Raw genomic sequence first — 230686 nt, forward strand, 5'->3', positions numbered from 1 at the left:
CGGTGAATAGCGCAGTTTGGTAGCGCATCTGGTTTGGGACCAGAGGGTCGGGGGTTCGAATCCCTCTTCACCGACCACTATTAGAAAGCCTGCTTTTTAGCAGGCTTTCGTCGTTTTAGAGTTTATGATCTCGCTTGGACGACTATTAGTCGACAGTATTTCAAAGGATTTGAACCCAGATGGGGTTCGCCTGAAGTTAGAATACGGCTCTTCACCGACCGCTATTTAGAGCCTCAGTCGAAAGACTGGGGCTTTTTTACATTTGAAATTTAGAATGTATGGAACTGAGGGGCGTGGGCTTGAACGCCAGTCCGCAGGGAGCTCTGCCGCGTCGAATCCTCTTTACCGACCACTATTAGAAAGCCTGCTTTTTTGCATCTATCCTCTTAAAAGCATCTGCATGCGATTTCAATTTCACCAAAAGTGTACAGCTCTAGGGGCTTTTGACCACCTATGATCCAAATGCTTTTCGAGCTGACAAAATAAACCCCAGAACGACGTCTGGGGTTTTGTGTTTTTCTAATCCGCTACTTTTATTGGGCGAGTGTTTTAAGGATTTCTCTCAGTTCTACCGTTTCTTGGATTTCAAAATTGGGCGTTATATCTGTTGAGTTACTCGCACCTGTCGCATTCACCCACACACTCAAAATACCCATATTGTTAGCGCCTGCTATATCTGCTGGTAAAGAGTCGCCAATGTGTAGGGCTTCTTCTGGTTTTACTTCGACCAAGTCGAGCGCTTTTTGGAAAATGCTCGCAGCGGGCTTCTCTTCAGGCTCTTCCCCCCCCACAATAATATGGTCCACCCAGTCGCTCATCTGTGTCGCGCTGAGTTTAGGGTGTTGAGAAAAAATCGGGCCGTTAGTGATCACGACGAGTTTATAATGCTGACGAAGGTCGCTGAGCATTTCTTTTACACCAGGGAAGAAAGTGAACGCGCCCATACGTGCAGAGTCAAAGTAGTCTTGAGCTTGTTGAGCCTCTTCGGCATTAATGCTGACTCCGTGCTCCGCCAATATGTTTTGGATCAGGCCACAACGGAACGCGTTTTCATCAGGTAGCAAAGCCACAAGGTGAGGGAATTCCGCATTCAGCTTCTTGTACACACCCTGTAAGTAGCGCTGTAAAAAAGCTTGTGGTTCGGTAACTTGCGGGTAGGTCTTATGAATCCAAGTCGTAAACTTTTGTCCTGCAACTTTATCGGCTTGTGACGTCGCACATAAAGTCTCGTCCATATCAAAAAAAATCGCTTTAAGCACAGGGGCTCCTTTCATTTACAGCTTGGCTCTAACATTGATTATCTATTATCCCACTCTCAATTGTGTCGTAAAGGGTTAAAATCGACGTGCTTCACCTACACTGGGAGAGTGATGGTAACCGCATTTTCTTTTGTTTAGTCAACAAACCGCTTAAGCGGCGCATAATCGTCGTCGACAAAGGATTTGTGTGGTTTTGCTGTTGTGTTCACGTTTTAGCCTATCCTTTCTCTTTCTAAGTTTGGCTTTTTATATTTGCCGACTATTTTATTAATAGTTTTTTATGTTGAAAAATTGCTTTTTGCATACGATATTGTTTGTTAAATGTTAATAATCACATATGAATAATGTGGGTAATGGTTCTGGTTGGCCCATGCTTATTTTTAGAGCATTTGTCTAGTTTTATTGGTGCATGGCGCACAAAAATAGTGTTATATGAAAATGGTTAAATACTTGTTAATGCATTTTTATTCGCTCATTGTGCGTTTATTTAATGTTTTCTCGGCGGAATATACTTTAATTGTTGCTTTTTTGTGTGATTTTTGCCAAATTGTTTCCGCATTAAGATTTCAGAGTATTATTCTGAATTTGAACGGATTCATTCAGGTGATGAATGGTGCCTTTGGCGCGATTCGATACCACAGACAAGGCAGTAGAGGTCTGAAATGTCACTATTAGAAGTGAAAAACCTTCGTATTGAATACCCATCCCGACACGGCGTTCACGCTGCCGTGAGGTCACTTTCTTTTCATATTGAACGTGGTGAAATCGTGGGTGTTGTTGGCGAATCAGGTGCGGGTAAATCCACCGTTGGTAACGCCGTTATTGATTTGCTTAGCCCTCCAGGTCGCGTTGCTAGCGGCGATGTTTTCCTGGATGGAGAAAAAATTTCTGGTTTATCACCAGAAGCGATGCGTAAGGTTCGCGGATCGAAGATTGGTTTTATTTTCCAAGATCCAATGACCTCACTTAACCCACTTTTTACGGTTGAGCAGCAGCTGAAAGAGACGATCCACGCCAACATGAAAGTCTCTGATGAAGAGGCGTATCAGCGTGCGCTTTCTCTGATGCAGCAAGTTGGCATCCCGCAGCCAGAAAACCGCTTAAAACAATACCCACACCAATTCTCTGGTGGCATGCGTCAGCGTGTCGTCATTGCGATTGCTTTGGCTGGTGAGCCAGATCTGATCATCGCCGATGAGCCAACTACGGCACTGGACGTATCAATCCAAGACCAAATCCTCAACTTGATCCGAGAATTGTGTATCAAGAATAATGTCGGCTGTATGCTGGTTACTCACGATATGGGTGTGGTCTCCAACGTCACTGACCGCGTCGCGGTAATGTATCGTGGTGACTTGGTGGAGTTTGGACCAACAGCCAAAGTGTTGGGCGATCCTGATCACTCCTATACTCGCAGCCTAATTTCAGCCGTTCCACGTTCAGACAGAAAGCTCGATCGCTTCCCTTTGGTCAGCTACATCGAAGAAGCGGCAGAAATGGAGCCTCTCGACATTAAGAATCACTGGCTAGGACAAAGCCAGGATGAGCGCGAGTACACAGGCCCGCTTTTAGACGTGAAGAACGTTAATCTACGTTTTGTCACCAAAGACTCTTTATTTGAAAGCCGTCGCGAATACGTGCAGGCATCCAATAATGTGAGCTTTGAAGTGCATGAAGGCGAAACCTTTGGTTTGGTGGGTGAGTCTGGCTCTGGAAAATCAACCATTGCGCGAGTCATTGCTGGTTTATACCAACCTAACTCTGGTCAGGTGAAGTTTGAGGGTATTGACCTGACAGCTTTAACCTCTGAGAAAGAACGCCGCCCAATGCGTCGTCAAATGCAGATGGTGTTCCAAAACCCGTATACCTCAATGAACCCTCGTATGAAGGTATTCGATATTATTGCTGAGCCAATCCGTTTTCATAAACTGACGAAAAACGAGTCGGAAACTCGCCAAATCGTGAATGACCTATTGGATCATGTTGGTTTGGGTCGTATGGCTGGGCTTAAGTACCCTCATGAATTCTCCGGTGGTCAGCGTCAGCGTATTTCTATTGCGCGTGCGTTGGCGACTCGTCCTCGACTTTTGATTTGTGATGAACCGACATCGGCACTGGACGTATCGGTACAGGCACAAATTCTAAACTTGCTGAAAGATCTGCAAAGTGAGCTGAACTTGACTATGTTGTTTATCAGCCACGATTTACCTGTTATTCGCCAGATGTGTGACCGAGTAGGTGTGATGCAAATGGGTACACTGTTAGAAGTGGCACCAACAGAACAGTTATTCACGGCACCTCAACACGAATACAGCAAAAAATTGATTTCTCTGATGCCTGAATTTACAGGCTTGCGAGAAGAGATCGAGACGGCATAAACCAAGCACCTCGCTTGGCTAACCTTTAGTCATAACAAAGACGCAAACACAACAACAAGGGATCCGTATCCCCGCATGAAGGAGTTATGCAAATGAAAACCATGAAAAGCAAATTAGCAGTGGCGCTAATGGCGGCGGGCCTAAGCTTTAATGCACTGGCAGCAGATATCAAAGTTGGCTACGCAGCTGACCCAGTATCGCTTGACCCACATGAGCAGCTATCAGGTGGCACACTGCAAATGTCACACATGGTATTTGATCCGTTGGTTCGCTTTACTCAAAAAATGGATTTCGAACCTCGTCTAGCAGAGAGCTGGGAGCGCATTAACGACACTACCGTTCGTTTTAAATTGCGTGAAGGTGTGAAATTCCACTCTGGTAATACCCTAACGGCTGACGACGTTGTATGGACGTTTGAGCGTCTACAAAGTTCTCCTGATTTTAAAAACATTTTCGACCCGTACGAGAAAATCGTCAAAGTGGACGACAATACGTTCGATCTTGTAACCAAAGGTCCTTACCCACTAGTGCTGCAAACTGCAACGTACATTTTCCCTATGGACAGCAAGTTCTACACGGGTAAAACCGCAGACGGCAAAGACAAGTCTGAACTAGTGAAGCACGGTAACTCATTCGCATCGACTAACGTTTCTGGCACGGGTCCGTTCATCGTGACATCACGTGAGCAGGGCGTAAAAGTGGAATTTGAACGCTTTAAAGATTACTGGGACAAAGAGTCGAAAGGTAACGTTGATAAACTAACGCTTGTTCCAATCAAAGAAGATGCGACTCGTGTAGCTGCGCTACTTTCTGGCGGCGTTGACATGATTCACCCGGTAGCACCAAACGATCACAAACGTGTGAAAGACGCAGACGGCATCGATCTAGTAACGCTACCAGGTACTCGTATCATCACGTTCCAACTAAACCAAAACAGCAACGAAGCACTGAAAGACGTTCGCGTTCGCCAAGCGATTGTTCACGCAATCAACAACGAAGGCATCGTGAAGAAAATCATGAAAGGCTTCGCGACAGCTGCTGGTCAGCAGAGTCCAACTGGCTACGTTGGTCACGATGACAAGCTAGTACCTCGCTACGATCTGAAGAAAGCAAAACAACTGATGAAAGAAGCGGGTTACGAGAACGGCCTGACGCTAACTATGATTGCGCCAAACAACCGCTACGTAAACGATGCGAAAGTAGCGCAAGCGGCGGCGGCAATGTTGTCTAAGATTGGCATCAAGGTTGATCTGAAAACTATGCCAAAAGCGCAATACTGGCCTGAGTTTGATAAGTGTGCGGCAGACATGCTGATGATTGGTTGGCACTCGGATACAGAGGACTCGGCAAACTTCAACGAGTTCCTAACCATGACTCGTAACGAAGAAACCGGTCGTGGTCAGTACAACTGTGGTCACTACTCAAACCCAGAAATGGACAAAGTGGTTGAAGCTGCAAACGTAGAGACGGACCCTGCGAAACGTGCAGCAATGCTGAAAGGTGTCGAAGCGACGCTATACAACGATGCTGCATTCGTACCGCTACACTGGCAAAGTGAAGCGTGGGGCGCGAAGTCTAACGTGAAAGCCGCAGACATCGTGAACCCAATGGTAATGCCTTACTTTGGCGACCTAGTTGTCGAGTAATCATACTTTGTCATGACAGAGAGGGGCGCCAGTCCTTCTCTGTTTTCGACACTTGGCTCGGTTTTATTTCAGTCGGATTGAGCCAGTTTTACAGACTGAATTTTCTCTCTAAGTTTAGAGATCTATGGATAGTTAAGGGGCAAGGAATGTTTTCGTTTCTGGTCAAGCGCCTGTTTCAGGCACTGATAGTGATGTTTGTGATCAGTTTGGTGGCGTTTGCCATTCAGGACAACCTGGGTGATCCGCTGCGTGAGCTTGTAGGTCAGTCGGTTTCGGAATCGGAGCGCCAAGCGCTACGCGACGAATTGGGCCTGAACGATCCCTTTATCACAAAGTACACGCGCTTTGTGGGTAATGCACTGCAAGGTGATTTGGGTACATCATACTTTTTCAAGCGACCTGCGGTTGAGGTGATCCTCGATAAGCTGGTGGCAACATTAGAGCTCGTGTTTGGCGCGACGCTCATTATTATCGTTTTCTCTATACCACTCGGGGTGTATTCCGCGATTCACCCGAAGAGTGTCTTTACCAAATTTGTTATGGCGATGAGTAGTGTCGGCATCTCGATTCCGGTGTTCCTAACCGCAATCATGCTGATGTACGTCTTCTCCATCGAACTCGGCTGGCTGCCTTCCTACGGGCGAGGTGAAACCGCTAACGTGCTCGGTTGGGAATCTGGCTTCTTTACCATCGATGGTATTAAGCACCTTATCCTGCCGTGTATTGCGCTAGCGTCTATCATGCTGCCGTTGTTCATCCGTCTGGTACGTTCAGAAATGCTGGAAGTACTGAGCTCGGAATACATTAAGTTCGCCAAAGCAAAAGGTTTGAACTTACAAAAGATTTACTACCAACATGCACTTAAGAACACCATGCTGCCAGTACTGACGGTAGGTGGCGTGCAGATTGGTACCATGGTGGCTTACACCATCCTAACCGAAACCGTATTCCAGTGGCCGGGTACAGGCTTTCTTTTCCTAGAGGCAATCAACCGTGTAGATACACCGTTGATCACAGCTTACGTTATCTTTGTTGGTCTGATTTTCGTGGTAACCAATACCATCGTTGATTTGCTGTACGGAATTATCAACCCAACTGTGAACTTAACTGGAAAAGGAGCTTAATCATGAGCCAATCAAATGTAACACCAGCTCCTGAAGCCGCTCCATCTGCATGGCAGCGTTTTAAAGAGTCGGACTTTTTGTATTACTTCAAGCGCGACAAAGTGGCGATGGCAAGTTTTACGGTCTTTATGATGTTCTTAGTGTTGGCATTAGCTGCGCCAATTCTAGCTCCGACTGACCCGTATGATCTGACGTCTATCGACATCATGGATTCAGAGCTACCACCGTCTTGGATGGAAGAGGGCGATGAGCGTTTTGTTCTTGGTACGGATGAGCAAGGCCGTGATATTTTATCGACCATTCTTTACGGTTCTCGTTTGTCTTTGACGATCGGCTTTTTAGCCGTCGGTCTTCAGTTGATTCTGGGTATCATCATTGGTTTGTCGGCGGGTTACTTCGGTGGTCGTATCGATAGCTTCTTGATGCGCTTTGCGGATGTTCAACTATCGTTCTCAACCATGATGGTGGCGATCATCGTATCGGCCATTTTCAAAGCCAGCTTTGGCAGCGATTTTTACAGCCAATACGCGGTGGTGATGCTGGTGGTGATCATCGGTGTGGCTGAATGGCCGCAATACGCACGTACCATTCGTGCTTCAGTACTGGCTGAGAAGAAGAAAGAATACGTAGAAGCGGCACGCGTGATGGGCTTTAAAGCGCCACGCATCATGTTCCGTCACATCCTGCCAAACTGTCTATCACCAATCTTGGTTATCTCGACGGTACAGGTAGCGAATGCGATCATGTCGGAAGCGGCACTGTCATTCCTAGGTTTGGGTCTTCCTGTTGATCAACCGTCACTAGGTGCGCTGATCAGCATCGGCTTTAACTACATCTTCTCAGGTGCGTGGTGGATTACTGCCTTCCCAGGCATCGTGTTGGTTACACTGGTTTTGGTTATCAACTTATTGGGTGACTGGTTACGAGATGTATTCAACCCGAAACTGTACAAAGGTTAAGAATTTTCCCGCCAAGCGTTGTAAATTCGCTTAATTCCTTCCTAAACTGAGAGCCGGATGCAAATTCCGGCTCTTTTTTTGCTAGTTATTCTTTGTTCACATTTTTTTGGCGCTTTGCCGCCATAATGACCTTACCCACTAATTTAGAGTGAAGTGTATGGAAATGAAGAAGGCACAACACCCATCTCGTATCTTCCAAGCAAGCCTAGCTTTCGGCTTGTTGCTGGTATGCGCCCAGTTTTCTAGCCCAGTATCGGCGGAGGAGTTCCTTTGTCAAGCTACTCAAGCGAGCGAGAAAGAACTGCCGATGCTTGAGAAAACGTGCCCAATTGGTAACGGAGTATGGGGAAAGAAAGTGCCGCAAGGAGGCAACTACCTCTACTGGATTCAATGCGGATTACTACCAAAGCCAATGTCACTCGCGAAAGCAAAGCCGCTTTACAGCAAGATTACGACTGACGTGTGGATGAAGCCGGAGTCCAAAGGTTATCGCTGTTTGATTGGGCCTTACAAAGATCTGTCTGATGCGAGGGGGGATTTGCGAGGAGTCAAAACCTTGTCGAATTACAAAGAGGCTTTCATCCGCGTGGTTGGAAAAGAGAATAAACAGTCTACGACACCATCTAAACCCGCTGTGCCGTCGAAATCAGCCGCATCTTCGGTTAAGCCAACACCGACGGTGACCCCGAAAGCCGCGCCAGTTCCTGCCGTGCGAGCTGATACCGACGCCTTTACAGCGCCGGCAGAGAAGTCAAAGACCAAGGCAAAAAATACACGTGATAATTCTTCTTCCAAGCCTGTTGCTAAGACCAAAGCGAAGCCAGTTGTGACCGGGAATGATGACATTGAAGTTCGGTTGAGAACCTCCTTACAAGGCAAAACGTACGTGGTGCCATATTTACTCGATCACCACAATCAGTTTTACATGGAATACGGCAAGCCGTGGAATCGTCTCAACTACGAAAACTCGCAAAAAGTATGTCAGCAACTGGGTATGAGCTTAGCCAGCCCTGCAGAATTCAAAGTGTTGAGGGCGTCTGGGGTGATGGAAAAAAATCAATGGCCACTGCAACTGCCGTATTGGGGCAAAGGTAAGAAAGGTTTGTTCGCAGATCGTGAGCCAAACCAGCTCACCGGAACCTCATTATTGAACGTGGTGTGCGTGAAATAACGACTCAAATATTGCGGTCAAAAGATAGAAGAAAGCCCCGAGTTCGGGGCTTTTTTGCGGTCTCAAATATTATCGCTATTTGAGTGGCGTTTCTTTGTGACAGTTAGAGCAGATATACACTTCTTTGATGCCGACCAAGCGTTCCCAAAGCGTTCTGCGTCTTCTACGCAAATGCACGCTATCACAGCAAGGGTTAACGATGGTTGCTTTAGTCATCATCGCCAGGCTCCAAAATCGGGAGTGAACTCGCGATGCTTGTCATGGCTTCTTTGTTGTGAGAGTACAGACCATATTCCGGCGCGGATTCATGACCGTTTTGCTCTTTACTCCAACGAATACCGATGTAGAAGTCACCAAAATCACGGTTGATGTAACGATGACGAGTTTTGTAATCTGACTCTGAGCCTGTTTCTTTTAGAATCAGCAGCTCACGGCCTTCATCATCCTGGATTTCCCAATTACCTGGAGTTTGGAATCCTGTTGGCATGAACGACGTGTAGTTGTAAGTATCAGCGTCGTACTCGTACGTACCTGACGAGTATTTCAGGACTTTGTCGTCGCCCGAGCCTTTACTTTCTACCATCAAGTCATGCTCTACCGTGCCGTGTTTGATGTGTTCTGCAACCGAAAGTGATTCTGCGAATGGTGTATTGCTTGAATCCATCCAGAACAGCTCATCATCTGAGATTTTAACGATCATCTGAGTGCCGTTATGCTCGGTTGTGTGCTGGTACAGCATTTCATACTCTTCGCCATAGCTGTTGTATAGCTTGCCGTCTTTCAGCTCGACGTCTTCACAGTCTTTATTGTGGTATTCCGCGTAACCAGTTTGTTGGTCCAGATCGGCAAGAATAGCGTAGGCATCGTGTTCCCATGTGTTTTCTAGGAAGTCGCTGATGCTCGCTTTGTACTCTTGATTCATCTCATCATGGTTTGAGCCCCAGCAGAATAGTAGGCCTTCAGAGTCTTGCATCAACATGGCATAGCCAATTTCACCGTCTTTTTGTGCAAAGCTACCCATTTTCCACTCTTGACCGTTGAAGTGCTCGTGAGTGAAGCCCAAAGTCGGTACTACTGGTGGTGGCGTGACGCCTTCGATAACCGTTGGCATGCTAAGCGCAATCTGTACCGCGGTATGGCCATCTGTTGCGCTAATCGCAAGTGCTGCACCAGCTTTGCTCGCTTTTGTCGGTGTGCCTTTAATGGTGACAATCGCATTACCATCCTCAGATACTGTTAGACCTTCAATGTCCACATAGTCCGCTGAGTAGTCGGTGATATGACCGTCTTTATCTTGGAACAAGCTAGAAATATTGAGCGTTTGTTCAAACACTTCACCTTGTTGTAGGTACCAACCATCAACGATGGACTGTAGACGCGCTTGTTCTGTTTCCACAACCGTTGGTGGTAAGTTTGCCGATTCGATTTCGAACTTAAATACGGTGCTTACCGTACCCAAAACCTTACCTGAAGAATCAATGTCTTGCGCCGTTAGGACGATCTCAAAATCACCAGCTTTTTCTACGATAGCAGTCGGATATAGAACAATCAGGTTGCCAGTTTGCGCAACTTCAATGCCTGTGCCTGCTAAGTTGTGCGTCAGTTTGGTTGTCACAAGGTTTTGGTCTTTGTCTGTGAAAAGACCTTCGATGTTTAATTCAACGCCATCAAAGCCTGCGCCTTGTACGATTTTTGGTAACTGACCAAGCTTATCTTCAGCCGCCTCTTCGACGGTTTCGTTTACGGTCAGCTTGTTATTGATTGCCGTTTCAGGTGCTAAGCTGTCGCTATTTGGGGTCGCGTCAGTGATGATTGGGCGTAGGCTTGCATCATTGATGTTTTCGCCGGATGCGATAAGACGATCGACTTCTTGGTTTGCCGCTTGAGCAAATTCAGTGGCCTTTTTCTCGTAGTTAGCTGGGTTTTGCGCTTTTGAGTCGGTCAGAATCTGAGCGGTTTTATGTAGTTCGGCGTTTTTTGTCGCACCTTCAACAAAATCACTGTACAGATCAATTGGTGCTTCTTCTGAGCCTCCTAGCGCTTGGTTTACCTTGGCTTTTGCGTCTTCTTCACTAATGGATGGATCTTTTGCCATTTCAATCGCAACAAGGTCTGTGATAGGTGAAATCACGTTTGACGATGTTGGTGCACGGAACACGATTTCGTGGGCCATGGCTTGGCCTGGATGATCCATATCAACCGTGTATTTGCCAGCGTACTCTTTAGAATCCAAAGCGATAAGCTGTTTCTGCTTTGCACCGTTTGGTGTAATGGTCTGCAGTGCTAGAGTTTTTTCTGGTTTTGCATCCAATTTAAGCTGACCTTTCTCATCGGTCAGACCAAGGAATGTTTCTTGAGTGTCCCATTGGCCGTTGTTGTTCGTATCTTCAAAAACAACTGCATGTTTGAAGTAGCCGTCAAAGCCTGTGATCACAACACCGTTGCTAGCACTGCTTGAACCACCATCTGAACCGCCACAGCCAGTAAGAGCGATAGCCACTGACGCTGCTAATAAACTCACCTTATTCATTATTCATTTGTCCTTGTTTCGTTTCCGAATGAGAAAGTCGCTTTTTTATTGTTTTTATCTTTCAATCTCACTAGTGAGATTGAAGAGAGTGGTGTCTTTTTAATGACTATTGAGCCTAGGTTCAAGACACGAAAAACCGCACAAAACCCGTAAAATTTATTTCTATTTTTTGTCTATGATGGAAAATTGATAATTTGATCACGGTTCCAGTTTTATTTTGGGGATGATTGTTTTGTCAAAATAACCACCTGTAAAGAAAGGTTTATTGGGTCTCGCTAAGGACAGGGGCGTGATAAATCATGTTGATCTTAAATTCCTCAACGCGATCAGCAAATTGAGGATGAGGTTTAAGCACATAACTGTAGACTTCGCCTGGAATGAATATGTCGTAATCTGTGTATTCAAGGTTGTAAAACATAAATGTTCGTTGCCAGTAATCATCTGGCCATTCAGCACAATGTATTGGAGTTATGCCGTCAAAATCCATTGAGCTAGAGATAATATCGGCAAACTCTCCTCGCCCCGCTACGATAGAGCTGTACCAGTAAAATAAATAATCATGACAAAATAGGTCATGTTGGTTTGATTTCATATTGAGATCAGAGTCCAGTTTGTGCACAGGTTCGTTACCCTGAACACTTCTATCAAATATGTAGTTGCTAGCAGTCCCGTTTATATAACCTCCTCCTGAAATGGGAAAGAGGTAGTCAAACAACGTTCCTTGATATTCGTACTCACCAGTGTGGACATTGATGCGTTTTTCCATCGATTGCTTGTTTTTTTGCATGGTGTAGCTTTCGAATTGTTTGCCATCAAATACGGTGGTGAAATAGTTCTGAGTCTCTTTATGAACCTGAGATGCGTATACTTTTTTGGTGGTCCAAATTTGGCGTACGCCATGGACATAAACAATCAACGAGTCATCACTGATTTTGTACTCACCCACCTTTTTTAAGTCTCCCTTTTCAGGACACTGGTGTTTGTTGTTTGAGGCGGCATAACGTACCTCGTCATCCTCAAACTGAAACGCTTCGCAATAAACCACTTCATACGCGTACGCGGTACCGCCAAGGTTTTGCGTCGTCTCCAAGCGATAGACAATGCCGCCAATTAACGGGTGTTCCGTGTCATTGTGACCTGGAGTGACAACAGGCAACTCAAAACGTGTTGTGACCCACGCATGGTCGCTGTCGCCGTGGTAATCATCACGCGCCGCTACCGCCAGGTATGTGGTGGTTTTAATGTTCTCTGGTGCACCTAGCACCATCATTTGTCCTTGGTTTAGCACCCTTAATCCATTGGCGTTTTCGAGCCAAATCCGAGTGGTGAGGAGATCACCATCCGGGTCTTCAAACAGTTGGTTAAGATTGAGCGAATAGCTAATCGGAGAGTTTTGGTTGAGCTCCCAAGCATAAATAATGGTTTGTAGCTGTTGTTCCACCGTGAGGTTGATGATGGGTTTATTGTTCTCTGATGGGGCCTCTTTTGAGCGGCTGTCTTCATAACCCACAGACGAGTCGTAAAAAGAGCCGTCTTCTGTAGTATGAAATGGGTTCGTAACTGGCCCTGGTTGTCCTAAAATGGCAGAATTGAAGGCGTCATCACCGTCTTTTTTGTGGGCGTTATCCAACGCAGAACCTGTCAACGCTTGCTTTACTTCAACTAAAGATGTGCGCTCATATTGACGATGTGTTCGCGTGGTTGATTGGCTCGTGCTGTCTGATGAGTCCGCCGCTGATGCCAAGCTGGATTCGTCTGACATGCAGTATACGCCGAGCAAACCAACGCAGATTGCGCCGATTATCCAAAACTTTTTGCTTCTCATTACGCGTGCGCCATTCGTGATTGCAACCAGCTGCGAGAGAATTTTAGGTCTTTCTCTATTAAGCTTGCGCTGCACTCGAGCAGTTCACTGATTTCTTGGTTTTTCATTCCCATTAAATACTTGAGTTTGAGTGCACTTGATTGGCGTGGGTAACGGCTACTGAAGTTATCCAGCGCTTTATCCATGATGATCAATTGTTCGAAGCGATCTTCTTCATCTCTCATCAATGTGATGTGTTGACGCTTTTGTGCTTGGTGCGAGCGTGCGTTATCGATCAAGATTTGACGCATCACTTTGGCGGCCATCAAAAAGAAATCACGTTTTGTTTCAATTTCACTCATGTCGCAGTTGGACATCTTCAGGTAAGCATCATGAATTAATGCCGTGGTGCTGTTGACGCTATCGGCCAATACTTTGTTGTCGGTGCCGTACTTTTCCGCGTTTCGTTCACGCTCGTGTTGGGCGATCTTACGTAACTGCAAATACGCAAATTGGTAAAGCTCACTCTCAGCTTGTTTATCACCAGATTGCCATTGTTGAATGATTTGTGTCAGTGCTACTGCTGTTGCCATGGTTATACATCCTCGCTCACTTTGACAAATTCAGAAATGGTATGGGTTTCAATGCGATCAGAGCCGTCTCGGTTGCGGAGAACATCTTGTTGATAGCGATATAAAATGCCTTGTTCCCAAGTTGCGCCAGCGGGCAGATATTCCCAAGTGGTGTAATTGATTTCGGCAGGGGTCGTTGACCAACGTACCATGACATTCATTTGCGCAAGCTCGGCTTTGGGTTCGTCATTGTTGACCCACCACATGTCCGCATACTCTTGGGTGACATCTTGGGTGTATAGGCTTGCGTCGGTTGGACAGGTGTCTGCATTGTGCGGCAGTCGCATGACTTGTTGGTGGCGCATCAATAGGCACGATTGTGTCATGGACTGCTGGTGGTATTGGGTCTGCTGCCATACCCCGAGGTAGTCGATGTCGTGTTCGTTCGTGTTGGGGTAGGTAAACCACAGCATTTCTGTACGATTGTGGTGGTGGATGTTTTTTTTACGCCCAAGGCCTTGTACTTTTTCCATCAGTAGCTCAGTACTGGGATCAAAGTTGAGTGCAACGGAGCGGTATTTCCAGTCGCCTTCATCATCAAAGTCTTCAAGAGAGAAGCCATTCAAATCGTTGCGGGTGCATCCAGTGATTGAGCAACCGACGATATTAAACCAATCCGCAAATTTGCTTATCGGCTCGACAATGTCTTCCGTGATAGGGCGCTTCATCGAGAGGAAGCAACCTTGAAAATGATCGCCAATGCTTGGATGCTCAATCAATGAATCTTTGGTGATGGTGAATCGAGTTTCACCAAACGGAGGGCGATATTTAGGATGATGTTGATAACGTAAGTCGTAAGCACAAGCTCGGCCTTGCCAATCTTTCTTTTTGATCACGATGTTTTTGAACGTCATGCCGCGAGGTTCAAAGATGATCTCATCTGAGGCAAAGTTTTTTTCAATGTACTGCTGGCTTTCGTTTAGGTGCTCGATTGCCTCATCGACAGATACCCAGTCGAGATTGAGGTGACGTTTGGCGTCATCCAGATAATTGAGGTCAAGGCCCTTGAGCTGGTTTTGAAAGCGAGCATCAGACAACACGCGGTTGGCTAAGACAATTTCCTTACGATTCTCAGGCGTGCTGTCGAGAGAGAGCAGCAGGCGCGTCATATTGATGCTACGACTGGGTTTGGTTGTTGCCATCGTCGGTGTAAGCACTTCTTGGCTCGATAAGGTTGTCAGCAGATAACCTTTATCATCGTTGCCAAGGAAGAAGCTAATCACATCACCAGGTTGGTAGTGAAATGCCCCTTGTTGGGTAACGCCAGTGATATTGGAACTGGTTTTGTAATACAAGCCAGTCACTGGCGCATCGATAAAGTAGCCTTGCCTCAAGGTTGAAGTGGGCGGGTGTGAAGTAGCAGCAGAAGTGTCTGCTGCTAACGTGGAGGTAGCCGTCAGTGCAGACAGCCAAAATACCACTGAACGTGTATACATCTTGTTTTAAGCCTCATTGGTTGGTGCTGTCCTCAGACGCACAATTTGGCTGACAACTCATTGGAGTAGTTAGGTGCTTCTTTGGCACCGGTGTCATCATCGCCAACAACATTTTTTGTTTTATGTGTTTGGGGATATCTGGATTAGAGAGTATCCGCCTTCGTGTTAACTCCATCATGGAGCTCACTGAGAGGTGTTCGACATTCTGCCCCTTCGCGTGGAAGATAAGGCGAGTCATTTCGTACATCATATCTTCTGCAATCTTCTTCTCTTGTTGCAGTTGGATATTCTTTTGCATCATGGCGCTGCCAAATAGCACACCTGATAGCACGATGATGCCTGACAATGCAGAAGCAAGAGGGCGCCGTTGCACCAAGCGAAAGGCGCTATACAAAGGCCAGTGTTTTTTCTGCTCGATAGGGCGACATTCGATAATTCGCTCGATATCAATGCGTAGCGCTCGCACATCTGGGTATCGCACTTGGGTGGCTGGACGCGTCGCCCGTCTTATCACCCAATACACATCAGACCAAACCGCTGGTGACGGAAACATCAACGCGAGGATTTTGCCCAATGAATAAACATCGCTTTGCTCTGTCAGTACTTGTCCTGCCTGCTGCTCAGGGCTGGCAAAATTTTGGCTAAACGCAATCAGTGCCGAGGGTGCTCCCTCTCGGGTGGAGTGCGCTTTTTGAGTCAAGTTGAAGTCGAGCAGTTTGGGTCGTTTGCTACGATCAATCAGTATATTTTCTGGTTTTAGATCGGCATGCAAAACATGATGCTGGTGGGCGTGCTCCATCGCCTGACAAATCTGCTTAAACAGCAGCAGTTTTTCTGTCTTTTCCAGCTTATTTTCTGACAGGTATTCATCTAAGGTTTGACCAAATACCCGCTCCATCACGATGTAAACTGAATCTTGATGAAGGCCGCCATCAAACACTTTCGCTATGTATGGATGGTTTAGGCGCGCGAGCAGTTGTGCCTCATCGAAGAGTGCACGTTGTCCCAGCACATTACTCAAATTGCTTTGAATAAACTTGATGGCCAGATCTTGTTCGAACGTTTCATCTGCACGTAGGGCGGCGTAAACGACACCCATGCCACCGCGACCCAACTCATGAGTTAGGCGATACTTACTGATGACTTCTCCGCTTAGATCGACGTCTCGGTTCGTAGCCTGGTGAGCACCAAAGTAAAGTAACTGCGTTAGTTGTTCTTCTGGTGTCTCGTGGGCTAAAAGAGGAACGAGTTGTTGATACAGCTCAGGTTGACTTTGTTGCAATGCTTGGAGGTATTGCTGCTTTTGGGAGTCGTCCAGATCAAGCAAGTGATAGTAAATCTGGGTTTCGCTAGAGCCTAACTGCACTGTGCCTAATGTCTTATTCTTTTAGGTACGGCATTTTATAAGAACTTTGATATAAATGTCATTTATTTATTCGGCTTTGACTCACAATGTATGAAACGCAATTTGGTGGCTAATAGAATAATAACGTCATGATTTTGCGAATTATTTTCACTGAGCTTGTCGACAGAGAGTCTATTCGTCATAATGTTACTTGTAACATTACTGATAAATCACATATTTATGGCTCAACAGAATAAGAAAACTCGCACGACATTGCAGGATGTCGCAGACCAAGTTGGCGTCACGAAGATGACGGTTTCACGTTATATGCGTAACCCTGAATCGGTGGCAGAAAAGACTCGGGCCAAGATTGCGACTGCGATTGAAGAGATGGGATACATCGAAAACCGCGCCCCCGCTATGTTGTCAAAGTCGTCCAGTAAAGCCATTGGTATTTTACTGCCCTCATTGTCCAACCAAATTTTTGCTTCCTTTGTTCAGGGCATCGAGATGGTGACCAAAGCCAATGGCTATGAGACGCTTTTAGCGCATTTTAGCTACGATGAGCTTGAAGAAGAACGCAAGATCGCGTCATTACTCTCTTATCAGGTCGATGGACTTATTCTAACTGAAAGCCATCACACGCCGCGTACATTGCAAATGATAAAAAATGCAGGGATCCCTGTAGTGGAAACCATGGAACTACCACCAAAGCCGATTGATATGGCGGTTGGGCTAGATCATGAAGATGCCTCGTACACGGCGGTTAAGCAGATGCTAGATTCAGGTAAGCGTACAATCGTTTATTTTGGGGCGCGTTTGGATACGCGAACCAAGCTGCGTATGCAAGGTTATGATCGCGCGATGACGGAAGCAGGGCTAGAGCCTAAGCACGTATTAACGGGTGATCACTCTAGCTTCTCTTTAGCGCATGATTTGCTTGAACGCGCGCTAGAAACTCACCCAACGCTTGATGGCGTATTCTGTACCAACGATGACATCGCGATAGGGACCATGCTGAGCGCGCAACAACGTGGCATTCAAGTTCCGCAGCAGTTGGCGGTTGTGGGCTATAACGCGCTGGATATCGGTCAAACCATCAGCCCGAAACTGACTAGTGTCGATACGCCGCGTTTCAAAATCGGTGAAAAGAGCGCAGAGCTTTTGATCGGGCGTCTGAAAGGTGAAGCGCAAGAAGAAAAAGTGGTTGATATGGGGTATCAAATTACCTCAGGAGAGAGTGTTTAACTCGCAGTTAACCGCTCTCTGTATTCGCTCATCAATGGTATTGGCAGGTTAGGGTATGGCACATCAGCTGGATGCATTGGATCTCAACTTAATGCGTTTATTAAAGGCAGTGGTGGAAAACCGCAGCATCAAGCTGGCCGCGATGCAGCTGGGCATTTCTCAACCGAGCGCCAGTCGCGGCGTGATGAAGCTCAAACAAGTGTTTGATGACCCGCTGTTTGTGCGTAAAGCGCATGGGGTTGAGCCGTCACCGATGGCGATACGCCTCGCCGCCGAGTTCGACAACATGATTGCACCACTGGAAAAAGTGGTGCAAGAGTTTGAAGTGTTCGACCCACTGCAATACCAAGGGCAGATCGCGATTGTGACTGACCCTTATTTGATGGATGAGCAAGGGCAGCGATTGCTAACTGGCTGCCATCGAGCCTTTCCCAAAGCGCACTTTGCCTTTTCCAGTTGGAACAGTTACTCGCACGATGAAATGTTAGAGGGCGAGCACGATTACTGCATTCTCGACCAAGAGACCGAGCTGTCGAAAGACATTTATATGCGTCCGTTGTTTGTTGAAAAACGGGTGATTTTGGCACGTAAAAACCACCCGACTTTGTCGAAAGTCAGCAATGATTGGGACACGGTCTCCAAACTGCCTCTGGTGTCTCTGCCTGCGCCCGCCTCGTATAAACCACTTTGTACCGTGGAGTCCGAATATCGTCGTATGGGCTATGAGCCTGTGGTGTTACTTAAATCCTATAATTTGCGTGTGGCGTGCCAAATGTTGCAAGAAACCGACGCGATTATGTATGCCAGCCAAAGCTCAGCAGTATTGATGCCGGAGCTGGACTCTTACGCGATGCCTTTGGTCAACCGTGAGTTTAGCCAGTTTGTCGTCTCTGGTGGTTTCTTACAAACCAATCGCAACCATCCTTTGCACCGACACTTACATAAAGTGGTTCGCCAAACCCTGAAGACGCCGCTGATTTTTACGCAATGACGTGACCTTATGGCATCGGCTGAATGAGAGAGTAGATGCTTTAACCTTGCCAATATTGTGTGATTACATCGACAACTTACTTCTTAAGATATTCAAAAATGAATATCTCAATTACCTGTCCCTTTTTCCTACCCAGCGCTAACCTTATCTCAAATAGTCAGGAGAAGTGGCTCATTTTTATCTTTTTAACTTTTTGAATGTCGATACAGATGCGTGACATTCACCATTCTCCGTTATGCAGTTTTTTAATTTCTGATGGAGGATTCATCATGCTAGTTGCACGTCTATTTTTATTGCTCGCCATCGTTGCCGAAGTAGCAGGCACCAGCACCATGTCTTTTATCGGACAAGGTCATGGATGGTTGGGCTACATCGTGATGTACGTATTGATTGCGGTGTCGTACTACTTCCTCTCGATTGCAGCGAAAAAGATTTCTATCGGCGTGGCATACGCTGTTTGGGAAGGGTTGGGTATCTCATTGATCACGGTCGTTTCAATCGTGTTGTTTGATTCTGACTTAAATACCCAAGAGCTGCTTGGTTTGATGTTAGCTGTCATCGGCATCGTTTGTGTGACTTTAGGGGAGTCACACGGTCAATCTAACACCAAGAAAAACGCCGATAAACTGGCAAAAGAACGTTCATTTTCTACAAGTGTAAGGTGTGAATCATGAGTCAATTTTTTACGATGTCATTTGGATTTGTCGTGATGGCTGCCTTGGTCGACATCGTGGCGAACATGGCGCTCACACGTTCTCACGGCTTTAAATACAAAGGCTGGGGCATTACCGCGATTGTGTTGGTACTGGCTGCGTTCACGCTGTTGGCGCAAGCGGTGAAAGAGATCGACTTAGCCATTGCTTATGCCTCTTGGGGCGCGATTGGTATCTTGGGTACCGCAGTGGGTGGTGCCTTGCTGTTTAAGCAGAAACTCAAGCCAATCGGCTGGTTTGGTATCTTTGTGGTGATTGCTGCGGTCGTGGTGATGAAAACCGCTTAATGCAATCCTCTGAACCCCAGATATCTTCATTCTGAACAGCGAGGGACGCGCGTGATTCAGAATCTACCGACAACAAAGTGCAGTGGCAGAGGGGGTTTCTCTGGCTTCACAACACGTTGATAGTAGATCCCTGATCTCGCCTAGGCTCGTCGGAATGATGGACTAATTCGTTTATTTAAAAAGAGAAATGACCAATCCCAAAGCTCGTCATTCTGAACAGCGAGGGACGAGCGTGATTCAGAATCTACCAACAAAAAGTGCTGTGGCAGAGGTGTTTTCTCTGGCTTCACAGCACGTTGATAGTAGATTCCTGATCTCGCCTAGGCTCGTCGGAATGACGGACTAATTCGTTTATTAAAAAAGAAAAATGACCAATCCCACATCTCGTCATTCTGAACAGCGAGGGACGAGCGTGATTCAGAATCTACCAACAAAAAAGTGCTGTGGCAGAGGTGTTTTCTCTGGCTTCACAGCACGTTGATATTAAATTCCTGATCTTGCTTAGGCTTGTCGAAATGACGAGTCTTTCTTCTCGCCTTAAACAATGAAGCTTGCGCCTTCTTCTGCGCTAGAGACGTTTTGGCGGATCACGCTAAACAAGCCTCGTCCCCATGTTTGTTGGGTAGATTCGGTGTCGAAATGAATCAACTCGCGACCAGTGGTATCGCTTAAGTTGTTCAGTTCGCCCGTTTGGCAATCCAGGCGAATCAAATCACCGTTGCGCACCAAACCAATCGCGCCACCACGAATGGCTTCTGGAGAAACATGAATCGCAGACGGAATTTTACCTGACGCGCCAGATAAACGACCGTCAGTAACCAGCGCCACTTTAAAGCCCGCTTTTTGCACGTTACCTAAAATGGGCATCAGCTTGTGCAGTTCAGGCATGCCGTTTGCCGCTGGGCCGTTGTGTGTGACCACAACGATGCAATCTTGGTTTAGCTCACCGCGTTTGTACGCCGCTTCCACTTCGTGTTGGCATTGGAATACGCTCGCAGGCGCTTCGATGATGCGCTGATCTTCTTTCACCGCAGAGACTTTCACCACTGCTTTACCCAAGTTGCCAGTCAGTACGCGAGTGCCGCCAGTGTCTTGGAAAGTGGCCTCCGGTTTGGCGATCACGTCACCGTCTTGGCTGCCTTGGCACGGTGTCCAAGTCAGTTGTCCATCGACAAGACTCGGTAGCGTCATTTGGTCTTCAAATTCACCAAATACGGGTTTCACATCGCGATGCAAAAGCTCGGATTCGTTCAAGCGGTACAATAACGCTGGCACGCCACCCGCATCTTGGAACGCGTTCATATCGGCTGGGCCGTTCGGGTAAACGCGAGCTAACAAAGGAACCACATCCGACAGATCGCTGATGTCTTGCCACGTGAGCAAGATGCCAGCAGCACGCGCCACGGCGATCATATGAATGGTGTGATTGGTACTGCCGCCAGATGCGAGTAGAGCGATGATGCCGTTGACCAAGCTCTTTTCTGTGACCACTTCTGCCAACGGACGGAAGTGTGCAGAACCCGCCGTCATTGAGGCGATTTTCAGAGCCGCGTGATCGGTTAACGCTTTACGCAGTTGGGTATGGGGATGGATGAATGCCGAACCTGGCAGCATCAAGCCCATGGCTTCGAACACCAACTGGTTGGTGTTGGCGGTGCCGTAAAACGTACACGTACCCGCAGAGTGGTAAGCGCGACACTCCATATCCAGCAGAGCGTCTTTGCCGACTTCACCCGCTGCGTATTTTTGGCGCACGTCGACTTTCTCTTCGTTGCTGATGCCTGTTGCCATCAGACCCGCTGGTACAAACGCAGTCGGCAGGTGCGCGTAAGACAGCGCGCCCATCAGTTGCCCCGGGGCGATTTTGTCACAGATGCCAAGCAGCAATGTGGCATCAAAGACATTGTGGCTCAAAGACAACGCCGTTGATTGCGCAATTAAGTCTCGCGAAAACAGCGACATATCCATGCCTGCTTGACCTTGAGTCACCCCATCGCACATCGCTGGCACACAACCTGCGACTTGCGCCGTATGGCCGTAGTCCGCCAGCACTTGTTTGATTTGCGCTGGGTAGTCTTGGTACGGCTGGTGGGCGCTCAACATGTCGTTGTAGGCGCTGATCAGCGCGACATTGGCATGAGTAAAATCGAGAATATTTTTCTTTTCAGAAGAGCAAGAAGCGGCGACTGCATGGGCTAAGTTACCACAAGATAAACCAACACGGCCTTTGCCAGCTTCGGCTTGCACTTCGGTGCGAGCAAGAAACGCAGCGCGCGCTTCACGGCTGCGCTCGGTCAAACGTTGTGTGACCTCAAGAACAACAGAGTGAGTCATTACGCCACCTCGATCGCTTGCATTTTGATTAGCTCAGCGGCAGAGCGTTCCACCACGTCGCTGATGTCTCCGTCGATACTGATGATCAGAGTTTGAGGCTCGTTGTCTGGGCGCTCTAGCGTCTCGAATTGGCTCTTCACCATGTTTTCTTTCATGAAGTGGCCTTTGCGCATACGCATGCGATTAAGGATCAACTCCATATCGCCATCAAGGAACAGGAAGGTCACGTTGTCGTTGCCTTCGCGGATCTGATCGCGGTAAATCTTTTTCAGTGCTGAACAGACAATAATGCCGTGTTCGTTTTTGCTTTCTAGGCTGTACGCCGCATCACGAATGCGTTCTAGCCATGGCTTGCGATCATCATCGTTCAGAGGCTGGCCCGATGCCATTTTCTGAATGTTCGCTCGTGGATGAAGATCATCACCATCAATGAATTTACGCCCTAGCTTTTTCGCTAGATGCTCACCAATTGTGCTTTTACCACTAGCACAAACGCCCATAACGATGACACTACTACCAGCCATAACTTATCCTCATAACCAAATTTGCGCGTGATCTCAATTTTTGAATTCACTTTAAAATATGGGTTTATCTTATTCATGTTATCGGTAACATGTTACCGGTAACTGAAATAAATGTGAACCATAACACAAACAATAATTCTTAAAGGTGAACCTATGGAGCAATTAACCCAAGCCCCAGATCCTACGTTCCTACTGACGATTGCAGGCCTTGCCATTGCAGCGTTACTCGTTCTGATCATTAAACTGAAAGTCCATGCTTTTGCTTCCCTTACTATGGTGAGTTTAGGCACAGCAATCGCCACTGGCGTTCCTTCTGAGAAAGTCGTATCGACCATGATGGGCGGCTTCGGTGGCACACTGGCTTCCGTGGCATTGCTGGTTGGTCTTGGTGCGATGATCGGTAAAATTCTTGAAGTGACTGGCGGTGCGAAAGTGCTGGCAGACACTTTGATTGGTCGCTTTGGTAAAGAGCGCGCACCATTTGCTTTGGGCGTCGCTTCATTACTGTTTGGCTTCCCAATCTTCTTCGATGCTGGCCTTGTAGTGATGATGCCAATCATCCTAAGTGTGGCGGCTCGTTTTGGTGGCTCACCAATTAAATACGCGTTGCCTGCTGCCGGTGCTTTTGCGGTTATGCACGCGTTTGTTCCACCACACCCAGGTCCGGTTGCAGCGGCAGAATTCCTTGGCGCAAACATCGGTCTGCTATTGGTGGTGGGTATTTTGGTTGCTATTCCAACTTGGTACCTTGGCGCTTACCTATTTGGTTTGTACGCGGGCAAAAAATTCGATATCCCACTATCTAAAGCCTTCTTTAATGGCGAAGCAATGGTGGATGAGCGCAACGCACCAAAATTTGGCACGGTTATGACCATCCTTGTGCTGCCAGTCCTGCTAATCTGTTTGGATACGGTATTGAACACACTGGCGGTTGCAGGTTTGATTGATGGCAAAACGGCACTGGTTGAGTTCCTACGTATGCTAGGTAAAACCCCAGTCGCGTTGCTGATTACTTTGATTGTCTGTCTGGCTGTGTTTGCCAAAGACTACGGCATGGCAAAACTAGAAAAATTGTGTGGTGAGTCATTGGCTCCAATCTGTGGCGTTATCCTAGTAACGGGTGCTGGTGGCATGTTTGGCGGCGTACTGCGCTCAAGCGGCATCGGTGATGCACTGGCTGACGTTCTTACAGATACAGGTATGCCTGTGATTGTGGCGGCGTTTGTGATTTCAACCTGTCTACGTGTTGCTCAAGGCTCGGCAACTGTAGCGCTAACCACTACGGCGGCTCTTATCGCGCCAGTTGTGGCTGCATCAACAGGTTTGAGTGAACTAGACCTTTGCTTTATCGTAATCGCGATTGCGGGTGGTGCAACGGTACTGTCTCACTTCAATGACTCTGGTTTCTGGTTGGTATCTCGTCTGCTTGAGATGGATGAGAAAACCACATTAAAAACTTGGACGGTAATGGAAACGTTACTTGGCGGTATCGCGTTTATTATCGTCGCAACATTAAGCTTTATTCTTTAGAGGTTCCCCATGACAACACTTGAACAACGATTAAGAGAAATCAAAATCGTCCCAGTTATCGCAATCAACGACGTAGCACACGCTCTGCCACTGGCAAAAGTGTTGGTAGAAAACGGTTTACCATGTGCGGAAGTGACATTCCGCACCGAAGCGGCGGCGGAATCGATTCGCATCATGCGTGAAGCGTACCCAGAATTGTTGATTGGCGCGGGCACCGTTCTGACCACAGAACAAGTGGATATCGCGATCGAAGCGGGCGTGGACTTTATCGTTAGCCCAGGCTTCAACCCAACCACAGTGAAATACTGTCAGCAACGTGGTGTGACTATCGTACCGGGTGTAAACAACCCAAGCTTGGTTGAGCAAGCGATGGAAATGGGTCTGCGTACGTTGAAGTTCTTCCCTGCTGAGCCATCAGGCGGCGTAAACATGCTGAAAGCACTGACGGCGGTTTACCCTGTGGAATTCATGCCGACAGGTGGTGTAAGCCCATCCAACGTGGAAGATTACCTAGCGCTGAAATTGGTTGTGGCTTGTGGCGGTACTTGGATGGTGCCAACCGCAATGATGGACAACGGCGATTGGGAAGGCATTGCTGAATTGGTGCGCGCAGTTAAGTAAAACGCACAAACGGCTCCGAAATACCCCCGAACGTTAGAAAACGTGATACGAAAAAGGGTCATCAAGTTACTTGATGACCCTTTTGCTTTTTGGAATGAAACGGCTTTAGAAGTGATGCTTCATAAAGCGCTTAATAAAGCGAATAAAATCTGCTTCGGCTAGCTTCGCGCACTTCAATGTTTGGGCGTGAGACAATTCTACATCTCCCAAGCCTTCTGCCATGTTGGTGATCGCACACACTGCCAATACGGGTAAGCCGCAATGCGCCGCAGAAATCACTTCTGGCACGACCGACATGCCCACCACATCACCACCGATGATTTGCATCATGCGGATTTCAGCTGCGGTCTCAAAGTTGGGGCCTGTGTAAGAGACAAACACGCCTTCATTGAGGTGAATACCATTGGCTTTGCCGACTTCAAACGCTTCTGCGCGCAGGCCTTTGTCGTACGCATTGGCGAGGCTGAAGAACCTCGGGCCGTACTCTTCATCATTCGGACCGATCATTGGCGATTCAGGCATGGTGTTGATGTGGTCATGAAATACCACCAGAGAGCCGACATCAATACGCTCAGGGCGAAGTGAGCCTGCCGCGTTGGTGACGAGCAGAAACTCACAGCCCAGCTTTTTAAAGGTTCGTACGGGTGTTGTCATGACCTTCATTGAGCCGTGTTCGTAGTAGTGACCGCGACCTTTCATGCACACTACGTCTACGCCGCCCATGGTGCCAAGTACCAACTCACCAGAGTGGCCTTGCACGGTGCTAACCGGAAAGCCTTCGAGCTCTTCGTATGGAATGACCACTTTGTCTTGTAGCTCGTCTGCCAATACGCCTAAGCCAGAGCCTAAAATAAACGCCGCTTTAGGTTGGAAGTTTGGTTTGCGTTCGCGAATGGTTTGTAGCGCGCCGATTACTGGATCGTGATTCATGTTAGTCACCTTCTGGTTGTGTGTTGATTCCATTGTGTGACTTTCTGCGCTGGTTATCTTTGCTTTATTCGCTACTATCATCCTTAAAAAGAGGATGATGAAATTCGCTAGGACTCAATGCATGAAGTCAGAACCATTTGAGCGCGTGACGCTGAAGATGCTGCGTTACTTTTACGAGGTCGCACAAACCAAGCATTTCACTAAGGCCGCCGAGAACCTCAATATTACCAATTCGCCGTTGAGCAATCGCATCAAAGAGTTGGAAGAGGTGCTTAACGTCAAACTGTTTGAGCGTGATTCAAGAAACGTCATGCTGACGGAGGCAGGGCGATTGTTGGAGTCCAAATGCCAACTGATTTTTCAGACCTTAGATGTCTCGCTCAATCAAGTGCAGCAAGTGGGTTTGAACCAGAGAAATATCCTGCGAGTTGGTGTGGTAAGTAGCGCATTTTGGGGCGGATTTGATCGTCTGTTGCAGGGCTTCCATGCTGAGCATGACACTTATCACGCCGACATTTTTGACCTCAACCCAGAGACGCAAAAGAAGCATCTGAGTGAGAAGAAAATCGACGTGGGCATTGTACGTTTTGCCGATGCACTCAACATTTATCCGTATCAGTCGGTGTCTTTGGGCAAAGATGTGTTTGTGGTGGCGGTGTCGGAGCAACATGAGTTAGCCAGCAAATCTTTGCTGCGGCTCCAAGATTTAAAGACGTGTGAGTTTGCGTTTATGAGTTTGGCGAATTCTGCCTCGGCAAACTTCATCATCAATGCCTGTCTGCAAGAAGGCTTTTCACCCCATATTGGCAAACAAGTGGTGGAGCCAAGCACCTTGATGGCGTATGTGGCAAACAGCAACACCGTGACGTTGGTGCCGTCGACGTTTTCTCAGCATCATTGGCATGGGATTCGTTTTATCAAGCTGAAAGAGTCACTGCGTGCAGACTTGTGTCTGATTCATGACGGTAAGCAGGAGAGTGCTATCAAAGCCGAGTTTATTCGCACGTTATTGGAGAATGCGAGTTAAGCATGGGCAAACAAAAAAGGTCACCCTAAGGTGACCTTTTCGAATGATTCGCTGAAATCAGCAATGCGATTAGCGCGCAATTAACGCATCGTTACGAATTCTTCTGAGCCCGTTGGGTGGATAGCCACAACAGAGTCGAAGTCTGCTTTGGTTGCGCCCATCTTCATTGCTACGCCGAAGCCTTGGATCATTTCATCTACCGTGAAACCGATGCCGTGCAGACCAACAACCGTTTCTTCTTCGCCCGCACATACAAGCTTCATCTTACATGGTTGACGGTGCTTAGTAACGGCGGTGTACATCGCAGTAAAGCCAGATGTGTAGACTTTGATGTTGTCTTTGCCGTACTTCTCTTCCGCTTCTTGCGTTGTAAGACCGATAGTGCCGATTGGTGGGTGGCTAAATACCACAGTTGGAACCAAATCGTAGTCCATCTTCGCGTTTGGTTTATTGTTGAACAAACGCTCAGAAAGTTGACGACCCGCTTTCACTGCTACTGGTGTTAGCTCGATACCGCCTTCCATGATGTCACCCACACAGTAGATGCCTTTCACGTTGGTTTCTTGGTATTCGTCTACCTTGATGTAGCCTTTTTCGTTCGTTGCCACGCCGGTTGACGCTAGGTTGATTGCGTCTGTTGCTGGGTGACGACCGATTGCCCAAATCAGTTGGTCAACGTTTTGGCTCTCACCGTTTTCTAGGTGCAGAGTTAGGCTGCCATCGGTTTCTTTTACCACTTCTTTTGGTACAGAATGGGTGTGCAGTGTTGGGCCTTCTGCTTCCATCACTTCAACCAACGTATCGATGATCATTGGATCGAAGCTACGCAGTGGTGACTCTTTACGTACGAACAGGTGCGTTTCTGTACCTAGTGCGTGCAGCACGCCAGCAATTTCAACTGCGATGTAGCCAGCGCCGACAACCGCAACGCGTTTTGGTTGCTCTGCTAGGTCGAAGAAGCCGTTTGAATCGATGCCGTATTCAGCGCCTGGAATGTTTGGAATAGTAGGACGACCACCCACCGCGATCAGGATGTGATCCGCAGTATAATGTTCACCGTTTACTTCTACGGTTTTCTCGTCAACAAACTTAGCAAAGCCTTTAATCACGTTTACTTTGTTGTTGCCAAGAACGCGATCGTAAGATTGGTGAATACGACCAATGTACGCCTGACGGCTCTCAACCAGTTTGCTCCAGTCGAAACCTTTCACGTCGACATCAAAACCGTAATCTTCTGCGTACAGGTTCATTGCTTCTGCGATTTGTGCGCCGTGCCACATCACTTTCTTCGGTACACAACCTACGTTGACACAGGTACCGCCAAGGTCTTGAGCTTCGATTAGCGCAACTTTCGCGCCGTACATCGCCGCACGGTTTGCAGATGCGATGCCGCCACTGCCGCCACCGATACAGATATAGTCAAAATGAGTCGCCATTACTTTCTCCAAGAGCTTATAAATTTTATCTGGTACATAGATAGATTGGGATGACCTTGCCCGAACTCAATGCCACCGTTATCCCACTATCATAAATCGAATGTAACGAATTCCTAAATGGGAAAAAGCGACATTACTTATGACAAATAGCGATGAGAGGCACAAAAAGAAGAATAAGCGCGATGAGAGGGCAAAGTTGAGAGTATAAAAAAGCGCAACGAAAATGTCGTTGCGCTGAGAGGTTTCGGTGCAGATTAGCTTACTCTGGCACAATCCAGTCCACTTTCCAGTGGCCGGTGGCTGGTGCGATCGCGTCTTGCAGGAATGGCAGAATCTCTTTCATCTGGCTTTCCAGTTTCCACGGCGGGTTAATCACAATCATGCCGGATGCCGTCATGCCGCGCTCGTTGGTATCGGGTGCGACACCTAACTCGATTTGCAGAATTTTACGAATGCCTAGTGCTTCCAGGCCTTCGATCATATCTTCGATGTCGTGACGGTTTACCACTGGGTACCAAATCGCGTAGATACCGGTTGCCCAACGCTTATGGCTCTGATGAATCGCGCGCACTACATCGCGGTACTCTTTCGCGAGCTCGTATGGTGGGTCAATTAGTACCAAACCACGACGCTCTTGTGGCGGCAAGCTGGCTTTTAGACGCTGGAACCCGTCCTCTTTGAAGATGCTCACTTGGCGATCGCGATGGAATTCTTGCTCCAACAATGGATGATCGGCTGGGTGCAGCTCCGTCAGCACCATGCGATCTTGTGGGCGGACTTGCGCGCGCGCTACACGTGGTGAGCCTGGGTAGTAACGCAGCTTCTCGCCGTTGTTGAGTACTTTGATGGCATCGATGTAGCTTTTGATATCTTCAGGAATGTTTGGGTTATCCCAAATACGAGCGATGCCTTGCTTGTATTCGCCCGTTTTTTCAGACCATTCGTGAGTCAGATCGTAACGGCCCACACCCGAGTGGGTATCGTGATAAACGAATGGCTTATCTTTTTGTTTCAGCGCATCAAGAATGAGGCTTTGAACGATGTGTTTGACCACGTCGGCATGGTTGCCGGCGTGGAAGCTGTGGCGGTAACTTAACAAATTAAACTCTCGAAACACTCTTTGGTTGAGTGTGGTCTGTGATTTTCACTCTATGGCGGTATTATACTCAAGTAACTTAAAGATGTAGAACTTCCAATCAAATCCGTTCCTCTAATAGGGGCTCACTATTGAAATTTCTTTAAGTCACCCACACTTACTATTGGTAATCGAATTGAACTAGGTGAGTTTCTCGTGCTCAAAGAGTGTGAAATCTCATTTAGGTATAACAAGACTCAAGGACAGAGTAGCGCTCGTTGACTATATGGTCATCGCAGCATAGAGAAAGGGAACGGAGCTCCCCCAATCCATGTTGCTGGCTCGTCTGTACATTGAGTTGGCCTATCTACACAAAATAGACAGGCAATCACAGAGTCAAAACACAAAAGGAATTATTCATGTCTAATCCTCTTCTGACGTTTACGGACTTACCTCCGTTTTCTCAAATTAAACCAGAACACATCAAGCCTGCTGTTGAACAAGCGATTGCTGACTGCCGAGCGAAAATCGATGAAGTTCTAAAAGATAATGCTCACCCAACTTGGGACAGTGTGATTGCGCCAATTGAAGAAGCGGATGACCGCTTAAGCCGCATTTGGTCGCCAGTGGGTCACATGAACTCCGTGGTGAACAGCGAAGATCTGCGTGAGGCGTACGAAAGTTGTTTGCCAATTTTGTCAGAGTACGGCACTTGGGTTGGTCAGCACAAAGGCCTGTACGAAGCGTACAAAGCAATTAAAGCCAGTGATGCATTCGCAACGCTGACTCGCGCTCAACAAAAAACCATCACCGATGCGCTACGAGACTTTGAGTTATCGGGTATTGGTTTGCCATCCGATGAGCAGCACCGTTACGGCGAAATCAGCAAACGCATGTCTGAGCTCAGCTCTAAATTCTCTAACAATGTACTGGATGCCACCATGGGTTGGACCAAGCACATCACGGATGAGAAAGACCTTGCTGGCATGCCAGAATCGGCGCTGGCAGCAGCAAAAGCCGCGGCAGAAGCAAAAGAGCTAGATGGTTACCTCATTACGCTGGATATCCCATCTTACCTACCTGTCATGACGTACTGCGACAACCAAGAGTTGCGTAAAGAAGTGTACGAAGCGTATGTGACACGCGCCTCTGATCGCGGTCCAAATGCTGGTAAGTGGGACAACTCAGAAATCATTACTGAGCAACTGAGACTGCGTCACGAAATTTCACGCATGTTGGGTTTCAATACTTACAGCGAGAAATCGTTAGCAACGAAAATGGCCGAAACGCCAGATCAAGTGTTGGGCTTCTTGAATGACCTAGCGACACGTGCGAAACCACAAGGTGAACGTGAAGTCGAAGAGTTGCGTCAGTTTGCGAAAAGTGAGTTTGGCGTTGAAGAATTGAATGTGTGGGATATTGCTTACTACAGCGAGAAACAAAAGCAGCACTTGTTCCAAATCTCGGATGAAGAACTGCGCCCGTACTTCCCAGAATCAAAGGTTGTCAGTGGTCTGTTTGAAGTGCTAAACCGCGTGTTTGGCATGACAGTTACTGAGCGCGAAGGCGTGGACACTTGGCACGAATCTGTGCGTTTCTTCGATATCTTTGACGCTGAAGGCGCACTGCGTGGCAGTTTCTACTTAGATCTCTACGCACGTGAGCACAAACGTGGAGGCGCGTGGATGGATGACTGTCGTGGTCGTCGTATTACGCTCTCTGGCGAACTGCAAACGCCGGTGGCTTACCTAACGTGTAACTTCAACCGTCCAGTGGGCGACAAGCCAGCACTGTTTACGCACGATGAAGTTGTGACACTTTTCCATGAATTTGGTCACGGCATCCACCACATGCTGACTCAAGTAGAAACTGGCGCGGTATCAGGCATTAATGGCGTACCTTGGGATGCGGTTGAATTGCCAAGTCAGTTCCTGGAAAACTGGTGTTGGGAAGAAGACGCACTGGCGTTTATTTCTGGTCACTATGAGACAGGCGAGCCGTTGCCAAAAGCGATGCTAGATAAGATGCTCGCGGCGAAGAACTTCCAGTCGGCGATGGGCATTTTGCGTCAGCTAGAATTCGGTTTGTTCGACTTTACTCTGCACACCGAATACGACCCAGAAGTGGGTGCACGCGTTTTAGAAACGCTGGCGAAAGTGAAAGAGAAAGTCGCGGTGGTTCCAGCTGTTGAGTGGGCGCGCTTCTCGCACAGCTTTGGTCACATCTTCGCTGGTGGTTACAGCGCGGGTTACTACAGCTATCTGTGGGCTGAAGTGCTGTCGTCAGACGCGTATTCTCGCTTTGAAGAAGAAGGCATCTTCAACAAAGAAACGGGTCAAAGCTTCCTGAATAACATCCTAGAAATGGGTGGCAGTGAAGAGCCAATGGAGCTGTTTAAGCGCTTCCGTGGTCGTGAACCACAAATTGATGCGCTATTGCGCCATTCTGGTATTGCAGCGTAAGCGCACGCTGTCTTTCCAAAAATACTAAGGCCAACCATTCGGTTGGCCTTTTTTGTCTATTTTTTATAAAAAATTCACGGATTCACACTGCGGTTAATTGGGTTCTGCAGCGATATTAATGTCTCCGTAGACTGAACCTCATCAATGGCTTGCAGCTTATCAATCAGCACAAATTGCAGTTCTTCAATCGATTTGCACATCAATTTGACGAATATGTTATACGCGCCCGTGGTGTAGTAAGCTTCAACGACTTCGTCGAGCGCGTTGAGTTTTTCTAGCGCGGAATGGTAATCACGAGCTGCGTTTAGGTTAATTCCAATGAAGCAGCACACATCGTAGCCGAGCTTTTTGGTGTTTACGATCACCTCCGTTCCTTCGATGATATCAGCCGATTTCATCTTCTCAATACGCACATGGATAGTGGCAGGGCTGACATCGAACTGCTTTGCCATTTCTGCGTAGGGCGTTCTGGCGTCAGCCATCAGTGTTTTTAATATTGCGCGGTCAAGGTCGTCGAGTTTCGGCAGGCTCGCATTCATACTATTATTTCCGTTAGGGATAGAGTTTTACCTCCCTTTTATACTCATAGCGGATAGGATTCACAAGGTTTAGCAGGAGTAACTGCGGGTTAACTCCGAGCTATGGAGATAATGTGCAGCGTTTTCTGGTTATTGTCGCGCTATGTTGGAGCGCGTTTGCCGCGGCCTCAGATCCGAAAGTTTTGGTCGTGCACTCCTATCATCAAGGTTTTTTCTGGACGGATTCCATACAGCGAGGTATCGAGCAGCAATTGGGTGATCGATCGCTGGATATGCGCGTGCTCTATTTAGACTCGAAACGTAACCAGAGTGAGCAGTTTTTCGCTCAGCTTGAATCCTTATATCGTACGAAATTAAGCACAGAACGATTCGATGCCATTTTAGTGAGCGACAACAACGCGCTTGAACTGATGCAGCGTTTGGCACCAATCATCAAAGACACCCCGGTTATATTTAACGGCATCAACAATTATCATCCTTCTTTGCACCAATCTCTGAACGCAACAGGAGTAACAGAAGATGTCGATTTGGAGGCAAATTTAGCCCTCATAGAGCGCCTACACCCTGATTACACCCAAATTCTTATTGTCAGTGACCATTCCGTAACGGGAGAGGTATTACGCTATCAAATCGACGATTTTGTACATGAACATCCGCAATATCGCGACAAAATTGTGCAAGTTATTCCCGACAGTATCATTGACTTAAAGCAACAAGTGGCGAAGCTGAATAAAGATAAAGTCGTCCTGTTTTGGACTTATTACCGAGATAAACAGGGTGTGGTTGGCAGTGAACGTGACTGGATTGGCGTTAACAGAGCCTCAAATGCGCCGCTGTTTATGGTGCACGACATTGGCTTAGGGCATGGTGCGGTTGGTGGCGTGATCCAAAGTGGTTATCGGCATGGCATTGAGAGCGCTGAGATACTTGAGTTTGTATTGGATAACCCTGACCAAGCTCTGCCAGCCGTGAAGAAAAGTGATTCTGAAATCAAGCTCGATTATCAAGCTGTAGTGCGCTGGGGGCTGGGTGCTGAGCAAGAGGTCTCTGCGGTATTTTTTAATAAACCGATGAAGTTTTCTGAGCGTTTTGCCAAAGAAATTCGCTTGTTTGGTAGCCTGTTTGTGGTGATGTCGGTGGTCATTTTGTTGATGGGTTACTATTTACAGCGGATGCGTCGCAGCGAGAGTGCCGCGCGAGAAAGCCAAGCCATCTTAGAATCGATTTTTGATCAGAGCATGCAGTATATGGGCATTTTGGATGCCAACGGTGTACTTAAATCGGGCAACGATCACCTGCAATCTTTGCTGTATCACCAAGGGCTGCGTTTAGACCGACCACTTTGGTTTCATCCCAATTGGAGTGAGAAAGCACAAGCGTTGCTTGAGGCGTATTTCCACGCGCCTCACCATCAAGTGTCGACGTTTGAGGCTGAAATTTGGAGTAAAGAGCACGGTACATTGGTGTTGGAAATTTCACTCAAGCCTTTTTCTCAGCAAGTAGGAAATCAAAAGCAATACTTGTTTGAAGCGCGCGATATCACTAGTCGTAAGTTGATGGAAGATAAGCTCTATCAACGCGAATCAACCCTGCGTAACTATTATGAGCAACAGCCCGTCATGATGGTGACACTCGACTGCAATAACCGCATTCAAGAAGTGAATCGATTTGCTCAACTACTCCTCGGCTACAAACCGATGGACATGCTCGGACACCGCCTAAGGGAGTTTTATTTTGATGACAAGGTACTGTTTCCTCGCCAAGTGCTATTGCAACCCAATCAACAGGTGCATGGGGTCTGGCGACGTGAAGTCGAGTATCGCCATGCAAACGGTCATCGTGTTTGGGTACGCGAGAACATTCGTCCACTGAGTGAATCTGATCAGCTATTGATTGTGGGTGAAGATATTACAGAAACCAAACAGCTTTCCGAGAAATTGGAATATCAAGCGCGCTATGACTTGCTGACAGGGACTTATAACCGAAACCACTTTGAACTAGAGCTCAAGACCGCACTGCGTGAGGTGGACAGCCATCGTCGCGTCCACGCCATGCTATACCTCGACTTAGATCAGCTAAAAGTCCTCAATGATACGGTTGGGCATGATGCGGGTGACGCGGCGATTCAATTTTGCGCCAGCATGTTAGAGGAAGTGTTGCCATACAATTCCATCTTGGCTCGAATGGGAGGCGATGAGTTTGCGGTACTACTCAAAGATTGCGACGAATACGGCGCGATTAATATCGCTAAACTGATCATCTCGACGTTGAGTGAACATCTCTTTATTTGGGAAGATACACGCTTGTTCATCAGTTGTTCTATTGGTATTCGTATCATCGACCATACGGCAGAGACGCCGCAAATGGTGCATGCTCAAGCAGACTCTGCGTGTCATGCCGCCAAGGAGCAAGGCCGTAACCGCTACAATCTGTTCAGCTTAGATAACGAAGAGCTACAACGTCGCCAGATGGAAATGCAGAGCGTCAATCTGGTGCATGAGGCATTGTCGAATCAGCGTTTAGAGTTATTTGCTCAACCGATCAAAAGCTTACAAAAGCACGATGCTCAGATGTATTTTGAGATTTTAGTGCGCATTCGCAATGGATATGGTGATTATGTTTCTCCTGCATTGTTTATTCCTGCCTCCGAGCGCTACAACATTGCGCATTGGATTGATAAACAGGTCATTACTCAAACGCTAGAATGGTTTGAGCAACGCCCGGAGGTGGTTGAAAAACTCGGCCGTTGTTCGATAAACCTTTCAGGTCAATCTATGGGGAATCAAGAATTTATCGATTTCTTATTGGAACGACTGGAACGTTCGTCCATGCCGTGTGAAAAAATCTGTCTAGAAATCACCGAGACAGCAGCGATGAGTAATCTTGAGCAAGCCATTGAGCTCTTCACCAAGCTCAAAGCGTTGGGTTGTATGATTGCATTGGATGATTTCGGTTCGGGCTTGTCTTCATTTGGTTACTTAAAGAAACTTCCTGTTGATATCGTGAAAATTGATGGTCTTTTCGTGCGAGATATCAACGTAAATGAAATGGACCGTGTAATGGTTCGCTCGATCAATGATCTGGCAAAACAGCTAGGCAAAGTGACGGTGGCGGAGTTTGTCGAAAACGAACAAGTCATGCAGCATTTGATCGATCTTGGTGTGGATTATGGCCAAGGCTACGGTATTGGACATCCTCAACCGCTTTCTGAGTTAGTTGAGCGACTGACGGCTGAGTAGTCTTGTCATATCAAGCTCAACCTAGCATTGAGAGGTAACTTAGGTATACACTCAGCGCCAGTTACCGCGATTTTTTATTGGAGCCTCCTTTTGCAACTGCAATTGATCTGTGAAGACCCGTCTCAACAACCTCATCTGGATGAACTGGCTGCACGCTGGCAGCTTTCTCACACTGACGAGAGCGATTTTGCTTTGGTGCTGACCACCGAGCGTTTAGAGCTGCGTAAAGTGGATGAGCCAAAGTTGGGCGCTATTTTTGTCGATTTAATTGGTGGCGCAGTGGGACATCGCCGAAAATTTGGTGGTGGTAAGGGCCAAGCCATCGCAAAAGCCGCAGGTTTGAACAAAGGGGCAACGCCAACCGTTCTAGACGGCACGGCGGGGCTGGGACGTGACGCATTCGTTTTGGCTTCGCTCGGCTGTAAGGTACAGATGGTGGAGCGACACCCGGTAGTCGCAGCGTTGCTGGATGACGGCTTAGCGCGTGCGAAACAAGACCCTGAAATTGGAACTTGGGTATCAGAGCGTATGTCGCTGATCCATGCCTCCAGTCATGATGCATTGGAACAGCTGGCACAAGATGAAGACTTTGTTCAGCCAGATGTGGTGTATCTCGACCCTATGTATCCGCACCCAGAAAACAAGAAGAAATCGGCGCTCGTAAAAAAAGAGATGCGCGTTTTCCAATCGTTGGTTGGCGCCGATTTGGACGCCGATGGTTTGCTAGATCCTGCCATGGCGTTAGCCACAAAACGCGTGGTGGTGAAGCGCCCAGACTATGCAAACTGGCTGAACGAGCAAAAGCCGACTATGGCGATTGAAACCAAAAAAAATCGCTTTGATGTCTACGTTAAAGCCTCAATGGCATAACTTCCTGACCGCTCAACTTTTCTTGTCACAGTACGGTGTATCGTGCTGTGATCAAGCCTCTCTTTCTGAATCGTTACTGATAGTTTTCTCTTGCTAATTCTCCTCCCTGATTGTATATCTAACTAAGAATTATTATTATTTCACTTGTTGTGATGCGGTCGATAATTGGGAAGCTGGAGTAGTAGAATGGCTAAACGCTTATGTAAAATGAGTCGTAAACAGATCGCGGCGGAGCTTGGCGACATCCATCGTTTAGTTGTCGCACCAAAGTTTGTTTGTCGCTCTTGCGCACGTTCTTCAGCGGCCAAAGATACCCTGTGTAAGCCAGCCGCTATTCCGCCGCAAAAATGCCAAGACAAGCCATTGAACGAGCAACAATCATGTGGCTTATTGGCTGAAGCGCTGCCAGTACAACCGATTCCTGTGACAACAAAACAAAGCAACGAAAAAGCAGCGATTGTGAAGCGTGTTGTTGAGCGCGTGAAAGAGAAAAAGCAAGCCGAAAAATCCCTGGAGCCAGTAAGAACCGACGCACCAGTATGGTTTGATTTAGCGGATAAAAAATCGCTTAAGAAAGCGAAAAAAGCACTGAAAAAGCATTATAAGCAGCAGAAAAAGTTGTTAAAAGTAGCGAAAAAACAACAAAAGTTACTTAAGCGTCAGCGCAAGCTTGAAGCGCGCAATGCCAAGCTAGAAGTGTTGTTGCCAACGTCGCCCAAGGCGTTGATGAGCGCAAGTTCGCAAATGAAAGTGCATTAATCTAATCCAAAAAAACGCTCTCCAGTTGGAGAGCGTTTTTTATTGTCGGTATGTGTGTTGGGAGCGGTCGCTTTACTTCTTGGCGTAGCTCATTTCGACGCGCTTTTTCACCCAGGTTTCGTTAATCCATAGCGATAGCATGATGATCGCACCGCCAATGGCGAGTCGCATGACGTCAACATCGCGGTTCCAAATCACAATGTTCACAATCAAACCTGCTGGCACTAACGCGTTGTTCATTACTGCAAGTGCTCCTGCGTTTACCATGGTTGCGCCTTTGTTCCACGCGAAGTAACCAAAACCGGAAGCAATTAAACCAAGGTACGTCAGAATGCCCCATTGCGTTGCGGTGGTGGGTAGTTTGTCGAGGTTGCCCATCAGAGCGAAAGCCACGGTTGCTACACAAAGCGCACCTAAGTAGAAGTAACCAAACACGGTGTGTTGTGGCAAATCAACCGGCTCACTTTCCATGATGTATTTGTAGCCTACCTGACCAATGGCAAAACAGAGGTTTGCTCCTTGTACGACCAAAAAGCCCAGCAGGAAGTCTTCATTAATGCCTGCAAACTTAATCCAGGCTGCGCCAAATACAGCAATCGCCGCGGTAACAAAATACCAAGGTGAAAAGCGACCTTTCAAGAAGTCATAGATCAGCGTGACGTAAATGGGTGTGAATACGGTGAACAGCAATACTTCTGGCACGGAAAGGAGCAAAAAAGATTGGTAGTAGAAGCAGTACATCAGACCAAGCTGAAAGCCACCGACCGTCATCAGTTTCGCGATTAGGGATTTGCTAACGCCGCGGAATTTTAAAAAGGGAATGAAAACCAGACTCGCCAGTGCCACGCGCATGAACACCGAGAACCAAGAATCAACCTGACCAGCGAGGTAAACGCCGATCAGGCTAAATGAGAATGCCCAAAGTAGGGTAACTGCGGATAGATAAGCCATGGATGAGAATCTTTATCAACAACAAATGTGCCCGCAGTCTAACCAAGTTTTAACGTCGCGCCAATCAGTCTTTTAGCGGTACGACCAGCATATCGACTGGAGAGCAGTTAATCAGTTGTCGAGTCGAAGACAGAATCTTGCTCCAGAAATCTTGGTGATGACCACAAACCACCAAGTCGATACTGTAATCTTGAATGGTATCGCACAGCTCATTACTCAAATCGCCACTACCGACCAACGTATGGGCTATTGGGTATTGCGCATATTCTGCGAAATTCGCCAATTGTGTGCGCGACGCTTCCATCGCTTGATGTTGCGCTTCTGCCATATTGATGTCGATAAGCCCGGTGTAGAGCTCTGCGTAGTTCACGTCGATGTGAATAAAAGAGACTTTCGCATCCAGAGGTTTAGCCAGTGATACGGCTTTTTTAATCAACACTTTACTGTCGTCTGACAGGTCGACTGCCACAAGTATGTGTTTGTAACTCATATTGCTATCTCCTTGTAAGGTCATAGTTTTAGATTAGCACTAACCCCCAAAAAAATTTGCTGAAGTGATCTCATATCAGTGTCGTAGGTACAAAGTCTTGTCTCAGTAATCATGTTATAGTGGCGTTATACCCAAGTGACTTTGAGATGCGGAGTTCAGCGCTCCGTTACTGACTATAGTTCAAGTAAAACCTTGCCTCTGATGTAGAGCAAGTCAATCTCGCGGCGTCGTTTATCTCGAGGTTACTTGGGTATATTGCATGCACATTAATAGGAGTTAACATGCTGTCTCAAACTATGGTCGAACAATTGAATGAGCAAATTAACCTAGAATTTTTCTCATCCAATCTATACTTACAAATGAGTGCTTGGTGTGAAGACAAAGGTTTTGAAGGTGCGGCTGAATTTTTACGCGCTCACGCCGTAGAAGAAATGGAGCACATGCAACGCCTATTCACCTACGTAAGTGAAACTGGCTCAATGCCAATTTTGGGCGCTATTGATGCACCAAAGCATGATTTTGCTAGCTTAGGTGATGTTTTCCGCGAGACCTTCGAACATGAGCAAATGATCACGGAAAAAATCAATAAATTGGCACATGTTGCATTTACTAGCCAAGACTACTCAACGTTTAACTTCCTACAGTGGTACGTGTCTGAACAGCACGAAGAAGAGAAGTTGTTTAAAGGGATTTTAGATAAGATCGAATTGGTAGGTGAAGATGGTAAAGCATTGTTCTTCATCGACAAAGATCTAGCACAAATGGCGAAAGAAGGTTCATCTTCAATCATGGATGCTCCAGCTGCGTAAACGCGTTTTTTGACGCTATAAGTAGCGGGTAAAGACGAAGCATTGATCGTCTTTTTCTCTTGAGCATTGTTGAAGATGTAGGGAGGAAAAGATGATCAGTGGAGACACAATCTTATTTGCGCTAATGGTGGTAACTGGAGTCAACATGATCCGGTATCTCACCGCTCTTCGTTCTCTAATTTACATCATGCGTGAAGCGCATCCGTTGTTATATCAGCAAGTTGATGGCAATGGCTTTTTTACCACCCATGGAAATGTCACCAAACAGGTGCGTTTGTTCCACTACATCAAAAGTAAAGAATATCACCATCACCACGATGAAATTTTTACTGGTAAGTGCGAAAGGGTGCGTGAGCTATTTGTTTTATCGACCGCTTTGCTCGGTGTTACCCTACTCGCGGCCTTCATTCTTTAAAGAATCAATAATCTAGTGAGTTAATCTCCTAGGATTGTACGGGCATGCATAGCGCTTACCGTTTAAGCGCTTTTCCCCTTCGAGATTTGTCGGTAGAATGTCGCGCCTAGAAAGCAAGGATGTGCAATGTGCACATCCTTTTTTATTTCGATTCGATACCAATCAGTCTAAGAGCTACCGATGAGTAAGAAATTTGATGTTGTTGTAATTGGCGCAGGTGCAGCGGGTTTGATGTGTGCTGCAGAAGCCGGCAAGCGAGGCCGCCGTGTTTTGGTGCTCGATCATGCTAAAAAGCCAGGACGTAAAATCCTTATCTCAGGCGGTGGCCGTTGTAACTTCACTAATTACGACGTCTCAGCCAGCAACTACCTATGCCAAAACCCGCATTTCGTTAAGTCGGCGCTTTCTCAATACACCAACTGGGATTTTATCTCGATGGTGTGTAAGCATGGTATTGAATTTGAAGAGCGCGATCACGGTCAGCTGTTTTGTGTCGATGCGTTTACGGCGAAAGACATCGTGAAGATGCTGCTGGCTGAATGTGATATGCCGAATATCGAGCAGCGTTACCAATGCGATGTTCACTCAATTGAGAAAATCGATGAAGGCTTTCGTTTGCATGCTGGCACTGAGATTGTTGAGTGTGAGTCTTTAGTTATCGCAACAGGTGGCTTGTCGATGCCAAAACTGGGGGCGACACCATTTGGCTATAAAGTCGCGGAACAATTTGGTCTTCGAGTTATCCCAACTACGGCAGGGCTGGTGCCATTTACGTTGCATAAAGAAGACAAAGAAGACTTTGCTGAGTTATCTGGTATCGCGGTACCTGCGGAAATTACAGCTGAAGATGGCACCATGTTCAAAGAAGCCCTGTTGTTCACACATCGTGGCTTATCTGGCCCAGCCGTTTTACAGATTTCATCATTCTGGCGAGCGGGGCAAAAGGTGTCGATTAATCTGGTGCCAAATGATGATGTTGCCGAGTTATTAGAACGCAGCCGTGAAAAGCACCCGAATCAGTCGCTCAAAAATACGCTCGCTAAAGTGCTACCAAAGCGCTTGGTTGAAGTCTTGATTGAACGTAAAGAACTGGTCGATAAACCGCTAAAGCAGTTCAATCAAAAGGAGCTTGCGGCGATTGTGGCGCGCTTAGAACATTGGGATATCGCCCCTAATGGCACTGAAGGCTACCGAACCGCGGAAGTGACACTAGGCGGTGTGGATACCGATCACTTATCTTCGAAAACCATGGAATGCAAAGACATCAAAGGGCTGTACTTCATTGGTGAAGTCATGGACGTGACTGGCTGGTTAGGGGGCTACAATTTTCAGTGGTGCTGGTCGAGCGGCTTTGTCGCGGGTCAGTGGGTGTAATCAAACGCTACACATCCGCATAAAAGATAAGATAAAAAAAGAGCACTGAATCGTATTCCGTGCTCTTTTTTGTAGTTCCACAGCTAGTTACTCGTCTTGATACTTTTCGAGTTTGTTGTAGAGCGTTTTAACGCTAATGCCTAACTCCTGCGCTGATTCCGTTTTATTGCCTTGATTCTCTTCAAGGGTATTGAGAATAGCGGCTTTTTCTAGCTCTTCTAGCGAAACGCCCGCTGGAACAAGGTCTTCGATGCTGGTGCCTGTTTCCAATGGTGGCGTATCGAATATCAGGTGTTCATCTCGGATGGTGTCATCAGCCAAAATAAATGCACGCTCGATCGTGTGTTTGAGCTCACGGACATTACCTGGCCAATCGTGCACGGCGATTTTTTGGATGGCAGAATCAAGAATGGTTTTGGTTTTAGCCTCATTTGCGTTGCGGTGCGCGATAAAGTGCTTAGCCAGACCGACGATGTCACCGCCTCGCTCTCGCAGCGGCGGTATCGTTAATGGAAAGTGCGATAAGCGGAAAAACAGATCTTCACGCAGGAACTGCTCTTCAATGGCGACTTTAGGATCACGGTTGGTGGCGGCAATGATGCGAGTGTTGGCGATATGCACCGTATTACTGCCCACTGGGCGATACTCTCCGGTTTCCAAAACACGCAATAGCTTCACTTGATGCTCGATAGGCATCTCGGTGATTTCATCTAAAAACAGCGTGCCGCCTTCTGCCTGTTTAAATACACCTTGGTGAGTTTTATTCGCTCCGGTAAAGGCGCCTTTTTCATGGCCAAACAGTTCACTATCGACCAATTCTGGGCTAATCGCACCACAGTTAATCGCGATAAAGGGTTGTTGCTTGCGATCGCTAGCTAAATGAATGGTCTGTGCGACTAACTCTTTACCCGAGCCGCTTTCACCGACAATGAGGACGTTGGCTTCTGTTTTTGCGACGCGTCGGATCATGCGATAGAGCTGATGCATTGGCGATGAGGACCCCACCAAAAGGCCAAATTGGTCGAGATCGCTAGTGGACACTTTACGTCCTTGATCTTGTTTTTGCTGATAGTACTGGCTGACTTCGCTTAGGGTGTCCGTCAAAATGGCAATATCGACGGGTTTTCTGTAGTGAAAAATTGCACCTAAGTTCATTAGCTTATCCAAATTTTCGTTTGGAGCACCAGAGCTAATTATGATCAAGTCCATATCGTAGATGTCTTCGATATTAGAAAGGCGCTGGTAATCTGCGCTAGTAAAGTGGGCGACTTCAACAATCGCAACTTCCGGCTTGAGTTGTAGGAAATCTTCAATCCAACTATCTGCGGCATCGGTATTATGCAGACGAAATTTGTTCAGTTCCTGGCAAGAGGCAATAGCATCTTTAAGTGTCGGGTCTTGTATTCGTAGAAACAGGCTTGGCAACGACATAGAAATGTCCTCTTTACTATGACAGAAACAATGTACGTGGATTATTCTAAGTGCACAAGACAAAATATTGTCAGCATAGATTTAAGGGGCTGTAGGCTATTTTAATGTCGTTGATCCTCTCTTGGTATATATCAGTAATAATTCTGATAAATATTGCTTCTTTATTCGGGTGTCTCACGCTTTAAATAATAATTCTGCGATTAAGTGAAGTCGAAGAAATAATGTCTCATCTTTTGTTGGCGTATTATGTAATTGATTGCGAAATTATTAACGATTAAAAATTACATTTCTTCTGTGTAAATAATTCATGCTTATATTTTTTTGTTCGTCTTATTTTTACCTCTTGTTTTTATTATTCCTTTAAAAATAATAAGTTACAAACTTGGCACATGGTTTGCTCCTATGGAAATACAACGTCAATAAAGGAGAATTACCATGAATAACATCGCAGCTAAAATTGTACTTACGTCAGTTCTTGCTACTTCATCTACAGCAGTCTTAGCGAGTGATAAATGGGAAAAAGAATCCATGGACGCTTGGCTAGATGGTAAAGCCGAAACTACGCTGCTGCTAAACAGTAACCTTAACTCTTTTGATATCAACACCGATGTTGAAAATCAGGTAGTTACCCTTTCTGGTTCGGTAAACAATGACCTTGAAAAATCGCTTGCCGAAGAGCTTGTAACAGGTCTTGATGGTGTGAAAAAAGTAAACAACGAATTGTCAGTGGTGAATGAAGGTAAGAAAGAAACCGATTCAGAGGCATTAGCCACACTGACCGACTCTAAAATCACGACTATAGTTAAAACGCGCCTACTGATGGATACCAATGTAAGTGGTACGGACATTGATGTAACGACGGAACGTAAAACGGTAACGTTGGCAGGTAAGGTTAATTCAGATGCGGAGCATGATCTTGCACTTTCAATTGCAAATAATACCAATGATGTAAATAAGGTGATTGATAAGCTAGAAGTGGTTCAATAATAACGAGCCGAGTGACCTAACCCAATTTTATTAGGAGGTAACACTATGGTTCGTTGGATGTTTATTTTTCTGGCTTTGGCACTGGTTTCTGCACTACTAGGTTTTACTGGTATTGCAGGGGCGGCGGCCTCTATCGCGCAAGTGATATTTTACCTATTCCTATTGTCATTAATTGTATCAATAGTGATTGTTCTGCTAGGAAGAAAAAACGTAAATAGATAGGAGATTTCATGCGACTTACGTCATTAATTTACCGTATCGCCGCAGTATTTGGTTTGGTGTTCGCACTGGCTGCTTGTAGTGAAGAAGGGCCAATGGAACAGGCAGGCAAGAAGATAGATGAAGCCGCCGAAGAAACTCAAAATGCGATTGAAGATGAGTGTGAAAATATTAAAGAGAACTTGAACGCAGAAGACCAAGATTGTTAGTCGAGTCAGGTCAGCTTTTTGTTCACAGCAATGTAAGAGAAGGGCGGTCAATCACCGCCCTTCCTTTTATCCCAAGTGTTTACAATCAGATGAGGAGTCAAAGATGAAAAACATATTTGATGTACTAAAAGAGAGTCATGAAAAGCAACGCCTTTTACTCGATGCTCTGATGGAAACGTCTGGAGATTCCCCTGCACGCGAAGAGTTTTATCACAATCTTAAGGATGAACTCGAACAGCACGCCGCCGCAGAAGAGCGCTTTTTCTACGCGCCTTTAATCGAGAGTGATAAAACCATCGATCTTACTCGTCATGGCATCGCAGAGCACCACGAGATTGATAAAGTGATTGCACAGCTTGATGCAACCGACATGAGCTCGCCAGGATGGCTCAACCTCATGAAAACTTTGCGTCACAAAGTATTGCACCACCTCGAAGAAGAAGAGCATCGTTTTTTCCAATTGGCCGGTAAGGTGATGACCGATCAGCAGAAAATGAAACTAGCGGATAGCTACGTCGAAGAAATGGCTAGTTAGGTGGAGTATTGGTCCTTTTCGTGCCATTTCGGCACGGGAAGGGGCCCAATCAAAGCGTTTACCAAGCTAGTTAGCCTAAACTAGAACCAGCTTATTCTCACTTTCACTAAAAAGCGCACTCGCTGAAGGCAAGGAGAGCGAATGTTTATCATCAAATATTATATTCTTGGCGCTCTGATCAGTTTATTGGCCGCTATTTATATTCCCCAAATCATGGTTAGCCTGTTGTTCTTGTGGGTATCTCTTTCTTTAGCATTAGTCAGCGTAGCCTACGTTTTCGACATTCCCTCCATTTTTAGAAAAAACCAAGACGGTAAGATTGTCAGGTGGATCCGCTGGGCATTCATCCCCTTTTTGCTGGGCGCTAGAGCGTATAATGCCTGGGAAAGACGGCGCGATACTGTGCCTCCAATCCAAAAAGTCAGCGATAATTTATACCTCTCCCGTCGGCTATTTCAGAGTGACTTAGATTTTCTCGAATCCAATGACATCTCTTGTATTGTCGATGTCACCGCAGAGTTTGCTGGGCTTGAAAGTGCGATGACCGACAAGCAGTTTCATTACCTTTCGATTCCGGTACTCGACCACAAAGCCCCAACGCTAGAGCGCCTTCGCCATGCGATTAACTGGATTGATACGCAAATCTCGTGCTCGCGAGCTGTGGTTGTGCATTGTGCGTTAGGGCGTGGTCGATCGGTGTTTGTTGTTGCGGCGTATCTACTGAGCAAAGATCCGTCGCTGACGGTTGAATCTGTGATGAAAAAAATCAATGACGTGCGCAGTACCGCGAGATTGAATAAATTGCAGATCAAAACGTTACGAGCGATAAGTGAAAAAGGCGTACTGTGTCTGGATCAGTCCACTTGGATGGTGGTTAACCCTGTTGCAGGTGGCGGAAAATGGGAGGAAAACGAACAGCACTTGATTCGTGAACTAACCAAAAAATATCGCTTGAGTATTCATCAAACCACCACAAATCTCAGCGCTGAGCAGCTCACGCTGCAGGCAAAAGAAAGTGGTGCTAAGCAAATTATCGTAGCGGGTGGCGATGGCACAGTGACGGAAGTGGCGAGCCAGCTGGTAGGTACCGATATCAAACTCGGTATTGTTCCGCTCGGAACCGCCAATGCGTTATGTCATGTGCTCTATGGAGTTGGCGCAAAATTCTCACCAGTCGAAAAAGCGTGTGAAGCATTGCTAGCAGGTCACTGCCAACGTATTGATACGGCTGAGTGTAATCAGAGGCTTATATTGTTAGTCCTAGGTATTGGCCTAGAGCAGAAAATGATCGAGCATGCGCAGCGAGAAGAGAAAAACACCTTTGGACAATTGGCCTACTTAACGGGCTTTTTTAATGCGGTGGTGGCGGAAGAGACGCAGACGTTGACTGTTGCGATGGATGCGCCATTTGAAGATGGAAACCGCGAAAATGGATCACAAACGCTAGAAGTTCATAGCTTTGTCGTTGCGAACATCGCTCCTTTTAGTACGTTGCTCGCGCAAGGTGGTGGTGCTCCGCAGCCTGACGATGGCAAGCTGCATATCACGTATTTAGATAACACCGAATCTTTAGGCGGACGCCTCATCGCATTGTCTGATCTGACATTAACCAGCGTAGGTGCGCAGGAGGAATCGACTCATTTTCAATACGCGACGGCTCAGAATGTCACTATTTCTGCGAACAAACCGATTGAGTATGTGATTGATGGTGAGCTTTATTCTGATGAGCAATTAGCGATCAAGCTTCGTCCAAAATCGTTGAATGTATTTGTCCCAAGCGGGAGAAGTAAATCGGCTTAGCTTTAAAACAGATAAGCAGTGGATAATGCGCGATTTGCCTAGTGCTTTATAGCGCGCCTTTGTTTACCGGTTTAGTCATAGTTTTGAGGGAACCAATAAGGTCGCTGCGTAGGTGCAGCGGCTTTTTTATATCGGCATTTTTTGTATCTGAGAGAGCGTCTATTTGTCGTTCTCGAAGTGAAAGGAAGAAGGGGGTGAGTATGACTACTCACCCTGGGGTAAGTGCTTTTCAATTTCATCGTTTTCGACTTGTAAAGCAGCTAACCAGTAAGAAACAAGCGCCGTTAAGTTAGAGTCGTCAATGGCTCTGAGTAGCGCTTTTAAATCATCTAACAACAACTTGTTCATGAAATGCATTTCTTTGTAATTACCTAATTCGGCAACGCCGTATTCGGTGGCATTTTCTGCAATGAATTGTTCACCATCTTGGTCGAAGAACAACTTCGCCATCTTTTTGATCATCACTTTTTCTATTTTAACGAATCGATACGCCGCTCTTGCGAGTGTCATATGCGATTGCGGATTAACGAGAGGCAAACACGTTTGGCGATGGTGTGTCATTTTTACGAGTAGCTCCCTTACTCGATTATTATCCAATGTCATACTGACCTCTTTATTTATGACTACCGTGTTGATTACTCGGTTTAGTGTTTTCTAGTTTTGGTTGTATTGAGGTGCCAGTGGTCTTATCAGAAATGGCCAAAACGAGTTGGCCATTTTCTCTGCCAGCGCTTGATTGCAAAGGCGACCACTAAGGATCAGCTGATAAGGCTGATGCTGCTGAGCTTTTCTTTACAGCTTTTGATATCACTGCGAACTTTCAGTAGAACCGAATTATCCGCTTGCTCTGGGTGGCTAGTAATTAGGTTTTCGATCTCTTTGAGCACCTTGCTTTCAACACCTTCGAGCTGTTCCAAATACATGGACTCTTTGTCAGAAGACACCTCCTTCATCACATCGCTGTACACCTCACGCGCTTTAATGGTGTAGGAAACCGGAGTGTCGTCGGCAGAGTCTTCCTGGTTATTTGCCAATGTGTAGGGAGTAAGCTCAAGCACCGCTCGCTCACGTACTCTAAGCAGTTCTACCAACACATTATTCAAAGAAGTGTTGTCAATGTTCTCAATGGCCTTGTTGTAAATGTCATTTCCGCTCTCGATAAGCTCAATGATTGAGGCGATATTTTCATTTTTCATATCTCACTCCTGATTTGGTTGGTGATGGGAGTGTTTGTACGTATGGGGAACAAACACAGGTGTTTCATCTTTAGTTGCAGGTTGTATGCCAAGGAATGTTATTTTTCTATTAATCAATTGGTTATGAGTTTATTGCGCAAGAATTGGAGGGTTGCAGACAAGGCGCTAAGAAAAAATTACAAGAATGCTGGGGAAGTCTGGAAAGAATTACACGTACAGATAAGCATTTGTCGTGAAATAAAACAAAAACCAATTAAAAACATGCACTTATAGTTTTGGCACGAATATGGCTTTGTAGTGAGTAAGTGAGTTCAAAAGTTGTTTCACTTGATTTACTACTCAACTCATCAACGGAGGCTAGTTATGGCTACAACAAAAGAAAGCACAGTAAAACCTCAAGAGCAGTTAGAAGAAGCATATCACTTAGCGGAGCAAGCCACGACGGAAGCCGTCGGCGCAATGAAAGACCAAGCTAAAGAGAAATTTGATGTGGGCGCGGAACACGTTCAGCAGGCGACCAAGTCGGCAGAGAACGTTATCAAGGAGCGTCCATTGCTGAGCATTGGTTGTGCCTTCCTTGCGGGTTGGGCGGTTTCGAAGCTGATCAAATAATCACGGTCCAACGGATTAAGCCACATAACAGAAGGCGAGGGTTCCAATGAATAACTCCGGACAAGTCACCAACCAGCAACCGGGCTCGGCCGCAGCAGACAGCGGTCGAGCCCCAAGTGGGGCAGAAGAGCAGGGTATCCAACAAACCATCAATGGTTTGAGCAGTATTCTTTCACAACTGGACCAATTGACTCAATCGCTGAAAGCGTGGTCGGGTTCAACGTTAGATTTGTTCCTCTTGGAGGTGAAAATTAATGCGTCCGCAGCGCGACAGATTTTGCTGTGCACCATTGTTTTTACCTTATTGTCGGTATTGTTCGTGTTCAGTTTGTGCCTTGCCTCTGGTGTGGTGGCTTATCAGCTGACCGCTAACGTGTATGTTGCCGTGGGCGTATTTATTGCGTCTTTAGGTTTGGCATTATTGTCTTTAGCTTGGTGGCAGAAGCGTTTAGTTGGTTTCCTTGGATTCAAAAATACGACAGAACAGTTGCAGGAGGGGTGGGATGCGCTCGCTACAAAAGCTCAATCGAGCCATGCGAATCAAGCGGATGGAAGGTAAGGCATCTTTAGAGCAATGCTGCTTGTCGATGGAAATGTTCACGTTTACCGCTAAGAAGTTTGTGAAAGAAAATCCTTGGACGACGCTAGGTATTAGTGCTGTCGTTGCTGTTACCGCTGCCAAAGCGGGTCGATTGTCTCGACTGACTTCCTCTATCTCTTCCATGGGGCTATTGGCGAGTAGTGTCTCCGAACTAACGGATTCGCTTGCCAAGCCAGTTATGGCAGCGTCTTCTAACCAGTCGGGCGTAGAACAAGGTCAAAATGCTGAACCACAAGCAAGCAATACTGCTTCGACAGAAGAGACCGCGACAGAAACAGAAGTCGAGCATCCCCAATAACGGCTTTCGCCGATAATGATTCCTACCGACCTTGAGCCTTTTTATGACAGCGAAATTGAACATCCCTGCCAACACCGCGATTGGTGCAACCCTTCTTGTCTTATTGCTCGTTCCTGGGCTGTATTTTGCTAAGCCAATCTTGTTACCTATTGTGCTTAGTACCTTTATTTCGCTGTTATGCAGTCCTTTCATTAACTATCTTGAAGACAAAGGTTTACCGCGCGCGATTACCGTCGTGGTGACTCTGTCATTCTTGGTTGGTGCTTCAATTATTGGCCTTGCTGCCATGTCGGAGCCTGCTAAGCAGTGGTGGTCTGAACTGCCCAGTATCGTGAAAAATGTGTCGCAAGAAGTGAGTGAAGTGACTCAAGCCTCGGCGGATCACCTTAATACGCCGCTGAATATTGCCAGCGATATGGGTATGGATGAAGTCGGGAACAATACCGTATTTTCTTTGGTGAAGACACTCGCGACCACGACGCCGACCATTTTGACACAAGCGATGATCGTGCTGTTTATGGTTTATTTTATGCTCAATCACGGACGCAGCTTATTTCGAAAGTCAGTATCGTACTTGCATGGGTTTGCCAAGCAGCGCCAAGCGATTGAACTGGTCAAAGCACTACAGAAAGACCTATCTCGATACATTGGCACTATCACGTTAGTGAATGCGGGACTTGGGTTGAGTGTTGGGGCGGTGTTTTTTGTTTTAGGCCTTGAGGATCCGTTCTTGTGGGGTGCGTTTGCTGGCGTGATGAATTTTGCGCCGTATCTCGGCCCAGTCATCTCCATGGTGAGTTTCGGTTTTGTGGCTTATCTGCAGTTGGAGTCGGTCAGTTTTATGCTCACTGTGGTGTCTATCTATTTGTTGATCAACTTGATTGAAAGTCAGTTTGTCACGCCAACGTTATTAGGGAAAAGATTCAACTTAAATCCGTTAGTGATCTTCGTTTGGCTCGTGTTCTGGGGTTGGCTTTGGGGCGGTATGGGGCTCTTAATCGGTGTACCGCTATTGGTCTGCATTAATATTTTGGTTGAGCGTCTAGAGTTGTGTCAATCAACTCAAAGTCAACCAAGACAAACCATCCCCGAGGATATGGCTCCACGAGAATGACTTGGGCTACAAGCTGGCTCAACGAAAAAGTTTTTCCGCACTTACAGGTCGGCTAAAAAGATACCCTTGACCGTAAACACAGCCTTTTTCGAACAAGTAATCGGCTTGCTCCTGAGTTTCTATTCCTTCCGCTACCACTTTCAATGACAGTGTTTTGCCCATGGCGATAATCGCATTCACAATCGCATTGCTATCGCTGTTGCTGGGTACATCACTGACAAACGAACGATCAATTTTCAGCTTATTGATGGGTAAACCTTTCAAATAAGACAAAGACGAATAGCCTGTGCCGAAATCATCCAGAGAAATCTCGATGCCTAACCCTCTTAGTTGATTTAACGACGCAATGGCTTGTTGAGGGTCGATCAGTAAAAAGCTCTCGGTTATCTCCAAATCCAGCCGTTGAGCAGGAAAACCGGTTTGATTGAGGATATCGCTCAATCTCTGAATGAAATTCGATTGCTGAAGCTGTAATGCCGACACATTAACCGCAATTCTGCCAAACTCAACGCCTTGTTTCAGCCAAGCATTTCCTTGCTGACAAGCGTGTAGCAAGACCCACTCGCCAATGCTTTGGATAAGCCCCGTTTTTTCTGCAATTGGAATAAAGTCGGCTGGTGGTACAAGGCCAAATTCGGGGTGCTGCCAGCGTAATAAGGTTTCAACGCCAACAATCGCATGTTGCTCCAAGTTATATTGTGGCTGGAACTCTAATCGAAGTTGCTGCTTTTCTATCGCTTGATGCAAAGCAGATTGAATGCGCACATGGGATACCGATTTATCGGTTAAATCTGGTGAGTAAAATGCGTAGCCGTTGCGCCCATTTTTCTTCGCTAAGTACATCGCCGTATCTGCGTTTTTGAGTAAGGTTTCGCTGTCTTGGCCGTCTCTTGGATATAAGGCTATGCCAATACTGGTCGAGACGCGCAATGAGTCGTGATTTGCCAAGTCGAACGGTTGTTGGAAAACGCTGAGAATATCGCCGACAGTTTCCAGCAAAGCCACATCACTGTGGACGTCCGGCAAAATGATCACGAACTCATCGCCGCCAATGCGAGCCACATGCGCATTTAAGTGAAGAATATCTTGCAGACGGATAGCCAACTTAGACAGCAACTGATCACCACAAAAGTGACCCATGCTATCGTTGATGTGTTTGAAATGGTCGATATCTAGAAATAGGGTGGCAAACGTCTGTTGGTTCTTGTGCCCGGTTTCAATGTGTTGCTCAAGCAAGCTAAGTAAATGGGTGCGATTAGGCAGATTCGTTAACGGATCATAAAAGGCCATGCGCTGCAGTTTTTCTTCGTGCGCTTTACGCACGGAAATATCTTCAAATACACAGATGTAGTTAATGAGATGATTTTTATCGTCCATTACGGCACTAATGGTCGCTAACTGCGGGTAAATGCTGCCATCTTTCTTTCGGTTGATGAACTCGCCTTTCCATTGACCTTTGGTTTCGAGCTGATGCCACAACTGTTTATAGAAGCCTTGGTCATGATGACCTGAGCGCAGAATTCTGGGGTTCTTTCCAATCACCTCTTCAGAGCGATAGCCGGTGATTTGGGTAAAGGCTGTGTTTACATCAATGATGTTGGCATTGCGATCAGTAATGACCATGCCTTCTTGTGAATTATTAAAAATTTTGGACGCCAATGAGAGTTGCGTTTCGACCATTTTCCGGCGTGTGATGTTGCGCGTCATGCCCAGAATACCAATTAAGTTTCCGTCATTATCACGAACAGGAGACTTAATGGTTTCTAGCCAAGTTGGGTTATTGTTTTCATCAATTTGGCGGCATTCTTCGACGATGTTCAGCGTGCCTGTCGCCACGACCAAGTTATCGGCCTCAATGAACTTCTCTGCTCGCTCGTGGCTAAATAGTGCGAAATCATCTTTGCCGATGATCTCACTGTTGGTCTTTTGCCACGCATTTTCTACGCTTCGATTGGTCATCGAATAAAGACCATCCATGCCTTTTATCCAAATATGGTCTTCAAGACAGTCGATAAACTCTTGCAGCGTCGGTAATGGTGTGGTCGCTGCAGTTTGATGGCGTGTTCGTTCTTGCTGGTAGTGTGAGCTGACATCAAAGCTCATTCGCCCCACTAATGCACTCAGCCAAGCAGACACTACCGTGATTTGATCGTCAGGGTGAGTTAGCGCTAATACGGCAAACAGATCGCCATTTGGTAGCCAAATTGGACCTATGCTCAAGGTTTGCTGTCCAAAGGATGTGTGGCTTATCGTCAAGTCTGTCGGTTTAAATTGATCGGCAACTTGCACTACCACTTCGACGATAGCGCGATGATTTTGAGCCGAGGTGGACACCTCAGTTGATAGCCACTGCTGGGTATCGCTCAGAGTATAAAGTTGTCCCTGAGCTTGAGTAGCATCACAGCATTGTTGCAGAGCCTGTTGCCAGTCTGCCATCAAAGGCGAAGGAATAGCGAAGCGAAACATAATTAATAACGTGTCCTGAAGCGCCCAAAGATAGTGGTATTAGAATCTAGCTTAAGCTATTGGGCCGTGTTGGTATCGTATCCAACGCTTAGGTAATTCCCAGCAGCGTAAGGCGCTTTCTATCATTAAACTGTTAGCTATATCTCTTTTTTATCCAACTCATTGCATCGTTTATTGAGGTTTTTTGTTCATCATTGAGATGTGCTCATGGCTTTGTTTTTTTTACCCCACGATACTTGTTGGACCACTAATCCACTGATGATCAGTATTAAACCAATCAAGGTTGATGGATGAATTTCTTCACCAATGATGGTTGCCAACAGCATCAGTGAGATGAATGGCGAAGCAAAGATCAGATTACTGATGCGGGCTGTGTTTTGCGTCGATTTGAGGGCGCTTAGCCATAGGACGAAAGTGATCCCCATTTCAAATAGCCCGACATACGTCACCGCTGCCCAACCTTTAATTGAGATTGCCTGCCAGCTCGCACCTTCATAAATACTTAAACCAATGGCAAATGGAATAGCGACCAAAAAACCAAGTAATACACCAACCACAGGGTCGGCCTTATTTTTGGTGTTTAAAATCCAGTAACCAGCCCACAACAGTGTCGATAGCAGCGCCAACCCCACGCCCAGCGGGCTCTCGAATTGCATGCCGAGAACATTGCCCTGTGTGGCAATCACAATCACGCCTACATAGCTAAAACCGCAAGCGAGCCAATCCTTAGCTCGGATCTTCTGCCCTAAGAAAACAGCAGCCATTAGCGTCAAGGTAATGGCCCAGCTGTAGTTAATTGCTTGGGCTTGAGATGCAGGAAGCAAGTCATACGCTTTAAAGAGAATGACGTAATACGCCAAGGGGTTAATCAACCCAAGCAGTAGGTAATACCAAGGGTTTGAGAGGAAGGTGGCACTTAATTGGCCCAACTTGCCTTGCACACCACAGATTATCGTCAGCGCAATCGCAGAGACGATACTGGCAATGCACAGCATTTGGATTGGCGTAAATTCTGCCAACGTGAGTTTAAATGCGGTTGCAACGGTAGACCAAAGTAATACTGCTGAGAGCCCAAATCCTAGGGCGCGACGCTCGTTCATGATGCCTCTGCGTGATGATGTGCCGCTCGGTCTGGTTCATTTGAGCGGAAGAAAGAATATTATAGGAAGGCCTAGTGTATGCGAGGATTTTTCATCCAACAAACTGGACATTTATCCAGTGTCTAAATACCATTGTTATAGATACAAAACACAGGCTAACTCGCTATTATGCAATGGATTCTTGAGTACCAATCTCTCATTCTCTCTTCTCTTTGCGCTGCCACGCTTAGTGGTGTCGCCGTCGGTTGGTGGGTGAAACAGCGTTTTATCACCCAAACTCAGCTTCTCGAACAACAACTTGTTTCAGAAAAGCAGCTTCACCAACAGCAGCTTGAACAGGTTAAACAAAGCCTTGCCGATGCCCAGCAAGAGTTGGATGAATTAGATGATGAGCGCGATAAAGCCGCGTTTGAAGTACGCCAAACACACGGAAAGCTGATGGCCGCAATGGAAAAACTGCGTTACTTCGAGGCCGTAAAGCAAGAGCGCCAGCAATACTTTGATGAGCTTGGTCAGATGCGTGAGCATAAATCACGTCTAGAAACGCAACTGCGTGAGCAGCAAGCACGTCATGAGCAAATCAACCAAGCCAATGCCGAAAAACTGCAAATTCTAGAGCAAGCGGAAGCGCGCCTGAAACAGCAATTTGAGCACTTGGCCAACCAACTGTTTGAAGAAAAAACTGCGAAGGTCGACTTGCAAAACCGTCAGAGTTTGGAAGGTTTGTTGTCACCGCTCCGAGAGCAGCTAGAAGGATTCAAAAAGCACGTTAATGACAGCTTTAGCCAAGAAGCTAAAGAGCGCCATACCTTAGTGCATGAGCTCAAAAACCTGCAACGTTTGAATGAGCAAATGACGCGCGAAGCGGTTAACTTGACCCAAGCGTTGAAAGGGGACAACAAGCAGCAAGGTAACTGGGGAGAAGTGGTGCTCGCTAGGGTGCTTGCCGAGTCTGGCTTACGTGAAGGGCACGAATATCAGACTCAGGTGAATTTGCAAAATGAAGCAGGCAAGCGCTACCAACCTGATGTGATTGTTCATCTCCCACAAAACAAACAAGTGGTTGTGGATTCCAAAATGGCGCTGGTCGCCTATGAGCGCTATTTCAACGCCGAAACTGATGCCGAGCGAGACCAGGCTTTGAGTGCGCACTTAGCCGCACTGCGTGCTCACATTAAGGGTTTAAGCATGAAGGACTACCACAAACTCAAAGGTATTCAGAGTTTGGACTATGTGCTGATGTTTATTCCGGTTGAGCCTGCTTTCCAAGTCGCGATTCAAGCCGATCCAAGTTTGATCAAAGACGCGATGGAGCAAAACATCATTTTGGTGAGCCCAACAACGTTGCTGGTGGCACTGCGCACCATTGATAATCTATGGCGCAATGAACGCCAGAATGAAAACGCCAAAATGATTGCGCAGCGCGCGACAAAACTCTACGACAAATTACGATTGTTTGTGGACGACATGGAAGGGCTCGGCGGTGCGCTGGATAAGGCGAATCAAAGCTATCAAGGCGCAATGAACAAGCTTGCCACAGGGCGCGGGAATGTGATTCGTCAAGCCGAAAGCTTTAAGCACCTTGGGGTTGAAATCAAACGACCAATTTCTTCTGACCTCGCACAGTTAGCGCAGAGTGATTCATTTTCAGAAAATGACCCGTTAGTAGAAAGACATCCGGCTGAGGATAAAGTAAACTAATCGCCCGCAGTGCAGTGGGCGATTTTATTTGTCAGCAAACGCCCCGCAGAGAGAAAGCGCTGCCTAAGAGGAATTAGAATGACGGACACAAGTTTGCAATCCAATACAGCGTTAGAGAATGAAACCACCCACTTTGGTTTCTCTACAGTGGCAAAAGACGAAAAAGTGACTAAGGTTGCCGAAGTATTCCACTCCGTGGCAACAAAATACGACATCATGAATGACCTGATGTCTGGTGGTATTCACCGCCTTTGGAAGCGCTTCACTATCGATTGTAGTGGCGCTCGCCCTGGCCAACGTATTCTTGACCTAGGTGGTGGTACGGGTGATTTAACGGCGAAATTCTCGCGCATTGTTGGCGATGAAGGCCATGTCATCCTTGCTGATATCAATAATTCAATGCTTAACGTTGGTCGCGATAAACTGCGTGACAACGGTATTGTGGGTAACGTGCATTACGTTCAAGCCAACGCAGAAGAACTGCCGTTCCCTGATGATTATTTTGATGCCATCACCATCAGTTTTTGTTTGCGTAATGTGACTGACAAAGACAAAGCGCTTCGTTCAATGTTCCGCGTACTGAAGCCAGGCGGCCGTCTATTGGTGTTGGAATTTTCAAAACCAGTGCTAGAGCCGTTATCGAAAGTATACGACGCATATTCATTCCACTTGTTGCCGAGAATCGGTGAGCTAGTTGCGAATGACTCAGAGAGTTACCGCTACCTAGCGGAGTCAATCCGTATGCATCCAGACCAAGAAACGCTGGAAGGCATGATGCAAGACGCAGGTTTTGAAAACACCAAATACTACAACTTAACTGGTGGTATTGTGGCTTTGCATCGCGGTTATAAATTCTAAGGGTTAACGGCATGCCATTTGAACCACTTATCACCGCTGTGATTGAAACGTCACTGAATACTCTGATCAAAGACGACCCTGAATTGGGCCGCCGTTTAGCGCGTCTAAAAGGTCAAGTTATTCAAGTTCACCTGAAAGAGATCAATAAAACACTGACGTTCGTTTTTAGTCAGCAAATTGATGTGCTCGGTCATTACGAAGGACAGCCAAACTGCTACTTATCGCTCAACTTGAGCGTGTTGCCAGAGCTGCGTGACCAGGCCAACATCACTCGCCTTATTAAACAAGATAAACTTGAGCTTGAAGGCGATATTCAATTGGCGCAGAAATTCTCTCAGTTGATGGTGGATTGCAAGCCAGATGTTGAAGAGTGGTTGTCTCGCGTAACTGGCGATGTCGCTGCACATACCTTTGTGCAAGGTTCAAAAAACATAGGCAACTTCCTCGCATCTCAAGCAGAGAAACACCAGCGTCATCTTGCGCAAGTAGTAACTGAAGAGTGGAAGTTGGCACCTGCTCCTCTAGAAGTGGCGTATTTTTGCGACCAGGTTGATGAGGTTCGCAGCCAAGCTTCTCGCGTTGAAGCACGCTTGACTGCTTTGCTGAATAAGCTGGATGCAGATAAGCCTGCATTGGAGAAACCATGACGCCAGCAGAACTAAAGCGCTTATACCACATCGCCAAAGTACAACTGGAATACGGCTTAGATGAGCTGCTTCCCGATCACCAACTGACCAAAGCTCCGTTATTACTGCGCAAAAGCCTGTTCTGGATTAAGAACAAGCATCCAGAAAAACCACTCGGTGAGCGTCTGCGTTTAGCGTTGCAAGAGCTGGGGCCAGTTTGGATTAAGTTCGGTCAGATGATGTCAACGCGCCGTGACTTATTTCCTCCGCACATTGCTGATCCCCTGGCTTTGCTTCAAGACCAAGTGGCTCCATTTGATGGTGAGCTAGCAAAAAAGCAGATGGAGCAGGCATTAGGTGGCCCGTTAGAAAACTGGTTTACCGAGTTTGATATCAAACCACTGGCGTCTGCGTCGATTGCTCAGGTGCATACTGCGCGTTTAAAAGACTCTAACCAAGAAGTGGTATTAAAGGTTATCCGCCCAGATATTCGCCCGGTCATTGATTCAGATCTAAAACTGATGCACCGAATGGCGCGTATAGTCGCCGGAGCGATGCCTGAAGCACGTCGTTTGAAACCGGTTGAAGTTGTACGTGAGTACGAGAAAACATTGCTTGATGAACTCGACTTACGACGTGAAGCGGCGAATGCCATTCAGTTGCGCCGCAACTTTGAAGGCAGCGAAGAATTGTATGTTCCTGAAGTTTTTCCTGACTTCAGTAATGAAACTGTCATGGTTTCTGAGCGAATATATGGCATTCAAGTCTCTGATATTGATGGCTTGAAAGCAAATGGCACCAATATGAAATTGCTCGCGGAGCGCGGCGTGAGTGTGTTCTTCACTCAGGTGTTCCGAGACAGCTTCTTCCATGCCGATATGCATCCGGGGAACGTGTTCGTCAAACCCGAACATCCAGAGAACCCAATGTGGATCGGGCTAGATTGCGGAATCGTTGGTACACTTAATAGTGAAGATAAGCGTTATCTGGCGGAAAACTTCCTGGCGTTTTTCAATCGAGACTACCGCCGAGTGGCGGAGTTACATGTGGATTCAGGATGGGTGCCTGCCGATACCAATGTCGATGAGTTTGAGTTCGCGATTCGTATTGTGTGTGAGCCTATTTTTGCTAAGCCACTGTGCGAAATCTCCTTTGGTCATGTGCTGTTGAATTTGTTCAACACGGCACGTCGATTCAATATGGAGGTTCAGCCACAGCTTGTATTGCTGCAAAAAACGCTGCTGTACGTGGAAGGTCTTGGTAGGCAGCTGTACCCTCAGCTTGATTTGTGGGAGACCGCAAAACCATTCCTTGAAGAATGGATGATGAATCAAGTTGGGCCGCAAGCTTTGGTGAATGCGATTAAAGATCGCGCACCATTTTGGGCGGAGAAGTTACCGGAACTGCCAGAGCTGCTTTACGATAGCCTGAAACAAGGTAAAGCGATGAACCAACGCATGGATCATCTTTACCAAGGGTATCGTCAGAGCAAGCGCCAGCAGGCGACAGGAAAGTTTTTATTTGGCGTTGGCGCCACTTTAGTCGTATGCTCGGCAATATTGGTGAACAATGCTTTTGAGCAGCTTTCGTTGGCCAGCGGTATCGCAGGTGTCACATTTTGGCTGCTTAGTTGGCGAGCTTATCGTCAATAGACGTTAAACTCTTGAAATATTTTTGTTTATTTAAAGACCCGAGGTAAAGAGAATGGGTGGTATCAGTGTTTGGCAACTTCTAATCATTGCTGTAATTGTTGTATTGCTATTCGGAACTAAGAAACTACGCGGTATCGGTGGCGATCTGGGTGGTGCCGTTAAGGGCTTCAAAAAAGCGATGAGCGAAGATGAACCTGCGAAAAATGACAAAGACGCAGACTTCGAACCAAAAAGTCTAGAAGAGCAGCAGAAAAAAGAAGCTGCTCCTGAAACGAAAAAAGACAAAGAGCAGGCGTAAAACGTGTTTGATATCGGTTTTTGGGAACTGGTATTAATATCTGTTGTTGGTCTGGTCGTTCTTGGGCCGGAGCGTTTGCCTCATGCTATTCGCAGCGTGTCTCGCTTTATCGGTGCCGCTAAGAGTATGGCAAATAGCGTCAAAGACGAATTGTCACACGAGCTGAAAGTCCAAGAGCTGCAAGAAAACTTGCGCAAAGCAGAGCAAATGGGGATGGATGATTTGTCCCCTGAGTTGAAATCTTCAGTCGAAGAATTGAAGAAGGCAGCGCAATCTGTAAATCGTCCTTACGCAAAGAACACTGATTCAGAGGCTGAGCCTGTAAAAACAGAGCCAGCAGCAGAAAAGGTAGAGAAAGCGGAAGAGAGCAAGGTTACAGCGGCAGATAAGAAAGCCGAATAGTCTCATTAGGAGGAGCTACTTGTGATTGGTAGCTCCTTTTTGATCTGGTTTTTAATAAGAGGTTTGCCATGTCTACCGTCGAGCAGACACAACCTTTAATTAGTCATTTGTTGGAGCTTCGCAACCGACTACTGCGCTCAATTTTGGCAGTGTTGGTGGTGTTTGTCGGACTAATTTATTTCTCTAACCACATTTACGAGTTTGTTTCCGCACCTTTAGTAGAGCGTCTACCTGAAGGCGCGACCATGATTGCTACGGATGTGGCTTCACCCTTTTTCACGCCACTGAAGTTGACGTTAATCGCTTCGGTATTTATTGCGGTGCCGTTTATTTTGTATCAAGTTTGGGCCTTTGTTGCTCCTGGCTTATACAAACATGAGCGTCGTTTGATTATGCCGTTGCTGTTTTCCAGCTCACTGCTGTTTTATTGCGGTGTGGCATTTGCGTATTTTGTGGTGTTTCCACTAGTGTTTGGCTTCTTTACTGCTATCTCATTGGGTGGTGTAGAGTTTGCGACCGACATTTCTAGCTATCTCGATTTTGTCCTAGCACTATTTATGGCGTTTGGCATTGCGTTTGAGGTGCCTGTTGCGATCATTTTGTTGTGTTGGACTGGTGCCACCACTCCAGAAGATCTAAGACAGAAACGGCCTTATATCATTGTGGCGGCGTTTGTCGTAGGTATGGTGTTAACGCCACCAGACATGATCTCGCAAACCTTACTCGCTATTCCGATGTGTTTACTGTTTGAAGTCGGTTTATTCTTTGCGCGTTTTTATACGCGTCGAAGCGAAGAGGTAGAAGCGGAAACCGAAGAATAAGGCTAATCTAGATGTGAAAAGCGGCTCAATTGAGCCGCTTTTTTTTTTTGCGGTTGGTTTGTTTCTTGGGCTAACTACTTAACTTTCATGACGTAACCACACTTTGTGCATACGTATACTTCCTTGATGCCCAGCAGCTTTTGAAAAAAACTGCGCGGTACGCGTTGTAAGTAAGCACCATGTGTACACACTTCAACTTCCATATTCATGCTGTTTTACATTTGTGCTAATTAATGGGCATAAAGCAGTATAGAAAAAGAATATGTCTAATTGTCGACAGTTTTGCAAAACAGACGAAGTAAAGTGGCGATATGAGAGGTAAGTAGAGTTGCTAGTTAATTATTATGTTTATCAATAACTTTGTGTGGGTTGTTCTATTATTTCAATAGGTTGAATCATTCATTCAATAGTTTAGGTAATAAAAAAGCGACGTTGATTTCGTCGCTTTTTTCAATTTTCGTGAATTAAATATTAAACAGCTTTTTGGCATTTTCAGTCGTTATTGCATCGATAGTTGCGACATCGACATCACGCAAGTCGGCAACACGTTGTGCAACGAGAGAAGTGTAGGCTGGTTCATTACGCTTACCACGGTGCGGTACAGGCGCTAAGTATGGACAATCGGTTTCTAAAATGACCCACTGCATATCCAAATGTGGAATGACTTTATCCATCCCGCCATTCTTAAAGGTCGATACGCCACCCAAGCCTAAGTGGAAGCCTAGCTCATTGATTGCTTGCGCTTCTTCTAAGCTGCCTCCAAAACAGTGGAATACACCACGCAGACGACCATTTTGCTCTTGTCTTAGCAAAGTGAGTGTTTCTTCAATCGAATCACGAGTGTGGATAACGACTGGTAAATCCATCTCTTTTGCCCAGTTAAGTTGAGCTACGAACGCCATCTCTTGCTCGGCGCGATAGGTTTTGTCCCAATACAGGTCGATACCAATTTCGCCCACCGCAATAAACTTGTGTTTCTCAAACCAGCCGCGGATGACTTCCAACGTTTGCTCAACGTTGTTATCCACATAGCAAGGGTGGAGTCCCATCATTGAGTGGCACACGTCAGGATATGTCGCTTCGGTTTGTAGCATGGGCTCAATAGAGTCCAGATCGATGTTTGGCAACAGGATCTTATTAATGCCTTGCGCTAAGGCGCGTTGTACTACTTCATCGCGGTCGTTATCAAATTCGCTGGCATAGATGTGCGCGTGGGTATCGATCATCGTTACTCTCTGTGCTTCATGGTTGGTTTCGTATTCGAAGTATACTTGAGTGTGAGTGCTGGGTCATTTTCAGTTTTTTTCATTACCTTTTTCCAGATTGTCACTCGCAACATGCATCAAGAGTGATATGATTTTGTTCACCAGATGATTTGATCATCATAACCGTCCAGACAAGGAGAAAATGGTGTCTGTATCAATTCAAGGTCCATTCCCTGCACGCCGTATGCGTCGTTTACGTAAGCACGATTTTAGTCGTCGTTTGATGGCTGAGAACCAACTTTCTGTTAATGATCTGATTTATCCAATGTTCATCCTAATGGGTAAAGATCGTCGTGAGAGCGTTGAGTCCATGCCGGGTGTAGAGCGTTTGTCGATTGATTTAATGCTAGAAGAAGCGCAATACCTTGCAAATCTAGGCGTTCCAGCAATCGCGCTTTTCCCTGTCGTAAACCAAGACGCTAAAAGCTTATGTGCTACTGAAGCCTACAACCCAGAAGGTTTGGTTCAGCGAGCAGTACGTGCGCTTAAAGAACATATTCCTCAAATCGGTGTGATCACAGATGTGGCACTTGACCCATTCACGACGCACGGCCAAGACGGCATCATCGATGAAGATGGTTACGTAATGAATGATGAAACCACGGAAGTACTGGTTAAGCAGGCTTTGTCTCACGCTGAAGCGGGTGCTGACGTCGTCGCGCCTTCAGACATGATGGATGGCCGTATTGGTAAGATCCGCGAAGCATTAGAAAATGCGGGCTACATTCATACACAAATCATGGCTTACTCGGCTAAGTACGCGTCGAACTACTACGGACCATTCCGTGATGCGGTTGGCTCTTCTTCAAATCTAAAAGGCGGCAACAAGAAAAACTACCAAATGGACCCAGCAAACATTGACGAAGCGATCCATGAAGTGGCGCTAGACATCAATGAAGGTGCGGACATGGTGATGGTTAAACCTGGTATGCCATACTTAGATGTAGTTCGCCGAGTTAAAACCGAACTTCAGGTACCGACGTTTGCTTATCAGGTGTCTGGCGAGTACGCGATGCATAAAGCGGCGATCATGAATGGCTGGCTCAAAGAGCGCGAAATTGTGATGGAATCACTACTGTGCTTCAAACGTGCAGGTGCTGACGGCATCTTAACGTACTTTGCGAAAGACGTGGCTGAGTGGTTGGCAGAAGAGAATGCACAAACTGCTCAACACCTAAATCGTACTCCGGAAGCGACTGAAGAGTAATTATCGCTCAGTGAGAAACACCAGACCAACAAGAGTTGTTCGTCTGTATATACCCAAGTAACCTCAGGCGGATTACAACAGTAACAATCCAAGGTGCTTGGGTATTTTTATTTTGGAGAAGAGAACAATGACAATGCTGATTCGTGAAGGCACATTGGAAGAAGCACTTCAAGTTGTGGCACGTGTTACCGAATTTTCGAAAGGAGAAACGGTAGACTCCATGACTCAACGTTTAGAAGAGAAAAACAGTTTAATCCTCGTTGCAGAAAAAAATGGCACGATTGTCGGCTTCAAAATAGGTTACGAATTAGAGGATGGTGTTTTCTATAGCTGGTTGGGTGGTGTCGTTCCTGAGGCTCGAAATGAAGGCGTGGCACAATTGCTTTTAGAAGCACAAGAAGATTGGGCGGCTGAGCAAGGCTATAACACGTTAAAAGTGAAATCTCGAAATCAGTTTCCTGCTATGCTTCGATTGTTATTGAGAAATGGCTATATCATTGAAAAATTTGAAGAAAAAATCAACCTTCGTGAATCTCGAGTTCATTTCATTAAAGCGATGTGAAAATAAATGAGATTTTTTCTCATTTAACTGTTGACTACGAAATGAGAATCATTATTATTAAACCTGTCTTAGGGAATGAGGAAGAGTTCACAAGGACGTTGAATGACTTATTAACAGAAGTTGATTAACTGAAAGTTGAGAAGTGATGAAACATTTTTCCGAGAACTTGCACGAATTCTTTTTGACACGACATTGCTCACATTGCTTCCAGTGTAATTTATAGCTTCTTGGTAAGCTGCTCTATTTACAGAATTTGCTTTACCACTTCTGCTAGGCGACCCCATTCGGGTCGCTTTTTTCTTTTCTACGATTTCTATTTGACGTCACTATTCGTATTTTTTCCACACACGATGATCATTTAAGGATCGTTGATCTTCTCGCCGTTTTATAAAATAAATATTTAAAAACAATAATTTACCGTGTGTGTTTTTTATGTTTTCTATCATTGGATAACCAGTGGATAATTTCTATAAACAGAGTTATCCACAGGGTGAGGTTATCTTCGTGAATAAAATCGAAAAATTTACGCGACCTAGATCGAGCGAACAAGATAGATTCGGATCAGCAGTCATGGCATCCTAGGCAGATCTCTCAAGTACTGAATTGGATACAGACAATTATGGCAAGTATTCCTGAAAATCCGTTGATCCTTATCGACGGCTCTTCTTACCTATATCGCGCTTTTCACGCCTACCCGGGCACCATGAGTAATGGTGAAATTCCAACTAATGCCGTTTACGGTGTCGTGAACATGTTACGCAGCATGATGCGTCAGTTTGCGTCTGAGCGCATCGCGGTGGTTTTCGATGCGAAGGGAAAAACCTTCCGTGATGATATGTATGCAGAATACAAAGCTAATCGTCCGCCAATGCCGGATGATCTGCGTTGCCAAATTGAACCATTGCACAATGTTATTCGCGCGATGGGTTTACCACTAATCTGCGTTCCTGGCGTCGAAGCGGATGACGTCATTGGTACGTTGGCGCATCAAGCATCACAAAAGGGCATGCCTGTATTGATCAGTACTGGTGATAAAGACATGGCGCAGTTGGTGGATGATAATATTACTTTGATCAACACCATGACGAACGTCGTGATGGATCGTGAAGGTGTGGTTGAAAAGTTTGGCATTCCACCTGAGTTAATCATCGACTACCTAGCGCTGATGGGCGATAAAGTAGATAACATCCCTGGTGTACCAGGCGTGGGTGACAAAACAGCGACCGCACTACTGCAAGGTATTGGCGGTCTGACTAAGCTGTATGAAAATCTCGATGACATTGCTGCACTTGGCTTCCGTGGTTCTAAAACCATGGCGAAGAAGCTCATCGATAACAAAGAAAATGCCATGCTGTCGTACGAGCTCGCGACCATTAAATTGGATGTTGAACTTGAAGAAACGCCAGAATCACTGCTGAAAGCGGAACCAAATAAAGACGAACTAGTGAAGCTGTATGGTCAACTGACGTTTAAATCTTGGTTGAACGAACTACTTGAAGGTGGTTCTGGGTCGGTAGAAGCTGTTGAGCTTGCTGGCTCTGCTCAAGCCTCTGCTTCTCATACCGAGATGGAAACTTCCGCAGTGACAATCGACCGCAGCCAATATGAAACGATTCTGGATGAAGAAACCTTCAATGCGTGGCTAGACAAACTTCAAACGGCCGAGTTGTTTGCGTTTGATACGGAAACCGACAACCTAGATTACATGCTAGCGAACCTAGTTGGTTTGTCATTCGCTGTCGATGAAGGCATTGCCGCTTATGTGCCTGTTGCACATGACTACCTAGATGCACCTGAACAGCTTGATCGTGATTGGGTTTTAGGACAGCTTAAGCCAATTCTTGAAGATGCAGCGAAAGCAAAAGTTGGTCAAAACTTAAAGTATGATGCGTCTGTATTGGCTCGTTATGACATTGAACTAAAAGGTATCAAGCACGACACGATGTTGGAATCGTACATTTACAACAGTGTCGGCGGTAAACACGATATGGACAGCTTAGCGCTGCGCTTCCTACAGCATAGTTGCATTTCTTTTGAGCAAATTGCAGGTAAAGGCAAAAATCAGCTTACGTTTAACCAAATCGAGTTGGAACAAGCATCGCCATACGCGGCAGAAGATGCGGATGTGACCCTTCGTCTGCACAATCGCTTGTTTGCGAATATCGAGCAGGATGAAAGCCTAAAGACAGTTTACGAAGAGATTGAAATGCCGTTGGTGCCAGTTCTTTCGCGCATTGAACGCACCGGGGTCTTTATTGACGAAATGAAGCTGAGTGCGCAGTCGGTCGAGATTACCGCTCGCCTTGATGAGCTTGAAAAGAAGGCGTATGAAATCGCTGAGCAAGAGTTCAACATGAACTCGCCAAAGCAATTACAAGCCATCCTATTTGAAAAAATGGGTTTACCGGTGGTGAAGAAAACGCCATCAGGTACACCATCGACGAATGAAGAAGTGCTACAAGAGCTTGCCTTAGATTACCCACTGCCAAAATTGATTTTGGAATATCGCGGTTTGGCGAAGCTTAAATCGACGTACACGGATAAGCTGCCGAAGATGATCAACCCAACAACAGGGCGTGTGCATACTTCTTACCATCAAGCGGTAACCGCAACAGGTCGTCTATCTTCTACCGATCCGAACTTACAGAACATTCCAATTCGTAACGAAGCCGGCCGTCGTATTCGCCAAGCGTTTGTCGCACCAGCTGGCCATAAAATCTTAGCGGTCGACTACTCGCAAATCGAACTGCGCATCATGGCTCACCTTTCTGGCGACCAAGCGTTATTAGATGCCTTCCGTGATGGTAAAGACATTCACGCGGCAACTGCGGCAGAAATTATGGGTCTGGATATTGAACAAGTATCCAGTGAGCAGCGTCGCCGTGCTAAAGCCGTTAACTTCGGGCTTATCTATGGCATGAGTGCATTTGGTTTGGCGAAGCAGCTTGGTATCCCTCGCGGCGAAGCACAAGCCTACATGGATAAATACTTTGAGCGTTACCCTGGCGTTATGCAGTACATGGAAGACACGCGCAGCACGGCTGCAGATAAGGGCTATGTTGAAACGATTTTTGGTCGACGTTTGCATTTACCAGAAATCAAATCGCGCAACGGTATGCGTCGTAAAGCTGCTGAACGTGCGGCAATCAACGCACCGATGCAAGGTACAGCTGCGGACATCATTAAGAAAGCGATGCTGTTGGTTGATCAGTGGATTCAGGAAGAAGGCAATGGTCGTGTGAAGTTGTTAATGCAAGTACACGATGAATTGGTCTTTGAAGTTGAAGAGTCATCATTGTCCGAAATTGAAAGTAAAGTACAGAAATTGATGGAATCTGCAGCAGAGCTAAAAGTACCGTTGGTTGCAGAAGCAGGGCACGGTGACAACTGGGATCAAGCTCATTAGTCACTTTTAGACCAAAATAACCAATTAATTATGAGCCAGCGCACAAACGCTGGCTTTTTTTTGCGATTAAAAAATCTGGCGCAAAGTTAACTTTGATGTTGCTTAATAAAAATTTCATGAAAAAAAACTACAAAAATTCTTTGCAATTCTGACCAATTGTTGTACATTAATACTCGTAGGGTACAGAGGTAAGATGTTCTATCTTTCAGACCTTTTGTTTCACGTTATTGGATTAGGCTGATTCAGCCGCCCCAGTCAGCTTTTGACTGGGGCGTTTTTTATTGGGCGAAAGAAAATTTTTCTTTTTGTTCAATGTGTTGGGTTGGTAACGACTTGTCTTTATATTTCTCCCACCTTTAACCTATTGTCTACACTCCAATTTTCTTCAAAAACTCGCAAACTATTCAGTCTGTAAATTTATGCCAATCACACTATGATTTTTTCTTGAAGGAAACTAAGTTGACGGGAAAATGGGTAGGTTTCTGTCTAACTTGTTGAATTGTATTTTCTTTATTGGTTATGGTTGTGAGTTGATTAAGCGAAAGCTAAAGTTAGGCGGCTTTTTAAGCTATTGAAATCATCCGATAGTTCAGCAATGCTTCGTCACATAACAATAATTACCAATTTTTCTCTCCCGTTATCCCTGCCAGGAAGGTGGGGATTTTTATTGCCTGTTATTTAGCTCAGATAAACAAAAGCCCCACCAAATGGTAGGGCCGTATCGAAAAGATTTAACAAATATTGTTAATTATTCTTCGTCGCTTGCTGGGGTATCCAGTTCGCCTTCTTCTATCAGGTGTGCGAGCGCCGGTGCAAACCAGGTATCCAGTTTTGCGCGCAGCTGATCAACGCCTAATCCTTTAAGGGAAGAGAACACATCAACGGAAACGTCGCCACCGAAAGTTTCCACCTGTTTGCGAACTTTCAGCAGGGTTTGTTTGCGTGCGCCACTTTTTAGTTTATCTGCTTTGGTTAGCAAAACTTGCACAGGAATGTGGCTATCGATGGCCCAGAAAATCATTTGCTGGTCGAGATCTTTCATTGGATGACGAATGTCCATCAGAACCACTAAGCCTTTTAGGCACTCGCGTTTCTGTAGGTATTCACCTAAAGATTTCTGCCATTTGTTTTTCATCTCTACCGGTACTTGAGCAAAACCGTATCCAGGTAGATCGACAATGTGACAACCTTCTTCTACTTTGAAAAGGTTGATTAATTGCGTACGACCAGGTGTCTTTGATGTCTTGGCTAAGCTTTTTTGATTAGTTAGACGGTTAAGTGCACTCGATTTACCAGCGTTTGAGCGTCCTGCAAACGCAATTTCGACACCTTCGTCTTCCGGTAGGTGACGAATATCGGGTGCGCTGGTGATGAAATGCGTATTTTGGTAATGAATTTTTACGCTCACTGTTAACTCCATCTCGACTTTGTGTAGTCGATTGATTACTTTTTTGTGAAAATGTGTAAAATAACCGTGCTCGGCATAAGGTCGCCTATTGTACCATGAGTGTACGCGGTATGTTCACATTCCGTGGTACTGGAAGCTTGATAATTATAATGGAATGTCATGAAGAAATTAGCGCTAATTTTGAGTCTTTTAGCCAGTTGCTCAGTATGGGCCCAAGGTAATATTGAGGCTGGTAAAGCAAAATCACAAACCTGTGTCGCCTGTCACGGAGCAGATGGCAACAGTGCAATAACAACGTACCCGAAACTCGCAGGCCAACACGCTAAGTATCTTGAGAAGCAGTTAAAAGAACTTAAGCTAGGCATGACAAGTGGTGGTAAACAAGGTCGTTACGATCCTGTAATGAGTGGTATGGCAATGCCACTGAGCGATGAAGATATCGCAGACCTATCTGCTTACTACGCTTCGCTACCAGTTTCAGAAAACTCAACACCTGAAGATGTGGTAGCAAAAGGCAAAACGCTTTATACCGCTGGTGATGCCGAGCGTGGCCTAACCGCATGTATTGCATGTCATGGTCCTCGTGGCAATGGTACAGAGCTTTCAGGTTTCCCGAAAATTTCTGGTCAGCATGCTGACTACATCAAAGCTCAGCTAGAAAAATTCCGTGATGGCGACCGTGGTAATGATATGAATGCCATGATGCGCGACATCGCGAAGAAAATGACAGACGAAGATATCGAAGTGCTGTCTAAATACGTTGGCGGTCTGCACTAATATACCTAAATCGCTCAAGATGATCCTGCATCTTGAGTTTATTGGGTAGATGTCCCTACATCGTTCGAGCAACTTATACAAAAGTGCCCTAGTGAATTCGCTAGGGCATTTTTGTTCGTGACAAATATCACAGTCGACTTTGAGTTCGAAAGCGATAGTTAGCTCGGTAGTTTGTGAGACATTTGCCATACTTGATGTTGGCTTTTTCTTGTTAGTGTTTTTAAGTTTTTGATTAAATGATAATTTTGATATTTTTAGAAAATAGGCGGATTATTTTTTCAACCCATTACTTGTGAGCATCGCGGGATGGCGTAAAGTAGAAGTCGTTCACAGGGGGTGAATGTAAGGATTTTAGACCACGGTTTAGGTCTCCAAGGATGTAGCTCGGATGCTTGGTGATTTAGAAAGGGATTTAGATAGGTAGGGAGCCTATCTGATAAGGATGGTCATCTCGTCTGACGGTTAAGACAGTGAAACGGATCAGGCACAGGAAGTTGCTCAGTAGACAGGAAGTAAACGGATAGCCAAAACTCATCAGGAAGATGAAAAACAACTCTTTTTGGCAGGGAAAGCTCGAAAAACAAAGGGATCATTGGTGCACCAAATGTGTGCAACACAGTTTCGCCACTTGATGGCACTTAGAAAGCGACAGTCTGACTGTCGCTTTTTTTATATTCTTTTCCCTTGGTAAGTCGCAATCTGAATTACGATTACTGCACTTATTTACTTCGATGGGTTGTAAACAAAGTTTTTTAACAAAAATTGCTGAAAAAATACTCAGTAACACTCCAATCTGAGTTCACTTTCTGGTATGTTTCGCATCCCTGTTTGAGGAAGTCAGCATGCATACCTGTCCTTTATGCCAAAATCAGCGTACTCACCACTATTTTGAAGATAAGCGACGTGAATATCTTCAATGTGAGCAGTGCTGTTTGGTGTTTGTGAATCCAGACCAACGTTTGGATGCGGAAACCGAAAAAGCTCACTATGATTTGCATGAGAACAACCCTGAAGATTTAGGTTACCGACGCTTTTTGTCGCGTATTGCTGACCCGCTCACAGAGCGAATTTCTCCACAATCAAATGGTATCGACTTTGGTTGTGGTCCTGGCCCAACGCTCTCCTTGATGCTGGAAGAGGCGGGGCACAACATGGCGTTGTACGATCTCTACTACCACCCTGATACGTCGGTTTTAGATAAAACGTATGACTTCATGACAGCAACAGAGGTGATAGAGCACCTCTACCACCCAGATTTGGTGTGGAAGCAATGGTTGAATTTAGTTAAGCCAGGGGGCTGGATAGGCCTGATGACGAAAATGGTCATCGACGTGGAGGCTTTCAAATCATGGCATTATAAGAACGATCTCACTCATGTAGTGTTCTTTAGTCGTGACACGTTCCAGTTCCTAGCAGAGCGGGATAAGCTCGAACTCGAATTTATTGGTAATGATGTAATTTTACTGAGGAAACCCCAGTAATGAGCCGTAGTAAAAAATCTAGAAGGCCAGGTGCCGCTGGCGCACCTGAGTTTGTTGTAACTCGTAACCGTACAGAATCTGATGTGGAAGGCCGCCTACGCAAGCGTGCTAAAAAGCGCAAAGGCTTGAAAACGGGTAACCGTAACTCAGAAGTTAACGAGCAGAAAAAGCAAGCTGCTGCACAAAACCGCGACCCGCGTTTAGGCAGTAAAAAGAAAATTCCTCTGGTTGTTGAGCCTGCGAAGAAAATGACGAAGCAAGAGCGTCGTTTGTCGGCAGAGCAAGAACTAGAGATGCTAGAAAATGACGCGCAATTGAACGTGTTGCTAGACCGTATTGAAGCGGGTGAAAACCTAGGCACAGGTCTACAGAAATACGTCGATGAGAAGCTCGACCGCATTGAGAAGCTAATGGACCAACTAGGTTTGTTGGAACCTGAAGAAGAGGAAGACTTCACTGCTCCTGCTGAGAAAAGCACGCGCAATGATGATGACTTGCTGGCAGATTTCGACGACATTAACTTCGACGACTACAAAGGATAATTAAGCTATGAATGTAACCTTATTAGCTATTGCTGGTGTTGTGATTATCATCGCACTTGCTTCTTATGCAGGTTACCTTCTGCTTAAATTGAAAAAGCAAAAGGAATTGCAGCTAAAGCATCAAAAATTGGCGATAGATAAACGTAACGCCAACATTTTTGAGAATGTGCATACCTTGTGTCAGGCGGGTATTCAAGGCCAATGCGATTTATCTGAAATCAGTATTCGTGTGTATAACATCATGGATTATGTACAAGGTGAAGACCGTGTCGATTTCGATAAAACGTACCCTGCAATTTCTGAGCTTTACCATATCGTGAAAGATATGGCGCGTGGTGAAGAACGCCAACAACTTGCCAAGAAAGAGCGTATGCAACAGAACTTGACGCGTCATAAAGCGGAAAGCCGCCTCACTGATGCGATCATTGAGGAGCTCAAAGTGTTGCAGAAAAACGTCCAGCCACTGAATAATCAAATCAATATTCAGATGATTTAATAGTTACCCCCAATGGTTTCCTTATGACTGTTGGGGGTATCGTGATCACGCTAGCACTTCTTTAGTTTTATAATTAAAAAGCCAGTCGGCGTTGCCACGCTTGTCATCGTCGTATGGCAAAATAGCGGCTCTGAATATCGGGTGACGGCTTTCGTTGCCCTAGCATTTAACGGAAAGTACCACCATGTCGAATCAACACACTGAATCGAAGCAGCAAATCGTCTGGGATCAAGCGGTATTGGATAAGTACAACTATTCCGGTCCTCGCTACACGTCGTACCCAACGGCGCTGGAGTTCCATGAAGCGTTCACCATTTCTGATTATGATATGGCATGCACTCAGTACCCAGACCGCCCATTATCGCTGTACGTGCACATTCCGTTCTGTCACAAGCTTTGTTACTACTGTGGTTGTAATAAAGTCATCACGCGCCACTCGCACAAAGCGGACGAATACCTCGATGTGCTTGAGCATGAGATTCGTCAACGTGCAGCCTTATTGGTGGGCAGAACGGTAACGCAATTGCACTTTGGTGGTGGTACGCCAACGTTCCTTTCTGAAAAGCAAATTACACGCGTAATGAGCCTGTTGCGCCAAGAGTTTACCTTTAGCAGTGATGCTGAAATCAGTATCGAAGTTGACCCGCGTGAAATTCAGATCACCATGCTGGATCACCTGCGTAGCGAAGGCTTTAACCGCTTGAGCATCGGTGTTCAGGACTTCAACAAAGAAGTGCAAAAACTGGTGAACCGTGAGCAAGATGAAGAGTTCATCTTTGCGATGGTTGCGCGCGCAAAAGAGTTGGGTTTCCGTTCGACAAACCTAGATCTGATCTACGGCTTGCCAAAGCAAACCAAAGACTCTTTTGCCAAGACGTTAGAACAAGTACTAGAAATGCAGCCGGGCCGTCTGTCCGTATTTAACTACGCGCACATGCCACAGCTATTTGCAGCGCAGCGTAAGATTAAAGACGAAGATCTGCCTAAAGCAGAAGAGAAGATGGCGATTCTGCAAGATACCATCGCGACACTGACTGGTGCTGGCTACCAGTTCATCGGTATGGACCATTTTGCATTGCCTGATGACGAACTTGCCGTTGCTCAGCGCGAAGGTATTTTGCATCGCAACTTCCAAGGCTACACCACACAAGGTGAATGTGATTTGGTTGGCTTTGGTGTCTCTGCAATCTCGATGATCGGCGATGCATACGCGCAAAACCAGAAAGAGCTGAAGAAATACTACGCTCAAGTCAACGAACTTCGTCACGCACTGTGGAAAGGGGTCTCTCTAGACTCTGATGATTTGCTACGTCGCGAAGTGATCAAGCAGCTGATCTGTAATTTTAAGTTAGACAAGAAAGCGATTGAGTCTGAGTTTAAAGTGAAGTTTGATCAGTACTTTAAAGAAGACTTGCAGCTACTTCAGACCTTCATCAACGATGAGCTGGTGGAAGTGGATGACAATGAAATTCGTGTGACGCTGCGAGGTCGTTTGCTGATCCGTAATATTTGTATGAGCTTCGATAAGTACCTGCGAGCGAAGGCGCGTCAGCAACAATTCTCTCGTGTTATCTAATCATAGACGCCGATTCAAGATATAAAAAATGCCAGCAGATGCTGGCATTTTTTATGTTTTCGCTGGATTTAAGCGCGATCTTTTACTTTTGCTTTCAGTTCGGCTTTTTCTGCTTCTGAAAGGAACGCAATCTCAAGGCCATTGATTTGCGCTTGGCGAATCTGGTCTTGGCTCAGACCAGCTGCTGGTGCCGCTACTTCGTATTCGTATGGCAGTTCGATGCCTTCTACCGCTGGATCATCAGTGTTCAGACACGCAAGAACGCCATGCTCTAGGAACTGTTTGAGAGGGTGGTTTTCTAACGTTTCTACCGTGCTTGTTTGGTAGTTTGATGTTAGGCAAGACTCAATACCAATGCGGTTTTCTGCTAGGTAATCCATCAGTTTTGGATCGTGGATCGCTTTTACGCCGTGACCGATACGAGTTGCGCCCAGCTCATTGATTGCTTGCCACATGCTCTCTGCACCTGCTGCTTCACCAGCATGAACCGTTACCCCAAGGCCAGCGTCGCGTACTTGTTTGAAGTGAGACACAAAGCGATCGCCCGGTTGGCCCAGTTCGTCACCCGCCAAGTCGACGGCAACGATGTGATCTTTTTGGCTCAGAATGCCGTCCAGTTCTTGTTGGCATGCGTCGGTGCCAAATGTGCGACTCATGATGCCGATCAGGTTGGCTTTCACGCCAAAATCGCGCATACCCGCTTGCACACCGTCCACGACTGCTTCAACAACACCCGCTACTGGTAACTTGTGTTTCATTGCCATGTAGTATGGTGAGAAACGCAGTTCAGCGTAATCGATTTGAGCGTTTAGTGCGTCTTCTACGTTTTCGTACGCCACACGACGACATGCATCTAGGTCGCCCAGTACCGCAACACCCCAGTCGAGCTTAGAAAGGAAAGCAACAAGAGAGGGTTCCGCTTCGACAATTTGAACGTGAGGAGTTAGAGACTCAATATCGTACGCTGGCAGAGCAATACCAAATTTTTGGCCAAGCTCAAGAATCGTTTTAGTACGAATGTTACCGTCAAGGTGGCGGTGCAAATCAGTAAGAGGAAGGTTCTTCGTTATCATTATGTCGATCCGGATAGTTATGAACTGGAACAGGGCCCAAACATCATCTGTGACAATACATGGGTAAGATTTGCAGTTAAGTATAAATAACAGTTAGGTAGATTGTCAGTAGAGGATGACTAGGAAATCAACGATTCTCGCTCTTTTCTACTTCATGTTAACCAAATGTGTTGGCCACTCTTCTAGTGGCATTGGACGGCTGTAATAGAAGCCTTGCACTTGGTTGCAGCCTAAAGAGCGTAGTAATTGTGCTTGATTGCTATCCTCTACGCCTTCTGCGACGACATTGGTTTTGAGGCCCGCGGTGATATTGATGACCGCAGCAACGACCGAACTGTCTAAGTTTTCTTGCGTGAGTTGATTGATGAAGGTGCGATCAATCTTCAAACAAGTAAATGGCAGTGAGTGAAGATAACCCAGTGATGAGTAACCGGTACCGAAATCATCGATCGCGATACCAATCCCCATATCACGCAGTTTGGTCATATTTTCCAGTGTGGTTGGTGCGCTATCAATAATGCGCGACTCGGTGATCTCCAGTGTTAGGTTACTGGCGGGTAATTTTGTGATATCCAATACGTTGGTCAACGTATCGACAAAATCAGGGCAGGACAGTTGATTAACGGAGATGTTCACATGCAGTTGGAAGTCTGATGGCCACTGATTACTTTGAATGGCTTGGTATGTATCGCGGCAAGCTTGTAACAGAATTTGTTGGCCAATGGCTTTGATCATGCCGCTTTCTTCTGCGATTGGAATAAAATCTAATGGTGACACCATTCCTGAGTCACTGTGCCAGCGCGCCAGCGCTTCTGCGCCACACACATTACCACTAGCGAGATCCACAATAGGTTGATAATGAGGGACAAACTCTTGGTTTTCGATGCCAGTTTGAATCTTAGTCAGCATTTGGGTGCGGAACTTTGAAGCGCTTGCCAGTTCAGGGCTGTAATGACAGACACCGGTCAGTGAGTCTTGCTTGGCGTAGCTTAATGCGATGCTGGCGTTGCGAAGCCACAGCGGCATGGTTTCATTTGGTTGGGTTTGCACAATGCCAAGTGAAATCTTCATCACTACATTCTCACCTTCCACCATAAATGGGGTGGAAAAGAGTTGCTGTAATCGACGCTCGGTTTGTCTAACTTTGGCTTCCGTATCGGCGTTTGAGAGAAACACTGCGAACTCATCACCGCCAATCCGAGCCAGTAACGCGTTATCACTAAACTCTTGTTTTAGCCTTTCTGCGATGCTGACCAACAGTTGATCACCGTTATGATGACCCACACTGTCGTTGATATCTCTAAATTTGTTGATACCAAGTAAAAATAAACTGCCGTGGCACAGGTGAGATTGGTTCTCACAGATTTCGACCAAGCCCTGACGACTGTATAAGCGTGTCAGAGAGTCATAAACCAACTGCTCACGCAACGCTTTAAATGAGGCTCTGAGGTTACTCGTCATCTCATTAAAGGCATGCACAAGTACCGTTGTCTCATACACATAACCAGGTTTTGGCATACTGCTGTCCCAATCGCCATTCGCAAGGTGTTGGGCGGCGTCGGCCGTCGCGTTAATCGGTCTGGTGACTCGGTTGAAAATGATCCAACTGATGGCGATACCAAATAAGCTGACGATAAACCCGACCAGCCAACTCTTTTGTTGGCTTTTCGGCAATGTACCCAGCAACTCGGATTCAGATATAGAGGTGCCAATAAACCATGTTAAACCGTTTTGATCTCGGTATGGGGTTAGTCGGCTGAAAATACGTTGGCCGTCATGCTCAAATGAAAAGGTGTAAGGTTGCTTAGTATTGTTGAGATCAAACGACCGAACGCGGCTCGCACTGATTTTGATGATCGGATCTGCGTTTTCAGCCGCAAACAAACGCTGCCCTTTATCAGAAAACTTTGTGCCCCATGAGATAACGCTTCCCGGGCCTGAGTGAGCGATTAAACGATGCTCTGGGTCCATGATGTAGACCGAAGCTTTGGTGTTGTATTTTAACTCACGTAGAAATTCGTTAAATGTGTTGATGCGAATGTCTGTCACCAACACGCCAGCAAATTGGTCGTGTTTATACACCGGTGTCATGGCTGACAGCGTAATATCCTGGCGTTCATCGGCATTCGTATAAATCTCAGACCACATCGAGGTTTGAGTCTCTGCGACGGGCGTATACCATGGGCGAGTGCGAGGATCGTATGGAGAGATAACCGTTCGAATGCTATTACTTACATGGTTGGTGCCATAAATAATCAGATCACCATCGGTATATCGATCTTGAACCATTAAGGTGTAATCGTCGGAAAGCTCGCGGCGGAACCCGGCAAAGTCACCGCTTTCTGAACCAAATGCGATGACATCCAACTGCGGTATCGATTGGTAAAGGTTTTTGAATGCACTCAGCAGGTAGCTTTGAATATCTGAGGTGTCGTGAGGGTGATAAAGGTTGTGATAGCTGACGTTATGTGCGAGAGCCATAACTGCAGTAAACGGCTTGCGCAGATAGCTATTAAGGTGGTCGTGGACACTTTCGGTTAACACGGAAAGTTGTTTGTCGCTGATATCTGTGACCACTTCTTCGTAGCTTTGTTTTTGGACGTAGACAATGACACCGATCGCCAGTAAGAAGATCATGACAAATGGAATGAGAACAGCGGTACGCAGTGTAATTTGAGTCGTAGCAGTAGACATTGCCTAATCACATAGATGGTGGTGCGCCACAATTGTACTGATATTTTTGTTAATATCGAGTGACAAACGACTCTCGTTGTTAACGCACCACGTAAGTGATTGTCAGTACAATTCTTTTAATTTTCTGGTAAGCGTGTTTCGCCCCCAGCCTAATACTTTAGCGGCATCTTGCTTGTGACCTTTAGTGTGCTCCAAAGCGGCCTCTAATAAAATGCGCTCAAATTCTGGTAAAGCATAAGAAAGCAGTTCTTTATCTCCTACCGCGAGTGATTGACGTGCCCAATCCGCCAATTGTTCTTGCCAGCTGCCATGCTCAGAGTCCGAAATGGATTTTTTCTCTTCGAGCAGTTCGCTTGGTAAGTCGTTTGGCAATACCTCGCTACCACTGGCCATGACGGTTAACCAACGGCAAATATTCTCTAATTGACGCACGTTGCCCGGCCAATCAAGGCGGTTAAGAATTTCAACGGTCGACGGATGCAGAGTTTTGGTTTCGACCCCCAGCTCATCAGCCGCTCGGATAAGAAAATGCTGCGTAAGTTTTTCGATGTCCTGCTTACGTTCACGCAATGCCGGAATCTGCACTCGAATCACGTTCAAGCGATGGAATAAGTCTTCACGGAAATCGCCTTCATGCACCAGCTTTTCTAAATTCTGGTGTGTTGCCGCGACAATCCTTACGTCGACGCTGATTGGGGAGTGACCGCCCACTCGATAAAACTGTCCGTCGGCCAGAACACGCAGCAAACGGGTTTGAATATCTAACGGCATGTCACCGATTTCGTCTAAAAATAGGGTGCCGCCATTGGCTTGTTCGAATCGACCCTGACGAACATTGTTCGCCCCGGTAAATGCCCCTTTTTCATGACCAAACAACTCTGACTCAATCAGATCTTTGGGAATCGCCGCCATATTGAGTGCAATAAAAGGTTTGTTGGCGCGAGGACTATGGCGGTGCAACGCATGAGCAACGAGCTCTTTACCCGTGCCCGATTCACCGTTAATCAATACTGAAATTGAGGAGCGAGAAAGACGACCAATGGCGCGAAATACTTCTTGCATGGCTGGCGCTTCACCGATGATTTCTGGCGTTTCCGCGGGAATGTCTTCTGGAGAGAGTTGCTCACGTTTATTTTCGTGACTGTGTGCAATCGCTCGTTCAACTAACGTTAAGGTTTCATCGATATCAAAAGGTTTTGGTAAGTATTCAAAGGCGCCTTTTTGGTACGCATTCACTGCCGCATCCAAATCCGAGTGGGCGGTCATGATAATCACGGGAAGGTCTGGGTAATCGCGCTGTACTTGTTTTAGCAGCTCTAATCCATCAATGCCCGGCATGCGAATGTCCGATACCAGCACATCTGGTACTTCGCGTTCGAGCGCCATCAAAACGCTTTCCCCATCGGCATAGGTTTCGCATTTTATGTTGGCAGAGGAGAGCGTTTTCTCCATCACCCAGCGAATGGAACTGTCGTCATCAACGACCCAAACATATCCTTTACTCATGTAGTAATCCTTGCAGCAAACCGAAAAACTGATGCGACTTGAAGTCCATTAGCGCAATCAGATCGGCAAATAAATAGTAAATGTTGTGTGACCAGGCCAGCTTTCTACGTCTATTTTTCCATTGTGCTGGTCGATCAAATTTTGTGAAATAGACAGCCCTAAGCCAGTTCCTCCCTCGCGGCCACTGACCATGGGATAGAACAGCGTGTCTTGTAATTCCGGTGGAATGCCTGGGCCGTTGTCTGTGATTTCGACACGCGCAGCGAGTTTACAGCGTTTGCCGTGAATATTAGCTTGATGCACCGTTCTGGTGCGAATGGTGATTTTACCGTGTTCTTGATGGCTAAGAATTTGCGCCGCATTACTGACGATATTAAGCATCGCCTGTTCGATTTGGTCCGCATCCATCAAAATTTCTGGCAAGCTCGGGTCGTAATCACGTTCAATCACGATTGAACGTTGCGATTCTAGTTCAACCAACTGGCGGACCTTTTCCAGAATTTGATGCAAGTTTTCTAGTGTCTTCTTACCTGGCTTTTGTGGTCCGAGTAATCGATCAACGAGCGCTCTTAAACGGTCGGCTTGCTCAATAATGATGTGCGTATATTCGGTGAGAGAGGGATCTGGCAGCATTTTTTCTAGCAATTGCGCTGCACCACGTAATCCACCTAGCGGGTTTTTGATCTCATGTGCAAGCCCTCGGACTAACAGTTTCGCCGCTTGTTGCTGGGCGTGCTGGTTCAGTTCTTGAGAGAGTCGGCGCTGTTGATCAATTTTGCGCATCTCGACGAGTAACATCAGTTGTTTTTGCCAAGTGATTGGGCTAACTGTCACCTCTAGCATTAAGGGGCGGCCATCAACAACGAAAGTGACGTCACTGTCGGTGATGCTTTGGCCACTTTGCAATGGTTGAGTGAGCAGCGCGAGATCCAGCGACGCATGTTGAATCAATTGAGAAAGCGATTGTTCAACAATACGTTTCGCGCTTTGAGAAAACAGCAACTCGGCAGCCGGATTGGCATAACGGATAGCCAATCCATCATCAAGAATCAGCGTTGCTGTCACCATGTTGTTGAGAATGGCACTAGGAAGACTGGTATCCACATTACGTCCTTGTTTTGCTTTAAGATTGTGCGCTGCACAATAATGGTGCAATTGAACGTTAAGTATGGCGAATAAATCTCAGAAGAAAAAGTGAAAAGCACCGCAGTGATGCTATTTTTTTCACCAGATATTCTATTTTGCCCCTTTTACGGTCGGCTTAACACTTGCTCTATGTAAATGCACCGTTATAGGGCTAGTAGATGCAATAAGCTTGCCGCTTCTTTTCGCGTGCACGGCCAGTGTGTGGGTGCCTCGGTCAATATTGTTTAACTGCCACGTCATATGGCTTTGTGGCGCACCATAAGGTTTTCCGTCGAGCAGCAGTTGCAACTGTTCACCGATACCAAGCTTGCGATTGGTTTCCAGTTGAATATTGATGGTGCCTCGGTTGCTGCGGATGGTTTCGTTATGTAGAGGAGTCAGCATCGAGAGCTTTAATGGGAGAGGTTTATCGGTTTTCTTTTCCGGCTTGTCTTGTGGCTCTTTCGATAGCTTGGTCTGAGGGGCGAGTGATTCCGTGCTTTCTACCTTAGGAGCGGGTGCGCTGGCTTCAAGGTTTGGCAGCGCGATGGCTTTTGCACCTTGGTTTGGCGTATCACTAAAATGAACCACGCCATTTTTATCTACCCATGTATAAGCAACCTGCGCTGATGCGATGGAGGCGATTAACAATCCGCTGAGAGCACATAGCGATGGAATAAGCTGAACTTTCATTGCTCACCTTCTTTTGATCGATGATTTCACGTTTCAATGGCTTAGCTCTTTGACCTACAAGGTAAAAAGTCCAAGCGTATTTTTATTATCCCCTCATGTTAAACGTCGAATCTTGACTGACGAATACAAAAAAGGCCCGCCTGCGAGGCGAGCCTAATATTTTGTTGCTGTGTTTACATTTTACACAGTGTCGACCTTATACAGAGTAGTAAAGTTCGAACTCAACTGGGTGAGTTGTCATGTTCACGCGCTCTACGTCCTGAGATTTCAGCTCGATGTAAGAGTCGATGAAGTCGTCAGAGAATACACCACCCGCTGTTAGGAATTCACGGTCAGCATCTAGCTCTGCTAGTGCGTCTTTCAGTGAGTATGCAACCGTTGGGATTTCTGCTGCTTCTTCTGCTGGTAGATCGTAAAGGTCTTTATCCATTGCTTCGCCTGGGTGGATCTTGTTCTTAATACCGTCAAGACCAGCCATTAGCATTGATGCAAAGCATAGGTATGGGTTAGCCGCTGGGTCACCGAAACGAACTTCGATACGACGTGCTTTCGGGCTTGGTACCACAGGGATACGGATTGAAGCAGAGCGGTTACGTGCAGAGTAAGCAAGCATAACTGGCGCTTCGAAGCCTGGTACAAGACGTTTGTACGAGTTTGTTGATGGGTTAGCAAATGCGTTGATTGCACGAGCGTGTTTGATGATACCGCCAATGTAGTAAAGCGCCATTTCAGATAGACCGCCGTACTTGTCACCAGCAAATAGGTTTACACCATCTTTCGCTAGAGATTGGTGAACGTGCATACCGCTACCGTTGTCACCAACAAGTGGTTTAGGCATGAATGTTGCCGTTTTACCAAACGCGTGAGCAACGTTGTGTACAACGTACTTGTAGATTTGGATTTCGTCAGCTTTGGTTGTTAGCGTGTTGAAACGAGTTGCGATTTCGTTTTGACCCGCTGTTGCCACTTCGTGGTGGTGCGCTTCAACAACAAGACCCATCTCTTCCATTACTAGACACATAGCAGAACGGATATCTTGAGATGAATCCACTGGAGCTACAGGGAAGTAACCACCTTTAACGCCTGGACGGTGACCTTTGTTACCTTCTTCGTAATCAGAACCCGTGTTCCATGCTGCTTCTACGTCATCGATCTTGAAGAAAGAGCCTGACATGTCAGTCGCGAACTTCACGTCGTCAAATAGGAAGAATTCTGGCTCAGGACCGATAAGTACAGTATCTGCAACGCCAGTAGAGCGCATGAAGTCTTCAGCGCGTTTTGCGATAGAACGTGGGTCACGGTCGTAGCCTTGCATTGTTGCCGGCTCTAAGATGTCACAACGGATGTTGAGTGTTGCGTCTTCCGTGAATGGGTCAAGCACAGCAGAAGATGCGTCAGGCATCATTACCATGTCTGATTCGTTGATACCTTTCCAGCCAGCAACTGATGAACCATCGAACATTTTACCTTCTTCGAAGAAGTCTGCGTCGATTTGGTGAGCAGGGATCGAAATGTGCTGCTCTTTACCTTTTGTATCAGTGAAGCGTAGGTCAACAAACTTAACTTCGTTTTCTTGGATCAGCGATAGAACGTTTTCTACTGACATCTTGGATAACCTCCAGTGTTAATAAGCGGTAAAAGCTCGATTTATGAATTATTCATGAAACCTGGCATTGATTAATCAATTTGACTTTTCATTAATCGATGCTGTTTTAACTAAAGCCAAAACCGTGCCAAAAAAAATATTCCATTAATTTCAAGCAATTGTGTTTTTTTGGCGCTAGCTTGGTGCAGATGATTGCACCAAAATGATCTTTACTTGCACTATTGTGGTGCGGAAAATCATTATTGCACCATAATGTGACAGGCGCATTGCTTATTCAGCCCAGTTTTTGAGCAAGAGTCAATTTGAATTATGCATCGATTGGAATAAAGTTGCGTTTAATCAATTCGTTCTGAGGAAGAAAATGGGCATTAAGCGTAAAAATCGCAGAAATGCTCGGGAGTAGATCACATATTTCTAGGCTTTTTGCTAAAATCTGGTACATTATGGCCGTTTTTTTAATCAGCAAATGTCGCCAGAGAGCACCCGTTCTCAGCGTGGGGGCATTTCATCTATCTAAGTGAATCAATATCCATGGCTACTCCACAGATTGATAAATTAAGAAATATCGCGATCATCGCGCACGTTGACCACGGTAAAACCACGTTGGTTGACAAGCTGCTACAACAATCAGGCACGCTTGAGTCTCGCGGTGAAGCTGAAGAGCGAGTCATGGACTCGAACGACATCGAGAAAGAGCGCGGTATTACCATTCTTGCTAAAAACACAGCAATCGACTGGAACGATTACCGTATCAACATCGTAGATACTCCGGGACACGCGGACTTCGGTGGCGAAGTTGAACGTATCATGTCGATGGTAGACTCTGTACTACTTATCGTTGACGCGGTTGATGGTCCAATGCCTCAAACGCGTTTCGTAACACAAAAAGCGTTTGCTCATGGTCTAAAACCAATCGTTGTTATCAACAAGATTGACCGCCCTGGCGCACGTCCTGATTGGGTTATGGACCAAGTGTTCGACCTATTCGACAACCTAGGTGCTTCTGACGAACAGTTAGACTTTAAAGTGGTTTACGCTTCTGCTCTTAACGGTTGGGCTTCTCTAGAAGAAGGCGAAACTGGCGAGAGCATGGAACCGCTATTCGAAACTATCGTTGGCGAAGTAGCTGCACCAGAAGTTGACCTAGATGGTCCACTACAGATGCAAATCTCTCAGTTGGATTACAGCTCTTACGTTGGCGTTATCGGCGTTGGCCGTGTAACTCGTGGTAGCGTTAAGCCAAACCAGCAAGTAACGGTTGTTGGTGCAGACGGCAAAACTCGCAACGGTAAAGTGGGCACAGTAATGGGCTACCTAGGCCTAGAGCGTCACGAAGTTGAGCAAGCTAACGCGGGTGATATCATTGCAATCACTGGTCTTGGCGAGCTTAAAATCTCTGACACTATCTGTGCACAAAACGCAGTAGAAGCACTACCAGCACTGTCTGTTGATGAACCAACAGTAACCATGACGTTCCAAGTAAACACGTCTCCATTCGCTGGTAAAGAAGGTAAGTTCGTCACTTCACGTAACATCCTTGAGCGTCTAGAGAAGGAACTGGTACACAACGTTGCACTGCGCGTTGAGCAAACAGACGATCCAGACAAATTCCGCGTATCAGGCCGTGGTGAGCTTCACCTGTCTATCCTGATCGAAAACATGCGTCGTGAAGGCTTCGAGCTTGCCGTATCTCGTCCAGAAGTAATCATCAAAGAAGAAGATGGTCAGCTAATGGAACCGTTTGAAACGGTAACTATCGACGTAATGGAAGAGCACCAAGGCGGTATCATGGAGAATATCGGCCTACGTAAAGGTGAGCTGAAAGATATGGCTCCAGACGGTAAAGGCCGTGTACGTATGGACTTCATCATGCCATCTCGTGGTCTGATCGGCTTCCAAACGGAATTCATGACACTGACTTCTGGTTCTGGTCTTCTATACCATACGTTTGACCACTACGGCCCACACAAAGGCGGCAACATCGGTCAGCGTATCAACGGTGTTCTGATTGCTAACGCTGCGGGTAAAGCGCTAACTAACGCACTGTTCAACCTTCAAGAACGTGGTCGTCTATTTATCGGTCACGGTGTGGAAGTTTACGAAGGCATGGTTATCGGTATTCACAGCCGCGACAACGACCTAACAGTAAACGCACTGAAAGGTAAGCAGCTAACCAACGTTCGTGCATCTGGTACAGATGACGCACAGGTTCTAACTCCGCCAATCATCATGACACTAGAGCAAGCGCTTGAGTTCATCGATGACGACGAGCTAGTAGAAGTAACACCTGAAAGCATCCGTATCCGTAAGAAATTCCTAACGGAAAGCGATCGTAAACGTGCTTCTCGTGGCGCGAAATAATTTTCGTTAAGCGATTCAATTAAGAAGAAGCCCTGAGTTATGCTCAGGGTTTTTTGTATCTAGAGAATGAACATATCAGCATGAAGCCAATTGTGATTACTGGTGGCCCAGGTGCGGGGAAAACCACCCTACTGAATGCATTAGAGCGGCAAGGGTATGCGACGTTTGCAGAGAGCTCTCGTACGCTAATTGAACAGCAAAACCAGTTAGACGACGGTATCTTGCCGTGGACGAACCTGCCTGAGTTTGCTCAATTGTGTCTCGACTTGATGAGCAAGCAAAAGAGTGATGCGCGTTGTCATGACGTTGCGTTTGTTGATCGCGCCATCCCAGACATCATTGCTTACTTACAAGTGGGCGGTTGTAAGGTTGACCAAGCTTTCTTAACTGAAAGTGCTGGGTACCATAGTCAGGTGTTTACTTGTCGACCTGAAGCATCCATTTACGTGCAAGATGAAGTGCGTCCACACAGCTTTGAAGAAGCATTGGAGATTCATCAATCCTTAGTGGATATCTATGCTGAGTTGGGTTACGAAGTGGTAGAAGTGCCATGGGGCAGTGTGCTAGAACGAGTAGGTTTTGTTCGAAGAGTCATCGGTTTAGTTGATGAGGTCGCAGACTAAAACCTCCTCGCTAGGAGGAGGCTTGAATCATTTACTTTTGATTGAGCTTTTGTAGGAACTTATCAGACTCTGCAATCGCTTCGTTCATCTGTTTGATGGCAAACTGAATGTCTTTCTCTAGACTAGAAAATTCACCTTGTAGAGAGCCAATCGCACTCGCGTTAAGGTTGTGTTTCAAGTACAACGTGTTGTCGCGCAGTGTATTTAGTACAGGCGTCATCTTTTTCTCTGCACGCTTCATTGCGCTAAGCATGGTTTTGTACGAAGCTTTGGTTTCACGTAGCTTTTGTTCGCTTGAACGGCGCAATTTCGCGCTCGAGTACAGCTCTAGTTCGTCTTGCCATTCATCAAACAGTGCGCCGGAAACGTCTTCAATCGCAGCAATGCGGTCACGAACGTCTTGCGCCGCTTTTTCGCTGTCTTCGTACTTGTCATTGATTTTGTTGTAGACACTTTCTAGCTCACCACCATCAAAATTAGTGATCGCAGATAAGGCCTCGAGTGCACTGGTGAATTCTTCTTGTGCATCTTGTTGAGATTCTTTGGCATCTTCAACGCGGTCGACCATAATATCTCGTTTATGGTACCCAACTTGCTCCATCGCTGAGTAATAAGCAGATTGACACCCTGTTAAAGTGAAAATTGATAGTACAATTGCTAATAAATAAGGCATTCTTATGTCCTCGACAATAGGGTCTGTCGACCTTTTGTGGTTGTTTTTTGTTCGATATAAAAGCGTTTTAATCGCGGCGAGAGGGTTGTAGCATAGTCATTCTAAGCAAAACGCCTCTCAACAAAGAGTAAAACGCTTCTAGACGAACCCTTCGGGCAGCGCTTGTGGTTTCTTTCTACTGCGTTATCGGCTTCTCTGGTAGGTTAACTACAATTCAAAGCCTCTGCCTTGTATAAAGAACCCACAAACTGCTGCAAAAATCAGCTCAAAAGGTCAACAGACCCTTATTATGGGATGAACTATGAACCAGTTATCAGAGAGTTACAAGGCAAGATTAATCAATCTACTGCCAAGTTGCGTCGCGTTTTTTAAGTATCTTCTTAAGCGATTAACGCATGATCGCGTCAATGTGAACGCGGGCTATCTTGCCTACATTACCTTGTTATCCATCGTGCCAATGCTGACGGTATTGTTATCAATATTGTCGAAATTTCCCGTTTTTGCGAACGTCGGTGAGGTGTTGCAAGGCTACATTATTGAGAATTTTGTTCCGGCATCTGGGGAAGCTGTACATACGGCATTGCAGGAATTTGTGGCGAATACGGGCAAAATGAGCGCGGTTGGCGGTGGGTTTTTATTCATTGCTGCAGTCATGCTGATTTCGAACATTGATAAGAACTTAAACTACATTTGGCGAGTTAAAGATAAGCGCCGTTTAGTCTTTTCATTCTCTATGTATTGGATGGTACTCACGTTAGGGCCGATCATGGTCGGTGCGAGTATCGCGGCGACATCGTACGTGACCTCACTGCAAATTTTAGAGAACGAGACATTATCTGGTGCGTTCAATCTGTTTTTACGTTGGTTACCGCTGTTGTTGTCTTTTTTCGCTTTCCTTGGCTTATATATTCTGGTGCCGAATAAAAAAGTGCACCTGGCTCATGGCGCGATGGGGGCAGCAGTCGCTGCGATACTGTTCGAATTAAGTAAAAAGGGCTTTGCACTCTACATCACGCAGTTCCCATCTTATCAGCTCATTTACGGCGCGTTAGCCGCGATTCCTATCTTGTTTGTTTGGGTGTATTTATGCTGGATGATCGTGTTATTGGGTGCGGAAGTCACAGCAGCGCTTGGTGAGCGAGAGCACTGGAGTGAAGATTTAGACATGATACACTCGACCGCTGAATCTCAGTTAACAGATGAAGGAAGCGAGAGTAGTGATAGCGCTAATTCAACGAGTCAGTGAAGCTGCCGTCCGTGTGGATGGTGAAGTCGTAGGGGAAATTGATCGTGGTCTGCTGGTCTTATTAGGAGTAGAGAAAGACGACGATGAGGCCAAAGCAAAACGCTTGATGGAGCGTGTTACGACCTACCGCGTGTTCGAAGATGATGAAGGTAAGATGAACCTAAACGTCAAACAGGTAGCAGGCAAAGTGCTGGTGGTTTCTCAATTTACGTTACCTGCGGATACAAAAAAAGGCACTCGTGCTGGCTTTTCTCGCGGTGCGCATCCTGCTGATGCTGAGCGCTTGTATGATTACTTTTCTGATTTGTGTGAACAAGTTTTACCCACACAGCGTGGCCGCTTCGCTGCCGATATGAAAGTGTCCTTGGTGAATGACGGTCCGGTGACGTTTTGGTTGCAGGTCTAGTCTGGTAACACCGGTGCCATAGTCTAAGCTTTAACTCCAAGCTCATGGAATTGGCTTGGAGTGATTTTCCCGACATTTATTAGTGTTGTGCTTTCAAAGGATTGATATGTTCAAACTCATTACTCCCAAAACCGATAATCAGATAAACAAGTATTATCAGTTTCGTTGGCAACTGCTTCGTGAGCCATGGCGTATGCCAATTGGCTCTGAACGCGATGAATACGATGAAATGAGCCATCACCGTATGATTGTTGATGGTCGAGGTCGTCCTATGGCGATCGGTCGTTTATACATTACGCCGGATAATGATGGCCAAATCCGCTATATGGCGGTTAAAAATAATCGCCGCAGTAAGGGGATGGGCTCGCTGGTTCTGGTCGCGCTAGAGTCGTTAGCACGCCAAGAAGGGGCGAAGCGCTTGGTGTGTAATGCCCGTGAAGATGCCATCGCCTTTTACGAGAAAAATGGCTTTGAGCGTCGCGGTGAACTAACCGACGAGCGCGGTCCTGTGCGTCACCAACAAATGGTGAAACCATTGGATCCGATGGCGAATGTGTTACGTCGCCCAGAATGGTGCACTGAACTTCAGCAGCGCTGGGAGCAACAGATCCCAATTAGCGACAAAATGGGGATAAAAATTAACCAGTACACGGGTTATCAGTTTGAATGCTGCGCGCAACTTAATCCGAACCTTAATCCGCATAACACCATGTTTGCGGGGTCGGCTTTTACTTTAGCCACCTTGACGGGGTGGGGTATGACGTGGCTGCTGCTTAAAGAGCGCGGTCTGCATGGTGATATTGTGTTGGCCGACAGTTCGATTCGTTATCGTCAACCAGTCGAGCAAAACCCTGTGGCGAGCACTTCGTTGGATGGGATCAGTGGTGACCTAGATCGATTGGAGTCAGGGCGCAAAGCACGCATCGTCATTCACGTGGTGATTTATAGTGGCGACACGCCAGCCGTAGATTTTGTTGGTACCTATATGCTGATACCGAACTATTCGCAATTACTCAGTTGTTAATTGAGAGGGCGCCTTACTGATCTGTAGGGCGCTTATTCGTTTCGTTTTCTTGCTCTGTCGGTGGGAGGATTTGTTCCTCTGTGGTGGGATCAGTGACAGATGGTTCGTCTTCTTCGACAATTTCTTCGGAAAGTTCTTCCTCTTGAATCTCCACATTGAGGTTATCAATCGCAGTTGGCAGCTCCATGGCTGATTCACTTGTTTGTGGAGTGCTTTCGACATCAGCCGGTTCTTTTGGTGCTGGTGCTTTTAAACACTCATTATGATGGATTTCGCCACTGAGTAGATCGCCTTCAACGCTCCCGCACGATTCTTTCCATTGATAAACAATGCCACTTAGCGGGTTGTTGGCCATATCAAACTCGCCCCAAACCCTACCACTCATTGCTTTCCCTGAAATGGTGACAGGTTCTATGGCGACTTCCCCTCGTTGTGCGGTTAAACGCAGCGGACTTAAGGTAATGGCTTTGAGAGAATGATTCGCTTGGGACTTTAAACGGGTATCTCGTAGGTTGGCTTCCACTTCACCCGATAAGCTGTAGGCCAGCATGTTGCGATCACCTGATAACCCTTGCAGATCGAGGCTGAGATCGGAAAAACCATCAATAGCCAGTGTGTCGGGTAAATAATCGTGGAAGAGTGATAAGGGAATACCATCAGCATTGAGGTTGAGCGCCCAAGGCTGACTCGGAGTACTTAGGTCTATCTGTCCGATGCCCTCTATGTAGCCTTGCTCGAGTGGTGCAAAAAGGCGTGTCAGTTGCCAAAAGCCATTCTCACTTTGCATGGCAAGTGCAGCATGAGACGTGAGCACTTGGTTATAACTGGCGTTGACAACGCTGACTTCCAGATCGCCATACCAAAGGCCCCAACGTTGATTGACCTGCTTAAGATCAAGCTGCTGCCCTTCGATGTTTAAACCGGAGAACTGCCAATAAGGTTTGTGAGATAGCTGAATGATTTGGCTGCGCTCGATGTCGAGTCGTTGGACTGTGACATGATCTAACTTACTGATGGCGGCGTGCCACCAGTTTTGGTTATCTTCAGGTTGTATTGCCCACTTGAGGCCTTGAATGGAGGCTTCTTCGAGTTGCCATTGCGTTGGAGTGAACACCCCAGAGACCTGCACACGACCTTGCTGCCAATCTAAGCTGAGATCGTTGAGTTGGATTTTTCCAGGCTTGATAACAGCACTTAAACGTGGCTCTATTGCGGTTTGCTGTTGGAATCGGACGCTATCCGCCTGCAATGAAACTTGAGCCGTTGTCTCCCAGAGAGACAGTGGCAGTGTGGCGTTTTCTACGGAGAGCTCTAAGTTTTGCCAGTGCCAATCGCCCCATTCAATATCGGCGTTCAGTAAGTCTAAGCTATTAATGTGATTAATCTGGAATGGCATTGCTTGCCAAGGATTAGCAAGCAGTGATTGGATCTGGATATGATTGAGTTGCAACTTATTGATGGTCACATTCACTAAAGACCAGCCTTGTGGATACTGCTCGCCTTGCCCTGAAATTTGACTGTTACGCCACTTAAATGAAGTGCCATAGAGCGTACTGTCTTGCGGTTTGTAGTCCATGTCGACCAAGACCTGATTAAAGGCTTCGCCATTCCAATAGATCTGGTCGGCTGCAAGTTGAACCTCGCCATATGGTATTAACTGGCCATTCCACTGTGGTGATTGAATTTGAAGGTCAATGCCATTACCAGAAAACTGCTCGTCGGCGTAATCAATATTTTTGAGCGCGATTTGATGGAACAAAACGTTATCTAAAGGCTTGAGCTTTGGCGCGCCATACTGCAAATTAAGTCCATCAATCAATAAGCTATCAACGATCCATTTACCATCGCGATAAACATCGGGATTCATCCATAAATCGACTTGCTCGATATAAGAAGCGTCGTCTACGTTTGTGTTCACACCCTGTAAAGTTAGGTGGTAGGGAAAATCGTAACGCACGCTTTCTGCTTGAAAGGGCAAGGAAATGCTGTTTGATAGCAGACGCCAAGTTGCATCGGCGTAAGATGTTGTTAACAGCGCAATCATAGTGGCCGGAATGGCAACTAAGATAACCAGTAACAGAATTAGAACTCGACGCGCTGTTTTCATCCCTGCTAGAACCTACGTTTGCAATTAAATAAAACTAGATAGGCTTTAGCTTGTATCAATATTCTGCGGTATTCAATAAAAAGCCCCTCAAAAGAGGGGCTTGAAGCGGTTTTTTTGTAACTTGGTCTACGTAAAAGTGATAAGTGGCTGCCCACTTACCACTGTGGTTTACGCGACGTCGTTGTTACTCGATTTAATCAATCTGAGGGCCAGCGGCAACCAGAGATTTACCTTCCGCATTGTCCGTGTATTTATCAAAGTTATTGATAAAGCGTTCAGCCAAGTCTTTCGCTTTGCTTTCCCACTGAAGTGGATCAACGTACGTGTCACGAGGGTCTAGAATGCTTGGATCCACACCTGGTAGTGAAGTCGGTACTTCAAGATTGAAGATAGGAATGTGCTTAGTTGGTGCATCTTCAATCGAACCATCAAGAATCGCATCAATAATTCCGCGCGTATCTTGAATCGAGATACGTTTGCCAGTGCCGTTCCAACCTGTGTTCACTAGGTAAGCCTCAGCGCCTGCTGCTTCCATACGTTTAACCAGTACTTCTGCGTATTTAGTTGGGTGAAGCGTTAGGAACGCCGCGCCAAAACATGCAGAGAAGGTTGGCGTTGGCTCAGTAATACCACGCTCTGTTCCTGCCAGTTTTGCAGTAAAGCCAGATAGGAAGTGGTACTTCGTTTGCTCAGGTGTCAATTTAGACACTGGAGGTAGCACACCAAATGCGTCCGCCGATAGGAAGATCACTTTATTCGCGTGACCGCCTTTTGATACTGGCTTAACGATGTTGTCGATATGGTAGATAGGGTAAGAAACACGAGTGTTTTCTGTTTTCGAACCATCATCAAAGTCGATAGAGCCATCGCTACGTACCGTTACGTTTTCTAGCAGTGCATCACGGCGAATCGCGTTGTAGATGTCCGGCTCCGCTTCTTTCGATAGCTTGATGGTTTTCGCGTAACAACCACCTTCGAAGTTGAAAACGCCGTCATCATCCCAACCGTGCTCATCATCACCAATTAGCGCACGTTTAGGATCAGTCGATAGTGTGGTTTTACCGGTACCAGAGAGACCAAAGAATACCGCTACGTCGCCATCTTTGCCCATGTTAGCGCTACAGTGCATTGATGCGATGTCTTTTAGAGGAAGGAAGTAGTTCATCATTGCGAACATGCCTTTCTTCATCTCACCGCCGTACCAAGTACCACCGATAAGTTGCATGCGCTCGGTTAGGTTAAATACGGTGAAGTTTTCTGAGTTCAGACCTTGCTCTTCCCATTTTGGGTTAGTGCATTTTGCGCCATTCATTACCACGAAGTCTGGTTCAAATGTTGTCAATTCTTCTTCTGTTGGGCGGATAAACATGTTTTTAACGAAGTGCGCTTGCCATGCGACTTCCGTGATAACACGAATGCTCAAACGCGTATCTGGGTTTGCACCACAGTAACCGTCAACAACAAACAAGCGCTTGTTAGAAAGCTGGTTTGTGACCAATTCTTTCAGCTCGTCCCACACTTCTGGAGTGATTGGCTTGTTGTCATTTTTTACTTGATCAGACGTCCACCACATATGCTCTTCTGTCGTAGCGTCTTTGACGATGTATTTATCTTTTGGTGAGCGACCAGTAAAGATGCCAGTGTCAACGGCAACCGCACCTAGTTCAGTAACCACGCCACGCTCATAACCTGTTAGGTCTTCACGCGTTTCTTCCTCAAACAACATTTCGTAGCTAGGGTTGCGAATAACCTCTTTAACGTTATGCAGTCCGTGCTTGGTTAGATCAAGTGTTGCAGCCTTAGTATGTTCCATAACGGTCATAGGTGCTCCTTATAAGGATTTTTGTAGGGATTTTGTAAGAATGTTTTAATTTTAATCTGCTCACCATGCTAGCAACGGGGCGGGGAGAAAACAGGGAGATAGCTCAAAATTTATCCATGATTTCAATAAGGTTTTAGGTAACCCGTCACATATTGGTGGGAATAGTTTATCGTGCACGCAATCCTTTGCGCTAGGGCAAAATCATTATTAATTGTTTAAAATTAAGCAGTTGTTTTATTACGCTTGAAGCGAGGCATTACGAGGGGTAGATCACAAAAATGCCAGCATTAAGCTGGCATTTTGTAGGGTAAATTACGTGCTTGATAAGCTATGTAAATTAATGAAGGGTTTTCTTGTCCGCAGAAGCTTGTGCATATAGTTCGGTGACTTCTGCTTCGTCGAACGTATAGGTCGTGCCACAGTAATCACAATGTAAAGAAACGGATCCTACTTCAGCCAAAATGTCATAAATTTCAGCTTTCTCAACGGTGATGATAGCGGCACCACTACGATCACGAGAACAGCCACAATGGAATTCGACAGGTTGCGGTTCGTAAAGGCGCACTTTGTCTTGGTTATATAGGCGGTATAGTAGTTCGTTAGCTTCTAGACCAAATAGCTCTTCATCTTTTACCGTGTCAGTCAGTTGCTCTAGATGCTCGAAATCATCTGGTGAACCAGTGCCATCAGGGATTACTTGAATCAACATACCTGCTGCGTGGGCTTTACCTTCATGCTCGCCCGTGCGGATCCATAGGCGCGTTTTTAGCTGCTCTGAGTTTGCGAAGTAGCCTTCTAGTACGTCGGCTAGAGTATCACCTTCTAATCCAACAACACCTTGGTAACGCTCACCGTTTTTCGGTTCGATAGTGATAACGAGGTAACCTTTACCCATGAGATCGTGGAGGCTTGCATCATCGGCAATATCGCCTTCCCAGCGAGCCACGCCACGAACGCGTTGCTTGTGGTCACCGTTGATAACGGCAAGAGATACAGGGCCGTCGCCTTGCAGCTGAATGGTGATTGAGCCTTCGAACTTAAGAGTGGCAGTTAAAAGAGTGGTTGAAACGAGTAGCTCACCCAGCAGTTTCTCTATTGCTGCCGGATATTCCTTGCTGGAGATAACACGTTGGTACGCTTCATCCAATTGTACCAACTCGCCACGTACTGAAAGATCTTCGAATAGGTAGCGGTTTAAAACATTATTTGCCATGGAGTGCTTTCCTCGTTGGTAATTCCGGCTTTTATTGGTGTTTGAACTTAATGATGTCTCTGCGCTGCTTTTTATCTGGGCGGCGTTCTGGACTTGGGTTGTGGGCATTAAGCTTACGTTGAGTCGCGTGTTCCTCACGTTTCGCTATACTTTCATTAGTTTCGCGATACAAGGTCTGTGCGATGGGAGCGCCTCGGCGTTGATCAGAAATTTTTTCGATGATCACCGTTTTTTCTTCGTTGCCTTGACGAAGTCTTACTTCGGCGCCCACTTCAACGATTTTACTCGGTTTGCTTCGTTGGCCATTATAGTGGACTTTACCACCATCGACCATGTTACGAGCGATAGAGCGGGTTTTATAAAATCTTGCGGCCCATAGCCATTTATCTAGCCTAACGGCTTCATTTAGGGAACTCATAGAACACTACGCTATCTAATCACTGCCCGAATATGGCAATGAGTGATGGATTATTCACCTACAGATGGAGTCAAGGCGTATTTTTTTCAAGGGAGTTGGCAAAAACTGCATAAGAAAAAGGTATGAAAGACAACTTGTGATATAGTTCACTGCTCTTTGTTGAGTAATAATTTTATTGCAAATTTAGCAATTTAAAGTCGATAGCTATTGTTATAGCTTAAATGACGAACGTTAGAATAAAGGAATCCATTCAGTGAAACGTTTAGAGCTAAGTGCAGGATTATCAAGCAGACCGCTACTGGCTCAGATCAAGTCCAATAATTATACAATTCAAGCCAAACTTAGCTTGTTGCTCACCTGTCTGTTTATTGCGATAACCGGATGGATACTTGGCAAAATTGTATGGTTAGCCATACCTCAATCGTCGGAAGTGCCGCAATGGCGTCCATCGACGAGCAGCGTTGTTGCGAGCAATAAAGGCGACGCGATAGATTTTAATGCCCTTCAGAATGCCAACCTATTCGGTAAATTCACTGAACAAAAGCCTGCAGTTGTAGAACAACCTGTTGTTAAAGACGCTCCTAAGACGCGCCTTAACCTTACACTGGTTGGCGCGGTTGCAAGCAGTGATGCGAATACCAGCCTTGCTGTCATTGCCAACCGTGGCAAGCAAGCAACGTATGGTTTAGGTGAAGAAATTGAAGGTACGCGTGCGACACTAAAAGCCGTATTAGTGGATCGCGTCATCATTGATAACCAAGGTCGAGACGAGACCTTAATGATGCAGGGTATAGAATATAAGAAGCTATCTGAATCGCCGCAGATAGCCAGAGCCCAATCTCAACGAGCAGAAGCAGCGTCTGACGTTGGAGAAAAATTAGAGCAAATCCGAGAGGAAATTGCGAAAGATCCACAAAGCGTTTTCAAATACATCACCATTTCACCCGTCAAAAGAGACGGGGGCATTGTTGGTTATCGAGTGTCACCTGGTCGTGATGCCGCGCTGTTTAATGATGTGGGTCTAGAACCTGGTGATATTGCGGTGCAACTTAACGGGATCGATTTAAGCGACCCGTCTTCTTCAGTACAACTGATGCAAGTGATGAGCGATCCGCAAGAATTAAATTTAACTGTTGAGCGCGACGGCCAACAGTACGATATCTATATCCAATTGTAAGACTTAGGCAACCGGCGTAAGTTCAGGGAGACATACGTGAAACATTGGTTCAGCAAAAGTGCTTGGCTACTAGCAGGAAGTTTACTCTGCGTCCCAGGTGCAATAGCAAACGAATTTAGTGCCAGCTTTAAAGGCACTGATATTCAAGAATTCATCAACATAGTGGGTCGTAATCTCGAAAAGACCATCATTGTTGACCCTTCAGTGCGCGGTAAAATCGATGTCCGCAGCTATGACGTGCTTAACGAAGAGCAATACTACAGCTTTTTCCTTAACGTACTCGAAGTATACGGCTACGCCGTCGTAGAAATGGACAACGGTGTACTTAAGGTTATCAAAGCGAAAGACTCAAAAACGTCAGCAATCCCTGTATTAGGTGATGGCAGCGCGCAAGGCGACAGCGTTATCACTCGAGTTGTTGCGGTGCGTAATGTGTCGGTTCGTGAGTTGTCTCCTCTACTTCGTCAACTGATTGATAATGCTGGTGCTGGTAACGTAGTTCACTACGATCCTGCGAACATCATCTTAATCACAGGTCGTGCGGCGGTCGTAAATCGCTTAGCAGAAATCATTAAGCGTGTTGACCAAGCGGGTGATAAAGAAATTGAGCTGGTGGAACTGCGCAATGCTTCTGCTGCCGAAATGGTGCGTATTGTTGAAGCACTGAATAAAAGCACCAATCAGAAGAGCACGCCTGAGTTCCTTGAGCCTAAAATTGTTGCCGATGAACGCACCAACGCGATTTTGATTTCTGGCGATCCTAAAGTACGTGCGCGTCTGAAGCGATTGATTCGTCAACTTGACGTTGAAATGGCGACCAAAGGTAACAACCGCGTGGTTTACCTGAAGAACGCGAAAGCTGAAGATTTGGTGGATGTACTAAAAGGTGTCTCCGATAACCTACAAGCTGAAAAGCAAGTCGGCCAGAAAGCGTCAGGTGCCCAGCGTGGTGAAGTCGTGATTGCTGCGCACGCAGCGACCAACGCCTTAGTATTAACGGCTCCACCAGATATCATGAATGCGCTACAAGATGTTATTGCTCAGCTTGATATTCGTCGTGCTCAAGTCTTGATTGAGGCGCTGATCGTTGAAATGTCAGAAGGTGACGGCATTAACTTAGGTGTTCAGTGGGGCTCACTGGAAACCGGTGCGGTGATTCAGTACGGTAACTCTGGTGCACCGATTGGTCAGGTAATGGTTGGTCTAGAAGAAGCAAAAGATCAAACTCGAACTGAATACTACACAAATGCGAATGGCGAACGAACGCCATATGATGTTACTGAATCTGGTGACTATTCTACTCTTGCATCAGCACTGAGCGGTGTTAACGGCGCTGCGATGAGCATCGTGATGGGTGACTGGACTGCTTTGGTCAGTGCGGTAGCGACTGACTCCAACTCAAACATTCTATCTTCTCCAAGTATCACTGTAATGGATAATGGTGAAGCATCATTTATTGTTGGTGAAGAAGTGCCTGTTATCACAGGCTCTACGGCTGGCTCAAACAACGACAATCCATTCCAAACGGTTGATCGTAAAGAAGTGGGCATCAAGCTTAAGGTTGTGCCACAAATTAACGAAGGTGACTCTGTTCAGTTAAATATCGAGCAAGAAGTGTCCAATGTGTTGGGTGCAAACGGTGCGGTTGACGTTCGATTTGCTAAGCGTCAGCTAAATACCTCAGTCATGATCCAAGATGGTCAGATGCTGGTTCTTGGTGGTTTGGTTGATGAACGTGCACTTGAAAGTGAGTCAAAAGTACCGCTACTGGGGGACATCCCAGTGCTTGGTCATTTGTTCAAATCAACCAGCACGCAAACAGAAAAGCGTAACTTGATGGTGTTCATCAAGCCGACGATTATTCGTGATGGTATGACCGCAGACGGCATTACACAGCGCAAATACAACTTTATTCGCGCAGAGCAGCTCTACAAAGCGGATCAAGGATTGAAGTTGATGGCTGACGAGAAGATCCCTGTCATGCCGGCCTTTGGCCAGGAGCGTCAGCACCCAACCGAGATCCAAGCGTTTATTGATCAAATGGAAAACAACTAATGGTTGATATGTTAGACACAGCGCCAAGTATGCGTCGTCTGCCATTCAGTTTTGCCAATCGCTTTAAACTGGTGCTGGAGACAGAGCATCCTGAGCGTCCGCCCATTCTTTACTATGTCGAGCCGCTCAACCCAGCGGCTCTGGTCGAAGTCCGTCGTGTGCTGAAGAAAAGCTTCGTACCGCAACCTATCGATAAAGAAGCCTTCGATAAAAAGTTAACCGAAGCTTATCAGCGTGACTCGTCTGAAGCGCGTCAATTGATGGAAGACATCGGTGCCGATAGCGACGACTTTTTCTCATTGGCTGAAGAGCTGCCGCATGATGAAGACTTGCTAGAGTCAGAAGACGATGCACCAATCATTAAGTTGATCAATGCGATGTTGGGTGAAGCAATTAAAGAAGGGGCGTCGGATATTCACATCGAAACTTTCGAGAAAACCCTTTCGATTCGTTTCCGTGTCGATGGCGTATTGCGTGAAGTGCTCACCCCAAGTCGTAAGCTTGCACCATTATTGGTTTCGCGAGTGAAGGTCATGGCGAAGCTGGATATTGCAGAAAAACGCGTACCTCAAGATGGTCGTATCTCGCTGCGTATTGGTGGTCGTGCGGTTGATGTGCGTGTTTCTACAATGCCGTCGTCACATGGTGAGCGAGTAGTTATGCGTCTGTTGGATAAAAACGCGACGCGTCTCGATTTGCATAGCTTAGGTATGACGCCTTCCGTGCACGACAATTTCCGTCATCTTATTCAGCGTCCTCACGGTATTATCTTGGTCACCGGCCCGACGGGTTCTGGTAAGTCGACGACTTTGTACGCTGGCTTGCAAGAGATCAACAGTAACGAACGCAATATCTTAACGGTTGAAGACCCGATCGAGTTTGACATTGATGGCATCGGTCAGACTCAGGTGAACCCGAAGGTCGACATGACTTTTGCGCGTGGCTTGCGTGCTATTCTGCGTCAGGACCCTGACGTGGTGATGGTCGGTGAGATCCGTGACTTAGAAACCGCACAAATTGCAGTGCAAGCGTCCTTAACGGGTCACTTAGTAATGTCGACCCTTCACACCAACACCGCTGTTGGTGCGATCACGCGTCTACGCGATATGGGCATTGAACCATTCCTTATTTCTTCATCGTTATTGGGTGTGTTAGCACAGCGCTTGGTTCGTACGCTTTGCCCGAGTTGCAAAGAACCGTATGAAGCCGATGCTGAACAGAAGAAACTGTTTGGTATGGAAGCGCATGAATCACTAGAGCTACACCGTGCTAAAGGCTGCGAAGCGTGTAACCAAAAAGGTTACCGAGGTCGAACAGGTATCCACGAGCTCATTATGGTCGATGAGCAAGTGCAAGAATTAATTCACCGAGAGTCTGGTGAGCAAGAAATTGAGAGAGCCGTTCGCGCCCATACGCCAAGTATTCGCAGTGATGGTCTAAGCAAAGTACGTCGTGGTATTACGTCACTTGAAGAAGTGATGCGAGTGACGAAGGAAACCTAATGGCGGCATTTGAGTACAAAGCGCTAGATGCAAAAGGCAAGCATAAAAAAGGCACGATAGAAGGGGACAACGCCCGACAAGTGCGACAGCGACTCAAAGAGCAAGGGATGATCCCGATTGAAGTGGTTGAGACGAAAGCTAAATCGGCTAAGTCTTCAGGCTCAGTCAGCTTTAAGCGCGGCATCTCAACATCTGAGCTGGCACTAATCACACGTCAATTGTCCACGTTGGTCCAATCAGGTATGCCTCTGGAAGAATGTTTGCGTGCTGTCTCTGAGCAGGCTGAAAAGCCGAGAATTCGTTCTATGCTGGCTGCGGTTCGCTCGAAAGTAACCGAGGGTTATCCGCTAGCCGACAGTTTTGCTGATTACCCACACGTGTTTGATGAACTCTATCGCTCCATGGTTGCGGCGGGTGAAAAGTCAGGCCATCTTGATACGGTATTAGAGCGTTTGGCGGACTACGTCGAAAACCGTCAGAAGATGCGTTCCAAACTGCTTCAAGCCATGATCTACCCGGTGGTTTTAGTGGTGTTTGCGGTTGTTATTGTTTCTTTCTTATTAGCGACAGTTGTACCCAAAATCATTGAGCCAATCATTCAGATGGGACAAGAGTTACCTCAGTCAACGCAGTTCTTACTGGCAGCCAGTGAGTTTGTGCAAGATTGGGGGCTTATCATCTTCGTCGTGCTGGTGGTGTTTTTCTATGGGCTCAAACTGGCGTTGCAAAAACCAGACTTTCGCTTGGCTTGGGATAGAAAAATCTTGAGCCTACCGCTATTAGGCAAAATCTCTCGAGGTTTGAATACCGCGCGATTCGCACGAACACTTTCGATTTGTACTTCCAGTGCGATTCCAATTCTAGAAGGCATGCGCGTTGCGGTGGATGTTATGTCTAATCGCTATGTGAAGCAGCAAGTATTGCTTGCTGCGGATAACGTTCGAGAAGGTGCCAGCCTGCGTAAGGCGTTGGATCAAACTCGTCTGTTTCCACCAATGATGCTACACATGATCGCCAGTGGTGAGCAAAGTGGTGAATTGGAGAGCATGTTGACGCGTGCTGCCGATAACCAAGATCAAAACTTTGAATCTACAGTCAATATTGCGCTAGGTGTATTCACTCCGGCATTAATTGCCTTAATGGCTGGATTAGTGTTGTTTATTGTGATGGCGACCTTGATGCCAATGCTAGAAATGAATAACTTGATGAGCGGATAAATTCGAATTAAGACGTGTCTACTTACGGCATGGCTTGAATCTAACTTTCGGAGAAAAAAATGAAATTTAAGCGTAGTAAACAACACGGTTTCACACTTTTAGAAGTGATGGTTGTTGTCGTTATCCTTGGTATTTTGGCAAGTTTCGTTGTTCCAAACCTATTGGGTAACAAAGAGAAGGCTGACCAACAAAAAGCGATTACGGACATCGTAGCGCTGGAAAATGCCCTAGATATGTACAAGTTGGATAACAGCGTTTACCCAACGACAGACCAAGGCCTGGAAGCATTAGTTAGCAAGCCTTCTAACCCAGAGCCTCGCAACTACCGTGATGGCGGTTACATCAAACGTCTTCCTAATGACCCTTGGGGTAACCAGTACCAGTACCTAAGCCCAGGTGATAACGGTACGATTGACATCTTCACTCTAGGCTCAGATGGCCAAGAGGGTGGAGAAGGTCCAGCTGCAGATATTGGCAACTGGAACATGCAAGATTTCCAATAAATAGAGCCTAAGCCAGCACTAATGAAGCAAATGCGAAAACACAACGGTTTTACATTGATAGAAATTCTATTGGTGCTGGTTTTGCTATCCCTCACGGCAGTGGCCGTGATCACGACATTACCGACCAGCCAAAAAGATCTTTCCAAACAGTATGCTCAAAGCTTTTTTCAGCGTTTACAGCTGCTTAACGAAGAGGCCGTACTAAGCGGTAAAGACTTTGGCGTTCGAGTAGATGACGCTAAATCAACGTACGCTCTACTGAGTTTGACCGCGGAAGGTTGGCAGCCTCTGGAGTTAAAGCAGATTCCGAGCAAAACCAAGTTGGAAGATGACATTACGCTACTGCTCGAGCTAGGTGGCGGTGCTTGGGATAATGATGATCGCCTATTCAAACCGGGCTCTCTTTTTGATGAAGACATGTTCGCTGAAGAAGACGACGAAAAGAAAAGTAAGCCACCGCAAGTGTTTATCTTTTCCAGTGCAGAAGTTACGCCATTTACTCTGTCTTTTTTTCCGCAAAATGGTGACGCCTTTAATGACGGGTGGCGAGTCATCGGCAAAGAAAGTGGACAAATCTTGTTACTAGCGCCGGGCGAAGAAGTGAAAGAGGATGAGAATGCGCAATTCTAAGCAAGCTCGCCCACATTGGAGTCATCGCCGGACGAGAGGCATGACACTACTGGAAGTATTGGTCGCACTGGCTATTTTCGCCACCGCTGCCATCAGCGTCATTCGCTCGGTGAGCCAGCATATTAATACGATCAGTTATTTAGAAGAAAAAATGTTTGCAGCCATGGTTGTGGATAATCAGATGGCCAACGTGATGTTGAGTACCAGTGAACTTAAAGTAAAGAACGGCACAGAAGAGCTGGCTGGGCGCACTTGGTACTGGAAAATCACGCCTGTTGCCACCACGCAGCCATTGCTGAAAGCATTTGATGTGAGTGTCGCGCTCGAGAAAAACGCGAGCCCAGTCGTGACGGTACGAAGTTATGTGGCGCAATAAGAATCCACGCGCAAGTAAGCGCCAACTGGCAAAAGGTTTTACACTTATTGAAGTGCTGGTCTCGATTGCCATTTTTGCCAGTTTAAGTGTCGCCGCGTATCAAGTGGTATCGCAAGTGCAGCGCAGCAATGCACTATCACAAGAGCGAACTCAGCGCTTAAATGAAATTCAGCGCGCCATGGTGATGATGGATAATGACTTTCGTCAAATGGCGATGCGCCAAACGCGGACAAATGGTGAAGAGCCCGCGAGCCAACTGATTTTTTGGTCAGATTACTTGCTCGACTCCGATACTAAAGGGCTAATGTTTGCTCGCTTAGGATGGCACAACCCTCAACAGCAGTTTCCCCGAGGGGAGGTCACTAAGGTTGGCTATCGTTTAAAAGAAGAAACATTACAACGAGTATGGTGGCGCTACCCTGACACGCCAGTGGGTCAACAAGGCATCGTTACCCCATTACTAACGCAGGTCGAATCGTTTGATATGCGTTTTTACGATGGTAAACAATGGAAAAAAGAGTGGGATGATGAAAAGTCGCTACCGAAAGCGGTTTCTGTGATCCTTACTCTCAAAGATTATGGAGAGATTGCCCGCACTTATCTGACTCCTGATGGCACATTGAGTCAGAAAGAAGGAAGTTCAGGAGGCAGCAATAATGGTTAATCGTCAGCGCGGTGTCGCTTTGATTATTGTGCTTATGTTACTGGCGATTATGGCGACAGTTGCCGCCAGTATGTCGGAGCGTTTGTTTTTGCAGTTTCAGCGGGGCGCCAATCAAGTTAACTACCAGCAAGCGTATTGGTATAGCCTTGGGGTAGAGGCGTTGGCAAAAGTCGGTATCGAGCAAAGCTACAAAGACAGCGATACGATCAATATGAGTCAGCCGTGGGCAATAAAAGAACAAGTCTATCCGCTAGATTATGGTCAAGCGGCGGGACGAATTAGAGACAAACAAGCGTGCTTTAACCTAAATGTATTGAGCCGTGTGCAACCGACAGGACAGCAAATCGCAAGACCGTATTTAGTCAATGTGCTGCAGCGTTTATTGGAAGAATCGGATGTTGAATCGTATCAGGCAGAAATCATTGCAGACTCTACCTGGGAATACATTGATGCTGATGACACCGTTCGCTCCACAACCGGGGTCGAAGACAGCACATATGAAGCGATGAAACCCGCGTATTTAGCGTCAAATGGCTGGATGGCAGATGCCACCGAGTTACGAGCGGTTTATCAGGTGAGTGGTGAGATTTTCCAAAAATTGGAACCGCTAATCTGCGCATTGCCTAGTGATGATTGGCGTTTAAACGTAAATACGATTGAAGTCGAGCAAGCTCCGATTTTGGTGGCAATGTTCTCACCAAACTTAAGCAGTAGTGATGCGATTCAGCTAATTGAAAAACGCCCATTTGATGGGTGGGATAGCATTGATGAATTTTTAGCAGAGTCAGAAATGGCTGGCTTGAGCGAAGATGTAAAGAAAAACGCCAAAGGCTATTTGGGTGTGGATAGCGCCTTTTTTGAATTGGATGCACAAGTGTTGGTGGATGAATCACGTGTACGTATCCGAAGCCTTTTGCAAAGTACAAATAGAGAGACGGTGACCGTAGTTCGCCGTCGTTTTGGAGGGATCAGTGAGCGAGTTTCTGACCGTTCGGCTGAGTAGCGAACAACAAAGTACCATTCCTTGGGTGGTGTGGTCGACAGATCAACAGGAAGTGATTGCCAGCGGTGAAATCGCCGGATGGGAACACTTAGATGAGTTGATCTCTTATGCAGGTCAGCGCCAAGTTGTGGCGCTATTGGCGAGTAATGATGTGGTCTTGACGCAAGTGGATATACCGCCAGGCGCAACACGTCAGTTCGACGCGATGTTACCGTACCTCGTGGAAGATGAAGTCGCGCAGGACGTTGATGGCCTTCACTTTACCGTGTTAGGTAAACAAGCGGATAAAGCGCAAGTGTGCGCTGTTGAACGCGCTTGGATTCAGACCGTATTGCAGCGTTTTTCAAGCCAAGGCATCACCATCAAACGCATCTTGCCAGATGTGCTTGCGTTACCTGTTCAGGGAGAGCATAGCAGTGCCGCGATGCTTGGTGATCAATGGTTGATTCGTCACTCAGCGACAGAGGGTGCGGTTGTCGATGCTTCTTGGTTAGACCTTTACCTCTCTTCTTATCTACAAAATCATGAAGGTTGGAAGCTCGATTGCTATAGCTCAGTCCCTGAATCTGCGTTACCTGAAGTATGGGAGCCGCAGCCAGAAGAAATGACCATGGGGTTACTGGCGAAGGGGGTTACAGAAAGCAAAGTCAATTTGCTGACCGGGATCTTCAAGCCTAAATCTTCTTGGGGTAAATACTGGAAGCTCTGGCAAAAAGCCACCATTGCTGCGGGCGTGCTTATCGTTGTTATGGTTGCGCAGCAGTTGCTCGTCGTCCACAAGTACGAAGCACAAGCACAAGCGTATCGTGAGGAGAGTGAGCGTATTTTCCGCCAGGTGTTCCCGAATAAACGACGAATTCCTACCGTTAGTTATCTCAAACGACAAATGGATGATGAAGAGCGCCGCTTATCTGGTGGTGGCGGTCAGCAGGCGATGTTGTCTTGGTTGGCGGCACTGCCCGCGACACTTGGTCAGGTCAGCGATTTGGAAATCACCAGCTTTAAATATGATGGTCAACGTGGCGAAGTGCGAATTCAAGCTCGCAGTTCAGACTTCCAACCTTTTGAGCAGGCTCGTGTGAAATTGGCAGAGAAGTTTAATGTTGAGCAAGGACAGCTGAACCGTAGCGATAACGTTGTGGTTGGCAGCTTTGTTTTGAAGCGTTTGTGAGGTGATGATGAAAAACTTAATTTCTCAAGCTCAGGTTTGGTGGAGCAGCATCTCTCAGCGTGAGCAGCGTTTGGTCATGGGATGTGGCGCTATTGCCGTTATCGGCATTATTTATTGGGGGTTGCTACAGCCAATGAGCCAACGTGCGGAGCTAGCTCAATCACGTATTCAAAGTGAAAAACAGTTGCTGGCTTGGGTACAAGATAAAGCGGATAGCATTACTGCACTGCGCAAAAGCAGCGGTGTGAGCTACTCTAGCCAACCGTTGAATCAACTGGTTTCTTCTTCAGCCCGTCGTTATAAAGTTGAGTTGATTCGAGTACAACCTCGCAATGAGAGTGTTCAGGTGTGGATCAAACCACTCGCGTTTAATCAGCTGGTGGATTGGTTACGTTACTTGAAAGAGCAACAGGGTATTGAAGTCGAATTTTTAGATATCGACCGAACGGATCAAGCGGGCATGATTGATGTGAACCGCCTTCAGTTTAAGCGAGGTTAAGGTGAAGCGAGCAGTACTTTACGTTGTTATCTTTATCGTCTTTTTTTCAGTCAGTCTTTTAATGGGATTACCCGTTTCTTGGGTGTTACAGCAAGCACCAACCGTGAGAGGACTAGACATTCAGGGTGCCAATGGCTCTGTATGGCAAGGTCAAGCTTCTAGTGTTCGTTGGCAGCGCCAGAACCTTGGAGAAGTTAATTGGGATTTCCAATGGTCGAGTCTACTAACTGGTAAAGCTGAGTTTGCCGTACGCTTTGGTCGTGGTAGTGAAATGGACGTTCGTGGTCGCGGTTTTGTTGGTTATAGCTTGAGTGGTGGTCCTTATGCCAAAAACTTAGTTGCCTCGATTCCGGCAGTAAAAGTTGTAGAGCAAGCTCGTCTCCCTGTGCCTGTCGGCGTTGATGGGCAACTTGAGTTAAATATTCGTCATGCGACTTATGCCGCGCCTTGGTGTAAGAATGGTGAAGGCACTTTGGTATGGAATGCCAGTGGTATTCAAAGCCCTGTTGGTAGCCTTGAACTCGGCCCTGTGATTGCCGATCTAAACTGTCAGGACAGTATGTTGACAGCGACTGGTGAGCAAAGCAGTAAACAAGTCTCAGCGGCGTTCTCAGCAGAGCTTATGCCTAATCAGCGATACTCAACCAAAGCCTGGTTTAAACCAGGAGCTGAGTTCCCATCCAGCATGAGTGAGCAACTGAAATGGTTGGGCAAGCCGAATCCCCAAGGTCAATACGAGTTTAATTACCAAGGTCGCTTCTAACCTATCGTGACAAAAACCAAAATTCTCAAAGAGCTGCGATTGTGCAGCTCTTTTTGCTTTTGGATCATAGTAGGCGAAACCCTCTATTCGCTGTACAAAGATCGTGGTGATAATAGGATGTAATTATAAGGTTATGATTCTAAGGGGTTTATTTTCTTGTGTTCAGCACTTTAAGCGATTGGAACATAGTAGGCCAAATGCTCCTAACGCTGTACAAACAGGTCAAAAAGAAAAGACCACGAACATATTCGTGGCCTTTCAATTGCTAGTATTTAGGCGCTAACTTTACGGATAGAGCGCTTAATCTTTGCGTTGTAAAATCTCATTCCAAGGTAAATCCGCGTCACCAAGCACAATAAAGTTTGGGTTCTCTAGCGTTTCCCGCTCGTTATATGACAGCGGCTCCAATTGCGTGCTGAGAATGCGACCGCCCGCTTCTTCAACAATGCACTGTGTCGCGGCGGTGTCCCACTCACCTGTTGGGCCTAGTCTGAGATAGCAATCCACAGCGCCTTCTGCAACAAGACACGCTTTTAATGCCGCAGAGCCGAGCGGAATTAAATCGTAATTCCAAGCACTGCTCATGCGGCTAGTGATGCGATTGATATCTTGACGGCGGCTAATAGCAATCGCGATGCTTTGCCCTGGCTGCTCGTGTTTGTGCGTATGGATTTTTACGCTGTCCGACATGTCGGGAATTTTCCAAGCACCTTTGCCACTATAAGCGTAATAAGTCACGCCAGAGACAGGGCCATAAACGACCCCCATGGTTGGTTTGTTGTTGTCGACCAGTGCAATAATAGTCGCAAAGTCGCCGCTGCGAGCGATGAATTCTTGAGTACCATCGAGAGGGTCGACTAACCAATACCGTTCCCACTGAGCTCGTTGCTCGAGGCTGATGTCTGCGTCTTCTTCTGACAATACGGGAATGTCGGGCGTGAGTTCACTCAAGCGTTCTGTGATGAGCTTGTGAGCCGCGATATCTGCGCTCGTTACCGGAGTCTCGTCACTTTTTGTGTAGGCCTCGTACTGTTTTTTTTCATATATTTCGAGGATCATTTGCCCGGCACTACGGGCAATTTCGATGACTTGAGGAAGCAGGTGAGATAGATCTTTTGTCATTGGCATAAGTGATAGTCCTTACTCACAGTATTATTCGGTTCTCATGACCGTTATTGGTTATGTTTGTGAGTGGTGTTTGGTAAGTGTTTCAGTGCCAACATTAGCGCGGTGATGCTTCGTGCTTCACAGAAATCCATGTGAGTTAATAACTCTTCGGCTTGCGCAAGTGGCCAACGCACAATTTCCAGTGGCTCAGGCTCATCGCCTTCTTGCTTTTCTGGATAAAGCGCCTGTCCTAAAAATAGAGTCATTTTGCTCGAAAAGTAAGACGGCGCGAGGATAACTTGTTTCAACGGAGTCAGCTGATTGCAGCCAAAGCCGATTTCTTCTTTTAATTCTCGATCCGCAGCTTGGTGTGGGGTTTCACCTGGATCAATCAACCCCTTCGGGAAGCCCAACTCGTAGCGTTCAGTCCCAGCGGCGTATTCACGTACCAGTAATAAATCGCCTTGCTCAGTCACAGGAACCACCATCACCGCATCGCGTCCACTTGGCTTCATGCGTTCATAAGTACGGTGTTCACCATTGGAAAAACGAAGGTCGAGCGCTTCCACGGCAAACAGTTTGGATTTTGCGACCGTTTGGCATGAGAGTATCTCTGGTGGGGTCCGTTTCGACATGGCGCTGGCTCCTTGGTGTCGTTGGCGTTTACGAGATGCGTAAGATTCTTAATATATGAGAACTCCGCCTGAGTTTCTAGCGGATTTTACGGGCAGAACTAAGCATCTCAAGGTTACCTCAGTATCGATACAAAAATGGGAGACCGAAGCCTCCCATTTTCTGACCGTATTTACTCTTAGTAGTAAGAGTGATCACCACGGTCATGTTCTGTTGCATCACGAACAGCGGTGAGTTCACCAACGAATTGGTTTAGCAGTTCTTTCTCGATGCCTTCTTTTAGTGTTACGTCAACCATAGAACAGCCATTACAGCCGCCACCAAATGCAACAATAGCAATGCCGTCTTCAGTGATCTCAACCAAGTTTACGTGACCACCGTGACCAGCAAGCTGTGGGTTGACTTGAGTTTGGATAACGTATTCAACGCGCTCAACCAGTGGCGCGTCGTCCGCAACTTTACGCATTTTAGCGTTCGGAGCTTTTAGCGTTAGCTGAGAGCCCATTTTATCGGTAACAAAATCGATTTCAGCGTCTTCAAGGAATGGCAGGCTTAGCTCATCCACGTAAGCTGAAAAACCGCTGTAAGGGATTTCAGTGTCGGTCGCTTCTACTGCTTCTGGTGGGCAGTAAGACACGCCACACTCAGCGTTTTGTGTACCTGGGTTCACAACGAAAATACGAATGTTAGTCCCTTCAGGCTGTTGGCCTAAAAGGTTAGCGAAATGCGTTTGCGCAGTTTCTGTAATAGTAATATTTGACACGACGAATACCCGAGTAAATTTGTAGGTTACTGCTGCTATTCTACTCTTGTTGACGTATGGGTCTAGTCTTTTTGATGCTAAGGCATGGCGAAGCGATCTAGAGAGAACGAGGAGCAGGTGTTCTGCAGATGCAGTAAATATCGATGCTTTCTACGCCAACTTCAAGTAGTAAATGACATAATTGTCGGACGGTACTCCCTGTGGTGACCACATCATCGACGATGGCAACATGGGAAGATGGCGGTCGCTTATTGAGAACAAACGCGCCTTTTAGGTTTTGTTCACGGCTCGCTTTAGTATTGCCGCGCTGTGATTGGGCGAGTCTGACCCGGCGAAAGACCTTCGCGTCGAAATTGGTTTGCAATTGCTGGGCGAGGTGTCGGGCTAAAACATCACTTTGATTAAATCCCCGGCGCAGGTAACGCTGCCAGTGCAGTGGCACACTGGTAATGATTGGAGCTGGTGTTGTAATGTGCTGCGCCAGTTGCTCGGTCAATGCCTTTACATGCCAAGACTCTCCGTGATCTTTAAAGCGTTGTACTTCCCGTGAAAGGGGAAAGTCGTAATCGCCTAACGTGTATAGCCTTTGCCATGGCGGTGGTTCTGAAAGGCATTCACCACAAATACTATCCGTACTCATCTCCTCTTTCTGTAACGTTAAACCGCAACGTTGGCATCGCTTGATTGGAGTTAGGTGCTGTAAACAGTGCTCACACCAACGCAGAGCATGCGTGTGGTTTGGTGTTTGAATAGGGAACCGACACAGACCGCATTGACTGCTCAACACGCGATGCATGATGTTTTGCCAGTGATGAGATAACATAGCGCTTATTCATGGTGATATTTTACTCAGCCTAACGCTTGGCTGATGGCGTAGGGAATAAAATTAGTGGGAGAGATTGAGAGCATGAGCACGAAATTACATTGGCAGTCGTTTGGTGAAGGACCTGATCTGGTGTTGCTACATGGTTGGGGTATGAATGGCGCGGTTTGGCAGCAAACCGTCGAATCACTTCAAACTGATTTCCGTGTTCATGTTGTTGACCTTCCGGGTTATGGACACAGTGCCGAGCATCATGGTGAAGATTTAGACCATATTGCTAACTTGGTGGTGCAAAGTGCGCCAAAGAAAGCGATTTGGCTTGGCTGGTCCCTCGGAGGCTTAGTGGCGACGCATGTCGCATTAAACATGCCCGAGCGTGTGACTAAGTTGATCACGGTTGCCAGCTCACCAAAATTTGCCGCAGAGAAGCCTTGGCGCGGTATTCAACCGAATGTACTGAGCGCATTCACCTCTCAGTTGTTAGAAGATTTTTCACTGACCATTGAGCGCTTTATGGCGTTACAAGCGATGGGCAGTCCATCTGCACGTAAAGATGTGAAGCAGCTCAAGCAAGCGGTACTGTCGCGCCCTCAGCCAAACCCTGAGTCGCTGTTGGTTGGACTAAACATCCTTGCTGATGTGGATCTGCGCGATGCATTGACGTCTCTTTCTGTACCAATGCTGCGTCTTTATGGTCGCTTGGATGGATTGGTGCCGATTAAAGTGGCGAATGATTTAAGTGAACAGTTATCTCATACTCAGCAGTTTGTTTTCAATCAGTCCTCTCATGCGCCCTTTATGACCGAACATGACGAGTTTTGTGCCCAAATTCGAGAGTTTGCTCACGATTAATCAAATACAAGCGGAAAAAGCTCAAGCTGTTTAAAAAGTGGTCGATATAAAGGTTGGTGAGGTTTTATTAGCCAATAAAGCTAAGCCATATTGACGAGTTGGGCGACTCTGAGGAGGGTTCGCAATGATTGTGTCACCGACCAACGTAAGTGTGCCACTGATCGCCCCATCCGTGAATGTGCAGACGGAACAAGCAGCTCGCGACAATAAAGTCCGAGAGCCTGTGACGCCAACGGTCGCATTGGCCAAAACCAATGCAGAGCGAAAAGTAAAAGGCGATGACAAGCGCCGACGTCAGTCTTCTTGGGATCCTTCAGAGCATCCTGATTATGACATGGAAACAGAAGTCGACACGCGTTATCAAGAAGAGCCGGAAGATACACTAGAACGGCTTTTTAGTTTGCTTGCGCTCAAGTCGTACAGTGAAGACCAAGGTAAGGGCTACGCAATTCGTTTTCGCTTACCAAAGCGCATTTTGGATGCTGCGATCAATGAAGGATTAATGGAAAAGCGCAGGAAGGTGATCAAGTTTCATTATGGTCATGCAGTCGCTCCCCATACCCCGTCAGAAGTGATAGCAGTATTATGACGACTCAATATCCTACTCAAACAAAAACGCTCCAAGCAGATTGAACTGATTGGAGCGTTTTCTTTTTAGCAGTGAAACCTAGGTAAGGTTACTTTTTCGCTTTAGCAAACGCCGCCGCAAAAGCACCGCCCATTGCACTGTTCGATGAAGACTCATCGCTGCGAGGCTGACGACGTTGTGCTTGGTCATTACGACGTGGTGCGGCTGAAGAGCGTTGGCTACGGTTATCTTGACCCGGCTCGTCGTTCAAACGCATCGATAGACCAATACGCTTACGCTGTACGTCCACTTCCATCACTTTTACTTTGACGATGTCACCTGCTTTCACGACTTCACGTGGATCAGAAACATAGCGGTCAGTCAGCGCAGAAATGTGGACCAGACCATCTTGGTGAACACCGATATCGACGAAGGCACCAAAGTTGGCTACGTTCGAGACCACGCCTTCTAGTATCATACCCGGTTCTAGATCAGAAACTGAATTTACGCCTTCTGCAAACGTAGCGGTCTTGAATTCAGGACGTGGGTCACGACCCGGTTTATCCAGTTCTTTGATGATATCGGTAACCGTTGGGACACCAAAGTGTTCATCGGTATAATCCACAGCGTGTAAGCCTTTAAGGAATGCTGAGTCACCAATCAGTGCCTTGATGTCTTTGCTGTTTTTCTCAGCAATTGCTTTGACTACTGGGTATGCTTCCGGGTGGACTGCTGAAGCATCAAGTGGGTTCTTGCCGTCCATAATACGTAGGAAGCCCGCACACTGTTCGAACGCTTTAGGACCCAAGCGAGGTACTTTCTTCAACGTCGTACGTGCTTCGAAGCGGCCATTTTCGTCGCGGAAGTCGACAATGTTCTGCGCGATGGTGCTTGATAAGCCCGCTACACGCGTTAATAGTGCGGCAGAAGCCGTGTTCACATCAACCCCAACCGCGTTTACACAGTCTTCCACAATCGCATCTAGGCGTTTTGCCAACATAGATTGGCTTACATCGTGCTGGTATTGACCCACACCGATCGATTTCGGATCGATTTTCACGAGCTCAGCCAATGGATCTTGCAAACGACGCGCAATCGACACTGCACCACGCAGTGATACATCCATATTCGGGAACTCTTTCGCTGCGAGTTCAGAGGCCGAGTACACCGATGCGCCTGCTTCGCTGACGATGATTTTCTGAACTTTTAGGTTGCCGCGTTTGATTACGTCTGCGACAAAGCTATCGGTTTCACGAGAAGCCGTGCCGTTACCAATCGCAATTAAATCCACGTTGTACTTACGCACTAACTGGTCAACGATTTGCGCTGATTTGTCGTATTGTTTTTGCGGAGGGTGAGGGTAGATGGTTTCCGTAGCGAGAACTTTACCCGTTGAATCGACAACCGCGATTTTTGAACCGGTACGCAGACCAGGATCGAGACCAAGTGTTGCACGAGGGCCTGCCGGCGCCGCCATCAACAAATCTTTTAGGTTGGTCGCAAATACTTCAATCGCTTCAATTTCAGCACGCTCTTTCATTGCGCCCATTAGCTCGGTTTCCATGTGCATCGATACTTTGATGCGCCATGCCCAGCTGATCACTTGTTTGCGCCATGCATCTGCTGGTGCGCTACTTAACGTCACACCATAATGGTCGGCAATGATGGTTTCACAGTAAGATTGGCGAGCACCTTCTTCCTGCTCTGGATCAGCGTTCATGGCTAAAGTCAGGAAGCCTTCATTGCGGCCGCGCAACATCGCAAGTGCACGGTGAGAAGGGACTTTGCTCAGCGGTTCGTTGTGATTGAAGTAATCTTTGAACTTCTCACCCTCTTGCTCTTTTCCTTCAACGACTCGTGAGACAAGTTCCGCATTACGATTTAAGTGGTTACGGATTTTTTCCAGTAAGTTTGCGTCTTCAGCAATGCGTTCCATGATGATCGCACGGGCACCGTCTAGGGCGGCTTTGGTATCTGTGATGCCTTTGTCGGCATCAAGATATTTGCTTGCTTCGCTTTCTGGCTCGGTTTGCGGATGATTCCAAAGCATGTCAGCTAGCGGTTCTAGGCCGGCTTCAATGGCGATTTGGCCTTTAGTGCGGCGTTTAGGTTTGTAAGGTAAGTAAAGGTCTTCAAGACGAGTCTTGCTATCGGCTTGAATAATTTCTTGCTCAAGCTCAGGCGTCAGTTTGCCTTGCTCTTGGATCGATTTGAGAATGGTTTGACGGCGGTCATCCATTTCACGAAGGTAAGACAGACGGCTGTCCAGAGTACGCAGTTGGGTATCATCAAGGCCACCCGTCACCTCTTTGCGGTAACGTGCAATAAAAGGGACGGTGTTACCGTCATCAATTAGGGTGACAGCGGCGTTGACTTGCTCAGGGCGAACATTCAGTTCTTGAGCAATCATACGACAGATAGCTTGGCTCATCCGTGTTTTCTCTTTCAATTCGGTTTGGGTTGTATAGAACATTGGGGTCGTTCGAAGAATTTGCAATGTTTTAAATTAACGAGACAAAAATTTACCGGGCGCTGGTGGACATCAGTCAGATTTGTGTCAAAACTGTAATTAAATTGAGAACTTATATCCGCAACTATCGACTAACCTATATCCACGGTTATTGATATAACTAAATGTACCTCGGCTTATACGGATAATCATGATGAAAAAAATGTCTTTGGCGTTAGCGCTTACGAGTGCCTTACTTGTCGCCCCGCTTAGTTGGGCACAATCCATATCAGCAACCACACAAGACCCTGTATATCAGCTTGATGACAAGTTGGTGCTTGGACGAGTGGAGAGCGTTTACTACAGTGATATTCCAGAGCTAAAAGCGGTACCATTTATTGGCAAGATTGATACTGGTGCTGACACCACGTCTATGCATGCAGAGAACATCCATGTCAGTAGCTCTCATCCTGACTACCAGAACTTGAAAGACAACGAGTTGTTGTGGGCGATTGTCGATGATTTAGGTGGGACGAAGGCGAAGTGGGATGCCGATACTTTTAAACCATATCAAGTGAAGGTGAGCTTTACGGTTCCTCATCCTTACACAGGAAAAGAAATACAGATTACCGATGATCTGGAGCGAGTGAGCGCCATTCGTAGTCGAACAAGCAAAAAGCCTATTTTACGCCCGACGATAAAAATGCCGATGACGATTGCAGGCCACACCGTTGATACAGAAGTGAACCTGACCAAGCGCACGCAATTCTCTTCTCCTATCTTGATTGGTAAAACCTATCTCGATAACAATGCGTGGGTATTTGCTGGCTACGACTATCTTCAAGAGCAACCAAGCGCAAAAATGATCGGCAAAAAAGAGACGGTTGAAGTTGAGGGCGTGCCATACAAGATCAGCATATCAACCACCAGCCGCTACACCAACGTTCACGCACTGGATATCAAGGTTGATAAAAAGAACGATGCAGTTTCTTTCACGCTAGAAGGTGAAAACGGCAAGCGCCATCCAATGACGTTACCTTTGGTACGCATGCTGAAAACCACTAAGAGCGAGCGTCCGTTGGTCTACTTACCAGTGAAAATCGACGAAAACGAAACTCAACGTTGGTTAGTCTATTTGCGTGACCGCAGTAAGTTCAGTTCACAAATTCGCTTGGGTCAGGATGTCGCGAGCCAACACTTTGTGATTGATACCGACAGAGAAAACCTATTGGGCGGTGTTGAAAAAACGTTCAAGAGCGCACTCAAGTCAAAGCCCCTCGTGATTTCGCCGGAAGAACAAGTCACCATTGATGGTTATACCGTTCCTGCTTACCCCACGTTTACGGTGAAAACGCCATTACTGCGTGTAAATGGCTTTGAAGTAACAGAAAAAGGTAAGGATGAATCCGTCACGTTTTATTTAATGAACGATGAGGGTAAAGAAGAAAAAATTACCAAGCCTGTGGTGAAAAAGCTCAAAGTGGGTAGCACTGTGCGTCCCGTTGTTGATGGCGATTTCCTTTTCGGTAGCAAAGAGACATCAATGGAATTTGCACTCGACGTGCTAGATGAAGACGAGACGCAACCATTTTTCGTCTTTGGTCATGATATCGCCAAAGGCGGTGTGCTGCTGAATACTCGCGCCGACCATTTACTAGATGCAAGGCCACTTTTCAAAGCCGGTCATATCGAAGTGGCTGAAGTGGAAGGGATGTCTTTCCCTGTCAAATTGGACACTGGTGCTGACGTGAGCTCGATTAATGCCAAGGACATCAAGCGCTTTCAAAAAGACGGTAAAGATATGGTGAGTTTTACTTATGAAAACGATCTAGGCATGACCAAGGCGTTTACCCGTGAGGTGGTGGATGTCATGCGTATAACGGCCAAAAAAGGAGAAAAGGCCAATGAACGGCCTGTAGTAGAAATGCACGTTAAGCTTGGCGAGTTAGAGAAGAAGATCCGAGTCAATTTGCAAGACCGAGGTCGCTTCCATTACAGCATGATTTTAGGTAAAAACTTCCTAAAACATGGCGCGGTTGTTTCGAGTGATACGAATTACATCGTGACGCAAAAACCAGATTACGAAAAGTAGCACTCTGGCCGCCTTATTATCTTGATACCCAAAGCCCGAACGAAGCCAGTGCTTTGGGTATATCATCTCCTTAATGCTGCTCAAGAGCGGCATTTTTTAGTTGAGATAGGAGTTAACTTGAAAACTAAGCTGATTACCCGTGAAGGTTATAACAAACTCAAACAAGAGCATGATTACCTTTGGAATGAAAAGCGTCCTGAAATCACCAAAATTGTCACCTGGGCGGCGAGCCTGGGCGATCGCTCAGAAAATGCGGATTACACCTTCAATAAACGTCTGCTTCGTCAGATCGACCGTCGTGTTCGATTTCTTCGCAAGTTTCTGCCTGAAGTCACGATCGTTGACTATTCTCCGCAGCAAGAAGGCAAAGTCTTTTTCGGTGCTTGGGTTGAAATAGAAAATGAGGCAGGAGAGGTGAAGAAGTTCCGCATAGTTGGGCCTGAAGAGATTTATGGAGATGCGAAAGACTACATCTCTATCGATTCACCTATGGCGCGAGCGATGTTGAAAAAACAAGTGGATGAAGAATTCACGGTGCGAACCCCAGAAGGTGAAAAAGAGTGGTTCATTAACTCGATTGAATACAACAAACCAGCCTTGGAAGACTGAGGCTTTATCACCGATTCAAGTCTCTTGAAGTTCACTGGAAGTGACTTGAGTCTCAACGTCAGCTTATTGAATACAAAGGCATGTTGCCTTTCTCGGAGAAGTAAAATGAACAAAGCAGTCATGTGTAGCGCTGCACTAACAATAGGATTCTCACTCTCAGTTTTTGCTCAAGATGAAGTGAAAGGCTGTGACGCCAAAGAGTTAGCGGTAGAACAGCAGCTTGAGTATGCGAAAGCACAAGGTAATGAACATCGAATTAAAGGCTTAGAACAGGCACTTACCGCTATCCAGAATGAATGTTCGGAAGGTGAACTGCGTCAAGAACTGCAAGCGGAAGTGGACGAAAAGGCGCGAGACGTTGAGGAGCGTGAGCAAGAACTAGCGGAAGCGCAGCGCTCAGGGAAAGCAGACAAAATCGAGAAAAAACGTCACAAATTGGCAGAAGCACAACAAGAGTTACTTGAGGCCAAACGTGAACTGGAATGGAATTATGGCCAATAGTAGGTGCTGAAAATACCTGCTAGAGAGAAAATAAAGCGCTTAAGATAAAAAGAGTAACAATTTGCTTGAGCACGTTAGGAAAAACAGTGATACATTTTCGACAATAGATGCTTCTGAAAGGATGTTTCAATGCAAGAAAATCATAAAATTTTAGTGGTTGATGACGATGCTCGTTTACGTGCTCTATTGGAGCGTTACCTTTCTGAGCAAGGTTTTCAGGTCCGAAGTGTCGCCAATGGCGAACAGATGGATCGCCTACTAACGCGCGAAAACTTTCACTTAATGGTGCTGGACCTAATGTTACCAGGTGAAGACGGTTTGTCGATTTGTCGTCGTCTACGCCACGCGAACAACATGCTGCCAATCTTAATGCTCACCGCGAAAGGTGATGAAGTGGACCGCATTGTGGGTCTGGAAGTGGGGGCGGATGATTATTTGCCAAAACCATTTAACCCACGTGAATTACTCGCTCGCATTAAAGCCGTACTACGCCGTCAAACCGTAGAGTTGCCGGGCGCGCCAAGCACCGAAGAAAAAGTAGTGGAGTTTGGTGAGTTCCGACTCAATCTAGGCACTCGCGAGATGTTCCGCGGTGACGAGGCAATGCCACTGACCTCAGGAGAGTTTGCTGTCCTGAAAGCGCTCGTGACGAATGCGCGAGAGCCGATGTCACGAGACAAATTGATGAACATGGCACGTGGCCGTGAATATTCTGCGATGGAACGTTCTATTGACGTGCAAATCTCACGTTTGCGTCGCATGTTAGAAGACGATCCGAGCAAGCCACGCTACATTCAAACCGTGTGGGGGTTAGGTTACGTTTTCGTCCCAGACGGCAAAGAGGTGTAATCTCCTCACTCCATAGCCAGCACTTGGCTATAGCAACTTCAGCCTTCAAGTCCTTCCCTTAGAAGGCTGAAATTTCGCGATTAGGACCACCAGGAACGTTCCATGCGCATCCGAAGTTCACTGACACAATCTATTCTGCTGTTCATCTCTTTGCTCCTCGCTAGCCAAGTTTTCTCTTACTACGCCGTTTTTAACTACGCGTTGATGCCGAGTTTGCAGCAGTTCAATAAAATTCTCGCCCATGAGCTCAATTTGGTGCTTGATGATGAAGGGCCATTAAAATCTGATGCACCGCTGAGACGTCAATTATTAGAAAGGCTGGGGGTGACGGTTCACAGCTTTGACAGCGATAAAGCGGTTGAATTTCATCACGCGATGTCGATTGATTTGATGTCTGAAGAAATGAGCCAAGAGCTAGGTTCGCCGACCGAAGTGCGCTTATTGCTTGGTGATGAAAGTTACATCTTGTGGATGCACATCGAAAAGTTGCCGAACTCCATCATTCGTATTCCTTTATCTGAGCTGCAAGAAGAAGATTTTGCACCGCTGTTTCGTAACAGCTTGATTATGGCGCTGCTGATCATTGCTGGTGGTTGGTTGTTTATTCGTTTACAAAACCGCCCACTTTTGGCTTTAGAGAGAGCCGCGAAAGACGTCGGTCGAGGTGAAATCCCGCCACCGTTGGCAGAAAAAGGCGCATCGGAAATTCGCTCTGTAACCCGAGCGTTTAATCAAATGTCCAAAGGCATTCAGGAGCTCGAAGAAGATCGCGCCCTATTAATGGCGGGGATTAGCCATGACTTGCGAACACCGCTGACGCGCATTCGCTTAGCGACAGAAATGATGTCTCCCGAGGACAGCTACCTTGCTGAAGGGATCATTAGCGATACGGAAGAGTGCAATGAGATCATTAGTCAGTTTATGGACTACCTCAAACCGGTGAACAAAGAATCGTTTGAACCTGTGGATATCAGTACGATTGCCAGTGATGTCGCCAGTTCGGAAGGTGGTTATGAGGCTGAAATTGAAACGGATCTTAATCCTAACCTGCCACCAGCCAAAGGAAGCGCCATTGCGATTAAACGGGCGATCAGTAATTTAGTTGTCAATGCACTGCGTTACGGCAATGGCTGGGTCAAAATCAGTACCGGTGTGACGGCAGATAAGCAGCTAGTGTGGATATCGGTAGAAGACAACGGACCGGGTATCGAGCATTCTCAAATCGCAAAATTATTTGAACCCTTTACGCGTGGTGATACAGCTCGCGGCAGTGAAGGTACAGGGCTTGGGCTGGCGATAGTGAAGCGTATAATCAGCCAGCACTCAGGCTCTGTGGTGATGCGTAATCGCAGTGAAGGCGGTTTAATCGCTCAAATCAGCTTTCCTACCAAGTAAGTCGGTGACTGTACCATTTAAAACAAAAAGCCCAACCTAAACAGGTTGGGCTTTGCTTTTCTCTACAATCTTATTAAGACTCTTTTACTTCTTGAGGAAGTTCATCTTCGTCTTCCAGTTTCTCTGGCAGAAGTAGGTTTAAAATGATCGCTGTGATACCACCTGCAGCAACGCCAGTGGAGAAAATACTCTTAATAAATTCTGGCATGAATTGCAGAATCTCTGGTTTTTGCGCGATACCAAGCCCCATTGAGAAGGATAAGGCCATGATCAGAATTGCGCGGCGATCGAGCTCAACACGAGAGATAATACGTACACCAGCAGCAGCAATCGTACCAAACATGACAATCGTTGCGCCACCAAGTACTGGCTCAGGAATCAGCTGAACAAAGCTAGCGACACCAGGAAACAAGCCAAGAATCACTAACATGCCAGAAATAAAGTAACCCACGTAACGGCTCGCAACCCCTGTTAGCATAATGATGCCGTTATTCTGGCTAAAGGTGGAGTTCGGGAAAATGTTAAACACGGCTGCGATTGCAGAGTTTAAGCCGTCTGCTAACACACCACCCTTAATGCGTTTCATGTACACTGGGCCTTTGACTGGCTCGCCAGACACTTCGGATGTGGCGGTAATATCGCCGATGGCTTCTAGTGCGGTAATAAAGAAAATCAGCACCAGCGGAATGAACAGAGACCAGTCAAACGATAAGCCATATTGCATTGGTACGGGCAGTGCTACGATCTCGGTTGTGCCTAGCTGAGAAGTATCTACCATCCCCATAAAATACGCCATGATGTAGCCTACTAGCATCGCAATCACAATCGAAGCCACACGGATGTATGGGTTTTTAGAGCGGTTTAATATCACAATTAAGCCAAGTACCGTTCCAGCGAGCGCCAGTTTGTCTAAGCTGCCGAATGTGCCTTCATTTAATGCTGCGTAGCCACCGCCCATTGATACTAAGCCGACCTGAATCAGTGTGAGGCCGATAAGAGTGACGACAATGCCTGAAACGAGCGGAGTGATAATGCGACGGGCATGCTCTAATACGCGAGATAGGAAAATCTCTGCAAATGATGCCACTAAAATCGTACCAAAAATGGCTGCCATCATGGTGCTGATGTCTGCTCCACCTGCTTTCAGCGATAGGCCTGCACCAATAATAGGACCTAAAAAGTTAAAGCTGGTGCCTTGAACAGAGAGTAAACCAGAGCCAATTGGGCCAAAGGTGCGAATTTGAATAAACGAAGACACGCCTGACGCAAATAAAGACATGCTGATGATGGTATTCGTTTGGTCTGCTGGTACACCCAAAGACTGACAGATGATCAGTGACGGAGTGATAACCGCGACGAACATCGCCAATAAGTGCTGAAGTGCGGCAAAAATGGTTTGAGGCAAAGGTGGTCGATCATTGAGTTGATAGACCAGTTCCGAAGATCGGTTTGAAGTTGTCATTGTTTGTCTCGCTAGTCGCAATATATTCCCAGATCTCGCTGAATGGGAGAGCAGGGTGGAGTTGACGTCGTTACCTGTGATTGCTGTTAATCAGAGTCAACTCAGGTTGGTGGAGTGTGATGCAACACACTTAAAAATTTGTGCGCGATTATAGAGAGATCTACCTAAAAAGCAAACGATTGCTTTGGTTTTTAGCGTATTAAAAAACGAGCCATTTGGCTCGCTTTTAATCACTATGCTTTGGAGTAAATATCCCGCTCACCCAACCAGCGATCAATAATTGCTGTTGCGTTAGTCGGGTAATTGTCATGAATATGACGCGCAATGCGCTGAACTTCGGGAATCAGACGTTGATCTCGAACTAAGTCTGCGATTTTGAAATCAGCAAGACCAGTCTGTTTTGTACCCAAGAGTTCGCCTGGGCCACGAATCTCTAAGTCTTTTTGTGCAATGACGAAACCATCGTTACTTTCACGTAGTACTCCGAGACGTTTTTGCGCGGTTTTCGACAGTGGAGAGTGGTACAGCAGCACACAATGGCTAGCAACGGAACCTCGGCCCACGCGACCTCTCAACTGGTGTAATTGTGCCAAACCAAGACGTTCGGGGTTTTCGATGATCATCAAGCTAGAGTTTGGCACATCCACGCCAACTTCAATCACCGTCGTTGCGACCAGCAAATGCAGTTTATTGTCTTTGAAATCTTGCATCACCGCTTGTTTCTCTGCCGGCTTCATTCGGCCGTGTACTAGACCAATTTTTACGTCCGGTAGCTTACGTTGAAGCTCTTCAGCGGTATCTGCCGCGGCTTGCGCTTCTAATACTTCCGACTCATCAATCAGAGTACACACCCAATATGCCTGCTTACCTTCGTTTAAGCAGGCATTTCGGACACGCTCGACGATGTCGTCACGTTTTGTGTCAGGAATGGCGACGGTTTGAATCGGCGTTCGACCCGGAGGCAGTTCGTCAATCACGGAAGTTTCCAGGTCAGCGTATGCGGTCATCGCTAACGTGCGAGGAATAGGCGTTGCCGTCATGATCAACTGATGTGGGTAGGCGCCTTGTTTTGCGCCTTTTTCACGTAACTCTAATCGCTGATGGACACCGAAGCGGTGCTGTTCATCAATGATGACCAAAGCAAGGTGATGAAATTCAACGTGCTCTTGGAATAGCGCGTGAGTACCCACTACCATTTGTGCTTCACCACTGGCAATGCGAGCCAGCTCGGCTTCCTTTGCCTTACCTTTGAGTTTGCCCGCTAACCAACCGACTTGAATGCCCATTGTTTCAAACCAGTTGGCGAAGTTGATCGCGTGTTGCTCAGCCAATAGTTCGGTTGGTGCCATGAGTGCCACCTGATAGCCGTGCTCAATGGCACGAACGGCGGCCAGAGCGGCAACCAACGTCTTCCCCGATCCCACATCACCTTGCACTAGGCGCATCATTGGGTGGGGTTTTTCTAAATCGGCTTCAATCTCTTGTACTACTCGGGTTTGAGCGTTCGTAGGAGAGAAAGGCAGTTGGGCTAAAAGCTGCGTTTTTAGTTTATTGCAAGGACCGAGAGGTAACGCTGAATCCTTCTGGCCTTTGCTACGCACCGCCAGCATCGATAAGTTTTGTGCGAGCAACTCTTCCATGATCAAGCGGATTTGAGCAGGATGTTTGCCTTCGTCAAACTCATCTAAATTAATGGTTGGTGGTGGGCGATGAATGGTGTGCAGCGCTTGCGACATCGTGATTTGATGGTTATACAGCCCGGCTGGAAGTAATTCCTGCACTGCGGTTTTATCAAGCAGCGCTAAAGCTTGTTCGGTAAGGTTGCGCAATGTGATTTGGCGTAAACCATCTGTAGTGGGATAAACAGGGGTTAAGCTCTGTTCTACATCGGGCTTTTGATCGCTGACGTAAAACTTGTAGTCAGGATGAACAATTTCCAAGCCCATGCCACCGCGCTTAATTTCACCGTAAGCATGTACTAACTTACCTTGTGTGAAATTGTTCTTCATGGCCGCGGTAAAGTTGAAAAAGCGCAGCGTGATAGTGCCATTACCGTCGCTGATTTTTACCGTTAACATTTTGCGCTTACCGAAGATGGTGTCGACTGCCATGACCTTGCCTTGCACGGCCGCCCAAAGGCCAGCATGCAGTTTGGCAATAGGGTAAATACGGGTACGATCTTCGTAGCGCAGTGGAAGATGAAACAGCAAATCTTGAACGCTATGTAAGCCAACTTTGGCGAGTTTTTCTGCGACTTTCGCGCCAACCCCAGAAAGGGAGGTTAATGGGACGGCAGATAACATTTGGGCGGACATAGAGGGCTCAAGAAAATGGTTAACATAGCAGTATGTTAACCATGGAGCTGTGTTTTTGTACAGGAAAAAATAGTCATGCTTTAGTTAGTGTCATGATTTGACTGATAACCTATCATTCCGAGGAGCTTTAGCGACATCAGGAATCTATTTCCAACAAGTATGTCGTTGAAGTTAACACTATCAGCATCAGCACACTCGGGAATTAGATCCTGAATCACGCTCCTTCGTCGCTGTTCAGGATGACGAAAGTCTGTTACTTGCTTTGCATCTCTTGCCACCACGCATCATCGGCGATGATTTGGCCTTCGTCATCGAGTGGCGGGTAAGCGAGCCTTTTGCGTTTCGCGACTTTTGCCAGCACTGGGTGACCACGTTCAAAGAGAATACGGTTGATTGTTTCTTTAGGTAGAGCGCTTTCTTCTCGGTCGTACATGCCTGCGGCTTCACGTTGACGTTGCGCTTCATACAAAATTACGGCACTGGCAACCGATACGTTTAGTGACTGCACCATGCCCACCATCGGGATAATAATGTCTTGATCGGCAAGTTGTTTGGCTTGCTCTGAAGCGCCAACTTTTTCACTGCCTAAAATGATTGCCGTTGGTTTGGTGTAGTCGATCTCGCGAAAATCGACGGCGGTGTCCGAAAGGTTGGTCACCAAAACCTGCATACCTTGCGCTTTAAGTTCGGTAATCGCAGTTTCAATCGAATCGTGAGTATCCACTTCCACCCAGTTACGCGCGCCAGCTGAGGTATGGCTCAGCGTACGCATTTTGTCAGGCCAAATTGCATGAACTTTGTGTAAGCCTGTCGCGTCAGCGGTGCGGATCACAGCAGAGACGTTGTTTGGCTTATGCACTTCTTCGAGACAAAGTGTCAGATCAGTTTGGCGAGTTTTTAGGACTTGGTGAATGCGGTTGTAACGTTCTAGGTTCATATTTATTGAGGTATAAAAAATCGCCACCTAACAGAGTAGGTGGCGATAGAGGTTAGTTCTTTCTGCGTCTGACTCGGGTTGCTTGAGGCATTGCCTTAATCTTACGCATGATGCCAGCAAGGTGGACGCGATCTTTCGTCGTCAACAGCACAGTCACAGTGTACAAACGACCATCACGCTCTTCCGTTGAAAGACCATGAATGTTTGACCCTGTTTTCGAGATCACGTTGGTCAGTTCTGCAAGAGCACCTTGGTTGTTAAGCATGTCGACTTTAAGTTCAGCAATAAACTCTTTGTCGTAGTCGTCAGACCAAGCGACAGCCATATAACGGTCTGGCTCTTTCTGATAACCACGAACGTTCGGACATGTTTCTCGGTGAACAACCAAACCACGACCAGGCGATACGTGAGCAATAATGTGATCATCTGGGATAGGATGACAACAATTTGCAAACGTCAGCAATAAGCCTTCTGCGCCACGAATCGGAAGCTTCTTCTTCGAGTCCGTTGGGATTGAGCTTGTTGTCGTGAGCTCTTCGGTATCACCAAGGAGACGACGTGCAATCACAATACTCATCAACTCACCCAAACCAATAGCAGCCAATAAATCATCGATGCTTTCTAGGCGAAGATCATTCAAGACTTCTTGGATATTTTCTGGATAAATTGAATCAATCGAGTGACGACCAAGTGCGTGATTAAGTAGGCGACGACCTAAAGTAATCGACTCTTCACGACGCATTGTTTTCAGTACTTGACGAATCTTAGTGCGGGCACGAGAAGTCACGACATAGTTCAGCCATGCCGCATTCGGACGCGCACCAGGGGCACTGATAATTTCCACCGTCTGACCGTTTTTCAATGCCTTGCTCAATGGGTAAGGGTTACGGTCAACACGAGCACCAACACAAGAGTTGCCTACATCGGTATGTACGGCATAGGCAAAGTCGACGGCCGTTGCGCCTAAAGGCAATTCAACGATACGACCTTTTGGTGTGAAGACGTAAATCTCATCTGGGAAAAGATCGGATTTTACGTTTTCAATGAATTCGAATGAGTTACCTGCGCTTTGTTGTAGCTCTAACAGGCTTTGCATCCAACGCTGAGCTTTCACTTGCGCAGTGGTGCCAGACTTGTCGCCTTTGTCCTTATAAGACCAGTGCGCCGCGACACCTTTGTCTGCCATTTGATCCATATCTTCAGTACGGATCTGAACTTCAACAGGTACGCCGTGTGGGCCAACCATGGAAGTATGTAGCGACTGGTAGCCGTTCGCCTTTGGTACCGCGATGTAATCTTTCATGCGACCAGGACGTGGCTTATACAAGCTGTGTACTTGGCCTAAAACGCGATAACAAGTATCAGCGGTATCAACAACGACTCGGAACGCATAGATATCCATGATGGTGTGAAAGCGCTGTTCTTTGGTTTTCATCTTGTTGTAGATAGAGAACAGGTTTTTCTCACGACCAACGACGCGAGCATTCAAGCCGAAATCTTGCAGACGGCCTTCTATTTCGCTGTGAATACGTTGGATCATCTCTTTACGATTGCCGCGTGCCGCTTTTACCACTTCTTTTAGTACGCGGTAGCGGTTGGGATATAGCGCTTCAAAGCCCAGCTCTTCGAGTTCGGTTTTGATATTGTGAATACCAAGACGATGAGCGAGTGGCGCGTAAATCTCTAACGTTTCACGAGCAATACGACGTTTTTTATCTGGTCGAAGCGCGCCAAGCGTACGCATGTTGTGCGTGCGGTCAGCCAGTTTGATCAGAATGACGCGGATATCTTGCACCATGGCCAGAACCATCTTACGAAAGTTCTCGGCCTGAGCCTCTTTCCTATCGCGGAATTTGAGTTTGTCCAGTTTAGATACACCATCAACCAATTCTGCGACAGTGTTGCCGAATTTCTCTTCGAGATCTTCTTTAGTTACATCACAGTCTTCAATGACGTCATGTAGCAAAGCAGCTTGGAGGGTTTCGATATCAAGGCGCATTTCGGCCAAGATACGAGCCACAGCGACAGGGTGGATGATGTATGGTTCACCGCTAGAGCGGGTTTGCCCTTCATGGGCATCTCTCGCTACCACATAAGATTGACGCAGAGCCTCAATCTGAGGCTCTGTTAGGTATTCTTGGGCAACGTCTTTGAGGCTATCGAATAGATACAAATTATAGGCCCGGGAGGTTGTTGAATTCTAAAGTCAGAATTAACGGTTGTGAGCGATGCTGCTTACTGCCGCTAGCTCTGCCGCTTCTTGCTCTTGCTGTTCTTGACGTTCACGAGCGTCTAGAACTTCTTTAGTAATTAAACCTTCTTCGATTTCGCGTAGAGCGATAACCGTTGGCTTATCGTTCTCTTCTGGCACTAGTGCATCTTTACCGCCAGTTTGCATTTGACGAGCGCGGCGAGCCGCAATCAGTACTAGGTCGAAACGGTTGCCAACTTTTTCAACAGCGTCTTGAACAGTTACGCGTGCCATGAGGACTCCAAATAGTTAACTAAAATTTTAGAATGACGAGAAAGTATACAACCTAACTACTTTATTTACTAGCAATTAGACAAGCCACCGTTTGTGGACTTTCTCAGGTAGTTTATTGTGTTTTTCGCACTGAGCAAAAAACGAGAAATTCTTTATGTTTTACAGCGTGACTTTTTTGAAGTTACTCTGCTAACAACGCGTCAAGCATACCTTTATATTTAGCAGCTTGCTTTTCTTCCTTCAATCTCTCTGCACGCAAGATGGCTTTAAAGTCCATCAAAGCGGTATCAAAATCGTCGTTTACGATCACGTAGTCGTATTCGCTGTAATGAGAGATTTCTGACTTGGCTTCAGCCATACGTTTTGCGATCACTTCATCGCTATCTTGACCACGAGTGTTCAAGCGACGCTCTAGTTCACCGTTTGATGGTGGCAGAATGAAGATGCTTTTGGCTTCTGGCATTTGCTCACGGATTTGGCGTGCGCCTTGCCAGTCGATATCTAGAAAAACGTCGATACCTTTATTTAGCGTTTCTTCAATCCACACACGAGAGGTGCCGTAATAATTACCAAACACTTCAGCGTATTCTAGGAAATCACCTTTAGCGATCAGGGCTTCAAACTCATCTTTCGCTACAAAATGGTAGTGGACACCATTTTCTTCACCAGGTCGCATGTTACGCGTGGTATGAGACACAGACACTTTCATTGCGTAGGTTGGATTGCGTTCCAACATCGCTGAGATCAAGCTAGATTTACCTGCGCCGCTAGGTGCAGATACGATATAGAGAGTACCTTTGCCCATTGTACTGTTCCACTTTTGATTGGATTGATTGAGTGCCGAAGGAAAGTCCGACATTCTTATAACGATAGCACTGGCAATGATAAATCAACCACCAAAGGGATGGATATTGGTGATAATCCCGCCAGAAAAATGGAGGCGAAGAGTATCATGATCTCTATTTTGTTACCAGTTGATCTTTTCGTCTTACTTAAATGTTGAAAAGAGCTCGCGTGCGCACAAACAAACGAAAAAAGGGGAAGCTTTCACTTCCCCAGGCGTGCGACTGACTCACACTTAATCTTCAAATTATCCTTGGGATTCTAGGAAATTTATCCAAGGGCTAACGGTAGACCTAAATTTTGGCGATTGAGCCGCGCCTTTCATTGCCTGTAAGGCCTTTTGTGGCTGCTTAAGCTCGAAATAGGCCATTCCGCGAATGTATTCAAGTTCTGCCTTTTGCTCTTTAGAGGCATTCGATGCTGCGTTTTCTACAAAGCGAGTCGCTTCAGAATACTGCTTGTCTTGTACCATTAAGCGAGCAATCTGAATTTGCGTTTTAGCAGAAGGAGCGATGTTATATGACTTTTTATAAGCGAGAATCGATTTATCTAGCTCTTTAGCTTGCTGCCAGAAGCTGGCCAAGCGGTCATAGTTTTCCTTCGTCTTTTCAATGTTTCCAGATGCCATCTCCTTCTCAAGAGTTTTGGCCGCTTTATATGGAATACCTTGGTAAGCTAAGAAGTTTACAAAACGTAAGTACTCTTTCTCTCCTTCCAGTTTCCCCATTTTGTAAACCATTTCTAAGGTTGCTAAAGAGTTTTGCTCTTGACCCAACTCCATATAAACGCCAGAAAGTTGCATCCAGTAACGCTTTTTCTGAGGGTACTTTGAAGTAAGGGTTTTAAGCACACTGGCAACGCTTTTCAGCTGGCCTAACTCGTAGTGAGAGGCAACGAGAATTAAGTACCAAGACTCACTTGGGCTCTTGCTCATCGCAATTGCTTTTTTGGTTGGTGGGATTGCATTTCTGTAATCTTCCAACTGGACATAAGCGCTTGCTAACGTGATATAAGCATGAGCTTGAGGCTTCTCTTTGGTTGTTTCTGCAACTTTGAACCATTCTTTCATCGTTTTCACAGACAACGTGTACTTCTCTTCAGCTAGGTAAAGCTGAGCCAAGCTGTAGCGAACTTGTTGAGCGACTGGAACGGGAAGCGCATCGAGCTTTAATGCTTCGGCAAAGTATTTCGCGGCTTGCACATAATTGTCTTGTAGCGAATACAAAAAGCCCGTTTGCTGAAGTAAAACTGCTCGGTCGTATTTTTTCGAACTTGTGCTTTCTAAAGCGCTTGCTAATTTTTCTTTCGCTGCTGAATATTTTTCAGTTGCGATCAACTCTTGCACTTTGTTGACGGTTCGAAATGTCCGATCTGATAACTGAGGAGCTTCTTTTGCCATCGTAGGAGCGGCCATTGCCACTCCTGCGAAGAGAATTAAAGAAGCCACTTTGCTTTTCCATAAACTTTTCATCGTGACTCCTTAATTGGTTGAGAACTCTATTTCTTGCGATAGGCGTGAGCTAACAGGTTTCCCGTCAACCAATTTTGGTTTAAATGTCCATTTAGAGACTGTTTTTCTTGCCGCTCGACCGAGGCCTAAGCGTCGTGGTTGCTCTTTAAGAACTTTGATGTCCTCTACGGCACCACGTGCGTTTACAGTAAACTCTAGTAAGACAACCCCTTTTTCAATTCCTGCTTTCGCAGCCTTTCTAGGCATTTGAGGTTGGAATGTTGCAAGAGGGGTCGGACCTCCGCTACCCGCTAATTGTGCACCTCCACCCTGGCTATAATGTCCAAGCACCGAGCCACCTGTAACATTTACGGGTAGGTCAAGTTTTGGCATATCCATTGGGGTCTGCTCCATCACCGGTTTTACTGTCGCTGTCACTTTCATTTCTGGCGGCGGCGGCGGACGCTTAGGTGGTGGTGGTTTTGGAAGTTCGCGTTTTTTCTCCTGTATTTTTTCTTCTGGTTTAATGCGAATAAACTCGACCATACGCAGGTCATCATTCGACACTAACTCGTGGCGCTCTTTGTTTACTAGCTTGTCCATCCCCCAGAACAACCCGAGGGAGACAATGAGCGCCAGTGCAATTGAGGCCAGATACCGCATAAGCTTAATCCTTATTGGTTGCGGCAATGGAGATGCTTTCTACACCTGCCATTTTGATCTGGTCCATAACCTTCACGACTACGCCAGCATTTGCTTCAGTGTCGGCTTGGATAACAACTGCGCCATCAGGACTTTCTGCTCGAAGACGTTCAATGTTCGCGCGAACCGCGTCCACTTCGATGCGGCGTTTATCAACCCAAACATCACCCGCCGCACCAACTGCGACCATGATGTTACCTTTCTTAACGGTTTGCGCTGAGCTTGCCGTCGGACGGTTTACTTCCAGACCTGCTTCTTTTACGAACGATGTTGTTACGATAAAGAAGATCAACATGATAAATACGATGTCGAGCATCGGTGTCATATCGATAGCGGTTTCATCACTGCTATCACTGCTATAGCGTCTTTTCATGACCTATACCTCTAATTCCATTTACTCAGGCAATATGCTTTAGCTTATCTTCCAGCTTTTGCGTTGTGACTTTGGCTAAATGATCAAGACGTGAACTAAAGAACAGTCCTGATAGAGAAGCCACCATCCCGGCTAAAGTTGGGATTGTTGCCTTTGAGATCCCCGAGGCCATTGCTCGAGGGCTTCCTGTTCCTGTTACCGCTAATATGTCGAATACTTGGATCATGCCGACAACGGTGCCGAGTAGACCCAGTAGGGGACAAAGTGCAATCAATACTTTCACGATTGGTAGTCCCTTTTTATTCTCAATATCCTGACGAGAAACGATTTCTTGTCGGATCATCTTAGCGTTCCAACTTTGATGCTCTGAGCGTCCTTGCCATGAGCCAACGGCTTTTTTCATGGCTTTTGGAGCGACGGCAGCAAAATAGAACCAACGTTCTAACAATACTGCCCACAGCATAAAGCTGAGGATGAAGATGGCGACGAGTACATCGCCACCCATTCCCAAGAAGCGCCTAATTGATTCAAGTTCTCCAACTAACCACCACATAACGCCTCCTTAGCTTTCGGCTTTATGCAGTTTTTCCTGATAGCGAGCGATGAAGCCTGCACTCTGTTCTTCAAGAGTTTGAACCAAACGACGACCTTTGCTGTGTACGATGGTGTAAAGGAACAGCAATGGAATTGCGACAACCAGACCTAGCATAGTGGTAACAAGAGCTTCAGAAATACCGCCAGCCATCAGTTTAGGATCGCCGGTACCGAACAGAGTAATGGCTTGGAATGTGCCGATCATACCCATTACCGTACCCAGTAGACCAAGTAGAGGAGCTACAGAAGCAAAAAGCTTGATTGAGCTGATGAAGCGCTCAATGCTTGGAGCATTACGTAGAATGATTTCGTCCAGCTTCGCTTCCAGATCTTCAAGGTTGTCACCTTTGTGCTCTTGGTAAGCTTGGATAACTTCACCCAATGGGTTGCCAGGAATCACGGTTTCTGATTTCGCTTGCTTACGCATTTTGCCGCCAATCACTTGAAGACGTAGGAAGCAAATTAGAGCAATGATAGCGCCAACTGCACCCATACCTAGAATGACGTAGCCTACGATGCCACCTTGATCAATACGTTCTTGAACGGTAGGACTTTGCACAAGTAGAGACAAAATGACACCACGGGATGGGTCAATAAACAGTGGTTCATAGCTGTTTGACGCTGATTCAAAGCCTGCAACATGACGTGTAATATTGGTGCGAGGCTGTCGAGAGAGTTCTTCGAACTTACCTGTTTGAGGTACATAAGTGACGTACTTACCATCGGCAATCGCGTTAAATTCACCGACAAGAGTGACATCGCGAACCGCTTCTTTACCTTCGCCATAAACAACCGTTGCTTGGGTTGTTGCAGTTTCGCCAGAAGCAACCACTTGTTGAAGAATGGTATGCCAGAAAGCTTCTAGCTCTTGTGTTGACGGCAGTTCTTTACTTTCAGCCAGTTTCGTTAGTAGAGCGTCACGCTCTGGGAACTGAACAGCGTTTTGAGAGGCTGCAAATAAGCCCTTAAACTCTCCCGCATACTGGCGGACCACACCAAACATTTCGCCCAAAGTACCAGAGCGAACACGTAGGGTTTCTGTTAGTTCAGTCAGCTGCTTATCGTTTTCATCAAAGGTTGCTTTAAGTTGATCGCCCAGTGCTTGCTGTGCAGCTAGCTCTTCACGAGCCTGTTGCAATAATGCTGCTTGCTTATCTCGGTTGTTCTTGAACTCAGCTTCACGGGCTTTGTTCTCTTTCGACTCAACGATGCTTTCTGATTTTACGTTTTTAAGTAGTTCAGATAAGTTTTTAGGCGCTTCTGCTTGTACGCCAGAAACCATAAAGAAGCTCGCTAGTAGGCCAGCGGCTAGAGTTTTGAATCCTTTCATCTCTTATTCCTCCCCAGCAAATACAGGCAGTTTGATTAGCGCTGGTGGCGCTTGCTTCTTCGCGATACGAAGGCCTTGCTGTACCGCGATGCGGTAGCTTTCTGGTAATGTTTCCCATTGACGTGTTTGTTGGTTCCACATACCTGTCTCACCACCGTCTGGAGATTGGAATAGAAGTGCTGTGCGACCAATACGTAGGAAATCGTAAGTCACGGTTTCACCATTTCGGTCTAGGCTAGCTTTGTAAGATTCGATTGAGCGAGAGAAGCCTTCTTCAATTTGGTACGCTTCCATCACTTTACGGAATTTCTCTGAAGTTGTTACGTCGGCGCGATCCATGAGACGACGCAGTTCTTGGACACGTTTATTACGCTCTTTTTTCTGGAAAGGCAGATCGAGAGTCACAAATTCGTCGAGTGCATCGATCATTTTTAATGTAAGTGGCACCACTTCTGTTGCCGTTTGATCGATTTGAGCAATTTGGTTATTTAATGAGTCCAACTCGCCTTGCTGCGATTGAACCATACGGTTAATTTGCTCGTTGTAGACTTTCATACTGTCGATTTGACGAAGTAAGCCTTTGTATTCTGCCAACATGCCTTCAGTGCTTTCGGCATAGTTGTCGATTTTTTGTTGCGAAGCTTCTGAAGATTGATTTGCTTTTGCTTGTGTGGAAACGACAGCACCAGAGTTGGCCGCTACAGAGCTACTACTGATAGTAAGCAATGCTGCAGCTATGGCACTGAGACCAAATTCCTTGAATTTCATGGTTGCATCCTTGTCAGTGTTTTAGTCAGTCGAAAAGGGCGCGGAAAACCCGCGCCAAATACTTTTTAGAAGTCGTATGATGCCTCGATGTAAAGCTGACGGCCGATTGGATCGTCATATCCAGTTGCATAGAATGGAGAGGTATCATTTAGAGGATCGGCAGGCGGTACCTTGTCAAACATGTTGATAGCACCAAGAGTTACACGACCACTCTCGTTGAATTGGTAAGAAGCCGTTAGGTTCCATGTTGTCATGCTCGCGATTTCTGCTTTGTAACCAGCTTTCTTAGCAGAGTCACAGTCATCAAAGTAGTAACGGTTCGCATAGCTTGAACACATACGGTCACGGTATTTACCAAATAGGTTGATAGCGACATCTTCGTATGCCCAGCCAAGGTTTAACGTTGCGGTGTATTCAGGCATGAAATCTCTTTCATCCGTTACTGGCTCACTGTCGTTTTCTTGATATTCAGCAATCAAGATCTTAGTTACAGCTACGCGCGTATTGAATGAACCGAACTCATTAGTGTCGTAAGCATATTTCACAGCAAGGTCAACACCAGAACGCTCTTCATATGACTGGTTGACTGGGCCGTAAGATACGGACTTGATTGTACCGTCTGTATTACGAACTACTTCTGTGCCTGGGTATTTACCTGGATCGTTAATTACGTCTTGGTAAGTTGGTGCTGTTACGACGTCTTCCATCTTGATGTGGTACCAGTCAACGGTTACGCCAAGGTCATCCACAGGTTCCCAAGCTAGACCCAAGTTAATGTTTGTACTTGTTTCTTCTTTCAGCTCAGAGTTAGGGCCGTTAAGCGTATCGAAGTATTGAGTATCACACTCTGGGTACTTATCTTTATCTTGTGGGCCGCTACCACCAGCGTTGGCACAAAGCACAGGGTCAAAACCAGAGCCAAAGCCTCGAGTTTGATCGCCAAATAGTCGTTTCAAGTCTGGAGCTCGGAAACCTAGACCGTAGCTACCACGAAGCAATAGAGTGTCAGTAGGACGGTATGCTAGTGCTACTTTAGGAGTGAAGGCTCCGCCTGTTGCCGAGTCGTCGAAGTAGTGGTCATAACGACCAGCGACAGTCATTTCCAAATCTTCAATGATAGGAATTAGGGCTTCGACACCAAGACCAATCTGATCACGGTCACCGCCACCTGATGTTCCGCCTAGACCAGAGAAACCACCAGCCGCTGTTGTCGCATCAATCGTTTCGTTGTAGTCAGTACGGTTCCATTCACCATAAACAGCAAAGCCAGACATACCAGCAGGCAGTTCAACCAAATCACCGGCCAGTGAGCCGTTAACAGAGTAAAGCTTTGAGTAGGCTTCTTTGCTTGATGTGCCGCTGTATTTGTTTACAACGTCTTGAGAGATAGGCCCTAGAAGATCGACATCGCCATTTTGTACGGCTTGATCAAGAGTTAGGAAGATTGCTGGGTTGCTTGTTTCAACGCTTTGCTCAGAGTAACCAGCTGATAGGTCCCAATCATACGCATCAGCAAGCAGGCCGTTCAAGCCTAAGGTTAAGCCAAAAGAATCGGCTTCAGTGTTACTTTCGCGTGGGCCAAATTCGACCATACGGCGAGTGTATTCACCTTCGCCGCGGAAGTGAGTGGCATCAACTTCTACGCTGTAAGGGTTAGGTTCGAATTCAGATTCTGTAGACTTGTAGCCAAAACGGGCTTCTGCCATGGCAGTGACATTGTCGTTAATGTCCATTTCACCACGTAAAAGCAGGTCTACTTGTTTATTTTCTGGTTTCAACGTTCGGTATGCAGAGCGGTTAACACCACACTTGCCATCCGCTCGTTCAATAGCGGCATCACCAACGACTTCTTTACATGAAGAACCAGCATCAGCTGGTGTTAGAAGTGTTCCGTTTGCGCCTTCAAAGTTTGCACCGTAGCTAGAGTAACCACTTAGCTGAGAACGGCTAGAACCGTCATCGCCAGCCCAATCATCTCGGTCAGATTGCTTAAGCATTTCGTTGCCCGCAAATTGGCCAACGAAGAGAATACGTTTATCGTCAAAATCTTTACCGGCAACAACGTCTAAACGGCCATTTTGGTAGCCACCATCTGTTGCGTCACCCGCACGTACTTTTACAGAAACGCCATCAAAGTCTTTCTTTAAAATGAAGTTTACGACACCGCCGATCGCGTCGGAGCCGTAGATAGCGGAACCTGAATCAGTCATTACTTCAACACGCTCGATAGCGGCAACAGGGATTTGACCAATGTCTTGGAAGTTAGATGTGCCATCTTGAGCCAGTGGGTATTGAGGAAGGCGACGACCATCGATAAGAATCAATGTGCGTGAAGCGCCAAGACCACGTAAGTTGACTGACTGTGCTGCAGGTGTGAATGAGAAAGAGTTCGTTTGAGCCATTACACCACCGGTGTTTTGAGTCAAACTGTTCAACACGTCTTGCGCGCTGTTAAAACCTTTAGATTCAATATCTTTACTATTAATAACAGTAACTGGTGAAGGACCTTCCATATCCGTCGTGGAGATACGCGAACCAGTAACTTTCATCTTTTGAAGTTTTTCAACTTGTTGCTCTTCTGCCAGTGCTGTTGCTGGGGCTACGACTGCTGCTGTCCCCAACGCAAGGCTTATCGCAACAGATAAAGCGGTTGTGTTTTTATACATCCTTGTTGCTCCGATTATTATTATTTCCTATGTCTGGCCGCATAGCGGCCAATTGTGACGTTAATATTTCGTTAACGTTCGGCCAATGTATAACCGAGATGAAAAAAGGAAGTCAAACCAGTGGTAAACGGGGATGCTTAAATGTAAAAAAGATGTAAGTAACCAGGGTTGGTTTAAAAAGCGGAATAAAAAACTAAATAGCCTTACCAAGGCGACATCAAATTTCAATAAAACACCGTATTTTGTGTTTCTTATAAACTTTAATGACTTATCTTGCCTATGGTTTTTTAGTGGGTAATTGAATCTGAAAAAAGATATTTTTCCAGTGAATTGTTCTGAGATGAGTTTTATATCGAATCCATACTTTGGTGACTCGAACTTATAGGGTGGTATCAAAATATGATACCCATTGCTGTAAAAGGGCTCACTCGTATTTTTAGGTCAAATATACATGTAGTGGATATGTCTATTTATTCCATGTATTTGCATTTTTATGTAGGGTTTTGGCTCTAAACAGCCTAGATTGATATTCTGTGTGAATTATTTTTGTGGTTTTTTATAATTTTTTACAAAAACATTTCTGTTTTTCGACTTCGGAGGAAGTTTGTCATGTTTTGGTTTCAAACACTTGAAGCTGATGTGGATTCAAGATAAATATGACGCTGAAATTATTGCAGTAGTAGAAAAGTCTGGTTCTTGAAACGCAGGGAGTGTGTTTCAACAGTTTTAGTTACTACGAGATAAATATGCACCACTTTGGGCGGGGAACTTCCTCTTTCACTCCGCCTGAACTGGACAGTAGACAAGGAGCAAGTTGTATATGCTGTCGTACTTTTTACGCCGTTTGGCGTTGGTGATACCAACGTTTCTCGGGATAACTATTCTTATCTTTGCTATCACTCGTTTCGTGCCGGGCGGACCTGTTGAACGCATGTTGTCACAAATGCAGTCTCAAGGGGATGGTGCCGCATCAATGACGTCTGCTGGTGGCAATACCGCCCTTTCTGATGATCAAATCGCTGAACTAAATGCGTTTTACGGTCTGGATAAGCCAGTGACAGAAGCGTATGTGGAGTGGCTAAGTCGCTTGGTCGTGCTAGACCTTGGTGAGTCAACACGTTACTACGAGCCTGTCTCTGACATGATTGCAGAGCGTTTACCTGTGTCGTTATTTTATGGCGGCATGACCTTTTTTATCAGTTATTTTATCTCGATCCCTCTTGGTTATTACAAGGCGCTCAAGCACGGCTCTGTGTTTGATTCCGCTTCTTCAATACTCATCTTTGTGGGCTATGCCTTGCCTGGCTATGTGGTGGGTGTATTGCTAATCACGCTATTTAGTTATCACTTGGAATGGTTTCCGATGGGAGGCTTTGTCGGCGATGACTTCGACGATTACGAAACTTTCTTTGAACGCGCCAGGGACATCATGTGGCACGCGGTGTTGCCTTTAATCTGTTACCTCATTGGCGACTTTGCAACACTGACAATGACGATGAAAAACAACCTGATGGAAAACCTTTCTTCAGACTATATCCGTACAGCTATCGCGAAGGGCTTACCTTTCAAAAAGGCGGTTCGTAAGCACGCGTTGCGTAACAGCTTAATCCCAATCGCGAGTCACTTTGGTAACTCTTTGTTGTTCTTCATGACTGGTGCCTTCCTGATTGAAGTTATCTTCAATATTGATGGCATTGGCTTATTGGGTTACGAATCAATCATGGAGCGTGACTACCCTGTTGTTATGGGTATTGTCGCCATTAATGCGCTGTTGCTGCTCATTGGTAACATTATTTCAGATATTTGTGTTGCTTTAGTCGACCCACGTGTGAAGTTTGGAGCGTAACATGATTAAAGTTAGTCCATTAACTCAAAAGAAAATTCGCCACTTTAAAGAGATCAAACGAGGCTATTGGTCGTTTGTCATTCTCTCAATCATGTTGATCTTGTCGCTCTTTGCTGAACTTCTGATTAATAGTAAAGCGCTAGTTGTCAAGTACGATGGTAGCTACTATTTTCCTGTTGTCAGTGATGTCCGTTTAGGCAGTGAATTCGGCCAAGAGTCATCCAGCGAAGCGGATTATCGCGTACTGCAAAAAGCGTTTGAGGCCGAAGGGGGCGACAACTTTGTTATTTTGCCGCTTGTGCCATGGAACCCATATGAACAAGATTTTAGTGGTGATTTCCCGCCAACAGCGCCTAGTGCCGAAAACAAGCATTATTTAGGTACAGATGTGATAGGTCGCGATATTTTGGCGCGACTTGTCTACGGATTCAGAACGGCAATGGGATTTGCGTTGCTCACCATGGCAATTTCCTACGCGATCGGCACTGCAGTTGGTTGTGCTATGGGTTTTTGGGGCGGTAAATTTGACTTGTTTGTACAACGACTTATCGAAATCTGGTCAATGGTGCCGTTTTTGTACGTCATTATGATTCTTGTCTCAATCGTTCAACCGACGTTCGCTCTCTTTGTCGCTATTAACGTGCTTTTCACCTGGATGGGTATGACATGGTACATGCGGACCATGACTTATAAAGAAGCGGCACGAGAATACGTAATGGCGGCACGTGCTTTAGGGGCATCGACGGGACGTATTTTGTTTAATCACATCCTACCGAATACGATGGTGATGATCGTGACATTGGCGCCGTTCACTATTGCAGCAAACATCACTGCGCTGACCGCTTTGGATTATCTAGGTTTAGGTCTGATGCCACCAACGCCAAGTTGGGGGGAACTGCTACAACAAGGTAAGTCAAACTTAGACTCGCCATGGATTGTTGCTTCAGTGGTGACGTCAATTGTACTCGTGTTGGTAATGGTGACCTTTATTGGTGAAGCCATTCGAGCGGCCTTCGACCCGAAAAAATTCACACGCTATGTTTAAGCGAGCATTGTGAGCAAAACATAAAAAAGGGAAGTTTTATGAAGAAATTATTTTTAGCGTCCACGCTGAGCGCCCTGAGTTTTGGTGCAATGTCAGCAACGCTTCCGACTGACTTAAACTGGCAAACAAACTGGGATGAGCCTCAATATGGTTCGCCTGAAGCGAAACGTGGAGGGACCTATCGCACCTTCATGTCAAGTTTTCCACAGACGTTACGTAGTGTTGGTCCAGACGCCAATGCGGGGTTGCGTTCCTTTATCTTGGATGAAACCCCTGGATTGGTGGTTCGCCACCCAGACACTTTAGAGTTCATCCCTGAACTTGCTAATGAGTGGGCGTTAGCTGGCGACAATAAAACCGTCTATTTCAAACTCAATCCAGAAGCCAAATGGTCGGACGGCAAGCCTGTGACTGCCGACGATTTTGTATTCATGCTTAAGTTTTATCGTTCTAAGGATATCCTAGAACCTTGGTACAACGATTATTACAACAAAACCATTGCGGAGGTTATTAAGTACGACGCTCATACGTTTGCTGTTAAGGCCGCGAAAGAGTTCAATCCGGAAGAATTATTGCTAAGAATGGGGGCTTTACGCCCACGTCCCGCACACTTTTATGCCAATCCTTCAAAGGACGAAAATGGTGATGGTATTCACGATAATTTTGTCCGTTACTACAACTTTAAAAGTGAACCAACGACCAGTGCGTACTACCTAGATGATATCAAAAAAGGTAGAAGTGTGACTTTCAAACATGTTGGTGAAGATTGGTGGGGTTACAGCAATAAGTACTACCAAAATCGCTACAATGTCGACAAGATTCGCATCACGGTGATCCGCGATAGCGATATTGCGATGAAGCATTTTGAAAAGGGTAAGTTGGATGCATTTGGTCTGGTTCTGCCAAGTCTATGGCACGATAAATCGAACACAGAACCGTACCAAAAAGGCTACATTCAAAAGTTCTGGGGTTACAACCAATTTCCAGTCGGTGCGGGCGGCGTATGGATGAACACCGCGATGCCTTTACTGGATGATTTAAACGTTCGCAAGGGCATTACTTACGCAATTGATTTTGATGGCATGATTGAGAACATCATGCGTGGTGACTACTCCCGTAAGCCAAACCCGACCGGTTATGGCCATGGTAAATATACCCTACCAGACGCGAAAGCACCGAAATTTGACCCAGCAAAAGCGGCCGAGGCATTCGAAGCCGCAGGCTTTAACAAAATTGGTTCCGATGGTATTCGTGTCAATGACAAAGGTGAGCGTTTAAGCTTCGAGCTGACCTACGGAACACCTGTTCATACTCCTCGTATTGCTTTTTTGCGTGAGCAAGCCAAGCTAGCAGGGTTGGATATTGAGCTCAAGTTGGTTGATGGCTCATCCATGTTCAAATACGTCCGTGAGAAAAAGCACGATTTGGCTTTCTTAGATATGGGTACGTCCGAGATCCCAACGTATTGGGAGTACTTCCATTCAGTCAATGCGAACAAGCCGCAAACTAACTCTTTCACAAACTACAGCACGCCAGAGCTGGATGAAAAGATCATCGAGTATCGTTTTAGCATGGATATGGATAAAAAGATCCAGCTAGGTCATGAGATTCAGCGTGACATCATTGATGCGCACGTTATCGTAACAGGCTACATGATTCCTTATGTCCGCTACGGTCACTGGCGCTGGCTAAAGTTTCCTGATAAGCCAATGAATCGCATGACAGAGGCGTTGTTCAGTGGTGGCATCATAGGGGATGGCACTTACTGGATTGATAGCGATATCAAGAAAGAAACCAAACAAGCGATGAAGTCAGGTAAAGCTTTTGAACCTGTCGTCGTCGTAGATGACACTTATAAGCTGTAAGGATTGGTTATGGAAAACGATGTAATCCTAAGTGTTAAAGATCTCGAAGTTGAATTCACCACCGATGAAGGACCAGTGAAGGTGCTGCATGGTGTGAACTTTGATGTGAGAGCTGGACGTACACTCGGTCTGGTGGGAGAGTCAGGTAGTGGTAAGAGCGTAACCTCAATGTCGATCATGGGGCTTTTACCTAAGCCATATGGCAACATCATCAAAGGTGAAGTGAATTATCGCGGCACCAACCTAGTTGATTTGCCTGCGGAAGAGATGTACGCCATGCGTGGCGATCGCATTTCGATCATCTTCCAAGATCCGATGACGGCGCTCAATCCAGTACACACCATTGGTCGCCAAATATGTGAAGTGCTTGAACTTCATCGACCTGAGCTCGACAAAAAGGAGCGGGAGGCTTTCTCGATTGAGATGCTGGCAAAAGTCAAAATCCCAATGCCAGAGAAACGATTGAATGAGTATCCCCATAACCTATCTGGCGGTATGCGCCAGCGTGTCATGATCGCGATGGCGTTGGCCTGTAAGCCGGACATTCTGATTTGTGATGAACCGACTACGGCGTTGGATGTTACGGTTCAGGCGTCTATCCTTGAACTGATGAATGAGCTTCAGGAAGAAACAGGCATGGCGATGATCTTCATTACTCACGACCTCGGGGTTGTGGCAGAAGTGTGTGATGATGTTGCCGTGATGTATGGTGGGCGTATTGTCGAAAAAGCAGAAATTTTTGAGTTGTTTGATAACCCGCAGCACCCATACACAGAGCGTTTGATGGGGTTGATGCCGAGCTTAGATAATGAGCCGAAGCAGATGATCGATATCAAGCCTATTGATGCCAGTATGTTTGCCAGTTAACTGGGCAAAGTGAACGAGTCATAAAAGAGGATGTTATGGCAAAAGAAGTATTAAGAATTGAAAATCTTAAGCAGCACTTTGTTTCTGGTAAAGGGCTGTTCAAGAAAGGCTACACCATCAAAGCGGTAGACGGGGTTTCACTGTCTGTTTCTGAAGGTGAAACACTGGGACTAGTTGGTGAGTCAGGTTGTGGTAAAAGCACCCTTGGGCGCACGATCTTAAAGTTATACGAGCCAACGGAAGGTAAGATTTTCTTTGAAGGTAAAGACATCACTAAACTGTCTGTCAAAGAGATGCGATCGCTGCGTAAAGACATGCAAATCGTCTTTCAAGATCCAATGGAATCACTCAATCAGCGTCATACCATCGGTATGATTCTAGAAGAACCGTTTGTTATTCATAAAATCGGTACGCCAGCCGAGCGCAAACAGTGGGTAAAAGAGCTTTTAATCAAAGTGGGCTTGCCAGAAACGGCAGTCAACCGCTATCCACATGAGTTTTCAGGCGGCCAACGTCAGCGTATCGGTATTGCTCGTGCGATTGCATTGAAGCCTAAATTACTGATTTGTGACGAATCGGTATCTGCGCTAGATGTATCGGTACAGGCACAAATCTTGAACCTATTACTACAACTGCAACAAGAGATGAACTTGGCGATCATCTTTATCTCTCACGATCTCTCTGTGGTGAAACACGTTTCAGACAAAGTTGCCGTGATGTATTTTGGTAAAGTGGTAGAAGCAGGCAGCGCGAAAGAAATTTATGCAAACCCGCAAAACGAGTACACCAAGAAACTCCTATCTGCGATTCCGATCACCCACCCTAAATATCGGAAGAAAAAGCGCCTGGCTGAAAAAAAGCAGCAAGTGGCGTAAGTGATGCCACAGGTCCTATAACACAAAAACGCTCCGCCAAATAAGCGGAGCGTTTTTATAGGCCTATGTTAGGTCTCTTGGTGTCGATTGGCGCTGAGTATTATGATTGATTGAAGATCGTTGCATGCTAAACTCAAGGCCTATCTTCTTTGTCTGGATAATGGACCATGCCGTCGAATTTACCAAAATCCTTTAGTCGACCGTTCCTGAAAATCTTCCATATTTTGGAGGCGGTATTATTAGTCTCTATTACCTTGGCGACGCTGTACGCCATGATGCAAGAGTTTGTGCACGTATTTGTAGAGAAGCGTGTCTTACTCACGGATATTCTTTTGATGTTTATCTATCTGGAAGTGCTCGCCATGGTGCAGCAGTTCGTGATGAACGGAAAAATTCCGGTACGCTATCCTATCTATATCGCGATGATGGCGATCGCCCGCTATATCACACTAGGAATGAAAGAACTGGATGCGGTTTTGGTTGTGTGGTTATCTCTGGCAGCGTTTATCTTAGCTGCGGCAACCTTGCTCATCAGAGTCGGGCATCATTATTGGCCCTACGTTGATAACAGAACCTTGGAAAAAGATGAATAAAAGAAAGCTCCGCACTAGCGGGGCTTTTTTGTTTCAATACTCGATGACTTTTGGATCATTCAATATTTTGGAACTGTCTTTTTGAGCGTGTGTTTTTATTAAAAAAACAAAACATTAAGCTTTTTATTCATATTTGAAGACTTTTTGAATCAGTTTGGACACTAGAAAACTGCATTGTTAATGCTGGTGGCCTGTTCATGGATAGATATACAGGGGCAATGCCCATGAGGGGTCTAAGACTAAAAATAGAAGTCGACGAGGAGTTTAGCGTCAAAACCCCAGAAGGTTACAAAGAGTGGTTTGTGAACGCCATTCGCTACTCATAAATGACGTTGTTCAGCCTGTAGTTAGGCCTAGTGCATACGTTTAGCGCGACTTTCGGCGTACGTCACTAGGCGAATGCTGAAAGCTGCGTTTGTAGGCACGAGAAAAACTCGACAGCTGCGCAAACCCGACTTCGGCGGCAAGTTCTGTCATAGGCATATGGCTGTTACGCAGCAAAAATTGTGCTTTTTGCATGCGTCTCTGCATCACGTATTTTTGTGGTGTCACTCCAAACTGCCTTTGGCATAAGCAGTAAAAATGGCTTTCGCTGAGGTGCATCGCCTGAGCTAGCTGAGCATTGGTTAACGCCGTCGAAATGTTTTGATCGATATACGTATTCAAATGGCTGGCTTCTAAGCGACGATGCGGGGCTGGTGGTGTGACACTGGATGACATTTGCCCAAGCTGCGTTAAAAATAATGACACGAGCTGGCAGTTTATCTGTGGTGACATTTGCCCCTGACTGACTTTCTGCGCAGCAAAATCCAGCAATATCTGACTTTCTGTACCCAAGTCTAGGAAGTAAGGCTGCTGAAATACCGATTCCTTTAATGACAAGTTACACGCTTGTTCCAGCGCTTGAATGTAAGGGTCAGCCGGCGCTAAGTCGATGACTAATAACTCACTATCTTCACTTAAGCCATTATAAAAATGGGGGGCATTATCGGGCACTATCGCCACTGTGCCATGGCCTATATTTCCACTTTCGCGTTCAAACTCGCACGCCATTGTGCCTCGCCAGCCTAACAATACCTGAGCGTAGCTGTGCAGGTGTTGGCCCTGGCGTCTGGCAATAACATTTCTTCTTATCTGAGTTTGATTCACAGTGAGTTTCCTACTTGTATCCGCGCGCTTAGTTTGCCCAATGTAGCTTTTCCTTTCCCAAAGTTTTTCAGTTCCGGAGTCTGGGTTAAATACCGCAGAGTCTCGGGCAAATGAATAGCGCTATTAATAGATAAAATAACAATATATTAACAAGGAAGGAAGAATGACATGCAACTTAACCAGCAACAGGTTCGCGATGCACTAGCTTGGCTACCATTGGTCGACGCTTTAAAAGATATTTTTACCCGTGATGTAACGGCGCCTATTCGTCACCATCACACGATGAATGTGCCGCAAGACCCTAGCGCGACCTTGTTATTAATGCCGGCATGGATTGAAGGTGAGTACTTGGGCGTAAAACAGGTGAATGTCTTTCCGGGGAATTCTGCGCGTAATCAACCTGGACTCAGCAGTCACTATTTACTGAGTTGTGGTCAGACAGGGCAAATGCTGGCTCAGATCGATGGCAATGAGCTCACCGCGCGCAGAACTGCGGCGGCCTCGGCACTGGCTTCTCGTTACCTCTCGCGTGAAACGGCCAGCAAAATGTTGATGGTTGGGGCAGGACGCGTTGCACGACGCCTAGTACCAGCTCATATCAGTGTACGTCCAATTGAAACTGTTCATGTGTGGGATATTAATCCGGCTGCGGCAGAGCAATTGGCTACAGAATTGCGTGATGAGGGCGTTGATGCCATTGCATGCTCCGATGAGCAACTGGAAACGGTCGCGCGTGAAGCCGATCTCATTAGCTGTGCAACGCTTTCAACCGAGCCCCTCATTAAAGGTGAGTGGCTGAAGCCGGGCGCGCACTTAGATTTGGTGGGGAGCTTTACGCCGACAATGCGCGAGACCAACAACGAAGCGTTACAGAGAGCGAATGTATTCGTGGATGTGAAGGCGGCGGCACTGGTTGAAACGGGCGAGTTGATCATGCCTATCCGTGACGGAGCGATTACCGAAGAGAAGATTTTAGCGGACTTTTCGGTGTTGTGTCGTGGCCAACATGCAGGACGTGCAGAGCTCGACGAGCCAGAAACAGCGATCACGTTGTTTAAATCGGTTGGCGACTCTCGTGAAGATCTGGCGGGCGCGATTCTGGCTTATCAGTCAGTGCAGGGTGCGTAAATCGTAATCAGGCCGACGCATATCTTGGCTTTTCTTTTGCCCTGCTTGCGGCTTTGTTATCCGCTATCAGGCTTTCCATGCGCGCCGCACCTTTTCAGGTGCGGTCCCTCGCGACGTGATTTGGAAAAAGACCTATGACTAAAAAGAACTCAGATTATATGGCGCCGCCACCACTAGGCTTGGCGGTCGTACCGATTATCCTCACTATTGGCTTGTTAGCGACACAGATTTTTTATTATGACGACTTTACTCCACATATCGCGTTAGCTATTGGTTTTGCTATTACCGCGTTAGTTGGCTGGTACCAAGGCCTGCGTTGGCAGGACATCGAATCCGGTGCATTCCGTGTCTTACACGTGGCGATGCCCTCCATTGCAACCCTTATTGTGGTAGGGATGCTGGTAAGTACGTGGATAGCCAGTGGCACAGTACCGACTCTTATCTATTACGGTTTAGTCTTGATTGAACCAGAGTGGTTTTTGGCAGCCACCATGCTGTTGTGCTCTTTGGTATCTCTTTCGATTGGTTCGAGTTGGACAACCGTGGGCACGGTCGGGCTGGCGTTGGTTGGAATCGGTTTTGCGTTTGGTATTCCAGCATATTGGACGGCGGGTGCCGTTGTCTCAGGCGCTTTTTTCGGCGACAAGATCTCACCGTTATCGGATACCACTAACCTTGCTGCCGCCGTAACCGAAACCAATGTATTCGCTCATATTCGTAATATGATGCCGACAACCATTCCAGCTATGCTGATCGCTTTGACGCTGTACTCGATTCTTGGTGGTGTGGTGATGGGGGATGCGACCTCTGACGCTCAACAACAGCTACAACAAATCACCGCGATTCAATCGGGCATGGAGAGTCATTTCTTACTCGGTTTGTTGCCTTTACTGCCGCTCTTGGTGGTGATGCTATTGGCGTTTTACAAAATAGCACCGATCCCAGCCCTGTTTATTGGCTTTTTTCTCGGCGCTGGTGTCGCGGTTCATAATTACGATTACAATCTGAATGACATTCTCACGTTTGCCCACAGTGGGTACAAGATAGAGACCGGATCGGCCGCGTTGGATAACTTACTAAATCGCGGTGGCGTTACCTCAATGACTTGGGTGATCACTTTGATGATGTTTGCGTTGGCATTTGGTGGTGCACTGGAGCGGACTGGGTGTTTAGAGTCGGTCGTGAATGCCGTGATGAAGTCGACACGAGGCTTCAAAGGGTTACAAACGAATGCCATTCTTACTTCCGTTGCGACCAACGCCGTATCGGGTGATGTGTACCTCTCGATTGCTTTACCTGGGCGTATGTTTGGGCCGCAATATGACAAGTTGGGCTATAGCCGACTCAATCTTTCCAGGGCGATTGAAGAAGGGGGCACCTTAGTCTCGCCATTGATCCCTTGGAATGCAGGTGGTGCATTTGTGATGGGAACTTTGGGGCTGATTGTCGCACCAGGCGATTACAGTGCTTTGTTGTATGCACCGTTGGCGTTTGCTTGTTGGTTATCACCTGCGATTGGCATTTTATACGCCCAGACAGGGTGGTTCTCAAAGCGTGTGGAGCAAGAGGCGCCGGCAAGCACAGAGCCTGTCTCACCAGCGAGTAGCAGTACCCATTAAACCGTAGCCAATACATTCTTTAGCTAAGCCAGTAGGTAGAACATGACACAATCCGCGAAACATACCCCTTTTAACGACAAGCCCACCGTTGCGGTAGTGGGGGCTGGAGTGGTGGGGCTTTGTACCGCCCTAGAAGCACAGCGTCCTGGCTTTCAAGTCACTTTGTTTGACAAGGGTTTGCCGGGTGAAGGCGCTTCGTTTGGTAATGCTGGCTATTTAGCAACAGAACTGATTGATCCTCTGGCAACGAAAAAGACACTGGCTGCCGCGCCAAGGATGTGGATGGATCCCAAGGGGCCGTTGGCCCTTCCTTGGAAGTATTTACCCCAAGCCCTGCCTTGGTTGGCGCGTTTTGTTCGCTCTGCTTCTTCTGCACGAGTGGAGGCCAGTCGACAAGCGCTCTACCAGCTCAATCAAGCGGCCGTTCCTGCTTGGCAACGCTGCTTGGCTGATATAGGGGCCGAAGAATATCTTGTTCCGTCAGGTTACCTGTTGGTATGGGAGTCGGAAAATAAGTTAGACGAGGCCAAAACGCATGCTGCTTACCTTGCTCAATGGGACATCGAAAGTGTCCTACTGCAAGGTGCACAACTGAGGGAAAAAGAGCCAGAGCTGGCTGAGACTGTCAGTCACGCTCTGTTTTTCCCTAATGCGTGTCGAGTGAAAGATCCTTACTTACTGTCGAAACAACTGTTTGCGGTTTTTCAAGCGCGCGGTGGGCGTTTTGAACAAACAGAAGTGAGTGAAATTCTTCCGCAAGAGAATGCTGTTGGGGTGGTCACAGCGAAGAGTCAAAATAAGTTCGAGCACGTGGTACTTTGCACCGGCGCTTGGGGTAAGCCTCTGTTAGAACAAACAGGGATATCTGTTCCACTTGAAGCGGAACGCGGGTACCACCTGACGATAGAGACTGCCGACATGGAGACGCCGCCACTCCAACATCCGATTGGCTCTGCGGAGCGTAAATTTGTGATGAGCCCTTTGGCGTCTGGCTTAAGGGTGGTTGGGATCACTGAAATAGGTGGCTTGCGTTTACCTGAGTTTGCTCGCAGGTTTAATGTGCTGCGCCATCACAGTAGGCAACTATTGCCACGATTAAACAACCCTGCTCTTAAAGTGAGTGAGTGGATGGGACATAGACCGACTCTGGCGGATTCGTTGCCAGTGATAGACCAGCACCCGCGTCATCCACGGTTATTGTTTGCCTTTGGGAATCAGCACTTGGGGCTGACTCAAGCCGCCATTAGTGCAGAGTTGGTTATTAGCCTATTGCGCCAAGTGGAGCCTGAGTTTGACATGAAGCCGTATCGGGTAGACCGATTTTAAGACCCAAAGACAGCAGATAGTAGCGTGATAAAAAAGCCCTTTTAATTAAGGGCTTTATACATGGGCATGGAACTGGTTGGAGTCTATTCTATATTCTGGATCTGCTCACGCATCTGTTCAATCAGAACTTTCAGTTCGACGCCCGATGCGGTGATGTCGGTGCTGATGGATTTCGACGCTAGCGTGTTCGATTCACGGTTGAACTCTTGCATCATGAAGTCCAGACGACGACCCACTGCGCCACCTTTTTTCAGAATGTTTGTGGTTTCTTTTACGTGAGAGTCCAAGCGATCGAGCTCTTCAGCAACATCCGATTTTTGCGCTAGCAAAATCAGTTCTTGCTCGATACGAGACGGATCCAGTTCCACTTTAGCGTCTTCGAACTTCGAGAATAGTCGCTCACGTTGCCATTCTAAAATTTCTGGCATGCGGGCACGCACTTTTACGACTTCTGCAGAGATGGCGTCTAAACGCTGTTCAATCAGCGCTTTCATGTTCTCGCCTTCACGAGCACGAGCTTCAATAAACTCATCCATTGCGCCATCAAACGCTTCTAGTAGCACTTTATTTACCGCATCCATGTCTTGCTCTGGAGTTTCCATTACCCCCGGCCATTGCATGACTTGAAATGGATTGATTCGGCTCAGTTCACCAGTCATGTGCATGACTTGTTCAGCGGCCTTAATTACCTGGCTAGCAAGCGCTTCGTTGATGCTAAGCTCACCTTTTGCGGCAGGGTTTGCTTCAAAACGCAGATTACATTCCACTTTGCCTCGCGCTAAGCGCTTACGAAAACGCTCGCGTAAAACGGGCTCTAATCCACGAAATTGTTCTGGCATGCGGAAGTATGTTTCTAAATAACGCTGGTTCACGCTGCGGATTTCCCATACTGCAGAACCCCAGTCGCCTTTTACTTCTTTGCGTGCATACGCTGTCATACTGTAAATCATCGAATTTTCCTGTCTTCATTTTTTGAAAATTACTTCAAGAGTGTATCACGCTGCGTCGATAGGTGCGCGGGATGTATGGATTGTTTATGTTGTGCCAGCGGCGTAACCTATGAATCCGGAATCGATTCCGTTATAATCTTCGCCCAACCAAATCGTCTTCTCCTCATATTTAAGGTAGATGCCCATGCGTCCAAACGATCGCAAGGCGGATCAAGTTCGCCCTATCAAAATTACTCGTAACTACACAGCTTACGCTGAAGGGTCAGTGCTAGTTGAGTTCGGTAACACCAAAGTGTTGTGTAATGCGACCGTCGAAGAATCTGTGCCACGTTGGCTAAAAGGCCAAGGTAAAGGCTGGGTTACAGCTGAATACGGCATGCTACCTCGAGCAACACATTCTCGTACTCGTCGTGAAGCGGCAAGTGGCAAACAAGGCGGCCGTACGATGGAAATTCAGCGTCTTATTGCACGAAGCCTACGTGCTGTTGTCGATCTAAAAGCCATGGGTGAGTTCATGATCACCGTTGACTGTGACGTTATCCAAGCTGACGGTGGTACCCGTACTGCATCTATCAGCGGCGCAAGTGTCGCAATGGCCGATGCGTTCCAACACCTAGTGGATAGCGGTAAGCTAAAAGCGAATCCAATGAAAGGCCACGTAGCGGCAGTTTCAGTTGGTTTGCTAGGCGATGATGTTCTGTGTGACCTTGAGTACGTTGAAGATTCAGCGGCAGACACAGACATGAACGTTGTAATGACCGAAGAAGGCAAGATGATTGAAATTCAGGGCACCGCAGAAGGTGAACCGTTCAGTCATGAGCAACTGATGGCATTGCTCGAGTCGGCGAAAATCGGCATTACGGAAATTGTCGCAGCGCAGAAGGCGGCGTTAGCCAATTGATTTAGATAGCTCCCACTATGGGGGCTATTTTTTTATCTCGACAATAGAGAAATGAATGATTGTCGAGAAGAGACACAAGAAACCAAGGACATAGAGAGAAAATAATGAAAGCATACCAGCGTGAGTTTATTGAGTTTGCACTTGAGAAAGAAGTTCTTAAGTTTGGTGAGTTTACTTTGAAATCTGGCCGTAAAAGCCCGTACTTCTTTAACGCTGGTCTTTTCAATACTGGTCGTGATCTCGCACGTCTAGGCCGTTTTTACGCAGCCGCGCTCGCTGATTCTGGCATTGAATTCGATGTACTGTTTGGCCCTGCGTACAAAGGTATTCCTATTGCAACGACAACAGCAGTCGCGCTGGCGGATCACCATGATATCGACATGCCTTACTGTTTCAACCGTAAAGAAGCAAAAGATCATGGCGAAGGTGGCAACCTTGTTGGTTCTGCGTTAGAAGGTCGCATCATGCTGGTGGACGACGTGATTACGGCGGGTACGGCAATCCGTGAATCGATGGAAATTATTAAAGCAAATGGCGCTGACCTTGCGGGTGTGTTGGTTGCTATCGACCGCCAAGAGAAGGGCAAGGGCGAGCTTTCTGCGATTCAAGAAGTTGAGCGTGACTTTGGTTGTGCAATCATCTCAATCGTTAGCCTGACTGACCTTGTGACTTTCCTTGAAGAGAAAGGCACAGACAAAGAGCATCTAGAAGCAGTCAAAGCGTACCGCACAGAATACGGCATTTAATTGGTTACTTTTTCTGAAAAAGTAAAAAGGGCAGATGGATATTCATCTGCCCTTTTTTGTTTTTGGATTTATCGCCTTGACGACTTACTTATAGCGAATGCCTTTCTCGACATGCTCATCTTGCATGGTTTTGTAGCGTTTATGGAGCCACATCCATTGCTCTGGGGCGCGTAGAATGACCTCTTCCACATACTTGTTCATATAAGCGGCAGCGGCGACTTCGTCTTTTTGTGGATAGTCGGCTTCAATGCACTTATCGGCGATGATGTCGTATTTTCCTTCGTCATTGCGAAACCCTGAGCCTGGGATGATCGCACATTTTGAGGTATACGCCAGAATGCTCGTGCCTGTTGTCGTACACGCATCGTCTACGGCAAAGAAGGGCACAAATACTGATTTTTTGCGACCGTAATCGTGATCCGGCAGATAGAACAGACGCTCACCACTGCGTAATACACGAATCATCTTTTTCACATCTTTACGATCAATCAATTTATTGCCGTTATGTGTCCGTCCCCAATACTGGATAAAGTTATAAGCAGGATTATTATGCGGACGAAACGCGCCGTACCCGGCCACGCCGAGCACGGCGAAAGCACGTGCAGTGATCTCTAGATTTAGAGCATGGACACAACAAAGTAGGACGCCTTTACCTTCTTTGGCTTTTTCACGCAGTGCGCCGAGATCTTTCTCGACGATCAGGTTTTTAAAGCGCCAAGTCGGCCAGAACCAAGTGATCCCGGTTTCTATGAGTGCCATACCGGTATTTTTGAAGTTCTCTTCAACAATATGTTGAATCTCTTCAGGTGTTTTGTCTGGAAAGGCCAATTCTAAGTTACGTTGAGCAACGTGGACACGCTTTTTACCGTAGCGCATGCCAAGTTTGCCGAGTGAACGACCTAATGAAAGCAGCAGCCGATAAGGAAGAATGTTGACGAGGATGGCCAACAGACCAAACCCAAGCCATACGCCCCAGTTACGAGGGTGAAGAAGTGAAAGAGAAAACTCGGGCTGCGTGTATTTGTCTTTACTCATAGTCTTTTACTTTATTTGTGCACTCAAAAGCGCCCAGTACTCGTCAAAGTTTGCAGTCGGCTGGTATTTAAAGTCGCTACGCACAAAGCGGTTTAGGCTACCCTCAACTTGTCCCAGAATTTGCGCAGCTAGGATGCGCTCTTCGACAGGGAAAGACTTCCCTTCACGAATCTTACGTTCACGCAGGATCTGGCGCAATTGTGTTTCTATGCGCTCAAAGAGTTGATTGATGCGTTCACGTAGGCGTTCATTTTCAAACATTAGAGCATGGCCCGACAAAATGCGTGTCAGACCAGGGTTACGTTCAGAGAACGCCAAAATAAGGTGCATCACCATACGAATACGCTCTAGTGTATCTTTTTCGTCGTCTAGAATACGGTTGATACGTGTCATCAAGGCTTCTTCAATGAACTCAATCAACCCTTCGAACATGCGCGCTTTACTTGGGAAATGACGATACAGCGCGGCTTCTGAAACGCCGACTTGCTTGGCCAGTTTTGCCGTAGTAATGCGTGAAGCGCCTTCTGTTGATTCAAGCATTTCTGCTAATGCTTGTAAGATCTCTTCACGACGGTTGGATTTTTTACTGCCGGCCATTAGTTACTTCCTTTCAAAATACAAAGTTGAGCGGAGGGGATTATAAGACGCTATTTCGCCTCAAACTAGACCACTAAGGGTGGAATGGGAGATTTAACACCCTTAGTTGTCATGTTTGTACCAAATTTATGCCAGCTTTTGTGAAAAGTTGGCAGGGTTTTCAAACGTTAGTTACATCAAGTGATGCATTTTTTCGAGAATTTTAAAGCTTAATGCTTCTTTTGATTCTAAAGCGAGCGCAAGTTCACCCTCAGGCCAGTACAGGGTAATCGCGTTGTCGTTGCTGTTAAATCCTTGCCCTGCAACCGAAACGTCATTCGCACAGATCATATCGAGGTTTTTCTTTGTTAACTTGCCTCGAGCATAGGTCTCTACATCATTGGTTTCAGCCGCAAAACCGACGGTAAACGGACGCTTCTCCGTCATTGCTGCTACAGAAGCAACAATATCAGGATTTTTGACCATATTAATGACCATTTCGTCATTGTCTTCAGTCTTTTTCAACTTTTGAGACGCGATCGTTTGTGGGCGGTAGTCGGCAACGGCAGCGCAGCTAATAAACGCATCATGCTTGTTTGCTTGTGTCATAACGGCTTCAAGCATCTCTTGTGCACTGGAAACATTAATGCGTTCAACACCTACAGGCGTATTTAAACTGACAGGACCGCTCACGAGGGTGACTTTTGCTCCCATCTGCGCTGCGGCGCTTGCCAATGCATAGCCCATTTTCCCGGAGCTATGATTCGTAATGTAACGCACTGGGTCAATCGCTTCGCGAGTTGGGCCTGCGGTGATGAGTATCGACTTACCTTCTAGCAATTTTGGCTGAAAGAACTGTTCACATAGATGCACTAGCTGCATTGGTTCCAGCATTCGACCTGGGCCCACATCGCCACAGGCTTGCTCTCCTGCAGCGGGGCCCCAGATGTGCATACCGCGACGCGCTAACGTTGCGATGTTCTCTTGGGTTGCGAGATTGCGATACATCTGTTGATTCATCGCAGGAGAAACTGCAACAGGAGAATCCGTCGCGAGCACAAGCGTGGTAAGCAAATCGTTCCCCACACCTGCAGACATGCGCGCGATTAAGTCCGCGGTCGCTGGCGCTAGTAGCACTAAATCTGCCCACTTGGCCAATTCAATATGGCCCATAGAGGCTTCCGCCGCTGGGTCTAATAAACTGTCTGAGACAGGGCGGCCCGAAACGGCTTGCATGGTTAAAGGGGTAATGAACTCTTTTGCTGCTTTCGTCATTACCACTTGAACTTGCGCTCCTCTCTCTATGAGGCGACGGGTTAGCTCCGCACATTTATACGCGGCAATACCGCCACTGATGCCGAGTAGAATTTTCTTTCCTGCTAGTGTTTGCATGTGAGATCTCCAATTTGATGACCGGATTTTAACACAATTCAAAGTCTGACCGCCCGAGCATATATAACGAGAAGATAATTCACATCAAACTCCAGAGTATTAATCTGACCGAGGAAGGGAAAATTCGCGCCTACCTCACAGACAAGTTGCGCGGAGTTTGCAAGTCTGAAAAGAAAAAGAGGTAGTGGAAACCATGGTGTTGAAAAGTCGAAACAAATTGCTGCTGATAACCCTAATTCCGTTGTTGTTGATCACCACGTTGATCTCAGTGGTGTATTACATCAACAGCAGTAAAAGTTTGGAAGCGGAGCTGGCAAGAGACAGGCAAGAGCTCATCGAAACGAAAAAGAAAGAGTTAAAAGCCTACATGATGATGGGTGTGACGGCGATAAAACCGTTATACGACGCGGATGTAAATGGAAGTAATAAAGAGGCAGCAAAAGAAATTCTGAAAGCCATGCGCTTTGAAAGCGATGGTTACTTTTTTGCCTACGACTCTCAAGGTGTGAATACGTTACATGCCATCAAACCTTCTTTAGAGGGTAAAAACCTTTACGACTTAAAAGATGAAAATGGGGTCGCAGTTATCGCGGGCTTGATTGATGCTTCTCAAAAAGGGGATGGGTTCCTCTATTTCTCGTGGCACAAACCGACCATTGACGCACAAGCGCCTAAGCTAGGCTATGCAGAATATTTATCGAAATGGGACTGGGTTTTAGGCACTGGTGTTTATATTGATGACATCGACCAGCAAGTTGCGATGCACAGAGAGTTAAAGACTCAAGAGCTAAAAGAGCATACGTTATCTGCCGTGTTGATTTCCGTTATTGGGTTGATCATTACCAGTGTTCTCACCAGTATCGTGGTGTCGAAAGGCATTCAGCCATTACAACATGTCGCGGCGTCATTGAAAGATGTAGCCGCAGGCGGCGGTGACTTAACGGCTCGTTTAAAAGTCGAAAGTCAGGATGAAGTCGGTGAAGTGGCGGCCGCGTTTAATGAGTTTATGGATAAGCTGCACCCACTGATGCAGGATATCCACCGCTCTGCGACGACAGTACAGACCGTTTCTCAAAGCTTGAACACTCAGACCAGCCAAGCGAGCGGTCAAATGCAGGATCACTGTTTAGAGACGGACAAAGTCGTGACGGCAGTGACACAAATGAGTATGACAGCCAAAGAAGTAGCCAGCAATACCAATGCGACCGCGCAGGCGATTGAGGATGCCAACAGTCAAGTTACCGAAGCTCAGCGTGAAGTAGAACAAGCAATTGAAGGCATTACCGAGCTAGTAATGGAGATAGACAGTACGTCAGATGCAATTTCTGAGTTGAGTTTACAAACCGAGAAAATAACCAAAGTACTGGATGTGATTGGTGAGATAGCCGAGCAAACGAATTTGTTGGCCCTAAATGCGGCGATTGAAGCGGCTAGAGCCGGTGAGCAAGGTCGAGGGTTTGCCGTCGTTGCGGATGAAGTTCGCTCGTTAGCCAGTCGTACACAAAATAGTACTCATGAAATTGGCGACATGCTCAAGCAGCTACAAAATGGTGTATCAAGAGCGGTCAGTACGATGTCGGTGAGCCAAAAACGAGGTGTAAAAACGGCGGAAGAATCGGCGCTCATTCAGCAATCTCTTTCTGGTGTTCATCATTCTATCGGAACAATTCGAGATATGGGTATTCAAACCGCGTCTGCTGCCGAAGAGCAAAGTGCGGTTGCAGAAGACATCAACCAAAACTTAGTGGCTATTCAACAGATCGTGAACAACATTAATGAGACGTTGCAGCATGCCGAGTCAATCAGCACGCAGCTATCACAATCTGGAACAGAAATTCACGGCTTGGTTGGCAACTTTAAACTCTGATGAACTGTTAAGTTGCATTGAAAGCACTGATGGTACGAAGAAAGCGAAAGTCATACTCGACTTTCGCTTTTTGTTTTGTGGAATAGGGGTTCTTTCCATATAAAGAGGCATCAGATGATACTGAAAGCTATGCCAACGGAGTCCATGCCTAGGGAGAAGCTGCTGCAACGAGGACCGCAAGCATTGACCGATGCTGAGCTACTGGCTATTTTCTTGCGCACGGGCACCCACGGAATAAACGTAATTGAACTTGCAGACTTCCTTATTCAAGACTTTGGTTCGCTAAGACAACTATTTTCAGCATCAGAGCAAGAGTTTTGTCGTCACAAAGGATTGGGGCAAGCCAAGTATGTTCAGTTGCAAGCGGTACTAGAAATGACGCAGCGCTATTTAGCGGAAACGCTAAAGCGTGGTGACGCCTTAACCAGCCCCGACCAAACTAAGTTATATCTGTCTTCTATTTTAAGGGATCGGCAAAGAGAGGCTTTTTATATTCTTTTTCTCGATAACCAGCACCGAGTGATAAAAGATGAAATTTTATTTGAAGGAACGTTGGATGCCGCGTCGGTTTATCCGAGAGAAGTCGTCAAGCGTGCTCTGCATCATAATGCGGCGGCTTTGATTTTGGCGCACAATCACCCTTCAGGTGTTGCTGAGCCGAGCCAAGCTGACAGAAGGATTACAAGGCGTCTCACCGACGCATTAGCATTGGTGGATATTCGTATTTTGGACCATTTCGTCATCGGAGATGGGGAAAGTGTCTCTTTTGCTGAAAGAGGCTGGATATAACTGTGCGTTTTTTAGGTTGTTAGTTGCTAAAAATCTGCTATCATCCACGCCACTAAATTTTTAACTGAATTCAGCTTGGACTGCTAAAAAAATCTGCTGTCTAAAAAAAGATCACGAAAACCTGTAAAAAGGATCTGTTCGGGTCTTGAGCAATGCATATCAAGTTAGTATAATGCGCGACCTTTGATAGCCTTGTATGGATTTTCCATAGCGGTTCTTAACCTCTAACTTCTTTTCGAGAGATAGAGAGGTTCGGCCACCAAGGTTGATATCGAGCTGAAACGATTTTGGAGAAGACATTCATGTCACGAGTATGCCAAGTAACTGGTAAGCGTCCAGTAACGGGTAACAACCGTTCACACGCACGAAATGCTACTAAGCGTCGTTTTCTGCCGAACCTACAAACTCATCGTTTCTGGGTAGAGAGCGAAAAACGTTTTGTTAAACTACGTCTATCTGCTAAAGGTATGCGCATCATCGACAAGAAAGGTATTGATACTGTTCTTGCAGACATGCGTGCACGTGGCGAAAACGTTTAAGAGGAAATAAGCAATGGCAAAGAAAGGCGTTCGTGAGAAAATCCGTCTAGTATCTTCTGCAGGTACAGGCCACTTCTACACAACTGATAAGAACAAGCGTAACATGCCAGGCAAATTTGAGATCAAAAAGTTTGATCCAGTAGTTCGCCAGCACGTTATGTACAAAGAAGCAAAAATCAAATAATTGGTTTCAGTCTCTTTGATGAATTGAAAAACCCAACTTTCGAGTTGGGTTTTTTATTACCTGAATAAAAAAGTGCTGAAAAAGTGTTCAGTACGTTATCGGATAATAAAGCACTGCTGAAGTCATTTTATCGGTCCGACGCTACACTAGAATTTTTGATTTATCGCTCTCTACCGCTTTGCCACCAATTCTCTACACACTTGCACACCGTTGTTCTAGTCAAGATCAATAGTCTTTGGTAGTTTACTCATAACTATAAGAGAGTAGAGATGGTTATGCGTGTGAGTCCGGCTCGTCGCCGCCGATGGAACAATATTCTTATTCTGGGCATTATCGCGTTTATAGTGATCTTAAATGCGCCGATGTGGATCAAAACTTACCTATTAACAGACCAAGCAGACCCTTACCCAAATGTACTTCGCTCCGACTATACGGTTGAGTCTTTGTACTATAGTGGCTGGGAGTTCGAACTGCATGATGGACGATGGCAATCTAACGTCAAAGTCGATGCACCGATCAGTGAACTTGTATCACGCTGGCAATCATTGGAAGGGACCGAGCTTACCTCGGAACAGTTCGATCATTTAAAACCTAACCTGACGATACCTGAAACGGTAGAAGTTTGGTATCAGGATCTCGAAGAGCCGCAGCGGGTAACTTTCTTTCGTTTACCTGATTTTTGGCTATTTAAAACCTGGCAAGACAAATGGGTCGCTATCTCCGTCGATGAAAACTACCTTATGCCAGAGTAAAGCCTTTTTGCGTCTATACCCCTAATAAGCTTCCCTATTTATCGTTTTTCTTTTCGATTATGCTAGCAGCGAGAACTATTAGCCGGTGAATTGGAGAATCTAATGCCTGAGTTGCCAGAAGTTGAAGTCAGTCGTATGGGAATTAGCCCCCACATGGTTGGACAAACGATCCAGTCGTTTACTTTTCGAACGCCTAAATTGCGCTGGGATATTCCTATAGAGCTTAAAAAATTGGAAGGGCAGGTGATCCGTACGATTAGCCGTCGTGCGAAATACTTACTGATCGAGACAAACACAGGTACAGCCATTGTTCACTTAGGCATGTCTGGGTCTTTACGTGTCCTAGATGCCGACTTTCCGCCAGCAAAGCACGATCATGTGGATCTCAAACTAAGTAGTGGAAAAATACTACGTTATAACGATCCGCGTCGTTTTGGGGCATGGTTGTGGTGTGCTCCTGGCGAGTCACATGCTGTACTAGCAAACATGGGGCCTGAGCCTTTAACTGAAGAGTTCAACGCGGAATATGTAGCGGAGAAAGCTAAAAATAAGCGTGTTGCCGTCAAGCAGTTCATCATGGACAACAAAGTCGTGGTTGGTGTCGGGAACATCTACGCGAATGAATCGTTGTTTAAATCTCGAATTCACCCTTCAAGGCCCGCAGGTAAACTGACTTCTCAAGAGTGGGGATTACTTGTTGAAAATATCAAAATGACACTTGAGATTGCCATTACGCAAGGTGGGACTACGCTGAAAGACTTTGCGCAAGCTGATGGAAAGCCGGGTTACTTTGCACAAGAGTTATTAGTTTACGGAAAAGCCGGAGAGCCATGCCCAGAATGCGGCGAACGACTTCAAGAGCTAAAAATAGGGCAGCGTAATACCTTCTTTTGTGGTGAGTGTCAGAAGTAAGACGAGCTAATATCGAGCTTAAGTTGTTGTAATCTTGCGCTAGAGCCTCAATAATTCAATCAGTTTCGAATAACTTAGTAAATTATATGAAAGTCATTTATCCGGGCACTTTTGATCCAGTGACTAATGGTCATCTCAATCTAATAGAACGCACTCACGAAATGTTTGATGAGGTTGTGATTGGCGTAGCCGCAAGCCCATCGAAGAACACCATGTTTTCATTGGAAGAGCGCGTTGCACTGATGCAGGACGTTGTAGCGCATTTACCTGGTGTGACGGTAAAGGGGTTCTCTGGGTTATTAGTGGATTTCGCAAGAGATGAGCAAGCTAAGGTTCTTATTCGTGGTTTGCGAACAACGGTAGACTTTGAATACGAGTTTGGACTGACCAACATGTACCGAAAGCTATTACCAGGTATCGAAAGTGTATTTTTGACACCTGAAGAAGAGTTTGCGTTTCTATCGTCGACTATCGTGAGAGAAGTGGCCATTCATGGCGGAAGTATCGATCAGTTCGTTCCCAAGCCAGTAGCCATCGCGATTGGGGAAAAACTGAATGAAAGACAGTAAATTCCCTTATTATTTCTCAAACGCTCTCTCGATACTTATCCCTCGTTTTGTATATCGAGCACAAGCAAAGCGTTTACTTTCGAATTTAACTGAAGCCGAGAAGCAACTCTGCCTTGAGCGGGTGAACTATTACAACAAGTGTGAAACGCCGTTTTCAGTCGATAGCCGAGAACAAAGTTACGCGACTGTCGATACATTCAAAAAAACGAAAGGTTGGACGTATTTTTTCGATCTTCGCCAAGTTGTACGCTATTTCCCTTCCAGTTTTTCGTTTAACTACATCAACGGTGATGTTACACACATTCCCAATGTACCGAGCTTTATAAAAAGCCGCCCTATTTTTGGTAGCAACCAAAATTCAGTGGTATTGAAACTCAACCAAGTTCGTCATTTTAAATTTGTTGATGATCGTGTTCGCTATCAAGATAAAAAGGATATGGTCGCTTGGCGTGGTGTGGGTTTTCAGCCTCATCGTCAAAAGGTGATTCATGCGTTCTACAACCATCCGCAGTGCAACATTGGCCAGACCCGCCCGGTAGAAGGGCTGCCTTGGGAAAAAGGTTTTATGAGCATTGAGGAGCAACTTCAATACAAGTTCTTGTTGTGTATAGAAGGCAATGATGTGGCCACCAACCTTAAGTGGGCTATGTCGTCTAACTCCTTGGTTATTATGTCAAAGCCAAAATATGAGACTTGGTTTATGGAAGGTAAGTTAGAGGCTGGTGTCCACTATGTTGAAGTGAAGGATGACTATTCGGATTTGCCCGAAAAGATGGACTATTATCTAGCGAATGAGCAAGAAGCATTAGCGATCATTGAAAATGCGCACCAGTGGGTTGAGCAGTTCAAAGATAAACGTAAAGAGCGTTTGATCTCATTGATGGTTGCCGATAAGTACTTCGCTTTATCTCAGCAACAATAAAAAAGGGGCGAAACGCCCCTTTTTATAATCTTAAGCTTCTAGAAATTGATCAACACCATTCTCACAGCGTTTAAGCTTGTTTTTAATGGTGTTCTCTAAAATCTCGTCATTTTGTCCGAGTGACGCACGAGAGTTTTCTACGTGGTACAAGTGGTAGCCTACACCTGCGAATTTTAGGTAAAGACGTGACTTACCCGCATTCAACATGCGATGAACAAACTCGCTGTCTTCGCGTCCCCATCCAACAAAATCTTGGTTGAAGCCATTCACCTCGATGACATCTTGTCGCCAAAACGCCATGTTGCAACCGCGAGTGGCTTTATCGTTATTGCGCTCGTAAGAGAACCATTTCGATAGCAAAGCGTTGGTGATGCAGTTTTTACGATTGCGAATGCCTTTGCTGAAGATAGAAGGCACTAAGCCGTTTTCCATGATGGCCTTGCTGCAGTTTTCATCCGTTAACACACGTCCACCCTGCACAAACCAATTTGGCTTTGCGACTTGTTTATGTGATTCAATAAACGTTTGAGACAACACCATATCGCCATCAATCATGATGAGGTAGTCACCTGATGCTTTTGCGATAGCACGGTTGCGGCTCATTGAAAGTTGAAAGCCATTATCTTCGTGCCAGCTATGAATAAGTGGTACTGGAAAGCCGTCGCGCAGTTGGTCGATCATTGCTTTGGTATCGTCTCGAGAACCGTCATCTGCAACGATGACTTCATCAGGCAAAACGGTTTGACGTTTCACGCTTTCTAACACCGCTTTTAATGCTTCTTTCCAGTTGTAAGTGGTGATAATTAAAGTCGTTTTCATGATTTTTTTGCCTGTTCACGTAAGTAGAGGTCGATATATTTTACAAAAGTAGAGTGCATGCTTAGCCAAGCTAGAATGAAGCCATGCTTACCATCAAGGAAGCCTCGTTTGAGCACATACATCTTCAAAAAGCTAGCAAGAGCGTGAACGATAGCGGTCGTTAAACCCGCTTTCTTTTTACCTTCACGTTCATCCGTCCAGGCCTTGAGGTAGCCAGTGGTTTTATTGATGTAATGATGAAGGTGCTCGTAAGTGTAGTGATGCAGTCGACCATCCAGTTTTTCAGTTTGATAGTTTTTCTCATCAACTTTTTCATGAACGAGCGAATCATTATATTGCGTATATTCGGTGCGATATAAGCGCACAATCCAGTCTGGAGACCAACCAGAATGGTAGATGAACTTACCAAACGCTGAGCTTAGTCGATTAAGTTTGTATAAAACGTTCGGCTTATTGGCTGATACCGCGTGTAAGATACTTTCTTTTAGCTCTGGAGTGACTTGTTCGTCCGCATCAAGCCATAAAACGTAGTCTGCCGTAACGTATTGCTGCGCAAGTTGGCGTTGTTTACCGAAACCTGGCCAATCTAGGTTGGTGTAAAACTTATCTGTGTATTGTCGGGCGATTTCTTCGGTGCGATCGGTGCTGCCCGAGTCTAGAAGGACAATCTCATCGACCCAATCTTTTACTGTGTCTAGACAAGCTTGTAAGTGCTTCTCTTCATTTTTTACAATTAAGGCAACGGCTAAGGTTGGTTTGGACAAGGTCATTTCCTTCTTAACAAATCAAGACAGTAAGTTTACTGGTATTGAGGATACAAATCTTCTAAGACTTGATCGAACATGCTCATTACTTGAGTGCTGGTAATGCGGTTCATTGCCGTTTCATCTTTAGCGCGAGTTCGCCAGCTTAACTCGTGACTGTTTTTACCTGTTTCCGCAAAGATCGTTTCTTCATACACTGAGACAACGTATTTTAGATAACGGTAAGGTCCTACTCGCAGCGGATTATGGTGTGCATAGAGCCCGATGATTGGCGTTTTCATGGCATTCGCCATGTGTGCTGGTCCGGTATCGGGGGCGATGACCATTTCAACCTTATCTATTAACGCAAGCATTTGCAGAATTGAACTTTGTCCAACTAAATTTAGACACGGTTCTTCCAAGCGAGATTGAATGGCTTCAGCCAGATCCAGTTCAACTTGAGCTGGACTACCTGCCAGAATCACGTTCCAGCCTTTAGCTCTGGCGTGATGAATCACATCCACATAACCTTCCGCGTTCCAGTTTTTATAAGCTTTGCTCGCACCAGGCACAATCAGCAGGTTAGGTTTATTACGAGATATATGAGACTCTGCCCAAGTTTGGTCGTGATCTGAATAAGAAAGTACCCAGTCCAGTTCTGCCTTTGGTACCCCAATTTGATGGGCAAAGGCCATTAAGCCATCTGCGACATGCAGAGATTGCGGGGAAGGCACTTTGACATTGGTAAATAACGTCTGAAAATCTTGGCTTCTATCAGAAGAGAAACCAAGTTTGTATTTTGCTTTAATGCCCAACGTCGCGACACTCGCTCGAATCGCGTACTGCATATGCAATAGCGCATCAAACTCTCTGCCTTTCAGCTGTCGCCAAAGCGATTTGTAGCCATCGAGCCCCGCTTTTTTATCAAAAACAATCAATTCTACGCCATCAATGGCGGCTAATAACTGGGCTTCAAGTTTACCCGTTATCCAAGTAATCTGGGTCGAAGGCCAGTGTTTCTGAATAGCTTGAACGGTGGCGATGGTATTGCAAACGTCTCCAATAGCGGACAAACGCAAGATGCATAATGACGATGGGGCAGAAGTGAACATAATTATTGTCTGATTCGATGAATAGAGGCAGGTAAATTATGCAGACATCCCCAATAAATGTAAAATACACGGCTCGAATATAGCTAAGTACTGATAAGTGTTCTGCAATGTCAAAGATAACACCGCGTCAATCGCAAGAATCTGGCAAACCGGGTAATACCGGGCTAAAGCGCATCGTTAAAGCAACGGGTTATTCGATCCAAGGATTAAAAGCGGCTTTTAAGCATGAAGCTGCCATTCGACAAGAGTTGGCTCTGTTGAGTATCGCTGTGATTTTGGCTTGGCTAGTGGATGTCGGCATGGTTGAGCGTATCTTAATGATCGGGGTCGTGGTGTTAGTCTTAATTGTAGAGCTTGTGAATTCAGCTATTGAGGCGGTGGTGGATCGTATCGGTATTGAGCGGCATGAACTCAGTGGTCGAGCTAAAGACATAGGCTCTGCTGCCGTTATGGTTGCATTGGCGTTCGCCGGATTTACTTGGTTGTATATATTAGCCAGCAGATATTTCGGCTAGAGGGTAAGCGCGTGACTCAACAGTATCAAAACAACAACCAAATGATCTGGTTTGATGACGAGATCGTTACAGACCCTAGCCAACCGATATTTGATGCGGAATACTGGCAGTCCTTAGACAAGGTGGTTGGCAGTGCGACGGGGCGAGGCACGACATGGTTTATCCAACTAGAGAACATGCAAGCAGCACTGCGTCATTACCGTCGTGGCGGTTTGTTTGGGAAGTTGGTTAACGATCATTATTGGTTCTCTGGCTGGGATAACACCCGTTGTGCGCAAGAGTTTCAGCTTTTGTTGGCGCTAATCGAGGCTGGGGTGCACGTTCCTCGTCCTATTGCAGCAAGAGCCGTAAAGTCAGGACTCTTCTATCAAGCTGATTTATTAAGTGAGCGAATCCCAAACGCCAGAGATCTGGTTAGTATCTTGCAAGAACAGTCTTTATCGGCAGACATGTATCAAAAAATAGGGCAAGAAATTGCCAAGATGCATCAGGTTGGCGTTAACCATACCGATTTGAATATCCACAATATCTTGATCGACGACAAAGATAAGGTATGGATTATCGATTTTGATAAGTGTCGTTTTGAAACTTCTGGTGATTGGAAAGATCAAAATCTAAATAGACTCCTGCGTTCATTTAATAAAGAGCTTTCTCGTAAGAGTATTAATTGGAACGAAAAGGATTTTAAATTTTTGAAAGAATACTATGATATATATTCTGATAAAAATTAAATGTAGGAGTATAGTTGATCAAGTAATTAACTATACTCCTTAATTCTATTTACTATTAGAACAAACGGTTATATTAGGTAGGCCAAAAAGCCACTTATTGTAATAAGAGGTGTTTTTACCATAGGAATTATCAAAGAGATGTATATTTTTTCCTAATAAGCATGAAAAAATCAGTCCGTGTAGTCTATCAGTATGAACTTCATTATGCATATGAAAGTAATTCTCTGAACGAAACACTATCTCTTTTGATAGTCTATACCAAAGGTCATTAGCTTTCTTTTGTTTAAATTTCCACTTTTCTAGCGATGAATACTTTTTCTTGATATTAATATCTGAAATTGAAATAAGGTCATCCCAGTCAAAACCTTTTTTTTGTAGTCTCAAGTCATTATTTTGTGACTCAATATCTTTTCTAATCAGATTTAAAATTCGTCGTTGTTGAGGAAGTTCATCACAAAGTTCTTCTTTTTCGATCATCGGGTGAAGACTATGAGCCATATCAGGAAGCAAATGATAGTTATTTGTGAATTTTTTCGATATTTCGTAACTTCTTTCATCGCGAGTAATAAAGTGGAAATCTTTATGTTTAGAAAAAAGTTTGGCGCTAGCCTCCTCATTTGATATATCTTCAAAAAATATTGTTTGTGGAAGACATATAATTCTTTTAGTAGGGAATTTAGATATGATATTTTCTCTTAGGTTTTGGTGAACTTTATAAAGATCTCCAAAGTTACCTCCACCGTGTAAAACTATGACATCAGCTTCTTTAATCTTCTTAAAATCTAAATTTTCACAACCACTACGATATATAACGTTAATATCATGTTCTTTAAAAAATTCTTCCGTTCCAAGGTATATAAGAAGATCCCCAACATTAAAATGTATCGGTATGTCTATATAAGCAATGGACTTTCCGTTTATCAGAGATGCAATAAGGTTATGCTGAGATTTTGCGCTATCCATAATCTCAAGCCACTTGTTTTCTCTTCTACTTCTACTCATAGCTCCTCCGGCTATATGAAACGATAATTAACCACTAAATACTTTGTATATTTTCATTTTTATTCTGAATAAAAATGAATCACTAATGTTGTACATTAACTTTATATGTTTTTCATATTTTTCATATGGTATTGATTCATTTTTTAGCTTTCTTAAATATTTAATGGCTGTTTTGTAAAAACTATACTTGAGTTTATTACTGCCTTTCATAGTAGAATATGCAGAGTCAATGATTTTCACAAAATTATTTTGGTAATTAACATCATTAACTTTACTATTCATGATAGAGTTTTTTCTAATTCTATAAAATATGATATTGTCACAGATAGAGTAGATTCTTAATTTTTTAGTAAATACCTGCCAATAAAACTCTTCATCTTCATGAATTAATCCGGGTACGAACCATATGTTATCAAGCACTTCTTTTCGATACAATTTATTCCAAACTACGAACTCTAGGGAGAAAAATTTTTTGTCTAAGTCTAATTTTCCTGTAATTCTTCTCTTTCTATAGTCTTCATATCTTTTATCTTCTTGATAAAACTTAGTTACTCTTCCTGAAACAATATCGTATCCAGTAGAATGCAACAATAATTTTTCAATTGCATCTTTTTCTAACCAGTCGTCTGAGTCTAGAAAAAACAAAAAATCTCCACGAGAGTTTTTTATCCCTGTATTCCTCGCTGCTGATAGCCCTTGGTTAGTTTGCTCTATGACTTTTATTCGAGGATCCTCATCTCGATATTGCTTAGCAATGCTTATGCTATTGTCTTGAGAACCATCAATAATAGCAATTATTTCTATATTTCTATATGTTTGTTGTACAACGGAATCTAGACATTCAGGTAAATACTCTTCTACATTATATATAGGAACTATAATACTGACTAATGGATTGTTATTACTCATTTTTTATTCTCAAGGTTATATAGAAAATCAGAAAGTTGCTCGTATAACCTAAATATTTCTATATAGAGCTTATTCCATGTGGTGATACCAGATTTATCTTTTCGAGAACTGCCAATTGTTGATGGAATATCGGCTCTTTTGACAATATCTGGTCTTAAAACATACGTGGATACACCATGTTTATACGGTTTTTCCATGTAGTCATCTACAGGTTCTATAAACTGAGTTGCGTTTTTTATGAATTTCGAAGCTGCATGTGGAGTTAGAATATATCCCATAATACCGCATGTGCGTTTGTTGAAGCGTACAATATTAAGTTTGTTATTAACTGAAGATATAACTTTAAATGATTTAGGCTTGGTTGCCGCAAGTTTTAGAAAGTCGTATTGTTCCGCTAATGTGTCGAAATGTGAAAACACGTCAAAAAACTCAGGCAATAAGTCGCAGTTATCTTCTAGCACCAGTATTGGTTCGTTTACCTCCAAGCACTTTTCCCAGGCTAGGTGGTGACTAGAGAAGCAAGCAATTTCGTTCTCAACTAGCCTATAGCCAAATCGTTTTCGAGTAAGGTCATCATTGCTACGTTCAGAGTATAGAAAGTTTGGCGCAGAGGAATCTATCGCTTCTATAAATTCGAATGGTATGTTGGCTTTGTTGAGTGCATTTTCCATGCGAACTCTTCTATCAACTGAGCGTTTCAAGTTAATAACAAAAACTTTCATTTTATACTCTCAATACATCTAATTGTCTTAGTTAGCGCACCAACATTATCTTTGACAAAGCTAAGGAGGTTTTCTTGAACTACACTTTTTGCTAACGCATCTTGAAACATAGCTTCAACCTTTAGACTCATCTCGTTAGGTGACTCAATCAGTTTGATAACTTTCTTATGAAGCATCTTCGCAACCAGATCTTGGAAGTTGTAATAGCTTGGTCCCGTGATTACAGGGACTCCCAGTGCTGCGGGCTCTAGCACATTGTGCCCACCAACCTTATCTCCAATTAGGCTTCCACCCATAAAGCAGATGTCTGCTGCACCCATCAAAGTTAGCATCTCACCCATAGTATCGCCGAGATATACTTGAGTATTTGTCTCTACTGCATGCGTTGAAGTACGACGCACAGTGTTAAAGCCTTGCTGTTGGCAAAGCGTGAATACATCATCAAATCGTTCTGGATGGCGAGGAACCAAAACGAGTAAAGCATTTGGATGAGATTTTAAAACTTGTCTATGTGCATCTAATACCTGTTCGTCCTCGCCTTTGTGGGTGCTAGCGGCAATCCAAATCGGACGATCGTCTCCAAGCTGGGCTCGAAGCTGCTGTCCTTGCTGTTTCACTTGCTCTGATATTTGAATATCGAACTTAATAGAACCGGTAACGGATAGTTTCTTTTTCTCGACGCCTAAGCGTTCAAAGCGCTCGGCATCTGAAGCTGTTTGGCAGAGTACTTGAGTTAGGCATGGATGAAGTTGGTTAAAAAGCCGCTGTATTTTGGCGTAGTTCTTACACGATTTTTCAGATAGGCGCGCATTCACGACAGTTATAGGGATACCCGCTTTGTGAACATTGTGAAGCGTGTTTGGCCACAGCTCAGTCTCAATGATCAACATCTGTTTTGGTTGCACTGCTTTAAGAAAACCTTTGATAGCGAACCCAAAGTCAATTGGCATATAGCGGTGTTCAACTAAATCACCCAACTTAGCAATCTGTTCAGCTCCGGTACTTGTTGTTGTAGTAACTAGAATAGATTGTTCGGGGTTTTGTTCCTTAAGGGCTTTGACTAAAGGTGTTGCTGCTATGCTTTCACCAACAGATACGGCATGTATCCAAATAGGTTTGTCGTTGCTTTTTAGCTTGGGAGTTATGCCAAAGTGCTCTCTCCAGCGAGAGCCGAACTTAGGCTTATTTGGTTTGCTCTTGTACAAACCAAATAAAAGCAGCGGTGACGCTAGAGCGAGTAGTAAGGTATAAACAATACGAACTAACATGAGCTTATCGTAATGGCGTCAAGTTTTTGGATACTATCTAGTACTTGCTTAGGCGAAAGTTCTGTCAAGCACTTTAGGTGTTTGTATTGACATTCACGCTGGAAACAAGGGCGACAATCAATATCGGTATGAACAATCTCCACCTTTTCTGCGAGTGGAGGTGTGTACTTCGGTGAAGTTGAGCCATACACGGCAACAACATTACAACCAACCGCAGATGCCACATGCATTAAGCCGGAGTCGTTCGCGACAACAGTCTTACATGCAGCAAGTAGATCGACCGCTTCAATTAAGCTGGTTTGGCCTGCTAGAACATGAATGTGCTTATGGAATTGCGTCGGAACAAGTGCGCGAATATTGTTACAAGTCTCTAAGTCCTTTTGAGAACCAAACAACCAGATTTGATGCCCAGATCGAGCCATTTGTGTCGCAACTTCAGCGTAGTGTGTTTCAGGCCATTTTTTGGCAGGACCAAACTCTGCTCCTGGGCACAGTCCAATGATTGGTTGGTCTTGCGTTAAGTTGAACTTTTTGAGCGTGGCTTGTTGCTCAGCCGCGTTGATTGCAAGGCGCGGGCGAGGCAAGGTTTCAAGCCCGCCAAGAGAGTTAGAATCCACCATTTCTGCTTTTGGATAAGCTAACGCTACATAGCGCTCTACCATGTACTGAAAAGACTTCATGTTAGGGCGTAAGTCATTCAATAAACCATAGCGCATTTCTCCCTTCCAGCCAGTACGAAGAGGAATGTTGGCAAACCATGGGATCAGTGCTGATTTCGCTGATTTAGGCAAGATATAGGCATGGTCATATTGCTTTTCACGTAATGATTTACCAATTTCCCTGCGGCCTAATAAGTTAAATTCACCATGACCGATAGGCATTTCAATCGCTTGGTGGATTTCTGGCATACGCTCAAGAATCGGTTTACACCATCCTGGAGCGATAACGTCAATTTGGCTATCTGGATGACGTTGCTTTAATACGATATATAACGATTGCGACATTACCATATCGCCGACCCACGCAGGGCCAATAATTAAAATCTTTTTCATTTATTTACTTGCCAATCAGTATCATATCTAGGCTTAAAGATATTGTAATAGTTATTGCCGTCTTCTTGAGAGTGCAGCAACTGCAGTACCCACATATATTGTTCGGGTTTATCACCGACAAAATATTCAATGGCTTCATTACAGGTACGAGCGTCTTGCTCTTCGCCTTTATCCAGCTCAAACGCCGGTAAAATCTCAATATCAAACGTACCATCTTCAGTGTTCATCGACGCAAATAGAGGCAGTACTTTTGAGCGTGATAGTTTCGCAATTTTGCCTAAACCAGGTAGCGTTGCTTTACGTGTAGCAAAGAAATCTACGAACACACTATGCTCTGGGCCGTGATCTTGATCGGGTAGATAATACCCCACATAGCCATCTCGAATGGATTTCAGAAAAGGCTTTATGCCACCTGAGCGTTCATAAACACGGCCACCGTATTGAACTCTTTGCTTGTGCATCAGCCAGTCAGCAACATCATTCTTTTGTTTCTTCGCCATTGCAGAAACTGGCATTCCCATTGAAGCGAGCAAGATAGCAGGCACATCAATTGCCCAAGAGTGGGGAACCATTAAAATCACATTTTCGTTGTTATCAATGTGCTGTCGTAAAATGTCTAGGCCGCGAATTTGGCAACGGTTCTGAAGCCACTTTGGTGAGCGTAAACTTAGTAACCCGAAGCGAAAAAAGAACATGGCCGCTGTGTAGAGTGTTTTTTCTATCAAAGCTTCACGTTCTTGGAACGACTTTTCCGGAAAACACAGCTCAAAGTTAACCCTCGCTCGGTGAGCTGGCCCCTTGTGGGATTTCGACAGTTTTTTGGCTATGGTTTTCGCCAACCACTTTTGTAAACCCAGTGGCATTAATGATAAAGGTAAAAATAAGATAACACCTAACCACGTGCCCCAGAACTTAGGCGACAGAAAGTGGCGCTTAAACTCAGGGTTATATGCTTTAGGGTCGAAGTCATCACGTTTTATGGTCATGGCGTGTCTAGTTACCTATTCGTGTACGGGCGAAGTGGTTTAAATGAGAAAAAAGATAGTTAGGAATGATACAGGCTATTGCATTTGAGTAAAGGTGGCAGGTTATGGTTCTACCACCTTGTGGTGCTTAACTGTTTTGGATAGTCAAGTATTCGGCAACGCCTTCTGCAACTGTCTTGAATTCAACATCACAGCCTGCGGTGCGCAGTTTGGTCAGATCCGCTTGTGTGAATTCTTGGTAAGCGCCTTTTAGGTGCTCAGGGAATGGGATGGTTTCAATTTGGCCTTTGCCATGATGCTTGATAACTGCTTTTGCTACCTCTTCAAAAGATTCAGCACGGCCAGTACCACAGTTAAAAATGCCTGATACGCGGTTTTCTAAGAACCACAGGTTTACTTTACAGACATCACCAACGTAAACGAAGTCGCGTTTGAATGATTCGCTGCCCGCGAACAATTTAGGATTTTCACCTGCGTTAAGTTGGTTGTTTAGGTGGAACGCAACTGATGCCATGCTACCTTTGTGGTCTTCACGTGGGCCATATACGTTGAAGTAGCGGAAGCCGGTGATTTGAGAAAGGGTCTCACCATGTTCTTCAGCGTCTTGCCATAGGCGACGAACGTAGTTATCAAACTGCTGTTTCGAGTAACCGTATACATTCAGTGCGCCTTCGTATTCGCGTTCTTCAACGAAAGTATCTGTATCGCCGTAAGTGGCTGCTGAAGAAGCGTATAGGAATGGAATCTCGCGATCTAAACAGTAATGAAGCAGCTCTTTAGAGTACTCGTAGTTGTTTAGCATCATGTACTTACCATCCCACTCAGTCGTTGCAGAGCAAGCACCTTCGTGGAAAATTGCCTCAATCGGACCAAAATCATCGCCCGCCATAATTTGGGTCAGAAAGTCGTCACGATCCATGTAATCTGTGATGTCCAGATCAACTAAGTTCTTAAATTTTTTGCCATTTTTTAGGTTGTCGACAACCAGGATATCGTTAATGCCAGCTTCGTTTAGTGCTTTAACAATGTTGCTGCCGATCATGCCAGCACCACCAGTTACGATGATCATAAGACTTCCACCATAGATTAAAATTTTCTCAGGAATTCTAGCAAGAAACAGAAATTAGCGCTATTGGAAGCAGGAAGATAGGTTTTAGTCTTCTATGACTTAGTATCTAGATATGAAAAAGGGAGCCGCAGCTCCCTTGATTACTTTATTATTCCATATCCGAACGGTTAGGCCTTTGATACCAAGGGTTTCGTTCGTCGGTTAACTCAATTAAGCTGTATTTACGGCCGAGTTTCTGTCCTCCGTCACGAGTAAGAGGCTGCCAACTAAAGTTCGCACGATTGTTGCTTGGCTTAACGGTCATGATGTCAAACGGAATCGACAAGTAGAAGCCTTTGGTAAAGCTACCTTCTCCAAATTCATCCGCAGACAAGTCTGTAAATGAGGCAAAGGCGCCAGCAATTACGCCACTCTTGAACTGCTTAGAAATATTGATTTGTGTACCAACATCGCCAGCTAAGAACTGACCAACATCGACTTGGATCATCAAATCTTGTAGGAATTCCCATTGAGGGTAATAGTAACCAGATACAAAACCAGTGAATCCTTTATCAATAACTTGGAACGGACGTCCATATTCTGGCACGTTTTGCCATTTCTCATCGTAAACACCGAAGTAACTTTGTGGATCACGTTGAGAAATTAAGTTGACGTCAGCGCCAATCGCCCAGTTAGCTCCTTGTGGTCGGTAAAGAAACTCGGTACCGACTCCTGCAAACATGCTTTCCAGATAGCCAGCGTAGAATTGCTGATCCGTGGTATCGGAATACTCTTGGAACCAAGTCAATTGTAAGTTTGACATGGTTACAGCATGCTCATTTTGGTAAGCACGGAACATGGTACGAACCCGGGGAACGGTAGTACCATCAGGTGGAGTGACATAATTAAACTTATCGTAGTTGTTATACCAATCCCAGTATAACGAGCCGCCTATTTCAAGGTTGTCCGTCAGCCAGTATGAGGCATTACCGCTTAATCCTACACTAAAGAGGTAGAAGTCTTCTGCGTTACCGAGAGTTTGAACAAGCTTCGGTGCAAAGCCCCAATCAAAACGTTCAAAACCATCATAGACAGATTCTCCACTTGGCTTATTGTTAGCTTTTGCGGTTGCATCTTCTATTTTGGGGTTGATGTAATTAACTTGGGCAAAGTCGCGATATTTCTCCTTGGAAATAGTCGTTTGTTCGCCGACTAAGCCTCGGCTACGTTCATTGATCGCATAGGTATCAATATCTTCAGGCATTCCATTATGAAGTACAGCCGCCGCTTTTTCATGTGCCTCTGTACGGTCACGATATTTCTTCTGCTCACCAACGACAGTTACGGTGTTGTCATCAACATAAATGCGAGTGTTTTGGTAACCCGCAATTTTGTCTAAGTCTTCTGTTACACGTTCCCAGTCAACATCAGACAGTTCTTCTGGCTGATTGCTTTCTACTTCTGGTGTTGGTGTGTCTCGCCAGAATGATGGCATGTCATTGAAATTAGTGTTTAGCGTTAAGCCCGCGACCAACGTGTCTCCGCGTTCGTAACTTAAACGAAAATCGGCCATGCCTAGACGGTAGAGTACACCAAAGTTCCACGGTGTATGTGGAATCATGTTCACGCCACCGTTTGTTACAGGAAAGTCCCCGCTGTAATCATTGCTGTCATATTCTATTTTTAAGCGTAAAGGTTCGTGCAGAGTCTGATACTCAATACCTCCAAATAAAGCAGCTGGGCCTTTGAAAAAACGGTCAGTGTTTGTTGTTCCACCTGTTAGTTGATAATCACCTGGGCGAGAACAAAATCGATCAGAGATCTTACATACTGGATTGGTGATATTTCCTCTGGTGCCTAAAGAACCCCAGCCAATACCGAGTGTAAAATCAAGTGTCCCTACACTTCTATTGGAGTATTGTTTGGTTGCGGCAAAATATTCAGAGTCAAAAAGGCCAGTACCTGCAAAATCTCTAACACCAAAGGACACTTCTGGTACATATTGACTTTCTTCTAGAAGCCTGAATTTAAAATCAATACCTTTATCTGTGTATTCGTTATCTCCACAAAATCGTGGATCCGTACAGTATGGAAGTCCATCGACAATTGTATATCTAATAGTCGCTTCAGCCCACGGCATCACCTGTATTGTAGCGTTGTAAAAAAGGTACTCATTACTACCTGTGACAGAAAAGTTGAATTCCCCTTCAGGGGCCATACGTCCGGTTGGCATCTGCATTAAGCCAACACCACCAAAGTCAGACTGAGAAGGCTGTAACGTGGGAGCCTCAAAGGGCATGTCTTGAGCCCAAACCAATGCTGGGCCCATTAAAGAAAGGGTTAAGCTTTTTCTAATTGGCATCATTGCGGTCTCTTTGTGGAATTTGGTATCAGTTGAGTGAGTAGGCGGACAATGTCTTGGTCCATTTCGGAGTATTCAAGTTCACCAAACGGAATATATACCAATGTCAGAGGTGGTAAGTAATATTGTGTTGTTAACCAAGCTCCGTGATGCGGCTTAACTACGTGACCATCTGGGTAGATCAACACTGGCGGTGTTGAGAACGTACCAATGTTACTTTTCAAATTCTCTAACTGTCTCTGCAAAGGGATGCCTGCCTGCTCCTTAATGGAATACACTCTATTTAGGTTTCCCAGGTAATACACTTTTTCTTCGCGTAGAGGGCTTGCGAGAAGGTAATTGCCGTGCAAAAGCGGATTGTCGAATTTATTTAGTCGAATTTTATCAACATCGATCGCAGACAGTGAGCGTGGTGCAAAGTTTTGCTTCTGAATAAATTTGTAGAATGGATGTGCAACCAAATTGTGTTGAATCATTTGATTGAGTACCGAGTTCTTTAAAGCGGTAGAGCTTTTCTCGGCATGATCTGATTTATCAAACAAAGTCGTACCAAGAGAGTATTGTAGTGAGACGTTTTGCTCCGTAGCAAGTGCTAACACACTTTCTAAACGAGCAGGCCCTTGGAATTGTAGCTGTTTGCTTACCTCCAGCAACTTAACATTTAATGGCTGTGTAGTAGAGCTTTCTGTTTGAGCGAAGCCATGTGTGCTCAAAAGCGGCATGACCAAACCGAATAATGTGAGTAGTCGTTTGCTCATGATTTGCTATACCCCTTTAAAATGGTTAACTCAACCGGAATCATCTTCGGTCCTAAATATTGTAAGGTTTTGACAACCTGACCTTGTTCATTAACCCAATAAAGGTTTTCGACCGATTGAGAAAGACTACTAAACTCAACGACTTCTTTATATACACTGGTCATCGCGTTAGAAATTGGTGTTGTTAACGTTTCTTGGCCTGAGTAAGAACGCGTTACATGTGCAGGAAAGCCATAACGGTATTGTTTTGCCCAATCATATGAGAGTGTGTAGTTCACGGAGGCTGAATCTGAAGAAAAATCTGGCACGTCACCATAAACACCCGCTAAGTCCCCATTCTGCAGACCTATCGTTTTGACGATATGCCCATTCTCCGTAACGATCATAGCTTTGTCAGCACTTACCCATTTCAGTTGTATTCTTCCATTGAGAGGATTTCGCTCTGCAAAAGCTAAAACAACAAAGACCTGTTTTTGATTCCCAAGTTTTAAATAGGCACTGGCATAAGGAACGGCCTTTATTTCTTCTGGGGTCATCTCTACATCGATGTAGTTACCGTATGCTTCTTTGACTGTGGCTGATACATCATTGAACTTTTGTGTACAACCAAAGAGTAAGGTGAATAGCGGAAGAGTGAGAAGTGGGCGTATCCATTTAGACGTTCGGAAGATATTCATTATTCCCTCTTACAAATAAAATCGCCCTGAGTCATTCAGGGCGATTATCTTCTATCTACAAAACGAAATTAGTTTGTAGAAGTAGAAGTAGAAGTAGATGTTGAAGTAGATGTTGAGTCGCTATCTGACGCTGCAACTGCTACTACAGTTACTGCTGCTGCCGCACCTACTGCTACAGCTGTTGTGCCTGTTGCAGAGGCAGAAGCTGCGCCTGCTGAACCTGCTTCTTCTGCTGCAAATGCAGTTGATGCGCTTAAAGCCATAAGAATAGCTAGAGCTGTATTCTTCATTATTAATCCTTGTATATCCGGTATAAAAACATCGATGTTTGGTAGCATAAAAAATGCTCCAAATTATATTCTAGATAAAAAAGCCTTAGCATGTAAATAGTTTCTTATTTTGCTATGGCTTACGATCTCATTTCTAACACCAGCGTGACATTGTGCGGTTATCTTGCTCCCTTGCTTGCTGATAAACTATCAAGAGTGCATAATTTGTCGGCCTATTTCCTCCAGCACTAGAGGCTTGGAGTCAATAGGTCGTTTTTACTTACACCATATAGAAAGCGATACAGTGGCTTACGCTCAACGCCTCAGGGCGGTAGCGTGGCAACTCTTCAGTATTTAATGGCCTGCATAGCACGCTTAACTTTGCTTTGGCAGCCCATATTATTACCAGTACTAGGGACTTTTACGTGATAAGAAAGCAGCATTGTTTAGGAATACTTAGTGCACTGGGCTTAAGCCTGAGTTCTTTTTCAGCGTCAGCCGATTTTTATGCTGGTGCGTTAGTGAGCTACTCAAATGCAGAATTGAAAAGCTCGTCTTCTGAGTCCGTAAAAGAGGGGAGTCCTTTCCTTCTTAGTGCGCAAGCAGGGTACTTCTTCAATGACTACATTGGTCTCGAAGGACGTTATGGGACATCAGTTCAACGTGACAGTGGTCTTGCCGTTGATAGCGCTTTGAGCGGCTTTGTTAAGTTGAATATGCCGGTTTCAGAGCGAGTTGCACTTTATGGTTTAGCTGGGTATTCAAGCGTTCAGCTTGATCTACAAAATGTAGGTTCTTACAAAGAACAAGGATTTAGTTTTGGGTTAGGTATGCACTACGCTTTAAACAACCAAAGCGCGGTGATATTTGAGTTCGTTGATAACGTCTCTGAAGACCAAGTTCGCCTTAACTCGATTACATTGGGTTTTCAGCACCGTTTCTAATTTAAATACCTAGAGCTCAAACTTGGGGCTAGGGTCTTTTATTCAATTATTATAGTGACATACCATGTTTAAAGGATATTTCTCTATTGCCGCTTTTATATTGGCAAGTACGTTTGCGTCTTATTCAATGGCACAAACACCCACTCCAGAACAAATGAAAATGTTTCAAAATCTACCCGCTGACCAACAACAGGCCTTGGCGAGTAAATATGGTTTCTCCATTCCTTCTAGTTCATCTTCAAACAAGTCTCCTTACGAAAACCCGCAAGTCATCAAGCCTAGAGCTGAATCTAGTGGCGCTGTATCTTCCAATATCGAAGAACAATGGCTCAAAAAAGGTGAACAGGAAGAGCTTAAACGCTTTGGTTTAGATCTTTTTGCTGGTTCTCCAAGCACCTTCGCTCCGATCAGTGATGTTCCTGTGCCAGCAAATTACACCGTGGGTGCAGGTGATGAAATAATTGTGCAGTTGTTTGGTAAGGAGAATGAAACGCATCGTTTACGCGTAAATCGTGCGGGCACAATCAACTTCCCCTCACTTGGTCCGGTAAATGTTGCTGGCATGCACTTTTCTGATGTTCGAGACTCTCTGACGCAACGTGTAAAAGAGCAAATGATTGGTGTGCGCAGTGATATCTCATTGGGTGAATTACGCACCATGCAAGTGTTTGTAATGGGGGATGCATATAAGCCTGGTGCCTACACGGTTAGCGCATTAACGACAATTTCACAAGCTATTTATTACAGCGGCGGTTTTGGTGAAAGTGGGGCGCTGAGAGATATCCAGCTAAAGCGTGATGGTAAAATCATTCGTAAGTTGGATATGTATGACCTTTTACTAAAAGGTGATGCAAGTAATGATGTGCGCTTACTACCGGATGATGTTGTTTTAATTGGTTCTGTTAACGATACAGTTTCTATAGACGGCGAGATCAACCGTCCGGCAATTTATGAAGTCAAGGCCGGTGAAACTTACCAACAACTTATTCAGATGGCAGGTGGTTTTACTGCGAATGCTCATGCTGAGCAGTTGGAGATAAAACGCTACGCTTCACATGGCGCTCGTGAGGCTTTGACGCTTGATTTCAATAAAATGCAAGATCGACAGAGTAAAGTTAAAAATGGCGACGCCATTAAGATCTTGAAAAAAAGCGAAGAGCTTACTCGTTACGTGCAGATAGAGGGGGATGTTCGTCATCCTGGCTATGTGGAATGGCGCAATGGCCTTCGTGTTGCCGATCTTTTCAAATCTGTTGACTCCGCTTTTAATTCTACAGCTGATGTTAACTATGCGGTTGTGGTAAGAGAGATTAATCCACAGCGTGATATTGAGGTGTTCCAACTAAGCTTAGCTAACGCGATTCTATCACCAGGTAGCCAAGACAACCTTAAGTTACACTCACGAGACCGTATATTGGTTTTCAACCGCTTTAATAACGAAGACTTGGATACATTAGCAACGCAAGATTCTGTTTCAAAAGCAAAAACGTTAGAACAAGCGCAAGAGCAAGCTGAGCTGGAACAACAGAAAGAACAAGAAGTGATGAGCTCTTCTGTTGCCGTTTCGCATTCAGCAGACGGTATGGTTATCAACCAGAACACTACTGAGCTGGCGAAACCAGCTAAGATCATATTCCGTGGCAAAGAGATTACGGAAGAAGACTTTGAAAAACTGAAGCAAAACACTCGTCGCACTTTACTTGCCCCAGTGTTGTTACAACTTCAGCAACAGTCTCGTTTGGGGCTAGCCCCTCAAATTGCTGAAGTCTTTGGTGAAGTGAAGCACCCAGGGCGCTACCCGATCACTCCAAGAATGACGGTATCAACGCTTATTGAAGCCGCTGGTGGTTTAACTTACAACGCATTCACAATTAATGCCGAACTAGCGCGAACCGCGATTAATAGTGCGGATGAGCGTGCGTATATTGATGTTGAACGTATTGATTTGCGTAAAGCAATCCAAGGCAGTGCTTCAGACGATGCAGTTATCGTGGGCCGAGATCGTTTGAACATCTTAGAAAAGCCAAATGTGAAGCTACAAAGCACAGTAACTCTACAGGGTGAAGTTCGCTTCCCTGGAACCTATACCGTGCGTCAAGGTGAAACCTTAAGTGAGTTATTGGACCGAGCTGGCGGTCTGACAGAGTTTGCTCACCCTCAAGGGGCAATATTTACGCGTGAAGCATTGCGTTTACAAGAGCAGAAGCTTTTAAACCAATACGCCGCAGATATGCGAAAAGAAACCGCGAAGAAGACGTTCCGAGCAGATAGCAATATAGGTTCTGTAATTTCAGACCCAGAAAAAACGTTAGCATTTGTTGAAGAAGCAAGTCGCAGCAAAGCACTTGGCCGTATGGTGGTACAGTTAAATCGCATCTTAAAGGGTGAGCGTTCAGCAGATTTTATGCTAGAAGATGGAGACTTCCTCTTTGTCCCAACCTTCCGTAATACTGTATCGATTATGGGTGAAGTTCAGGTTCCAATTACCTACTTGTTAGACAACAAACTTGATGTTGATGATTACTTGAACAAAGCTGGTGGAGCTAAGAAACAAGCGGACGAAGACCGTATTTTTGTAGTGCGTGCAGATGGTTCTGTATATAAGCCATCCTCTGGTTACTGGTTTGGAAATAACAACGAAGGGTTAAAAGCTGGCGATACAATTGTTGTACCTATTGATACGGATTACCGTGATGCGTTGAGTACCTGGACCGCGGCTACACAAATACTATATCAAACTGGTGTAGCAATTAATGCTTTGAAATAGCAAAACATTCGTGAGTCTAAGTGATGTCTGGGCTCACGTATTTTGTATATATCTGTATTTAATCAATGAGCAAGAAGCTAATTGACTGGGATAAAGTAAAATGAAATCTGAGCAACACCCAAACCTGCCCCCATACCCACATACCTACATTCCTGCCGAAGATGAGATAGACCTACGTGAATTACTCTCTGCATTTTGGCAGGGGAAATGGATCATCATTGTTACTACGGTCATTTTTGCTGTCGCTGCTGTGGCATTTGCACTATCAAAGTCGAATATTTACAGAGCAGACGCTCTTTTATCTCCAACGCAAGACACCAATGCTAGTGGCTTGGCGGCTATGTCTGGTCAACTTGGCGGATTGGCGTCACTTGCCGGAGTGAGCTTACCAAGCCAAAGTAATCAAACTGACTTAGCTGTTCAAGTCATTAAGTCTCGTCAGTTTATTGAATCCTTTGTAGAGAAACATGACATTTTAGTTCCTCTTATGGGCAGCAAAGGTTGGGACATGGGTTCCAACAAATTAATACTAGATGATGAACTTTACGATGAAGAGAAACAAGTTTGGCTGAGAAAACCTCAAGGACTAAAGGGAGTTAAGCCTACAGCTCAAGAGGCCTACCGTTTATTCGTTACTGAGGTTTTGAGTATTGAGCCAGATAAAGAGTCTGGTTTATTTAGACTATCGGTTAACCACTACTCACCGTATGTAGCTCAACAATGGGTTAATTGGCTGATTGAAGATATTAACCAAGTCATGCGTGAACGTACAATTCGAGATACTAATAAAAATCTAACTTACTTGAGTGAACAGCTTCAGAAAACGGCTGTTGCTGATATGCAATCTGCATTTTACAAGCTAATTGAAGAGCAGACAAAGAACCTAATGCTTGCTGAAGCTCAAGAAGAATTCGTATTTAAAGTAATCGATCCAGCAGTTGTGCCAGAAGAAAAAGCGTCACCTAAAAGGGCTCTGATCTGTATTGCGGGTACACTGCTTGGCGGTATGCTGGGTATTATGATTGTACTAATCCGCTTCGTGTTTACTAAAAGAGACAAGTTAGAGTCGAAGTGATGAGTTGTTGACTCAAAGCAAATCATACAGAGATTGATGGGGGCTTGAAATAAAACTGAGTTCATGCTCCTGTAACGATATTTTTTAAGACTTTCATTAGGCCAGTAATGATGACAAAGAAAAGAGTACTCACGGTATTTGGTACCCGACCTGAAGCAATAAAGATGGCCCCATTGGTACATGCTTTAGCTAATGATGAACGATTTGAAGCAAAGTGTTGTGTTACAGCTCAACATCGAGAGATGCTAGATCAAGTGCTTGAACTATTTGATATTAAGCCAGACTATGACTTAGATTTAATGAGAGCAGGGCAATCTTTAAACGATGTGACCGCACGAATCTTGTTAGAATTAAAACCAGTATTACAAGAGTTTAAACCTGATGTTGTTTTAGTTCATGGTGATACTGCAACTACATTTGCAGCGAGTCTTGCAGCATATTATGAGCAAGTTCCAGTTGGTCATGTAGAGGCAGGTCTAAGAACTGGTAACATTTACTCGCCTTGGCCTGAGGAAGCAAACAGAAAGCTGACGGGTACACTAACCCAATATCACTTTGCACCAACAGACACGTCCCAAAACAATTTGTTACAAGAGAATTTCGATGAAAAGAATATCTCTGTTACGGGGAATACGGTTATCGATGCACTATTTATAATTAAAGATAAAATTGATCATGATAAGTCTCTTCAGCAGCAGTTATCGGAGCAATTCCCATTCCTTTGTGAAAATAAAAAGTTAGTACTCGTTACAGGTCACAGAAGAGAGAGTTTTGGTGGCGGCTTTGAGCGTATTTGTGAGGCTCTAGCTTTGACAGCACAAAAACATCCAGAAGCTCAAATTGTTTATCCAATGCATTTGAACCCGAATGTACGAGAACCCGTTAATCGAATTCTTGCGGGCATCAACAATGTGCATTTGATCGAGCCTCAACAATACTTGCCATTTATTTATCTGATGAATAAGGCGCATATTATATTGACGGACTCTGGTGGTATCCAGGAAGAGGCCCCTTCTTTAGGTAAACCAGTACTAGTTATGAGGGATACCACTGAACGTCCAGAGGCTGTGGAAGCTGGAACGGTTAAGTTGGTTGGCACTAATGTAGATAGAATCGTTACAGGTTTGACAACTTTGCTGCAAGATGAACAAGCATACAAAGAAATGAGCTTTGCACATAACCCTTATGGGGATGGAAAAGCATGTCAACGAATTCTAGATGTTCTAGCAAAATAATTTAATTTAACGAGAAGTATATATGTCTTTTGAAACAGTTTCGGTTGTAGGCCTAGGTTACATTGGCCTACCAACTGCAGCGATGTTTGCATCACGTAAGAAAAAAGTAATTGGTGTAGATGTTAACCAACATGCTGTCGACACTATCAATCAAGGTAAAATTCATATAGTAGAGCCTGAGCTTGATATGATCGTAAATGCGGCGGTAAAAGAAGGCTATCTAAAAGCGGTGAATACTCCAGAAGCCGCTGATGCGTTTCTTATTGCAGTACCAACCCCTTTTCTTCCTTGTAAAGATAATGAAATACCTGCACCAGACCTTTCTTACATCGAAGCCGCCAGTAACGCGATTGCGCCAGTCTTGAAAAAGGGTGACCTAGTAATTTTAGAGTCAACTTCTCCAGTTGGTGCTACAGAGCAGATGGCTGACTGGCTACTTCGGGCACGCCCAGATCTTACTTTTCCACAAACTCATGGAGAACAGGCAGATATCAATATTGCACACTGCCCAGAGCGTGTTTTACCTGGACATGTTGTACGTGAATTAGTGGAAAACGATCGTGTTATTGGTGGTCTTACTCCTAAATGTTCACAACGTTCGGTGGAGTTATACAAGACATTTGTTCAGGGGGAATGTGTTGTTACCAATGCCCGAACTGCAGAAATGGCGAAACTGACAGAAAACAGCTCTCGTGATGTCCAAATTGCATTTGCAAATGAGCTTTCAGTTATCTGTGACAAGTTAGAAATTAATGTTTGGGAGCTGATTGAGCTAGCAAACCGTCATCCTCGTGTGAACATCCTTCAACCAGGACCAGGTGTAGGTGGGCATTGCATTGCAGTTGACCCATGGTTTATCGTTTCAAAAACGCCAGTAGAAGCTCAAATTATTCATACAGCAAGAAAAGTGAATGACAGCAAACCCGGCTGGGTTGTGAGTAAAACTAAAATGGCTATTGCAGACTTTTTGCAACAGAACTCTGATAAAACCGCTAAAGATATTACAATCGCATGCTATGGCTTAGCGTTTAAACCTGATATTGATGATTTACGTGAAAGCCCAGCAATGCAGATTGTAAAAGAAATTGCTTCTTTCCACACTGGGAATGTAATTGCAGTTGAACCTAATATCCATCAATTACCGAATTCATTAGAGCAGGTTGAACTTCAGAGTTTTGACTTTGCAAAGTCGACAGCTGATATTCATGTAATGCTCGTTGACCATAAAGAATTTAAAGCTGAGTCACTAAACTCACCATACTTAGTAGATACCAAGGGGGTTTGGTAATGAACGCTATTTTGCCTTTAATCGGCCGTACCGAAGCCTTATTCACACAAGATATTGAAAACCATGAAGTAGAACTCTCACGCATTGTTTCTGAGTCCAGTTTTCTTGTTCTTGGTGGTGCAGGTTCCATTGGCCAAGCTGTAACTAAAGAAATCTTCAAGCGTAATCCTAAGAAGTTGCATGTTGTCGATATTAGTGAAAACAACATGGTAGAGCTTGTTCGAGATATCCGTAGCTCATTTGGTTACATTGATGGTGATTTCCAGACATTTGCTTTGGATATTGGTTCTCTAGAGTACGACGCATTCATAAAAGCCGATGGTAAGTTTGACTATGTATTGAACTTATCTGCGCTCAAGCATGTTAGAAGTGAAAAAGATCCTTATACATTGATGCGTATGATTGATGTAAACGTCTTTAATACAGATAAAACCATTCAGCAGTCTATTGATGCGGGCTCGAAAAAATACTTCTGTGTTTCAACAGATAAAGCAGCAAACCCAGTTAATATGATGGGAGCGTCAAAGCGAATTATGGAGATGTTCTTGATGCGTAAAAGTGAGCAAATGACGATCTCAACTGCTCGCTTTGCAAATGTGGCATTCTCTGATGGCTCGCTGCTACACGGATTTAACCAACGCATCCAAAAGCGCCAACCTATCGTGGCGCCAAATGACATCAAACGCTACTTTGTTACGCCTCAAGAGTCGGGTGAACTATGTTTAATGTCTTGTATCTTTGGTGAAAACCGTGACATTTTCTTTCCGAAACTGAGTGAAGCTTTGCACCTTATCTCGTTTGCTGATATTGCAGTGAAGTACTTAGAGCAATTGGGCTATAAGCCTCACTTGTGTGAAACAGAAGAAGAAGCGCGTCAACTAGCACATACGCTTCCAGAGCAGGGTAAGTGGCCATGCTTGTTTACGACGAGTGATACCACTGGAGAGAAAGACTTTGAAGAGTTTTTTACAGACAAAGAAGAGTTGGATATGTCTAGATTCGAAAATCTAGGCATTATCAAAAATGATCCTCTTTATAAGCAAGAGCTTCTTACTTTGTTTGAAAACAGCATTTCTGAGATGAAAGGTGAGCAAGCTTGGACTAAAGAGCAAATTGTAGAATTGTTCTTTACAATGATTCCTGATTTTGGACACAAAGAAACGGGTAAATACCTCGATAGCAAGATGTAAGTGGAGAAAGGAGTGAAAACAACATCTATTGTTGAATTTGTTAGGGATACCTACAAAACCAACGAGTTTATTCCATTGCACTCTCCAAAGTTCGATGGCAACGAAAAATCTTACGTAATGGAAACGATTGAAAGTACGTTTGTTTCTAGTGTTGGTAAGTTTGTTGATGACTTTGAGCGAAAGATTGAGGCTTATACTGGGACGGCTAAAGCAGTAGCAACAGTTAATGGCACGGCAGCATTACATGCTGCATTGTATATGGCTGATGTCCAAAGAGGAGATCTTGTAATTACGCAAGCTCTGACTTTTGTTGCAACCTGCAATGCTCTTTATCATATGGGGGCAGAGCCTATTTTTCTGGATGTATCTCCAGTGAGTTTAGGGTTGTGCCCTAAGGCTGTGGATGCATTTTTAGAAGAGAATGCTGAAGTCACAGACGCGGGGTGTATCTATAAAAAAACAGGTAGAAGAATCAAAGCCGTTGTACCAATGCACACGTTTGGTCACCCTGTAGAGCTTGATGAACTGGTTGCTGTTTGCTTGAAATGGAACATCACGCTGGTTGAAGATGCTGCAGAAAGTCTAGGCTCGTTCTATAAGGGCAAACACACCGGTACTATTGGTGATTTTGGTGCTGTCAGTTTCAATGGCAATAAGATCATCACCACAGGCGGTGGTGGTATGGTGTTATGTAAGACTCAAGAATTAGGTGTGCGAACTAAGCATGTTACTACGACAGCAAAAGTTCCTCATCCTTATGAGTTTTTCCATGACGAGCCAGGATTTAACTACCGTATGCCGAATTTGAATGCGGCTCTAGGTTGTGCTCAGATGGAAGTAATCGAACAGTATTTGAAGCAAAAGAGAGAACTTGCAGAGTGCTACAGTGAGTTTTTCAAAGGAACTGGCTTTAAGTTTGTCACTGAACCAGATTATGCACAGTCAAACTACTGGTTGAATGCAATCATTTGTCCAGATAAGGAAAGTAGAGAGCAGGTTCTTACTGACACAAATAGTTCAGGTGTTATGACTCGTCCAATTTGGCAACTCATGCACAGATTACCAATGTTTGAGAATGCAATACGTGGGGACCTTACATATTCTGAATTTATTGAAGCCCACTTGATTAACCTTCCAAGTACCCCTATCGAGATAAAGTAAAATGAAGAAAGTAGCAGTCTTCACAGGCACGCGAGCTGAGTATGGTCTTCTGTACTGGTTACTCAAAGACATCCAAGATGATCCAAGTTTAATACTGCAGATATTGGTATCTGGTATGCATCTATCACCTGAGTTTGGGGAAACTTTTAAACAGATAGAAGATGATGGTTTCAAAATTGACGAAAAAATAGAGATACTTCTTTCCTCGAACTCTGCTGTAGGCACCGCCAAGAGTATAGGGTTAGGGGTTCTTGGTTTTACAGATGCTCTATCTCGTCTAGATCCTGATGTTCTTATTATTCTCGGAGATCGTTTTGAAGCATTAGCTGCTGCTCAAACGGCCATGATTTTGAAGATCCCTGTAATTCATCTACACGGTGGTGAGATTACAGAAGGTGCGTATGATGATGCAATTCGTCACGCGATTACCAAGCTTAGCTATCTCCACGGTACGTCGACGGAGGAATATAGAAATAGAGTTATTCAGCTGGGAGAATCTCCGGAGCGAGTTGAAAATATTGGTGCAATTGGTTTAGATCATCTAAAGAGAGGCTCTTTTATGAACCTTGAACAATTAGGTGAGTCACTAAACTTTAAACTTGTGCAACCATACTTTGTAGTGACTTATCATCCAGTAACACTAGGTGATGAAGAACCAGAACAGAGTTTTCAGGCTTTGCTTGATTCTTTAGAAGCATATCCAGACTACCAAGTGATATTGACATACCCCAACGCCGATGACGGTGGTCGTCGAATAATCCCTATGCTTGAATCTTATGCAGCTTCACAGCCGGATAGAGTTCTAGCAATTCCATCATTGGGACAGATACGTTACCTTAGTGCAATAAAAAATGCCTCGGCCGTCATTGGAAATTCATCCAGTGGCATTATAGAAGTACCATCTTTTGATGTCCCTACCGTTAATATAGGCGTGAGACAGAAAGGTCGTTTAGCTGCTAAAAGTGTTATAGATGCAGAGCCTACAGTGGCAAGTATTTCTTCAGCGCTTAAGAAGGCAGTTTCTAGACAATATAAGCTAGCTAATGAAGTGGTAATGAATCCATACGGTCAAGGCTGTGCGAGCAAAAAAGTTATCAAAATGATTAAAGAGATGAAATTTAATCCTTGCAAAAGATTTTTCGATATTAAGTAGGTTTTATGACGGTAATAATTGCTGAAGCGGGAGTTAATCACAATGGTAGTCGTGAACTCGCTTTTAAACTGATCGATGCAGCGAAGGATGCTGGTGCTGATATCGTTAAGTTTCAAACATTTAAAGCTAAGAACTTGGCATCAAAAGTTGCACATCAAGCTGAATACCAGGTAGAGAATACAAAGAGAGAAGAGTCGCAACTCGCTATGCTGAAAAGGCTAGAATTGCCTTACGATTTGCATCATGAGTTGATAGATTATTGTGAAGAAATTGGTATCGAGTTCCTTTCTACAGCGTTTGACTCTGAGAGCTTAGACTTTTTAGTGAATGACTTAGGGTTGAAAACTCTTAAGCTCCCTTCTGGAGAGATAACTAATGCCCCTCTAATACTAGAGCATGCAAGAACTGGGTGTGACATTATCTTATCTACGGGAATGGCGACATTAGCAGAGGTAGAAGATGCTTTAAGTGTCATAGCGTTTGGTCTAACTCAAGATAAAAATGCCAAACCGTCTATTACTGCTTTCAGAGAGGCTTACGCTTCTTCCGAAGGGCAAATTGCTTTGCAAGAAAAAGTTACCATCCTCCACTGTACAACAGAATATCCGGCACCAATGGATGAAATAAACCTGCGTGCGATGGATACTCTAGGGGCATCTTTTGGCTTAAGAGCTGGTTATTCGGATCATAGTGAAGGGATTACAATTCCTATTGCAGCTGTAGCGCGAGGAGCTGTGCTAATTGAAAAGCACTTTACTTTAGATAAAACAATGGAAGGTCCTGACCATAAAGCATCACTGGAACCAGATGAGCTCAAATTGATGGTTGATGCAATTAGAAATGTAGAGATAGCCTTAGGCTCAGGTGTAAAGGCTCCGACTGTATCAGAAATAAAGAATAAATCAGTGGCAAGGAAGAGCCTTGTTGCATTGGACAGTATTGCCGTCGGAGATAGTTTTACAACAAATAATCTGACCGTAAAACGACCGGGAACAGGCATTAGTCCATTTCGGTACTGGGATATTCTTGGAAGTGTCGCTCAAAAAACATACGAACAGGACGAAGAAATATAATGAAGATTGGTTATTTTGCTGATGGGCCATGGTCTCATCGAGCAATTGAATTGATAGCTGAAACTGATGGCTTAGATATTGTGTTTATCGTCCCTCGTTATGACACACAGGACCCCATATTAAGGGAGTGGGCTGATAAATTGGGCGTTCCTTTTATTCCTGTAGAGAATGTAAACACGAACGAGTTTCTTTCTGTGATGGATGATTATAAACCAGATCTTTTAGTATCAATGTCATTCAATCAGATTTTGAAGAAGAGCATTATCGATTATGCACCCTTAGGCTTTATTAACTGCCATGCTGGTGCATTACCATTTTATAGAGGACGAAATCCACTTAATTGGGCCTTGATAAATGGTGAATCTTCTTTTGGTATTACGGTCCATTATGTGGATGAAGGTATCGATACTGGCGATATAGTCGAGCAGAGGTTATATCCGATTACACGAAAAGATAATTACGGTACTCTTCTCAATAAAGCTATTATCGAGTGTGCCAATGTTTTGTACTCTGCGATAGTCAAAATCTCTAAAAATGCAGTAAATGTTATAGAGCAAAAAGATATTCATCCTGTTGGTACATATTTTGGTATAAGAACATTTGGTGATGAAATTATCGACTTCAACTGGAGTGCAGAGAGAATCTATAACTTTGTTAGAGCAATTAGCTACCCGGGCCCTCGTGCGAGATTCTTTTTCAACAATGAAGAATATGCAGTTGAATCCTCTGAGCTAATACCTGAAGCTCCAAACTATATTGCGACTGTCGGTGAAGTCGTCGGTAGAAATGAAAACGGAATAGTAGTTAAAGTAGGCGATAGCACGATACTTCTAACATTAGTTGGACGTGTAAAAAGCGGTGTGACCGAACAGCTAGATGTTCCTAAATTTAAAATAGGTTCTAGGTTAACTAATAGAGGCTTGGAATGAGTCATTGTTGGCAAAAAACGCTAATATCTGAATCAAGCACAATTAAGCAGGCATTAGAAATCATCAACAGCGAAGCACTGCGCGTCGCTGTTGTGGTTGATCAAAACAAGAAGCTGCTGGGTATGATCACTGACGGCGACATTCGACGCGGTTTACTCAATGATCTGATGCTAAGCGACTCTGTTGCGAAGGTGATGAACTCTAAACCTATTACTGCCAAGCAGGGAGCTTCAAAAGATCAGCTAGTCGAGTTGATGGAGCGAAAGCAAATTCTATCGGTTCCATTGCTCGATCAAGAGAACAAAGTCGTTGGCCTTGAGACTCTTCATAGTGCCTTGAGTAAAGATAGATATCAAAATCCAGTGTTTATTATGGCTGGTGGCTTCGGAACTCGTTTACGTCCATTAACGGATAATTGCCCTAAGCCAATGCTAAAAGTAGGTGATAAACCTATTTTAGAGACAGTGATCAAGAGCTTTATCAAAGCCGGTTTTAGCAACTTTTACATCTCAACGCACTACATGCCTGAGCAAATTCACCAACATTTTGGTGATGGTAGTAACTTAGGTGTCAGTATCTCATATGTACACGAAGATACACCGCTTGGTACTGGGGGCGCGCTTGGCTTACTGCCTGAAGATATGCCAAGAGATCTACCATTGATTATGATCAACGGGGATGTGTTGACCAAAGTAGACTTTCAACGCCTGCTGAACTTCCATTTGGAGAATAACGCAGATGCGACAATGTGCGTGCGAGAATACGACTATCAGATTCCATATGGCGTAATTAATGGCGAAGGCAACCAAATCACTAGTATGGTCGAAAAACCGATTCAGCGCTTTTTTGTTAACGCAGGTATTTATGTTGTATCTCCCCGAGTGATTCAATCAGTAGAAAAAAATCAAAAAATAGATATGCCTACGTTGCTTGAGCAACATATGAAAGATCGCCAAAAAGTACTTATGTTCCCAATACATGAGTATTGGCTTGATATTGGTCGTATGGACGACTTCAACCGTGCGCAGATGGATATACTATCTCTGGGGTTAGAGTAATGTTAGGTTGCAAGAAAGTGATTGCTGTCATCCCTGCAAGGGGAGGAAGTAAGCGGTTACCGGGAAAAAATATAAGACAGCTAGGTGACAAACCATTAATCGCATGGTCGATAGAGGCTGCTAAAACATCTAAGTATATAGATCGCGTTATTATCAGCACCGATTGCGAAGATATTGCAAACATTGCACAACGATACGGTGGTGATGTGCCTTTTTTGCGACCGCAAGAACTCTCTGGTGATACTGCTGGCTCTAATGGAGTGATTCTACATGCTCTTGAACATATCGATGAAAGCTTTGATTATGTTGTATTACTGCAACCAACCTCACCTCTGAGAAAAGCTGAGGATATTGATATTTTACTTGAGTCATTTGACGAAAAGACCGAAGGAGTTGTGTCCGTGTGTCCGTGTGAGCATAGTCCACTGTGGGCAAACACGCTTCCAGATGACATGACTATGGGGAATTTTTTTCCTGAATCTGTAATTGGTAAACGTTCACAGGACTTACCTGATTATTATCGTCTAAATGGATCTATTTATGCTTTTAGAGTAGATAGCTTTGTTGAAAATAAAGGGATCTTCTACTCTGATAAAGTAAAAGCGTACAATATGCCCGTTGAAAGATCAGTCGATATAGATACTATTGTGGATTTTCATATCGCAGAAGTTCTGCTCGAGCATATGGATAATTTAAATTAATACATGGGAATAGAATCAACTATAAGGTTGTTCGTGGTTGATTAGTTGGAAATTTAAATGCTAATAAAAATAAACAAAACTTCACAGACTGGTTTAACAAAAGAAATTCAGTTTAATAATAAAGTGTTTTATTATCAAGTGTTTGGTAGCTTATATTTGGAAGATGAAGCCGAAGTCATTAAGGCTATACTTGATAACAACAGAAGTTATTTGGCAAGATTAATTGGAAACTTTACTATTGTTGTTCTAGACCCTAACACCGGAAAAGTGAAAATTGTCTCTGATCGTCCGGGTAAACAAAATATATTTTACCATATATGTAAAGGTCTACTTACAATTTCAGATGATTTCTGGGAGATAAAAACTGCTTTATCATTTGGCATAAGTGATCTTGACGTAACCGCAATAAAGCAACAAATAGTATTCTTCACAGGTTTAAATGAACGGACGCTTATCAAAGGTGTAAAGACCGTACCTGCAGCTACAACTCTAACAATAGAATTGGAAAAAGAATCTGTATTATCGGAAAGATACTGGCAGTTTAGTTATCTTGATAACCAGCTCTCATATGATGATAAGCTTGATTTAATTGATGAAACCTTTACCAACGCACTTGGTACAGTTAAAGCGCTTAACCCTAATGAAGCGAGTTTTGCAGTAGGTATTAGTGGTGGACTTGATTCTCGTATAATTCCTTATTACGCAAAAAAGAATGGAATGCAGATAGAAGGCTTTACTATCGGTCTGGAAAGGCCAAGAAAGGTATTTCTATCTAATGATTTCAACAGCGCAAATAAAATTGCAGAACATTTTGGATTAGAGCGACGTACATTAGAATATAATTCTATACCACTGAACAAGCAACTGGATTTGGAATCAAATCTTGCCCCTGAAATAGGCTCTCAAATCTTTAAAGTTGTTGATGTTGGTGAATTAAAATCAAATGTGCTCATTACTGGTGCCAGTGGTTTTTTGATTGGTGCATCGCCATTATACAGTTCAATCAAGCAAAACCCCTTACTAGATCATACCTTGCTGTACCAATCTCTACTTGGTACAAAGCCTAAAGCGGCTAAAGTAAAGAAAGCTATTAACTCGTTTACTGGCTTACCCTTAGATTTTAAACCGAAACTGAATATGTCTGGTTTCGGGGATTTCTTTACAAAAACAGAGTTAGATGAATGCATTGCTGATATTGAAGCATTCTACGCTGACCTTGGTACACTCTCTAAGTCAGAAAAGTTGATGAACTATGCGATTTTTGGTCTAGGAAGAAATAATGCCAAAGGTGCTTTTGAAAGCTTTTTAGGCCAAAAAGACTCTTACAGTATTTACACTCCATTCTTCTTAGATACTGTGCAGCAATTTAATGAAGATGAATTGCTCAATAGACAATTATTCCAAGAGTTTATTGCTAAGAGATTACCAGAGTTATCTGTAATTCAAGGTCAAGACTTCAAACCTACCCTATCTGGTAAACCGAATCCAATAACGACGGTTTCGAGAAAACTATTAGCGATGGGTAACTTCGTTATTAGGGGAAGTGGTGTAATGAATTATGAAAATTGGGTTAAATCTAGTGAGTTTAAACAATTGAAGACCCGGTTGGATAGCGATACTAAATCGATTCAAGCTGAATTAGGTTTGAGTTTCGACTATGGAGATCATAGAGTTCATCCTGCACTTCAACAAAATATCTTAAAAATGCAAAATATTTTGTCAAAGATATAATGTTATGAATTTTAATAGTATTAAATTACTATTATTGAAGCCAGTAGTAATCTATCTACTGGCTGATATTTTAGTAAAAGGCATGCAGTTTTTGTTAATGCCTTCAGCATCTCACTTGTTGAGTATTCAAGAGTACGGTAAATTAACACTTTTCTTAGCTTTACTTACCGCTTTAGTTCCTATGGTAAGCCTTTCAAGTGAATCTGCTTATTCTATTTTCTACAATCAAGAATTAGGAAAAAATAAAAAAAGATTGTTTATAAATAGTATTCATGTTGCAGGAACGGGGTTTATTGGATTCACTTTGGTTACTATATTATTATCATTTATTGATGATTATCTCTTATTCAATATAGTTTCGTTAAAGTATCAAATGACAAAAATGTTCTTGATAGTGTTCTTTGAATATTTTGTTAACTTGTATTTACTATCTTGTCGCCTGAGTTTTGATAAGACCAAATATTTTTTCTGGTTTATCTTCTACTTTGCAATGAAGTTTATTGTTGGTCTTACATCGATATATGTTTTCAAAAGCTCTGATGCATACTTAAACTCTATACTAGTTCTAAATCTAGTATTTGTATTTATTATTGTTTCTAGGTTTTTTAAGTTAACTGAATTCTTTAAAGAAGTGTTTTATTTTGATAAAAAGTCTTATATTAGAATTGTAAAATATTCTACAATAATTTTACCGGTTAGTATTTTTTCTGTCGTCAACTCTATGGTGGATAAAGCATATATTACTTCACTATTACCAGTACAAGAACTAGCAAATTATACGTCTATATTTTTACTAGCAGGTGCAATTCAGATTGTTATACTTGCGATGAATAAAGCATATATGCCTAAGTTGTTGAAATTGTACTCACAATATGGATACGTTTCTTTAGAAAAAATGAGAAAAAACACAAAGAGCCTCATGGTAACTAACTATTTGGTTTTTCTGTCTTGTATCGTGGTATTACCCTTCATTTTTAAACTGATTTATAGTGATAACATAGAGTTTAGTTATGATGTGTATGTGGTTCTTAGCTTAAGCTTTTTGTTTAATACGTTGTATATACTTTATACTAATGTTCTTTCTCTAGAAGAGACAACAGCAAAATATAAAATGTTTGGTTTTCTATTTGCTACGTTAGTAAATATTCCATTAAGTTATTTTTTAACATTGAGGTATGGTATTTTAGGCTCCGCTACGTCAACATTGTTAAGCTGTATTTTTGCTGCGTTTATACTTTATGCTTTAGTTAATGCTAAAGTAAAACAGCGCTACCTTATGAAAGAAAGTATTGGTTTTCTTGTAAGTGCATGCATGACAGCAGCGATTGTAGTGTACCTAAATACGCATCTAGTGATATTTTAAGAAGGTAAATAAGAGTGGCTGAGCCTTACCTATTAATTGATTTAGAATCGATTAAACATAATGCGAAAGTTCTAAGAGCAAAAACAAATGGTAAATGTGAGCTTATTGGCGTAATAAAAGCGGATGCTTATGGACATGGTGCATTAGAAATTTGTCAAACTATTGACTCTATTGAGACTTTTGCGGTTGCTCGCCTGTCTGAAGGTATCGCTTTGAAGAGATCAGGTATAAAAAAAAATATTTTAGTTTTCTCTGGTGTTAATACATACGATGATCTACTGCAAGCCATTGAGCATGAACTTGTAGTTGTAGTTCATTCCGAGAGTCAACTCTACATTTTGAGAAAACTTCCTATAGATTGTGAGTTACAATGTTGGATTAAGTTTGACAGCGGTATGCATCGTTTAGGGTTACATGATGATGAGCTCAATCGCACTCTTGAAGTTTTAAAATCTATGCCAAATATCACGATAAAAGGAGTTTTGAGTCATTACTCTTCTGCGGACAATGATCCTGAGCGAAGTCTTTTCCAGTTAGATAACTTTGAAAGTACCACATCTACTCTAAGTGTAAGTACCTCAATTACAAACTCTGCAGGACTCTTACAGGGTTACTTTAATGATCAAAGCCATGTTAGAGTTGGTCTTTCACTCTATGGCCTCTCTCCCTTGGGCGATAAAATTGGTCCAGATCTTGGGTTACGCACATCACAATCTCTAAAAGCTTATGTTACCTCGGTGCGTCGCCACTCCAAAGGTGAGCCTGTAGGTTATGACGGTATTTGGGTTTCTGAAAAGGACACAAATTTAGCGGTGATTGGGATTGGGTATGCGGATGGCTATCCGAGAAGTGCAAAAAATGGAACTCCAGTACTTATCAATGAGATTGAATATCCTCTAGTTGGACGGGTTTCCATGGACTTAATCAGTGTAGATATTGGTAATGATTCCGACGTTAAAGTGGGAGATGAAGTGACCTTATGGGGTGATTCTCTACCAATTGAGCACATTGCGAAATGTGCTGGAGTTATCCCCTATGAACTTCTTACGGGCGTCTCTAAGCGTGTAAGTCGTCGTTATTTTAACAGCTAAATGGTCAGCTTTGGTCGTAATATTACATCCAGAGAAAATTAGGTTTTATTTGGTATCAATATGATATTTACATCTAAAGGTTATCTAAATCTATTATTGGCGACGATAATTTTATTTTTCATCTCTCGGCAGAATATAATAAATTTAGGGGCTTTAGCTTATTTTAATCATATATATATACTGATTTGTATTGTTGCATTCTTTATCTGTATTATATATAAGCCAGTTAAGCGAAGATTTCTTTTTCTATCTTTTATACTATTTATGTATTCGGCTTTCATGGTTTTCCGAAACGGAATACCTATAATAAATATTCTACAAACATTTTTAACTTTAAAGTTTGTATTTGTTTTCTTTGTTATGGCATATGCTTTAAACGCAGATAGACCAATGCTATTAGCTAAGTTCACGAAAGCACTCACGTATATTTTATTGTTTTCCTCTTTGTTTGTTGTTTCTGATTATTTAGCTCCTAACTTATTGTACTCATTACCAAAAGATGGCCGTGGCATTATGGGAGTGAGTCCGGGATCTTTTTTTGGGTCTCGAGTTTTGTACTCTGGATTTCTTCTATTATATAGTATTTTGTTATTGTCATTTAAATATAGTAATGACTCTAAACGATATTTCATTTACAAACCTAAATTCTACTGGTTGCTACTCTTTTTTGCATTTTTTTTATTATTTCTGACATTTTCTAGGAAAGAGCTTTTAATCCTTTTAGTTGCATATGGAATTACCATAATGTACAAAAATAAAGGGCTGATCAGGTTGCTTGGGACGATTGCTCTTGTTGCAATTACTCCTGCTATTTTAGCTGGTTTATGGCTTGTTCTTGGCGATTCCATACAAGCCAACTTCAACGAAAACTATGTTCGTTATAAGATCTTTTATTATGCAATGGAGATCTTCGAGTATAACTTCCCATTTGGGTCAGGGCCGGGTACATATGGAACCGTAATGTCCAAAATGTATACCGATGTTTATACTTTCTTTAAAGTCGATAAAGCCATTATCGGTTATGGAAGCCAGATTGAAGGCCCTATTTTTGACTTGTTTTTTGTCTCACTGATTGCTGAGTATGGTCTTGGTATTATATTTGTCATGTGGTTTATTTTTCAGCCTTTTTTTGCTGAAAAAGATGGTTATGTTGACCAGGTTGTTCATGTTAGGTTGATTCGTATTAATGGATTTTTAATGCTTGTTGGGATTGGCTCGATGGTACCCATTATGGGGAATATGATAGGATTATTGCTTTTCTTTTTACTAGGGGTATTGACTTCGAACAACGCTATTTTTGTTCATAGTCGGAAGCGAGCAAATGCATAAAGTCGTAGAAACACATATTCTTGAAAACAACCTTAGCAGCGAAGCCGAGGTTTGGCCTCTACTCAAATACCAAATGACTCGCCATATTACTCTGTCTAAAGGGGTAGAGGATATGGAGTTTAAATCAAAGTCATATGTGTCATTGCTGCTTTCTCTCATTGTTAGCTTCTGTAACTTATTTAGGGCTAGGTTTAGCAAGAAGAAAGTGGCTTATTTTGGTGCATTTTCTCGCGTATCGATAAACGATGGCATGATATACGACGAATTCGTTTCCGCAGAAAAGCAAGAGAAGCTATGCATTCTATATCATTGCTCAAATTTTGAAGGTGCAAAAGTCCTAACATGCTTTAAGCGTGGAGTGATCTTTGAAAACCTTATCATAACGTTACTCGTTGTATTCATTAAACGCTTTGGGTGGCATTCTCGAACTCCTAGCCTTTCTGAAGATTTCATTGAGCTATTAATCCGAGAGTATGGTGTCTCTCAGAAGCAAGTAGAAGCCATTTTACGGGACTACGAATGCAAGAAGACTGCGTATAAGAAATTGCTGAAATGGCTTGGAGTTCAGAATGTTGAAATCGTGTCAGCATACACTAAGCCTGCAATAGTTAGCGCAGCTAATGAGTTAGGTATTAAGACGCTTGAATACCAACACGGCCTATTGGCACCTTACCATCCCTCTTATCATTATGCCGGTGTGGAGTTATGGCGCAGCAGCATGTTACCTACACGTCTGAAGATCTATTCAAGTTTTTGGCAAATGAAAATGCGTGAAGCCAATTTTGTACCAGAGGATAAGATCGAAGTAGAAGGTGCGTTGCCACAAGTTTGTGAAGAGGTAAAAAAGCAGATATTCAAACAAGTGGGTAACGATAAGTTCTTTATTTTTACTGGACAGGGTATTTGCTATGCAGACGTTGCTGAATTCGTCACAGGTCTAATAGAGCAGTTCCCAGACTACACCGTTGTTTATCGACCTCATCCACGAGAGCATCAAAACCACATTCAGCTTTCAACCATAGTGCAAAATGACAACTTTAAAGTCATTGATAGAGAGGCATATCAAGATACGCTGACGTTAATTGGTGCATCTAAAGCTCACTTTTCAATATTCTCCTCTTGTCACTTTGAAGCTTTAGAGCTTCTTGGGCGAACTTACGTACTTGATGTCGTGGAAAACAACTTAATGAAAGAAGGTGGTGAGGACGAAAATATAATCTTCATTACTAAAGCATCTCAAATTATGGATATATAGTGCCCAAATACCTCTATGAAAAAATTAAAGCTCGTAATTTACTATCTATTTTTCTACAACTTACCTAACTCTAGGTACTTACCTCTTTTTAGCAAACTTCGTTGCTGGTATTTGAGCAGAGTGTTGAAAGTGGTGAGTGCACACCCTAAAAATCGATTAGAAAATCGAATTTACATATCCAATGCCTCTGAGTTAAAAATCGGTCAAAACGTTCGTATCAACGAGAATGCATTTATTCAAAGTGCCACAATTGGTAACAATGTAATGATTGCGCCAAACGTAGCAATTCTTTCCAGCACACACAGTTACGAAAGACTAGATATTCCGATGGTTGATCAAGAAGATGTATTTGGTCTCCCTCCTATCATTGAAGATGATGTTTGGATTGGCCGCAATGTGGTTATCAAGCATGGTGTGACTATTGGGAAAGGTGCAATTGTAGGTGCGTGTTCTTTAGTTACAAAAGACGTCCCAAGCTATGCAATTGTTGGGGGCGTACCAGCAAAAGTAATCAAATATAGAAATGCCCAAGAAGTAGAAAAGAAGTACGAAAATGAATAAAACATGCAAAATAGGTGGGCTAGATATATCTGCATTCGACAGTATGGACCACGCAGTTGATTCTATCTTACATCAGGGAAATGTTGTTAGTGGCTTTGCTGTTGCCGTGAATGCTGAAAAAATCGTATCAAGTTACGAGCAGGCTGATGTAAAAAGAACTCTAGAGTCTGCAAGCATTCGTTATCCTGATGGAGCAGGGGTTTCTTTGGTCATGTCAAAACGTGGTTGCCCAAGTGCGAGGATCCCTGGCTGTGACTTGTGGTTAGAACTAATGAAAGGGTCTGCACCGCTCAATGTGCCGGTATTTATCGTTGGTGCTAAGCCTGAAGTTAATCAACAGACAGTTGATAAACTAAAGCAGGAGATCAAAGTTAACGTTGTTGATGCCTGTGATGGTTATTTTAAAGATGAAGCGGAGCTTATACATAAAATAAAGGAAAGCCAGGCAAAAGTTGTAACAGTAGCACTAGGCTCTCCCAGACAAGAAAACTTCATTAACAAGTGTCGTGAAGTCTATCCCGATGCTTTTTATATGGGCGTCGGTGGTACTTATGATGTATTTACGAATCGAGTGAAACGTGCTCCGAATTGGGCGCAGAAATACAACTTAGAGTGGTTCTATCGTTTGGCCTGTCAACCCACCCGAGTTACTCGACAATTAAAACTCATAAAATACTTATACCTGGTTGGAACTAAGAAGGTTTAAGCGTTTACAATATTTCACGGTTTAATAACAACACTTCAATACCGATGTTCGTGATGAATCACGAACATCGGTATTTTTAGTTTATTACAAATCTAGTTAGTTGTTTGAAATAGTGATTGCTTTGAGTTTGCTAAACTTATTTCGAAAGTAACTCGTAATTCGCCACACATAAGAAAGCAAAAGGGAATACACAATAAAACAGGCGATGAAGGTATAGAACATGACTGGTTCAGGAATGCCTGTCAGCTCGCCATAAATACCAAACGCAGCATAAAGGGTTGCGATACCGCAGATTGCTACTAGAGTTTGCTTAGGGCTTAAACCCATGCGTTGGAAAATATGGTGTAAGTGTTCTCTGTCAGGTTTGAATGGCGAGTCCCCACGGCGAACGCGGCGAATCATTATTGCAGCCATATCCATCAACGGAACGGCAATTAGCCATAATGCCGTAACCGGACGCATCAGAGGTTTGCTCTCTGTTTGGCTAACACCCAGCAATAACCAGATTACAGTAAAACCTATCATCATACTGCCTGCATCGCCCATAAAAACTTTTCTAGCGCGGCCAAGAATACCCAAGTTCATGAAAATATACGGCAGCATGGCAATAATAATAACCACACAGAGATAAGCTAAGCCGTGTTGGGCATCTACTCTTAATAAATAGGCAAGAGCGCCAAAGGTTACAATAGAAAGCCCACCTAGCAGACCATCAATACCATCTACCATATTAAAAGCATTGATTGCACCGATGACCGCTAGCACTGTGATAGCGATACCAGTCCAACCTAAATTTATATCCCCAAAGCCGAACATGTTACCTAAGCTGTGTAGCTCGATACCGGCAATATGAATCATCACCAAAGATAACCCAGCTTGAACTCCCATGCGTATTTTGAAACTCAAGTCGATCTTATCGTCAATCGCACCGATCAGCGTTAAGAGTGCGATAGAGCATACATACAGCCAACTGTACTCGATAGTTGCTGGCTTAAAGGTGAGAAACTGGATAAGAACAATACAGATAGAGATCCCACCGATAAGTGGAACAGCACCTTCATGTAACTTCCTTTCGTTTGGTTTATCGACCAAGCCTACCGACTTAGCAACCTTACGCATGAGAAACAAAGTGGCAAACGAAGAAAAGAATATAAATAGAAGTTCCAGAAACATAATAGTGCCAACTGCCATTGTAATTGTTCGACGGCTATTTTAACCGACAAGGTAACTATCTCAAGGAGAAAATAAGCAACAGAATGGTATCAAAACGATACTTTTACCCCATTTCTCCTGATTTTCTTATCAGTAAATTAAAGCACAACGTTCGTTTTTTTCCTGGCAAAATGTTGATACAGCTCTGCTTTTGCAACACTTTCACCATGAATTAAATGCACTTCTTTTGGTGGTGGATTAATTCCTTCTACAAAGCGAATTAGATCGGATTGATCTGCATGAGCAGAATAGCCAGACATCGTATGTATTTGAGCTTTAACTTTAATTCTCTTTCCTTCGATATCAACCTCACTCGCACCCTCTTGAATTTCTCTCCCTAGCGTTCCCTCAGCTTGATAGCCAGCAAACAGCACATCATTACGGCTATCTGGTAACAACGCATTGAGGTAATTCACCACTCGACCACCTTCGCACATCCCAGAGGCAGCAACCACAATAGCAGGTTCAGAAGTGCTCGCGAGACGATTCACCAATCTCATATGTTCAGCATGAGTCTCAATCGTAATACATTGTTCAAACCCGAGAGGATGACGATGTTGCTCCAAACGCCTTTTTGCTTCTTTACCCCAAAGCTTTTTAAAGCGCCGATAAGTCTTTGTCACTTTTCGTGCTAAAGGCGAATCAAGAATAATTGGTAGGGCACCATGTAAAGACTTCTGGTGCAGAAGCTGTTCGATATCGAATAACAGTTCTTGTGTCCTACCGACACTAAAAGCAGGAATAACAATCACACCACCATCTTCCAGCGCATGTTCGATAATAGAGAGCAATCGAGTACTTCTACTTTTCACGCTTTCATGTTGCTTATCACCATAGGTCGACTCAATAAACAAATATTCTGCTTTTTCAGGAGGTTTCGGATCTGGGAGTAAAGGCGTATCACTTGGACCGAGATCACCAGAAAATACCACTACGTCATTATTTGAGAGTTTAAATTCCAAATAAGCAGAACCTAAAATATGGCCCGCAGGTTGAAAGCGTATATAAGCCAACCCCTTAAGAGGAAGCCATGTATTGTACTGACATGGCACCAATCGTTGCTTAATTAGATTTAATATATGTTGCCGTTGATGTTTGCCTAAACCCAGCTGTAGCTTTAATCCGTCCTCTAACATAAGAGGGACCAACTCAGCAGTTGCTTGTGTGCAGTAGATTTTGCCTTTAAAGCCAGCAGCGAGTAACCATGGTAATCGGCCTATATGGTCAATATGAGCATGGGTCAGTACCAGCGCTTTTACCTTGGTTAAAGAAAACTCTATCGCCAGCGAACGATCATGACGACCTACCAATGCATCTTTACCTTGAAATAACCCGCAGTCGATCAAAATGCTCCCTTGCTCAAGTCGTAGTTCGTGACAAGAGCCTGTCACCGTATCCTTCCCACCATGATGAAGTACTTTCATAGCTATCTCCTTTTCATAGGCATCAATGTAATGAATCGAAGAAAGAAGAGGGAGGGTAACCGACCAGATAAACACGAAAGTAGGAGTCAAAATGCTAGGGGAGTGTTAAACGGTGTTTTAAGTTGCATTAAATTGTGATGCATATTCCACATAGGCAACTTTTTGCATTTTGTAATAAATATAAACGAATAAATGCGTATTATAAAACGCGCTTTAGGTAGGCAGAATTTACGAGTTTCTGGTTAAAATGACACCTGATATCTTGGTTAGTTGTCATAAAAAAGCCATTTTTTTGTCAGTCTTGTGCTTTTCGTTGCAACCTGTTTGCTATACAATCCTTTGCCTTGAGCACAAATGATAAAAAACCAAATGCATTGCCTTTAGGAGCCAGACCTAAGGGCGGTAGCGTGCCAAAAAGCAAAACAAAGCTCTCTAAGTGACATAAAAATGTCACCAGATAAATATAAATACAATTAAGCACATAGTTGCATTTCTGGCAAGGCTCTATAATTAAAATAGAGACTTCAAACAAACACTTAAACACCTCCTGTTACGTCAGAGGAGGACAAAACAGTAATGAATACTGTTTTGAAAAGATAATGGCTAGGCATCAGGTTTATCAACCAATACCTATCAACGACAGTCTTCATAAAAGTTTCTTTTTTTGATAATGACTGACCCGCCTAAATTATCTACTTAGATTTCTATTCCCCCAAAGGTATCGCTTGCGCACTTGTGGCGCATTCGTTTGTGTATTTTCCTCTGGGGTTATTGTGCTGTCCGGCAACAATGCTTTTTTAATGTAAGCAGAAGCGTTGTATCCATCACTCGCGATTATTCTCATCAACGTCCTATTCTTTGGCCTAGGTTATTTACAATGTCTAAAAAGAAAATTCTCACCGTTTTTGGTACACGTCCAGAAGCCATAAAAATGGCTCCTTTGGTTCATGCGCTTGCAAATGATGAGCGATTTGACGCTAAGTGCTGCGTTACCGCTCAACACCGAGAAATGCTGGATCAGGTTTTAGAGTTATTTGAAATTAAGCCTGATTACGATCTTAACCTGATGAAAGCGGGTCAATCTCTTAATGATGTAACCGCACGTATCTTGCTGGAACTTAAACCAGTACTTCAGGAGTTTAAGCCGGATGTAGTGCTAGTACACGGTGATACTGCAACTACCTTTGCTGCAAGCCTTGCAGCTTACTACGAGCAAATTGCCGTGGGCCATGTAGAGGCAGGTCTGCGCACTGGCAATATTTACTCACCATGGCCAGAAGAGGCAAACCGAAAATTAACTGGTGCGTTAACTACCTATCACTTTGCTCCTACAGAAACCTCGCAACACAACCTGCTACAAGAAAACATCAATCCAGACAATATCAGCATCACAGGTAATACCGTTATCGATGCTCTATTGATGGTTAAAGACAAAATTGATAACGACAGTGCGCTTAACCAACAGTTGGCAAGCCAATTCCCAATGCTTGATGAAAGAAAAAAGCTGATTTTGGTCACTGGTCATCGTCGCGAGAGTTTTGGTGGCGGTTTTGAACGCATTTGTGAAGCTTTAGCTAAAACTGCGCAAGACCACCCTGAAGCACAAATCTTATACCCAGTACACCTAAACCCGAATGTAAGAGAACCAGTAAATCGCATTCTGTCAAACGTCGATAATGTGCACCTCATTGAACCTCAACAATATCTACCATTTATCTACTTGATGAGCCGCGCGCATATCATTTTAACCGACTCCGGTGGTATTCAAGAAGAAGCCCCTTCGCTAGGCAAACCTGTATTAGTTATGCGTGACACAACAGAAAGACCAGAAGCCGTTGCCGCGGGTACAGTGAAACTCGTTGGAACCGACGTTGATAAGATAGTCACTGGTTTAGATGTACTACTTAATGACAAAGATGCTTACCAAGCGATGAGCTTTGCACACAACCCTTATGGTGATGGTCTAGCATGTCAGCGTATTTTAGAAGAATTGGCAAAATAATCATTTAGTTAGGAAAAAATTATGTCTTTTGAAACAATTTCAGTTATTGGCTTAGGTTACATCGGTCTGCCAACCGCAGCGATGTTTGCATCACGTAAGAAAAAGGTAATAGGTGTTGATGTAAACCAGCATGCGGTTGATACCATCAACCAAGGCAAAATCCATATTGTTGAACCGGATCTCGATATGATCGTAAGTGCAGCCGTGTCTGAAGGTTACTTGAAAGCAACCACTACGCCAGAGCCAGCAGATGCATTCCTGATTGCGGTCCCAACGCCATTTTTGCCATGTAAAGAAGGCGAAGTACCAGCGCCTGATTTGTCTTACATTGAGGCGGCAAGTAAAGCCATAGCACCAGTTCTTAAAAAAGGTGACCTCGTTATTCTTGAATCCACGTCACCAGTGGGTGCCACAGAGCAAATGGCTGCTTGGCTAGCTGAAGCTCGTGGTGATCTGACTTTCCCACAAACGCATGGCGAACAAGCTGATGTGAATATCGCTCACTGTCCGGAGCGTGTATTGCCTGGTCACGTTGTTCGTGAATTGGTAGAAAATGACCGTGTCATTGGTGGTATGTCTACTCTCTGTTCTGAGCGCTCAGTAGAGTTGTACCGTACCTTTGTACAGGGTGAATGTGTCGTAACAAATGCGCGCACAGCGGAAATGGCAAAACTGACAGAGAATAGCTCTCGTGATGTTCAAATCGCTTTTGCAAACGAGCTTTCAATCATTTGTGACAAGCTAGAGATCAACGTATGGGAATTGATCGCATTGGCGAACCGTCACCCTCGCGTAAACATCCTTCAGCCAGGACCTGGTGTAGGTGGCCACTGCATTGCGGTTGACCCTTGGTTCATTGTGTCAAAAACACCAGAAGAAGCACAAATCATCCATACAGCACGTAAAGTGAATGATGGCAAACCGGACTGGGTGATTAATAAAGTAAAACTGGCAATTGCCGAGTTTTTACAAGCAAATCCAGATAAAACAGCCCGTGAGGTGACGGTTGCTTGTTACGGTTTAGCATTTAAACCTGATATTGATGACTTGCGTGAAAGCCCTGCGATGGCTATTACACAAAAAATCGCAGAAATGCACGCTGGTCGTGTTGTTGCTGTAGAACCAAATATTGAATCTATTCCAGAGAAACTGAAACATGTTGAACTAGTGGAATTTGACATTGCATCTAAAGAAGCTGATGTGCAGGTTTTGCTAGTTGATCATAAGGGATTTAAAGGAGTATTAATAAGTAATGGTTTAATTATCGATACTAAAGGTATTTGGTAAATGAAAAGCTTCTTTAAAGATAGTGCTATTTCTATAATTATAAAAATAACAAGTGTTTTAATTGGATTTTTTACCACTATATTGTTAACGAATAATACAGATATTGAAACCTTTGGGGAGTACTCTTATTGGATAGCCGTAATAAGTCTTCTTGCATTACCAATGCAAGTTGGGTTTCCCACTGTTTTTGTTCGAGAAAGTGCTAAGGGGAATTACAGTGCGGTTTTTGATAAATATAAGAAATTTATATCTTTATTTTTTATTTTATTATTTTTTGTTTGTCTGCCTATTTTTATTTCTGGTATGAATAATATAGGGTTTTCTATATTGATTGCCTTTCTTGTTTCTATTTCGGTTAGTCTAAGTGGGGCTATCAGAGGAAATGGCGGTTATCTTTTAGGCCAAATGCCAGATAGTATATTTAGGCAATTGTTTTTTTTTCTAATAATATCAGTAAGCTTAATTTTAGAAGGTGGTGTTAATACTTCTGGACTTTTGTTTAGGTCACTTATTTCTTCTGCTTTGTGTGTTCTGATTACAGTTTATGTCTTAAGTTTATACACAAAAAAAATAAAATATTCTGAAAGTAACCAAGAAATAAACATCAAGCCCGCTTTGATCTATTTTTCACTCTTATCTGGGGTGCAAGTATTAGATGGTCAGTTGAATGTATTTATATTGTCAGTTTTTGGGAGTGATGAAGATATTGCGTTGTATAAGGTAGCACTACAAGTATCTATTTTAGTTTCTTTTGGTCTCCACTCAGTTACGATGTTATCTGCACCAATGTTCAGTAAGTTATATTATTCAAATGATATTGAAAATCTTATTAGAATATTAGATAAAACGGTAATCATGAGTCTGATGGTGTCTTTGCCTAGTTTTCTAATAGTTGTTTTTATGGGCAATGATCTATTAACTATAATATTTGGTGATGAATACTTAGGTTCATATTCTGTTTTGCTTATTTTATCGTTAGGGCAATTGTTTATATCATTGTTTGGGCCTCAGGTAACATTACTAAACTCTTGTGGGTTAGAAAAAGACGTTTTTATAGTTACGTCTATTAGTTTAATTATAGGTTTTTTAGCCGCTTTAATATTAGTCCAATATTTTTCAATCGAAGGAGTTGCAATTGCTACATTATTATCTCAAGCACTAAGGGTTTTAATTCTTTCTATGAGAGTCAAAAAAAGGTTGAGTGTTAATTATGGAGTCGGAAGGTTAGTACCTCTATGAAAAAAATACTAATTGCTTGTGAAAGATATAGCCAAAATTTAGGTGATGGATTAATTTTTGATGCGTTACAAGATGTACTGAGCAAAGAGTTATTGAAAGTTGAATCTTTTGATCTTTCACAAAGGACGTCGTTTTCTTTAGGAAAGAATAATTTAAAAGTAGAGTCAAAACCTAACATTAGAGAAAAACTAATAACAACTCTCGTAAATATAAAAGTTATAGGTAAGTATTTGGGGTATTTACTATGGTTTATATTTAAGCGAAAAGATTACATATTAAGTATAGAAGAAAGTATTAAGGATGTTGATAAAGTTTTAATAGGGGGGGGGCAAATAATAACGGATACTACGTTAGGGTTTATGCTTAGAATTTATACGTTATCTAGAGTTTGTGTAAATTATAACATCCCATACTCTCTAGTTGGATGTGGTGTAGGAGTAAAGCACTCTTTTCTCTCTAGGTATCTATATAAAAAAGTATTTGAAAATGCAATGTATTTAACCGTTAGAGACGATTTGTCTCGACGTTTGATTGGTGATATCTGTAAAAAAAGAGAAGATGATGTTTTGGTTTTCAATGACCCAGTATTTTCACTTCTGTTAGATGAAAAAATTAAAGTTTGCTCAGAAGAGCGAGTCGGAATTAATATTCAAGATTTTAGTGAACTCAGTGTTAATGGAACTACAATTGGTCCAAGTGATTATGTCTTTTTCTTAAAGAGAATCATAGAGCTTCATAAGGTTAAAAATAGAAAAGTATATTTATTTACAAACGGTTCAATGCTCGATGAAAAGTTTATGTATGATAATTTTTCTGATCTGTCTTCTGATGTTGAGTTTGTTGAGCGTAGTGTATATCCAGTAGATTTGGTTAATTTTATTTCAGGAATGAGTTTGATTGTAAGCTCAAGGATGCATTGTGGCATAGTATCTTACGTAATGAAAGTTCCATTTTTACAAATATGCTGGGACAGTAAGATTGAAAATGTTTGGAAAAGGTTTTCACTAGATTCAAAGTTGATATATTTAAATTCAATAAACAATTTTAATTTCAATAAACTTGAGTATATTCATAATGCCGGAGAGGCTGAAAAACATAAAGCCTATTTCCTAGATAAAATAAAACAAATGGTAAGTTAAATGACAAACGGATATGCAACATCTTTTTTATGGATGTTTGTATCAGTAATAATAGGCTACTTCATTACGTACGATATCGTAATGTCATTTTTTATGGCATCTATATTTTTTATTGTTTTTGCTTTTTTCTCTTTTAAAGGACCTGTATTCACTAAAAATTTGTTATTGTCTTTTTCTTTTGTTTGTTTGGTTTCAATGTTTATTAAATTTTATACCTTGTCAAATTTTGATGTATTACAAACAACGAAAGATTCTGAAAAGTTTTTATACTTGTTACAGCCATATTATCGAGATTTTAGTTTGGAGGATTTGAGGTATTTAGTTGATTCTACAATTGCTGTTAAAATCTGGCAGTTTTTTTATTTCTCAGATGATACCAACCCTAATATTGCAATTACAATAAACTCATTATTGATTTCAGTTTCAATTGCTCTTATTGCCGAAATAAAAAAAATATTGGGTGGTCAGATTGATGATAAATATGTAATCGCATTAATACTATTTAGCGGGATTCCTTTACAATTTGGAGTATTGTTACTTAGAGATTCATTTATATTTTTAGCAATGACTATTCTTTGCTATTTTCATGCGAGATGGAGTGTAAATAAATGTTCATTATTTATTTATTCACTAACTGTCATGTTTTTATCTTGGTTTGTATTATACCTAAGGGATGCACTGGCAATCATTGTGATAGTGTTTTATGTAACGTCAATAGCCTTTCGTTATACAAAAAACATCAACTTTATAGTTAAGTTTATCTTATTTCTTCTCCTTTTTTCTGTTCTATATTTAGTGTCAAAAGAAAATGTGCCAATTATAGGTTATGCTATCGAGAGAGCAGACACTTACCGTGATTTAGCTTTATCAAATGCATCTGAAAGCTCTTTAGGTGTTGGTTTTATTTATAATCAACCATTTTTGATAAGATTAGTTTTTGCTAGTTCATTACTTATATTAGGAACCATACCTAGCTGGCTTGGTTTTATTTGGGGTAGCCATGAATATCAGATATTCTTATCAATTTATTCTTTCTTTATGATTGCTACTTTTCCTACTTTTTTACGTGGTGTTATTTTGTCAATAAAAAGTAGAGATGTTGTGTTTTTTTATTCATGTTGGTATTTGGTTGGAATACTTATGATTGCTTCAACATCAATCGAGATTAGGCATGTTGGTCAGTTTTTTGTCTTTTATATCGTTAGCCTATTGTTGTTCTTCAATTACTTTAAGGGTGATTTTTTTAAACACTATTTTAACGTCGCGTTCTATGTAGTAATCGGACTTGTTCACTTTTTTTGGGTTGCGGTAAAATATTTATGAAGATACTTATTTTTATATCTCAGGTTTACCAGTTAGGTGGCGCTGAGAAACTAGACTTTGACTTGGCTCTCGAGCTTAAGAAAAGAGGTTATGATGTAGAGGTTGCCATTATGTATACAAAGGACATACATAATGGCTGTAAAAATGTCGATATTTTAAATAAGTACGATTTAAAAGTTCATTACTTGGGACTAGAAGTTAATCCGAATAAAATTAAATTTTTACTTTCATCTTGGAAATTAAGAAATATATTAAAGAATGGAAAGTTCGATGTTATTGCAACTTCCACTGTATCTCCGGCGATCATAACTACAATAGCGACGGCTTTTATGAGTGTAAAGGTTATTGTAGGTGTTCATCAAGTGTATGATATTTATAGAGAAAAATCTGTCAATTATAAGATTTATAGATTGTTAGTTAATATTAGGAAGAACATTAATTTTTACTTTATATCAAATTTTGTTCGGGATGGTTCTCAAGTTTTTTTTGGTGAAGAGAAATGTAAAAAAGGTCTTGTTCTATACAATTCAATTAGAAATGATTTTTTTGATATAACTGATGTTAATCCAAAGTATAAAGAAATAATATCAAATGAACTTGGTTTTAAAGATAAAAAAATAATTTTATTCTGTGGTAGGGTTTCAAAGTATAAGGGCATAGAGTTGGTGCTAGATGCGTCGTTGCCGTTATTAAAAAATGATTGTGTACTAATTTACTTAGGTGGCGTTGATTATAATGTTAAAGGCACAAAAGAAGCGTTAGAAAGTATTAATAAAAAAATAGCTGAAAATAATGTTTACGACTCTGTTTTCTTTCTTGGTTATAGAGATGATGTAAGAGAAATTATGTCTATATCTAATGTATTAGTTCATCCTACAGAAATTGAAGGTTTTGGGTTAGTTTTAGCGGAGGCATGCGCATTGGGTTTGCCTATAATATCTTCAAATGCAGAGGCTATTCCAGAGGTTTTGAGTTCCACAAGCGCAACTATTATAGACAATTTCAATAAAGATGAATATGAAAAAAGAATTAGAGATAGGTTGCAAGGATGTGATGATAAAAAGTCTCATTATAGAGACAAGGAAATAATATTTAATAAATATAGTTTAGAAAGTAGAGTTGATAATTTTTGTGAGAAGTATCTGTAATGAAAGTGTTTATTCTTGGTGCTGTTCCTCCACCTCTTGGAGGGGTTTCAGTATATGTATTTCGTCGGTTCAATGAACTAAAAAATAAAAAGGGGAATGTTAAGCTTTTTGATAGTAGACTTAAAATTAGCTTTATTTATCTTTTGGCTAATGCTCTCGCTTATATTGTCCTTGGTAAGGATTTTGAAATAGAAGTTAATGTTTCAAATAAACATGTTCTCAAAATAATTACGATGTTAGGGTTATCCAAGTATTGTGTTTTTATCGATCACAATGGTTACCGTAGGCTAATCAATGAGTCAGAAGGTGAAAGTATTCTTTTTGATTTTTTGAAGTCTATTAAGATGATTAAGCCTGTTAACAGGGACATTGCTGACTTTTATTTGTCTCGTGGTATTTCAAAAGATAAAATTGAAATCATTACACCTTATATTAAGCCTACCAATTCAGAACTGTATGAGGCTGAAAGACAACTACCCAGTGAACTATCATATTTGCTGAATGCTAAAAGTAGAAATATAGTTCTGACTAGCGCTTGGAAAACTATTTCTAGTGATGATGAGTTTGACTTATATGGTCTGTTGGATATCTTATCTTTTTATGATGCCTTAGCTTGTGATTTTCCGGATTACTACTTTGTTATGATGCTTGGTGAATTTACAGATGATGATTATGGAACGCGTGTTTTAGATAAGATAAAAATGTTGAAACAAAAACATAGAAACTTTGTTTTTATTAATAATGGTATTTCTCAACTCTCTTTATTAAACAAAACAGCAATACTATTGAGGTTGACTAAAACTGATGGTGACTCTGTTAGTATTAAAGAAGCAATTGACTTTGGAGCCAAAGTAATTACAACCGATGTATGTCCTAGACCAAGTGAAGTGTTTTTATTCAAGGTAGATGACACTACTGGAATTAATGAAAAAATTAGGAAAATATTAATGCTTAGAGAGGATAATTAAGTGAAACAGGTTCTTCAAGACATGGCTAAAGGTGGCTCTAATTTGGTGCAGGCTCCTGCTCCAAAGGTTACAACTGGTAATGTGTTAATCGATACCAGTATCTCTTTAATTTCTGCGGGTACAGAACGCATGCTTGTAGATTTCGGCAAAGCAAGCTTGATTGATAAAGCTCGCCAGCAGCCAGACAAAGTAAAAATGGTGTTGGAGAAGGTACAAACCGATGGGTTAATGACTACAATTGACGCTGTTCAATCTAAGTTGGCGCAACCATTACCCCTTGGTTATTGCAACGTTGGTGTCGTTAAGGCCGTTGGTAAGGGTGTTCAGGGCTTCAAAGAAGGTGATCGCGTTGTATCGAACGGCCCTCATGCAGATGTCGTCCGTGTGCCTAAAAATTTGTGCGCTTTAATTCCAGACAACGTATCCGATGAGGAAGCATCGTTTACGGTTGTGGCGAGTATTGGTCTACAAGGGATTCGTTTAGCCGAACCAACATTAGGTGAGGCGTTTGTGGTTACTGGTGTTGGCTTAATTGGTTTACTAACCGTTCAATTGCTGCGTGCTCAAGGTTGTCGTGTACTGGCGGTTGATTACGATGATGCGAAGTTGGAGCTGGCGAAGCAATTCGGCGCGGAAGTTTGTAACCCTGGTAAAGGTGAAGATCCTGTTGCAGCTGGTATGGCATTTAGCCGTGGAAACGGCGTCGATGGCGTAATTATTACTGCTTCGACAAAATCAAATGATCCAGTGACCCAAGCTGCACGAATGAGTCGTAAGCGCGGCCGTATTATCCTTGTCGGTGTGACTGGCTTAGAGCTAAATCGTGCGGATTTCTATGAGAAAGAACTAACCTTCCAAGTCTCTTGTTCTTATGGCCCTGGTCGCTACGATGCCAACTACGAAGATAATGGTCAAGATTACCCATATGCTTTTGTACGTTGGACTGAACAACGAAATTTCGAAGCTATCTTGGACATGATGGCCTCTGGCCAAGTAGATGTTAAGCCACTTATTACTCACCGATTCAAGTTCGAGGATGCAGCTCAGGCATACGACCTACTCACTTCTGATAAGTCTGCGCTGGGCATTTTGCTTCAATACCAGAGTGAGTGCAGTTCTCGTCACGAGAAATCCATCACACTTAACCGCGAAGCGACTTTTGAAGCATCTAAACCTGTTGTTGGGTTTATTGGTGCTGGGAACTACGCTTCTCGCATGTTGATCCCGGCTTTTAAAGCGGGAGGCGCTCAATTACATACTATCGCCACTTCTGGTGGTATTAATGGCGTAACTCATGGCGAAAAAGCAGGCTTTGCGAAAACCACAACAGATACAAGCGCAATGATTTCTGACTCAGAAATTAATACAATTGCAATTGTAACGCGCCATAACAGCCATGCTCACTTTGTATCTGAAGCGCTAAACGCAGGCAAGAACGTATTTGTTGAGAAGCCTCTAGCTGTAACGCTTGAAGAGCTAGCTGAAGTAGAAGCAACATACTACTCTAAGTCATCCACTGCATCTGCTCCAAAGCTGATGGTTGGCTTTAATCGTCGTTTCTCCCCTCAAGTCCAAAAAATGAAAGAGCTGCTTTCATCAGTCAAAGAGCCTAAAAGCTTTATGATGACAATGAATGCAGGTGCAATTCCGGCCGATCATTGGACACAAGACAATGAAGTGGGCGGCGGTCGTATTATCGGCGAGGCCTGTCATTTCATCGATCTAATGCGATACCTGGCTGATTCAGAGATTGTTTCTGTGCAGTGTCGTCGTATGGGTGATGTTGATAGTGTTGATATCACGGAAGATAAAGCTGCGATTATTCTTGGTTTTGCTGATGGTTCTTTCGGCACTATCCACTACTTAGCTAATGGTGCTGCTAACTTCCCGAAAGAGCGCGTAGAAGTTTTCGCAGCAGGTAGAGTACTTCAATTAGACAACTTCCGTAAGTTAAAAGGTTTTGGTTGGCCTGGCTTTAGTAAAATGAATTTATGGAAACAAGACAAAGGGCAAACAGGTTGTGCGGCTGCTTTCCTTAGTGCTATTGAATCAGGTAAAGAGTCGCCGATTCCACCTCGAGAGCTATTCGAAGTAGCAAGAGTGACAATTGAAATAGCAGAGCAATTGCGTAAACAACAATGAGTCTCAAACTAAAAGCGCAAACTGCAAAGAACTTGGGTGTTTTCAATTTAGCCAGAGTGGCAGTTTACCAACTAGGTGTCCGAAGCGGATTAAACCCAGTTAAGCGTCTCAATCAAGCCTCGATATCGGGGCTTTTGTTTCGCCCTTTATCTGCTTCAGTTCAATGTAAATCTAGTCAGCGATACCAATTCTCCCCTTTTGGTTGGAGGCCGAAGCGATTAGTCAGTGAATTGCGATGGGCGGAGAGCGCATTAACTGGAAAATGCTACTCCAACATGAATAAACCTTGGTTTTGTTTGTCTGACTTTGATTCTAATGTTGGTGATATTAAAGGGATTTGGGAAGCATCTAGATTCGACTGGGTACTAGGCTTAGCGAAGGATTATCTTTCTGGAAGAGAGCAAGCGCTGGATGAGCTGAATGCAACTACGAAAGATTGGCTAAAACACAATTCTCCTTATTTGGGGCCGAACTGGAAGTGTGGGCAAGAAGCCTCAATAAGAGTCATGCATTTGGCTATGGCTGCTAAATTACTGAATCAAGTTGAAAGTCCTGAACCTGCACTGTTGGCATTTGTTAAAGCCCACTTAAAACGCATTGCCCCGACCATCTCTTATGCCGTTGCTCAAGATAACAACCATGGCACTTCGGAAGCTGCAGCCCTATTTATCGGTGGAAGTTGGCTTATTTCCAGTGGCGATAAAAGCGCTATGCGCTGGCAAAAAATGGGGCGTAAGTGGTTAGAGAATCGAGCAAAGCATTTGATCGATGATGATGGAACATTCAGCCAGTATTCAGTCAACTATCACCGAGTTATGTTAGATACTTACTCAATGGCTGAGATATGGAGGCGGGAACTTAATCTCAATTCGTTTAGTCCGTCGTTGTATACAAAAATTGGTTTGGCGACTCAATGGTTATATCAGTTGACTCAAGAAGTAAATGGGGATGCACCTAATTTAGGTCATAACGATGGCGCAAGGTTGTTACCTTTAAGTGACTCGGATTATCGAGATTTTCGCCCAACGGTTCAGCTCGCCTCAGTCCTGTTCTTGCAGTCATCTGCTTGGGAAAAAGCAGGTAGCTATGATCAACCACTTAAACTTCTGGGATTAAGTAAACCTCAGCGAGTACTCAACCAACCGAGCTCATTCCATTTTGCGCAAGGTGGATACGCCGGATTAAGAAGCCAAACTGGAGCGTTTGCACTATTCAATTACCCTATCTTTCGTTTTCGACCTGCTCAAAACGATGCTCTACATGTGGACTTTTGGCTTGATGGTGTAAACCTGTTAAGAGACGGTGGCACCTTTAGTTACAATGCTGGTCAAGCATATATCGATTACTATGGTGGAACGCAAAGTCATAATACTGTTCAGTTTGATGAGCATGAACAAATGCCACGCTTGAGCAGATTTCTCTTAGGTGCTTGGCTTAAGGCTGAAAATGTCCATTGGGATGAAGCTCGCCAATATTGTAGCGCTAGTTACCGTGACTATTTGGGGTGCAGTCATAAAAGAGAGATTTCTCTTTCGAACAGTGTGCTGCGAGTTGTAGATGATATTCAAGGTGTACAGAACAAAGCGATACTACGTTGGCGCCTGAGTCCAGGGGAATGGATGATAGAAGGCAATCGCATCACCAACCATATTCATTCTATAACGATAAATAGTAATACCGACATCAAACGACTTGAGTTAGTCGAAGGAAAAGAGTCTCGCTATTACTACCAAGAAACTTCCATTCCTGTTTTGGAAATCGAAGTAACGTCAGATGGCAAAATAACGACAGAGTATAATTACAGATAATGAATATTCTTTATTTTCACCAGCACTTTTCAACACCTAAAGGTTCCACAGGAATACGTTCCTACGAGATGTCAAAGCGCCTAATTCACCATGGGCATAATGTCACTATGGTATGTGGCACATATGGTGGAGGAGAGACAGGGTTAGAGTCAGAGTTTATTGGTGGCAAACGTGAGGGTGTCGTCGATGGCATCCGCATTATTGAGTTTGATTTGGCGTATTCCAACTCAGATGGCTTTCTTAAAAGAAGCATGACTTTTGTTAAGTTTGCCCTAAAAAGTATCGGCTTAGCTTTTACGGAAAAATACGATGTATTGTTTGCAACAACAACCCCATTAACAGCGGGTATTCCAGGTATTTTTGCACGTTGGTTACGTGGAAAGCCGTTTGTATTTGAAGTAAGGGATTTGTGGCCTGAATTACCAAAAGAAATGGGGGTAATCAAAAACCCTATCATTTTGGGTTTGATGTCTCTATTAGAATGGGCGTCTTATCGAAGTGCGAATCGCTGTATTGGCCTTTCTCCTGGCATTGTCGAGGGAATCAAGAAGCGTGGAGTGCCTACAGACAAAATAGCGATGGTACCCAATGGCTGTGATCTCTCCATCTTTACTCAACCAAGCGAACCATGGCGACCAGAGGGTGTCACGCAAGAAGATTTGATGGCGGTTTTCACTGGCACTCATGGTATGGCGAACGGCTTGGATGCTGTCTTAGATGCAGCGACAGAGTTACAAAGCCGTGGCCGAAACGATATTAAGTTAGTTTTGGTGGGGCAAGGTAAGCTAAAACCACAATTGGAGTCCAAAGCTCAAGAGATGCAGCTGAATAACGTTGTATTTCACCCTCCTGTAAATAAGCAGAAGTTGGCGGGTTTAATGGCAAGCGCTGATGTTGGAATGCAAGTGTTGGCAAATATCCCTGCTTTTTATTACGGAACATCTCCGAATAAATTTTTCGATTATATTTCTGCGGGCCTCCCTGTGATTAATAACTACCCAGGTTGGCTAGCAGGGATGATAGAAGATTCTCAGTGTGGCTTTACTGTGGCTCCGGAAAATCCGCAGGCGTTTGCAAATGCCTTAGAGCAGGCGGCAGATAATCGAGATGCGCTTGTTAACATGGGGGCATCCGCTCGACAGCTTGCTGAAAGTCAGTTTGACCGCCAGTTGTTAGCTGATAAATGGGTTGAGTGGGTAGTAGGAACTGCTCAATCAGATGTGAAATCTGCAGAGGTAGATAATGAAAAGGTTATTTGATTTCTGTGCCTCTTTATTTGGGCTTGTTTTGCTTTCGCCAATTATCGCGCTCGTGGCTTGGAAAATACGCAAGAACTTAGGCTCGCCCGTACTGTTTCGTCAAACACGTCCTGGTTTAAATGGCAGACCGTTTGAAATGGTTAAGTTCCGTACCATGAAAGATGCGGTCGATTCACAAGGGAATCCACTTCCTGATTCCGAGCGAATGACTCCGTTTGGAGACAAGTTAAGAAACTCAAGCCTCGATGAGCTTCCGGAGTTGTGGAACGTATTGAAAGGTGAAATGAGTTTAGTGGGGCCACGTCCTTTATTAATGCAGTACTTACCGCTTTATAGTCAAGAGCAAGCAAGACGTCATGAAGTCAGGCCTGGCGTAACGGGCTGGGCTCAAATTAATGGGCGTAATGCAATCAGCTGGGAAGATAAGTTTAAGCTCGATGTCTGGTATGTCGATAATCGTAACCTGTGGCTAGATATCAAAATTCTGTTCCTAACTGTTAAAAAAGTGTTTGTGAAGGAAGGAATATCGGCAGATGGCCATGTCACGATAGAACCTTTTACTGGTCAATCAAAGCAGGACGAAATCAATGAATAGAACTTGCGCAATTTTAGGCGCTAGTGGTCACGGTAAAGTCGTTGCTGAAATTGCGGAGCTAAATGGTTATACAAACATTGAGTTTTTTGATGACCGCTGGCCAGAGTTGCAAAATGTTGAGCATTGGCCAGTCAAAGGGAATTCCGAAGCCTTGTTAAAGATAGCGGCACAGTTTGATCTAACGGTGATAGCCATCGGCAATAATAAAGTCAGGTTAGAAAAGCAGAAGCAACTGAGTATAGCTGGCGCTAAATTCTCTGTACTAGAGCACCCTAGGGCCACAATTAGTCGGCATAGTCAGCTTGATAAAGGTACGGTGGTCATGGCTGGTGCTGTCATCAATCCTTTTGTCAAAGTTGGTAAAGCATGCATTATTAACACGGCCTCAACGATAGATCATGACTGCCATTTAGCGGATGGCGTACATGTTAGCCCTGGTTGTAATCTTGCGGGCGGGGTAACTGTCGGGGAAGGTTCTTGGCTCGGTATCGGAAGCCAAGTTAAACAACTTATTTCCATTGGTACGGGCGTAATGGTAGGAGCCGGCGCGACTGTCCTGAACCATGTACCAGATTTGCAAACTGTTGTGGGTACTCCTGCACAGCTCGTAAACAAGTCAAAATAACATTCTCAGAATAATTTTTATTTAGGTGACATCGTGCTTAATACTCCATTTTCTCCATGGCCTTCTTTTACTCAAGAAGAAGCCGACGCAGTTAGTCGTGTAATACTGTCAAACAAAGTAAACTACTGGACGGGTAGTGAGTGCCGTGAGTTCGAAAAAGAATTCGCAGCTTGGGTTGGATGTGATCATGCTGTTGCACTAAGCAACGGTACCCTTGCACTCGATGTCGCGCTTAAAGCGTTAGCGATTGGTGAAGGGGACGAGGTTATTACGACGCCTAGAACGTTTCTTGCTTCTGCGTCTTCTATTGTTACGGCTGGCGCCAACCCTGTGTTCGCGGATGTGGATCTCAATAGCCAAGCCATCACGGCAGAGTCAATTGAAGCGGTGCTAACCCCTAAGACGAAAGCAGTCATCGTTGTTCATTTAGCTGGCATGCCTGCAGAAATGGATGCCATTATGGCACTTTCAGAAAAACATGGTTTTTATGTTATTGAAGATTGTGCCCAAGCACATGGCGCAAAATACAAAGGGCGCAGTGTAGGCACAATTGGTCACATTGGTGCTTGGTCTTTCTGTCAAGATAAGATCATGACCACAGGCGGTGAAGGTGGCATGGTGACCACAAATGATAAAGATTTGTGGTCAAAAATGTGGTCTTACAAAGATCATGGTAAAAACTATGACGCGATTTATAACCGTCAACATCCACCGGGCTTTCGCTGGTTGCACGACAGCTTTGGAACCAACTGGCGTATGACTGAGCTACAAGCCGTGGTTGGTCGTATTCAATTGACTCGCATGTCAGAATGGACGGCACAACGTCAAGCCAATGCGGCACAACTCGATGAGGCAGTTGCAGATCTCAATATCGTTCGCCGTGTTCACGTGCCTGAGTATTCGCAGCACGCAGAATACAAACACTACCTATTTGTTGAGCCTGAACATTTGGCAGAGGGCTGGACGAGAGATCGCATTGTGGAAACCATTGTAGAACGTGGCGTTCCGGCTTATCAGGGGAGCTGTTCTGAGGTGTATTTAGAAAAAGCATTTGATAATACGCCATGGCGACCAGAAAAACGCCTACCAAATGCGGTGCAGTTAGGTGAGACTAGTTTGATGTTTTTGGTCCATCCGACATTAACACCAGAAGAAGTTGCTAAAACCAGCTGCGTGATCCGTGAAGTGTTGTTAGAGGCGCAGAAGTAAACCTGTTCAGTCTGAGTGGGACGCATAAATAACAATGCCTTAACGCGTCGTTATCTATAATTTTTTCCTACCAATGCGTCCCCCCACTTGATGAAAATGTAAAATATCTGCTACGCAGATTGCTTAAAAGATGCGATGCAGTGAGATAATATGCAATTAATGGTTCTATACATAATCATCAGGTTGTATAATCTTTGCTCAGGCTATCTCATAATATTAACTAGCATTACCACCAAACTCTAAAAATAAACTTGGGGTAATGAGGCTTACATACTGTCATGATTGAAAATAATTCCAAACTTAACGTCATTTGGTCTTTACCGAGATATCAAAAGCGCCTTATTAGTATCGGAGTGGATTTCTTTATTATCTCTGCTGCTTTTATGTTTGCTTATTGGTCTCGCATTGGTGAATTCCGCCCACTTCCAGATATAAGCAGTCACTACGTATTGCTTGCCACCGTTGTTTGTACCCTTGCTGTCTTTGTCGCATTTGGCCTCTACCGAGCGGTATTACGCTATTTAGGCTTTCATGTGCTGGCAGTCGTCGGGTTAGGTACTATTCTATCTGCGCTTTGTGTGGCCAGTTTTGCTTTCGCATTCGATGCCCAATTACCACGCTCGATTCCTTTTATTTATGCCGCTTTTCTAGCAATAGGGGTAGGGACTAGCCGTCTGTTAGTAAGAAGTTTGGTTGCTCAATCGGTACATAAGGCCGGAGATCCAGTTCTCATTTATGGTGCAGGTAGTGCTGGTCGTGAGCTTGCGTTTGCGCTGCGACAATCAGAAACCTACCGAGTTATCGGCTTTGTGGATGAAGATAAAACCCTGCAGAACACAATGTTAATGGGTTATCGAGTCTATACCGCAGATAATGCGATCAAGGCGATCAGAAAGCATGAAGTGAAAAAAATCTTACTTGCCATTCCTAGCGCTTCGAATAAACGCCGTAAGGAGGTTTTGGATCGAATCTCTAAACTTCCAGTTGAAATCCAAACCGTTCCTGATATGAAAGATATCCTTACGGGTAAGGCGAAAATTGATGAACTGAAAGAGGTTCCGATTGGTGATTTGTTAGGTCGTGATCCTGTTCAGCCGCAACAAGTTTTGATGGAAGCAAACATCAAGAACCAAGTAGTAATGGTGACGGGGGCTGGTGGCTCAATTGGTTCTGAGTTATGTCGTCAGATTTTGAACTACTCGCCAAAATCATTGATCTTATTTGAGCTGTCTGAGTTTGCCTTGTATCAGGTTCACAGTGAGCTAAGCCAAATCATCAAGGCTAAGAAGCTAAACATTGTAGTCGTGCCTCTAGTTGGCTCTGTGCAGCGACAAAATCGTTTAGAAACCACCATGAAGGCGTTTGAAGTGGACACGGTTTACCATGCCGCAGCGTATAAACATGTTCCGCTGGTGGAGTATAACGTTGTTGAGGGTGTGCGAAACAACGTATTTGGCACTTACTACACCGCACAAGCAGCGATTGATGCTGGTGTGAAGAATTTCGTTCTCATTTCTACTGATAAAGCCGTTAGACCAACGAACGTCATGGGTGCGACTAAACGCATGGCTGAGTTGGGTTTACAAGCGTTGGCGGAGCAACAAAATCGCATTCGTGAGAGCAACCCAAACCTTGGCACGCGCTTTTGTATGGTGCGCTTTGGTAATGTACTGGGTTCGTCAGGCTCGGTAATTCCTGTATTCAAAAGACAGATTGAGAAGCGAGAGCCTATTACGGTCACTCATAAAGACATTACTCGATACTTTATGACGATCCCGGAAGCTGCTCAGTTGGTCATTCAAGCTGGGGCAATGGGTAAAGGTGGTGATGTATTTGTTCTCGATATGGGGGAGCCAGTTAAGATTGTCGATCTAGCGAAGAATTTGGTTTACCTGTCAGGCCTTGAAGTTAAAGATGAAAACAATCCTCATGGCGATATAGAAATTCTCTTCACTGGTTTGAGGCCTGGAGAGAAGTTATATGAAGAGCTGTTGATTGGGGATGATAATGTTTCCGAAACGGCACACGCTCGCATTATGACAGCTCAAGAAAGTTACTTGCCATTAAAAGAGTATGAGACCTTGATCGACAAGCTCGATGTTGCTTGCCACAACTTCCAACACGAAGTGATTCGTCGTTTACTGCTCGAGGCCCCTACAGGTTTTAACCCAGTAGATGGCATTGAAGATCTTGTATGGAAGCAAAATACTCGCACTGCGGAGTTATATACTTTTGAACCAAAGCAAAGTAATGCAAGTGAAACTTGATGCTTTTGTTTGGTTGGTAAATAATAGAAAAATTAATAAGATATGCTTTCGTGGTGCTCGCTGTGGTGGTTTACCTATGACGAGCCCGTATCGGCATATCACAATATCAAAAAGGCACTTCTGAGTGCCTTTTTCTGTATTCAATATATTAACAGTGGCTAAAACTGATGGCACAGAAAACGATTAAAACAGGGATAGCAGCTTTATCGCTGCCGCTACTGGTAAGTACCTCCCTTACCGCTCACGAGTTGGAAACGTTACCTTCCAACCAAAGCTTTACGGGTTTGACTTTTACCCCTAATGCGCAGTCGTTAAATTACGGAGACTTTTCTTTTACGTATGCTCAAGGCTTACCATGGAGAAAAGCCGTTCAGGATTTAGACTCTCTCAAGTTTTCGTTTGGTTTGCTGGAGGGTTTAGAGGCCCACGGAAGAATTGTCACTGACAATTATACCTCTAACTGTTTTTACGATTGTGGAGACATTCGTGATCTATCGATGTCTTTCAAATATCAGGTTCCTAACTTTTGGGGAACTGAGAATCTAGACTTTGCTTTAGGTATTCAAGATCTAGGTGGTTCTGCCAATCAGTTCAGCACTAAATATGCGGTTGCGGACTACTCTTTCGACTTTGCTCCAGTTCGAGTGTCGGCAGGTTACGGGTTCTCTGATATCGAATTGGGTGTGATGGACGGCCCATTCGGTGGTATTGAGTATCAACCATTGAGCTTTTTACAGGTTAGTGGGGAATACGATGCTGTGGAGTTCAACTCATCGGTAAAACTTTTTACTCCACAAGGTACACTGCCTTATGATGTGACAGCTTCACTCAGTTATCAGCTATATTCAGGCCACAATACAGATGAGCAAAATATCTGGAACGCGGCACTTTCAGTACCTCTAGTCACCGGGTACACGCGTTCTCGCGATTACTCTCGCAATAATGTCACGTTGATGGAAAGGCTGTCTTTGGAGCAGAAGAAAGCCAAAGAGGTTTCTATCTCTACTTTGGTGAGCACGCTTCGTAATGAAGGCTTCGTGAATATTCAAATTGGTCTGTTGAACCAAACGACGGTAGTTGCACTAGAAAACCGTCGTTATAACCATAACCAAGTCGACGGTTTAGGTGTTGCTATGGGGATCATTTCTAGTCACCTAGGTCAAAATGCCGTATCAGAAGTGGGCGGTGAGTCGGATCGCATTGAGCTAATTATGCTCGCAAACCAAAAGCCTGTTGTTAGTATGCAAGCGAATTCGTCTTGTTATCAAAGTTTTATCAATGGTTCTGCTGCGTGCGAGGATATTAAGTTCACGACACGAGATTTAGCCGAGAAACTTGAGCTGGTTAATTGGAAAACAGAGCGCGTAAATAGCGGTGTACTAGACTCTCAACTTGTTTTTTCACCTATGGTTCGCCATGCCGTTGCGACAGAGTTTGGGGTCTATGACTACTCCTTTGCCATGTCGAGCAACTTATATACCTATCTTTGGTCTGGTGCCGCTGTCGATGTTCGCCATATTCTGCCGTTAGCAGAAAGTGACGATTATGAAAAATGGGGATACTTTGAAGATAGCGCGTACGAGAATGATATCGAGCGTGCAATGTTGCATCAATTCTTCCGTTTGCCTTATGTTGATATCGCGAACCAAGTATCCGTCGGTTTGGCGAAAACAGATTATATTGGCGCGAGAAGTGAATCAACATGGTTTTCTCAGTCCGGTGCTCATGCCTTTAGCTTAGAAATGAGTTATTTCCAGCACGTCGATGAGAAAGATGAAAATGGCTATGAGACTCTCGATCGTCAAACTTCGCTAGCTCGCTATACTTTCTCAATGCCTGAATGGGATTGGCAGTTTAACGCGACAGCGGGTGAGTTTTGGCGAGGTGATGTCGGTGCCAAGCTAACAACCTCTCATTGGTTTGAGGATATTGAGGTTTCCGCTACTTATCAGGTTACCAAGTACAAAGATACTGATGAAGAGCAGTTTGTGGCTGTTTCAGTCAAGTTACCACTAACACCTTGGCGCGATATGTCTCCTGGTTTGTTGCAGGTTCGAGGCAACGAGGCCTATGACTTTAATGTGATGACACGAGTAGGCAATGACGTGAATTACTTAAGTGATGGGCAAGGTGATGAGCTTATCATGGACAACAGCATGCTACGTCGTTACTTCAACCGTGGTCGCTATGGTAGTGATTACTTTGAAGAGAATAAGATTCGCTTACGTAATGCCTACCTGCGTTACCTATCAACTCAGTTAGACTAAACTCATAGAGTAATACGATGTGCAAAAAGCGGCCAATGAGCCGCTTTTTTATTTTCTAATGTATGAAGCTTAGGTTGCACAATATTGTTTCACTATCCAAAAATTAAAACTATTGATATTCTGATATAAGAACTAAAGATTAGGGTATTGGAATGAAAATAGCAGTTGCCGGTACGGGGTATGTCGGGCTCTCTAATGCGATGTTGTTAGCCCAAAACCACCAAGTTGTTGCACTTGATATTATAGAAAAAAAAGTTGAGCAGCTTAACAACAAATGCTCACCTATTGTAGATAAAGAAATTGAAGATTTTCTTTCTAATAGAAAACTAGACTTTACTGCTACCACGGATAAAGCGTTTGCCTACAAAGGGGCCGATTTTGTTGTTATAGCTACGCCAACGGATTATGACCCACAAACCAACTACTTTAATACTGCTTCCGTCGAAGCGGTGATAAAGGATGTAATGGCGATTAACCCAAGTGCTGTAATGGTGATTAAATCTACAGTACCAGTGGGTTACACTGCGCGTATTAAGCAAGAGCTAGGTTGTGAAAACATTATTTTCTCACCAGAATTCCTGCGTGAAGGAAAGGCACTTTTCGATAACTTGCATCCTTCTCGTATAATTGTCGGGGAGCGTAGTGCGCGTGCTGAGACATTCGCCAACCTTCTCGTTGAAGGAGCGATAAAAGAAGATATCCCAGTTCTGTTTACTGACTCTACAGAAGCAGAAGCGGTTAAGTTATTCTCAAATACTTACCTTGCGATGCGCGTAGCTTATTTCAATGAACTAGACTCTTACGCTGAGGCACATAATCTTGATTCTCGCCAAATTATAGAAGGTGTTGGCTTGGACCCGCGTATTGGTAACCACTACAACAACCCTTCGTTTGGATATGGCGGTTATTGTCTGCCAAAAGATACCAAGCAACTTCGTGCAAACTATCAAGATGTCCCAAACAGTATTATTGGGGCCATAGTGGAAGCCAATCGAACTCGTAAAGACTTTATTGCTGAGTCTATTCTCAAACGAGAACCTAAAGTGGTTGGGATATACCGTTTGATAATGAAAGCTGGCTCAGATAATTTCCGCGCTTCGTCTATTCAAGGTATTATGAAGCGTATCAAGGCAAAGGGCGTTGAAGTGGTGGTGTATGAACCAGTACTTCAGGAAGACGAGTTCTTTAACTCACGTGTAATCAACGATCTGAATGAGTTTAAACAAAGCGCCGATGTGATTGTCTCTAACCGTATGGTTGAAGAACTTACTGATGTGGCTGATAAGGTGTACACGCGAGACCTATTTGGTAGTGATTAGACTTTAGTTACGATGATCGTGTGTAATCTAATACACAAACAAAAAGGGATGCATGATGCATCCCTTTGTTATTTCTACTCTCAGTAAAAACGAGATTAAGCTTTTGCTTTAGCCGCTGCTTTTGCGATTGCTGCGAAGCTTTTCGCGTCTAGTGAAGCACCGCCAACTAGAGCGCCGTCGATGTCTGGTTGTGAGAAGTAAGCTTCAGCGTTTTCTGGCTTAACAGAGCCGCCGTATTGGATGATTACTTGTGCTGCAACTGCTTCGTCTTTCGCAGCGATAAGTGCGCGGATAGAAGCGTGGATGCGCTGTGCATCTTCAGCGGTTGCTGCTTTACCAGTACCGATAGCCCAGATTGGTTCGTAAGCGATGATTGCGCCGTTTAGAGCTTCAACACCGTAACTGTCGATAACTGCGTTGATTTGACGTGCACATACAGCTTCAGTTTCGCCAGCTTCGTTTTGCGCTTCAGATTCACCGATACAGAAAACAGGAGTTAGGCCGTTTTCTTTTAGGAAGTTGAATTTCTTCGCGATGAACTCGTCAGATTCGTTGTGGTATTCACGACGCTCTGAGTGACCGATGATGATGTGAGTAGCACCGAAATCTTTCAGCATTTCTGGAGACATATCGCCAGTGAACGCACCGCTGTTGTTTAGGTCAGTGTTTTGAGCACCTAGGATGATCTTGTTACCGCCTTCAGCGATTACTCGCTCTGCTAGGTCGATGTAAAGTGCTGGTGGAGCGACTGCTACGTCAACACCTTCAACGCCTTCAAGTTCTGCGTTAAGACCAGTTAGCAGCTCAGTTACCATTGCTTTGCTGCCGTTTAGTTTCCAGTTACCCATCACTACAGGACGACGCATAGGAATATCTCCCTTATCTTTAATGTAAATAGTCAATTAATGTAAAAAATCTACGTAGGAATATAACAGAATAATGTGAACAGATCATGATTGGCGTCATGTCTTGTCCGGCTTTCTTTACTGATTCGACCAAGCATCGATCCTGTTATTTTTGTCAAAAGCAATCGATTGGTGATCACGTAGACAGAATGATAGTTCATTCCTCGGAAATTGCTGCTGAGATTGGTATTACTACGCGCTGGAATTAATTGTTGTAGAAAGGAATCAAAATGCCAAATCTCGTTTTAGAGTATTCAAACTCGGTTGAAGAACGTGTCAATGTTCAGGGGTTGCTGGAGGACTTACATAAAACGGCGTTAGAGAGTGGCCTTTTTGAACTCGCGTCAGTGAAATCTAGAACGCTCAGGTGCCACAATTGGTTAATTGGGGAAGAGGGCGATAGCCTCGACTTTATCCATATCAACTTTGATTTGCTATCTGGCCGTTCCCAAGAGCAGAAGAGAGAACTGTCACGAGCCTTGATGGCGACACTTCAAGAGCAAGCCAGTCACGTGCACAGCTTAACGGTCAATATCCGAGACATGGACGTAGACAGCTTCCAGAAAGTAGTGAATTAGGTTGAACAGAGTTTCTTGAGAATAACGAGTAGGGTTAAGCATCGCGAGATGCAAGGGAACTGAAAGCTAATAGGCCTTATCGAGTGTTTATCGTTGCTTGAGCTTAGTCTCTCTGCTTGTTAGAACGGCGTTGTTGGCGCTTACACTGCAGGTGTACTTTCCAAACCATATCGACTCGGCTAATCTATAACCTTTCTATTTTGGGGTAAAATTTGATGTCGACTAAAGAGTTACTGTTTTCTTTTCAAGGACGTATAAACCGTAAAACCTACTGGATTTGGAACGTCATTTACTATGTCTCTATTCTAGGTTTTGGTGCTGGAATCAGTAAGCTATTTCCTACTTTCTCCTATTTACTTCTCCCTATTTTCTTGGTGATTTTGTTAATCCCTGATTTGGCGATCACCACCAAGCGTTGGCATGACCGCAACAAATCAATCTATTGGCTAGCACTGAATATTCCGTTGATTATCGGACGAATCGCTACGCCAATGACCAGCCCTGTTGCACAAGAGCCGTCGACACCGCAAATGTTCGTTGCTTCCATTTCTCTGATTTGTGGTTTATGGATTCTAATTGAATGTGGCTTATTAAAAGGAACATCAGGACCAAACCAATATGGCCCTGAGCCGGAGTAATCGCTTTAAGTAACGTGCTCGCTGAAAGTAGATTCTTAGTCTCGCTAGAATGACGAACGCTTTTGACCTAGAGCGAGCTTATTAAAGTCACCGTCATTCTGAACAGCGAGGGACGAGCGTGATTCAGAATCTACGCGCAGAGTGCTCCGAGTTTGAAATAAACTGCCTGAGCTTGCGAATTACAATGGAAAAGTAACAGCGAATCATGAAGGAGAATGAATCATCGATAGGACACCTTGCGTTTATATCCTAACGTCAAACAACAACGCCGTTCTTTACATTGGTGTTACCAGTCAGCTGCCTCAAAGAATATGACAGCATAAAAACGGAGTAGTTGAGGGATTTACCAAGAAATACAACGTTCATAAGCTCGTTTACTTTGAGTTATTCGAAGATATGGCAACTGCCATAACCCGAGAGAAGCAGCTCAAGCAGTGGAAGCGTAAATGGAAGTTAGAGTTGGTAAGAGAAACGAATCCTAACTTTCTCGATCTGTTTGCTGAGTATCAGTAAAAATCATCCCTACCTTTAAATGCCTCTAAGCTAACCACATCCGCTTTTTGAGTCGGTGCCGTTTCCCCTTGTAGCGCCGCTCTGAACTTCACGACCTGTTTTTGTAATTCGTTCATCAATACCACATTGGTGTGGTGAGGGTTTTTACACTTGCTGATGATCCTATCGATGTGGCTTTGCTGAGCCCACAGTCTTTCTTGCATGTTTTCTGATGCGCTTTCGATCATCTCTTTCGCCATTTCATGACGAAATTGCTCAAAAGCTTCTGGATCTCGCTCAGCCATTCGAACCATTTCATCGAATGGCGGAAGCGTTTGAGAAGGGTAGTGACGTAGAGTAGACATCGATGCTCTCCAAATCCTTATGGAAATTGCCTTTAGTTACTAAAAGCCTATACCACTAGAAAGAGGTGAGAGGATGAATTCTTCAGCCGTCTCACTTATAAGAGAAGCTTTCAAGCTTGAGATTGAATAAGTGCGACATGTCGATGTTGGGTTGTGATGGTTACTGCAGTTGTTGGATGCGGTAAACGCAGCGTCTTTGGCCGCTAATGATGTGTTCGGTGCGCTCTACTTTGGTGTCACGTCCAAGTAAAGACTGAAAGACACTTAATTCTGATTGGCACAAGCTTGGGCAGCGAGTTGCGGCTTTACAAATCGGGCAGTGATTTTCGATCAAGATAAATCCGTTCTCATCTTGCTCAAGCTCGGCCATATAGCCTTCTTGTTCTCTGAGTGTCACAAGAGTTTCTAGTTTGCTTTGCAGAGAGTTGCATTGCTCAAGGTGCTGACGATAACTTTGTAACGTGAGTTTTTCTCTTTCCGATGTGACTTTGTCCAGTCCATCTTTGCCAAAAATGTGTTCGACAGCCTCTATAAACTGAATGGTCAACTCACCGTGACGGTCAGCAAATTGCTCATGACCTTTTTGAGTGAGAGACCAGTGGCGAGCGGGGCGACCCACTTTGACTTTGACGTCATGAATAGACAGGATGCCATCATCTTCTAAACTCTGAAGGTGCTGACGTGCCCCCATAGTTGTCATACCCAGCTCAGAAGAGAGTTGTTTTGCAGTGACGGAACCATCACGCTTAACGATTTGCAATATCCTATCTACAGTCTTCATATACCCACCATTTATACGTCAGTACATATTATGCGCGATAGGGTTAGTAAAGAAAAGTGTTGACTTAGTTTGAGTGGGGATCTGTTGGGTCTATGTTCATGCGAACCAATATATATCGCCACTCTGAACAGCGAGAAACGAGTGTGCTTCAGAATCTATCGTTCGGTTGTGCGGAAAGAAAGGCTCACACTCAGATTGAGCGAGAGCCTCACACAATGCTTAAAGAATAATATCACGCACTTCTGGATCTTTACGATCTAGGTAGTGAGTCGACTTAATGCGACGAATAGTTCGGCATCGACCGCGTACGAGCAGCGTTTCTGTGGTTGCGATATTGCCTTGGCGAGAGATGCCTTCTAGTAAGTCACCTTTAGTGATGCCTGTTGCTGAGAATACGACGTTGTCGCTGCGTGCCATGTCTTCCATTTTGAGGATAACATTCGCTTTTACGCCCATTTCATCGCAGCGTTTTAGTTCGTCTGCGCCGTAAATGCGGTTTTCTTCAGTATCGCCTTTTACTTCGTGACGCGGAAGTAGACGACCGTGCATGTCACCGTCTAGCGCTCGAATCACCGCGGCTGAGACGACCCCTTCTGGCGCGCCGCCAATACAGTACATCATGTCCACTTCACTGTCTGGCATACAAGTCAGAATAGAGGCAGCCACGTCACCATCAGGCACCGCAAAGACACGTACGCCCATTGCTTGCATTTCTGCAATAACGTCATCGTGGCGAGGTTTCGCAAGGGTAATAACGACTAAGGTATCAAGTGGTTTGTTCAGGGCTTTTGCTACGTTCTCTAGGTTCTCTTTTAACGGCTTTTCTAAGTCAATCACGCCTTTTGCACCAGGGCCAACAACCAGTTTTTCCATGTACATATCTGGCGCTTTAAGAAAGCTGCCTTTCTCACCTGCGGCAAGTACGGCTAGTGCGTTAGATTGCCCCATTGCCGTCATGCGAGTCCCTTCAATCGGGTCGACTGCAATATCTACTTCATCACCACCAATACCCACTTGCTCACCAATGTATAGCATTGGCGCATCATCGATTTCACCTTCACCAATGACAATTTCACCACTGATATCTGTTTTGTTCAGTAGGGTGCGCATAACTTCAACAGCTGCGCCATCGGCTGCATTTTTATCGCCACGGCCAAGCCATTTGTAACCAGCCAAAGCTGCACCTTCAGTCACACGGGAAAATGCCATTGCTAAATCGCGTTTCATGATGTCTCCAAGTAAGCAAGAGGGAAGAAGAATTTGCGCGGCGATTCTATCACAACGTAGGGTAAACGTTTGCCTTTTTGCGGAGCTTTTACTTTATCTAACTTGAATTTGATCAATACTTAGGACGATTTTCAGCGTGGCGGGAGGCAAAATCCTTGCTCAAAAATGCTTCGGCGATAAGAAAAGTCAGCGTTTAGTGAGATTGCGCCGATTTTTTGACCGAATGATGCGAAATATCGAATATAGTGAGTGTTTCTCATCGCGACGCTGAGTAGAATGAACCTTATATAGGTTAGGTGTGCATCAATCTCGCACATCGTCCCAACGGAATAACATAGGTAGGCCAAGATGTCTTTTGAAGTACTAGAACAACTAGAATCTAAAATTCAAACTGCAGTTGACACAATCACTCTTCTTCAGATGGAAGTCGAAGAGCTGAAAGAAGATAAAGCAAAACTTGCGGAAGAAGCGAACGAGCTTCGCTCTCAACGTGAAGAGCTAGAGCAAAAAGCACAACAAGCACAGCAAGAGCATGCGCAATGGCAAGAGCGCATTCGTGCACTACTTGGCAAAATGGACGAAGTGGAATAATCCGGCTTCTTCATTCCAAATTAAAAACACCCGCGTTAAGCGGGTGTTTGTGTTTTGGGCAAGTTGAAAATCGTTGGGACAAGCTCGATTCTTATAGCCAAGAGAAGGTCCTATAACTTAGGTACCTAAGACTCGTTATTCTTCTTCATCCAACTCTAAATCAATATTCAATGGCTCAGGCGACAGGATGATCCCAGTGCTATCAGCATAAATATAATCTTCAGGTAAGAAGCTGACGCCGCCAAAGTTGACTGGTACATCCAATTCGCCAATACCCTGGCTGGTCGCTCCAACAGGAATAGAGGCGAGGGCTTGAATGCCTAAGTTCATATCTTCAAGTTCATCTACTTCACGAACACAGCCGTAAACGACAATGCCTTCCCACTCGTTTTCTTCCGCAATAGTTGCGATTTCTGCATCGATAAGGGCTTTACGTAGGGAACCGCCACCGTCAATTAACAAAACGCGACCAAGTCCATCTTGCTCTAATGTCTCGCGGATCAACGAATTATCTTCAAAACACTTGATGGTGGTGATTTGCCCGGCAAATGAAGCGCGACCGCCAAAATTACTGAACATTGGTTCAACCACATCTACCTGCTCGAGGTAGATATCACAGAGTGCTGAGGTATTGTATTCCATAGCGTACCTTTCTAAACAGAAATTGGTTGTCTTTGAGTATATCTAGGCATTAAGTCAATGCAATGACAATCCTTTTTTAACTTACTAGAGTTTGAGCTACCACAATTGTTGCAAACAAAACGTTGGTGACTAAAGAGCATTTCACGATGACTGGCATCATTGGTGCTATCTGAGCGGGCTTTTGTGTATGCCAAACCGCTTTACCATGATCGGCCACGAAATAAATACTAAGTAAAAATGGCAAGCTAATCCAAACGGGTTTGTCTTGAATTAACAAGTAAGCCGCAAAGGCAAGAATAGCGCCGCCAAGTAAAACAAAGTGGTACTGCTTGGCTTTGCGTTGACCCAAACGCACTGCGACCGTGCGTTTACCACACTCTCGGTCGTTCTCGATATCACGCATATTGTTGATGTTGAGTACTGCAACGGCGAGTAAACCGCAGCCTAGAGCAGGTAAGAATAGCGTGGTATCTACGTGACCAGTATGCAAGAAATAGGTACCGGATACGCCGAGTAAACCAAAAAACAAGAAAACCGAAATATCGCCAAGCCCCACGTAACCGTATGGTTTGCTACCCATGGTGTAAGCAATTGCCGCGAGGATGGCTAAAATTCCCAGCCCGATAAACGTCACAATGCTTTCCAGTGAGCTTAGTGAATAGAAAACTAACACTAAGCCAGAAATGGCGGTCAGAACGATGTTAAAGATAATCGCCTGTTTCATCTGTTTCGCACTTACCGCGCCAGACTGCATCGCTCGTAATGGGCCAAGGCGTTTGTCGTTATCTGTACCTTGAACGGCATCGCCGTAGTCGTTTGCCAGGTTGGACAGAATTTGCAGCAACGTCGCGGTTACGAAAGCCATGATGGCAATTGTCAGTGAAAAATGACCCGCCGAGTAGGCGAGCACGCTACCCGTTAAGATAGAGACTAACGCCAGAGGTAGTGTTTTTGGGCGAGCGGCTTCAAGCCAGATCTGTAGAGATTGTTTCATGGAAATTTCGTGCTAGTAACCAATGTGCCCAGTATAAGCACAAAGAGGCAGATACGCTATTGACCTAAAACAACTCAACTAGAAGTCAAAGGGTGAAGTAGAAGGAAAGCAGTTTCGATATTTGAGGCGATAAAATAGCCCTCTTTTTGGAAAGTGGAGGGTACGGAGAACGCTGCTATTAGATTCTTAGTCTCGCTTGAGCTCGCTAGAATGACGAGATCTTTTGATTTAGCTGTTGTCAAAGTAACCGCCATTCTGAACAACGAGGAACGAGTGTGATTCAGAATCAATCGTCCGATTGTGCGGTGGTTAAGGTGAGCTGGAAAGAATAGGGTGTGCTGCTACTAGATTCTTAGTCTCGCTTGAGCTCGCTAGAATGACCAGATCTTTTGATTTAGATGTTGTTTAAGTGACCGTCATTCTAAACAAAAAAGCCCAGAAACAAGGTTCTGGGCTTTGGTGGGATAGATTGCGATTAAAGAATAAAGCGGCTTAGATCTTCATCTTCAATCGTGTCACCTAGGCGCTCTTTCACATAAGCGGCATCGATAACAAACTTCGCGCCAGATTGCTCCGCCGCATCGTAAGAGATTTCATCCATTAAGCGTTCCATAACGGTGTGTAAGCGACGAGCACCGATGTTTTCTGTGCTTTCGTTGACCGTCCATGCCGCTTCCGCGATTTGCGTGATGCCATCTTCTGTGAACTCGATGTCCACATCTTCCGTTTTCATCAACGCCACGTACTGCTCTGTTAGAGAGGCTTTTGGCTCTGTCAGAATGCGTTTGAAGTCGTTGCTGCTTAGTGCCTCTAGCTCAACACGAATTGGTAGACGACCTTGCAATTCTGGGATCAAGTCAGATGGTTTTGCCACTTGGAATGCACCAGATGCAACAAACAGAATGTGGTCTGTTTTTACCATGCCGTGCTTGGTTGATACCGTGCTGCCTTCAATCAATGGAAGTAGGTCGCGCTGAACACCTTCGCGTGAAACGTCTGGGCCTGAGCTCTCGCCGCGTTTACAGATCTTGTCGATCTCATCGATAAATACGATGCCGTTGTTTTCAACGTTGAAAATCGCCGCTTCTTTTAGCTCTTCTTGGTTAACCAGTTTTGCCGCTTCTTCTTCCGCTAACGCTTTCATTGCGTCTTTGATTTTCAGCTTACGTTTTTTCTTAGTGTCGCCTGCCAGGTTTTGGAACATGCCTTGCAGCTGGTTAGTCATCTCTTCCATACCTGGGGGCGCCATGATCTCTACGCCCATTTGTGGTGCGGCTACGTCGATTTCAATTTCTTTATCGTCTAGTTGGCCTTCACGCAGTTTCTTACGGAAGATCTGGCGAGTGTGAGAAGACTCTTCCGTTTGCTCTGCTTGACCCCAGCTATCACGTGCTGGTGGCAGTAGCGCATCAAGAATGCGTTCTTCCGCTTGCTCTTCAGCGCGGAATTTTACTTTTTCCATCGCTTGTTGATGCGTCATTTTTACCGCGACATCTGTTAGGTCACGGATGATGGTTTCAACTTCTTTACCAACGTAACCCACTTCGGTGAATTTTGTCGCTTCAACTTTGATGAAAGGGGCATTTGCCAGTTTTGCGAGGCGGCGTGCGATTTCAGTCTTACCAACACCAGTAGGACCAATCATCAAAATGTTTTTTGGCGTCACTTCGGCGCGCAAGCTTTCTTCAAGCTGCATACGGCGCCAGCGGTTACGAAGTGCAATCGCAACCGAACGCTTGGCTTTTTCTTGACCGATAATGTGGCGGTTCAATTCATGAACGATTTCGCGAGGCGTCATTTCAGACATATTCTTTCCTTACTTCGTTACGATTACGCGGTTGGTTTTTCAGGCTCTATTGTTGAGTCTAGCTCTTCTACCGTGTGGTGATGGTTAGTGAAGACACAAATATCACCCGCGATGTTGAGGGCTTTTTCCGCGATCTCACGAGCATCTAGATCTGTGTTTTCTAGTAGGGCGGTTGCGGCAGCTTGTGCGTAAGCACCACCAGAGCCAATCGCAATCAGGTCGTGTTCTGGCTGTACGACATCACCATTACCGGTAATGATTAACGATGCGGTTTCGTCGGCAACGGCAAGCAAGGCTTCGAGCTTGCGCAGAGCACGATCGCTACGCCAGTCTTTGGCTAGCTCAACTGCCGCTTTAGTTAGGTGACCTTGGTGCATTTGCAGCTTGCTTTCGAAGCGCTCAAAAAGGGTGAAGGCATCTGCAGTGCCGCCAGCAAAGCCCGCTAGTACTTGGTTGTTATATAGGCGGCGAACTTTGCGCGCATTACCTTTCATTACGGTATTGCCTAGAGATACTTGGCCATCACCCGCGATGACGACTTTATTATTTCGACGTACAGATACAATGGTAGTCACAGTCGACCTCTTGATTATTTCTCTTTGGATTTAATTCAGTATATGGGGGAGGGGAAATAGGGATTCAAGGGGGCAAAAAGAAAGGCCCTAGGATCTTAGCTCCTAGGGCCTGAGTTTAAAGATTTTCTTTCCAAATCGCACATGGCTCGATTTTCGCGCGTTGCAGTTTATGACGGTCACGTTCTGCATCACGTTTGAACTTATACGGACCTAGCACCACGCGATACCATGAGCTGCCTTCTTTCTTACGAATCTTGCTCGACATCCCTTGGAACGCGATTGCAAGCTTACGCTCTTCTGCTTGCGCCTGGGTTTTGTAAGCACCACATTGCATGATGTAAGGAATTTTAGAAACTTCAATTTCTTTGGCCACAACTTCAACTTCACGTTTCGGTAGTGACTCAACATATTCCCATTTTTCTTCTGGTGGTGGTGGCAAGTCTTTTTTCGGCTTTGGTTTGCTTACAGTGGTTGTTGGCTGCTTCACGACTGGTTGTTTAGGTTCTGGGTCGCTACTCAAAAGGTAAAGACCATAGCCAAAACCACCCACGAGCAAGA

At 44.7% G+C, this 230686-nt stretch carries 207 protein-coding genes, 1 tRNA gene and 2 pseudogenes (1 of these 210 cut by a window edge); 129 read left to right on the forward strand and 81 right to left on the reverse strand.

Annotated elements, in window-relative coordinates:
- Positions 1-77 (forward strand) — tRNA-Pro (locus tag MSG33_RS15690).
- A gap of 456 nt (positions 78-533) precedes the next feature.
- Here MSG33_RS15690 and MSG33_RS15695 read toward each other — a convergent pair.
- Positions 534-1259: an HAD family hydrolase gene (locus MSG33_RS15695; RefSeq protein WP_005394354.1), complete on the reverse strand. Its 726-nt coding sequence runs from the start codon at positions 1257-1259 to the stop codon at positions 534-536.
- A 662-nt stretch (positions 1260-1921) separates the two neighbouring features.
- On the opposite strand from MSG33_RS15695, the gene MSG33_RS15700 reads away from it, so the two are divergent.
- The 5 genes from MSG33_RS15700 to MSG33_RS15720 all read left to right on the forward strand — a co-directional run bounded on the left by MSG33_RS15700 (position 1922) and on the right by MSG33_RS15720 (position 8537).
- Complete coding sequence (locus MSG33_RS15700) at positions 1922-3637, forward strand: ABC transporter ATP-binding protein (protein ID WP_248381424.1); 1716 nt, start codon at positions 1922-1924, stop codon at positions 3635-3637.
- 92 nt (positions 3638-3729) lie between these two features.
- Positions 3730-5283 (forward strand): ABC transporter substrate-binding protein, encoded by a 1554-nt coding sequence (locus tag MSG33_RS15705; RefSeq protein ID WP_005394355.1) that lies wholly within the window; start codon positions 3730-3732, stop codon positions 5281-5283.
- A gap of 146 nt (positions 5284-5429) precedes the next feature.
- Positions 5430-6407: an ABC transporter permease gene (locus tag MSG33_RS15710; protein ID WP_031780394.1), complete on the forward strand. Its 978-nt coding sequence runs from the start codon at positions 5430-5432 to the stop codon at positions 6405-6407.
- Positions 6408-6409: 2 nt separating this feature from the next.
- Positions 6410-7366, forward strand: a complete 957-nt coding sequence (locus MSG33_RS15715; protein WP_005394358.1) for an ABC transporter permease — start codon at positions 6410-6412, stop codon at positions 7364-7366.
- 157 nt (positions 7367-7523) lie between these two features.
- Positions 7524-8537, forward strand: coding sequence for an SPOR domain-containing protein (locus tag MSG33_RS15720; RefSeq protein WP_248381425.1), 1014 nt, complete (start codon positions 7524-7526; stop codon positions 8535-8537).
- Positions 8538-8612: 75 nt separating this feature from the next.
- Here MSG33_RS15720 and MSG33_RS15725 read toward each other — a convergent pair whose 3' ends face one another.
- The 6 genes from MSG33_RS15725 to MSG33_RS15750 all read right to left on the reverse strand — a co-directional run bounded on the left by MSG33_RS15725 (position 8613) and on the right by MSG33_RS15750 (position 16305).
- A complete protein-coding gene (locus MSG33_RS15725) occupies positions 8613-8756 on the reverse strand; it encodes a hypothetical protein (protein WP_012841245.1) in 144 nt (47 codons plus the stop codon).
- The gene (locus MSG33_RS15730) at positions 8746-11067 is read right to left on the reverse strand and encodes an acid phosphatase (RefSeq protein ID WP_248381426.1); all 2322 of its coding nucleotides are present in this window, start codon (positions 11065-11067) and stop codon (positions 8746-8748) included. Before MSG33_RS15730 ends, MSG33_RS15725 begins: the two co-directional genes overlap by 11 nt.
- Positions 11068-11329: 262 nt before the next feature.
- Complete coding sequence (locus MSG33_RS15735) at positions 11330-12892, reverse strand: hypothetical protein (RefSeq protein WP_248381427.1); 1563 nt, start codon at positions 12890-12892, stop codon at positions 11330-11332.
- Positions 12892-13464 (reverse strand): sigma-70 family RNA polymerase sigma factor, encoded by a 573-nt coding sequence (locus MSG33_RS15740; RefSeq protein ID WP_005394366.1) that lies wholly within the window; start codon positions 13462-13464, stop codon positions 12892-12894. The genes MSG33_RS15735 and MSG33_RS15740 overlap by 1 nt, the downstream gene beginning before the upstream one ends.
- A 2-nt stretch (positions 13465-13466) precedes the next feature.
- Positions 13467-14939: a chromosome partitioning protein ParA gene (locus MSG33_RS15745; protein ID WP_109168654.1), complete on the reverse strand. Its 1473-nt coding sequence runs from the start codon at positions 14937-14939 to the stop codon at positions 13467-13469.
- Positions 14940-14952: 13 nt separating this feature from the next.
- On the reverse strand, positions 14953-16305 hold the full coding sequence (locus MSG33_RS15750) for a serine/threonine-protein kinase (protein WP_047009360.1): 1353 nt from the start codon (positions 16303-16305) through the stop codon (positions 14953-14955).
- 219 nt (positions 16306-16524) lie between these two features.
- Between MSG33_RS15750 and MSG33_RS15755 the strand changes: the two genes are divergently transcribed.
- The 4 genes from MSG33_RS15755 (at position 16525) to MSG33_RS15770 (ending at position 19523) form a co-directional block, all read left to right on the forward strand.
- Positions 16525-17532: a LacI family DNA-binding transcriptional regulator gene (locus MSG33_RS15755; protein WP_085343412.1), complete on the forward strand. Its 1008-nt coding sequence runs from the start codon at positions 16525-16527 to the stop codon at positions 17530-17532.
- A 55-nt stretch (positions 17533-17587) separates the two neighbouring features.
- Entirely contained in the window at positions 17588-18523 is a 936-nt protein-coding gene (locus MSG33_RS15760; RefSeq protein ID WP_104971115.1) for a LysR family transcriptional regulator, read from the forward strand.
- 269 nt (positions 18524-18792) lie between these two features.
- The gene (locus MSG33_RS15765) at positions 18793-19197 is read left to right on the forward strand and encodes an SMR family transporter (RefSeq protein WP_012841241.1); all 405 of its coding nucleotides are present in this window, start codon (positions 18793-18795) and stop codon (positions 19195-19197) included.
- Positions 19194-19523: an SMR family transporter gene (locus tag MSG33_RS15770; RefSeq protein ID WP_053807555.1), complete on the forward strand. Its 330-nt coding sequence runs from the start codon at positions 19194-19196 to the stop codon at positions 19521-19523. The genes MSG33_RS15765 and MSG33_RS15770 overlap by 4 nt, the downstream gene beginning before the upstream one ends.
- A gap of 537 nt (positions 19524-20060) precedes the next feature.
- Here MSG33_RS15770 and edd read toward each other — a convergent pair.
- Positions 20061-21857 (reverse strand): phosphogluconate dehydratase, encoded by a 1797-nt coding sequence (gene edd / locus MSG33_RS15775; protein ID WP_248381428.1) that lies wholly within the window; start codon positions 21855-21857, stop codon positions 20061-20063.
- A complete protein-coding gene (locus tag MSG33_RS15780; protein ID WP_005478642.1) occupies positions 21857-22381 on the reverse strand; it encodes a gluconokinase in 525 nt (174 codons plus the stop codon). Before MSG33_RS15780 ends, edd begins: the two co-directional genes overlap by 1 nt.
- Positions 22382-22534: 153 nt before the next feature.
- Here MSG33_RS15780 and MSG33_RS15785 point away from each other — a divergent pair, with 153 nt between their 5' ends.
- Positions 22535-23911 carry a GntP family permease gene (locus MSG33_RS15785; RefSeq protein WP_005478622.1) on the forward strand — a complete coding sequence of 459 codons (1377 nt, stop codon included), beginning with the start codon at positions 22535-22537 and terminating at the stop codon, positions 23909-23911.
- Positions 23912-23920: 9 nt separating this feature from the next.
- Positions 23921-24532 carry a bifunctional 4-hydroxy-2-oxoglutarate aldolase/2-dehydro-3-deoxy-phosphogluconate aldolase gene (locus MSG33_RS15790; RefSeq protein ID WP_248381429.1) on the forward strand — a complete coding sequence of 204 codons (612 nt, stop codon included), beginning with the start codon at positions 23921-23923 and terminating at the stop codon, positions 24530-24532.
- A 105-nt stretch (positions 24533-24637) separates the two neighbouring features.
- On the opposite strand, the gene xapA is transcribed toward MSG33_RS15790, so the two are convergent.
- Positions 24638-25462, reverse strand: coding sequence for a xanthosine phosphorylase (gene xapA, locus MSG33_RS15795; protein WP_248381430.1), 825 nt, complete (start codon positions 25460-25462; stop codon positions 24638-24640).
- 121 nt (positions 25463-25583) lie between these two features.
- Here xapA and MSG33_RS15800 point away from each other — a divergent pair, with 121 nt between their 5' ends.
- Positions 25584-26489 carry a LysR family transcriptional regulator gene (locus MSG33_RS15800; protein WP_025611398.1) on the forward strand — a complete coding sequence of 302 codons (906 nt, stop codon included), beginning with the start codon at positions 25584-25586 and terminating at the stop codon, positions 26487-26489.
- Positions 26490-26569: 80 nt separating this feature from the next.
- Here the strand turns inward: MSG33_RS15800 and gorA are convergent, their stop codons facing one another.
- Both gorA and MSG33_RS15810 read right to left on the reverse strand, forming a co-directional pair.
- A complete protein-coding gene (gene gorA, locus MSG33_RS15805) occupies positions 26570-27925 on the reverse strand; it encodes a glutathione-disulfide reductase (RefSeq protein WP_104974633.1) in 1356 nt (451 codons plus the stop codon).
- 259 nt (positions 27926-28184) lie between these two features.
- Positions 28185-29024 (reverse strand): 23S rRNA (adenine(2030)-N(6))-methyltransferase RlmJ, encoded by an 840-nt coding sequence (locus MSG33_RS15810; protein WP_012841238.1) that lies wholly within the window; start codon positions 29022-29024, stop codon positions 28185-28187.
- 395 nt (positions 29025-29419) lie between these two features.
- Here MSG33_RS15810 and prlC point away from each other — a divergent pair, with 395 nt between their 5' ends.
- Positions 29420-31462: an oligopeptidase A gene (gene prlC, locus MSG33_RS15815; protein ID WP_006741761.1), complete on the forward strand. Its 2043-nt coding sequence runs from the start codon at positions 29420-29422 to the stop codon at positions 31460-31462.
- 74 nt (positions 31463-31536) lie between these two features.
- Here the strand turns inward: prlC and asnC are convergent, their stop codons facing one another.
- Complete coding sequence (gene asnC / locus MSG33_RS15820; RefSeq protein ID WP_005394393.1) at positions 31537-32001, reverse strand: transcriptional regulator AsnC; 465 nt, start codon at positions 31999-32001, stop codon at positions 31537-31539.
- Positions 32002-32114: 113 nt separating this feature from the next.
- On the opposite strand from asnC, the gene MSG33_RS15825 reads away from it, so the two are divergent.
- The 3 genes from MSG33_RS15825 to MSG33_RS15835 all read left to right on the forward strand — a co-directional run bounded on the left by MSG33_RS15825 (position 32115) and on the right by MSG33_RS15835 (position 36869).
- On the forward strand, positions 32115-35240 hold the full coding sequence (locus tag MSG33_RS15825; protein WP_248381431.1) for an EAL domain-containing protein: 3126 nt from the start codon (positions 32115-32117) through the stop codon (positions 35238-35240).
- Between the two features lie 90 nt (positions 35241-35330).
- Complete coding sequence (locus MSG33_RS15830) at positions 35331-36110, forward strand: class I SAM-dependent methyltransferase (RefSeq protein WP_005394395.1); 780 nt, start codon at positions 35331-35333, stop codon at positions 36108-36110.
- A 186-nt stretch (positions 36111-36296) separates the two neighbouring features.
- The gene (locus MSG33_RS15835) at positions 36297-36869 is read left to right on the forward strand and encodes a hypothetical protein (RefSeq protein WP_161445579.1); all 573 of its coding nucleotides are present in this window, start codon (positions 36297-36299) and stop codon (positions 36867-36869) included.
- A gap of 72 nt (positions 36870-36941) precedes the next feature.
- Here the strand turns inward: MSG33_RS15835 and MSG33_RS15840 are convergent, their stop codons facing one another.
- Positions 36942-37820: a carboxylate/amino acid/amine transporter gene (locus tag MSG33_RS15840; RefSeq protein WP_248381432.1), complete on the reverse strand. Its 879-nt coding sequence runs from the start codon at positions 37818-37820 to the stop codon at positions 36942-36944.
- Positions 37821-37884: 64 nt separating this feature from the next.
- Positions 37885-38310: a universal stress protein UspA gene (gene uspA / locus MSG33_RS15845; protein WP_005379165.1), complete on the reverse strand. Its 426-nt coding sequence runs from the start codon at positions 38308-38310 to the stop codon at positions 37885-37887.
- Between the two features lie 281 nt (positions 38311-38591).
- Between uspA and ftnA the strand changes: the two genes are divergently transcribed.
- The 3 genes from ftnA to MSG33_RS15860 all read left to right on the forward strand — a co-directional run bounded on the left by ftnA (position 38592) and on the right by MSG33_RS15860 (position 40908).
- Positions 38592-39119: a non-heme ferritin gene (ftnA, locus tag MSG33_RS15850; protein ID WP_005379167.1), complete on the forward strand. Its 528-nt coding sequence runs from the start codon at positions 38592-38594 to the stop codon at positions 39117-39119.
- Between the two features lie 91 nt (positions 39120-39210).
- Positions 39211-39534 (forward strand): universal stress protein UspB, encoded by a 324-nt coding sequence (gene uspB, locus MSG33_RS15855; protein ID WP_005394407.1) that lies wholly within the window; start codon positions 39211-39213, stop codon positions 39532-39534.
- A 180-nt stretch (positions 39535-39714) separates the two neighbouring features.
- Positions 39715-40908: an NAD(P)/FAD-dependent oxidoreductase gene (locus MSG33_RS15860; RefSeq protein ID WP_006741765.1), complete on the forward strand. Its 1194-nt coding sequence runs from the start codon at positions 39715-39717 to the stop codon at positions 40906-40908.
- An 87-nt stretch (positions 40909-40995) separates the two neighbouring features.
- On the opposite strand, the gene MSG33_RS15865 is transcribed toward MSG33_RS15860, so the two are convergent.
- A complete protein-coding gene (locus MSG33_RS15865; protein WP_074191874.1) occupies positions 40996-42339 on the reverse strand; it encodes a sigma-54 dependent transcriptional regulator in 1344 nt (447 codons plus the stop codon).
- Between the two features lie 435 nt (positions 42340-42774).
- On the opposite strand from MSG33_RS15865, the gene MSG33_RS15870 reads away from it, so the two are divergent.
- The 5 genes from MSG33_RS15870 (at position 42775) to MSG33_RS15890 (ending at position 46089) form a co-directional block, all read left to right on the forward strand.
- A complete protein-coding gene (locus tag MSG33_RS15870) occupies positions 42775-43326 on the forward strand; it encodes a BON domain-containing protein (protein ID WP_012841234.1) in 552 nt (183 codons plus the stop codon).
- 45 nt (positions 43327-43371) lie between these two features.
- Complete coding sequence (locus MSG33_RS15875; protein WP_012841233.1) at positions 43372-43548, forward strand: DUF1328 family protein; 177 nt, start codon at positions 43372-43374, stop codon at positions 43546-43548.
- Positions 43549-43556: 8 nt separating this feature from the next.
- Complete coding sequence (locus MSG33_RS15880) at positions 43557-43754, forward strand: hypothetical protein (RefSeq protein WP_048624594.1); 198 nt, start codon at positions 43557-43559, stop codon at positions 43752-43754.
- Between the two features lie 103 nt (positions 43755-43857).
- Entirely contained in the window at positions 43858-44289 is a 432-nt protein-coding gene (locus MSG33_RS15885; protein ID WP_193448006.1) for a hemerythrin domain-containing protein, read from the forward strand.
- A 141-nt stretch (positions 44290-44430) separates the two neighbouring features.
- Complete coding sequence (locus MSG33_RS15890) at positions 44431-46089, forward strand: diacylglycerol kinase family protein (RefSeq protein WP_248381433.1); 1659 nt, start codon at positions 44431-44433, stop codon at positions 46087-46089.
- Between the two features lie 204 nt (positions 46090-46293).
- Here MSG33_RS15890 and MSG33_RS15895 read toward each other — a convergent pair whose 3' ends face one another.
- Together MSG33_RS15895 and MSG33_RS15900 are read right to left on the reverse strand one after the other, a co-directional pair.
- Positions 46294-46692, reverse strand: coding sequence for a hypothetical protein (locus tag MSG33_RS15895; protein ID WP_114323025.1), 399 nt, complete (start codon positions 46690-46692; stop codon positions 46294-46296).
- Between the two features lie 155 nt (positions 46693-46847).
- Positions 46848-47285, reverse strand: coding sequence for a DUF2383 domain-containing protein (locus MSG33_RS15900; protein ID WP_005394423.1), 438 nt, complete (start codon positions 47283-47285; stop codon positions 46848-46850).
- Between the two features lie 363 nt (positions 47286-47648).
- Between MSG33_RS15900 and MSG33_RS15905 the strand changes: the two genes are divergently transcribed.
- The 4 genes from MSG33_RS15905 to MSG33_RS15920 are packed head-to-tail and all read left to right on the forward strand — an operon-like array spanning position 47649 to position 49910.
- Complete coding sequence (locus tag MSG33_RS15905) at positions 47649-47897, forward strand: hypothetical protein (protein WP_005394426.1); 249 nt, start codon at positions 47649-47651, stop codon at positions 47895-47897.
- 46 nt (positions 47898-47943) lie between these two features.
- Complete coding sequence (locus MSG33_RS15910) at positions 47944-48456, forward strand: hypothetical protein (protein ID WP_047009376.1); 513 nt, start codon at positions 47944-47946, stop codon at positions 48454-48456.
- Positions 48401-48796 carry a hypothetical protein gene (locus MSG33_RS15915; protein WP_240312135.1) on the forward strand — a complete coding sequence of 132 codons (396 nt, stop codon included), beginning with the start codon at positions 48401-48403 and terminating at the stop codon, positions 48794-48796. Before MSG33_RS15910 ends, MSG33_RS15915 begins: the two co-directional genes overlap by 56 nt.
- Positions 48797-48839: 43 nt before the next feature.
- Entirely contained in the window at positions 48840-49910 is a 1071-nt protein-coding gene (locus MSG33_RS15920; RefSeq protein WP_006741768.1) for an AI-2E family transporter, read from the forward strand.
- 18 nt (positions 49911-49928) lie between these two features.
- Here the strand turns inward: MSG33_RS15920 and MSG33_RS15925 are convergent, their stop codons facing one another.
- Positions 49929-52376, reverse strand: coding sequence for a bifunctional diguanylate cyclase/phosphodiesterase (locus MSG33_RS15925; protein WP_248381434.1), 2448 nt, complete (start codon positions 52374-52376; stop codon positions 49929-49931).
- 191 nt (positions 52377-52567) lie between these two features.
- Positions 52568-53476: a DMT family transporter gene (locus MSG33_RS15930; RefSeq protein ID WP_109168667.1), complete on the reverse strand. Its 909-nt coding sequence runs from the start codon at positions 53474-53476 to the stop codon at positions 52568-52570.
- 168 nt (positions 53477-53644) lie between these two features.
- Between MSG33_RS15930 and rmuC the strand changes: the two genes are divergently transcribed.
- The 7 genes from rmuC to tatC all read left to right on the forward strand — a co-directional run bounded on the left by rmuC (position 53645) and on the right by tatC (position 59834).
- The gene (gene rmuC / locus MSG33_RS15935) at positions 53645-55177 is read left to right on the forward strand and encodes a DNA recombination protein RmuC (protein ID WP_005394435.1); all 1533 of its coding nucleotides are present in this window, start codon (positions 53645-53647) and stop codon (positions 55175-55177) included.
- A 78-nt stretch (positions 55178-55255) separates the two neighbouring features.
- Positions 55256-56035, forward strand: a complete 780-nt coding sequence (gene ubiE, locus MSG33_RS15940) for a bifunctional demethylmenaquinone methyltransferase/2-methoxy-6-polyprenyl-1,4-benzoquinol methylase UbiE (RefSeq protein ID WP_005394436.1) — start codon at positions 55256-55258, stop codon at positions 56033-56035.
- 11 nt (positions 56036-56046) lie between these two features.
- On the forward strand, positions 56047-56682 hold the full coding sequence (locus MSG33_RS15945) for an SCP2 domain-containing protein (protein WP_114323028.1): 636 nt from the start codon (positions 56047-56049) through the stop codon (positions 56680-56682).
- Positions 56679-58313 (forward strand): ubiquinone biosynthesis regulatory protein kinase UbiB, encoded by a 1635-nt coding sequence (gene ubiB, locus MSG33_RS15950; protein WP_248381435.1) that lies wholly within the window; start codon positions 56679-56681, stop codon positions 58311-58313. The genes MSG33_RS15945 and ubiB overlap by 4 nt, the downstream gene beginning before the upstream one ends.
- A gap of 52 nt (positions 58314-58365) precedes the next feature.
- Entirely contained in the window at positions 58366-58611 is a 246-nt protein-coding gene (gene tatA / locus MSG33_RS15955; protein ID WP_005382958.1) for a Sec-independent protein translocase subunit TatA, read from the forward strand.
- A gap of 3 nt (positions 58612-58614) precedes the next feature.
- Positions 58615-59013: a Sec-independent protein translocase protein TatB gene (gene tatB / locus MSG33_RS15960; protein ID WP_005382959.1), complete on the forward strand. Its 399-nt coding sequence runs from the start codon at positions 58615-58617 to the stop codon at positions 59011-59013.
- 68 nt (positions 59014-59081) lie between these two features.
- Positions 59082-59834 carry a twin-arginine translocase subunit TatC gene (tatC, locus tag MSG33_RS15965; protein ID WP_005379234.1) on the forward strand — a complete coding sequence of 251 codons (753 nt, stop codon included), beginning with the start codon at positions 59082-59084 and terminating at the stop codon, positions 59832-59834.
- Positions 59835-60298: 464 nt separating this feature from the next.
- Here tatC and MSG33_RS15970 read toward each other — a convergent pair whose 3' ends face one another.
- Entirely contained in the window at positions 60299-61060 is a 762-nt protein-coding gene (locus MSG33_RS15970; protein WP_248381436.1) for a TatD family hydrolase, read from the reverse strand.
- 184 nt (positions 61061-61244) lie between these two features.
- On the opposite strand from MSG33_RS15970, the gene hemB reads away from it, so the two are divergent.
- The 3 genes from hemB (at position 61245) to polA (ending at position 66274) form a co-directional block, all read left to right on the forward strand.
- On the forward strand, positions 61245-62306 hold the full coding sequence (gene hemB, locus MSG33_RS15975) for a porphobilinogen synthase (RefSeq protein ID WP_031777176.1): 1062 nt from the start codon (positions 61245-61247) through the stop codon (positions 62304-62306).
- A gap of 127 nt (positions 62307-62433) precedes the next feature.
- Positions 62434-62868, forward strand: a complete 435-nt coding sequence (locus MSG33_RS15980) for a GNAT family N-acetyltransferase (protein WP_012841227.1) — start codon at positions 62434-62436, stop codon at positions 62866-62868.
- A 619-nt stretch (positions 62869-63487) separates the two neighbouring features.
- A complete protein-coding gene (polA, locus tag MSG33_RS15985; protein WP_248381437.1) occupies positions 63488-66274 on the forward strand; it encodes a DNA polymerase I in 2787 nt (928 codons plus the stop codon).
- Between the two features lie 748 nt (positions 66275-67022).
- Here polA and yihA read toward each other — a convergent pair.
- Complete coding sequence (yihA, locus tag MSG33_RS15990; RefSeq protein WP_005394452.1) at positions 67023-67682, reverse strand: ribosome biogenesis GTP-binding protein YihA/YsxC; 660 nt, start codon at positions 67680-67682, stop codon at positions 67023-67025.
- 159 nt (positions 67683-67841) lie between these two features.
- On the opposite strand from yihA, the gene MSG33_RS15995 reads away from it, so the two are divergent.
- The 5 genes from MSG33_RS15995 to hemN all read left to right on the forward strand — a co-directional run bounded on the left by MSG33_RS15995 (position 67842) and on the right by hemN (position 72554).
- Positions 67842-68459 (forward strand): c-type cytochrome, encoded by a 618-nt coding sequence (locus tag MSG33_RS15995; protein WP_005379248.1) that lies wholly within the window; start codon positions 67842-67844, stop codon positions 68457-68459.
- A gap of 842 nt (positions 68460-69301) precedes the next feature.
- Positions 69302-69940: a class I SAM-dependent methyltransferase gene (locus MSG33_RS16000; RefSeq protein WP_172605921.1), complete on the forward strand. Its 639-nt coding sequence runs from the start codon at positions 69302-69304 to the stop codon at positions 69938-69940.
- Positions 69940-70482, forward strand: a complete 543-nt coding sequence (yihI, locus tag MSG33_RS16005; RefSeq protein WP_248381438.1) for a Der GTPase-activating protein YihI — start codon at positions 69940-69942, stop codon at positions 70480-70482. The genes MSG33_RS16000 and yihI overlap by 1 nt, the downstream gene beginning before the upstream one ends.
- A 7-nt stretch (positions 70483-70489) precedes the next feature.
- Positions 70490-70978, forward strand: a complete 489-nt coding sequence (locus MSG33_RS16010; RefSeq protein WP_248381439.1) for a DUF2489 domain-containing protein — start codon at positions 70490-70492, stop codon at positions 70976-70978.
- A 184-nt stretch (positions 70979-71162) separates the two neighbouring features.
- Positions 71163-72554 carry an oxygen-independent coproporphyrinogen III oxidase gene (gene hemN, locus MSG33_RS16015; protein ID WP_048624602.1) on the forward strand — a complete coding sequence of 464 codons (1392 nt, stop codon included), beginning with the start codon at positions 71163-71165 and terminating at the stop codon, positions 72552-72554.
- 68 nt (positions 72555-72622) lie between these two features.
- Here hemN and add read toward each other — a convergent pair whose 3' ends face one another.
- The 6 genes from add to glnA form a co-directional block, all read right to left on the reverse strand.
- The gene (add, locus tag MSG33_RS16020; protein WP_005395038.1) at positions 72623-73627 is read right to left on the reverse strand and encodes an adenosine deaminase; all 1005 of its coding nucleotides are present in this window, start codon (positions 73625-73627) and stop codon (positions 72623-72625) included.
- A 147-nt stretch (positions 73628-73774) separates the two neighbouring features.
- Positions 73775-76321: an EAL domain-containing protein gene (locus MSG33_RS16025; RefSeq protein ID WP_248381440.1), complete on the reverse strand. Its 2547-nt coding sequence runs from the start codon at positions 76319-76321 to the stop codon at positions 73775-73777.
- Positions 76322-76423: 102 nt separating this feature from the next.
- Positions 76424-77827, reverse strand: coding sequence for a nitrogen regulation protein NR(I) (glnG, locus tag MSG33_RS16030; protein ID WP_248381441.1), 1404 nt, complete (start codon positions 77825-77827; stop codon positions 76424-76426).
- Positions 77828-77884: 57 nt separating this feature from the next.
- Entirely contained in the window at positions 77885-78931 is a 1047-nt protein-coding gene (gene glnL, locus MSG33_RS16035) for a nitrogen regulation protein NR(II) (RefSeq protein ID WP_047009385.1), read from the reverse strand.
- A gap of 132 nt (positions 78932-79063) precedes the next feature.
- A complete protein-coding gene (locus MSG33_RS16040) occupies positions 79064-79645 on the reverse strand; it encodes a DUF4124 domain-containing protein (RefSeq protein ID WP_248381442.1) in 582 nt (193 codons plus the stop codon).
- A 196-nt stretch (positions 79646-79841) separates the two neighbouring features.
- Complete coding sequence (gene glnA, locus MSG33_RS16045; protein ID WP_005395023.1) at positions 79842-81251, reverse strand: glutamate--ammonia ligase; 1410 nt, start codon at positions 81249-81251, stop codon at positions 79842-79844.
- 531 nt (positions 81252-81782) lie between these two features.
- Here glnA and typA point away from each other — a divergent pair.
- Both typA and MSG33_RS16055 read left to right on the forward strand, forming a co-directional pair.
- Positions 81783-83612: a translational GTPase TypA gene (gene typA / locus MSG33_RS16050; protein ID WP_248381443.1), complete on the forward strand. Its 1830-nt coding sequence runs from the start codon at positions 81783-81785 to the stop codon at positions 83610-83612.
- Positions 83613-83692: 80 nt separating this feature from the next.
- Positions 83693-84235 carry an AAA family ATPase gene (locus MSG33_RS16055; RefSeq protein WP_053808522.1) on the forward strand — a complete coding sequence of 181 codons (543 nt, stop codon included), beginning with the start codon at positions 83693-83695 and terminating at the stop codon, positions 84233-84235.
- Positions 84236-84266: 31 nt separating this feature from the next.
- Here the strand turns inward: MSG33_RS16055 and MSG33_RS16060 are convergent, their stop codons facing one another.
- A complete protein-coding gene (locus tag MSG33_RS16060) occupies positions 84267-84908 on the reverse strand; it encodes a DUF2959 domain-containing protein (RefSeq protein WP_031780441.1) in 642 nt (213 codons plus the stop codon).
- 301 nt (positions 84909-85209) lie between these two features.
- Here MSG33_RS16060 and MSG33_RS16065 point away from each other — a divergent pair, with 301 nt between their 5' ends.
- From MSG33_RS16065 to MSG33_RS16075, 3 genes are all read left to right on the forward strand, one after another.
- A complete protein-coding gene (locus tag MSG33_RS16065) occupies positions 85210-86154 on the forward strand; it encodes a virulence factor BrkB family protein (RefSeq protein ID WP_005379281.1) in 945 nt (314 codons plus the stop codon).
- Positions 86126-86560, forward strand: coding sequence for a D-aminoacyl-tRNA deacylase (dtd, locus tag MSG33_RS16070; protein WP_048624608.1), 435 nt, complete (start codon positions 86126-86128; stop codon positions 86558-86560). The genes MSG33_RS16065 and dtd overlap by 29 nt, the downstream gene beginning before the upstream one ends.
- 106 nt (positions 86561-86666) lie before the next feature.
- Positions 86667-87584 (forward strand): bifunctional GNAT family N-acetyltransferase/hotdog fold thioesterase, encoded by a 918-nt coding sequence (locus MSG33_RS16075; protein ID WP_005395003.1) that lies wholly within the window; start codon positions 86667-86669, stop codon positions 87582-87584.
- A 13-nt stretch (positions 87585-87597) separates the two neighbouring features.
- Here the strand turns inward: MSG33_RS16075 and MSG33_RS16080 are convergent, their stop codons facing one another.
- The 4 genes from MSG33_RS16080 to hslR form a co-directional block, all read right to left on the reverse strand.
- Positions 87598-89691, reverse strand: coding sequence for an AsmA family protein (locus tag MSG33_RS16080; RefSeq protein WP_248381444.1), 2094 nt, complete (start codon positions 89689-89691; stop codon positions 87598-87600).
- Positions 89692-89884: 193 nt separating this feature from the next.
- Complete coding sequence (pckA, locus tag MSG33_RS16085) at positions 89885-91513, reverse strand: phosphoenolpyruvate carboxykinase (ATP) (RefSeq protein WP_047009389.1); 1629 nt, start codon at positions 91511-91513, stop codon at positions 89885-89887.
- Between the two features lie 337 nt (positions 91514-91850).
- Complete coding sequence (gene hslO / locus MSG33_RS16090; protein WP_046874147.1) at positions 91851-92726, reverse strand: Hsp33 family molecular chaperone HslO; 876 nt, start codon at positions 92724-92726, stop codon at positions 91851-91853.
- A gap of 31 nt (positions 92727-92757) precedes the next feature.
- On the reverse strand, positions 92758-93144 hold the full coding sequence (gene hslR / locus MSG33_RS16095; RefSeq protein ID WP_031780440.1) for a ribosome-associated heat shock protein Hsp15: 387 nt from the start codon (positions 93142-93144) through the stop codon (positions 92758-92760).
- A 253-nt stretch (positions 93145-93397) separates the two neighbouring features.
- Here hslR and gspC point away from each other — a divergent pair, with 253 nt between their 5' ends.
- The 12 genes from gspC to MSG33_RS16155 are packed head-to-tail and all read left to right on the forward strand — an operon-like array spanning position 93398 to position 104704.
- Positions 93398-94321 carry a type II secretion system protein GspC gene (gene gspC, locus MSG33_RS16100; RefSeq protein ID WP_006741787.1) on the forward strand — a complete coding sequence of 308 codons (924 nt, stop codon included), beginning with the start codon at positions 93398-93400 and terminating at the stop codon, positions 94319-94321.
- 36 nt (positions 94322-94357) lie between these two features.
- Entirely contained in the window at positions 94358-96376 is a 2019-nt protein-coding gene (gene gspD, locus MSG33_RS16105) for a type II secretion system secretin GspD (RefSeq protein WP_005394995.1), read from the forward strand.
- On the forward strand, positions 96376-97878 hold the full coding sequence (gene gspE, locus MSG33_RS16110) for a type II secretion system ATPase GspE (protein ID WP_248381445.1): 1503 nt from the start codon (positions 96376-96378) through the stop codon (positions 97876-97878). Before gspD ends, gspE begins: the two co-directional genes overlap by 1 nt.
- Positions 97878-99095 carry a type II secretion system inner membrane protein GspF gene (gspF, locus tag MSG33_RS16115; protein ID WP_005394987.1) on the forward strand — a complete coding sequence of 406 codons (1218 nt, stop codon included), beginning with the start codon at positions 97878-97880 and terminating at the stop codon, positions 99093-99095. Before gspE ends, gspF begins: the two co-directional genes overlap by 1 nt.
- Before the next feature lie 59 nt (positions 99096-99154).
- The gene (gene gspG / locus MSG33_RS16120) at positions 99155-99598 is read left to right on the forward strand and encodes a type II secretion system major pseudopilin GspG (protein ID WP_248381446.1); all 444 of its coding nucleotides are present in this window, start codon (positions 99155-99157) and stop codon (positions 99596-99598) included.
- 30 nt (positions 99599-99628) lie between these two features.
- Positions 99629-100228, forward strand: a complete 600-nt coding sequence (gspH, locus tag MSG33_RS16125; protein WP_248381577.1) for a type II secretion system minor pseudopilin GspH — start codon at positions 99629-99631, stop codon at positions 100226-100228.
- Positions 100215-100604, forward strand: coding sequence for a type II secretion system minor pseudopilin GspI (gene gspI, locus MSG33_RS16130; RefSeq protein ID WP_162860657.1), 390 nt, complete (start codon positions 100215-100217; stop codon positions 100602-100604). The genes gspH and gspI overlap by 14 nt, the downstream gene beginning before the upstream one ends.
- Positions 100591-101268, forward strand: a complete 678-nt coding sequence (gspJ, locus tag MSG33_RS16135) for a type II secretion system minor pseudopilin GspJ (protein WP_006741790.1) — start codon at positions 100591-100593, stop codon at positions 101266-101268. The genes gspI and gspJ overlap by 14 nt, the downstream gene beginning before the upstream one ends.
- Positions 101261-102271 (forward strand): type II secretion system minor pseudopilin GspK, encoded by a 1011-nt coding sequence (gene gspK / locus MSG33_RS16140; RefSeq protein ID WP_248381447.1) that lies wholly within the window; start codon positions 101261-101263, stop codon positions 102269-102271. Before gspJ ends, gspK begins: the two co-directional genes overlap by 8 nt.
- Entirely contained in the window at positions 102240-103442 is a 1203-nt protein-coding gene (gspL, locus tag MSG33_RS16145; RefSeq protein ID WP_005394975.1) for a type II secretion system protein GspL, read from the forward strand. The genes gspK and gspL overlap by 32 nt, the downstream gene beginning before the upstream one ends.
- A gap of 7 nt (positions 103443-103449) precedes the next feature.
- On the forward strand, positions 103450-103941 hold the full coding sequence (locus MSG33_RS16150; protein WP_248381448.1) for a type II secretion system protein M: 492 nt from the start codon (positions 103450-103452) through the stop codon (positions 103939-103941).
- 1 nt (position 103942) lies between these two features.
- The gene (locus tag MSG33_RS16155; protein ID WP_248381449.1) at positions 103943-104704 is read left to right on the forward strand and encodes a type II secretion system protein N; all 762 of its coding nucleotides are present in this window, start codon (positions 103943-103945) and stop codon (positions 104702-104704) included.
- 300 nt (positions 104705-105004) lie between these two features.
- Here the strand turns inward: MSG33_RS16155 and cysQ are convergent, their stop codons facing one another.
- The 4 genes from cysQ to MSG33_RS16175 all read right to left on the reverse strand — a co-directional run bounded on the left by cysQ (position 105005) and on the right by MSG33_RS16175 (position 108030).
- On the reverse strand, positions 105005-105832 hold the full coding sequence (gene cysQ / locus MSG33_RS16160) for a 3'(2'),5'-bisphosphate nucleotidase CysQ (protein WP_005394972.1): 828 nt from the start codon (positions 105830-105832) through the stop codon (positions 105005-105007).
- A 44-nt stretch (positions 105833-105876) separates the two neighbouring features.
- Positions 105877-106446 (reverse strand): ADP compounds hydrolase NudE, encoded by a 570-nt coding sequence (gene nudE, locus MSG33_RS16165; protein WP_005394971.1) that lies wholly within the window; start codon positions 106444-106446, stop codon positions 105877-105879.
- Between the two features lie 176 nt (positions 106447-106622).
- Positions 106623-107207 (reverse strand): Fe-S biogenesis protein NfuA, encoded by a 585-nt coding sequence (gene nfuA / locus MSG33_RS16170; protein WP_005394968.1) that lies wholly within the window; start codon positions 107205-107207, stop codon positions 106623-106625.
- 97 nt (positions 107208-107304) lie between these two features.
- Positions 107305-108030, reverse strand: coding sequence for a phosphoribosyltransferase family protein (locus MSG33_RS16175; protein WP_248381450.1), 726 nt, complete (start codon positions 108028-108030; stop codon positions 107305-107307).
- A gap of 84 nt (positions 108031-108114) precedes the next feature.
- Between MSG33_RS16175 and bioH the strand changes: the two genes are divergently transcribed.
- Entirely contained in the window at positions 108115-108882 is a 768-nt protein-coding gene (gene bioH, locus MSG33_RS16180) for a pimeloyl-ACP methyl ester esterase BioH (RefSeq protein ID WP_248381451.1), read from the forward strand.
- A gap of 124 nt (positions 108883-109006) precedes the next feature.
- Positions 109007-109471, forward strand: a complete 465-nt coding sequence (locus MSG33_RS16185) for a hypothetical protein (protein ID WP_005379316.1) — start codon at positions 109007-109009, stop codon at positions 109469-109471.
- Between the two features lie 88 nt (positions 109472-109559).
- Here the strand turns inward: MSG33_RS16185 and MSG33_RS16190 are convergent, their stop codons facing one another.
- Positions 109560-111881 (reverse strand): Tex family protein, encoded by a 2322-nt coding sequence (locus MSG33_RS16190; protein ID WP_248381452.1) that lies wholly within the window; start codon positions 111879-111881, stop codon positions 109560-109562.
- Between the two features lie 229 nt (positions 111882-112110).
- On the opposite strand from MSG33_RS16190, the gene MSG33_RS16195 reads away from it, so the two are divergent.
- The 5 genes from MSG33_RS16195 to envZ all read left to right on the forward strand — a co-directional run bounded on the left by MSG33_RS16195 (position 112111) and on the right by envZ (position 117345).
- Positions 112111-113991 carry a RimK/LysX family protein gene (locus MSG33_RS16195; protein WP_248381453.1) on the forward strand — a complete coding sequence of 627 codons (1881 nt, stop codon included), beginning with the start codon at positions 112111-112113 and terminating at the stop codon, positions 113989-113991.
- 117 nt (positions 113992-114108) lie between these two features.
- Positions 114109-114600, forward strand: coding sequence for a transcription elongation factor GreB (greB, locus tag MSG33_RS16200; protein WP_005394962.1), 492 nt, complete (start codon positions 114109-114111; stop codon positions 114598-114600).
- Positions 114601-114705: 105 nt separating this feature from the next.
- The gene (locus tag MSG33_RS16205) at positions 114706-115101 is read left to right on the forward strand and encodes a DUF1090 domain-containing protein (RefSeq protein ID WP_005394961.1); all 396 of its coding nucleotides are present in this window, start codon (positions 114706-114708) and stop codon (positions 115099-115101) included.
- A gap of 129 nt (positions 115102-115230) precedes the next feature.
- A complete protein-coding gene (gene ompR / locus MSG33_RS16210) occupies positions 115231-115950 on the forward strand; it encodes a two-component system response regulator OmpR (RefSeq protein WP_005394960.1) in 720 nt (239 codons plus the stop codon).
- Between the two features lie 102 nt (positions 115951-116052).
- Positions 116053-117345, forward strand: a complete 1293-nt coding sequence (envZ, locus tag MSG33_RS16215; RefSeq protein ID WP_248381454.1) for a two-component system sensor histidine kinase EnvZ — start codon at positions 116053-116055, stop codon at positions 117343-117345.
- 73 nt (positions 117346-117418) lie between these two features.
- On the opposite strand, the gene MSG33_RS16220 is transcribed toward envZ, so the two are convergent.
- The 13 genes from MSG33_RS16220 to MSG33_RS16280 form a co-directional block, all read right to left on the reverse strand.
- Entirely contained in the window at positions 117419-118807 is a 1389-nt protein-coding gene (locus tag MSG33_RS16220) for a uracil-xanthine permease family protein (RefSeq protein WP_248381455.1), read from the reverse strand.
- A gap of 233 nt (positions 118808-119040) precedes the next feature.
- Entirely contained in the window at positions 119041-121122 is a 2082-nt protein-coding gene (recG, locus tag MSG33_RS16225; protein WP_248381456.1) for an ATP-dependent DNA helicase RecG, read from the reverse strand.
- 253 nt (positions 121123-121375) lie between these two features.
- Positions 121376-122059 (reverse strand): tRNA (guanosine(18)-2'-O)-methyltransferase TrmH, encoded by a 684-nt coding sequence (gene trmH / locus MSG33_RS16230; protein ID WP_047009403.1) that lies wholly within the window; start codon positions 122057-122059, stop codon positions 121376-121378.
- A 52-nt stretch (positions 122060-122111) separates the two neighbouring features.
- Positions 122112-124232 (reverse strand): bifunctional GTP diphosphokinase/guanosine-3',5'-bis pyrophosphate 3'-pyrophosphohydrolase, encoded by a 2121-nt coding sequence (gene spoT / locus MSG33_RS16235; RefSeq protein ID WP_005394948.1) that lies wholly within the window; start codon positions 124230-124232, stop codon positions 122112-122114.
- Positions 124233-124271: 39 nt separating this feature from the next.
- Entirely contained in the window at positions 124272-124544 is a 273-nt protein-coding gene (gene rpoZ / locus MSG33_RS16240) for a DNA-directed RNA polymerase subunit omega (RefSeq protein WP_005379346.1), read from the reverse strand.
- Positions 124545-124725: 181 nt separating this feature from the next.
- On the reverse strand, positions 124726-125349 hold the full coding sequence (gmk, locus tag MSG33_RS16245; protein ID WP_005394946.1) for a guanylate kinase: 624 nt from the start codon (positions 125347-125349) through the stop codon (positions 124726-124728).
- A gap of 285 nt (positions 125350-125634) precedes the next feature.
- A complete protein-coding gene (locus tag MSG33_RS16250; protein ID WP_114323045.1) occupies positions 125635-126858 on the reverse strand; it encodes a hypothetical protein in 1224 nt (407 codons plus the stop codon).
- Between the two features lie 9 nt (positions 126859-126867).
- The gene (locus MSG33_RS16255) at positions 126868-127500 is read right to left on the reverse strand and encodes an energy transducer TonB (RefSeq protein WP_006741809.1); all 633 of its coding nucleotides are present in this window, start codon (positions 127498-127500) and stop codon (positions 126868-126870) included.
- 4 nt (positions 127501-127504) lie between these two features.
- Positions 127505-127912 (reverse strand): biopolymer transporter ExbD, encoded by a 408-nt coding sequence (locus MSG33_RS16260; RefSeq protein ID WP_005379359.1) that lies wholly within the window; start codon positions 127910-127912, stop codon positions 127505-127507.
- 25 nt (positions 127913-127937) lie between these two features.
- Positions 127938-128465, reverse strand: a complete 528-nt coding sequence (locus MSG33_RS16265; protein WP_005379363.1) for a MotA/TolQ/ExbB proton channel family protein — start codon at positions 128463-128465, stop codon at positions 127938-127940.
- A gap of 9 nt (positions 128466-128474) precedes the next feature.
- On the reverse strand, positions 128475-129836 hold the full coding sequence (locus MSG33_RS16270) for a MotA/TolQ/ExbB proton channel family protein (protein ID WP_248381457.1): 1362 nt from the start codon (positions 129834-129836) through the stop codon (positions 128475-128477).
- 3 nt (positions 129837-129839) lie between these two features.
- Complete coding sequence (locus MSG33_RS16275) at positions 129840-130604, reverse strand: DUF3450 domain-containing protein (RefSeq protein WP_104971145.1); 765 nt, start codon at positions 130602-130604, stop codon at positions 129840-129842.
- A 65-nt stretch (positions 130605-130669) separates the two neighbouring features.
- Positions 130670-133270 (reverse strand): TonB-dependent receptor, encoded by a 2601-nt coding sequence (locus tag MSG33_RS16280; RefSeq protein WP_048624621.1) that lies wholly within the window; start codon positions 133268-133270, stop codon positions 130670-130672.
- Between the two features lie 820 nt (positions 133271-134090).
- Here MSG33_RS16280 and MSG33_RS16285 point away from each other — a divergent pair.
- The 7 genes and pseudogenes from MSG33_RS16285 to MSG33_RS16315 form a co-directional block, all read left to right on the forward strand.
- On the forward strand, positions 134091-135116 hold the full coding sequence (locus MSG33_RS16285; protein WP_248381458.1) for an ABC transporter permease subunit: 1026 nt from the start codon (positions 134091-134093) through the stop codon (positions 135114-135116).
- Position 135117: 1 nt separating this feature from the next.
- Positions 135118-136161 carry an ABC transporter permease subunit gene (locus MSG33_RS16290; protein WP_006741815.1) on the forward strand — a complete coding sequence of 348 codons (1044 nt, stop codon included), beginning with the start codon at positions 135118-135120 and terminating at the stop codon, positions 136159-136161.
- Positions 136162-136199: 38 nt separating this feature from the next.
- Entirely contained in the window at positions 136200-138026 is a 1827-nt protein-coding gene (locus MSG33_RS16295) for an extracellular solute-binding protein (RefSeq protein ID WP_053808672.1), read from the forward strand.
- A gap of 9 nt (positions 138027-138035) precedes the next feature.
- Positions 138036-138893, forward strand: a complete 858-nt coding sequence (locus MSG33_RS16300) for an ABC transporter ATP-binding protein (protein WP_248381459.1) — start codon at positions 138036-138038, stop codon at positions 138891-138893.
- 35 nt (positions 138894-138928) lie between these two features.
- Positions 138929-139768 carry an ABC transporter ATP-binding protein gene (locus tag MSG33_RS16305; RefSeq protein ID WP_005394930.1) on the forward strand — a complete coding sequence of 280 codons (840 nt, stop codon included), beginning with the start codon at positions 138929-138931 and terminating at the stop codon, positions 139766-139768.
- Positions 139769-139935: 167 nt separating this feature from the next.
- On the forward strand, positions 139936-140361 hold the full coding sequence (locus MSG33_RS16310) for a phosphate-starvation-inducible PsiE family protein (RefSeq protein WP_012841209.1): 426 nt from the start codon (positions 139936-139938) through the stop codon (positions 140359-140361).
- 239 nt (positions 140362-140600) lie between these two features.
- Positions 140601-140687, forward strand: a pseudogene (locus MSG33_RS16315) (transcription elongation factor GreB); the annotation flags it as partial.
- A 40-nt stretch (positions 140688-140727) separates the two neighbouring features.
- On the opposite strand, the gene MSG33_RS16320 reads toward MSG33_RS16315, so the two are convergent.
- On the reverse strand, positions 140728-141510 hold the full coding sequence (locus MSG33_RS16320; protein ID WP_109168688.1) for an AraC family transcriptional regulator: 783 nt from the start codon (positions 141508-141510) through the stop codon (positions 140728-140730).
- Positions 141511-141678: 168 nt separating this feature from the next.
- On the opposite strand from MSG33_RS16320, the gene MSG33_RS16325 reads away from it, so the two are divergent.
- The 3 genes from MSG33_RS16325 to MSG33_RS16335 all read left to right on the forward strand — a co-directional run bounded on the left by MSG33_RS16325 (position 141679) and on the right by MSG33_RS16335 (position 145583).
- Positions 141679-142638, forward strand: coding sequence for an ornithine cyclodeaminase family protein (locus tag MSG33_RS16325; protein ID WP_248381460.1), 960 nt, complete (start codon positions 141679-141681; stop codon positions 142636-142638).
- A 134-nt stretch (positions 142639-142772) separates the two neighbouring features.
- Positions 142773-144257 (forward strand): Na+/H+ antiporter NhaC, encoded by a 1485-nt coding sequence (gene nhaC, locus MSG33_RS16330; RefSeq protein ID WP_248381461.1) that lies wholly within the window; start codon positions 142773-142775, stop codon positions 144255-144257.
- A gap of 42 nt (positions 144258-144299) precedes the next feature.
- Positions 144300-145583, forward strand: coding sequence for an FAD-dependent oxidoreductase (locus MSG33_RS16335; RefSeq protein WP_248381462.1), 1284 nt, complete (start codon positions 144300-144302; stop codon positions 145581-145583).
- A gap of 83 nt (positions 145584-145666) precedes the next feature.
- On the opposite strand, the gene MSG33_RS16340 is transcribed toward MSG33_RS16335, so the two are convergent.
- Complete coding sequence (locus MSG33_RS16340; protein WP_005395766.1) at positions 145667-146533, reverse strand: YicC/YloC family endoribonuclease; 867 nt, start codon at positions 146531-146533, stop codon at positions 145667-145669.
- A gap of 184 nt (positions 146534-146717) precedes the next feature.
- Between MSG33_RS16340 and rph the strand changes: the two genes are divergently transcribed.
- Together rph and pyrE are read left to right on the forward strand one after the other, a co-directional pair.
- Complete coding sequence (gene rph / locus MSG33_RS16345) at positions 146718-147434, forward strand: ribonuclease PH (protein ID WP_012841197.1); 717 nt, start codon at positions 146718-146720, stop codon at positions 147432-147434.
- Between the two features lie 104 nt (positions 147435-147538).
- Positions 147539-148180: an orotate phosphoribosyltransferase gene (gene pyrE, locus MSG33_RS16350; RefSeq protein WP_248381463.1), complete on the forward strand. Its 642-nt coding sequence runs from the start codon at positions 147539-147541 to the stop codon at positions 148178-148180.
- Between the two features lie 84 nt (positions 148181-148264).
- Here the strand turns inward: pyrE and MSG33_RS16355 are convergent, their stop codons facing one another.
- From MSG33_RS16355 to coaBC, 3 genes are all read right to left on the reverse strand, one after another.
- Positions 148265-149215, reverse strand: coding sequence for a Kdo(2)-lipid IV(A) acyltransferase (locus tag MSG33_RS16355; protein ID WP_033905948.1), 951 nt, complete (start codon positions 149213-149215; stop codon positions 148265-148267).
- Between the two features lie 6 nt (positions 149216-149221).
- Positions 149222-149812 carry a nucleoid occlusion factor SlmA gene (gene slmA, locus MSG33_RS16360; RefSeq protein WP_005395778.1) on the reverse strand — a complete coding sequence of 197 codons (591 nt, stop codon included), beginning with the start codon at positions 149810-149812 and terminating at the stop codon, positions 149222-149224.
- Positions 149813-149983: 171 nt separating this feature from the next.
- Positions 149984-151183 (reverse strand): bifunctional phosphopantothenoylcysteine decarboxylase/phosphopantothenate--cysteine ligase CoaBC, encoded by a 1200-nt coding sequence (coaBC, locus tag MSG33_RS16365; RefSeq protein WP_248381464.1) that lies wholly within the window; start codon positions 151181-151183, stop codon positions 149984-149986.
- A 193-nt stretch (positions 151184-151376) separates the two neighbouring features.
- Here coaBC and MSG33_RS16370 point away from each other — a divergent pair, with 193 nt between their 5' ends.
- The 8 genes from MSG33_RS16370 to MSG33_RS16405 all read left to right on the forward strand — a co-directional run bounded on the left by MSG33_RS16370 (position 151377) and on the right by MSG33_RS16405 (position 157717).
- Positions 151377-153050: a methyl-accepting chemotaxis protein gene (locus MSG33_RS16370; protein ID WP_248381465.1), complete on the forward strand. Its 1674-nt coding sequence runs from the start codon at positions 151377-151379 to the stop codon at positions 153048-153050.
- Positions 153051-153164: 114 nt separating this feature from the next.
- A complete protein-coding gene (gene radC / locus MSG33_RS16375) occupies positions 153165-153839 on the forward strand; it encodes a DNA repair protein RadC (protein ID WP_248381466.1) in 675 nt (224 codons plus the stop codon).
- A 302-nt stretch (positions 153840-154141) separates the two neighbouring features.
- A complete protein-coding gene (rpmB, locus tag MSG33_RS16380) occupies positions 154142-154378 on the forward strand; it encodes a 50S ribosomal protein L28 (RefSeq protein WP_005384783.1) in 237 nt (78 codons plus the stop codon).
- A gap of 13 nt (positions 154379-154391) precedes the next feature.
- Positions 154392-154562 carry a 50S ribosomal protein L33 gene (gene rpmG / locus MSG33_RS16385; RefSeq protein ID WP_004410866.1) on the forward strand — a complete coding sequence of 57 codons (171 nt, stop codon included), beginning with the start codon at positions 154392-154394 and terminating at the stop codon, positions 154560-154562.
- 275 nt (positions 154563-154837) lie between these two features.
- On the forward strand, positions 154838-155314 hold the full coding sequence (locus tag MSG33_RS16390; protein WP_164666573.1) for a hypothetical protein: 477 nt from the start codon (positions 154838-154840) through the stop codon (positions 155312-155314).
- Positions 155315-155416: 102 nt separating this feature from the next.
- Positions 155417-156226: a bifunctional DNA-formamidopyrimidine glycosylase/DNA-(apurinic or apyrimidinic site) lyase gene (mutM, locus tag MSG33_RS16395; protein WP_074191916.1), complete on the forward strand. Its 810-nt coding sequence runs from the start codon at positions 155417-155419 to the stop codon at positions 156224-156226.
- Positions 156227-156312: 86 nt separating this feature from the next.
- Positions 156313-156795 carry a pantetheine-phosphate adenylyltransferase gene (gene coaD, locus MSG33_RS16400; RefSeq protein WP_005395788.1) on the forward strand — a complete coding sequence of 161 codons (483 nt, stop codon included), beginning with the start codon at positions 156313-156315 and terminating at the stop codon, positions 156793-156795.
- The gene (locus MSG33_RS16405; protein ID WP_248381467.1) at positions 156782-157717 is read left to right on the forward strand and encodes a glycosyl transferase family 90; all 936 of its coding nucleotides are present in this window, start codon (positions 156782-156784) and stop codon (positions 157715-157717) included. Before coaD ends, MSG33_RS16405 begins: the two co-directional genes overlap by 14 nt.
- A gap of 30 nt (positions 157718-157747) precedes the next feature.
- Here the strand turns inward: MSG33_RS16405 and MSG33_RS16410 are convergent, their stop codons facing one another.
- Genes MSG33_RS16410 through MSG33_RS16420 form a run of 3 tightly spaced genes read right to left on the reverse strand, consistent with a single transcriptional unit; the run spans position 157748 to position 160391 of the window.
- The gene (locus MSG33_RS16410; RefSeq protein ID WP_053808663.1) at positions 157748-158536 is read right to left on the reverse strand and encodes a glycosyltransferase family 2 protein; all 789 of its coding nucleotides are present in this window, start codon (positions 158534-158536) and stop codon (positions 157748-157750) included.
- Positions 158533-159300, reverse strand: a complete 768-nt coding sequence (locus MSG33_RS16415; protein WP_005395793.1) for a glycosyltransferase family 2 protein — start codon at positions 159298-159300, stop codon at positions 158533-158535. The genes MSG33_RS16410 and MSG33_RS16415 overlap by 4 nt, the downstream gene beginning before the upstream one ends.
- A 35-nt stretch (positions 159301-159335) precedes the next feature.
- On the reverse strand, positions 159336-160391 hold the full coding sequence (locus MSG33_RS16420) for a glycosyltransferase family 9 protein (RefSeq protein WP_104974588.1): 1056 nt from the start codon (positions 160389-160391) through the stop codon (positions 159336-159338).
- 107 nt (positions 160392-160498) lie between these two features.
- Here MSG33_RS16420 and MSG33_RS16425 point away from each other — a divergent pair, with 107 nt between their 5' ends.
- Both MSG33_RS16425 and MSG33_RS16430 read left to right on the forward strand, forming a co-directional pair.
- Positions 160499-160906 carry a diacylglycerol kinase gene (locus MSG33_RS16425; protein ID WP_248381468.1) on the forward strand — a complete coding sequence of 136 codons (408 nt, stop codon included), beginning with the start codon at positions 160499-160501 and terminating at the stop codon, positions 160904-160906.
- Positions 160907-160917: 11 nt separating this feature from the next.
- A complete protein-coding gene (locus MSG33_RS16430; protein ID WP_248381469.1) occupies positions 160918-161637 on the forward strand; it encodes a 3-deoxy-D-manno-octulosonic acid kinase in 720 nt (239 codons plus the stop codon).
- Positions 161638-161682: 45 nt separating this feature from the next.
- Here the strand turns inward: MSG33_RS16430 and MSG33_RS16435 are convergent, their stop codons facing one another.
- The 11 genes from MSG33_RS16435 to MSG33_RS16485 all read right to left on the reverse strand — a co-directional run bounded on the left by MSG33_RS16435 (position 161683) and on the right by MSG33_RS16485 (position 172711).
- Positions 161683-162639 carry a polysaccharide pyruvyl transferase family protein gene (locus tag MSG33_RS16435; RefSeq protein ID WP_053807583.1) on the reverse strand — a complete coding sequence of 319 codons (957 nt, stop codon included), beginning with the start codon at positions 162637-162639 and terminating at the stop codon, positions 161683-161685.
- Positions 162640-162666: 27 nt separating this feature from the next.
- Positions 162667-163548 (reverse strand): glycosyltransferase, encoded by an 882-nt coding sequence (locus tag MSG33_RS16440; RefSeq protein ID WP_248381470.1) that lies wholly within the window; start codon positions 163546-163548, stop codon positions 162667-162669.
- Positions 163545-164270 carry a glycosyltransferase family 25 protein gene (locus MSG33_RS16445; protein WP_248381471.1) on the reverse strand — a complete coding sequence of 242 codons (726 nt, stop codon included), beginning with the start codon at positions 164268-164270 and terminating at the stop codon, positions 163545-163547. Before MSG33_RS16445 ends, MSG33_RS16440 begins: the two co-directional genes overlap by 4 nt.
- A complete protein-coding gene (gene waaA, locus MSG33_RS16450; protein WP_248381472.1) occupies positions 164267-165538 on the reverse strand; it encodes a lipid IV(A) 3-deoxy-D-manno-octulosonic acid transferase in 1272 nt (423 codons plus the stop codon). The genes MSG33_RS16445 and waaA overlap by 4 nt, the downstream gene beginning before the upstream one ends.
- Positions 165532-166590, reverse strand: a complete 1059-nt coding sequence (gene waaF / locus MSG33_RS16455; protein ID WP_248381473.1) for a lipopolysaccharide heptosyltransferase II — start codon at positions 166588-166590, stop codon at positions 165532-165534. Before waaF ends, waaA begins: the two co-directional genes overlap by 7 nt.
- Complete coding sequence (gene lpxM, locus MSG33_RS16460; RefSeq protein WP_248381474.1) at positions 166587-167576, reverse strand: lauroyl-Kdo(2)-lipid IV(A) myristoyltransferase; 990 nt, start codon at positions 167574-167576, stop codon at positions 166587-166589. Before lpxM ends, waaF begins: the two co-directional genes overlap by 4 nt.
- A 127-nt stretch (positions 167577-167703) precedes the next feature.
- A complete protein-coding gene (rfaD, locus tag MSG33_RS16465) occupies positions 167704-168645 on the reverse strand; it encodes an ADP-glyceromanno-heptose 6-epimerase (protein ID WP_248381475.1) in 942 nt (313 codons plus the stop codon).
- A 148-nt stretch (positions 168646-168793) separates the two neighbouring features.
- The gene (locus MSG33_RS16470; protein WP_248381476.1) at positions 168794-170989 is read right to left on the reverse strand and encodes a YjbH domain-containing protein; all 2196 of its coding nucleotides are present in this window, start codon (positions 170987-170989) and stop codon (positions 168794-168796) included.
- Positions 170986-171744: a capsule biosynthesis GfcC family protein gene (locus tag MSG33_RS16475; protein WP_248381477.1), complete on the reverse strand. Its 759-nt coding sequence runs from the start codon at positions 171742-171744 to the stop codon at positions 170986-170988. The genes MSG33_RS16470 and MSG33_RS16475 overlap by 4 nt, the downstream gene beginning before the upstream one ends.
- Complete coding sequence (locus tag MSG33_RS16480) at positions 171741-172421, reverse strand: YjbF family lipoprotein (RefSeq protein WP_248381478.1); 681 nt, start codon at positions 172419-172421, stop codon at positions 171741-171743. The genes MSG33_RS16475 and MSG33_RS16480 overlap by 4 nt, the downstream gene beginning before the upstream one ends.
- Positions 172422-172489: 68 nt before the next feature.
- Positions 172490-172711: a hypothetical protein gene (locus tag MSG33_RS16485; protein WP_005535462.1), complete on the reverse strand. Its 222-nt coding sequence runs from the start codon at positions 172709-172711 to the stop codon at positions 172490-172492.
- Between the two features lie 404 nt (positions 172712-173115).
- Here MSG33_RS16485 and MSG33_RS16490 point away from each other — a divergent pair, with 404 nt between their 5' ends.
- The 19 genes from MSG33_RS16490 to MSG33_RS16580 all read left to right on the forward strand — a co-directional run bounded on the left by MSG33_RS16490 (position 173116) and on the right by MSG33_RS16580 (position 195300).
- Positions 173116-173634, forward strand: coding sequence for an outer membrane beta-barrel protein (locus MSG33_RS16490; RefSeq protein WP_176318944.1), 519 nt, complete (start codon positions 173116-173118; stop codon positions 173632-173634).
- A 64-nt stretch (positions 173635-173698) separates the two neighbouring features.
- Complete coding sequence (locus tag MSG33_RS16495; RefSeq protein ID WP_248381479.1) at positions 173699-176401, forward strand: SLBB domain-containing protein; 2703 nt, start codon at positions 173699-173701, stop codon at positions 176399-176401.
- Between the two features lie 100 nt (positions 176402-176501).
- Complete coding sequence (locus tag MSG33_RS16500) at positions 176502-177476, forward strand: Wzz/FepE/Etk N-terminal domain-containing protein (protein ID WP_176318946.1); 975 nt, start codon at positions 176502-176504, stop codon at positions 177474-177476.
- A gap of 110 nt (positions 177477-177586) precedes the next feature.
- Positions 177587-178711: a UDP-N-acetylglucosamine 2-epimerase (non-hydrolyzing) gene (wecB, locus tag MSG33_RS16505; RefSeq protein WP_053809516.1), complete on the forward strand. Its 1125-nt coding sequence runs from the start codon at positions 177587-177589 to the stop codon at positions 178709-178711.
- Positions 178712-178733: 22 nt separating this feature from the next.
- Positions 178734-179999 (forward strand): UDP-N-acetyl-D-mannosamine dehydrogenase, encoded by a 1266-nt coding sequence (gene wecC, locus MSG33_RS16510; RefSeq protein WP_248381480.1) that lies wholly within the window; start codon positions 178734-178736, stop codon positions 179997-179999.
- The gene (locus tag MSG33_RS16515; RefSeq protein ID WP_248381481.1) at positions 179999-181189 is read left to right on the forward strand and encodes a UDP-N-acetylglucosamine 4,6-dehydratase; all 1191 of its coding nucleotides are present in this window, start codon (positions 179999-180001) and stop codon (positions 181187-181189) included. Before wecC (MSG33_RS16510) ends, MSG33_RS16515 begins: the two co-directional genes overlap by 1 nt.
- A 12-nt stretch (positions 181190-181201) precedes the next feature.
- A complete protein-coding gene (locus MSG33_RS16520) occupies positions 181202-182350 on the forward strand; it encodes a LegC family aminotransferase (RefSeq protein ID WP_248381482.1) in 1149 nt (382 codons plus the stop codon).
- A 1-nt stretch (position 182351) separates the two neighbouring features.
- Entirely contained in the window at positions 182352-183503 is a 1152-nt protein-coding gene (gene neuC, locus MSG33_RS16525) for a UDP-N-acetylglucosamine 2-epimerase (protein WP_248381483.1), read from the forward strand.
- Between the two features lie 5 nt (positions 183504-183508).
- Positions 183509-184576 carry an N-acetylneuraminate synthase gene (gene neuB, locus MSG33_RS16530; protein ID WP_047009449.1) on the forward strand — a complete coding sequence of 356 codons (1068 nt, stop codon included), beginning with the start codon at positions 183509-183511 and terminating at the stop codon, positions 184574-184576.
- Positions 184576-185505, forward strand: a complete 930-nt coding sequence (locus MSG33_RS16535) for a methionyl-tRNA formyltransferase (RefSeq protein ID WP_047009450.1) — start codon at positions 184576-184578, stop codon at positions 185503-185505. Before neuB ends, MSG33_RS16535 begins: the two co-directional genes overlap by 1 nt.
- Positions 185502-186563, forward strand: coding sequence for a nucleotidyltransferase family protein (locus MSG33_RS16540; RefSeq protein WP_248381484.1), 1062 nt, complete (start codon positions 185502-185504; stop codon positions 186561-186563). The genes MSG33_RS16535 and MSG33_RS16540 overlap by 4 nt, the downstream gene beginning before the upstream one ends.
- Complete coding sequence (locus tag MSG33_RS16545; RefSeq protein ID WP_248381485.1) at positions 186563-187264, forward strand: acylneuraminate cytidylyltransferase family protein; 702 nt, start codon at positions 186563-186565, stop codon at positions 187262-187264. The genes MSG33_RS16540 and MSG33_RS16545 overlap by 1 nt, the downstream gene beginning before the upstream one ends.
- 57 nt (positions 187265-187321) lie before the next feature.
- Positions 187322-188995, forward strand: coding sequence for an asparagine synthase-related protein (locus tag MSG33_RS16550; RefSeq protein ID WP_248381486.1), 1674 nt, complete (start codon positions 187322-187324; stop codon positions 188993-188995).
- A gap of 4 nt (positions 188996-188999) precedes the next feature.
- Entirely contained in the window at positions 189000-190358 is a 1359-nt protein-coding gene (locus MSG33_RS16555; RefSeq protein ID WP_248381487.1) for a polysaccharide biosynthesis C-terminal domain-containing protein, read from the forward strand.
- 14 nt (positions 190359-190372) lie between these two features.
- Positions 190373-191449 (forward strand): alanine racemase, encoded by a 1077-nt coding sequence (gene alr / locus MSG33_RS16560; RefSeq protein WP_248381488.1) that lies wholly within the window; start codon positions 190373-190375, stop codon positions 191447-191449.
- 744 nt (positions 191450-192193) lie between these two features.
- Complete coding sequence (locus tag MSG33_RS16565; protein WP_248381489.1) at positions 192194-192778, forward strand: hypothetical protein; 585 nt, start codon at positions 192194-192196, stop codon at positions 192776-192778.
- Positions 192771-194033 (forward strand): hypothetical protein, encoded by a 1263-nt coding sequence (locus MSG33_RS16570; RefSeq protein WP_248381490.1) that lies wholly within the window; start codon positions 192771-192773, stop codon positions 194031-194033. Before MSG33_RS16565 ends, MSG33_RS16570 begins: the two co-directional genes overlap by 8 nt.
- Before the next feature lie 15 nt (positions 194034-194048).
- Positions 194049-194594, forward strand: a complete 546-nt coding sequence (locus MSG33_RS16575) for an acyltransferase (RefSeq protein WP_176318957.1) — start codon at positions 194049-194051, stop codon at positions 194592-194594.
- Positions 194587-195300: a WecB/TagA/CpsF family glycosyltransferase gene (locus tag MSG33_RS16580; protein ID WP_053809499.1), complete on the forward strand. Its 714-nt coding sequence runs from the start codon at positions 194587-194589 to the stop codon at positions 195298-195300. The genes MSG33_RS16575 and MSG33_RS16580 overlap by 8 nt, the downstream gene beginning before the upstream one ends.
- Positions 195301-195396: 96 nt before the next feature.
- Here MSG33_RS16580 and wecA read toward each other — a convergent pair whose 3' ends face one another.
- Positions 195397-196473, reverse strand: a complete 1077-nt coding sequence (gene wecA, locus MSG33_RS16585) for a UDP-N-acetylglucosamine--undecaprenyl-phosphate N-acetylglucosaminephosphotransferase (RefSeq protein ID WP_176318959.1) — start codon at positions 196471-196473, stop codon at positions 195397-195399.
- 137 nt (positions 196474-196610) lie between these two features.
- Positions 196611-197936 (reverse strand): MBL fold metallo-hydrolase, encoded by a 1326-nt coding sequence (locus tag MSG33_RS16590; protein ID WP_248381491.1) that lies wholly within the window; start codon positions 197934-197936, stop codon positions 196611-196613.
- 877 nt (positions 197937-198813) lie between these two features.
- Here MSG33_RS16590 and wecB (MSG33_RS16595) point away from each other — a divergent pair.
- The 16 genes from wecB (MSG33_RS16595) (at position 198814) to MSG33_RS16670 (ending at position 220533) form a co-directional block, all read left to right on the forward strand.
- On the forward strand, positions 198814-199938 hold the full coding sequence (gene wecB / locus MSG33_RS16595; protein WP_248381492.1) for a UDP-N-acetylglucosamine 2-epimerase (non-hydrolyzing): 1125 nt from the start codon (positions 198814-198816) through the stop codon (positions 199936-199938).
- A gap of 21 nt (positions 199939-199959) precedes the next feature.
- A complete protein-coding gene (gene wecC, locus MSG33_RS16600) occupies positions 199960-201225 on the forward strand; it encodes a UDP-N-acetyl-D-mannosamine dehydrogenase (RefSeq protein WP_248381493.1) in 1266 nt (421 codons plus the stop codon).
- The gene (locus MSG33_RS16605; RefSeq protein ID WP_248381494.1) at positions 201226-202464 is read left to right on the forward strand and encodes a polysaccharide biosynthesis C-terminal domain-containing protein; all 1239 of its coding nucleotides are present in this window, start codon (positions 201226-201228) and stop codon (positions 202462-202464) included. It abuts the gene before it with no gap.
- Positions 202461-203603, forward strand: coding sequence for a polysaccharide pyruvyl transferase family protein (locus tag MSG33_RS16610; RefSeq protein WP_248381495.1), 1143 nt, complete (start codon positions 202461-202463; stop codon positions 203601-203603). Before MSG33_RS16605 ends, MSG33_RS16610 begins: the two co-directional genes overlap by 4 nt.
- Entirely contained in the window at positions 203604-204926 is a 1323-nt protein-coding gene (locus tag MSG33_RS16615; protein ID WP_248381496.1) for a hypothetical protein, read from the forward strand. It begins immediately after the preceding gene.
- Positions 204923-206074 (forward strand): glycosyltransferase, encoded by a 1152-nt coding sequence (locus MSG33_RS16620; RefSeq protein ID WP_248381497.1) that lies wholly within the window; start codon positions 204923-204925, stop codon positions 206072-206074. The genes MSG33_RS16615 and MSG33_RS16620 overlap by 4 nt, the downstream gene beginning before the upstream one ends.
- Entirely contained in the window at positions 206074-207042 is a 969-nt protein-coding gene (locus MSG33_RS16625) for a hypothetical protein (RefSeq protein WP_047725471.1), read from the forward strand. Before MSG33_RS16620 ends, MSG33_RS16625 begins: the two co-directional genes overlap by 1 nt.
- Positions 207043-209184, forward strand: coding sequence for a bi-domain-containing oxidoreductase (locus MSG33_RS16630; RefSeq protein ID WP_248381498.1), 2142 nt, complete (start codon positions 207043-207045; stop codon positions 209182-209184).
- A gap of 275 nt (positions 209185-209459) precedes the next feature.
- On the forward strand, positions 209460-210992 hold the full coding sequence (locus tag MSG33_RS16635) for a heparinase II/III-family protein (RefSeq protein ID WP_248381499.1): 1533 nt from the start codon (positions 209460-209462) through the stop codon (positions 210990-210992).
- Entirely contained in the window at positions 210992-212251 is a 1260-nt protein-coding gene (locus MSG33_RS16640; RefSeq protein WP_267136676.1) for a glycosyltransferase family 4 protein, read from the forward strand. Before MSG33_RS16635 ends, MSG33_RS16640 begins: the two co-directional genes overlap by 1 nt.
- Complete coding sequence (locus MSG33_RS16645) at positions 212235-212846, forward strand: sugar transferase (protein WP_237284683.1); 612 nt, start codon at positions 212235-212237, stop codon at positions 212844-212846. Before MSG33_RS16640 ends, MSG33_RS16645 begins: the two co-directional genes overlap by 17 nt.
- Entirely contained in the window at positions 212839-213471 is a 633-nt protein-coding gene (locus MSG33_RS16650; protein WP_053809489.1) for an acetyltransferase, read from the forward strand. Before MSG33_RS16645 ends, MSG33_RS16650 begins: the two co-directional genes overlap by 8 nt.
- A gap of 33 nt (positions 213472-213504) precedes the next feature.
- Entirely contained in the window at positions 213505-214680 is a 1176-nt protein-coding gene (locus MSG33_RS16655) for a DegT/DnrJ/EryC1/StrS aminotransferase family protein (RefSeq protein ID WP_248381500.1), read from the forward strand.
- Between the two features lie 278 nt (positions 214681-214958).
- Positions 214959-216947 carry a nucleoside-diphosphate sugar epimerase/dehydratase gene (locus MSG33_RS16660; RefSeq protein ID WP_248381501.1) on the forward strand — a complete coding sequence of 663 codons (1989 nt, stop codon included), beginning with the start codon at positions 214959-214961 and terminating at the stop codon, positions 216945-216947.
- Positions 216948-217114: 167 nt separating this feature from the next.
- Complete coding sequence (locus tag MSG33_RS16665) at positions 217115-219214, forward strand: YjbH domain-containing protein (RefSeq protein WP_248381502.1); 2100 nt, start codon at positions 217115-217117, stop codon at positions 219212-219214.
- Between the two features lie 152 nt (positions 219215-219366).
- Positions 219367-220533, forward strand: a complete 1167-nt coding sequence (locus tag MSG33_RS16670; protein WP_248381503.1) for a nucleotide sugar dehydrogenase — start codon at positions 219367-219369, stop codon at positions 220531-220533.
- Between the two features lie 95 nt (positions 220534-220628).
- On the opposite strand, the gene tpiA is transcribed toward MSG33_RS16670, so the two are convergent.
- On the reverse strand, positions 220629-221399 hold the full coding sequence (gene tpiA / locus MSG33_RS16675) for a triose-phosphate isomerase (RefSeq protein ID WP_248381504.1): 771 nt from the start codon (positions 221397-221399) through the stop codon (positions 220629-220631).
- Positions 221400-221668: 269 nt separating this feature from the next.
- On the opposite strand from tpiA, the gene MSG33_RS16680 reads away from it, so the two are divergent.
- From MSG33_RS16680 to MSG33_RS16690, 3 genes and pseudogenes are all read left to right on the forward strand, one after another.
- Positions 221669-222016: a 5-carboxymethyl-2-hydroxymuconate Delta-isomerase gene (locus MSG33_RS16680; RefSeq protein WP_005397960.1), complete on the forward strand. Its 348-nt coding sequence runs from the start codon at positions 221669-221671 to the stop codon at positions 222014-222016.
- A 215-nt stretch (positions 222017-222231) separates the two neighbouring features.
- Positions 222232-222654, forward strand: coding sequence for a DUF805 domain-containing protein (locus MSG33_RS16685; protein WP_047009013.1), 423 nt, complete (start codon positions 222232-222234; stop codon positions 222652-222654).
- A 222-nt stretch (positions 222655-222876) separates the two neighbouring features.
- Positions 222877-223167 (forward strand): annotated as a pseudogene (locus MSG33_RS16690) (GIY-YIG nuclease family protein).
- Here MSG33_RS16690 and MSG33_RS16695 read toward each other — a convergent pair.
- The 3 genes from MSG33_RS16695 to glpX all read right to left on the reverse strand — a co-directional run bounded on the left by MSG33_RS16695 (position 223161) and on the right by glpX (position 225519).
- Positions 223161-223511 carry a DUF3135 domain-containing protein gene (locus MSG33_RS16695; protein WP_150916181.1) on the reverse strand — a complete coding sequence of 117 codons (351 nt, stop codon included), beginning with the start codon at positions 223509-223511 and terminating at the stop codon, positions 223161-223163. The pseudogene MSG33_RS16690 and the gene MSG33_RS16695 overlap by 7 nt on opposite strands.
- Before the next feature lie 160 nt (positions 223512-223671).
- Complete coding sequence (locus MSG33_RS16700) at positions 223672-224292, reverse strand: metalloregulator ArsR/SmtB family transcription factor (protein WP_053809483.1); 621 nt, start codon at positions 224290-224292, stop codon at positions 223672-223674.
- Positions 224293-224511: 219 nt separating this feature from the next.
- Positions 224512-225519 carry a class II fructose-bisphosphatase gene (gene glpX / locus MSG33_RS16705; RefSeq protein ID WP_140120013.1) on the reverse strand — a complete coding sequence of 336 codons (1008 nt, stop codon included), beginning with the start codon at positions 225517-225519 and terminating at the stop codon, positions 224512-224514.
- Positions 225520-225867: 348 nt separating this feature from the next.
- Here glpX and zapB point away from each other — a divergent pair, with 348 nt between their 5' ends.
- On the forward strand, positions 225868-226110 hold the full coding sequence (zapB, locus tag MSG33_RS16710; RefSeq protein ID WP_005379536.1) for a cell division protein ZapB: 243 nt from the start codon (positions 225868-225870) through the stop codon (positions 226108-226110).
- 135 nt (positions 226111-226245) lie between these two features.
- Here zapB and rraA read toward each other — a convergent pair whose 3' ends face one another.
- From rraA to ftsN, 5 genes are all read right to left on the reverse strand, one after another.
- Positions 226246-226752, reverse strand: a complete 507-nt coding sequence (gene rraA, locus MSG33_RS16715) for a ribonuclease E activity regulator RraA (RefSeq protein ID WP_248381505.1) — start codon at positions 226750-226752, stop codon at positions 226246-226248.
- Between the two features lie 76 nt (positions 226753-226828).
- On the reverse strand, positions 226829-227746 hold the full coding sequence (locus tag MSG33_RS16720) for a 1,4-dihydroxy-2-naphthoate polyprenyltransferase (protein ID WP_005397953.1): 918 nt from the start codon (positions 227744-227746) through the stop codon (positions 226829-226831).
- A 475-nt stretch (positions 227747-228221) separates the two neighbouring features.
- Positions 228222-229553, reverse strand: a complete 1332-nt coding sequence (gene hslU / locus MSG33_RS16725; RefSeq protein WP_006742475.1) for an HslU--HslV peptidase ATPase subunit — start codon at positions 229551-229553, stop codon at positions 228222-228224.
- Between the two features lie 23 nt (positions 229554-229576).
- Positions 229577-230128 (reverse strand): ATP-dependent protease subunit HslV, encoded by a 552-nt coding sequence (hslV, locus tag MSG33_RS16730; RefSeq protein ID WP_033905999.1) that lies wholly within the window; start codon positions 230126-230128, stop codon positions 229577-229579.
- Between the two features lie 115 nt (positions 230129-230243).
- On the reverse strand, positions 230244-230686 hold the 3' portion of the coding sequence (gene ftsN / locus MSG33_RS16735) for a cell division protein FtsN (RefSeq protein ID WP_047009018.1). 106 nt of this gene lie beyond the right edge of the window; 443 of the gene's 549 nt are visible here — the last part of the coding sequence; its start codon lies beyond the right edge, outside the window; it ends in the stop codon at positions 230244-230246.

This window comes from Vibrio sp. 1CM7H (genome assembly GCF_023161645.1).
GTDB lineage: Bacteria > Pseudomonadota > Gammaproteobacteria > Enterobacterales > Vibrionaceae > Vibrio > Vibrio diabolicus.

Bases quoted from the DNA above. Each gene is read 5' to 3' on its own strand.
- MSG33_RS15700 (WP_248381424.1), top strand. From the start codon at position 1,922: ATGTCACTATTAGAAGTGAAAAACCTTCGTATTGAATACCCATCCCGA.
- MSG33_RS15705 (WP_005394355.1), top strand. From the start codon at position 3,730: ATGAAAACCATGAAAAGCAAATTAGCAGTGGCGCTAATGGCGGCGGGC.
- MSG33_RS15710 (WP_031780394.1), top strand. From the start codon at position 5,430: ATGTTTTCGTTTCTGGTCAAGCGCCTGTTTCAGGCACTGATAGTGATG.
- MSG33_RS15715 (WP_005394358.1), top strand. From the start codon at position 6,410: ATGAGCCAATCAAATGTAACACCAGCTCCTGAAGCCGCTCCATCTGCA.
- MSG33_RS15720 (WP_248381425.1), top strand. From the start codon at position 7,524: ATGGAAATGAAGAAGGCACAACACCCATCTCGTATCTTCCAAGCAAGC.
- MSG33_RS15725 (WP_012841245.1), bottom strand. From the start codon at position 8,756: ATGATGACTAAAGCAACCATCGTTAACCCTTGCTGTGATAGCGTGCAT.
- MSG33_RS15730 (WP_248381426.1), bottom strand. From the start codon at position 11,067: ATGAATAAGGTGAGTTTATTAGCAGCGTCAGTGGCTATCGCTCTTACT.
- MSG33_RS15735 (WP_248381427.1), bottom strand. From the start codon at position 12,892: ATGAGAAGCAAAAAGTTTTGGATAATCGGCGCAATCTGCGTTGGTTTG.
- MSG33_RS15740 (WP_005394366.1), bottom strand. From the start codon at position 13,464: ATGGCAACAGCAGTAGCACTGACACAAATCATTCAACAATGGCAATCT.
- MSG33_RS15745 (WP_109168654.1), bottom strand. From the start codon at position 14,939: ATGTATACACGTTCAGTGGTATTTTGGCTGTCTGCACTGACGGCTACC.
- MSG33_RS15755 (WP_085343412.1), top strand. From the start codon at position 16,525: ATGGCTCAACAGAATAAGAAAACTCGCACGACATTGCAGGATGTCGCA.
- MSG33_RS15760 (WP_104971115.1), top strand. From the start codon at position 17,588: ATGGCACATCAGCTGGATGCATTGGATCTCAACTTAATGCGTTTATTA.
- MSG33_RS15765 (WP_012841241.1), top strand. From the start codon at position 18,793: ATGCTAGTTGCACGTCTATTTTTATTGCTCGCCATCGTTGCCGAAGTA.
- MSG33_RS15770 (WP_053807555.1), top strand. From the start codon at position 19,194: ATGAGTCAATTTTTTACGATGTCATTTGGATTTGTCGTGATGGCTGCC.
- edd (WP_248381428.1), bottom strand. From the start codon at position 21,857: ATGACTCACTCTGTTGTTCTTGAGGTCACACAACGTTTGACCGAGCGC.
- MSG33_RS15780 (WP_005478642.1), bottom strand. From the start codon at position 22,381: ATGGCTGGTAGTAGTGTCATCGTTATGGGCGTTTGTGCTAGTGGTAAA.
- MSG33_RS15785 (WP_005478622.1), top strand. From the start codon at position 22,535: ATGGAGCAATTAACCCAAGCCCCAGATCCTACGTTCCTACTGACGATT.
- MSG33_RS15790 (WP_248381429.1), top strand. From the start codon at position 23,921: ATGACAACACTTGAACAACGATTAAGAGAAATCAAAATCGTCCCAGTT.
- xapA (WP_248381430.1), bottom strand. From the start codon at position 25,462: ATGAATCACGATCCAGTAATCGGCGCGCTACAAACCATTCGCGAACGC.
- MSG33_RS15800 (WP_025611398.1), top strand. From the start codon at position 25,584: ATGAAGTCAGAACCATTTGAGCGCGTGACGCTGAAGATGCTGCGTTAC.
- gorA (WP_104974633.1), bottom strand. From the start codon at position 27,925: ATGGCGACTCATTTTGACTATATCTGTATCGGTGGCGGCAGTGGCGGC.
- prlC (WP_006741761.1), top strand. From the start codon at position 29,420: ATGTCTAATCCTCTTCTGACGTTTACGGACTTACCTCCGTTTTCTCAA.
- asnC (WP_005394393.1), bottom strand. From the start codon at position 32,001: ATGAATGCGAGCCTGCCGAAACTCGACGACCTTGACCGCGCAATATTA.
- MSG33_RS15835 (WP_161445579.1), top strand. From the start codon at position 36,297: ATGGCTAAACGCTTATGTAAAATGAGTCGTAAACAGATCGCGGCGGAG.
- MSG33_RS15840 (WP_248381432.1), bottom strand. From the start codon at position 37,820: ATGGCTTATCTATCCGCAGTTACCCTACTTTGGGCATTCTCATTTAGC.
- uspA (WP_005379165.1), bottom strand. From the start codon at position 38,310: ATGAGTTACAAACACATACTTGTGGCAGTCGACCTGTCAGACGACAGT.
- ftnA (WP_005379167.1), top strand. From the start codon at position 38,592: ATGCTGTCTCAAACTATGGTCGAACAATTGAATGAGCAAATTAACCTA.
- uspB (WP_005394407.1), top strand. From the start codon at position 39,211: ATGATCAGTGGAGACACAATCTTATTTGCGCTAATGGTGGTAACTGGA.
- MSG33_RS15860 (WP_006741765.1), top strand. From the start codon at position 39,715: ATGAGTAAGAAATTTGATGTTGTTGTAATTGGCGCAGGTGCAGCGGGT.
- MSG33_RS15865 (WP_074191874.1), bottom strand. From the start codon at position 42,339: ATGTCGTTGCCAAGCCTGTTTCTACGAATACAAGACCCGACACTTAAA.
- MSG33_RS15870 (WP_012841234.1), top strand. From the start codon at position 42,775: ATGAATAACATCGCAGCTAAAATTGTACTTACGTCAGTTCTTGCTACT.
- MSG33_RS15875 (WP_012841233.1), top strand. From the start codon at position 43,372: ATGGTTCGTTGGATGTTTATTTTTCTGGCTTTGGCACTGGTTTCTGCA.
- MSG33_RS15880 (WP_048624594.1), top strand. From the start codon at position 43,557: ATGCGACTTACGTCATTAATTTACCGTATCGCCGCAGTATTTGGTTTG.
- MSG33_RS15885 (WP_193448006.1), top strand. From the start codon at position 43,858: ATGAAAAACATATTTGATGTACTAAAAGAGAGTCATGAAAAGCAACGC.
- MSG33_RS15890 (WP_248381433.1), top strand. From the start codon at position 44,431: ATGTTTATCATCAAATATTATATTCTTGGCGCTCTGATCAGTTTATTG.
- MSG33_RS15895 (WP_114323025.1), bottom strand. From the start codon at position 46,692: ATGACATTGGATAATAATCGAGTAAGGGAGCTACTCGTAAAAATGACA.
- MSG33_RS15900 (WP_005394423.1), bottom strand. From the start codon at position 47,285: ATGAAAAATGAAAATATCGCCTCAATCATTGAGCTTATCGAGAGCGGA.
- MSG33_RS15905 (WP_005394426.1), top strand. From the start codon at position 47,649: ATGGCTACAACAAAAGAAAGCACAGTAAAACCTCAAGAGCAGTTAGAA.
- MSG33_RS15910 (WP_047009376.1), top strand. From the start codon at position 47,944: ATGAATAACTCCGGACAAGTCACCAACCAGCAACCGGGCTCGGCCGCA.
- MSG33_RS15915 (WP_240312135.1), top strand. From the start codon at position 48,401: ATGCGCTCGCTACAAAAGCTCAATCGAGCCATGCGAATCAAGCGGATG.
- MSG33_RS15920 (WP_006741768.1), top strand. From the start codon at position 48,840: ATGACAGCGAAATTGAACATCCCTGCCAACACCGCGATTGGTGCAACC.
- MSG33_RS15925 (WP_248381434.1), bottom strand. From the start codon at position 52,376: ATGTTTCGCTTCGCTATTCCTTCGCCTTTGATGGCAGACTGGCAACAG.
- MSG33_RS15930 (WP_109168667.1), bottom strand. From the start codon at position 53,476: ATGAACGAGCGTCGCGCCCTAGGATTTGGGCTCTCAGCAGTATTACTT.
- rmuC (WP_005394435.1), top strand. From the start codon at position 53,645: ATGCAATGGATTCTTGAGTACCAATCTCTCATTCTCTCTTCTCTTTGC.
- ubiE (WP_005394436.1), top strand. From the start codon at position 55,256: ATGACGGACACAAGTTTGCAATCCAATACAGCGTTAGAGAATGAAACC.
- MSG33_RS15945 (WP_114323028.1), top strand. From the start codon at position 56,047: ATGCCATTTGAACCACTTATCACCGCTGTGATTGAAACGTCACTGAAT.
- ubiB (WP_248381435.1), top strand. From the start codon at position 56,679: ATGACGCCAGCAGAACTAAAGCGCTTATACCACATCGCCAAAGTACAA.
- tatA (WP_005382958.1), top strand. From the start codon at position 58,366: ATGGGTGGTATCAGTGTTTGGCAACTTCTAATCATTGCTGTAATTGTT.
- tatC (WP_005379234.1), top strand. From the start codon at position 59,082: ATGTCTACCGTCGAGCAGACACAACCTTTAATTAGTCATTTGTTGGAG.
- MSG33_RS15970 (WP_248381436.1), bottom strand. From the start codon at position 61,060: ATGATCGATACCCACGCGCACATCTATGCCAGCGAATTTGATAACGAC.
- MSG33_RS15980 (WP_012841227.1), top strand. From the start codon at position 62,434: ATGACAATGCTGATTCGTGAAGGCACATTGGAAGAAGCACTTCAAGTT.
- polA (WP_248381437.1), top strand. From the start codon at position 63,488: ATGGCAAGTATTCCTGAAAATCCGTTGATCCTTATCGACGGCTCTTCT.
- MSG33_RS15995 (WP_005379248.1), top strand. From the start codon at position 67,842: ATGAAGAAATTAGCGCTAATTTTGAGTCTTTTAGCCAGTTGCTCAGTA.
- MSG33_RS16000 (WP_172605921.1), top strand. From the start codon at position 69,302: ATGCATACCTGTCCTTTATGCCAAAATCAGCGTACTCACCACTATTTT.
- yihI (WP_248381438.1), top strand. From the start codon at position 69,940: ATGAGCCGTAGTAAAAAATCTAGAAGGCCAGGTGCCGCTGGCGCACCT.
- MSG33_RS16010 (WP_248381439.1), top strand. From the start codon at position 70,490: ATGAATGTAACCTTATTAGCTATTGCTGGTGTTGTGATTATCATCGCA.
- hemN (WP_048624602.1), top strand. From the start codon at position 71,163: ATGTCGAATCAACACACTGAATCGAAGCAGCAAATCGTCTGGGATCAA.
- add (WP_005395038.1), bottom strand. From the start codon at position 73,627: ATGATAACGAAGAACCTTCCTCTTACTGATTTGCACCGCCACCTTGAC.
- MSG33_RS16025 (WP_248381440.1), bottom strand. From the start codon at position 76,321: ATGTCTACTGCTACGACTCAAATTACACTGCGTACCGCTGTTCTCATT.
- glnG (WP_248381441.1), bottom strand. From the start codon at position 77,827: ATGAGTAAAGGATATGTTTGGGTCGTTGATGACGACAGTTCCATTCGC.
- MSG33_RS16040 (WP_248381442.1), bottom strand. From the start codon at position 79,645: ATGAAAGTTCAGCTTATTCCATCGCTATGTGCTCTCAGCGGATTGTTA.
- glnA (WP_005395023.1), bottom strand. From the start codon at position 81,251: ATGTCAGTAGAAAACGTTCTATCGCTGATCCAAGAAAACGAAGTTAAG.
- typA (WP_248381443.1), top strand. From the start codon at position 81,783: ATGGCTACTCCACAGATTGATAAATTAAGAAATATCGCGATCATCGCG.
- MSG33_RS16055 (WP_053808522.1), top strand. From the start codon at position 83,693: ATGAAGCCAATTGTGATTACTGGTGGCCCAGGTGCGGGGAAAACCACC.
- MSG33_RS16060 (WP_031780441.1), bottom strand. From the start codon at position 84,908: ATGCCTTATTTATTAGCAATTGTACTATCAATTTTCACTTTAACAGGG.
- MSG33_RS16065 (WP_005379281.1), top strand. From the start codon at position 85,210: ATGAACCAGTTATCAGAGAGTTACAAGGCAAGATTAATCAATCTACTG.
- MSG33_RS16075 (WP_005395003.1), top strand. From the start codon at position 86,667: ATGTTCAAACTCATTACTCCCAAAACCGATAATCAGATAAACAAGTAT.
- MSG33_RS16080 (WP_248381444.1), bottom strand. From the start codon at position 89,691: ATGAAAACAGCGCGTCGAGTTCTAATTCTGTTACTGGTTATCTTAGTT.
- pckA (WP_047009389.1), bottom strand. From the start codon at position 91,513: ATGACCGTTATGGAACATACTAAGGCTGCAACACTTGATCTAACCAAG.
- hslO (WP_046874147.1), bottom strand. From the start codon at position 92,726: ATGGCAAATAATGTTTTAAACCGCTACCTATTCGAAGATCTTTCAGTA.
- hslR (WP_031780440.1), bottom strand. From the start codon at position 93,144: ATGAGTTCCCTAAATGAAGCCGTTAGGCTAGATAAATGGCTATGGGCC.
- gspE (WP_248381445.1), top strand. From the start codon at position 96,376: ATGGTTGATATGTTAGACACAGCGCCAAGTATGCGTCGTCTGCCATTC.
- gspF (WP_005394987.1), top strand. From the start codon at position 97,878: ATGGCGGCATTTGAGTACAAAGCGCTAGATGCAAAAGGCAAGCATAAA.
- gspG (WP_248381446.1), top strand. From the start codon at position 99,155: ATGAAATTTAAGCGTAGTAAACAACACGGTTTCACACTTTTAGAAGTG.
- gspH (WP_248381577.1), top strand. From the start codon at position 99,629: ATGCGAAAACACAACGGTTTTACATTGATAGAAATTCTATTGGTGCTG.
- gspI (WP_162860657.1), top strand. From the start codon at position 100,215: ATGCGCAATTCTAAGCAAGCTCGCCCACATTGGAGTCATCGCCGGACG.
- gspJ (WP_006741790.1), top strand. From the start codon at position 100,591: ATGTGGCGCAATAAGAATCCACGCGCAAGTAAGCGCCAACTGGCAAAA.
- gspK (WP_248381447.1), top strand. From the start codon at position 101,261: ATGGTTAATCGTCAGCGCGGTGTCGCTTTGATTATTGTGCTTATGTTA.
- MSG33_RS16150 (WP_248381448.1), top strand. From the start codon at position 103,450: ATGAAAAACTTAATTTCTCAAGCTCAGGTTTGGTGGAGCAGCATCTCT.
- cysQ (WP_005394972.1), bottom strand. From the start codon at position 105,832: ATGCCAATGACAAAAGATCTATCTCACCTGCTTCCTCAAGTCATCGAA.
- nudE (WP_005394971.1), bottom strand. From the start codon at position 106,446: ATGTCGAAACGGACCCCACCAGAGATACTCTCATGCCAAACGGTCGCA.
- MSG33_RS16175 (WP_248381450.1), bottom strand. From the start codon at position 108,030: ATGTTATCTCATCACTGGCAAAACATCATGCATCGCGTGTTGAGCAGT.
- bioH (WP_248381451.1), top strand. From the start codon at position 108,115: ATGAGCACGAAATTACATTGGCAGTCGTTTGGTGAAGGACCTGATCTG.
- MSG33_RS16185 (WP_005379316.1), top strand. From the start codon at position 109,007: ATGATTGTGTCACCGACCAACGTAAGTGTGCCACTGATCGCCCCATCC.
- MSG33_RS16190 (WP_248381452.1), bottom strand. From the start codon at position 111,881: ATGAGCCAAGCTATCTGTCGTATGATTGCTCAAGAACTGAATGTTCGC.
- MSG33_RS16195 (WP_248381453.1), top strand. From the start codon at position 112,111: ATGATGAAAAAAATGTCTTTGGCGTTAGCGCTTACGAGTGCCTTACTT.
- MSG33_RS16205 (WP_005394961.1), top strand. From the start codon at position 114,706: ATGAACAAAGCAGTCATGTGTAGCGCTGCACTAACAATAGGATTCTCA.
- ompR (WP_005394960.1), top strand. From the start codon at position 115,231: ATGCAAGAAAATCATAAAATTTTAGTGGTTGATGACGATGCTCGTTTA.
- envZ (WP_248381454.1), top strand. From the start codon at position 116,053: ATGCGCATCCGAAGTTCACTGACACAATCTATTCTGCTGTTCATCTCT.
- MSG33_RS16220 (WP_248381455.1), bottom strand. From the start codon at position 118,807: ATGACAACTTCAAACCGATCTTCGGAACTGGTCTATCAACTCAATGAT.
- recG (WP_248381456.1), bottom strand. From the start codon at position 121,122: ATGTCCGCCCAAATGTTATCTGCCGTCCCATTAACCTCCCTTTCTGGG.
- trmH (WP_047009403.1), bottom strand. From the start codon at position 122,059: ATGAACCTAGAACGTTACAACCGCATTCACCAAGTCCTAAAAACTCGC.
- rpoZ (WP_005379346.1), bottom strand. From the start codon at position 124,544: ATGGCACGCGTAACTGTTCAAGACGCTGTTGAAAAAGTTGGCAACCGT.
- gmk (WP_005394946.1), bottom strand. From the start codon at position 125,349: ATGGGCAAAGGTACTCTCTATATCGTATCTGCACCTAGCGGCGCAGGT.
- MSG33_RS16250 (WP_114323045.1), bottom strand. From the start codon at position 126,858: ATGAAAAGTTTATGGAAAAGCAAAGTGGCTTCTTTAATTCTCTTCGCA.
- MSG33_RS16255 (WP_006741809.1), bottom strand. From the start codon at position 127,500: ATGCGGTATCTGGCCTCAATTGCACTGGCGCTCATTGTCTCCCTCGGG.
- MSG33_RS16260 (WP_005379359.1), bottom strand. From the start codon at position 127,912: ATGAAAAGACGCTATAGCAGTGATAGCAGTGATGAAACCGCTATCGAT.
- MSG33_RS16265 (WP_005379363.1), bottom strand. From the start codon at position 128,465: ATGTGGTGGTTAGTTGGAGAACTTGAATCAATTAGGCGCTTCTTGGGA.
- MSG33_RS16270 (WP_248381457.1), bottom strand. From the start codon at position 129,836: ATGAAAGGATTCAAAACTCTAGCCGCTGGCCTACTAGCGAGCTTCTTT.
- MSG33_RS16275 (WP_104971145.1), bottom strand. From the start codon at position 130,604: ATGAAATTCAAGGAATTTGGTCTCAGTGCCATAGCTGCAGCATTGCTT.
- MSG33_RS16280 (WP_048624621.1), bottom strand. From the start codon at position 133,270: ATGTATAAAAACACAACCGCTTTATCTGTTGCGATAAGCCTTGCGTTG.
- MSG33_RS16285 (WP_248381458.1), top strand. From the start codon at position 134,091: ATGCTGTCGTACTTTTTACGCCGTTTGGCGTTGGTGATACCAACGTTT.
- MSG33_RS16290 (WP_006741815.1), top strand. From the start codon at position 135,118: ATGATTAAAGTTAGTCCATTAACTCAAAAGAAAATTCGCCACTTTAAA.
- MSG33_RS16295 (WP_053808672.1), top strand. From the start codon at position 136,200: ATGAAGAAATTATTTTTAGCGTCCACGCTGAGCGCCCTGAGTTTTGGT.
- MSG33_RS16300 (WP_248381459.1), top strand. From the start codon at position 138,036: ATGGAAAACGATGTAATCCTAAGTGTTAAAGATCTCGAAGTTGAATTC.
- MSG33_RS16305 (WP_005394930.1), top strand. From the start codon at position 138,929: ATGGCAAAAGAAGTATTAAGAATTGAAAATCTTAAGCAGCACTTTGTT.
- MSG33_RS16310 (WP_012841209.1), top strand. From the start codon at position 139,936: ATGCCGTCGAATTTACCAAAATCCTTTAGTCGACCGTTCCTGAAAATC.
- MSG33_RS16325 (WP_248381460.1), top strand. From the start codon at position 141,679: ATGCAACTTAACCAGCAACAGGTTCGCGATGCACTAGCTTGGCTACCA.
- nhaC (WP_248381461.1), top strand. From the start codon at position 142,773: ATGACTAAAAAGAACTCAGATTATATGGCGCCGCCACCACTAGGCTTG.
- MSG33_RS16335 (WP_248381462.1), top strand. From the start codon at position 144,300: ATGACACAATCCGCGAAACATACCCCTTTTAACGACAAGCCCACCGTT.
- MSG33_RS16340 (WP_005395766.1), bottom strand. From the start codon at position 146,533: ATGATTTACAGTATGACAGCGTATGCACGCAAAGAAGTAAAAGGCGAC.
- rph (WP_012841197.1), top strand. From the start codon at position 146,718: ATGCGTCCAAACGATCGCAAGGCGGATCAAGTTCGCCCTATCAAAATT.
- pyrE (WP_248381463.1), top strand. From the start codon at position 147,539: ATGAAAGCATACCAGCGTGAGTTTATTGAGTTTGCACTTGAGAAAGAA.
- MSG33_RS16355 (WP_033905948.1), bottom strand. From the start codon at position 149,215: ATGAGTAAAGACAAATACACGCAGCCCGAGTTTTCTCTTTCACTTCTT.
- slmA (WP_005395778.1), bottom strand. From the start codon at position 149,812: ATGGCCGGCAGTAAAAAATCCAACCGTCGTGAAGAGATCTTACAAGCA.
- coaBC (WP_248381464.1), bottom strand. From the start codon at position 151,183: ATGCAAACACTAGCAGGAAAGAAAATTCTACTCGGCATCAGTGGCGGT.
- MSG33_RS16370 (WP_248381465.1), top strand. From the start codon at position 151,377: ATGGTGTTGAAAAGTCGAAACAAATTGCTGCTGATAACCCTAATTCCG.
- radC (WP_248381466.1), top strand. From the start codon at position 153,165: ATGATACTGAAAGCTATGCCAACGGAGTCCATGCCTAGGGAGAAGCTG.
- rpmB (WP_005384783.1), top strand. From the start codon at position 154,142: ATGTCACGAGTATGCCAAGTAACTGGTAAGCGTCCAGTAACGGGTAAC.
- rpmG (WP_004410866.1), top strand. From the start codon at position 154,392: ATGGCAAAGAAAGGCGTTCGTGAGAAAATCCGTCTAGTATCTTCTGCA.
- MSG33_RS16390 (WP_164666573.1), top strand. From the start codon at position 154,838: ATGCGTGTGAGTCCGGCTCGTCGCCGCCGATGGAACAATATTCTTATT.
- mutM (WP_074191916.1), top strand. From the start codon at position 155,417: ATGCCTGAGTTGCCAGAAGTTGAAGTCAGTCGTATGGGAATTAGCCCC.
- coaD (WP_005395788.1), top strand. From the start codon at position 156,313: ATGAAAGTCATTTATCCGGGCACTTTTGATCCAGTGACTAATGGTCAT.
- MSG33_RS16405 (WP_248381467.1), top strand. From the start codon at position 156,782: ATGAAAGACAGTAAATTCCCTTATTATTTCTCAAACGCTCTCTCGATA.
- MSG33_RS16410 (WP_053808663.1), bottom strand. From the start codon at position 158,536: ATGAAAACGACTTTAATTATCACCACTTACAACTGGAAAGAAGCATTA.
- MSG33_RS16420 (WP_104974588.1), bottom strand. From the start codon at position 160,391: ATGTTCACTTCTGCCCCATCGTCATTATGCATCTTGCGTTTGTCCGCT.
- MSG33_RS16425 (WP_248381468.1), top strand. From the start codon at position 160,499: ATGTCAAAGATAACACCGCGTCAATCGCAAGAATCTGGCAAACCGGGT.
- MSG33_RS16435 (WP_053807583.1), bottom strand. From the start codon at position 162,639: ATGAGTAGAAGTAGAAGAGAAAACAAGTGGCTTGAGATTATGGATAGC.
- MSG33_RS16440 (WP_248381470.1), bottom strand. From the start codon at position 163,548: ATGAGTAATAACAATCCATTAGTCAGTATTATAGTTCCTATATATAAT.
- MSG33_RS16445 (WP_248381471.1), bottom strand. From the start codon at position 164,270: ATGAAAGTTTTTGTTATTAACTTGAAACGCTCAGTTGATAGAAGAGTT.
- waaA (WP_248381472.1), bottom strand. From the start codon at position 165,538: ATGTTAGTTCGTATTGTTTATACCTTACTACTCGCTCTAGCGTCACCG.
- waaF (WP_248381473.1), bottom strand. From the start codon at position 166,590: ATGAAAAAGATTTTAATTATTGGCCCTGCGTGGGTCGGCGATATGGTA.
- lpxM (WP_248381474.1), bottom strand. From the start codon at position 167,576: ATGACCATAAAACGTGATGACTTCGACCCTAAAGCATATAACCCTGAG.
- rfaD (WP_248381475.1), bottom strand. From the start codon at position 168,645: ATGATCATCGTAACTGGTGGTGCTGGCATGATCGGCAGCAACATTGTT.
- MSG33_RS16470 (WP_248381476.1), bottom strand. From the start codon at position 170,989: ATGATGCCAATTAGAAAAAGCTTAACCCTTTCTTTAATGGGCCCAGCA.
- MSG33_RS16475 (WP_248381477.1), bottom strand. From the start codon at position 171,744: ATGAGCAAACGACTACTCACATTATTCGGTTTGGTCATGCCGCTTTTG.
- MSG33_RS16480 (WP_248381478.1), bottom strand. From the start codon at position 172,421: ATGAATATCTTCCGAACGTCTAAATGGATACGCCCACTTCTCACTCTT.
- MSG33_RS16485 (WP_005535462.1), bottom strand. From the start codon at position 172,711: ATGAAGAATACAGCTCTAGCTATTCTTATGGCTTTAAGCGCATCAACT.
- MSG33_RS16495 (WP_248381479.1), top strand. From the start codon at position 173,699: ATGTTTAAAGGATATTTCTCTATTGCCGCTTTTATATTGGCAAGTACG.
- MSG33_RS16500 (WP_176318946.1), top strand. From the start codon at position 176,502: ATGAAATCTGAGCAACACCCAAACCTGCCCCCATACCCACATACCTAC.
- wecB (WP_053809516.1), top strand. From the start codon at position 177,587: ATGACAAAGAAAAGAGTACTCACGGTATTTGGTACCCGACCTGAAGCA.
- wecC (WP_248381480.1), top strand. From the start codon at position 178,734: ATGTCTTTTGAAACAGTTTCGGTTGTAGGCCTAGGTTACATTGGCCTA.
- MSG33_RS16515 (WP_248381481.1), top strand. From the start codon at position 179,999: ATGAACGCTATTTTGCCTTTAATCGGCCGTACCGAAGCCTTATTCACA.
- neuC (WP_248381483.1), top strand. From the start codon at position 182,352: ATGAAGAAAGTAGCAGTCTTCACAGGCACGCGAGCTGAGTATGGTCTT.
- neuB (WP_047009449.1), top strand. From the start codon at position 183,509: ATGACGGTAATAATTGCTGAAGCGGGAGTTAATCACAATGGTAGTCGT.
- MSG33_RS16535 (WP_047009450.1), top strand. From the start codon at position 184,576: ATGAAGATTGGTTATTTTGCTGATGGGCCATGGTCTCATCGAGCAATT.
- MSG33_RS16540 (WP_248381484.1), top strand. From the start codon at position 185,502: ATGAGTCATTGTTGGCAAAAAACGCTAATATCTGAATCAAGCACAATT.
- MSG33_RS16545 (WP_248381485.1), top strand. From the start codon at position 186,563: ATGTTAGGTTGCAAGAAAGTGATTGCTGTCATCCCTGCAAGGGGAGGA.
- MSG33_RS16550 (WP_248381486.1), top strand. From the start codon at position 187,322: ATGCTAATAAAAATAAACAAAACTTCACAGACTGGTTTAACAAAAGAA.
- MSG33_RS16555 (WP_248381487.1), top strand. From the start codon at position 189,000: ATGAATTTTAATAGTATTAAATTACTATTATTGAAGCCAGTAGTAATC.
- MSG33_RS16565 (WP_248381489.1), top strand. From the start codon at position 192,194: ATGTACAAAAATAAAGGGCTGATCAGGTTGCTTGGGACGATTGCTCTT.
- MSG33_RS16570 (WP_248381490.1), top strand. From the start codon at position 192,771: ATGCATAAAGTCGTAGAAACACATATTCTTGAAAACAACCTTAGCAGC.
- MSG33_RS16575 (WP_176318957.1), top strand. From the start codon at position 194,049: ATGAAAAAATTAAAGCTCGTAATTTACTATCTATTTTTCTACAACTTA.
- MSG33_RS16580 (WP_053809499.1), top strand. From the start codon at position 194,587: ATGAATAAAACATGCAAAATAGGTGGGCTAGATATATCTGCATTCGAC.
- wecA (WP_176318959.1), bottom strand. From the start codon at position 196,473: ATGTTTCTGGAACTTCTATTTATATTCTTTTCTTCGTTTGCCACTTTG.
- MSG33_RS16590 (WP_248381491.1), bottom strand. From the start codon at position 197,936: ATGAAAGTACTTCATCATGGTGGGAAGGATACGGTGACAGGCTCTTGT.
- wecB (WP_248381492.1), top strand. From the start codon at position 198,814: ATGTCTAAAAAGAAAATTCTCACCGTTTTTGGTACACGTCCAGAAGCC.
- wecC (WP_248381493.1), top strand. From the start codon at position 199,960: ATGTCTTTTGAAACAATTTCAGTTATTGGCTTAGGTTACATCGGTCTG.
- MSG33_RS16605 (WP_248381494.1), top strand. From the start codon at position 201,226: ATGAAAAGCTTCTTTAAAGATAGTGCTATTTCTATAATTATAAAAATA.
- MSG33_RS16610 (WP_248381495.1), top strand. From the start codon at position 202,461: ATGAAAAAAATACTAATTGCTTGTGAAAGATATAGCCAAAATTTAGGT.
- MSG33_RS16615 (WP_248381496.1), top strand. From the start codon at position 203,604: ATGACAAACGGATATGCAACATCTTTTTTATGGATGTTTGTATCAGTA.
- MSG33_RS16620 (WP_248381497.1), top strand. From the start codon at position 204,923: ATGAAGATACTTATTTTTATATCTCAGGTTTACCAGTTAGGTGGCGCT.
- MSG33_RS16625 (WP_047725471.1), top strand. From the start codon at position 206,074: ATGAAAGTGTTTATTCTTGGTGCTGTTCCTCCACCTCTTGGAGGGGTT.
- MSG33_RS16635 (WP_248381499.1), top strand. From the start codon at position 209,460: ATGAATAAACCTTGGTTTTGTTTGTCTGACTTTGATTCTAATGTTGGT.
- MSG33_RS16640 (WP_267136676.1), top strand. From the start codon at position 210,992: ATGAATATTCTTTATTTTCACCAGCACTTTTCAACACCTAAAGGTTCC.
- MSG33_RS16645 (WP_237284683.1), top strand. From the start codon at position 212,235: ATGAAAAGGTTATTTGATTTCTGTGCCTCTTTATTTGGGCTTGTTTTG.
- MSG33_RS16650 (WP_053809489.1), top strand. From the start codon at position 212,839: ATGAATAGAACTTGCGCAATTTTAGGCGCTAGTGGTCACGGTAAAGTC.
- MSG33_RS16660 (WP_248381501.1), top strand. From the start codon at position 214,959: ATGATTGAAAATAATTCCAAACTTAACGTCATTTGGTCTTTACCGAGA.
- MSG33_RS16665 (WP_248381502.1), top strand. From the start codon at position 217,115: ATGGCACAGAAAACGATTAAAACAGGGATAGCAGCTTTATCGCTGCCG.
- MSG33_RS16670 (WP_248381503.1), top strand. From the start codon at position 219,367: ATGAAAATAGCAGTTGCCGGTACGGGGTATGTCGGGCTCTCTAATGCG.
- tpiA (WP_248381504.1), bottom strand. From the start codon at position 221,399: ATGCGTCGTCCTGTAGTGATGGGTAACTGGAAACTAAACGGCAGCAAA.
- MSG33_RS16680 (WP_005397960.1), top strand. From the start codon at position 221,669: ATGCCAAATCTCGTTTTAGAGTATTCAAACTCGGTTGAAGAACGTGTC.
- MSG33_RS16685 (WP_047009013.1), top strand. From the start codon at position 222,232: ATGTCGACTAAAGAGTTACTGTTTTCTTTTCAAGGACGTATAAACCGT.
- MSG33_RS16695 (WP_150916181.1), bottom strand. From the start codon at position 223,511: ATGTCTACTCTACGTCACTACCCTTCTCAAACGCTTCCGCCATTCGAT.
- MSG33_RS16700 (WP_053809483.1), bottom strand. From the start codon at position 224,292: ATGAAGACTGTAGATAGGATATTGCAAATCGTTAAGCGTGATGGTTCC.
- glpX (WP_140120013.1), bottom strand. From the start codon at position 225,519: ATGAAACGCGATTTAGCAATGGCATTTTCCCGTGTGACTGAAGGTGCA.
- zapB (WP_005379536.1), top strand. From the start codon at position 225,868: ATGTCTTTTGAAGTACTAGAACAACTAGAATCTAAAATTCAAACTGCA.
- rraA (WP_248381505.1), bottom strand. From the start codon at position 226,752: ATGGAATACAATACCTCAGCACTCTGTGATATCTACCTCGAGCAGGTA.
- MSG33_RS16720 (WP_005397953.1), bottom strand. From the start codon at position 227,746: ATGAAACAATCTCTACAGATCTGGCTTGAAGCCGCTCGCCCAAAAACA.
- hslU (WP_006742475.1), bottom strand. From the start codon at position 229,553: ATGTCTGAAATGACGCCTCGCGAAATCGTTCATGAATTGAACCGCCAC.